This window comes from Trebonia kvetii, from assembly GCF_007827045.1.
Classification (GTDB): Bacteria; Actinomycetota; Actinomycetes; order Streptosporangiales; family Streptosporangiaceae; genus Trebonia; species Trebonia kvetii.
The window spans coordinates 396256-586150 of the sequence record NZ_RPFW01000007.1; the positions used below are offsets into that span (position 1 = coordinate 396256).

The following is a 189895-nucleotide window of genomic DNA, read 5'->3' on the forward strand; positions in this document are numbered from 1 at the left end:
GTTTACAGGGTCCGGTGGGTCACCACGTCGGCGAATCCCTGTCCCGAGTGCGTGATGAACCGGGATGCCGGTCCCTGGCCTCTTGGCCATCCATTCCCCTCCGGCGTGATCATGCCGCCGGATCACCCGCACTGCCAGTGCCATTTGGAGCCAGCATAAGTGTTTAGCTTCACCCTGCCGGATGGCAGCGTTTACGTCGGCGACGAGTCCGCCGCTAAGTCCTATTGGGACGGCGAGACCGTTAAGGGCGTCGTCATCAAGTCGAACGACGAACTCCGGTACACGCTTTGCGTGGCCTACCCGGTCGACACTCCGGACGTGGAGAAGGCGCGGGACGGATTCCGCGACTTCGCCTCAGAGGAAGCCCTGCGCAAGGCGGCGTGGTCTTTCATGGACAACGGCGCCGAGGTCGGCGCTTTCCATGCAGAGGGCACCGAGGGTGCCGGGCGAACCGTCGAATCCTACATTCTCCCATGCGACTGGGTTGTTAAGGCAGTCGACGGCGAGGAATACACCATTCCGGCCGGATCGTGGATGCAGGGGACTATCTGGTCCGAGCCCGCCTGGGACCTTATCAAGTCCGGCGAGATTACCGGAATGTCCATGCAGGGCGGCGCTAAGCGCCGCACTCCCTCCCCCGCGGACGTTGCCCGCATCCTGGCGAATAGGTAATGGATACAGCACTCACCGAGCTTGTCGAGATTGATCCTAAGCGTCTCGACGGCGTTAAGCGGCCCGCTAACGGGCTGCCTTTCCTGATCATGAAGTCCGTCGCCAAGACGGACCCAACTCCCCCGACCCCCGATAGCGCCGCGGACGTGCGCGCAAATGAACAGGGAGCTACTGACCCGATGTCAGATGCCGCGTCTAAGGACACGCCAGTTACCGACCCCACCCCCGACGCCCCTACTACCGAAGACGCCCCGGTCGAGAAGTCGACCGAGGATCTGATCGCTGAGGCCATTGCTAAGAGCAAGGCCGAATCCGACGAAGCCCTAGCCAAGGCCATGAAGGACCGCGACGAGACCATTAAGGGTCTGCGTGACGAGATGGCGGCTCTGCGGAAGACGGAAATTCCTGGCAGTCCATTCGTGACTAACGCCACCGTTGCCAAGAGTGCGGCCAATACCGCAGACAGCGGCGACATCGAGCGCTTTGAGCGCCTGGCCAAGTCCACGCAGGACCGCGAACTCTCCCGCTATTACGCGGAACGTGCAGTCGAGCTTAAGGCTCGTAGCTAACCCTCGAAAGGTTCATGGCTTTACATGGCTAACACTTCTGCCTCCGTTCTGGAGGAGATGTTCTCTGACGCCCGCGATTCCCGCGAGCGTGGCGACCGCTTCGAGGCGCTTAAGAGCGCCTTTGACGAGTCGATTACCCGGCATGACAAGCGCATCGACGCGTTCATTCCGGCGGCACGGCGTGCGAATCCTGACGCGCCTGTCGGCATCATCAAGAACGCTGGCCCTGGTGCTCCCCGGCGTACTGCCGCGCTCGAGGCGGCCATTGAGCGGATTAACACCGTCTCTAAGGGCCTCGACGGCACCGCGGCTGACGAGCTTAAGGCGGACCTCGCTGCGCTTCAGGCGCTTAAGTCTGACCTTAGCAAGGACATCAGCACGACCGTTCCCGGCAACCTGCACCCGTACGACCTTGAGGGTCCGGCTAAGCAGCTTGTCCCGCGCTTTACCCCGCTGCGGAATGACATTCCGCGGCAGAAGGGTATCGGCACGGCCAGGGAATATCGCAGAATTTTGGGCTACACCAACACCGGCATGGGCGGCGTCGCCGACCAGACCCCGTTCTTTAACTCGGAGACGGCGCTTAACGGCGGCTCGACTACGGGTCTTCCGTCCTTTGGTGCGCTTCAGCTAATCCGCGGCCAGAAGATCTCCTACGCGATGGACGTTCACACCGTCCCGTACATGGAAATGTCGCTCTCGGCGTCGACCGGATGGAAGGCGCAGTTCGCTAACCTCGGGTTTGAGAATAACCGGGCGCTTGACCAGATGGCGCTTCTGTGGGCGCATTTGATCGGCGAAGAGAAGGCGATCCTCTGGGGTCGCGGTGGCGCTCCGTACGCGGGTGCTGTTGCAGCTCCGTCCGGTACCCCGACCCTGGCGTCCGGTGGTACTGCGATCGGCTCCGGCTTCGGTACCACGGCCTTTGTCAAGGTCACGAGCTACACCGGCATGGGCGAGTCGCTCCCGTCGACTGAAGCCACCAACGCCTCCCTTACCGCCGGTCAGGCGCTTGTGATCACCCTTCCGGGTGGCGCGGTTTCCGGTGCGCTGGCTTACGGCGTGTACGCGAGCACCACGACCGGCACTGAGACCTTCCAGGGCTATTTCCTGCCGCAGGCTGGCGGGACGAACGCCGGGAAGCTCGTCGTCTCTAACTACGTGACCGGCGGTCGTGTGGTCCCGGCCGCGGACGGTTCGTTCAACGCGAACGCCTATGACGGCCTGATCACCACCCTGATCAGCGGCGGCTCTGGGCCTTCCGGCGGTGCCGGTTACGTGGGCTTCTTCCCGACGCTTTACGCGTCGGCGGCGAGCGGTGCGAGCGTCTACGGCGGGCCGGGTTATGCCGGTACCAATGTGGGCGATGCCCCGTGGCAGAACATGTTCGCCGCGATGTACGCGAACAACTATGCCGACCCCGAGGAGGCGTGGGTTACCGCTGTCCAGCGGCGCCAGTTCGCGGACTGGGTTAGGTCTAGCACCACGGGTGCGTCTGCCTACCGCATCACCATGGGCCAGTCGGAATTTGACGGCTCGACCACCGTGGGCGGCTACGTCTCCGGAATGGCGAACGAGTCTTCGCCGACCGATCGCATTGTGGACCTTCGCGTTCACCCGTACATGCCGTCCGGCGTGTCTTTCGCCCGTACTCGGCACCTGCCGATTCCGGACTCTGGCATTGGCGAAACAAACGTCATTACCGAGGTCCAGGGCTACATGTCGGTGGACTGGCCGGAAATGCAGTTCACGTACGACTCCAGCACCTACTGGTACGGGACTCTGCTGCACTACGCCCCGGCGTGGTCCGGCATTATCTACGGCCTCCAGTAAGCCGTTAGCTAAGAGCGCGGGGGCTTAACGGCCCCCGCGCTCGACCACGGTCTAAGGATCATTTTGACTCAGAAGAATCTCCAGCCAGTCCCCGGCGCAACCATGGTGAGCAACGAGGACGGCACCCCGCAGGCGATTACCATCTCGCCTGCCGCGGGCCTGACCATTAGGAACGGCTCGACTGGCAACCTCGCGGTTAGCCTGCCGTGCAAGCCGTCTCAGAACGTCACGGTCAAGACGACCATCATTGACGGCAGTGGCGCGATGACCATCTCGGCGGGTGCCTCGCTGACTTTCACCACCGCGAACTGGAACACGCCGCAGAACGTGACGTTCCAGTCCGTCGCCGCACAGGCCGGTTGGCAGCGCGTTCTTGTCGCCCCGTTCGGCGCCGACGCGCCGGGCTACTCGGCGGTTACCGCTCACATCCTGGTCAGCTAAATGCTTAAGCATGTCTACACCCACGTCACCGTCTTCGGCTGGATCTGGCTGGCGTGGGTGCTGATGGGCGCCGGGATGGAACTTTACTGGCTGGCGGTTAACGCGGCCAACACGCTAAGCCGCCAGATATGGGGCATCGAGCATGTGGACTTTGCCCACCCGCTCATGTTTTCCGAATGGACGCCGCTGCACTGGGGGCTAACGATCGCCCTCTGGCTGTTCTTCGGCTGGCTCTCTCTCCATTTTCCGTTCGGCTGGCTTCGCTAAGGGGATTAAGTGAAGGTAGTTCCGCAAGCTTCTAACTGCCGCGAGATCGAGGTAGGCGGCCGGATTTACCGGCGCGACCGTAAGGGCCTCTTCGACCTGCCGGAGGCCGCGGCTAAGTACACGATCGCCATGGAGGGCGGCCAGGAAGCGTCCCTTTCGGGGACGACTAAGACGGCCATCGGCTACCGCTGCACTAACTGCGACTTCGGATCGTTCTTCGCCACCTGTTCCCGCTGCGGCGGGGACTGCGAGCGTGAGTATGCCTAAAGCATACGTTCCAACAGGCAATCCCCGCGGGCGTCCGCCTAAGGCGACTGTCGGCGCCACTGAGCCGGTTAACGACGCGGTTGCCCTGCTTAAGCAAACGACAGTAGACCGGGCTTACCGCCCGATGAATGCCATCTGCGGGGCATGTTTCCCTGATGGCTGGGCCGCAGGCCAGCGAACCGCTGGCTGCCCTCACGGAACCTGGGTTAACAGATAACTACTCCGCTCGAGGACGGGCTTCTCACCGTCCCTTACGTCACCGTTGGGGAATTCCTCGCAGCGCCGACGTGGCTTGATAACCAGGATCTAATCCCCGGCGGAAATGCCGCGCAGCAGACGGGCGAGCTTTTCAACGTCCTGCTTAGGGCTACCGGCTGGGCGAACATCATTGCCGAGCAGCCGCTTCACGCGCACACCGGGTTCTACCAGGACCGGGCGCCTGTCGACCGCTTCGGCAACATCTACCTAGTTCCCAACGCTAGGCCGATCCGGCAGGTTAACGGCTTCGCGTGGGGTTACAACTTCCAAGACCTCGAGGTACTCGAAAACCCTTCCACTCAGACGTGGATCGAAAAGGGCGAGACGGTTGTCTTCCAGCTCAACCCGGCTGGCACTTCGGGGCTGGCTAATCTCCAGTTCGGCCGCGTACGGCCGAGGGTCGATGAGGTTTTCGTCCAGTGCCAGTACACCGCCGGTTACTGCAACACGACCCTTTCTCAGCCCGCCACGGCGGGCGCCACGCAGATCTTCCTGACCGACCCGACCGGCCTACAGCCGGCAATCTCCGGCGGGCTCCTGGGGACGATTCCGGGCTCCGTGGCCCGCATCTGGGAGCCGGTCAACGCTGGGGGCACTTCGGGTGGCGAGGAAGCCTTTCAGGTCTCGCCGAGCTGGACCGGGGGCAACCCGGTCACGCTGGCCGCTCCGCTGGCTAACAACCATGCTGCCGGAGCTGGTGTGTCCGAGCTGCCGCCCGAGGTTCACCAGGCGATCATCGCGCTTGCGGTTGGTCTCCTCTGCCGTGAGGACGTGAGTAACGAGGAGCCTTACCGCGGAACGCCCTTCGGGCCGACCGTGCGCCAGTCCAAGCGAGGCGGCAAGGCCGGAGGCCTGGTTGACCACGCGTCGCAAGTCCTGCGGCGTTACAGGCCGCGGGTCCACTAATGACGCTTACGTCCCGGTCGATCGTCCGCACTGCGGTTGCGCAGTATTTCGGCGGCACGACTTACGACACCACCTTTAAGGCTTACCGGAACGGCCCGCTTAACTCTTACGGCCTTAGCACTGTTAGGGCCTACCAGCCTAAGCGGCTTCCTGATCTTGATTACGTGCTCGGACAGAATCCGGGCCGCGGCATGGGTGCCGTGATGATCCTCGAGATGAATGAGACGCGGGATAACCCGCTGACCATCACGCAGCTACCGGGCCATAACGGCGGGCAGCGGAGAATCGTCTACCCGTTCCAGCTCCATGTCTTCCACATGGCTCACAAGAATTACGCCGAGGACGCCGAGGCGGACATTGATGAGCTGGATCAGGCGATCCATGAGCTTATCTACGCGGACCCGACACTCGGCGGGGCCTGCTATCAGGCGGGCCTTGATTCGTTCGGAATCCGGACGCTGATCGACCAGCCCGAGGTCTGGGACGAAATCACCAACACTCACTTCCGCGTCATGTTCGACGCCGAGGTCAGCATCATCATCTCTTAGCTACGGGGTTAGCTTGCCTGCTTTTAAGTTCGCCGACTTTGGCGACCGCATTTACGCCTTCGTGCAGAACCTCGAGGGCGAGTTCATCGGCCATGTCGAGCCGGGCGACATTCACAACTTCGAGGCCGCTCCGGACCATCGCTGGATTCCGATCGAGAACGGGCCGGAGAGCAACGCAGAGGCGCCCTCTCTAGCTCCGGCGGCTAATGAGACGCCGGTAACTCTCGAGCCTTCTCCGGCCGTTTCAGCGCCTTCCCCGGTTCCGGTTCAGACCGGATTCAACCCCTACACGCAGCCCGCGATCGTTCACTAAGGAACTGTAACTAATGACGACTGTTGTCGGTACCGTAATTCCCGTAGCCGAGGAATTTCTCGGCATCGGCCGTGAGGGGACGACTGGTACCGTCGCAGCGCCCACGGCTACCATCCCGACCGAGAAGATTGACCCGGAGAACAAGGTCACCTACCTCGAGGACAACACCCTCCGAGGCATGATGGCCACACTGTTCAGCATTACCGCGGGCACCGAATCTGCGGCTGTCGACTTCTCCGGGCCTGTCTATCTGGACACCATCGGGCATGTCTTGCTTAACCTGATGGGCGACTACTCGGTTACGGGAACTCCGGGCGCGTCTAACGGCACCGGAACGGCCACGTCTGCCGGGGCTACGACGATGACCATTGTCGGTGGTACCGCCTCGCTGCCGATTGGCACGGCAATCCAGATCCCGGCTGGCACGGGTACCCCGGCACAGATTGTGGTCCTGTCTGCCCTGTCGACCACCACGCTCCTGACGTTCGCTAACACGCCGCTGCGGTTCGCAGTATCCGGCACGCCCGCCCTCACCGTTGCCACCGCCCCGTTCACGCACACTTTCTCACTGCTTAACAGCTCGCCGGGCCAGCCGCCGACGCACACGATCACGCATTACGACGGCATCACCGGAACCAACAAGGCGGCTCAGTTCGCTTACTGGTGCGCTACCGGGTGCTCTTTCAACATGGACGCCGAGAAGCTGTTCATGCACGACACCAAGGGTGTCGCGTACACGCAGCAGGCCGCAGCCGCGCCGGTTACCAACAGCTTTAGCACCGTCCCGGTCTACCCGAACTGGCGGTTTGCGGTCGGCATCGCCGGTCCCGCTTCCGGCGGCACGCTGGTCAATAACATCACGCTCGCATCACTCGACATTAACCGGGTGGTTAAGCCTTACTGGACGGCCTCCGGCCAGCAGCTCCCGTACGTCTTCGGGCGCAATGCGCTGAGCGTGGAAGGCAAGTTCACTGAGGTTGCGCAGAACAACACCAACCTGACCAGCATGTTGAACAACACGCAACAGATACTCCAGCTCGCCGCAACCAACGGGCTTGGCGGCGCGAACCTGCTTGCGATCACTTTCAACATGAACCTCTGCGCATTCGAGACCGTCAAGCTCAACAACAATGACGTGATCGAGTACGAGAGCACGTTTAAGGCAATCGCCAACAGCACCAACGCTGGCGCGTCGGGCGGGCAGTCGCCCATCTCGATCATCATCCAGAACGCAGTACCCACCTACTAAGCATTGATTAAGGGGATCTAATCATGCGCGTAACTCTTGACACTTCCGACAACTGGGCTGAGCTGCGGGAGGTCGCCGACCTCCGCAGGCCCGACCGCCTTGCGGTTAACAAGGCGATCAGCCTTTCGAGCGACGGCGAGGGCCGGGCGATCATTCCGGGCTCCATGGAGGATGACATGGCGACGGCACTCCTGCCGCTGGTCATCACCGAATGGTCGCTGCCTTACCCGGTCCCGGCTAAGCGGCCCGACGCCCTCTCGTTCCTGACGCTCGAGCAGGACGACGCCCTTCGGGCGGCGATCGTGCCGCACCTTAAGGCGATTCAGGGCGTTAACGCCCCGACTCCGACTAACGAAACCCCTACGGCGCCCTCCGCGAGCTAAAGCGTTTCCTCGCGGGGGTTCCGCACGATAAGGAAGTAATTCCTTTCGACCTTATGACGTACGTCGTGTACGCCGAACGGTGGGGCTGGACCCCGGAGCAGGTTGACCGCCTGACTCTCGACCAAGAGGACTGGCTGATGCCTATCGCCTTGGCGTTGGACGGCGAGAGGGAATACCGGGAGAAGAAGGCCGCGGAAGCGGCTGAGCGGAAGGCTAAGAGTAAGAACAGGTCTTAGTGGTAACTGTATCTCTTGTTGTTGACGACGCCGACTGGGGCGGCGCGCTCGATAACTGGTTGGTGCTTGCGCACTTGGAGGGCGTTAACGCCAACCTCGAGGGCGCAAAGCTAATCCAGCGCAAGACGCGGAGCCTTCTTTCCCGTTACCACCACCGCCCCCTTAGCAGTACCCCCTCCCCCATTGGTGAGCCGCCCGCGATGATAAGCGGGCGGCTTGCTGCGTCTGTAATGGCAGAACAGGACGGGGATGACGCCGTTGTTGGCCCTACCGAATGGGCCTCTTCCACTAACGGGCCTTACGGCCGGTTCCTCGAGCTGGGCGGAGTCCATAAGGGCGACATGTGGTGGTGGGAAGACGGCTACTGGCATAACGCGCAGGAGCTTGAAAAGCTCCCGCGGCCCTTCCTTAAGCCCGCGACTGATGACGCGATCAAGTCGGGCGAACTCACCGAAATTTACTGGCGACGCTGGCTTATAGCACAGCAGATGGCGACCTCTTAAATTGGCAACTGCCGCTTACCTACCTCCTGTAGAGACTCGTCTCACGATGAATCTCAAGGAGTTCGCACCTAAGATCGCGGCTGCCAAGAAGCTCATCGACGGGCTTAACAGCAATGTTGTCATCAACATTGACGCGGAAGTCGCTGCGGCTGAGGCGAAGATTAAGGCGCTTAGGGATATGGCCGGGCGCCCGGTCACGTTCCCCGTCAGGGCTGATATCGGCCAGGCTCGCACTGCTGCCAGGGTAGCGGGCAGCGAGTTCTACAGGACGATTAGCGGACTCACCACGGGCCGCTCTAGCGGCTTGCCGCCTGCTTACCTCAAGTCAATACAGCAGCGGATCGCGCAGCGGGTTGCAATGACCACGGCCGAAGTGATGGCCGATGAGCAGAGGGCCGCTAGCTCGGGCAGCAACTTCTTCTCCTCCATGCCCGGATGGGCTGGCTGGCTTGGCGCCCTGTTCACGAACAAGTCGCCGGTCCCGCTTTTCGGCAATGCCCTCAACCTGGCGTATAACGCCATTAGGAAGACCGACTCCGGTCTGCCGACCGTCATAAGCCATCTCGTCTCGATGAGTGCGGGATGGCACCTGGCGTCTGAGGCTGTTATCGAGTTCGCCGCGGTCTGGGCTCCGGCGTCTATTGCCCTTACCGCTTTCGGTGCTGCCGCTTACCCGACTGCGTTGCAGATTTACAAGCAGCTCAAGAACATGAACACGGCGGCGCAGGCCACGGGGCAGCAGTTCACATCGCTGGCCACTAAGGGCCAGTCGCTTAGTCAGGCTGTTAAGCCGTCCGTCCTCGAGGCGTTCGGCATCGCGCTCTACACAATCCAGCGGAACAGTGGCCACCTGGCGGGGCCGCTGGCGTCTATTGGCCAGTCGATCGACCAGATCACGGCCAGGGCGAGTGTCGCCCTGTCGCACACTAACGGGTCATTCTTCCAGACCGGCGCTCGTGACGTTGGGCTCTTGATGACCGCGTTCGGGAACCTGTTCGGCATCTTCGGCGCACTAGCCAGGGCCGTTCCCGGCTACGCGGAAGTCCTGCTCACCTTCGGGACTCAGATACTCGGCTTCGGCGAGCGCGTGGCGCAGGGCATTGAGCCAGCTCTCGGATGGTTCCTTAAGCTGCACGGGGCGATCTTCTATGGCGGCCTCTTCGGTACTGCCGCCGCGTGGGGGTTCACCAAGGTTGTCGCCGGGCTTACGTCGATAACGGAAGGCATCGCCTCCCTGGCGGTCAAGGCCGGATTGGCGGAGCCGATCATTGCCGGGCTCGGCAAGGTTCTCCTGTTCCTCGACACGGCCGGTTCCGGCCCGGTCATCGCAGGCGTGGCCCTGGTGGCGGGCGGACTCGCGGGCCTGATCATGTACCTGCGTGCGGGGCGCACTGCGGCTCAGGCGTTCGGCAGCTCCATGCAGCAGGCGCTTTCAACCGCCTCGGCGGGTCAGCTTCAGGGGCTCCTCAAGGCCGACACGGCCGCTAACGCGGAGCGGCTCGCTGCGGCAACTCAGACCCTCACCGCCGCACAGAGCGCGTACAACGCCACCCTTAAGCGCGGAGAAGTGTACGGCAACCCGTACATGCCGACGCACCGCGGCGGGCTTTCCCTGCCGGGCCAGAATGCGGCGCTTAGGCAGGCCAACCAGGCCGTCGATGGCTACCGGGCTAACGCTATGCAGCTCTCGAGCGAGCAGGTAAACCTTCACTCGAACCTTGCCAGGATCGCTCATGACTTTGGGGTTAGCCTTCCGAATGCACTGGGATTGGCCAGTGCTGCGCAGGTTACGAACAATCAGCTCTTGGGCAGCGGAGCCGATAACCTCGCGCAGATCGAGGCGCTTATCAACGGCTACATGACCCAGCTCAAGGTGATGACGGATGGCACGGGGAATCTCGGCAGCGCCCTTCACGCCCTTAACGTAACTACCTCGAGCCAGTACCAGGCAATCCAGAATGTCACGGGCGCCTATTCGACGTGGATCGGGATTGTCACTGGCGGAGACTCCGCCTTCACTACCTTTGAGCAGGGGCAGAAGACGCTGATCACCGACCTGCAACAGGGCGGCGAAAAGGTCCGCACCACTCTTGGCAAGATCAGTGACAGCTTCACGACCGTTAAGTCCACCCTTAACGGGACCTCGGATTCCTCGCTTGCGGCGAGGCAGGCATTCGATGCACAGATTAACTCGGCGGTGTCGCTCTATAACGCCCTCGCCACTATGGCGGCGGTGTCGGGCAATAGCGCCGTAGCGCAGCACGCCCTTTACCAGGCCGGTAAGGACATTGTTGCGCAGATGCTTCCGCTTGCCGCCGGGTCGAAGCAGGCGGCCACCATGGTTTACGCCCTTGCGCAGATCGCCGGGTACGCGGGCGATAACTCTCTCGCGGGAATGTCTAAGTGGCTCGGCCACACTAAGAACGCGGAGAAGGATCTTAACAAGCAGCAGGGCATTCTTACCCAGTCGACCGCAACCTTGTCCCAGGATGCTAAGAACCTGGCTTCCGGCCTTCAGGGTGTGCTGACTCAGGCGATGGTTAACGCCATCGCCAATACCGCGCAGCTTAACCAAGCGACGCAGAACCTTTCGGATGCGTTCGGCAAGTCGCACGGCAAGATCAATTCCAATGTGACCCAGATGGCGAACAACTACATTCAGTCGCTTAAGCAGATGGGTTTCTCTAACTCGCAGATCGAGGGCGCTCTTGGCGCCCTGGCGGACACGTTCATGCATAACCGCACCCAGGCCCAGAAGTGGGCGGATCAGATAGTGACGCAAGCCGCTCGGGCGCAGGCCGCCATTGATGCGATGCACGGCAAGACAATAACGGTCAATACGATTCAGGTAACGCAGGCCCCGTACGTCGTAACCCAGCCGCCGCCGCAGGGCGGCCACCATGGCGGCGCTACAGGATTCCTCAAGGGCAGCGGAGGCTTCCGCGGATCTGGCGCCGGAGGCGGCCCGGCTGAAATACACAACCATGTGCATCTGGACGGCAAGGAGATTTACCGCTCCGTCCAAAAGAACGGCATTGAAACGGAACGACGGACGGGCACTAATGGCCTCGGCAGGAGAACTAGGTAATTCGTGGGCAACGTAACCGTTGATTTCACTAACGTCCTTACGGCGACAGACCCGCTCGGTGCGGGCCTGGTCCTGTCCGAGTTCCCGCAAGTCACCCCGATTCCGTTCGTGGCTAGCGCCACTTGGAATCAGCTCCTAACTAACCTGGCGCCAGGGCACATGCGCGCCTCGCTCGCCTGGTATGGCGGTAATCCCGGTTATGGTGCGGGCGGTTCCAGTCGGGCGCCGGGCACCGCCGCCGCATTGGTGAAGGCGATTAAGGCGTCCGGGGCTGTCCCGCTGATCTCATTCAACGGCGACACTGACGACAATAATTTCTGGCCGAATGACGGCGGTTCCCTTGTCAGCTATTTCAACGCCGGAGGCGGGCGTAATGGCGGTCCAGTTAAGTACTGGAGCATCGGTAATGAGGCGAAAAGTCCTAATGCTGGCGGTAGTGCCTACAACCTGAATGCTACCGGCCAGGGGTCAGCTAGGGCCACCCTTGCGGCGATGCTCGCCGCGGACCCGACCATTTGCGTCGGCGCCCCTGCGGCGTCATTCTGGGATACCAGCTTCCTTTCATGGGCTGCGGCCAACCTGCCGGGCCTCGGCGGCCTTAGCTACCATGCCTATGACGCGCTCGACACGCAGGGCAACGACAACGGCCACGGCGGTTTCTACGACACCGCCGAGTATTACAACCAGACTGGCACCATGCGGGGCTACAAGTCGGGCATCCTGTACGGGGTCGAGGAACTTAACGTCAACTTTGACACTAAGGCCGCTGCCACTGTCGCGTTCGCGTCCTCGTGGAAGAACACATGCTGGATTGCCGACGTGCTCGGCCAGGTTCTTTCCTCCGGCGCGCACCCCACCGTCTATTCTGACACCAACGATCCCGGCTTGTCGATCATCAGCAACGGCACCAATGGTGCGCCGTACCCTTACGGCACCCCCATGCCCGCCTACTGGGGTATTGGTATTTGGACTGGCATGAATAGCCAGTTCATGCGCTATTCAAACAACTTTGTTCACGCCAGCACCACCTACACGAATACCAGCGTTAGCGTTTACGCCTGTGATAACGGCAAGATCATTGCCATTAACAAGGATACTGCTAGCCATCCGCTTACCATCGCCCTTACGATTCCCACCGGCACGACCAGCGGCACCTACAACGTGTGGGCCAGCAACGCCAATAGCCCGACCTCCGCTATCACGCGGGTCGTTAATAACGCCCAGTTCTCCGGCTCCACGATTAACTACACGATTCCGGCTCAGACGGCGATCAGCATTGACGTTACCGCCTCGGGCTTGGTCGGCAACCCCGGCGGCGGGGGTGGCGGTGGCGGCTCCATCGTGACCAGCTCGTCCACGCTTTCGGTTGTCCAGAGCAGTACCGGCACGGTCGCAATCTCGCTGTCCGCGGCACCTGTCGTCAACGTAACCGCGACCATCACCAGGACGGCCGGGAACACCGGCCTGTCGGTCAGCTCGGGCGGCACCCTCACTTTCACCCCGGCCAACTACGCCACCCCGCAGAACGTCACGTTTACGGCTGACGCCTCCAGTACAGGCGCCGCAACCTTCACCGTCAGCACTCCCAGCGGGAGCGGCTACCCGAATACCACCATCACGGTAACCGAGACATCCTCCGGCGGCGGCGGTGGTGGGGGCGGTGGTGGAGGCTCGGCACTGCTGAGCCAAGACTATGAATCAGGCACTAACGGCACCACCATAACGACGGGCAACTCTGGCGGTACTGGCCGGAACGCCTGGGATCTGGTGTCCGCCACTAACGGCGCGACCGTGCAGTATTCCAGCGCGCAGGCCGCCAACGGCGCCCTGTCCGGCGCGTACACCACTAGCGGCACCGCGGGCGTGGCCTACACGCAGTGGTCGTCCAGCTCGGTTGGCTCGCAGCCGGTCATCTATGGCCGGACTTACGTCTACCTGACTGCCAATCCGACGACCGACACTAACATTGTCGAATTCTGGAATGGCGGCACTTTCGGCGGCGGCGTAATGATCGCCAATAGCGGACAGTTGCGGCTCCAGAATGCGAGCTTCGGAGAAATCGGCGGCGGCCCCACCATGCCTACCGGCCAGTGGTTCCGGCTGGAATGGACGATTAACGCCGGGGCGCCCGGTGTTGCTAGCGCCACCGTCAACTGGTACAACTCGCCGAACGGCACGGCAGTCAGCGGCACCGTCACTGACACTGGCGGGCAGTACGGCACGAGCGGCGTTATCAGTGAGACTCACTGGGGCTGGTGCAGCTCGCACGCCAGCCAGCCGACAATGTACCTGGATAACGCGGCTCTCTCCACCACCGGGCCTCTTGGCCCCGTGGGCGCACCGCCAGCGGTAATGGTCACTAACCCCGGCCCGCAGACGGGCACGGTGGGAACGTCGCTTTCGCTGTCGATCACGGCGACCGGATCGTCTCTCACCTATACAGCTAGCGGCCTTCCTGCGGGCCTCTCCATTAGCTCGACTACCGGCGCGATCTCGGGTACGCCGACAACCGCGGGCGCTTACTCCGTAACCGTCACGGCGACCGACCCGAGCAGCAACAGCGCTAACGCCACGTTTACGTGGACTATCGCTAACGCCGCCGGTGGCGGCACGCCGGGCACCATCCCGGCTATTACGGTGACCGCTACCGCTGGCGGCAACGCCAGCGCCGGAATCCTGCTGCGCGTCTTGGCGCTCAATAACGCAGCCCTCCCGGCTTTCCCCGTCCCGCCTAACATCGCCTCCCAGTCGGCTACGGGCGCGCATGAGGCGACGATCATTCCGGCGCTAACCGGGTCATTGGCCCTGGCCGCCGAGATTAACTTCCCGGCCACGGCTGCCGCCCCGGTGGCGGCTGCTGGCAACACGGCAATCGACTCTGTAAGTGACACCGTAAGTAGCACCACACAGGACTACGGCTACGGCACTTTCCAGAGCACGGCCACGCTTACGGCCGGAACTCCATTCACAGCCGGGTCAACAGATGCCGCCGCGGGCGGCGTTGCGGTGCTTGAAATCCAGCCTGCTTAGGCTTTAGAGATAAGGTAACAACGTTAATTGACTGACCTCGCGCTTTCGGCACTTGCTGTCCTGACCAACCCGCAGAAGAACGTCAAGATAGCGGTTCTTGATCCGAATGACACGAGCACCGTTCCGGCTGGCGCCTCGGGCTCCGACAAGACGATGCCCATTGCCTCTATGGCTAGCTCGGTGTTCGGTGTCCTGTTTCCTTCGGCGGACAGTTCGGGGGCAACGGACACGGCAGCCATTAACGCTATCTGCCAGGCAGGCAGGACGGCGTATCTGGTGCCCGGCACGTATTACGTGACCAATCTTCTGCCTGACAGCAACGGCGGCATTATCGGCTCGGGACCGGACACCGTTCTCCAGTCGGTTTCCGGCACCACGGGTGCCGTTATCGCCTGCAAGACTCCGGCCACTACGGTTCAGGTCACGATCGCCAGCCTGACGATTATCCCGAACACCGGGTCATCGCTCATGGGTATCTACCTGGATAACACTGGCTTTAGCGGAAACCCGTCCGACGTGCGCCACACGATCCGCGATGTCTGGGTTTACCAGGCGAGCGGCGATGCTTTCAAGTTCGGCACGAACATCCGCGGCCTGGTCATGCGCGGCGGCGGGCAGTACCACGGCCAGGGCTACGGCCTGAACGTCACCAGCGGTGCGACTGATAACTTCTTTACCGATGTTATCTCCGGCTGGTCTGCTAACCACGGCTTTAACTTGGCCGGTGGAAACAACATGCTGAAAGGCTGCAAGGCATTCTTTGCGGGCTACAACGGCTCGACCTGGGGTACCACACAGTGCGGTTTCGAACTGCCGAGCACGTCGACCTATAACGTCCTGGTCGGCTGCTCGTCTCAGCAGAACGCGCTTCACGGCTACGATCTCCAGTCCGCTTTGCACTGCACGCTTTCAGGTAACGAGGCGGACAGCAATGGCGCGGGGACAACAGGTGGCGCGGGTGTCAACACGAACGCCGCGACCTACTGCTCCATTTCGGGCACCACCGGAAACAACAATGGCGGCCTTACGCCCGCGGCGCAGCAGTACGGTATCCAGGTTGCGGGTACGCAAACGGGAACGGTCTTCAACTTCAACCCGGTTACGGGCACATCCGGGCCATTCAACTACGTCTCAGGCTTCGGGTACACGTACCTGTCACAGACGAACTCTGACTTTTCGCAGGCGTCATTCTTTAAGACTCCCGCACTTGTCCTGGCTGCTGACTCGGTGCAGACCGTCACGTCCAGCTACACGATTCTTACCGCGACCGATGGCAACTATGCTGCCATTCCGGTTACGGCGTCAGGTGCCGTTACCGGCGTGATTCTTCAGGCGCCGTCGAATGCCTGGACGAGAGTTACCGTCATTAATCAGTCAGCGTTCACCATCACCTTTGCCGCATCAGGAACTAGCCATGTGGCGGATGGCACGTCCAATGTGATACCGGCGCTGACTGCGCGGACGTTTGTTTACGACGGCAACACATCGCTCTGGTACAGGGTCGCTTAAGGAATGGCAAAGTTCCTTACCGAGGCTGGCGGCGCCCTCCTTACGGAGGCCGGTGGCGCGCTTCTAACTGAGTCAACGATCACCATTGACCCGTCCAGTCCCGCGGTGGTGTCGTCTGCCTCGCTCAGCTCGGGCGTGTCGTCGGTCACTACGGCGTCCTTCCTGCCGCCTCCCGGCACGCTTCTGGTGGCCATGGTGTCCGCGTCCGGCAACCCGTACTCGGCGGCCTCCATGACCGTCACCGACTCGTACGGGCTGGTCTGGACCGAGGTCTCCAATGCCACGCAGCCGGGCAACGGCTATGCGGGCATCTGGGTTGCGACCGTCCCTAGCGGGCTGACTCTCTCCACGGCAAGCCTCCCCGGCGGGACGGCGGGCAACGGCTACGCCGCCGCCATCGCCGCCGCGGGCGGCTTCCAGCCTTACACGTGGTCTCTGGCCTCCGGCTCCCTCCCGGCCGGGCTGAACCTGAATGCCTCCACTGGCGTCATCTCCGGAACGCCTACCGGCGCGGGAACGTCAACGTTCACGATCACCGTGACGGACGCCTCCGGCGCTACTAAGACATCCGGTTCGCTTAGCATCCCGATCAGCTCTGTCATCGCTTCCGGCGTGCAGCTCGCCGGAAGCTGGATCGGCAACGGCGGCGCATACACGTACGGCACGCTTCAGATGAGCGTGAACAACACCGAGCATGACTGGCTTTTCGTTGCCGCGTCCTGGCAGTCGGGCCAGGACGAAGCGATGGCGTTCATTTCCGATGACGTGCATAACGCTTACCGGCCGCTGTTCTATACGCCCGGCGATAACATTCACACGCAGGTCTGGGCGGTGCCTAACGCCAAGGCGGCCAACTACGTCTACGTGTCCACGTCGGCTTACGTCCGCTATCTGACGGTGCAGGTGCTTGACTTCTCCGGCCTGTCGCCCGGATGGCTGGTTGACGTTATCACCGACACTCCGGCTAGCGGCGCGTCTTCCTCTTTCACGATGAACATGACCGGCACCGGACCCGACTTTATCTTCGCGGCCGGAGCGTTCTCCGGAACGCCGGAAGGGGTTGGCCTTAGCGGCACGGTTAGTGGCGGCTCGACCGGATGGAATTACGTTCCTGGCCAGGGTAACGGCGCCACGCCTTACGGCATTAGCCAGGCGACAGCGTGGGCTACTTCTACTAGCGCGCCGACTTCGGCGCTTACCGTTTCCGGGGCATCGGTGCGCCCGTTCTCGGGCGGCATGGCGTCTGTATTCCTTGGCCGCGGGCCTAGCGCTAACACTAACCGGGCATTCCCGGTGATATCCGTTCAGGCTGCATTCGGCTACACGAACGGCAATCCCTCGTCGCTGCCGAACTGGACGGATATCTCGTCAAGGTTCCTCGGGTTCGAGGGGCAGCGCGGCAGGAATTTCGAGCTTGACGAACTGGCAGCCGCGGACCTGACGATAGAACTCGACAACTTTGACGGCGCCCTCACGCCGTTTAACTCCGGCGGCTACCCGGTTGACCTTGTAACTCAGATAAGGGTTTTCGCGGACTGGCAGGGCAGGCGGTACACGCTCGGGTCCGGCCTTATCATGGCACTCCCGCAGACGTTCGACTTCCAGCGCGGCATTATCAAGGCGAAACTCTCAGACGACTATTCTAAGCTGCCGCAGATTCTCATGCCGTCGTGCATGGTTGCGGAGATGCTTTACGATAACCCGCTAAACCTCTGGCCGCTGAATGACGCATCCAACGCCTTGCAGGCGTCCAACTGGTCAGGCCGGAGCACGGCTATCCTTGTGCCGGTCGCGGGCAAGTACGGCGGGGGACTGTCGGGGAATACCCCGTCAACCGGGTTCGGCAACTCGCTTAACAGTAACGGCTGGACGGCGGGCCTTAACGGCACGACAGACACCGTATGGGGCAATTACGCAAGCCTGGTCAGCTCCAGCTATGTCAAGGGAACCGCCCTGGTCGACGGGTCGGACGATAACCTGCCGTGGACTAGCACAGGTGCTACCTATGAATTCTGGGCAGGGCTTAACCCTAGCGCGGGCGGCGGGCTCGGGACTTTCGGGGCAACCCTCATGGCGCTCGGGGATGACAAGGGTGCCAATGGCGGCGGCAACTTCCTAACCCTGGCGATGCTGTCTCTTCCTGCGGGTACCTCTAACCCGGCGTTCATTTGCTTCGCCGGGGGAATGAGCTGGGGTGCGTCCCACTCGATTCCCATTCCGATCACGACCAGCCAGCAAAACCCGTGGCTTACGCTGTGGCACCACTACGCGGTTTCCATCTCCACGGCGGGCCAGGTTACCGTCTACATGGACGGCAACCAGCTCACCACCTTTAAGGGGAACTTCCCGTCTGGTGTCCCCACGCGGCTCAGCTTCGGCGGCGACCCTAAGCAGCCGCCGACGTTCCTCGGAACTAACTCGCCCTTCCAGTGGGCCAGCCTCGCTCCCGCCGGTTTCTGGACCGGCAACCTGGCTAACTGCGCTGTCTATGACAGGGTGCTCGACCCGGAGCGGATTCAGGCGCATTTCCTGTCCGGCAGTACCGGCTTTGTCGCGGAGAAGTCAGGTCCGCGCATTCAGCGCTTCCTCACCTACGCCCGCTGGGCGGGGCCGCAGGCGATCGAGAAGGGCTCAAGCCGCCAGCAGCAGCTTAACTACCTCGGCGGCGGTTACGGGTCCAACGGTATTTCCGGCGCTATCGGCCAGTACAGGACGGCCGGGGGAGGCTTCACCGACCAGGGCGCGCAGGTGGATGTTGCCGTTCAGGATGTGGCGGCCGGAGAGCTGGGGCTCTTGTATGTGGCGTTGGACGGGACATTGACTTTCCGGCAGCGGGACGGTCAGTACAACCGCCCGGTTCTCTGGAATATCGGTGACCAGGATTACGCGCTTAACGACCCGAAAGACTACCTTAAGTGGCCCGCAAGCGGCGGGCAGAACTTGACTGCCACGGTAAGCAACACATGGTCTTACGCGGGCGGGTCGTGCGGGCTTCTCACTGTTACGTCTAGCGGTAATGCGTATCCCAATACCACTTGGACCCGGACAGGGCAGACGGTAGGCGGCTCCATGTGGGTCATGTCGCCCGGCGGTGCCTGGGTCCAGCCTGTCTTTGACTATTTCGACAGCAACTCGTCATATCTCGGCGGCTACTATCCAAGCGGTACATGGTGCCCTCCGCTTACGCCGACTTTCCTGCAAATCCCTCCCGTGACCCCGGCAGCGGGAACGGCGTGGGTGAATTTCCACCCGACAATCATCCTCAACCCTGCGGTCGGTACTCAGGTGTACGTCGACCGGCTAAGGCTAAGCCCAACCGGATTCGAGGTCGGGTACGAGCCTGACCTTGAGATAACGACTGACATCGGATTCCTTTACAACGATATCGCGGTCACCCGGAATGTCGACCAGGCTACCTATCGGGTGAAAGACACGGCCAGCCGGGATAAGTATTACCCGCGGGTTTTCACCAGGACCATCTACTCGGACACGGCCGACGCGCAGGCGGTTGTCGACCTGGCGAACTGGCTGCAAAACGATTACGCCATGCCTAAGCAGCGGGTCAGCAAGATGACGGTTAACGCTGCGGCCAATCCCGACTACTGGCCTTTCGTGCTCGGCGCCGACATCGGCGACCTTGTTTCATTCCAGCGCAACCCGGTGGGGGCTAACGGGATTGCCGGAGTCCACATGATCCTGTCAATTGACTACAACTTCGCGCCCGACGTGGGGACGTTCAGTTATGTACTGGCGCCGGTAACTGACCTGGGAGTGCTAACCCTTGATGATCCTGTTTACGGCCTTATCGGGGCTAACGAGCTGGGCTGGTAACGATGGCTGGCATCGGATTCTATGGCGGTTACGGTCCCAACTTCGGGGGACTCGATTACAACTTCGGCCCTGCCGGGTGGAATGCCGGGCAGACCTGGCCTTTCCGTAGGTCAGGCCGCGTCCTGGCGTGGGACATGAACCGGCAGCTCAGCCAGGCGATTGCGTTCCTGTCCCGGCCGCCCATGTTCCAGGGCGTCCAGTACACGGCTCAGAGTGTCACCACCAGCTTCACGGCGCCGATCACGCTGGACTCGGAGATCACCGACTCATGGCGGATGCACTCGGTTCAGTCGGACACGTCGCAGGTGATCGTCCCCAAGGGGACAGACGGCATCTGGCTTGTTCAGGGCACGGTGCCGTTCGCCACGTCGGCGTCCGGCCACTACTACTCGTCACAGATCATCTACACGCCATCCGGCGGCAGTGCTCAGGTGATCAGCGGTGAGCGGGTGCAAGCGAACGCCACCCGCGTTGAGCCGGGATGCGCTGACCTGATCGCGGTGTCCGCCGGGGACACGCTCCAGCTCGCCGGATTCCACACCACCGGCAGTGCCGTCAACACATGGGTCAGCACACCGGCCACGCCCGCGGTTGCCTATAACGACTTCGCAAGCCCGCTGTTCACAACCCGGTGGGTGGCCATGGCCAGCGCCACGAGCGCACAAAACGGCGTCGTTAACGTCCCGGTGCCTTACCAGTGGACTAGCGCCGATGAGGCGCTATACACCCGTCAGGCGGTGCAGCTCGCCCTGCCTAACCCGATCACGTGGAGTTCCCTTGAGGAAGCCACGGCGGCTCGGTTCAATACGGACATCCGCAATAGCGTGCTGTTCCTTAGCAATGTTCCCGTCATGCGGGTACAGGCTAACGGCTCGCCCGGCTCTATCGCCTCCGGCGGTGCGGGGAAAATAACCGGACTCCAGTCGACTATTGACAACTGGGGCGCGTGGAGCGCCACCACAAACACATGGACCTGCCCGCTAAGCGGTCTTTACCTCGTGTACGGCCAGGTCGGTTGGCCTGCTCAGGGCGCGGCGTTTTCGACGGCGGCGCAGGTTAACGCCAACCTGTCCGGGTCTAGCGTCAGCTACCAGGGGGCGAATGCTTACTCGACAACCCCGGCCGCGATCGTGTTTAAGCAGATGCGCTTTACGGCAGGCGACACAATGCAGCTTTACGGCTACCAGAATTCCGGTTCGTCTATCGTCCCGTCCATCCTCACTAACACCCGCCTGTTTACTCTCTGGATGTCCGCCTAATGCCACTCCAGCCCCCGGTTGTGAAAGACTGGACGGCCCGCACTGTCCCGCAGCCGAGCGACTTTAACACTTACATCCGCGATGCTTTCAACTTCCTCACTCATCCGCCCACATTGCGCGTCTCCCAGAACGCGGTGCAATCCATTCCCGCCGGGACATGGACGGTGCTAACCATGGGGAATGTCATTGAGGATGGCTATTCCGGCTGGCGTACCGCAGCGGGAAACCATTATGTCGCGCAGGCCCCCGGCTGGTATGCGATAACCCTGTTCGGCAGTGCGGCAATCGCCGCTACCAATATGGGGCGGGTCGGGTTGCAGTACCAGATTAACGGCAACGTTATCGGCCCGTTTGAGTTCAACCAGTCGGAGGCGGGGCAGAATCCGTGGTCCTGGGACGCCTATGACGAGACGTACCTTGAGGGCGGGGACAGCGTTTGGCCGATGATCTTCCATTCGGCGAGCGGCAGCGTTAACACTTCCCTCCAATTCCCGTCCGCGTTCGAGGTTACCTGGCGGTCTAAGTAATGCATACCGCAGTCGACATATCCAGCATCATCCTCGCCCTTACCGCCCTAATTGGAGGGATCGTCGCAGTGGTCGCCTGGTTTTACAAGAAGGGCGGCCATGAGCGCGCCCAGGTCGAGGCGCTTAACCGCAACACTGAGGCCACGATTGACGTGGCAACCAAGCTGGACGATTTCAAGACGGTAGTTCTTGAGATGTTCCATGTGCTCGACAAGCGGGTTACCAGGCTTGAGGACCGGCCGTAATGGTAGTCATTCGCTGGCTGGTCGATAACATCGCAGGCAATCTCATCGTTGACAGCCTGTTCTCAATCCCGGCCGCCATCAGCTTCATCAGACTTCATCGCAAAATGAAACACCAGCACGGCATCATAGCCGAGCTGGTCAGCAGGATCGAAAACCTTAATAAGCCAGATGCTAGTTAAGGGTTAAGGGGATCAAATGACAAACGTTTACATGTTCGATGACGCCAACTGGGAACTTATCCCGCCGGACGCGGCGGTCATCGCCGTCTACATTGACGGCACTTACAAGAACATCGACCAGCTTAAGGCGAAGTTCCCGCACGCCAGGTTCATCACGATTGCCGTCCGGGCGTCCGATGACGCCGACGCGTTGGACGACGAGCCGGGCGACGCGACTAACGACGAGCTTAAGGGCTGGGTTGCGCGCCAGCACGCCCGCGGCGTGGTGAAGCCGATCATCTACACGTCGGTTAGCAACATCGACTCAGCATTCGCGGCGACAGGCGTCACGCGAGACAAGATCGAACTCTGGTCAGCCCACTACGGCCAGGGGGATCACATCTGCGGCATTGCGACATGCGGCCTTTGCCGCAATACCGTCGACTGGACGCAGTTCACCGACAAGGCGAGAGGAATCTCACTCGACATGACAGACATGGGCGCTGCGGCGCCAGCCAAGCCAGTTGTCACCATCCCCGAGTCCGCGCTACAGCATGTGCAGCATGACATCGCGGAGCTGGCCGCCGACATGGCCAAGGTCCAGGCCGTAGAGGCGGACCTTAAGGACGCCGAGAAGATGGAGGCCGAGATCTCGGCGTACGTTAAGCAGCACGGTTAACTTACGGGCCGCGGATGATCCCCCCGCGGTACGTACGGGAAAGCCCCGGAGGTTTATCCTCCGGGGCACTTTCCTGTTCTAGCGGTAGGTCCCGAACTGCATCTCGATCTTCGCCTTCATCCCGCCGAAGTCTGTCAAGTAGCCGTCCGGAATCCAGTACTTCGCTCCGCCCAGTCCGGTCAGCTCGAATGTCGGCATTCCGCTGAACGGTGCCCGGAGATCCGTAAGGCGCTTGATGATGATCTCGTACCGCTGATAGAACGCTGTTCGGCATAGCTGATCTGTCGGCGCCGTAAGGTCGGGCTTGATATACCCGACCATGCGGACGAGAAAGTGGGTATACTGTCCTTCCTCCGTGAACACCGTCACCGGGGTCACGTCGCTGCGTTCCACCCACATCAGGTCGGCTAGCTTCTCCTGGTAGAGCGCCGCCAGATCGTACGCCTCCGGCCTCGCCGTTGTCGTCGCCGTCATCTAGCTCTGCCTCAGGCCGATCCCATTGAGCGCCCCGGTCGGGGCGGGGTCTTTTCCCTCAGCCGGGAGCGGCCACTCGCCCCGGTACGCCTGGCCGATCGCCCGCTCTTGGGCCATCGACGCGGCGATTCGATCGGCGTCGCTGTAGTCCGGCTGCACGGCCCCAGGAGCGCCCCTGCCGCGTCGGCGGGAGTCGGCGATCTTCTGCCCTCGCTCACTCAGGCGGGCTTTCTTGTCCGCCTCCTGGGCCGCCTCGGCGGCAATCTGGAGCATATACATGGATGCCTCAACCACGATGGCGAGGAAGCACGCAGGAAGGGCGGACAGCAGGGCCGCCACGATGCCGTTTTGGAGTGTGGCGTGAATCGCCCATGCCCACTCCAATCCGAAGTAGGCGTTACCCGCTACGGTGACGATCACCCCGAACCACAGTGACCACCACAGCCACTTGGGTACATCCTTGACCCCCTTGCGGACGGCGAACAGGATCGCCAGGGACAAGACCAGGATGGGCAGGTCAAGCACCAGTGGCGTCATCCGGGCGTCCGCACCGGACTGCCCGGTGGCCATGCCGAGAATGTAGATGTGCTGGTAGCTGGTCGCGTAGCTAAGCGCCAGATAGGTGATGGAGAAGAGGGCAGCTAGCGCGATGATCGCGCCGTCTACGCTTAGCCGCTTCACTGGTTAACATCCTCCGTTAGTCGAGCGGGCAGGTAAGGACGCACCGGGTTTGGTAGCGCCTCGAGGTCGTACATGGTGATGTCGTGTCCGCGGTAGTCGCGGGGCGTGACCCGCTCAACCGCTCCGGCCGCGTACACCGGGTACGGGCCGGAAGGGAACGGGTCACCCCGGAACGCCTTGTGCTCACCGCGCCCCTTGGTGATCAGCCGCGCCAGTGCGGCCAGGTAGTCAACCAGCCGCCGACCACGGCGGGCATGGGTGTGACGCTCGTGCATGGTTAGCTCCCTTTAGTTGGCGTTCCGGATGCGGCGGCGCTGGCCGCCGAAAGCAACCTGAACGACGTTGGAATTCGCAGAGGCGGGGCGGTCAGCCGATCCGCCGTACATCGAATGGCCCTTAAGCCAGTCGTTAAGCTCGTCCCTCTCCTGGTCAAGGCCGACGTAGATCAACGTCGTCTTGGGGTCCTCGTGGTCGAGCATCGCCTGAACCTTGACCAGCGCCCCGTCATGGCCGATGTGGTCGCGCAGGTACAGGAACAGCGCCCTAGCGCCGGAGCGGCGCAGGGTGTGAGCGCCCTCGCCCGTGCGGTCGTTCCGCCAGAGCGACCGCTTAACGAGATCTTCAGCCGCCCGGAGCTGCTTAGTCGGGACCATGCGGCGCCAGTGGGCGCCCCACTCCCCGCCCGGGGTCAGGTACCAGTCCGGGTGGTCGGCGAACATCTGCTCTACCGACTCGCACCCGGTGTGCTCGGCGTACCACGTAAGCCACGTGTCCAGCTCCGCCGCAAGGTCGGTGCTGATGCCGGTCACCGTCCAGCGGCGCGTCTTCTCCCGGTACAGCTCGATCTCGAGCCGGTCAAGGTGAAGACGGGCTAGCGTGATCGGCTTGATCTCGCTCTGGCGGGCAAGCGTGTAGAGGATCAGCGCCACCACTGCCCGGTCCCTCGGGTGGTGGTCCCCGGCCCTGTCAAGCAGGCCGCCGAAGTCGGCCGCCGGGAGGTAGAGCTTGGGCGTGCGGGTGAACTTCTTGTACTTCTGGCCCTCGAGGATGCCCGCGGCCGTGAAGCCGGGGCGGAGCATCCTCCGCTTCTCCGCCCACTCGAGGAACTTGCGAAGCGAAGTCAGCTTGTTATTCCGTGCGCCCGCCGATGCTTTGTGCATGACAAAGTAGGCGGTGACGCAGGTGTAATCGACCTGCCCCATGGTGGCATTCCGCCCCTTGGTTTTCTGGCAGGCAGCGAGGAAGCCATCACCGCCGAGCAGGGCGCTCTTGTAGCGGGCGAGGGTGCCCTTCGCGTAGCCCTGACCTGCCATGACGCCCATGAACTCATCGAGCGCAGCCTTGACCGTGACCGTCATGCCCTTCCTCCTGAAACGTTTGTGCCTGTATCATAACACACTCGCAGGAGGTTTGGGCCTATATCAGAGGAAAGTTTGAGTCCGTATCAACGTCTTTATTTCCTTCGACATGGAGGGCGTGGCGGGGATCGTCGACTGGTCCCAGTGCGGACCGCCTGGCCAGCCATACGAGGAGGGCCGGGCGCTGCTGCTCGGCGAGGTCAACGCCGCGATCGACGGGGCGCTCGCGGGCGGGGCCACGGAGATCGTCTGCAACGACTCGCACGGCACGATGAACAACCTCAACCCCGCTGACCTGCACGGGCGGGCGGTCTACATCGCCGGGCGGCACAAGCCCCGCTACATGATGGAGGGGCTCGACGACTCGTTCGACGCGGTGTTCTTCGTCGGCTACCACGGGTCGATCTCCGGTGAGCCGTCGGTGCTCTCGCACACCTACAACCCGTCGGTGATCTCCCGAGTGCGGCTGAACGGCGTGGACTGCGGCGAGTCGGGAATCAACGCGCTCGTGGCGCTCGGCCACGGGCTGCCTGTCGTGCTGATCACCGGAGACCAGGTGACGGCGGCGGAGGGTGCGGCGTTCCTGAAGGGGGCCGAGCCGGTGATCGTGAAGGGCTCTGTCACCCGGTTCGCGGCGGCCGCGGTCCACCCGGCGGCGGCGCGTGAGATGATTTTCGCCGGGGCGGAGGCGGCGGTGCGGCGGCTCGGCTCGATCCCGCCGCCGGAGATCGACCTGCCTGCAACCCTGGACATCGACATGCAGACCGCGGACATGGCCCACCTCGCGTCCTGGGTCAAGGGCGTCGAGCGGTCAGGCACGCGGTCGGTGCGGATCGCGGGAGACGATCCGCTCGAGATTTACCAGGCCTTCACCGGGATCACCTACATGACGCGGGTGTCCGAGGGCAGGTAATCAAGGCTCCCGGGCTGGCAGGTACCTGGCGGACTCGCCAGCCCGGGGCTATCTGCTTTTCCCTGTGCGGCCTAGTAGCCGTCGCGCTGGCGGGAGCGGATGGCGCGCAGGCGCCGGCGCTGCGACTTGTCCAGTGCCATGTAACCGCCCACCGGGATGGCCGCGGCGATGATGATGATCCCCACGGCAGCCCACCAGGGGAGAACGGCCAGCAGGATCAGCCCGAGAATGATCCCGGCGATCCCGACCTTGGTGCTCGGTGTCATGATGACTCCATCCATCCGGATCCACCCGGGCATCCTCAGCCCTGGGGTCCAGCTTATCCGTTTACCGTGGAGGACCGCTGTGCCGATCTCGCTGCCGGTTGACGACGAGGCCAACGAACTGCTGACGCGGAACGCGCTTGCACTCCTAATCGCGATGCTACTCGATCAGCAAGTCCCTCTGGAACGGGCATTTTCCGCGCCGCGCGACCTGGTGCGGCGGCTCGGGCACGAGCCGTCCGCCGAGGAGCTCGCGACGTTCGACCCCGAGGCGCTCGCCGCGGTGTTTTCCGAGCGTCCCGCGTTGCACCGGTTTCCCAAGGCGATGGCGGCGCGGTCGCAGGAGCTGGCCAAGCTGATTGTCTCCGAGTACGACGGTGACGCCGCGGCCTTGTGGAACACGGCACCGACCGGGGCCGAACTCCTCAAGCGCGTTTCCGCACTGCCTGGGTTCGGCGCGGCGAAGGCGCAGATCTTCGTGGCGCTGCTCGGCAAGCAGCTCGGGGTCCGGCCGCCCGGCTGGCGGGAGGCGGCCGGGCCGTTCGGCGCGGACGGGTCGCACGTGTCGGTCGCGGACATCACCGACGACGAGTCGCTCGGCAAGGTCCGCTCGCACAAGCAGGCGATGAAGGCCGCCGCGAAGGCGAAGGCCGGCAATTAGCACGGTCAGAAGGCCATCGCGCCTGGGAGGTAGTACGGCTGGGCGGCGATCTTGAGCGGAACGATCCCTGCCGTGGTGAGCGCGCCGAACAAGGTCACGGGACCCTGCTGTGCCCCCCCGTGGACCTGGACCTCGAGCCCGGCCACGATCACGTCCGGCGAAGCGTACTGGACGGTGGCGTAACCCCACGTCTCGCACCGGGCCGGATAGCGGTAGATGACCTGGACCGGGGCGAGCACGCCGGTGGCCATGGAGAACTCGTCGAATTCGAGTTTCTGCGCGGAGCAGGCCCCACCAATCAGGATCCGGCCGCAGATGGCGGACTTGCCGTCTGGTGTGACCAGCAGGCTTTTGCAGTCTCCGCTGCGCCACGGGATCGTGACCCTGGCCCGGCTGTCGGCGACCAGGTCGCTTCCGGGTGCGGCGGTGTCGAGCAGCCGGACGGTCTGCGGCTCGACCTCCTCCGACGGGTAACGGAACGCGAGGGTTCGGCCGTCCGACAGCCAGGTCAGCCCGTCGTAGTTGTCAGCTTCGATGATCGGCAGGTCATCGATCGTCTTGGGCTCGGTCCAGGTGCGCAGCGGTCTGCCCGTCGCCACGGAGTAGGTGCGCAGCATGAGCCGGCCAATGGAAAAGCTGTTGGGCGCCGTGGCCCCTACGCGCTGGTACATGACGGCGAGCGTGCCGGCGTCCGGTGACAGTGCGAGCCCGACGACCCCGGCAGGAGTGTAGTCCGAGGCGATCGCCAGCCTGGTCAGCGTGGCGGGGTGCGCGGCACCAGGTGACACGCGCAGCAGGTACCAGGAGTGGGGGGGATAGAAGACCCCCTTGGTCGCGGCGACGGCATCGACCACGAAGAGGCGGTCGCCCGCGGAGCCGGTCACCCCGGAGAACCTGGTGCCCGGGGGCGGGTTGAGCCTGGCGAGCGTCTTGCCGGTGCGCAGGTCGCCTACCAACAGGCTGGTGCTGGCGTTGCCCATCAGGACCGCGGAGCCCGCCGGAGCGCTGATCATGGCGTAGTACCTGGGGATGGCGGAGATCCGTACATCGGACCGGGACGTCACTGGTCCCGACGGGGCGGCGTGCGTCCACGGCAGGTTCCGGACCGCCGCCAGGACGGCGGCGATCGCGATCACCGCCGCGGCGGCGGCCAGCGGGACCAGCCAGCCTGGCCAGCCCGGCGGCCAGCGGCGCGGCGGCCGCACCCGGCGCCGGCCTTCGGTGGCCGGGTCTGCCACCGGGGGCAAGGTAAGCGGGCGGACCGGGCGCATCGTGTCGGTGATGGCCAGGGAGGTGGCGCGCAGGCGGTCTTCGACTGTCACTGGTCCTCCGTCAAGATCTTGGCCAGAGCGGCGATACCGCGGAATGTGGCGGACTTGACGGTGCCCCTGGTGACGCCCATCGCCGCGGCGACCTGGACCTCCTGCAGGCCGAGGCAGTACCGGAGCACCACCGCCTCGCGCTGCCTGTGCGGCAGCCGGCGCAGCGCGCGCAGCACCTCGCGGTGCTCCTCGCCGAGCAGGACCCGGGCCTCGGCGGACTCGGCGTCCGGTTCCAGCAGGCCAGGCGGGATGCGGCGGGACCGCTTGCGCAGCACGCCACGGCAGCCGTTGAGCACGCTCGAGCGGACGTAACTGACGGCGAGTGCGTGATCGCGCAGGCTGTCCCAGCGCCGGTACAGGCCAAGAAAGGCGTCCTGCACCACGTCCTCGGCAAGCGACTGGTCGCCGAGCATCAGCATCGCGAGCCGGACCAGGCCGGCCGCGTGCGCCTGGTACAGCGCGGTCACCTGGCCCTCGGCCCCGGCAGCGGGCGGGGCGGGCGCCTCAGTCAGTGGATCCACGTACCAGAGACGCCGCAACCGGGCCGAAGTTTGCTCGCATCGTCGCGGAGATTGCCCAGCAGGCGATCATGCCCGCGCCTACGTCTCCATGCATCCCGGTGGCATAGCAGGCCGCCTGGCGCTAATTTGACTTTCTGATGTCAGAAAAGTGAGCGAGTAGTTCCGGCGCTGTTAGCGTTTTTGGCATGGAACCTCTCAAGGCGTTCGTCGCGGCCCTGCCTAAGGTGGAACTTCACGTTCATTTGATCGGTTCTGCGCCGATCGATACCGTCCTCGAGTTGGCGCGGCGGCATCCGGATCGCGGGGTGCCCGCCAATGAGGAGAAGCTCAGGGACTTCTACACGTTCCGCGACTTCCCGCACTTCATCGACAGCTACCAGGCGGTCAGCGGGCTGATCACCGAGCCGGAGGACCTCGCGGACCTGATTCGCGGCGTGGCGCGCAACCTCGCCGCGCAGGGCGTGCGGTACGCGGAGTTCCAGTTCGGCCCCTACGCGTTCCAGCGCCGCGGCATGCCGGACGCGGTCATCACCGCGGCGCTGAACGCCGGCGCGCGTGACGCGCTCGCAGAGCACGGAGTGCGCCTCGGGTGGATCGTCGAGTTCCCGAGCGAGAGCGCGGCGCGGGACGCGCGAGCGGCGCTGCGGCTCGCACTTGAGCACCCGCCGGCCGGGATCGTCGCGTTCGGCATCGGCGGGATCGAGGCGGCGCGGGCGCCGCACACGGAGCTGATCAGGTCGGTGTTCGCGGCGGCGGCCGCGGCGGGGCTGCCTTCCGTGCCGCACGCCGGGGAGACGACCGGGCCCGAGACGGTATGGGAAGCGATCAGGCACCTGCGGGCGCGGCGAATCGGGCATGGGATCAATTCGGTCGCCGACCCGGCGCTGCTCGCCTACCTGGCCGAGCATCAGCTTCCCGTCGACGTGTCGCCCACGTCGAACGTCTGCACCCGGTGCGTGCCGTCGATGGCGGAGCACCCGCTGCGCCGGATGACGGAGGCCGGTCTTTTCGTGACGCTGAACAGCGACGACCCGCCCATGTTCGGCACCTCGCTGAGCAACGAGTACCTGGTGGCCGGGCGCGACCTCGGCTTCTCCCCCGCCGAGCTCGCGGGGTTCGCGGCCAACGGGGTGCGCGCCTCGTTCCTCGACGATGCGTCGCAGCGCGGACTGCTCGCGGAGATCGCCGCCGTCCCACTGCCTTGAGCGAGCGCTGCCCCCGCCTTGACTCAGGCCGGGGCAGCGCGCGGTGCGGAGCAGACTAGAAGGCGATGCCGCCCGCGTTGTCGACGGAGCCGTTGGGAACGACCAGGCCGGGCAAGGGGGTGAAGCGGCCGCCGCCGACCACGCCGAACTTGTCACCCCCCGGCACCTTCACGCCCTTCAAGGCGATGAGCAGGTGAGCGATGGCGTGGCTGCCCGAGGGGTCCGTCCAGAGCACCTGGAGACTCGCGTTGAGCACCGGGCCGTCGAAGCGGCAGATGACGCGGAGCGGCTTCCCGGTAGCCGTCGAGTAGCTGCTGTACGACAGCGGCACCCTGGCCTCCACGCCAGAGACATCGCTGCCGCCGGCCGAACCGCAGACGACGGTTCCGCCGCTGGCGGGAAGCACGTTAGCGCAGGGCTCCGTCCAGGTGTGGGTCTGCTTGTCCGTCACCCACGTCGGAAACTGCAGGATCTGCCGGCTGTCAGCCATCAGGTCGTGCCCGCCTGCGGTCACGTCAAGCGCGCGCAGCGTCTCCTGGCCGGGAACGAACTTGCCTGGCGACGTTTCCCGCGGGGGGATGGCCCAACGGAAGTCGAGGGTGCGGTCGCCGTTGACCCAGGTGAGGCCAACCCCGTTCCCGTCTTGCCCGATCTCGTTGTTCTGGGGGCCATCCATGCGCCAGGTGTTCAGCGCGGCTCCCGACGACATCGAGTAGATCGTCAGGAAGGTCTTGGCGTTGGTGGCGGTAGTGGCCGTCCGGTAGATGATGGCCAGTTCACGACCATCGGGGGACAGCGCGAGGCCGCTGACATGAGCCACGACCGGCTTGATGGGCAGCTTCGTCAGCCGGGTGGGATGAGCAGTGTAGGGGGCGATGCGGAGCAGGTACCAGGTGGTCTGCGGGTTCGGGTTGTCGTAACTCATCACCACGAACGTCCGGTCGTCGGCGGCGGCGGTCACGCCGTAGAAGTTCTGGGTGGCCGTCGGGTGGAGCACCGCGATCTTGCGGCCGTTGCGGTCGTCACCGACGATCGCCTTCATCTGCGAGCTGGTGCTGCCGCTGTACGCCAGTTCCACGTAGTACCTGGGTATCGCCGCCGCCGCGGGCGAGTCCGACGCGGGCGCGGACGGGCGGGGCTGCGGGCCGCCGGCCTGCCGGAGCAGGACCAAGCTGAGGGCGACGGCGATGACGAGCGCCGCGGCCGCGATCGGCGCGCCCCAGCTGAGCCAGCGGCTCGCGGGCCGGCCGCGCCGGACGCGGACGGGCGACTCGTCGGGCAGTAGCAGCGGGCGGACCCTGGTGACCACGCACCACCCCGGCGGCGGTGCTTGACCCGGTGGATCATCCGGCAGCCGTTGAGCACGGTCGAGCGGAGGTAGCCGACGGCGCTGCCGGTGTCGCGCAGCGACGGCCAGCGCCGGTAGAGGGCGAGAAAGGCGTCCTGCACGACGTCTTCCGCGGTCTCCTGCTCGCCGGTCATCAGGACGGCGAGCTTTACCAGGGGCAGGGCGTGCTCCTGGTAGAGCGCCGAGACCTGCTGCCTGGCGTCGGGGACCGCGGCCGTCCCGCCGGTACCAGGGACGGCGGTGCGCGCTTTCACGGGCGAATCCACGTACTTAGAGATGCCCGGGGGACCCGAAGGTTGCCAGGCTCATCGGGACAGTATCCGACACGGGCTAGAAGGCCATGGACTCGAAGTCCGCCGGGATTACGGCCTTCGGCAACTTGATCTGCTGGAAACCCCGGGCCTGCGTGATCACGCCGAGCTCGCCCGCGTCCAGCGCGCCTGAGACCGACGGGAATCGCACCGCGCCGATGACGTGGCGGGCCGAGGCGTCAAGCCACACCGTGTTGGCGATTCCCGCGGTGCACGGCTTCGAGGACCGGTAAAGCACGCGGACCGGCTTGCCGGTTCGGACGGAGTAGGCGATGAACCCCGGCTCGTACTTCAGGCAGTCCGCGCTCCGGCCGCTCTGGCTCACGAAGCTGTACTGGGTGGCACAGACGACGGTCCCGCCGTCCGGCGTCGCCTGCGCTGTCTCGCAGGTGCCCGCGCCCGACAGCGGAATGGTGACCAGGACCCGGCTGTCGGCGAGCAGGTCCGCGCCTGGCGCCGTCACGTCGAGCGTGCGTACCTGCATGCTGGTGGTGTGCACGGTGCCGAACGTCACGTGCGTGCCGTCGGATAGCCAGGAGAGGTTCGCCGCCGCGGGAGCCAGCTGGATCCCGGTGGTCGTGGTCCACGTGCGCAGCGTCTTACCTGACGCGAGGGAGACGACAGCCAGTTTCGTGAGGTGCAGGCTGGGCGACGACTCGACGGCCAGTTCCGTGCCGTCGGGCGAGACCGCGAAGCGGGTGCCGTTGACGACGCTGCCCGGCAGCTTCGTCAGCTGGTACGGATGAGCGGTGCCGGGAGCGATGCGGAGCCGGTACCAGATGGCTTTCCGGTGCGGCGATGATGCGTCTGCCTCTCCCGTGACGAGGAATGTCCGGTCGTCGGCCATGCCGACGACGGGGCCAAGGATGACGCCGCGCGGCGCGGGGACGGTGGCGATCACGGCGCCGGTCTTGTCGTCACCGACGATCAGCGCCTTGGGGGCGCTGACCTGCAGGGGCACCTGCTCGACGGCCGCGAAGTAACGGGGAATGCCCTGGGTCTCGATGGCTGGTGGCGAAGGCTTGACTGGTAGCGTGCTCTCGTGGCGGATCGCGGCCAGGCTCAGCGCGATGGCCACCACAGCCACCGCGGCGGCGAGCGGAATGCCCCAGGTTACCCAGCGGCGCGAGCGGCGCGCGGGGGCCGCGCTCCGGTGGCGCAGGGGGGACAGGCCGGGCGCGGGCAGCGGGCGAAGGTCACGGACCATGCTGGCGCGGGCCCTGGTGGCGATGCGGATCCGGTCCTCAATGCTGATGCGGTCGTCGGTGCTCACTTGGACTCCTCGAGCATGCGAGCGAGGGCGGCAAGACCCCGTGAGGTAGCGGACTTGACGGTGCCCCGGCTGACGCCCATCGCCTGGGCCGTCTGTTCCTCCGTCATGTCCAGGTAGTAGCGGAGCACGACGGCTTCGCGCTGCCGTGGCGGCAGCTGCCTGATCCCGGCGAGTACCGCCCGGTTGGCCTCGCCGAGTATGGCGAGGTCCTCGGCGGACACGGCGTCCTCCGGCGGGTCGAGCACGATCTTTTCTCGGCGGTACCTGACCCGGTGGAGCTGACGACAGCCGTTCAGCACGCAGGACCTGATGTAGCTGAGCGCCTTGTCCTGATCGGTGAGGGCGCTCCAGCGCCGGTGGAGCCCGAGGAACGCGTCCTGCACGATGTCTTCTGCCGCCGACTGATCGCCCGTCATCACCACGGCGAGCTTCACGAATCCGAGAGCGTGCGCGTGGTAGAGCGCCGTGATCTCCCGGGCCGGATCGCTCGCTTGCATGAGGTGATTCACGCCCTCACTGACGCGCCTGACCCGCAAAGGTTGCCTGCCTATCACCATCGGGATCCGCCCCGCTCGCGGCACCGGCGCGAGCGGTACCTGGGGCGCGGGCCGTCTGGGTCACTCGGGCAGGACGAGCACGGCGGCGGCGATCACCGCGATCGCGGCAAGCACGCGCAGGACGGCGCTGCCCGCGCCCGGCGCGCTGGCCGGGATCATCGCGAAGCCCGCGCCGAGTGCGAGCAGGCAGGCGCCCGCGACGAGAAGCCTGGCGTGCCCGCGGAGCAGCGGTCCCGCGTCGGCGCCGCTCTCCGCGATGTGCGTGGCGAGCAGGTAGCCGAACAGGGCGGCGCCGAGTGCGGCGGTGTGCCATGGGCGGATGGAGTGCTGCACCTCGAGCCACAGGGTGGCGGCGACCGCGGTCTCTTCCCAGGCCAGGGTGCGCAGCAGGGCGAGGAACATGAGCCAGGCGCGCAGATAGCCGGGCAGGTAGAACTGGTCCTCCGGCTGCGGGATGTCGGCGAAGGCGAGCCGCAGCCCGCCCGCGATGACCGCGATGATGGCGATGACCAGGGCGGTCTGGGCCAGGCCGGTGTGCAGGAGCGGTGTCGCGGTCCAGACGACGCAGGCCACGCCGAGCAGCAGGGCGGCCAGGCGGCTGCCGACCGCCGCGGCTACTGCGGTGCGGGGCCGCGGGGCGGCCGGCGTTGGCGGCTGGCCTGGCCGGCCAGGCGCGCCGTTCTGCGCCATGGGGGCCGGCTGGCCTGGCTGGCCAGGCGCGCCGTTCTGCGCCATCGCGGGCGGCGGCGTGTCCGCGGTCACCGGCGGGTCACCAGCGGACGGCGGGTGTACGGGGCGAGCGGCAGGTCGAGCGGTTCGCTGCCGTCCCAGGCGATGACGGGAACGCCGAGCTCGCGCAGCGAGAAGCGGATGGCGTCCTGCTCCATCCGCCAGATCCGGGCCGCCGCCACATCGGCGGACCGCCGCCGCGCAGGCGGTGCGGTGTTGAGCACGTCCACCACCATCAGCGCGAAGCCGCGCTCGCGCATGTCGCGCAGCGCCTCGACGAAGCGGCCGTCGAGCAGCGGCGAGAACGCGACCACCAGGGCGCCTGGCGGCAGCGCGGCGCGCGGCAGGCGGCTGAACACCGCGCCGCGCGCATAGCCGGAGTCGGATGTGAGCAGCACGTCGAGAATCTTGTACACCTGGCGGCGGCCGAGCGACGGCGCCAGCCAGTGCGCGCCGCCCCAGTGGTAGGTGATCACCCCGACCCGGTCCCTCGCGCCCAGGTAGGCGCGCGCCGCACCCGCCGCACCGCGCAGGCCGAAGTCGAGCGCGGACTCACCGGGCGCGCCCACATCGGAGGTCGCGTCGACGAGGAGCACCACGTCCTGCGAGCGCTCGGCGGCGAACGTGTTCACCTGGAGGCGGCCGATCCTGGTGGAGGCGGGCCAGTTGATCGCGCGCTGCCTGTCGCCAGGCACGAACTCCCTGATGCCGGCGAATTCGGTGCCGTCGCCCGGCACCCGGGCGCGGTGCTCGCCGAGCCGGTTCGGCAGCCTGCTGAGCATCACCTCGGTGCGCTGCACGGCCGGTGAGGGATAGCAGCCGACGGAGGGCAGGGTGAGGCTGACCCGGCCCTCGGCGAGCCGCCAGCGGTCGTGCAGCGTCAGGGCGACGGTGCCGACCTCGCGCTTGCCCCAGCGGGGAACGCGGAAGGTGAACCGTGCCGCCTGCCCGTTGACCCCGGTCGCGCTGCCCGGCTCGATGCCCTTGCCCGGGTGGAGCACCCAGCGCGTGTCGTAGCCGTCCGCCTGCCGCACCGTCACATCGAGCGCCACCGGCTCGCCCTCGTAGATCCTGGTCGAGGTGAGCCCGACGCGGACGCTCACGCGCTTCGGGCGGGCGGCCGGACGGTCGCCGTGGTCGCAGGCACTTGTGTTGTCGCGGGCACTGGTGTTGTCGCGAGCACTGCCTAGTCGTGCCATGCCGAGGAGCAGCAGCGGCGGGGCCGCGACGCCGGCCAGGGCCGGGTTCCGCGTCAGCACGGCGAGCAGCAGTCCGGCGGCGGCGAGGGTCAGCAGGCGGCGCGCGTGCCGGGACGGGCGCCAGTCGACGGCCACCTCGTCTGCCATGACCTGCGACGACGGGCCGAGACCGGTGGCGTCGAGACCGGTGGCGGCCAGCCCCGTGTCGGCTAGACCGGTGTCTTGGCCTGGGTCGTCGCGCCCCGTTTCGCCGCGCACTGTGTCGTCGCGGGGCGGGGGGAGGTGGCCTCCACCGTTCCGTGTGGACATCTGCTCAGCCGGTGACCTGGCGCGCGGGCGGGCGGACCGCACCCGGCGCGGTGCCGTGCGCCGTGCGCGGGTCGGTCCGCGGCGTGGGGACGCCGGCCAGCAGCCGTGACACCACGTCGTCGGCGGAGACCTGGCGGACCCACAGCTCGGGGCGGAGCGTGATGCGGTGCGCGAGGGCAGGCACCGCCACCTGCTTGATGTCGTCAGGCACCACGTAGTCGCGCTCATGCAGCAGCGCCTGGCCGCGGGCCAGCTGTACCAGGGCGAGGCCGCCGCGCGGCGAGGCGCCGACCTGGATCTGCGGGTCCCTGCGGGTCGCAGTGACGATCGCGATGACGTAGTCGAGCAGGTCGTCGCTGATCTCGATGCGCTCGAGCGACTCGCGCATGGCGAGCAGGCCCGCCGCGTCGGTGACCGGGGTCAGCGCCACCTGCTCGGCGGCGCGCTCGACCCGTCTGCGTAGCATGTCGGTCTCGTCGTTCGCGGTGAGGTAGCCGAGGCGCAGCCGCATCAGGAACCGGTCGAGCTGCGCCTCTGGCAGCTCGTAGGTGCCTTCGTACTCGATCGGGTTGTCGGTCGCGAGCACGACGAACGGCTGGGGCAGCCTGCGGCTTTCGCCGTCCACGCTGACCTGGCCCTCGCCCATCGCCTCGAGGAGCGCGGCCTGCGTCTTCGGCGGGGTGCGGTTGATCTCGTCGGCAAGCAGCAGCTGGGTGAACACCGGGCCGGGCCGGAAGACCATCTCGGCGTTGCGCTGGTCGTAAAGCGGCGCGCCCACCACGTCGCTCGGCAGCAGGTCGGGGGTGAACTGGATCCTGGCGAAGTCAAGGCCGAGCACCTGCGCGAACGACCGGGCGATGAGCGTCTTGCCCAGGCCAGGCAGGTCCTCGAGCAGTACGTGGCCGCCGGCCAGGATGCCGATGAGGACCAGCTCAAGGGTGCGCCTTCTGCCGACGACGGCCGCCTCAAGCTCGTCGAGGATGGCCCTCGCCTTGCGCGCGGTCTCTTCCGGTGTCACAGCTGCTCCAATCGGGTGATCAGCCGGCTGAGGGTCCGGCGTGGTATGCCCTTTTTCCGTCGCGCTCGTTCACTGGCGTCCAGCGCCTGCTTCGGGTCGATCCACGGCCACAGGGACTCGTCTGCCCTGGTGCGGCAGAACTCCAGCTTCGCCGCGTCGGGGTCGGTGTACAGGTTGACCGCGTGGCGTTCCGCGAGCCGGGCGGCGAGCACGTGCTCGAGGGCGGGCCGCAGATCCGATTCGTACATCGCGCGGCTGCCGTAACTGGTGTTCACCACGAACCGCCGCTGCGCGTAGCCGTGGATGGAGCGCGCCTGCTGCCTGTTCCTTGCCAGCCGGAACGCCTGGTCGGCGGAACGCGGGATCAGGCCGCGCAGCAGCAGCAGCGCGATCATGACGACGGCCACGGCGACCGTGACCACGCCTGGCCAGCCGGACACGGCGGCGGCGGCCGCGACAGCGACAGCGACCGCGATCGCGGCGATGACCAGTTCGGGGAGCGCGGGGCGCCAGCGGCCGGTCGTGACTGGCTCTTGCTTCGCGTTCGGCCCTTGGCTCGTGTTCGCGCCGGTCATACCCAGCCGCCTCCCGGCCCGGCCGCCTGCTCGTCCTTCGGCGCCGGACTGGCCTTCTCCGCCAGTTCCGCCGCGAGCTCGTCGAGCGCCGCGCTCGCGGCGCCCCGCTGGCCGGCGCCGAGCGGGTGGGTGGAGAAGCGCGCCTCGTAGAACAGCGCGGTGAGGCGGCCCGCCGCGCCGCCGCGGACCGTCCCCGCCGCGACGGCCCTGCCGAGCAGCTCGTCGGGGGTGTCGGCCACGGTGCGGGCGGTGCCCCGTTCGGCCAGGCTGCGTTCCATCGCCACGTAGCAGGCGATGATCGCCGCCTTGGCGTCGTCGACCAGGGCGAGCGCCGCCCGGCCCTCGGCCACCGCGTCGCGCAGCTCCGGCGTGTCCACGTCCTCGATGACGAGCGGCTCGGCGGGCCGGCGAAGCCGCGCGGCCCACCAGACGCTGACCGCGACCGCCGCGATGAGCACGACGATGAGGAGCGTGTAGAGGATCGGGCCAACCGGGATGTGGAAGGCCGAGCCCGCACCCGACCCCGGGTGCGGCTTCAGCGTGGGCGTGCTGTTGGGCTGCCTGGGCAGCTTGAGCGGCCGCACCTTGATGAAGAAGTGCAGGTGCAGGTTGGCGATGAGCACGGCGCCGATCGCGACCATGCACGCGGCGAGCACGTAGGACAGGGTGAACCTGAGCGCCTGCGGCGGCTCGATGTCCTTGTCCCGCGCGGTGTAGGGGCGCTGCTCCGCCGCGCGCCGCGCCGCCGCCTCCCGCCTGCGCACCACGAGGAGCAGCACGCAGAACACGACCTCGAGCGCGATGCCAATCGCCACGCCGTCGGCCCGCAGCGGCCCGGTCCAGCGCGGCGCGGGCACCGCGCCGCGCAGCCCGGCGATGATGAGCACGACGAGCAGCACCAGCGGGAGCAGGCGCGCCATCTGCTGCCGGGTGGTCATCGCGGACTGGCTCCTCGCCGGGGGTTACTGGCGAGGCAACCCTACCTCGGGCGCGATGCTACATGATCAGCACGATCTTGCCGCGCAGGTGACCCTTGGCGAGCTGGCGGTAAGCGGCGCGGACGTCCCGCAGCGGGAAGGTCTGCGCCAGCGGGAACTCGAGTTCCTTGGCCCCCACCAGGCCGGCCAGCTCCGCGAGCGTCTCCGTGCTCGCCCCGGCCGCGTTGCCCTCGGCCTTGATCCCGTATTTCGCCACGGCGTCGAAGCGGACGATGCTGTCGATCCGGTCCGGGCTCACCTTCAGCTCGCCGAGGGCAAGCTCCACGTAATCGCCGCCGAAGGTGTCGATGAACGCGTCAACGCTCTTTCCTTCGGGGATAGCCGCCCTGATCCGGTCCGCCACGCCGTCGCCGTAGGCCAGGGGAACCACGCCGTGCCTGGTGAGCCAGCCGTGGTTGGACGGGCCCGCAAGGCCGATCACCGTGGCGCCGCGCCGCACGGCGAGCTGCACCGTGATCGCGCCGACGCCGCCCGCCGCGCCGGAAACCACCACCGTGTCACCCTGCTTGACGCCGACGGCCCGGACGGCGGCCCACGCGGTGAAGCCCGCCACCGGGATCGCGCCCGCCACCTCCCACGGGACACCGGCGGGCTTGGCCGCCAGGTTCGCGGCGTCCGCCACCGCGTACTCCGCCTGGCTAGACCGGGTGTCCACCCAGCCGATCACCTCGGCGCCCGGCTCGACCTCGGTCACGCCGTCGCCGACCCGCTCGACAACGCCGGCGAAGTCACTGCCTTGGCCGGACGGGAACGTGGCCGGCCAGAGCTCATGCAGCGCTCCGTCACGGATCTTGGCCTCGCCCGGGTTGATGCCCGCGGCCCTCACCCGGACGAGCACCTGACCCGCCCCCGGCTCGGGTACCGGCACGTCGCGCACGTCAAGGACGTCTGCCGGGCCGTATTCGTCGAACCGCACCGCCTGCATGGTCGCCTCCGGTCGTCGTCTCGGCTGCCCGGGCGCCTTGGTGGCGGTCCGGTCCCTTGGCTCAACCCCGGCCCGTCGCGGGATATGCCCCTGCGGGGTAGCGTTGGGCTTTGTGCCCTGCCGCCGCGCCCCCGTGTTCCGGTTGCCGCCCGTCTGCTGCGGCGGGCCGCAGTGATCGAGAAGATTCTCTGCGCGGGAGTCGAGTCCGCCGAAGCGTTCGCCGATCCTCCTGGGATTCTGCTATTCCCTGAGGAAGAGGTTCTGGTGGCCAAGGCGGTGGAATCACGCCGCCGCGAATTCGCCACGGCGCGGAACTGCGCACACCACGCGCTTGCGCTCCTCTGCGAGGCACCGGCACCGATCGTGCGCCGGGAGCGGGGCGCGCCGCAGTGGCCCGCGGGCATCGTCGGGAGCATCACGCACTGTGCCGGGTACCGGGCTGCCGCGGTTGCCCGCGTTCGCGACATCCTGACCATCGGGATCGATGCCGAGTCGGACGAAGTGCTGCCGGACGGCGTGCTCGACTTGGTCTCGCTCCCCGATGAGCGTGCCCGGCTCCGCGACCTAGCGGCCGCAGACTCGGGCACCCGCTGGGACCGGCTGCTTTTCAGCGCCAAGGAGGCGGTCTACAAGGCGTGGTTTCCGCTGGCCGGGCGCTGGCTCGGCTTCGATCAAGCCGAGATCACCCTCAGCCCCACCGCCGGGACCTTCGAGGCGCGCCTGCTGGTCCCAGCACCCAAGGTCGAGGGTTTCCCGTTGCGCGGCTTCACCGGTCGCTGGCTGGCCAGCGACGGACTCATCCTGACGGCGATCGCGCTGCGGGCCGGCACGCTGGCCGCGACCCATGATGCGGCAGATTCTGCCGGTACGCGCGTGCCGGGGCTGGTCTAATCGCGCCAACACCGGGAACATGGGATTAGGAGTCGACGAGCTTTGGGGAGGCTGGGATGCCGGAGATCGTCCGGGCTGCCATTGTTCAGCAGGCGTGGACCGGGGACAAGGAATCGATGACCGCCGCGGCGGTCGCGCACATCGAGACGGCGGCCTCCGCCGGAGCGCAGGTGGTCTGCCTGCAGGAGCTGTTCTACGGGCCGTACTTCTGCCAGGTGCAGGACGCCGACTACTACTCCTATACCGAGGCGATACCCGACGGGCCGACGACCACGCTGCTGCAGGAGGTCGCGCGCCAGCATCACATCGTGATCGTCGCGCCGATGTACGAGGAGGAGCAGCCGGGCCTGTACTACAACACCGCGGCGGTCATCGACGCTGACGGCAGATACCTGGGCAAATACCGAAAGAACCACCTGCCGCAGGTCAAGGGGTTCTGGGAGAAGTTCTACTTCCGCCCGGGCAACATGGGCTACCCGGTGTTCGACACCGCGGTCGGCAGGATCGGCGTCTACATCTGCTACGACAGGCACTTCCCCGAGGGCTGGCGCGCCCTCGGCCTGGCCGGCGCGCGGATCGTGTTCAACCCGTCGGCGACGTCGCGCGGTCTGTCGTCGTACCTGTGGCGGCTCGAGCAGCCCGCGGCCGCCGTCGCCAACGAGTACTACGTCGGCGCGATCAACCGGGTCGGCATCGAGCCGCTCGGCGACAACGACTTCTACGGCCAGTCCTACTTCGTCGACCCGCGCGGCCAGCTCGTCGGCGACGCGGCGTCGGACAACGCGGACGAAGTGGTAGTCCGCGACCTCGACATGGACAAACTGACCGAGGTCAGGGACCTGTGGCAGTTCTACCGGGACCGCAGGCCCGACTCGTACGGCAGCCTGGTCTTCCCATGAGCGAGCCTTGGTTCGCAGGCGAGCGGGGGGCACAGTGAGCACGCTGATCAGCGGCGGCACCGTGGTGACCGCCACCGGGACGCTTGACGCGGACGTGCTGATCGTCGGCGAGAAGATCGCGGCAGTACTCGCCCGCGGCGAAGCGACCGACGCCGCGACGTTCGCGGCGGCAACCGCGGCGGCCGACGCGGAACCCGAGGCGGACATGCTCATCGATGCCAGTGGGAAGTACGTGATCCCCGGCGGCATCGACGCGCACACGCACATGGAGATGCCGTTCGGCGGCACGTTCTCCGTGGACACCTTCGAGACCGGCACGAAGGCCGCCGCGCACGGCGGCACCACCACGATCATCGACTTCGCCGTCCAGGCCAAGGGCACGTCGCTGCTCGCCACCCTGGACAAGTGGCACGAGAAGGCCGACGGCAACTGCGCCATCGACTACGGCTTCCACATGATCGTCTCCGACGTGAACGACGCCACGCTCAAGGAGATGGAGTCGTGCATCGGCGGCGGGGTGACCAGCTTCAAGATGTTCATGGCCTACCCCGGCGTGTTCTACGCGACCGACGGCGAGATCCTGCTCGCAATGCAGCAGGCGCAGCGCACCGGCGCGACGATCATGATGCACGCGGAGAACGGCATCGCGATCGACCAGCTGGTCGCACAGGCACTCGCGGCGGGCCGCACCGACCCGGTCAATCACGGGCTGACCCGGCCGCCGGAGCTCGAGGGCGAGGCCACCAGCCGCGCCATCACGCTGGCGAAGGTGGCGGGCTGCCCCCTGTACATCGTGCACCTGTCTGCCGCGCAGGCCCTGGCGGCGGTCGCCGAGGCCCGCGACGCCGGGCAGAACGTGTTCGCGGAGACCTGCCCGCAGTACCTGTACCTGACGCTCGACGACCTGGCCAGACCGGACTTCGAGGGCGCCAAGTTCATCGCCTCGCCGCCGCTGCGCACGGCGGACCACGGCAAGGCCCTGTGGCGCGGCCTGCGCACCAATGACCTCGCGGTCGTGTCGACCGACCACTGCCCGTTCTGCTTCAAGGAGCAGAAGGAGCTTGGCCGCGGCGACTTCTCCAAGGTCCCCAACGGCATCCCCGGCGTCGAGCACCGGATGGACCTGCTGCACCAGGGCGTGGTTTCCGGCGAGATCAGCCTGCAGCGCTGGGTGGAGACGTGCTCGACCACGCCTGCCAGGATGTTCGGCCTCTACCCGCGCAAGGGCGTGATCGCGCCGGGTGCCGACGCCGATATCGTCATCTACGACCCCGCCGCCACGCAGACGCTGTCGGCCGCCACGCACCACATGAACGTCGACTACTCCGCCTACGAGGGGATGCAGATCACCGGGAAGGTGGCCGTCACGCTCTCCCGCGGCCGGGTGGTCGTGGCGGACGGCGAGTTCCGGGGCTCCCCCGGGCACGGGACCTTCCTTTCCCGCGGCCTGAACCAATATCTAATCTGAACGGGTTCGGGTTCCTCGCCCCGCATCACTGAGACAGGGGGGTCGCTCATGGAGTTCGGGGTGGTGCTGCAGCCTAATCCGCCCGCCAGGAACGTCGTAGAGACGATGAGGCGGGCGGACGAAGCAGGATTCCGTTATGGATGGACTTTCGATTCTCACGTGCTATGGCAGGAGACGTTCCTGCTCTACCCGCTGATCCTGGAGTCGACCTCCCTGGTCGTCGGGCCGATGGTGACCAACCCGGGCACGAGGGACTGGTCGGTGATCGCGTCGACGTTCGCGACGCTGAACGACACCTACGGCAACCGGACGATCTGCGGTATCGGGCGCGGCGACTCGGCGCTGCGGTACATCGGCAGGCCGCCGGTCTCGCTCGCCACCCTGTCGTCGGCCATGACGGTGATCAAGGGCCTGGCCGAGGGGCACGAGGTGACCCACCACGGCCAGCCGCTGCGCATCCCGTGGGTGTCGCCAGGCGCGTCCCTGCCGATGTGGATGGCCGGGTACGGGCCCAAGGCGCTGCGCCTGGTGGGCGAGCAGGCCGACGGCTTCATCCTGCAGACGGCGGACCCGGACATCGCTCGCTGGACGTTCGGCGCGGTGCGGTCCGCCGCGGCTGCCGCCGACCGTGACCCTGCGGCCATCACCATGTGCGTCGCGGCGCCCGCCTACGTGGGGACCGACCTGGCGCACCAGCGTTCGCAGTTGCGGTGGTTCGGCGGGATGGTGGGCAATCACGTGGCGGACCTGGTCGCGCGGTACGGCACCGACGGGCCGGTGCCGCGTGCGCTCACCGACTACATCGCCGGGCGTGAGGCCTATGACTATTCGCATCACGGCCGGGCCGACAACGAGTCGACGGACTTCGTGCCCGACTCGATCGTGGACCGGTTCTGCCTGGTCGGGCCCGCTGCCGCACATATCGAGCGGCTGCGCGAGCTGGCATCTATCGGGGCAGACCAGTTCTCCGTGTACCTGATGCACGACGCGGAGCAGGCCACCCTTGACGCCTACCGCGATGAAATCATTCCCGCGCTTAGCTGACCATTTATGTGGCGATCAGGGTATTAGCGTTCAATTCACCCTGCCGACGGTTCTCAAGATCGGCGAGAGCGTTTAGGGTCTTGTTAGCAGCGAGGCAAGTGCATAGCCGGGCCTACACCTAATCGCGGGGAACAATGACACTTGCATCCGGGGCATTGAATGACGACGTGACGGCGGCGCCGGCGGCTCATGCGACCGACCTGCGCAAGACGTACGGGACTGGGCAGGCAGCGGTGCACGCCCTGGCGGGCGTCAACGTGACCTTCGAGCGCGGCCGGTTCACGGCCGTCATGGGACCGTCGGGGTCAGGGAAGTCGACGCTCATGCACTGCATGGCCGGCCTGGACCGGCCCACGTCGGGTCAGGTGTTCGTGGGCGGCCAGGACATCGGGAAGCTCGACGACAACGGACTCACCAAGCTGCGCCGCGATCGCGTCGGCTTCGTCTTCCAGTCCTTTAACCTGGTGCCCACGCTGACCGCGGCCGAGAACATTACGCTGCCGCTCAGCCTGGCCGGCACCAGGCTCGACAAGGCGTGGTTCGGCTCCCTGGTGGAGCAACTCGGGCTCGGCGACCGGCTGAACCATCGCCCAAGCCAGCTGTCGGGCGGCCAGCAGCAGCGGGTGGCCTGTGCGCGCGCCCTGATCACCAGGCCGGACATCATCTTCGCCGACGAGCCCACCGGCAACCTGGACTCCAACGCCTCCGCGAGCCTGCTGGCATTCCTGAAGCAGTCGGTGCGGGAAATCGGCCAGTCGATCGTGATGGTCACCCACGATCCGCGTGGCGCCGCCTACGCGGACAGAGTCGTCTTCCTGGCGGACGGCACCGTCGTGGGCGAACTCGACAAGCCCACCGCCGACTCGGTGCTCGAGCGCGTGCGCACCCTGGGAGGCTGACGTGCGCAACGTCACCCTCAAGGGACTGCTCGCGCACAAACTCCGGCTGGTGCTGACCGCGCTGGCTATCGTCCTCGGTGTCACGTTCATTTCCGGGACATACATACTCACCGACACCTTGCACAGCACGTTTACCGTGCTCTTCAGCAACATCTACTCCAAGATCGACTTCCAGGTCCGCGGTGTCGCGCAATTCGGCAAGAACACGCCGAACGCGGTTCGCGACCCGATCCCGCAGTCGCTGATCACCGCGATCCGCGGCGTGCCTGGCGTCGCGTCCGCCGACGGTACGGTCAGCGGGTACGCGCAGTTCGTGGGCCACGACGGCAAGGCGATCACGACTGGCGGCGCGCCGACCCTCGGAGTTGACTACACCGGTGATCCGCGGCTCTCCGTCCTGCACATCATCGCGGGCGGCCCGCCGGAGACCGGCAGCGACGTGCTCATGGACGCCGGCACGGCGCAGAAGCACGGCTTCACCGTGGGCCAGCGGGTCCGCATCCTGCTCGCCGGTCCCACGCGCACGTTCACCATCACCGGCATCGCGCAGTTCGGGACGGCGAACAACCTCGCCGGCGCCACCCTCGCCGCCTTCACGCTGCCCACCGCGCAGCAGGTACTCAACTCGCCGGGGCTGCTGAACGCCATCAACGTGGTCACCGCGCCGGGCGCCGACAAGGCCGCGGTGCAGCGGGACATCGCCCGGGTCCTGCCGTCCGGGGTGGAGGTCGTGACCGGGCAGACCGTGGTGGACGAAAGCACCAGCGCGATCAATCAGGGACTGTCGTTCTTCAACACCGCGCTGCTGATCTTCGCGTTCATCTCCCTGTTCGTCGGCGCGTTCACCATCTACAACACGTTCTCGATCATCGTCGGGCAGCGGACACGCGAACTGGCCCTGCTGCGAGTCGTCGGCGCCAGCCGCCGTCAGGTGTTCCGCTCGGTCCTGGCCGAGGCGGCGATCGTGGGCTTCCTGTCGTCTCTCATCGGCATCGGCGTCGGCGTGTTGGCCGCCATCGGACTCAAGGCGCTGATCAGCGGGTTCGGCGTCACGTTGCCCGCGGGGCCGCTGACGTTCGAGGCGCGCACCGTGGTGGTCGGCCTCGTCGTCGGGACCGGCGTGACGCTCGTCGCCGCGATCGGACCCGCAAGGAACGCGGTGCGCATCGCCCCGGTGGCGGCGCTCACCGACCGGCGGACCGAAGGCGACGGCTCCCTGCGGCGCCTGCTGTCCTGGGGCGCGGGGCTCACCGTCGTCGGCGCCGCGCTGCTGGCCGTTGGCCTGACGCAGCCGGCGATCCAGCTCGTCGGCGCCGGCGCGGTCTTGCTGTTCATCGGGGTCGCCATGCTCACCCCGGCGGTCGCGCGGCCGGTGTCCGGGGCGATCGGCCGGCCGCTCGCCAGGATCCTCGGGGAGCCGGGCAAGCTTGGCAGGGAAAATTCCATGCGCAGCCCGCGGCGCACCGCGCAGACCGCCTCGGCGCTGATGGTGGGGCTCGCCCTGGTGTCCGCGATAGCGGTGTTCGGCGCGTCGCTGTCCAAGTCGGCCACCAGCAGCGTCGACCAGGCGATCAAGGCCGACCTCATCCTGACCGCGACGGGCAACGGCCAGTCCGGATTCAGCACGCTCGTCCCTACGGTGGCGTCCGCGGTGCCTGGCGTCACCGCTGAAACGACCTACTACCAGGGACAATTCGAGGTACAGGGATCGCCGCAGTCGCTGGCCGCACTGGCCACCCAGCACTTGGCCGACACCGTGATCCTGCGCATGACCTCCGGCAGCCCCGCGGCGCTTTCCGACGGCGACCTGCTCATCGACTCGACGACCGCGGCCAACAAGCACCTGGCGACCGGGGACACGGTCCCGGTGGTGTTCGCGAAGACGGGCCAGGCGAGCCTGCGGATCGGCGGTATCTACCAGGCCAATGCCCTCATCGGCAGCTATCTCGTCAGCACCGCGGTTTTCCAGTCGCACTTCTACAGTCCCGCCCCGGCCGCGGTCTTGCTGAACACCGGCGGCAGCGCCAGCGTCGAAAACGCGGTGCGCGCCGCCGTGGCCGGATACCCCAACGTGCAGGTGCAGACCAGGAGCCAGTTCGAGCAGTCCCAGGTGTCGAGCGTCAACCAGTTGCTCGGGCTCGTCTACGCCCTGCTCGCCCTCGCGGTGATCATCGCGCTGATCGGCATCGTGAACACGCTCATGCTCTCGGTGCTTGAGCGCACGCGGGAGATCGGGCTGCTGCGGGCGGTTGGCATGCGACGGCGTCAGGTCCGGACCATGATCAGGTCCGAGGCGGTGATCCTGGCGATCCTCGGCGCCATCATCGGCATCGTCGTCGGCACGCTCATGGGCCTCGCGCTCGTGTCCGCGCTGCGACAGCAGGGCATCACGGAGACCGTGGTCCCGGTGTCCAACCTGGTCATCTTCCTCGTGCTCGCCGCTGTGCTCGGCCTGTTCGCCGCCGCCTGGCCAGCCCGGCGCGCGGCCAGGCTCGACGTGCTGGCCGCCATCGCGGCCGAGTAAGGCCTGCCCGGCTAGGCGGGGGCGGCCTCGGCGGGGCCGGCCTCGGCGGGGCAAGCTAGGCGGGGGCACCGGCCCAGGCGATTGCTTTGGTCCGCATGGTCTCAGATGGTGTTCTTGCGACGGCGGCGGGTGACGGTCTTCGCGGCGGCGGCATCTGGCAAAATGTGTGGTCGCCGAAGGGAGTGCGCGATGACAGGACCGGAGGGCGGCCTCGCCGCCAGGGCGCGTGCCTGGCGGGACGCCGACCCCGACCCGGAGACCCGGGCCGAGCTTGACCGGCTGCTCGGGTCGGCCGACACCGAGGCACTCGCGTCGCGTTTTGAGGGTTCGCTGTCCTTCGGCACGGCAGGCATCAGGGCGGAGATGGGCGCCGGGCCGATGCGGATGAACCGGCTGGTGGCCGGCCGGGTCGCGGCCGGGCTTGCCCGCTACATCGCTTACATCGCTGCGTCCGAGCAGCCGGGGGCCGTTGCCGGGGTGGTAATCGGCTATGACGGTCGCCTTAATTCCCGGGTGTTCGCCACCGACGCCGCCCGGATCCTGTCCCGGGCGGGTATTCCGGTGTGGCTGCTGCCTTCGGCGCTGCCCACTCCGGTGCTCGCCTTCGCGGTACGTCACCTGGGTGCCGCCTACGGGGTGATGGTGACAGCCAGCCACAATCCGCGCCGGGACAACGGGATCAAGGTCTACGTGCGGGACGGCGGGCAGCTGCTGCCGCCCGTCGACGCGGACATCGCCGCGGCCATCGACGCGGTGGACCCGATGGCATTGCCCGCCGGGTGGGCTGAGGGGCCGTTCGATTTCACGCCGGCCGACGACGCGGTGCACGCCTACGTGGCGGCCGTGGCGGCTGGCCAGGGTCCCGCGGCCGACGGCGCACGGACTGCGCGCCGGGCGGGCCTGAAGGTCGTGCATACCGCTCTGCACGGCGTCGGAGACGCGACGCTGCGGGCGGTGCTCGCCGCCGCGGGCTGGCCAGCGCCGGTGCCGGTCGCGGCACAGCGGCTGCCCGATCCCGGCTTCCCTACCGTGCCCTACCCGAACCCGGAGGCGCCGGGCGTGCTCGACCTGGCCAGGGAGACGGCCGAACGAGAGGGCGCCGACCTGGTGCTCGCCAACGACCCGGACGCCGACCGGCTGGCCGTCATGGTGCCCGGGTCCGGCGGCTGGCGGATGCTGACCGGGGACGAGCTAGGCGCGCTGCTCGGCGACGCGGTGGTTGGCCGCCTGACGGGCGGCGGGTATCCCGTTGATCTTCGCGGCCGCCCGCCGGTCGTCGCGACCACGGTGGTCTCCGGCTCGCTGCTGCGCCGTCTTGCGGACGCGGCTTCTGTTCAGTGCGTCACCACGCTGACCGGGTTCAAGTGGATCGCGCGGGCGGGCGGCGACGACCCCCTGGTCTTCGGCTATGAGCAGGCACTCGGCTACGCCGTCCGGCCAGACCTGGTGGCCGACAAGGACGGGATAAGCGCGGCGCTGCTCGCCCTGGGGCTCGCCGCCGAACTCGCCGCCCAGGGCCGGACGCTGTCCGATCGGCTCGACGATCTGGCCATGACACACGGCGTGCACGTCACCCGCGAGCGGTCGCTGCGGGCGGACGGCGCGGCCGGCCTTGCCAGGCTCACCCGCGCGGTGGAGCGGGTGCGGAAGGAGCCGCCGAGCCTGCTCGCCGGGCAGCCGGTCACGGTGACCGACCTGCTCAAGGAGTCAGCCGGCGTGGTCGACCTGGCAGGCGGTACTGCCGAGCGCGCACCTGGCCGGCCGATCCCGCCCGCGGACGTGCTGATCTGGCACGCCGGGCACGATGCCCGGGTGATGATCAGGCCGAGCGGCACCGAGCCCGTGATCAAGCTTTACGCCGAGGCGGTCCGCCCGGTTCGGTCGCGCGCGGATCTCGCCGCCGCGCGGGCCGCCGCTGGCGAGCACGCGCTGGCGATGCTGGCGGAGGCCGCCGCGGCGCTTGAGCCTGACGGCACTTGAGCCTGATGGGGCCGTCGGGCCTAACTCGGCGCCCGCGGCCCCTGGCAACTCAACTTGGACAGGACCGGTGCTCAGGCCTTGACGAAGGGGACGCCTTCCGCGCGCGGGCCGCGCACCTTGCCGACCAGGCCCGCCAGCACGACGATCGTCACCACGTACGGGGTGAGCAGCAGCAGGTTGGAGTCGATCGGCACGTTGATGCTGGACAGGATGGACTGCAGCTGGGTGGTGAAGCCGAAAAGCAGCGCCGCGCCGATCGCGCCGAACGGCGTGTACCTGCCGAAGATCATCGCCGCCAGGGCGATGTAGCCCTCGCCGGAGGTCATGTCGATGCCGAACGAGCCGACCGAGCCGATCGTGAAGTACGCGCCGCCGATGCCGGCGATCAGGCCGGCCAGGATCACGTTCCTGTACTGCATCGCGATGACCCTGATGCCGACGGTGTCGGCGGCAAGCGGGTGCTCGCCGATCGCCCGGGTGCGCAGGCCCCACCGGGTGCGATACAGCCCCACCTGCACCACGGCGAGAATCAGGTACGTGAGGTAGAGGAACACCGTCGAGTCGAAGAAGACCGGCCCGATAATCGGGATGTCGCCGAGCCCCGGGACCTTCCACGGGCTGAACGTGTTCGGGTTGTTCAGCGTGTCACCATAGGGCACCATGATCGCGTTGTACAGGTAGCCGGTGAGGCCGAGCACCAGCGTGTTGAGCACCACGCCGAGCACGATCTGGTTGACCCGGTAGCTGATGGCGAACACGGCGAGCAGCACGGCAACCAGCGAGCCCGCCAGGGCACCGCAGATCAGGCCCAGCCACAGCGACCCGGTGACCGACGTCGCGATCGCCGCGCAGAACGCGCCGAGCAGCAACTGGCCCTCGATCGCGATGTTGATGACGCCCGAGGTGGAGCAGATCACGCCGGTCAGCGCGCCGAGCATGATCGGGATCGACACGTTGAGCGTGCCGGACAGCAGGTTCACCACGTTGAACGGGATCGACTGCCCGGCGCTGGCCCAGGCGATCAGCGAGATGACGAACCCGAACACCACCACGCCGATCGTCACCCGGCGGGCCACCCTGCTGAGCGTCACGACGCCGAGCGCGGACAGCAGCCGCGCCGCGGCGAGTGCCAGGGAAATGCCGCCGAGCACGTAGCAGGTTCCCGCCGCGGGCAGGACCAGGTTCGGCACGCTGACCTTGGCGAACTGCGGGGTGAAGGCGAACGTGACCGAGCCGTGCGAATGCCGGCCGAACACCAGGATGTCGACGAGGCCGAAGATCGCGAACGTGACCGGCGCGGCCAGCCGCCTGCCCCACGAGGCGGCGGCCGGGTCCGGCGGCAGCAGCGCGGGCAGCCTAGCCGACGACGGTGCGGCGGTTGAGGTCACGTGTTCCACCCCTTCGACGTCGCGGCGCCCACCCCGCCGGCCCGCACGCCGCGGAGCCGGAACATGGCCCGGATCAGCGGCGGGGCGGCGACGAACAGAACGATCAGCGCCTGCAGCACCTGCACGATCTGCACCGGCGTTGAGGTAACGGTCTGCATCCCAGGCGAGCCCGCGTGCAGCGCGCCGAACAGCAGGCCGGCCCAGAAAACGCCCCACGGCCGGCCGAGACCGAGCAGCGCCACGGTGATCGCGTCGATGCCGTAGGTGCCGAAACTCTGCGGATTCAGCGTGAAGTCCGTGCCCTGGATGACGGTGGAGCCGGCCAGCCCGGCGAGGCCGCCGGCGATCAGCATCGCGAGCACCCAGGACCGCTCCACCTTGATGCCGGCCACCCGGGACGCCGACGCGTTCGCGCCCACGCTGCGGAACTCGAAGCCGGTGGTGGTCCGGTTCAACAGCCACCAGATGGCGAACGTGCAGGCAATGGCGAGCAGGAAGCCCGCGTTGATCCGGAGGCTGGTGCCGGCGAGCAGCGGCAGGTGGGCGTTCGACGCGATCGCCGGGGTGATCGAGTTACTTGAGCCTGGCGCCTGCAGCAGTGACTGCGAAGCTAGCAGGTAGGCGAGCAGGTACAGCATCACGTAGTTGAGCATGATCGTGACGATCACCTCATGCGCGCCGGTGCGCGCCTTGATCTCGCCGGTGAGCCAGCCGATGATGGCACCGCCGACGAAACCGCCGATGAGGCAGACGACCACGTGCACGAAGAACGGCAGGCTGAGGTAGTAGCCGAGCCACGCCGCCATGATGGCGCCGCCGATGAACTGGCCCTGCCCGCCGATGTTGAACAGGCCCGCCTGAAAGGGCAGCGCCACGGCCAGGCCGGTGAGGATCAGCGGCGTCGCCTGCACGGCCGTCTCCGACAGCGGGCCGAACACGGCGGACAGGTACCCGTCGTGGATCGCGGTGGACAGCGAAGCCTGCTGGAAGAGCGCCGCGACCGTGTGCGGGTTGAACACCGACCCCTCGAACAGCGCCACGTAGGTGCCCGACGCGACGTCCCACGCCCGCGCGATCATCGACCCGGCGTTCGGCGCGTGCAGCACGGTGGTGTTGGTGAAGGCGGCCAGCAGCCCGCCGAGGACGGTGGCGGTGAGCAGGGCGAGCACCGTGACGGTGAACGTGTTCCCCTCGAGAAAGGACTCCCGCAGGACTATCCCGAACGAGTGCAGCCGACTCTGGTCCTGCCGCTCCTCCGCGCCGGGTGGCGGCGTAGCTGAGGGTTCCGCCTCCGGCGGCGTGGTCATGCGCCCTCCCCTTCATCGCGCGTGCCGGGCGCGGCTGGCATGGCTGACGGCTGTGCGGCGGCGGGTGGTGCTGCGTCGGTGCCGCCCGCCATTAGCCTGCCCAGTTCGGCCGTTGGCACGTCCGGGTCACGGAAGCCGGTGATCTTGCCCTCGTACATGACCGCGATCCGGTCCGCCAGGGCGTAGATCTCGTCCAGCTCCGAGGAGACGATGACCACCGCGACACCGTGGTCGCGCTGCTCGACGATGCGGCGGTGCACGAACTCGATGGACCCCACGTCGAGGCCCCGGGTGGGCTGGCTGGCGATCAGCACCTTGTGCTCGCGGCCGACCTCCCTGGCAAGGATGACCTTCTGCTGGTTGCCGCCGGACAGCGTGCCCGCCGGGGTGGCCGGCGAGCCGGTCCGGACGTCGAACTCGGCGATACGCTCGGTCGCGTTCTTCGCGATCTCGGGAAGCTTGAGGTTGATGCCGGAGGCAAACTGCTTTGTGTCGTACATGTCGAGAATGAGGTTCTCCGCGACCGAGAATGAGCCGACTAGGCCGTCCTCGGTGCGGTCCTCGGGGACGTAGGCGACGCCTGCTCGCAGCCGCTCGCGCGGCGCCGCGCGGGTCAGGTCCTTGTCGTTCAAGGTGACCTTGCCGTCCGCGGTCGGCCGCAGCCCCATCAGCGCCTCGCAGAGCTCGGTCTGCCCGTTGCCCTGCACGCCGGCGATGCCGAGGATCTCCCCGGCCCGCACGTCGAAGGAGAGTCCGTCCACCCAGGTCCTGCCGTCGTCGCCGCGCACGGTCAGGTCCGTCACCGTCAGCACGGGGGCGCCCGGCTTGGCCGGGGACTTGGTGACCCGCAGCTGCACGTTCCTGCCGACCATCAGCGACGCGAGATCCGCCTCGGTCGCCGACGGCTCGCGCTGGCCCACCACCGCGCCGCGGCGCAGAACGGTGATCGTGTCGGCGATCGAGTGGACTTCCTTGAGCTTGTGCGAGATGAAGATGACCGAGGTTCCCCCGTCACGCAGCCGGCGCACGATGCGGAAAAGCTCCTCGGTCTCGGCCGGGGTCAGCACCGCCGTCGGCTCGTCGAGGATGAGCACGTTCGCCTGCCGGACCAGAGCCTTGATGATCTCGACCCGCTGCTGCATGCCGACTGGCAGGTCCTCGACCAGTGCGTCCGGGTCGACATCGAGCCCGTAGCGGTGCGAAAGCTCGGCGACCTCGCGCCGGGTCCGCCGTTTGTCGAGCACGCCGACCCGGGGGAGTATCGCCCGGATTCCCTGGGGAGGCTTCGCCGCCAGGTCCTCCCGGAGGTAGTCACCGTTCTCAATGCCAAGCGTTACGTTCTCCGCCACGGTGAAGACCGGCACCAGCATGAAGTGCTGATGCACCATGCCGATGCCGGCCGCGATGGCGTCCTTCGGCGAGTGAAAGTTCACCGGGGTGCCGTCGATGAGGATCTCGCCCTCGTCCGGCTGCATGAGCCCGTAGAGGACGTTCATCAGGGTCGACTTGCCCGCCCCGTTCTCGCCGAGAAGCGCGTGTACCTGGCCAGGGGCCACCGAGAGGCTGATCCCGTCGTTGGCCACGAGCGGGCCGAACCTCTTGGTGATGCCCCTGAGCTCAAGTTCCACTAGTGTCGTTGCTTCCTAAGTGACCGGGCTCTTGGTCGGGGTCTGGATCGACCCGTTCTCGATGCCGGCCTGGATGGTCTTCAGCTCATTCTGCAGCGACGCGGGCACCTTGCCCGCGTAGTCGTGGAACGGCGAGAGCACGGCGCCGCCGTTGGCCAGCGTGCCGATGTAGGTGCCGCCAACGGACTTGCCTGACGCCGCCGTGAGCACCGCGTTCTTCACCGCGGTCTGGATGCCCTTGGTGACGCTGGTGACGAAGTACTTGCAGTACTGTGCGGCGCTGATGCAGCCGTCCGTGTCCACCCAGAGCATGCTGACGCTTCCGCCCGCATTGTTCGCGTTCTGGACCGCCTTGGCGGCGCCGAGGCCCACGTTGCCCGCCACCGGGAAGATGACGTCCGCGCCCTCGCTGATGAACGTCTGAGTGACCGTCTGGCCCTTCGTCTGGTTGGTGAAGTCGCCGGTGAACTCGCCCTTCTGGGTCTGCTCGTTCCAGCCGAGGACCGTGACGTTCTTGTTGTGCTGCTTGTTGTAGTACTGCACCCCGTCCCAGAATCCGTCCATGTAGATCGTGACGGTCCCGAACTTCTGTCCGCCGAACGTGGCGACCTTGCCGGACTTGCTCATGCCCGCGGCCAGGTAGCCGCCGAGGAAGCCGTCCTGCACGGTGTTGAACACCAGCTGGTCGATGTTGCTCTGCTTCGTGCCTGACAGGCAGAACGAGGCGTACGAGCAGTCGACGATCGCGAAGGGCTGGGTGGGGTGCGCCTTGGCGGCGCTCTCCGTCGAGGCTCCCATCAGGAAGCCGACGGTGACGATGATCCCGCACTTCTGGCTGAGGAACGTGTTGATGTTCGGCACGTAGTCGCTCTGCGACGTCGACTGCAGGTACTTCACCGTCACTTTGGAGTTGGCGGCGGCCGCCTGCTGCATGCCCTGCCACGCCGACTGGTTGAACGACTTGTCGTTGATGCCGCCGGTGTCGGTGACCATGCAGCCGGTGAAGCTGCCGGCCGCCGCCGCACTCGTGCTGGCCGACGCGGGCGCCGAGCTCGTCGCGGCTGACGCGCTCGTCGCGCTCGCCGCAGGGGAAGAAGTGGTGCTGGTGACGCTCGACGTGCTACTGCCGCACGCCGCGATCAACACGGTCGCCGCCCCCACTGCGACCGTGACTGCCAACTTGGTATGTCTCACCGTTTCCTCCCGCGGAAAAGTTTCCCAGGCACCCAGCATGACGGGGGCGCCTTCCAGGGTCAGACTGCCCGGAGATTATTTCGTTGGCGTGTCCGAGGGAAGAGGCTTTGCGGACTTGAGCGCGCTTGTTGCGAAATTGCGACCAGAGCCAGCGGCAGTTCCCCGTTTCCCCTCTGGCCAAACGAGCCCCGGTACGAACAAACTCCCCCACCTTTGCTCGGGTTGTCAAGGTTGCCAGAGTGCCGGACTTGCCTAACTGTTGTTTCGATAGAAATCACATCCGAGGAAGGCCAGCATGCCGGACGTCGTATCGCTTATCCGCATAAAGCGGGACAACCTTCGCCCGCTCACCGACCCGGAGATCAACTGGCTGTTCGCCGCCTACGCCGACGGGGAGGTGGCCGACGAGCAGATGGCCGCCCTGCTCATGGCGATCTACCTCAACGGTCTCGACGCGGCAGAACTGCGGGCCTGGACCGGGGAGATGATCGCCTCGGGCGAGCGCCTCGACCTGAGCGGGCTCGGCAGGCCCACGGTGGACAAACACTCCACAGGCGGCGTGGGCGACAAGGTATCGCTGGTGCTCGCGCCACTGGTGGCGAGCTGCGGCGCGGCGGTGCCGATGCTGTCGGGGCGCGGCCTCGGGCACACCGGCGGCACGCTTGACAAGCTCGAGTCCATCCGCGGCTGGCGGGCCAGCCTGGGCAACGACGAGCTGCTCGCCGCGCTCGCCGAGGCCGGCGCGGTGATCGCCGCGGCGGGCAGCGGGCTTGCGCCCGCCGACCGCAGGCTCTACGCGCTGCGCGACGTGACGGGGACGGTCGAGTCGATCCCGCTGATCGCCAGCTCGATCATGTCCAAGAAGATCGCCGAAGGCACCGACGCGCTCGTGCTCGACGTCAAGACAGGATCCGGCGCCTTCATGGCCGACCAGGAAGACGCGGTGCGCCTCGCCACCGTGATGGCCGGCCTTGGCGCCGAGCACGGCGTCCGCACCAGGGCCCTGGTCACCCGCATGGAGGCGCCGCTCGGCCGCGCCGTCGGCAACGCACTCGAGGTCGCCGAGGCGGTCGCGGCGCTGTCCGGCGACGGCCCGCCCGACCTGATGGAGGTCACTCTCGCGCTCGCCAGGCACATGCTCGACCTGGCCGGGATCGACGCCGACCCGGCGCGGGCGATCGCGAGCGGCCGGGCGCTCGACACCTGGAAGAAGATGATCAAGGTGCAGGGCGGCGATCCGGATGCGCCGCTCCCCCGCGCCGCGCACCGCCAGGCTGCGCTTCCGGCGCCAGGCGACGGCTACGTCGCGCGGCTCGACGCGCTCGCGGTCGGCGTCGCGGCCTGGCGCCTTGGCGCAGGCCGCGCCCGCAAGGAGGACGGCGTCAGCTACACCGCGGGCGTGCGCTGCCTCGCCAAGCCCGGCGACCGCGTGCGGGCGGGCGAGCCCGTACTCGAACTGCATGCCGACGACCCCGACCGGTTCGCCGCGGCCCTGGAGGCGCTCGACGGCGCGCTCACCGTCACCGGCGAGCCGCCCGTGCTGCCGCCCCTCATCGTCGCCCAGGTCGGCGCGTAGCGCTGGCCCGCGGGTTCCGGCCGGCGCCTAGCGCCAGCCGCGCCGCAGCGGGCAGTGCAGGCCCGCGGCGGCCGGGGTCAGAGGCGGCCGGCCTCGGTGATGCGGCGCAGGAAGCGCTGGGTGCGCTCATCCTGCGGTTCGGTGAACAGCTCACCAGGCGGCGCCTGCTCGACGATCTGGCCGTCGGCGAGGAACGCGACGCGGGTCGCGATGTCCCTGGCGAAGCCCATCTCGTGGGTGGCGATCAGCATGGTCATGCCGGAACCGGCCAGCTCGCGGATGACGTCGAGCACCTCGGCGACCAGCTCGGGGTCCAGGGCGCTTGTCACCTCGTCGAGCAGCAGCAGCCGGGGGCGCATCGCCAGGGCGCGCGCGATCGCGACGCGCTGCTGCTGGCCGCCGGACAGCCGGTCGGGGTACTCCCCCGCCTTGCTTTCCAGACCGAACCTGGTCAGCAGCGAACGGGCCTCTTCCGTTGCCTGAGCTGGGCGGACGCCGAGGGCCTTGACCGGGCCGAGGGTCACGTTCCGCAGCACGGTCATGTGCGGGAACAAGTTGAAGGCCTGGAAGACGATGCCGATGTGCTGCCTGACCCGGTTGGCGTCGATGCCCGGGGCGGTGATCCGCTGACCGCTCAGCCAGATGTCGCCGGCGCTGACCGGCTCGAGCAGGTTGACCGTGCGCAGCAGCGTGGACTTGCCTGAGCCGGACGCGCCGATCAGGCAGATCACCTCGTGCGGCGCCACCGACAGGTCGATGCCGCGCAGCACCTCGGTCGGGCCGAACGACTTGCGCAGGCCCTTGATCTCCAGAGCGGGCACCGCCGAGCCGACGGCGGCGTTGTCTGAAGCGGTGTCTGAAACAGCCATCAGCCGTTGCCTCCGGCGAGCCTGCGCGCGCGGTCGCGGGCGATCAGCCGGTCGGTGAACCGGGCGAGCGGGATGGTCAGCAGCAGGAAGAGGATCGCCGCGACCGTGTAGCTGGAGTAGTTGAACGTGGTGTCGCTGTAGATCTCGGCGGCGCGGTTGGCCTCGATGGAGCCGAGGACACTGACAAGCGCGGTGTCCTTCTGGAGGCTGATGAAGTCGTTCAGCAGCGGCGGGATGACGGTCCTTATCGCCTGCGGCAGGATCACGTAGCGCAGCGCCGGCCAGTTGCGCAGGCCGATCGACCGGGCGGCGGCCACCTGGGATGGGTGCACGGCGTTCAGGCCCGCCCGGTACACCTCGGAGACATAGGCCGAGTAGGACAGGACCAGGGCGAGCACGCCGTACACGGCGGCGTTCTGCGTCGAGACGACGCTGAGCTGGAGCGCCGGCAGGCCGAAGCCGACCGCGAAGATCACCAGGATCAGCGGCACGCCGCGGAAGATGTCGACGTACACGGTCCCCGCCAGGCGCAGCGGGAAAAGCACGGGACCTGGCGACTGCCTGATCACAGCGACGACCAGGGCGAGCACCAGGATGAGCGCCTCGGCCGCGAGGAACATCCTGATGTTCAGCCACAGTGCCGCGCCCACGCTGTAGTAGCCCTTGGCCGGGTCGCCGATCAGCGAGTGCCACATGTCGGACGGGTTGAAGAACGTGTGCCTGACCGCGGCGCTGCCCGGGGCGAGCAGGAACACGGCCGCCACGACGGCGAGCACCACCAGGGTGCTCGCCGTCGAGAGCGCGACGCCGCGGGCGCTGCCGCCGGCCGCGTTGGTGCCGAGAAGCCGGGAACCTCGTCCGGTGAGCAGCAACGGCTCACCGGACGGCAGGCCGCCTGGCGGTTGCAGGGAGGGTGCGGGCGGTGTCACGTCAGGGCTTGATCGTGGGCACGCTGAGGTAGTCCTTCAGGTACTTATGCTGCAGCGAGGTAATGGTGCCGTTGGCCTTCAACGTGGCAAGAGCCTTGTTGACGCAGGTCACCAGGGGGTTGCCCTTGGCGAACAGCAGGCCGAAGTGCTCGCCGGTGGACGGGAACTGCCCGACCATCACGGAGTTGGGTATCTGGCTCGAGCTGATGTACTGCGCGGTCGGCGTGTCGGCGACGAGCGCGGCGATCTGCTTAGTGTCCAGCGCCTGCTTCACGGCATTGAGGTCGTTGTAGACCTTGGGCGTGCTCGTCGGCTGGATCTGGCTGTTGATGAAGGCCAGGCTGGTGGTGCCGATCTGGTCGCCGTACACGTAAGTCTTGAGGCTGGCCGGATCGTGCTTGGTGGTGATCGGCGACCCCTTGAGCGCGACCAGGGCCTGCTGCACGTCGTAGTAGCTGTCGGAGAACGTGACGGCCGTGGACCGCTCCGGCGTGACGGAGATCTCGTTGACGTCGAAGTCGAACTTCTTCGGCCCGGGGGCGTAGGAGCTGTCGAACGGCTCGGTGACCCACTTGACCTGGCTGGGCGTGAAGCCGAGCTGCTTGGCCACCGCGAAGGCGACGGCGGACTCATAGCCCTGACCGTTGGCTGGCTTGTTGCCGATGAACCACGGCGGGTAGGCCGGGGTGTCGGTTGCCACCGTCAGCACGCCCTTGGCGTACAGCTCGGACTGGATGCTGGCGTTCGAGCAGGACGCGGCGGACGCGCTGCTTGTGGCCTGCGCACTGCTCGTGGCCTGTGCCGTGCTTGTGTCGCCTGAGCTGGCCGGCGCGGCCGCGGTGCTCGAGCTGATGCTGGAGCATGCGGTGAGTAGCCCTAGGCCTACGGCGGCTGCCGCCGCCAGCGTCTTGTGCCGCATTCTCTTTCCCTCCCCGGCGAGCGGATCGCAGCGCTCGCCAACCTTCGTCGACAAATTATGAGGGTCCGCGCGACCAGGAGAGACCATCGCAATATCCTACTAAATTGGTCGTAATTATTGACAAGTGTCTCACCCGATGTCAGCCTGGAACTGCCCCACGGCGCCCATCGCCGCGCCACACCAGCGGTTACCCAGGAGGTTTCCCAATGCCAGACGGGCGGCTGTAGCTCATGACCGCCATCGACCATAACGCAAGGAAGGCCCCGCATCCGGATGCCGGACCGGCCGAGGTCTCCCCCGCCGAGTTGCGCGAGGCCATGGGCCACTTCGCCACCGGGGTGACGGTAATCACGTCGGTCGACGCCTGCGGCGAGCCGGTCGGGACGACGGCCAACGCTGTCACGTCCCTGTCACTCGACCCGCCGCTCGTGCTCGTCTGCTTCGATCTCAACAGCTCGACGCTCGCGGCCATCCGCGGTCACGGCGCGTTCGCGGTCAACGTGCTCGGCCACCGGCAGCGGCACCTGTCGGCCAACTTCGCCAGGCGCGGCCTGTCCGCGGTCTGGGACGAGGTGAGGCACCACCGCGGCCCGACCGGCTCACCGCGGCTCGCGGACGTGATCGCGGTCATCGAGTGCACCGTCGAGCACGCGCTGCCCGGCGGCGACCACGAGATCGTCATCGGCCGGGTCAGGCACGTGGCGACGGGCGGCGAGGACGGGACGCCGCTGCTCTTCTGGCGCGGCAGGTACGCGTCCATCGACGGCCAGCTCTCGGCGTAAGCCGCGGGCGGGCACGGAAAGGCGCGTCGCGCTCGGGGGAGCGCGACGCGCCTTTCTCATGCCTAGCTGGTCGTTGGTTGGGCTGGTCAGCCGATCCAGGCGGGCGTGCCGCGCGGCGTGTCCTCGCCGACGACGGAGACGATGGCGTCGCCTTGGCCGCAGGCGATGAATTCGGCGGCGGTGACCGAGGCCACCACACGGACGGCACCCGCGGGAAGGACCACGGCGTCGCCCGCCCGGACGCGATGGACCTCGCCGTCGATCTCGAAGTCGGCCTCGCCCGCGACCACATGCCAGATCTGCTCGGAGTCGAAGACGTGCAGTGGGCCTCGCTTGCCCGGCTGCATCGAGATCTTCCACAGGCTTATCCGGCCTGTCGGGCCCTGGGTCGGCGAGGCCAGGGTGGTCATCACGGCGTTCGGCGTCTCGGTGCGGCGCATCGCCGCGGGAAGCAGGACGGAGGCGGTCATCGGTTCTCTCTGATTAGACAACATGGTTGTCTAAATAGTACGCCGGGTTGTCTATCTCGGCAAGGGCGCGGCAGGATGAACGGGTGAGCGAAAGATTCGGCTTCGAGCTTCCGCTGCTGCTCCTCGGCGCCTTCCGGGCGATCATCGATGAGCTGCACGCCGAGCTCGCCCGCCTCGGCCACCCCGGCGCCCGGCCGCTGCACGGGTTCGCGCTGCAGGCGCTCGGCCCGGACGGCGTCACCATCGGCGAGCTCGGCCGGCGGCTCGGCGTGAGCAAACAGGCAGCAGCCAAGACGGCGAAAAACCTGGAGGAGAACGGCTACGCGGTACGGGCGCCGCACCCGGATGACGGCCGGTCCGCGGTGCTGACCAGGACCGAGCTCGGTACCGAGATGCTGCGGCTGAGCGCGCTGATCTTCGAGCGGCAGCGGGAGCACTGGGCGGAGCTGCTCGGCGGTGAGCGGCTCTCGACGCTCGAGGATGACCTGGCGACGCTGGCCGGCCGGACGCCGGGCATCTCCATGAACGAGCTGCCTGGCTGGTTCCAGTGACCGCGCCGTGGGCGCTGCCTGGCTCGCTCTGACTGGCGCCCGAGTGGCTCCCGGCGGGTTCCCTTGGCCCGCTGTTAGTGAGCGCGGGTGCTGGGAGAGGTACCTGGCAACCGTTCGGGATGATCCTTGGGGGTTTAGTTCTTGAGGGATGCGCGGATGAGGGGGACAGCGGCCTGGGACCACTTGCCCACCGCGGCGGGCAGGTCGGTCAGCTCGGGCTCGGTGACGTACAGGCCGCGGGCGGGGACGGTGGCGCCGAGCTCCACGAGGACCGGGCGGAGATGCACCTCGACGGCGAGCAGGTGGCCGGGCCAGCCGCCGGTCATCACCGGGATCGCGGTGACGCCGGCCAGGCCGTTGTTGCCGTAGCGGTCAAGGAAAGCCTTGAGCAGGCCGGTGTAGGAGGCCTTGTAGGTCGGCGATGCGAAGATCGCGATGTCCGCGGTGGCCACCTGGGCGGTGATCTCGGTGAGCGTGGGGTCCGCCCAGTCGAACAGGCGGGGCGCGTGGTCGGCGAGGTCCACGATGACGCGCTCTGAGGGTGTGCCAAGCTCCTTGTCGAGCACGTCGGCGACGGTGAGCGCGACGCTGTGCGTGCGGGAGCTCGGCTTGGGGTTCCCGGTGACAATGGCGATCGTCGTCATGTGACTGCGGCCTTCCTGCTGGGTCTGTGCGCTGCGCTGCCTGGGGTTGCCTGCGGGCTCATTCTAATTGCCTATTATTTTGATGGGTTTAATATACATACATCTGTTTCGCGGGTCCGGTCTCGAGGGGTGAACTCCGCAAACCGGACGGCGCCGGCGTATCGTCGCCAGCATGAGGGTCCGGGAGATGCGCAGGCTTGTCCAGCTCCGGGGGGTGCAGCTCGACGCGACGGCGCGGCGCCTCGGCGCCTGCTACGACATCGGTGACCTGCGGCGGGCGGCGCGGCGGCGGATCCCCCGGCCGGTGTTCGACTACGTGGACGGCGCGGCAGACGAGGAGATCGCGCTCGCGGCGAACGTGGCGGCGTTCCGGTCCTGGCGGTTCCTGCCCCGGGTGCTCGCCGGCGTGGCGTCCGCGGACACTACCGCCTCCGTGCTGGGCAATTCCCTGCCGGTGCCGCTGCTGCTCGGGCCCGTCGGGTACACGCGGATGCTGCATCCGGACGGGGAGATCGGCGCGGCACGTTCGGCGCTGCGGCACGGGCTTCCCTACACGCTGTCCACGATGGCGTCGACAGGGATTGAGGAGCTGCGGGCGGGGGTCTCCGCCGTGGGGTCTGGCGGTCCTGCTGGCTCTGATCTGTGGTTCCAGCTGTACCTGACAAGGAACCGCCCGCAAGCGCTCGACCTGGTCGCCAGGGCGGCGGACAACGGGTACTCGACGCTCGTGGTGACCGTGGACACGATCGTCGCGGGCAACCGGGTGCGGGACCTGCGCAACGGGTTGTCCATCCCGCCCGCGCTGACGCTCTCCACGATGGCGTCGGTGGCGTCCCGGCCGTCCTACTGGTGCCGGCTGCTGTCCGGGCCCGCCCTGGACTACGCCAACTTCGCCGGGCGGGCGCCGACGACGGTGATGCAGACGGCGGACTTCTTCGATCCCGACCTGAACTGGTCTGATATTGCCGACCTGCGCTCTCGGTGGGCTGGGCGGCTGCTGCTGAAGGGCCCGGTCGGGCCCGTCGACGCGCGCCGCGCGCTGGAGATCGGCGTGGACGGCGTGCAACTGTCCAACCACGGGGGGCGCCAGCTTGACCGCACCGTCGCCCCCGTCGACCTGATCGCGCCGGTGCGGGAGGCCGTGGGAGCTTCATTCACCGTGCTCGTCGACTCCGGCGTGCGGCACGGTTCCGATGTGGCGATCGCCCTGGCGCTTGGTGCCGACGCGGCCGTGCTCGGGCGGGCCTACCTGTACGGGCTGATGGCCGGCGGTGAGGCCGGCGTGGACCGCGCGCTCGACCTGCTGTCGCTGCAGTTCAAGTCCACGATGCAGTTCCTCGGCGTAACGTCGGGCGGCGAACTGCGCAAGCAGGGCAAGGACCTGCTCACCCGCACGTCCTGAGACCCTGCCGGCCGTCGCGCGCCGTCACGGTCGCGTCGCCAGGGACGCCAGGGGAGCCTCGCAGGCGATCCTTGGGCCTGCGGCTGGGATTCGTGTTCAGGGGCGAGGCGGGAGGGGCGGGCGGCGCTTGGCCGGGCCGGTGGACGGGTCGGGGAGCGGGGGCCTTGGGTTCTCCTCGAGCAGCGCCAGGGCGCGGTCCACGGCCACCTCGAGTTGCGGGTCGTGGCCGGCTGCCCAGTCGTCCGGGGAGATGAGCACCTCGGTGTCCGGGTCGACCCCGTAGTTCTCCACGGACCAGCCGAACTCGTTGAACCAGCTGGCATAGCGCGGGATCGTGATCCGGGTGCCGTCGACAAGGCCGTGGCCGCTGCCGTCGATGCCCACCACGCCGCCCCAGGTGCGGGCACCGATCACCGGGCCGAGGCCGAGCGACTTGATGGCGGCGGTCACGATGTCGCCGTCCGAGCCGGCGAACTCGTCGGCCAGCGCGACGAGCGGGCCGCGCCGTGCCTCCTGCGGGTAGCTGTACGGGCGCAGGTGGCGCGGGATCTTCCAGCCGAGGATGCGGCGGGCGAGCTTCTCCACGATCAGCTGCGAGGTGTGCCCGCCGCGGTTGCCCCGCACGTCGACGATCAGGGCGTCGCGGCCCATCTCGGCGCGCAGGTCGCGGTGCAGGTGTGCCCAGCCCTCCCCCATCATGTCGGGCACGTGGAGGTAACCGACCCGGCCGTCGGACCTGGTGCGAACGGCCGCGCGGCGGCCCGCCACCCAGTCCTGGTAACGGAGGCGGCGGTCGTCGTACAGCGGCACGATCACCACGCGGCGGGTCGCGGGGAACTCGAGCGCGGGCGCCTCGGCCGGGGCCTCGGCGGCGGCCCCCTCAGCAGCGGGCACCGCGGAGGCGCCAGCGTCGTCCGCGGCAGCCGGGCCGGCCGGATCATCCGCGTCCGCCGGGCCGGACGCCGGTTCAGCCGGGGAGGCCGGCTTGGGGGCGGAGGCAGCAGCGGATGCGGAAGCCGTCTGAGCGCCCTCTTTCGCCTCGTCCTTCACCCGGGGCGCCGCGTCGTCCTTTTCCTTGTCCGAGTCTTCTGCCTTGTCGTCCTCGGCGAGGGCCGGGGGGCGGGGAACCAACGTCGGGTCGGCAGGCTTGATGGTGAGTTCTACTGGCTTGCCGTGGGTGCCTGCCAGGGCAGGCCAGGGGCCGTAGACCGGGTCGAGCGGCCGGCCGTCGACGGCGAGGATTTCGTCGCCCTCCCGGACGGCGACGCCGGGGGCGGCGAACGGCGAGCGGGCCCGCGGGTCGGACGACTCGCCGGGCAGCACCCGCTCCACGACCCAGCGCCCGTCCGGCTGCCTGGCCACGTCGGCGCCGAGCACCGCCGCGGGCTGGCCGCGCAGCGCCGACCTGGCGGAGAACGTGCCCGACGGGTAGACGTACGCGTGTGACGTGCCGAGCTCCCCGGCCACCTCCCACAGCAGGTCGCCAAACTCGGCCGAGGTCCGCACCCGGTCGAGCAGGAACCGGTACTCGTCGAGCACCCCGTCCCAGTCGACGCCGGACATGCCGGGGTTCCAGAAGTCGCGACGAAGCAGCCTGCCGAACTCCGCGTACGCGTGCCGCCACAGCGCCGGCGGGTCGGCGAGGAACCTGGCCCTGGTCAGGTCCACGCTTGTCACGTCGCCGGAGGAGCCGTTGTCTGCCTTGCGGTCGGCGGGGGCCACGCGGACGTCGCCGCCGTCGCCGATCACCAGCCGCGAGCCGTCGCCGCTCACGGTGAACCAGCTCACCTCGCCCGCGAGCACGCTCGACTCGCGCTTGCGCAGGTCGAAGCGCTCAAGCGCGGGCCGCGGGTGCCCGTCCTCCGGATCGGCCGTGCCCTCGCCGAGCACGCCGGCCAGCGGGGAGCGCAGCCAGAGCAGGCCGCCTTTGCCCGCGGCAAGACTGTAGTACCGCGACTCGTCCACCGGGACCGCCACCACGCGGGAGGAGATGCCGTCGGTGTCCACGGTCAGCCGCTTCCGTTCTGGAGAGTCCTTGGCGTCGCCACCGCCGGCCGGGCGGCCGCCGGGGAGCGGGCCGAACGGTGACAGGGTGTGCGCGGCGAGCGGCACCAGGTACGGGCGGGCGCCGTATGGGAACGACAGGTCGAAGGAGTGCACGTCGTAGATCGGGTCGAACGTGCGGCGGGACAGGAACGCCAGGTACAGGCCGTCGACGGTGAACACCGGGTCGCTGTCAACGAAGCGGCCGTCGGTCACGTCGACCGTGAAGCCGTCCGCCACGCGCGCCAGCCTGATCCTGGCCAGTGGCTGCGGCCCGGGCTGCGCCCAGGCGAGCCAGGCCGAGTCCGGCGACCAGGCGACGTCCTCGACGTCGCCGTCGTCATTGGCGGCGAGCTCGGTGACCGTACCCGACTCGACGTCGACGAGCGCGAGACGGCCGTCGTGCGAGGCGGCGGCGAGCCGGGTCCCGTCAGGCGATGCCACCAGCCGCGTGATGTTGCCAAGGTCAACGGAGGTCAGAGTCCGGACGGTTGCGGTCGACTCCGCTTCGATCTCCGCGATCTGGATGGCGTCGCCGCCCCCGGCGTCGGTGACCCACGCGACCTTGCCCGTGTTACCGAGGATGCGGGGCAGCCGGGCACGGGCGGCGGGATTCACCGACAGCGCGCGGGCCGGCCCGTCGGCGTGGGTGAGCCAGTGGATCGTGCCGCGCACCTCGACCACGCTCGCCTGCCCGGTCTCGTCGCAGTCGAGTTCGCCCAGGTGGTCGGCGGCGGTGATGACGCGCGGCGCGCGGGCGGCGGGCGGCGCGCTGAGCTGCACCTCGAGCCGGTACGGTTCGGCGTCCGCCGCCAGGCTGTCCAGCCGCCAGATCTCGCCGGCCACGTGGTAGACGATCCTGCTGCCGTCGGTGGCCGGGTTGCGGGCGTAGAAGCCGTCGTGGTCGGTGTGCCTGCGCAGGTCACCGCCGTCGAGCGCGACCGAGTAGATGTTGCCGGTGCCCTCATGGTCGGACAGGAACACCAGGCGGCCGTCGATCAGCATGGGGGCGGCGAGCTGGCCGTTCAGGCCGCTCAGCACGCGGGTGAACAGCGGGTCGTCGGCGGTCGCGACCCACAGGCGTCCCGCCGTGCCGCCGCGGTAGCGCTTCCACGCCGACGGGTCGCCGCGCTGCGCGGTCAGCAGCGCGGTCGCGGACTCGGTCAGCGCCAGGTCGCTGACCTGGCCGAACGGCAGGCGGCGGGGCGGGGCGTCGAGCGGCACGGCGTACGCCATGGTGCGCTGCGACGACGGCTCGCCGAACGCGGTCACGGCGAGCACCTCGCCGTGGGAGGTCCAGCCGGTGACCCGGGTGCGCAAGTCGCCCCAGTAGGTGCGGCGCGACGCGGTACCGGTAGCAGTCCCGCCGTCGGTGTCCGCGGTGTAGACCTCGGGGATGCCGCCATCGCGCCAGCTTGTCCAGGCGATTGCGGCGCCGTCCGGGGCGAACCTCGGGTGGCTGGCCTGACCGCCGTCGGCGGTCAGCCGCCAGGCGCGGCCGCCGTCCGCCGGAGCAAGCCAGACATCGTCTTCGGCGACGAAGGTGAGCAGGTCACCGTGAATGTGGGGAAAGCGGAGATACCCGGGTGCAGCCACGCACTTCATCCTACGGCCGCCGGTCAGCGACTCACGCAGAGCGACGGCCGACGCTTACAACCACCCGCGTTCGTGGGCTATGCGCTGAGCCTCGGTGCGGTTGCGGGCGCCGGTCTTCTGAATGCAGGAGGACAGGTAGTTACGGACCGTGCCCTCGGACAGGAACAGCTCCGCGGCGAGCTCGGCGATGGTCGCGCCCTCGTTCGCCGCGGCGGCGGCAAGCACGTCGTGCTCGCGGGGGGTGAGCGGGCTCGCGCCCTCGGCGAGCGCCGCGGCGGCGAGCTCCGGATCTATGACCCGCTGGCCGTCGAGCACGTCGCGGATGGTCCTTGCGAGCTTGTCCGCCGGGGAGTCCTTCACGATGAAGCCCGACGCGCCGGATTCCATTGCCCGGCGCAGGTAGCCGGGGCGGCCGAAGGTCGTCAGGATGACCACCTTGATGTCCGGGCAGACGCGGCGCAGCACCGCGGCGGCGGTGAGCCCGTCCATGCCAGGCATCTCGATGTCGAGCAGCGCCACGTCCGGCTTGGCGTCCCGCGCGGCGGCCGCCACCTGGTCGCCGCGCCCGACCTGGGCCACCACCTCGATGTCGTCCTCGAACGACAGCAGCGCGGCGAGCGCCTCGCGGATCATCGCCTGGTCCTCGGCGAGCAGTACCCGGATCACGGGGTCAGCTTCCCATGATCAGGGGGTCCGGACCGCGGTGGCCGGACCATCGACGGACGGGGCGTCGGCGGCGGCCTGCCCGGCGGGCGCGGCGGCGGTTTCCTCGGCTGCCTCCCTGGCCGCGGGGACGGTGGCGATCAGGCAGAAGCCAGGGTGCGCGTCCGGCCGCAGCTTCAGGATGCCGCCGACCGAGCTCAGCCGCTCGGAGATGCCGCGCAGCCCGCTACCCGTGGCCTGACTGGCGGATGTATGTGCCGTTAGGCCGGCTCCGGCCGGCTCAACGGTACATTCATCGGCCCGGGAGGCGGCGTCGACGGTGACGAGGCCGTGGCCATCGTCGCGAACCTGCAGTTCCATGGTGCTGCCGCGGCGGGTGAGGCTAATGCGGCAGGTTTTCGCGCCCGAGTGCCGGACGACGTTGGTGACCGCCTCACGCAGGCACCAGGCAAGCGCCGCCTCCGCGTCCGGGTCGAAGGTGCCGGAGGCCAGGATGAGCTCGGAGTCGTCGTCGACGGCGATGCCGGCGCTCTCCAGCGCCGCGCGGGCGGTAACGACCTCCACCGCGAGCGTCGGCCGCCGGTACCCGCTTATCGCCTCGCGGATGTCGTGCAGTGTCTGCCTGCTGACGGCGGCGACCTGCTCGATCTCGTCGCGTACCCGGTCCCGCTCCGGCCCCTCAGGAAGCTTCGACAGCAGGCGGGCGGCGAGCTCGGACTTGAGGGTGATCACCGACAGCGACTGTCCTGTCAGGTCGTGCATGTCACGGGCCAGGCGCAGCCGTTCCTCGCTCGCCGCCAGCTGCACGACCTCCTCGCGCGCCCGGTGCAGCTCGTTGGTGAGCTGCACCTGCCGGCGCAGGCCGATCATGACCAGGCCGAGGAACGTCACCGGCAGCAGGTTGCTGAGGAAGTCCGTCATCGCGACGTGGCCGGTGTAGCAGAAGCCCACGTAGCAGACGCTGACCGCCAGGACTACCCGGACCGCCCAGCGATGGCTGGCGACGAGCAGGCCGGAGGCGGACGACACGAAGATCCACAGGCTGGCCGCGCCCATGCCGCCGAACAGGATGCAGGCCGCCGCCGCGAGCGCGGCGAGGGCCGCGAGGCCGGCGTGCGCGTACCGGGGACTTGACGGCCAGTTCGGCACGAGTGTCACGTAGATGAGGCAGAACGCCGCGATGATGGAGAGCCCCGCGGCTCGCTCGACGGGGGTGTAGTGCTGGGTGATCAGGTTGACGACCGGCCCGATGAGGTACGCGAGCCAGATCCCGGTGAATACGATGCCGGCCAGCCTGCCGGCCCTCGTGCGGTAGCCCGCGAGGGGCCCCCGCTTGGGGACCCCTGCGCGAAGGACCGAGCGATCCGCGGACCTGGTGTCCATAACAGGACAGCTACCCGTGACGTCACTGGCTAGACCGTCTCCGCCATCGACCGCACCGAGAGGGTGGCGAGCGCGGCGAAGGTGGCCAGCCACGCCACCAGGCCGAGGATCAGGTAGAACGGCACCGAAACGTTGCTGATGACGTCGGTGGAGATGGTGATCGCTTCGAAGGTGGGGGTGCCCTTGCTGATGTTCCCCATCACGCCGGTGAACGGGAACCAGATGCCGCCGAGGATGCTGAACACCAGGTAGAGCATCAAGGTGATCGGCTGCGCCTGGTCCGGCGGGTACCGGTAGCCGACCGCGACCGCGAGCGCGGCGAAGATCGTCGAGCCGAGCCAGATGATCACGGCGATCACCAACCACTGCCAGAGGGCCAGGTGCACGCCGCCCTCGAACCGGCCGAGGAGCAGCACGGCCGCGATCGATACCACCGTCATCGCCATCGACGTCAGGATCTTGGCGATGACGTAGGCGTACGCCGGCAGCAGCGGTGTCAGCCGCAGCTGCCTGATCCAGCCGACCTTGCGCTCCTCGGAGATCCGGATGGCGTTGCCGTTAAGCGCGCCGGCGAACGCGCCGAACGTCGCCATGGCGACCATGTAGTAGGCCGCGAAATTGATGCCGTATACGGTCTTCCCCGCCTTGGAGAAGATCAGGTAGAGGACCACCGGCAGGCCCACGGTGAACAGCAAGTACCTTCTGTTGCGGCGCAGCCGGTTGATCTCGGCCTGCGTCAGCAGCAAGATGCCGCGCATTGTCTTTCGTCTCCTGTTGCGTTGAACGTGCGCTTAGCGTGCGGCTGCCGGCTCGTGGCCGTTGGCCCGGTCGTCTTCCGCGGTGATGGCGAGGAACGCCTGCTCGAGGCCGAGGCTGCCGACCTCGATCTCGTTCGGCCGGTAACCGGCGTCGAGCAGCCCGTACAGGGTCCCGTCGGAGTCCTCTGTCTGGATTTGCACCAGGTCGTGCCTGGTCTCCAGGCTGACCACGCCGGGCAGGCCGAGCAGCACCGCCTGGTCCGCGCCGGCCAGCCGGAAGGACATCCGCTTGGCGCCTGCCCGCTTCTTGATGTCCTCGGGTGTGCCGTCCGCGAGCAGGCGGCCCCTGTTGATCACCAGGATGCGGTCGGCGGCCTGGTCGGCCTCCTCCAGGTAGTGCGTCGCGAACAGCAGCGTCTTGCCCTCCGCGACCTCCTCACGCATGGACGCCCAGAACCGCTGCCTGGTCTCCACGTCCATCGCGGTGGTCGGCTCGTCGAGCACGATCAGGTCGCACTCGCCGGCGATCGCCAGCGCGAACCGGACGCGCTGCGTCTGCCCGCCGGACAGCCGATCGACCCGCTGGTCGGCGATGTCCGCGATGCCCGCCCTGCGCAGCGTGGTCGCGATCGGCACCGGCCGCGGGTGCAGCCCGGCGACAAGGTTGACCAGTTCTCCGACAGTGACCTCGGGCATCAGCCCGCCGGACTGGAGCATGGCGCCGACCGAGCCGGACTTGACCGCGTGGTACGGGTCGCTGCCGAACATCTTGATCGTGCCCGCCGTCGGCTTGCGGAGGGCGAGGAGCATGTCGAGGGAGGTTGACTTGCCCGCGCCGTTCGGGCCAAGCAGGGCGACTGTTTCCCCGCGGCGGAGTTCGAGGCTCAGCCCGTCGACCGCCTTCAGTGCGCCATAGTGCTTGCTTACATTGTCGAACGAGACGACCGGTCCCGTTCCGCTGTGGCTCATTCGCTGTTCCCTTTTGTTTGGGCCTGGCCGTGCGCGACCCCGTGCCGCACGACTCGCGTACTAACTCATCCCACCAGCCGGGAATCCTTTCGCGACAGTGCGATGCCTCCCGAATCGCCCATGACAGATGTCATGGGCGCCTGGGAGAAGGCGCAAGCGAGCCGCGAATCGCCGGTTTTCCGGTATTACCGGCCGGCCGCGTAGCCCTGCATGCCGCGCGGGTTGGCGGCGGCGTAGAGCATCCCGTTGCGGCGCGCGACGGCGCTGATGCGGCCGAGCGACCACGGCGGCTGGACGTGCACGTCGTGGCCGCGGCGGCGCAGTTCCCCGATCACCGCGCCGCTGGTGCGCGACTCCACGTCGAGCCGTCCGGGGTAGGCGTCGCGCGGGTAGAACGAGGACGGCATGTGGGCGGAGTGGAACGCCGGGAAGTCGATCGCCTGCTGCAGGTTCATCCCGAAGTGCACGTGGTTGAGCAGGAAGCCGAGCGTCCACTGGTCCTGCTGGTCGCCGCCGGGCGTGCCGAACGCGAGGTACGGCTCGCCACCGCGCAGCGCGAGCGACGGGGTCAGCGTGGTACGCGGCCGCTTGCCGGGCGCGATCGTGGCGGGCAGGCCCGGGGTGAGGGTGAACATCTGGCCGCGGGTGCCGAGGCAGAAGCCAAGCGACGGGATGACCGGCGAGGACTGCAGCCAGCCGCCGCTCGGGGTCGCGGCGACCACGTTCCCCCAGCGGTCGGCGACGTCGATGTGGCAGGTGTCGCCGCGTCCTGGATGCATTTCTCGGGGGGTACGGGGGGTCGTCCCCCCGTACCCCGATGACTGAGCGCCGGTGCTGCGTCCTAGCGGCTCGCCGGTGGCCGGGTCGATGCCCGGGTCGCCGCTGCCTGCCTTGGCGCGCGCACCGGAATCCCTCCCACCGAACGGTTGCGTGGCGAAGCCAGGCAGCCTCGGTTCCCGCCCGGCGGGGCTGCCCGGCCGCAGGTCCATGCTCGCGGTCTCGCCGATCAGCTTGCGCCGCTCGCCGTTGTAGGCCGTCGAGAGCAGGTCGTCAAGCGGCACGTCGGTGAACGCGGGGTCGCCGTACCAGGCCTCGCGGTCGGCGAAGGCGAGCTTGCCCGCCTCGGTCACCGTGTGGATGAAGTCCGCGGATCCCGGGCCCATCGCGGCCAGGTCGTAGCCGTCGAGCAGGGCGAGCTGCTGCAGGAAGACCGGTCCCTGGCCCCAGGGGGCGGTCTTGGCGATGGTCAGGCCGTGGTAGTCGTACGTGACGGGCGTCTCGAGCCTGGCCCGCCAGGTCGACAGGTCCTGGCTGGTGAGCAGGCCGCGGTGCCGTTCCCCCGTCACGTCCATCACGTCGGTGGCGGCGAACTTGCCGATCTCCTCTGCCACGAAGCCGTCGTACCAGGCGCGACGCGCCGCCTCGAGCTGCCCGTCGCGATCGCTGCTCGCCGCCTCCGCCTCGGCGAGCACGCGGGCGTAGGTGGCGGCGAGCGCGCGGTTGGCGAACCGGCTACCCGGCGCGGGCACGCCGCCGCCCGGCAGGTACACCTCGGCCGACGTCTGCCAGTGCTCGCGGAACAGGTCGGCGACGCTGGCGATCGACCAGCTGATCGCCGGGATCAGCGGGTAGCCGTCCTGCGCGTAACCGATCGCATAGCTCAGCACGTCGCGGAGCCGGAGCGTGCCGTACTCGCGCAGCAGCAGCAGCCAGCCGCCGAACGCGCCAGGCACGGTGGCGGCGAGGAGCCCGCTGCCCGGCACCAGGTCGAGGCCGAGGTCCGTGTACGCCTCGGCGGTCGCGGCGGCGGGCGCGATGCCCTGGCCGCAGACCACGAACGTCTCGCCGCGCCGAGCGTCGTGCCCGATGACAGGCACCTCGCCTGCCGGTCCGCACATGTGCGGCTCGACGACCTGGAGGGTGAACCCGACGGCGACCGCCGCGTCGAACGCGTTGCCGCCCTGCTCAAGCACGGCCATGCCCGCCGCCGACGCGAGCCAGTGCGTTGACGCCACCATCCCGAAGGACCCCGCAAGCTCCGGCCGCGTGGTGAACTCTGGGATTTCCGTCATCGGTGCACTCTCCGTCCGCTCTGGGTCTCCTCATCATCCAACAGCATGCCCGCCCCCAAGACGAGGGTCGCGAAACTTCTTGCTGTTATCAGCAGGGTGGGCAGCCCTGCCCAGGCGAGCGCTCCGCACTTCTTGCTGTTATCCGCGACGGGGTCGTGATGCGCGGCCGAGCGAGTACCGATGAGCCGGGGCACCTCAGGTCGGCCTAACGGTACTCACATGCGGAGGGGACGAGGCCGAGGGCGGGGTTGGTGGTGGGGGTGGGATGGGAGTGAGTGGCCGGACAGGCGGGGCCGGGACGGACGGGGCGGGGACGGGCGGGAGCCGGGGCGAGCGAGCGGATGCGGGGGCGGGGACACGGTAGCGTCGGGTTCATGGATGAGCTGGATCCGAGGGTGCGGGCGGTGTGCGACCTGACGGTCGCGGAGGCGCGGGAGTACGGGGGGCGGCACGAGTACGACGGGCTGCCGCAGGACCTGTCGCACGACGGGGTGGCGGCGGGGCTCGCCAGGCTCGCCGAGGCGCGGGAGCGGGGCCCAGCGCAGGGAAGCACTGCGCAGGGCGATCCGCACGACGAGGCGCACCTGCGGGCGTTCGAGGACCTGCAGCGGGTGGTCTACGGGGACCTTGAACTGCACCGCCGTAATCCGATGTTCCACCTTGGCGAGCTCGACCTGGCCTGCTACGACAAGGATTACGCGCCGCAGGCCGAGCGGGATGCCGCTAAGGCCGCGCACCTGGCGGCCTGGCCCGCGGTGATCGACGCGGCGATCGGCTCGCTCGACGCCGTGCCGGCGCCGGTGGCCGCGTCGCTGCTCGGCGGCATCACGGGGCTCGCCGCCGGCATCCCGGCGGACGCGGACCCCCGCGACCGCGACGCGGCCCTCGCCGCGCACCGGCGGCTGGTGTCGCACGTGGAGCAGGCCGCGCTTTCCGGGCCTCGGGAGACCGCCCTCGGGGCGGCCGCACTCGCCGCCCTACTCGGCACCGCCGAGGCGACGGACGTCGACCTCGGCGCGCTCGCCGCGCGGGCCGACGCCGAACGGGACCGGCTGCGCGCCCGGCTGGATGAGTCCGCCGGCCGGATCGACGCGAAGCGGCCCGCCCTTGACGTGGCGCGCGAGCTGGTGCGCGATCACCCGGACAGCGCGGGGGTGCTTGAGGCGGCGCGGTACTGGACGGAGCGGGCGATCGAGTTCACCCGCGCACGGGACCTCATGCCGGTCAACGACGGAGTCTGCCTGGTCGGCGAGGCGCCGGAGTCGCGGCGCTGGGCGATGGCGATGATCTCCACCAACGCGCCCGCCGAGCGGGACGCGCCGTCCTGGTACTGGATCACGCCGCCCGAGGAGAGCTGGCCCGCGGCGGAGATCGAGGAGTGGCTTGAGGTGTTCAGCGCCACCACGCTGCCGGCGATCACCGTGCACGAGGTCGCGCCGGGGCATTTCTCGCACCACCAGGCGCTGCGCCGGGCGCGGGGCGACGTGCGGCGCTCGCTGTTCTCCAGCGCGTTCGTCGAGGGCTGGGCGCACTACGCCGAGGAGCTGTGCGTCGAGGAGGGATTCCTCGGCGACGACCCGCGGTTCGCGGTCGGCGTCTGGCTCGAGGCGCTGGTCCGGGTGACCAGGATGGCCTGCGCGCTCGGTGTGCACACCGCGGGCTGGACGGTCGAGGAAGCCGCCGCGCGCTTCGAGGCGGACACCCACCTAGCGGGCTCCGCCGCGGCGTCCGAGGCGCGGCGGGCCACGTTCGACCCGACCTACGGCCGGTACACCTGGGGCAAGCTGGAGATCATGGCGCTGCGCGAGCGGGCGAGGTCGGCCTGGGGTCCGGACTTCAGCCTCAAGCGCTTCCACACCGCGCTGATGGACCTGGGCTCGCCGCCCCTAGGCCTCATCGGCACCGCCATCGAGCGCGGCTAACGGGACGGCCCCGGCCTAGCCGGCCGGCGCCTTCCAGCGGTAGCCGTGCTCGGGGCGGCCGCCGCTGCCGTAGCGGAGCTTGATGTCGACGCGGCCGACCTCGTGCAGGTGGCTGAGGTAGCGCTGGGCGGTGGCCCGGCTCATGCCGGTGCGCTCGGCGACCTCGGCGGCGGACAGGTCGGCGTCGGTCTCGCTGAGCAGTTGCTCGACCGCCTCCAGGGTGTGCACCGAGCGGCCCTTGACGCCGGCCAGCTGGTCGGTGGCGCGCAGCGCGCCGAACACCCGGTCCACGGTCCGCTGGTCGGCCTCGCGCAACGAGCTCAGCCTGGTCCGCATCTGCGCGTAGGACAGCAGCTTGTCGCGGAGCACCGGGAAGCTGAACGGCTTGAGCAGGTAGTGCAGCGCGCCGCTCTGCATGGCGACACGGACGCTGTCCGCGTCCTTGGCCGCGGTGATCACGATGACGTCCACCGGCGGATGGCCGTCGCGGAGCCTGGCGACGAGCTTGAGCCCGTGCTCGTCGGGGAGGTACAGGTCGAGCAGCATCAGATCGGGGCGGAGCCGGTCCACCGCGCTGACCGCCTCGGCGGCGCTGTGCGCCTCCGCGATGACCTCGAACCCCTCGATCTTGTTGACGTAGGCGGCGTGGATCGCCGCGACCCGGAAATCGTCGTCAACCACCAGGGTGCGGATCATGACACCACCCGGGGCCGCGGCACTGCTGCCTGACCGCCTGGCACGTCGGCGTCGAGGCAGCCCGGCAGCACGGCGGTGAACACCGCGCCGCCGTCGTGGCCGACACTGACCATGCCGCTCATGCCCTCGACGATCTGCCTGACCAGGGCGAGACCGAGGCCACGGCGTGCGCCGGTGACCGAGGACTTCGTGGTGACCCCGTCGGTGAAGATCTCCTCCCGCAGGTCATGCGGTACGCCAGGACCGGTGTCGCGGACCCGGATCAGCAGGTCGGACTCCGCGGCGACCAGGGTCAGCTCGACCCGGCGGGGCGCGGGGGCGAGCGCGGCGGCGTCGATGGCGTTGTCGATCAGGTTGCCCGCCACGGTCAGCACCTGGGTGATCGCAGTGATCCGCTGCTCCACCCGGCTGTCCGGCATGAGCCGCAGCTCGACGTCGCGCTCGTCGGCCAGCGACATCTTGCCGAGGATCAGCGCGGCCAGCTTCGGCTCGCCGATGGTCTCGGTGAGCTGGGCGGTCAGCTCGCCCCTGGCGGCGGACAGGCCGGTCACGAACTCGACCGCCTCGGTGTAGTGGCCGAGCTCGACCAGGCCGACCAGGGTGTGCAGCCGGTTCGCGAACTCGTGCGACTGGGCGCGCAGCGTGTCGGCGAGGCCGGTGACCTCGTCGAGCGACCGCTTGAGCGTCTCGGACTCGGTGCGGTCCTGGAAGGTGACCACCCAGCCGAGCTGCTGGTTGTTGCGCCTGATCGGCATCCGGTTGGCGACGAGCACCCGGTCTTCGCTCAGCACGAGCAGGTCGCTGCCGGTCACCACGCCGGTCGCCACGTCGGCGAGCCTGCCGGACGGCAGCATGTAGCGGAGCTTGCGGCCGGCGAACTCGGCCGGCAGGCCGAGCAGGTCGCGCGCCGCGTCGTTGGCGAGCAGCACCCGACCGCCGGTGTCGTAGCCGAGCACCGCTTCCCTGATGCCGTGCAGCATCGCCTCGCGCTCCTGGAGCAGCGTGGCGATCTCGCTGAGTTCCAGGCCGAAGGTCTGCCGCTTCAGCCGCCTGGCCAGGGCCAGGGCGGCGAGCACGCCGACCGCTAGCACGCCAAGCAGGTAGAGGATGAACGGCAGCAGGGCACCGGACAGCGCACTGCTGACGTTCGCGGCGGCGTAGCCGACCGAGACCTGGCCGACCAGGCGGCCGTTCAGCCACAGCGGTACCTTCCCCGCCGCGACCACGCCGAGCGTGCCGTGCTGGATGCCGAGCCAGATACGACCGGTGCGGAATGGCTCGGTCGTGTCGGGCTCTGGATCGTTAAAGGTGATCGGGGTGCCGATAAGCGCCTGGTTGGGGTGGGTGAGGCGGATGCCCTGGGCGTTGGTGATCACCACGAACAGCGCGCCGGTCTCCCGCCGTACCTGAGTGGCCAGCACCTGCAGCTGGCCACCCGGCTGGCCGTCCGCGGCCTGCGCGATGATGTTCTCCTGGCCGGCCAGCGTCTGCGCGATCGACAGCGCGCGGTGCTCGAACTGATCGTTGAGCTGCCTGGACATGTTCCGCTGGACCACCAGGAAACCGCCCGCCATGGTGAGCACTAGGATGGCCACCATCAGCAGCACGACCTGAGTGGACAGGCGCTGCCGCACGTGGCGCCAGATAGGCAGCTTCAAGCGTTCCTCCCTGCAGAGTTACCGCAGTGTAACAACGGGGCAATGGTGCAGGAAGACGACTGGTTGCGAGCAGAACGCGCAAAACCAGCGGAACGAGCGATCCCGGGCCGACCGGAAATCGTCTGGCCATGGACGCGGAGCACGCACCCGTTCTGGATTACCTGGATTTTGATCTTTACGCGCGAAAGGCGCACAGAGCGCTTTTCGGCGGGGATTGCGCGCAATAGTGACCCGCGTCACGGCCGCGTCTAGCTTCCTGGTTTGTGCGATCCAACACACGACGTGAGCCCCAGCTGGAGCGATCCGGGCGTATCGAGCTATCCGGGGTCACCAAACGATTCGCCACGCCGGGCGGCGATGTATTCACCGCCCTGCGTGACGTGAGCATGACCGTCGAGCCCGGAGAGTTCTGCGCCGTGGTGGGGCCGTCGGGGTGCGGCAAGTCCACGACCCTGACCTTGGTGGCCGGCCTTGACCGGGCCAGCGAGGGGACGGTGACGGTCGGCGGCCAGCCGGTGACCGGCATCGGGCGCGGGACGAGCTTCATGTTCCAGACCGACGCGCTTCTGCCGTGGAAGTCGGTGCTCGGGAACGTGGCGATGGGGCCGCTGTTCCGCGGCGTGCCGAAGCGCGCCGCGCTGACCGACGCGCGGGACTGGCTCCGGATGGTGGGCCTGACCGGATTCGAGGACCGCTACCCGCACCAGCTCTCCGGCGGCATGCGCAAGCGGGTGTCGCTCGCCGCGGCGCTCATCAACGAGCCGTCGATCCTGCTTATGGACGAGCCGTTTGGCGCGCTCGACGTGCAGACCAAGGCGATCATGTCCAACGAGCTGCTGACGCTATGGGACCAGTCCAAACCGTCGGTCATCTTCGTCACGCACGATCTGGAGGAGGCGATCGCGCTCGCCGACAAGGTCGTGGTGATGACCGCGGGTCCTGGCACGGTCAAGGCGGTATTCGACATCGACCTGCCGCGACCGCGCGGGTCGGTGCAGGAGATCAGGTTCGGCGAGCGGTTCCGCGAGCTGCACCACGAGATCTGGGAGTCGCTGCGCGACGAGGTGACGCAGGCCTACGCGCGGACCGCTTCCGCGCCGGCGGCGCCTGCCGCGGAAGGAGTGCTGTCATGACACGGCGGAAGCTATGGGTGCACACCGCGCAGGTCGCGGTGCTCATCATCGTGTTCGGCGGCTGGCAGCTGTTCACGTCGCTGAAGATCGTGGACCCGTTCTTCTTCGGCCAGCCAACCGGGATCGTGTCGAAGCTCAATGACTGGGTGCGGCACGGCACCAGCTTCGGGTCGATCTGGCTGCAGATCTGGACCACGATGGAGGAAGCCATCCTCGGGTTCCTGATCGGAGTGGCCTGCGGCATCGTGGTCGGCGTCCTGCTCGGGCAGGTGCGGTTCATGTCCGAGGTGCTCAGCCCCTACATCAAGGCGGTCAACGCGCTGCCGCGCATCGTGCTCGGCACGCTCTTCATCATCATCCTTGGGCTTGGCATGTCGTCGAAGGTCGTCCTGGCCGCGTTCCTCGTCTTCTTCGTGGTCTTCTTCAACGCCTTCCAGGGCGTCCGCGAGGTGGACGGGAACCTGGTCAACAACGCGCGGATCCTCGGCGCGTCGCGGCTGCGAGTGATTCGCGACGTGGTCATCCCGTCCGCGATGACCTGGATCATCGCGTCGCTGCACGTCGCGTTCGGGTTCGCGGTCATCGGCGCGATCGTCGGGGAGGTCCTGGGCGCGCAGCATGGCCTCGGGGTGCTCATCACCGACTCGGGTAACAACTTCGACGCCAACGGCATCTTCGCCGGGATGATCATCATCGGCGCGATCGCGCTGGTCGCCGAGTGGCTGATCGGCCTGCTCGAGCGACGGCTGCTTGCCTGGCGGCCACAGACGGTGGCCGAGTCCGCCGCCCTCTGAACTGCTCTTCTCTCTCAATCAATGTCAACACTCAGGAGTAGCACCATGCTCAGATTCAGTCCTGTCAGATGTTCCCTGGCGGCGCTCGCGGCTGCTTCAGCTCTCACCCTGGCCGCGTGCTCGTCGAGCAGCAGCGGCACGGCCGCGGCCGGCGGCTCATCCGCTGCCACCTCGGCCGCCAGCATGCCCACCGTCACGATGATGGTCGGCGGCATCGACAAGCAGATCTACCTGCCCTACCAGCTCGCGCAGAGCCTGGGCTTCTACAAGAAGTACGGCGTCAACATGGTGCTGTCCACCGAGCAGTCGGGCGGCGTCGGTGCGGAGGACGCGATGGCGTCCGGGAATGTCGACATGGCCGGCGCCTGGTACGTGCACACGATCAACTTCCAGCTCAAGGGCAAGGCCGTCGAGGACGTGGCGCAGCTGTCCGGGGCGCCTGGCGAGCGGATCATGTGCGCCACCGGCACGCACATCACCTCCCCCACCCAGTGGAAGGGACAGTCGCTCGGGGTCACCGACCTCGGGTCGGGCACCGACCAGCTCACTCAGTACCTGGCCGCCCGCTACGGCCTGAAGCACGGCACCGACTACAGCACGATCGCGGCCGGTAGCGGCACGACCATGATTGCCGCGCTGGAGCACCACAAGATCCTCTGCGGCATGACCACCCAGCCCACGGTCGCGGCTATCGAGAAGCTCGGTGCCGGCTACCCGGCGTTCGACCTCACCACCACCGCCGGGGTGAAGAAGTGGCTCGGCGGCTTCGCGCCGACCGCCGGCGTGCTCGCGCAGACCAGCTGGGTGGACGCGCACAAGGACACCGTGCAGAAGGTCGTCGACGCACTCGTCGCCACCATGCACTGGATCTCCACGCACAGCGCGGCCGACATCGCCAACGCGCTGCCGCCGACCTTCGTGAACAACGCGCTGGTCACAAAGTCGGTGTACATCTCTACGCTCGCCACGGACAAGACCCAGTTCCTCCCCGACGGGGTTATGCCGGCGAGCGGGCCCACCGTGATCATGGCGATCAGCAAGCTGGCCGGCGTCATCACCGGGCCGGTCAACCTGTCCACCACCTACACGAACACGTTCGCCGACAACGCGAACAAGCTCCTCGGCTTCACCACGGGCTGACCCAGGCGGTCCCCTCGATGACCTGCCCCTGGCGCACCACCCCCGCGCCGGGGGCAGTCCTCGTCAGGACATAACCTGTGAGGCGTGAAAATGCTCCCCCGGTCGTTCGCGCTGGTCGCCGCTGCCGCCATGCTCGCGGCCGGCGTCGCGGGCTGCTCCTCCCGCAACCACGCGGGCGGGTCCGGCGTGGTGGTCGTGGGCGCCTACGTGCTGCAGCCGGCGTCGCCCGGGAAGGCCACCGTCGCGTACCTGGACATCAGGAACAACGGCACCGCCGACTCACTGGTGTCGGCGTCGACCAGCGTCGGCGGGACCGTGCAGCTGCGCGCCCCCGTTGCCAAGGGCGAGTCGCCGGTCGTCATGCACACGGTGACGTCGATACCGCTGCCCGCCGGCGCGACGACGCAGCTCATACCGAACAGCTACCACCTGCTGATCTCCGGGGCCGGCACGATGCACGACGGCAAGGACATCAAGCTGACGCTCAAGTTCGCGCATTCCGGGCCGATCACCATCTACGCGCTCGTCAACAACCCGCAAAACGGCGGGGCCAGCTACTTCCTGAACTAACCAGGCCCCGGCTGGCCCGGCCTCACCTGCCCCGGGGCTTGCGGCCTGGCGGGTCTGGCCGCGGGCAGCGTCACCTCGATCTCCAGCCCGCCGCCCGGCCGGGGCCGGGCGGCGACCGTACCCTGATGGGCGAGCACGATGGAGCGGACGATCGCCAGGCCGAGGCCGACACCGCCACGGCCGCCGGTCCTGACCCGGTCCGCGCCAAGGCGCTTGAACGGCTCGAAGAGCGTGGGCACGGACTCGGCCGGGACGTGGGGGCCGGTATTGCGCACCCGTATCAGCGGTTCCTGCCAAGCCTCCGCTGTCACCTCGACCTCGACCCAGCCGCCTGGCTCGTTGTAGCTAATCGCGTTGGACACCAGGTTCGCGAGCAGCCGCTCGATCAGCACCAGGTCGCACGGCACGGTGATCTCGTCAAGCTTGGAGCGCAAGCTGACCTGCTGGCTCGCGGCCAGTTCCTGATGCGTCTCGAGCACTCCCCTGGCCAGGTCGTCCAGCCGCACCGGGATCTTGCCCTGCACGCCGCGGTCGCTTTCCGCCAGCGCGAGCAGGCCCTCGATCAGGTTCTCGTTGCGCTCGTTGGTGCGCAGCAGCTGGGCGCCGAGACGCCGCAGGTCCTGGCCGGAGTCGGGGTCCTCCATCGCCACCTCGGTGAGCAGCCGCTGCACGGCGAGTGGCGTGCGCAGCTCATGGGAGGCGTTGGCGGCGAACCGCCGCTGGCTCTCATAGCCCGCCGCCAGCCGGTCGAGCGCGTCGTCGATGGCGTCTGTCAGCCCCTTGTACTGATCCGGGCCGCTGATCAGGCGGATGCGCTGGCCGAGGTTTTGCGGCCCTAGCCGGCGCACCGTGTCGGCGGTCGCCGTCAGCGGCTGCAGCACCAGACCCGCCACCAGCCACCAGATCCAGCCGAGCAGGACGAGCACCACGGCGGCGCCGGCGAGTGACACCAGCCTGACGGGGACGCTGTAGGCGCAGCCTGACGTGCTCGGCACCGCCGGAAAGCTGAATCCGCCGCACGGATAGATGCCGGGCGAGATCAGCACGTTGTCGATGGTCTCCACGATGCCTGCCAGGACGATCGTCTCGGCGACGGCAAGCACGGCGAAGGAGACCGCGACCCGGCGGCGCAGCGAGGGCTCGCGCAGCGCGCGCGGCAGACGGACCCGGCGCACGGCGGTCCCCGCCCGGTTCACCAGCCGGATCAGCGCCTGGTCGAACTGGTCACTCGATATCCAGCGCCAGAGACGGTCTCGATCACCGGCGGGTCGCCCAGCTTGCGCCGCAGCGTCATCACCGCTACCCGGACCGCGTTCGTAAATGGATCCGCGTTCTCGTCCCATGCTTTTTCCAGCAGCTCCTCGGCGGTGACGATCCGGCCCTCGGCGCGTAGCAGCACCTCGAGAACCGCGAATTCCTTGGGGGACAGGGCGAGCAGCTCACCGTCGCGCCAGGCGCGGAACTGCGGCCGGTCCAGCCTGATCCCGGCGAGCTCGAGCACGGGCGGCAGGGCGGCGCGTGCCCGCCTGCCAAGGGCGGTCACCCTGGCGACCAGCTCGGCGAAGGCGAACGGCTTGGTGAGGTAGTCGTCGGCGCCCAGGTCGAGACCGTCCACCCGGTCGCGCAGGCCGGCCGCCGCGGTCAGCATCAGCACCCTGGTCTCGGCGCCGGACGCGATCACCTTCCTGCACACCTCGTCGCCGTGCACCTTGGGCAGGTCGCGGTCCAGGATCACCACGTCGTAGCGGTGCACGGAAATGCGGAGCAGCGCCGCGTCACCGTCGTAGCACACGTCGACGGCCATCGCCCGCCGCCGCAGGCCCTCGGCGATCGTGTCGGCCATGACTTGCTCGTCCTCGGCGACAAGCACGCGCATCCCCGTCCTCCTTCGAGCACCGTCGCCTTCCGCAATCAGTATCCACGCTAGGCATAAGGAGGACATAAGGACGACGCTAACCGCGGTCATACGGCCGGTTCCGTAGAACTGCCTGACGTGACGAGTGAGAGAAGGCGGTTTGTCCTGGCGCTGGCCGCGCTGGTGCTGGTGAACCTGGGCGCGGTGCTGTATTTCCTGCTGTCCTTCTCCGGGCGGGGCATCGGGTTCGGCCCCTACCACATCGACCTGGACGTGTACCGGATCGGCGGGCGGACCTGGCTGCACGGCGGCGATCTGTACGGCCCGCTGCCGGCGACCCGGCAGGGGGTGCGGCTGCCGTTCAGCTATCCGCCGATCGCCGCGGTGCTGCTCGCGCCGCTGTCGCTGCTGCCGATGACGGCGGCGGCCACCCTGCTCAGCCTGGTCACCATCACGCTTGTCGCGGTCGTGCTGCGCATGTTCCTCGCCGCCGCCTGGCGGGCGGCCCGCCCCTCCTGGCGGACCGTGGGCTGGCTGCTGCCGACGGCCTTGCTGCTTGAACCAGTGCGCAACACCCTTAACTACGGCCAGGTGAACGTGCTGCTGATGGCGGTGGTCGCGGCCGACTGCCTGGCACGCGGCCCGCGCTGGCCACGCGGGGCGCTGATCGGCCTGGCCGCCGCGGTGAAGCTCACCCCCGGGGCTTTCGTGTTGTATTTTCTGCTGCGCCGCGATTACCGCGCGGCCCGCACCGCCGCCCTGTCGTTCTGCGTGACCACCGCGGCGGGGTTCCTGCTTGCCTGGCGCGACTCGGTGCGGTACTGGACCTCGGATGTCTTCCAGCCGGGACGGCCAGGCAGCCCGGATTACGCCGCCAACCAGTCCATCCAGGCCGTGCTCGCTCGCGCCGGGCTCGACCCGCACACGACAGCCGGGCTCGCGGTGTGGCTGGTGCTCTCCGCAGTGACGGTGCTGCTCGCCTGGCGCGGCATGCGGCACGCCGTGGACCGCGGCCGGGATGCCTGGGCGGTGTCGCTCAACGCGTTCGCGGCGCTGCTTGTCTCGCCGATTTCCTGGTCACACCACTGGGTGTGGGGGGAAACCGCGATCCTGGCGCTCGCCTGCCTGGGCCTCCAGGAGCGTCCTGGTGCCAGGCGACGGGGCCTGCTGGTCCTCGCCGCGGCGGGAACGGCCGTCTTCGCCGCGGCGCCGCAGTGGTGGCTGCCGGGCGGCAGCGACCGCGAGCTGCACTGGGCCGCCTGGGAGCAGCTGGCGGGCAGCTGCTACGTGCTGCTTGCCGTCGCCGTGCTCGCCGTGTCCGCGGCGCGCGGCCGGGCGCGGCGGCCGGCCGTCGCGGCCGGCCCGCACGCGGCGGCCGGGGTGCGCGAGCCCGCGCCGTCCGCCCGCGTTGCCGGACGTTAGCGCGACGGCTTGCCGTGCGGCGATACGAGATATATCGTGGTGCTTGCCAACGTGCTTGCTAGTGCGAGCGGCATTGGCTTTCTGCGCACACTGGGGTTCGGAGGCACCGTGGCTGCGGGACATGAGATGCGAATCAGCGACGCCGACCGGGAGGCCGCGGCGGCGGAACTGCGCGAGCACTTCGCCAGCGGTCGGCTCGACCAGGAAGAGCTGAACGAGCGGCTCGACCGCGTGTTCGCCGCCAAGACGCGCGGCGACCTGAACGGGCCGTTCGCCGACCTGCCGTCGAGCGGGCGCGGCTGGGACCGGGCCGGCGCGAGCAACACGGGCAGCGGGACACGTAACTGGAGTCAGGGGCCGACGCCCGGCTCGTGGAACGCGCCGCCGCAGTGGGGTCCGCCTGGCGGCGGCCGCACGGGCGGGCCGGGACCGTTCGTCGGCAGGCTCGTGTTCACCGGCGCACTGCTCTCGGTGCTGCTCGTCGTCGGAATCCTCGGCGCGTTCGGCTTTGGCACCGGCCGCCCGATCGGCTTCGTGCTGATCTTCGCCGCGTTCGCGCTGCTGCGGCGGCTGCTTTTCGGCATATTCGGGCGCCGCTGGGGCGGCCGCGGCCGCAGGAGCTGCCGCCGCCGCTAGCGGCCAAGGCTGGTCGCCGTCCCGCCCGTTTGCGTCCGGGTCGTCCCCCCGAGTGGCACCTTCGGTGTCCGCGACTTATGGTGGAGGGGACCGAACTTCCGAAGCAAACGGGAAGTGCGATGGCGATGCGTTACTACGCTCCCTTTCCCGGTGGCGGCGGCGAACCGGCGCGGCCACTGAGACCGCACGCGCTGCGCATCGGGGACGCGGAACGCGACGCCGCTGCGGCGGACCTTGGCGAGCACTACGTTGCTGGCCGGCTGAACCTCGACGAGCTGCACGAACGGCTGGACGCGGTACTCGCCGCGAAGACGTTCGGCCAGCTCACCAGGATCATGGCGGACCTCCCAGGACCCGGGCGGCTGCCCTGGCGCACCGGTCCTGTCGTGTGGCACCCTGGCCTGCCGGCCGAGTGGCCACCGGGGATGGCGGACGGCATGTGGCGCGCGGCACCGCCGCCGATGGCCCGCTTCGGCCCGCGGGAACCACAGGGACCGCCGATGGACGCCGACAGGGCGGGCCGGTTCGCGGCGCTTTCGCTGCTGCTGCTCGCCATGCTGCTGTGGCTGTTCACCGCGCTGCTCTTCGCCAGGCACGGCCTCTACCCGTCAGTCGGGCCCATGGGGCCGGGCTCCGGACACTTCCCGCACGGCACGCCGGGCGCGCCGTAGCCGGCCTTAGCCCACGCGCTGCGGCACGACCAGGTACCTGAAGTCGTTTCCGGTGCCAGGTGGCCGGCTGATCACGGCCGGCTTGGCGGGGCCGGTGAACTGGATCCTGACCCGCGCGGGCTCGGCGTCGCCGTCAGCCGCGTGCGGACCGCCGTGATGCGGGTGCGTCTCCGCCGCCGCGATGATGCCGTCGAGCAGGTACTGCGGGCTGAAGGCGATGGCCGGGTCGCCGCCGGAGAACTCGGCGGCGACGGTCTCCCTGGCCCGTGCCTGGCCCTGCGTCGCGGCGCCGATCGTGACCCGGTCGGGCGCGAACGCGAGCTGCACCGGGGTGCCCCGCTCAGCCACCAGGGCCACCCGGCGCACCGCCTCGGCGAACGCCTCGGCGGGCAGGTCTGCCGTGCAGCCGAACTCGCTGGGGAAGCGGGAGCGGTACCTGACGAACTCGCCGGCCAGCAGCCGCGTGGTCAGCCGCCGCTCCCCCGCCTCGAAACCGATCATCGCCTCGGCCGCACCGGGACCCGCCTGGCCGTCGTGGACGGCATCGCCAGCTGGCTGGCGCACCATGATCCGGACCTCGGTGCCGTGGATCATCATCCGTGCCGCGTCGCTCAGCGTCCTGGCCGGCACGAGGAACGCGGCCTTGCCCCGTTCGACGGCCCCGGGCGCCGGGTGCCAGAGCAGATCCCTGACCGCCAGCCGGTAGCGGTCGGTCGCGGCGAGCGTCATCGTCGGGCCGTCGAGTTCCAGGTTGACCGCGGTCAGCATCGGCAGCGTGTCATCGCGGCTGGCGGCCGGGGTGACCTGAGCGATCGCGTGGGCGAGCACGCCGCCGTCCACGGTGCCCGCGAGCTGCGGCAGCTCAGGCAGCTCCGGGTAGTCGGCCAGCCGCATCGGCGTTAGCAGGAAGGCCGCGTCACCGCAGGTCACGGACACGCCATCGGGATCGTCGGCGAACGAGACCGGGTGCGAGGGCAGCGCACGGATGATCTCGCCGAGCAGCCGGCCCGGCACCAGGACGGTGCCAGGCTCGGCCACCTCGGCGCGGAGCCTGACCCGCGCCGACACCTCGTAGTCGAAGCAGGACAGGGTGAGAAAGCCGCTACCGTTCGGACCCTGAATATCGTCTTGCCCGGTGTTTTCCGGCACCGTGCTGAGCAGCAGACCAGTGAGCACCGGCACCACCGGCCTGGCGGGCAGCGCCCTGGCGACCCAGCCCACGGCGTCGGCGAGCGCGTCCCGGTCGACGGTGAATTTCATCCCGCCATCCTGGCACGCAGGCACGACATTCCGAACCGTCGATAATGCGGCGAAGCCGCGGCGCCGCGGGTCATGCGGCGCCTGCTCACCGCAACCACCGGGCCTTGACCGCAACCACCACACGGGGGGTACCGCGTTTTCTGCGGTACCCCCCGTGTGGGGATAGGGGGGCGGCGCCCCCATGCGCGGGGGGTTGCAGGGGGGTCGTCCCCCCGCGGGCAGTACGGTGCAGGGGGGTCACCCCCCCGCGGGCTATAGGTACTTGCCGTAGAAGGCCCAGATGCGGTCCCAGCCGTCGTTGGCCGCCTCGACGTTATAGGCGGGGCGGTTGACGGAGAAGAAGGCGTGGCCCGCGCCCGGGTAGCTGTGGAACTCGTACGTCTTGCCCGCGGCCTTGAGCGCCTCTTCGAGCTCGGCGACGTGCTCGCGTGACGGGTACTTGTCCTCCGCGCCGAACAGGCCGAGTAGCGGGCAGTGCAGGTCGGGCGTCCGGTCGACGAGCGTGCCGACCTTGAGCGGGAAGCCCTCGGGCAGGACGCCGGTGACGAACGCGCCGTAGCAGTCGACGGCGGCGTCGATCGGCAGGCTCACCGCGGCGAGGAACGACTGACGGCCGCCCGAGCAGTAGCCGATCGTGCCGACCTTGCCGTTGGAGTTCGGCAGGGCCTTGAGGTAGGCCATCGCGCCCGCCACGTCGGTGACGAGCTGCTCATCGGGAATGCCGCCCTGTGCCCGCGCCGTCGCCGCGGCGTCGTCCGGGCTCGCGCCGGGCGCCTGGCGCCAGTACAGGTTGGGCACGATCGCGTTGTAGCCGTGGTACGCGAACCTGCGGGCGATCTCCTTGGTGCCGTCGTCGTAACCGGGCAGGTGGTGGATGACCACCACGCCGCCGCGCGGCGCCTCGTCGAGCGGGCGCGCGGAGTAAGCCTCGATGGTGTCGCCGTTGCCCGCGGTGATGGTGATGGTCTCGGCGATGAGCGCGTCAGTCATCTGGCTGGTCTCCTAGCTTTCCTGATTGCTTAGTCGTCTTGTCCTTGGTGCCTTCGGGGCCTACTCGAGGCCTTCCGGGGCAGCGTCGAGCACCGCCTGGATCGCCTTGACGAGCGCGCGCGCCGAGTCCTGGCTGAGCTCCACGGCTACCCGGCCGGACGGGCCGAGCTCCGGCGCGAGGAAGTCGAGGTTGAGCGTGTGACCGAACGGCGCGCGCACCGGGTGGTCGAGGTAGACGCTGGCGTCGCTCACCGACATCCAGCCGGACGTTCCCTTGGCGCTGCCGCTGATCGCGACCTTCTCCGTGATGTACGTGCACATGGCGGTAATCCTTCCGTCAGCGGTATGCGGAAATCATTTCACTCCGCTCGTTAGCACGGCGAACGAACCCGGGAGGTTCGATCCGGCCCGCGGCTCCGTGAAAGACTTGCGGGCATGAGCTACGACGCCGCGCTAGACAGGTATGACGAGAAGATGCCCTACCGCAGGAGCGGGCGGAGCGGGCTTAAGCTGCCCGCGGTCTCGCTCGGACTGTGGCAGAACTTCGGCGACGAGTCGCCGCTTGAGGTGCAGCGGGCCATCCTGCGCCGGGCGTTCGACCTCGGCGTCACCCACTTCGACCTCGCGAACAACTACGGACCGCCCTACGGAGGAGCCGAGCTCAACTTCGGCCGGCTGTACCGGGAGGACTTCCTGCCGTACCGGGATCAGCTGGTCATCTCCACCAAGGCGGGATACGACATGTGGCCGGGCCCGTACGGGGAGTGGGGGTCGCGCAAGTACCTGCTCGCCAGCCTGGACCAGTCGCTCAAGCGGATGGGCCTGGAGTACGTGGACATCTTCTACTCGCACCGGTTCGACCCGGAGACGCCGCTCGAGGAGACGATGGGAGCGCTGGCCACCGCGGTGCGGTCCGGGCGGGCGCTGTACGCGGGGATCTCCTCGTACTCGCCGGAACGGACGCGGGAGGCCTACGAGATCCTCAGGTCGATGGGCACGCCGCTACTGATCCACCAGCCGTCCTACTCGATGATCAACCGGTGGATCGAGGGCGGACTGCTCGACACGCTCGGTGAGCTCGGCGTGGGCTGCATCGCCTTCTCACCGCTCGCGCAGGGGCTGCTGACCACCAAGTACCTCGGCGGTATCCCGGCGGGATCGCGGGCCTCACGCAACGGGTCGCTGTCGTCAGACCAGCTCGACGAGCGAACCCTGGCGCACGTGCGGGCGCTCAACGACATCGCCGCCGCGCGGGGGCAGACGCTGGCCCAGATGGCTATCTCCTGGGTGCTGCGCGACGAGCGGATGACCTCGGCGCTGATCGGCGCGTCGTCGGTGACGCAGCTCGAGGAGAACCTGGCGGCCGCCGCGAAGACCTCGTTCACCGACGAGGAGATCAAGGCGATCGACAAGGACGCCGTGGAGGCAGGCGTCAACATCTGGGCGACGTCGAGCGAGGGCTGACCGCGGCGTCCGCCGTTACGGTGGATCGTCAGGAGGTCCGTGGCCTCCTGACGATCCACCGTGCCTGGCATTACGGCTAGCCGGTGACCGGGGTGCGCATGACCTGGGCGGGCACCGGGGTCCCGATCGCCTGCGGGAACTTGAAGAGGAAGGTGGGATCGTACTTCTTCTTGATCGCGACGAGCTTGTTGTAGTTGCTCCCGTAGTAGGCCGTGCGCCAGCTGGTCAGCTCCGGGTCGATGTAGTTCTGGTAGGCCTGGCCGCTGGCGTAGCGGCGCATCGATGTCCAGAACTTGCGCAGCCAGGTCTCCTGGTTGGCGATGCCAGCCGCGCCCGCTCCGTTGTTCCAGTCGGTCGTGTACTGCGCCCCGAACAGGGCGTTCCTGTGCACGAACGCGGTCGCGCCCGGCTTGACCCTGTTGACCGCGCCGCCGAGCGAGTCGAAGGCGACGCCGCCCACACCGCCCGGTGCGCCGTGCACCTTCTGCAGCGCGACGATGCCGGCCAGCAGCGTGCTGATCCCCGCGCTGCTCAGCGGCGTGGTGAAGAAGTCCGACTTGGTGAACTGCGGCACCCGGCCGAGCCTGCCGCCACTGGCGTACCAGGGCAGGTGGCAGGCCTGATAGCCGAGCGAGGAACAGCCCGCCTCGGCGAGCATCGCGTTCAGGTACGGCTCCGGGTTGCTCAGGCTCCACGTCGTCGGGTGGGAACCGACCTTCGCCCAGAGCTGGTCGATCAGGCTGGCCGCGGCACTCACGCTGCCCAGGTAGGTGCCGCCGACCGTGATGGTCGGGGTGTGACCGCCTGGCGCCGCCGCCAGGTGCAGGTTCGACCACAGCGCGTCCGGCGCGTGCGGCGCCCAGGACTGCCAGGCGGCGACCACCTTGGCGGCCTGCGCCCAGGGCCAGCGCATGAAGAACAGGCACGGGCTCGGGGCCGGCGTGGTGCGGAACGTGAACGAGGTCACCACGCCGAAGTTACCGCCGCCGCCGCCCTGGCAGGCCCAGAACAGATCGCTGTGCTGTTGCGGGTCGGCAGTGGCGGTGAGCACCGCGCCGTTCGCCGTGACGATCTGCAGGGATTCGAGACTGTCGCAGGTCAGCCCGTGGGCCCTGGCGGTCACTCCGATGCCGCCGCCGAGGGCGAGGCCCGCGATGCCGACGGTCGGGCAGGAGCCGCCGGGCACCGCGCGGCCCTTGGCGGCGAGGGCGTGGTAGAAGTCGATGAGCCTGGTGCCCGCGCCCGCCACCGCGGTGGTGCCGGACACGGCCATCGTCTTCAGGTTGCTGACGTCGATGATCAGTCCGCTGGTCCCCGAATAGCCGGCGTAGCTGTGCCCGCCGGAGCGGGCGGTGAACGGGATCTTGAACTTGCGGACGAACGCCAGGCAGGTCGCCACGTCGTGGGGGCTCTTCACGAAGGCGATCCCCGCCGGGTGCTGGCCGTCGAAGCGCGGGTCGAACAGCAGCTTGGCCGTCGAGTAAGCCGATTCGCCCGGCCGGACAAGGGTGCCCGACAGGTCCTTGGCCAGGGCGGCCCAGTCCGCATTGGTGGGACCGGCGGCCCGGGCGGCGATCCCTGAGGAGGCGGCCTTGGCGATCGCGGGTACCGCGACCACCGCGGCGCCCGCGGTGGCGGCCGCGAGGAACGTGCGGCGCTTCGGGTAACTGTCTGTTGCGTTGGTCACATCTGTTAGGACGCGGCGCCCGCCGCAACGGTTGCCCAACGTTGTCATCACCTGGAACTACAGGCGATGACTCGCGCTCCTGGACGGCGTCAGAACTAGCAGCGGGGGTTGTCACATCCGGCCTCCGGACTTCGTCAAAAAGTCATGAGGAGGATCGGAATAACTTGAGTAGCTCAACTGTTTAGCCAGTCATGAGCATGGAAATCCAGGGACCGGGAACCGCGCGGGCTGAAGACTCGGCACCGTCGCTCGACCGGGACATCCTCGACTCGCTCACCACGCTGGTGAAGCAAGCGGGGGCGGTGGGACAGTCCATCGCGGACGGATTCGGTCTTGCGCCGCACGACCTGCTCGCGATGTTCAAGCTGGACAGCGGGCTCGCGATGAAAGAGCTCGCCAAGAGGATGGGCTGCGACGCGTCGTTCATCACGACGATCGCGGACAACCTGGAGAAGCACGGCTTCCTGCACAGGCAGCCGGGGCTGCACGACCGGCGGGTCAAGATCCTCGCGCTCACCCCCGAGGGTGAGGCGGCGAAGGAGGCGCTGATGGCGCAACTCGCCAAGAAGATGCCCTGGTGCTACGCGCTCGACGAGGCGGAGCGCCGGTGCTTCCGCGACCTGCTGCGGAAAATGCTTGACGCGCCCGACCCCAACGACGGCACCGCCGCCGCCGCTGGGCACGGCACGGGAGAAAAGACGGGCGCGTGACTGGCGGAGTCACGAACCCGTTCTGGATGACCTTTTAGAAGCTCTTCGTACGGGACGTCATACCAAAAGGGGATATTCCTGTGTCTGCTACCTCAGGACAGGCGGATACGGCACCAGCCGTCGCCGCCGTCGGCACGCCTGGCGCGACGGCGGCGCCGCCACGGCGGCTTGGCCTCGCCCTCGCGGTCATCGCGACCGCGCAGCTCATGGTCGTGCTCGATGCCACCATCGTCAACGTGGCGCTGCCGCACATCCAGGACGCGCTGCACTTTTCCGGAACGAACCTGGAATGGGTCGTCAACGCCTACGCACTCGCCTTCGGCGGGTTGCTGCTGCTTGGCGGGCGCTCCGGTGACCTGCTCGGCCGGCGGCGGATCTTCATCGCCGGCATCCTACTGTTCGCGCTCGCCTCGCTGGCCGGCGGTTTCGCGACCGACCAGGCCTGGCTGCTCGGCGCCCGCATCGTGCAGGGCATCGGCGGCGCGCTCGCCGCGCCGACCTCGCTTGCGCTGATCGCGGTCACCTTCCCCGAGGGGCGGGAACGGAACCGGGCCATGGGCGTGTACGCGGCCATGTCGATCGCGGGCGGCGCGGTCGGCCTGATCGCCGGCGGCCTGCTTACCTCGTACGCCGACTGGCGCTGGGTGTTCTTCGTGAATGTGCCGATCGGCCTGGTCGTCGCGTTCCTCGCGCCGCGGGTGCTCGGCGAGTCCGAGCGGCAGAAGGGCCGTTTCGACCTGCCGGGCGCGATCACCGCGTCGCTTGGCCTGGGCGCGCTGGTTTACGGGCTGTCTTCGGCGGCGACCTCCTTCACCAACGGGCGGGCGATCTCGCACTGGGGCGACACCAAGGTCATCGTTTCGCTCGTCGCTTCCGTGGTGCTGCTCGGCGCGTTCGCGCTGATCGAGGCGCGGTCGAAGCACGCGCTGGTGCCGCCGCGGGTGCTTCGGTCCCGCAACCGGACCGGGGCCTACCTGATCTCGCTGTGCATCGGCACCGCGCTGTTCGGCATGTTCTTCTTCATGACGCTGTTCGTGCAGCAGGTCTGGGGCTACTCGCCGGTCAAGTCGGGGATCTCCTACCTGCCGATGGTGGGCGGCATCTTCCTCGGCGCTGGACTCTCCTCCAACCTGGTGGGCCGGCTCGGCGCGCGGCCGCTGATGATCATCGGCCCGGCGTTCGCGGCGGGCGGCATGTACTGGCTGTCGCGGATCACCGAGGCCTCCAGCTACGCGGGCGGGCTGCTCGGCCCGATGATCCTGACCGGGCTTGGCATGGGCCTCACCTTCGTCCCGCTGTCGCTGGTGGCGCTGGCCAAGGTGCCGAACGCGGACTCGGGCGTCGCGTCTTCGCTGCTCAACACCGGGCAGCAGGTCGGCGGGTCAATCGGCCTGGCGATCCTGGGCACGGTGGCCTGGTCGGCGGTGGCGTCGAACCTGAGGTCGGCCTCGGCCGCCGCGGGCAGCACGCACCTGTCGCAGTCCGCGCAGACCGCGATGTCCAACCACGCGCTCGCCTACGGGTTCAGCCAGGGCTACCTGGTTTCGGCCGGGATCGCGCTGCTCGCGCTGATAGTGTCGCTGATCTTCATCAGGATCAAGAAGGCCGACCTCGAGGGCGTCGACCCGATGGCGGCGCCGACGGACTGAGCCCCGTCGGGCGGCTGCCAGCTGAGCGCGCCCGGCATCGACCTGAGTAAGGTCGATGCCGGGCGCGCTCGCTTTTCTGTCACTATTGGCGTCGCCTTTCGCGGGGAGGCTGGTGTCTGTGAACGCAATCGTCACGCCGGTGATCGGCGGAACCGCGCTGACCGACGCGCCCGGCGGCCGCATCCGGTCGGTCAACCCGGCCAGGACAAGCGAAGTGGTGGCGGAGGTCGCACTGGGCGACGCCAAGACCTTCCTCGATGCCGCCACGGCGGCGCGAGCGGCGCAGCGGTCCTGGGCCGACGTGCCCGCGCCGGTGCGCGGGCGGGCGATCGCGCACATCGGCCGGGTAGTCGAGGCCAACGCCCCGGCCCTTGCCACCCTGGTGGCGCGGGAGATTGGCAAGCCGTATACCGAGGCGCTCGGCGAGGTCAGGGAGATCATCGACACCTGCGACTTCTTCCTCGGCGAGGGCCGTCGGCTCTACGGGCAGACCGTGCCGAGCGAGATGCCGGACAAGCAGCTATTCACCTTCCGCAACCCCGTCGGGAGCGTCGCGGTCATCACCGCCGGCAACTTCCCCGTCGCCGTTCCTGCCTGGTACCTCATACCGGCGCTACTGTGCGGCAACACCGTCGTCTGGAAGCCCGCCGAGTACGCGGCGGCGAGCGCGCACGCCCTGTTCCAGCTGATCGTGCGCGGCGGCGGGCTGCCTGACGGCGTGCTCAACCTGGTCCCCGCCGACGGTGCTGAGACGTTCGCCGGGCTGTCCGCCGCGCTGGACGCGGGCTGCGTGGACAAGGTCGGATTCACCGGATCCAGCGCCGTCGGCACGCGGATCGGCGAGCTGACCGGGCGGCACCTCCAGTCACCCTGCCTCGAACTCGGCGGCAAGAACCCGGATGGTTGTCGCGCCGAGCGCCGATCTGGACCTGGCGGTGCAGGGCGCGCTGTTCTCCGGGTTCGGCACCGCGGGCCAGCGCTGCACCTCGCTCGGCTCCGTGATCGTGCACCGCGTCATCGCCGAGGAGTTCATCGCACGGCTCGACGCGGCCGTGCGCGCGGCTGCCATCGGCGACCCGTTCGGCGCGGTCCTTTACGGGCCGATGCTGTCCGCGCGGTTCGGCGCGCGGTTCGAGGAATACCTGTCCTGGATCCAGCCGCATCACCGGGTGCTCGGCTCGTCGGGCACCGGGCGGATCACCGCGGACAACCCGCGCGACGGCTTCGTCGGCGACCCGTCAGCAGGCATCTTCTACCACCCGGTGATCGTCGCTGAGCTGCGGCCCGATGACGCGATCTTCCGTGAGGAGACATTCGGTCCGCTCATCGGGGTTACCGCATACGGGGAACTCGACGAGGCGATCCGGCTCGCGAACCTGCCCGGCTACGGGCTTTCCTCGTCGCTTTACACGCGCGACCCGGCGGAGGCGTTCCGCTTCCGGCGCGGCATCTCGGCCGGCATGGTCAGCATCAACAACTCCACCTCGGGCGCTGAGGCGCACCTGCCGTTCGGCGGGAACGGAAAGTCGGGCAACGGGTCGCGGCAGTCGGGCGTCTGGGTCCTCGACCAGTTCACCCGCTGGCAGTCGCTGAACTGGGACTACTCGGGGTCACTGCAGAAGGCGCAGCTGGACGTGGCCGAACTCAACGCGGACGAGTCGTTCCGGCTGCCTCAGCTCGGCGGGTGACGGCGTGGCGCGAGTCAGCTTCGAGGACGAACTCGACCGGAGGTTCCTGAGCGCGGTCGCGTCGCTGCCGGCCGACGGCGGCGCGGGCGGCGCTGGCCCGGGTTGGGCTGGCCCGGGTGAGGCTGGTTCGGGCCGCGCGGGCGGGCCGCTCGACGGGGAGCGGCTGCTCGAGCTGTTCGACGCCCAGGCCGGCAGCCGGCACCTCGACCTCGCCGCCAGGTACCTGCGGGCGGAGGGCCACGGCTTCTACACGATCGGCTCCGCCGGCCACGAGTCGAACGCGCTGGTCGCGGCGGCGCTGCGGCCCACCGATCCGGCGCTGCTGCACTACCGGTCCGGCGCGTTCTACCTCGCACGCGCGGCGCAGGTGCCCGCATCACTGATGCCAAGCTCTCAGCCGCTGCTTGACGTGCTGCTCGGCCTGGTCGGCGCGGCCGACGAGCCGATCGCGGGCGGGCGGCACAAGGTCTTCGGCCACCACGACCTCGCGGTCATCCCCCAGACATCCACCATCGCCTCGCACCTGCCGCGCGCACTCGGAGTGGCCTTCTCCATCGACCGGGCCGCCAGGCTCGGCGTCGCCTCGCCCTGGCCGGCCGACGCGATCGCCGTGGCCAGCTTCGGCGACGCCTCGGCGGGGCACTCCACCGCCACCGGGGCGATCAACGCCGCCTGCCGCACCGCTTACCAGGGACTGCCGGTGCCGCTGCTGCTCGTCTGCGAGGACAACGGGCTCGGCATCAGCGTCCGCACCCCCGACGGGTGGATCGCCGCCGCGTACTCCGGGCGGGCCGCCCTCCGGTACTTCAGCGCCGACGGCGCCGACCCGCAGGCCTGTTACGCGGCGGCGGCAGCGGCCGCCGAGCATGTGCGGACGACCCGTTCCCCCGCGTTCCTGCACCTGAACGTGGTGCGTTTCCTCGGCCACGCGGGAAGCGACGCCGAGATCAGCTACCGGACCGAGGCGGAGATCGCGGCGGACTATGACCGTGATCCGCTGCTCGGCACCTCCCGGCTGATCGTGTCTCGCGGTCTGCTTCCCCCGGTCCAGGTCGCCGCCCGCTACGAGGCGATCAGGGCCCAGGTCAGGGAGCTCGCCGACAAGGCGGCCACCCACCGGCAGCTGTCGAGCAGGCAAGAGGTCATGGCACCGCTCGCCCCGCGCCACCCGGACCGGGTCGCCGCGCGCGCCGCCATGGCGGCATCGGCGGGCAAGCGCGCCAACGCCTTCGGCGGCAGGCTCCCCGAGGACAGCGGGCCGCTGACCCTCGCCGACACCATCAACAGGACGCTCGCCGACGCACTGGCGGCCCATCCCGGGCTGCTCACCTTCGGCGAGGACGTGGGACGCAAGGGCGGCGTATACGGGGTCACCAGGGGACTGCTGCGGCGGTTCGGCGCCGCCAGGGTCTTCGACACAGTCCTCGACGAGCAGTCGATCCTCGGTCTCGCCCTCGGCGCGGGCATGTCGGGCCTGCTCCCGGTGCCGGAGATCCAGTACCTCGCGTATCTGCACAACGCCGAGGACCAGTTGCGCGGCGAGGCGGCGAGCCTGCAGTTCTTCTCTACCGGGCAGTACCGCAACCCGCTGGTGGTCCGGGTGGCGGGCCTCGCCTACCAGAAGGGGTTCGGCGGGCATTTCCACAATGACAACGCTGTCGGCGTGCTGCGCGACATCCCCGGGCTGGTGATCGCCGTGCCGTCCCGCGCGCAGGACGCGGCGGCGATGCTGCGCACCTGCCTTGCCGCGGCCACCGTGGACGGCACCGTGTCGGTGTTCCTCGAGCCGATCGCGCTGTATCACACCCGTGACCTGCACCAGCCTGGCGACGGCGACTGGCTCTCGCCGTACCCCGCGCCGGGCCACTGGGCCGCCGAGCACGTGCCGATCGGGCACGGCAGAGCCTACCCGGCCCCCGCTGGTGCGGCACGGGACGACATCACGCTAGTCACGTTCGGCAACGGGGTTCCGATGTCGCTGCGGGTGGCGGCCAGGCTGGCCACCGAGGGCATCGGCGCGCGGGTTTTCGACCTGCGCTGGCTCGCGCCGCTGCCCGCGCCGGAACTCCTGGCGGAGGCGGAGCGCACCGGGCGGGTGCTCATCGTCGACGAGACCCGCCGGTCTGGCGGCGTCTCGGAAGGCGTGCTCGCGGCGCTTGCCGACGCCGGCTTCGCCGGCCGGGTCGGGCGGGTGGCAGCGGCGGACAGCTACATACCGCTCGGCGACGCCGCGAACCTGGTGCTCGTATCCGAGCCAGAAATCGAGACCGCCGCCCGGCTCCTGCTCCGCGGCTAGTTCGAGGGGCCAGTTACAAACCGGGTCAAAAGGGTCGCTGGACACCGCAAAAGCAGTACATGTTGTGCGCGAAGCGAGGCGTCGGCGCGGGGTCAGCGGCGGGGGGTCAGTGGTGTAGGTATGGGGTCAGTGGTGTGAATGGAGTTTGTAAACGCTAGTGAGACTGGTAGGGCGGGGGGCGGATTCTGGGGTTGCGGCGGGGGGCATGTCGCCGCGGGCGGGGGGGGGGGGGGGCGATAATGAGGCTCATGGCTGATGACCTGCTTTTCGTGTACTCCTCCCCGGGGCCCGTTGACCTTGCCGAGTTCAACGACTGGTACGACAACGAGCACGTGCCGAACAGGCTCGCGCTGCCGGGGTTCGGCGCGGTGAACCGGTACCGCGCGGTCGACGGGATGAAGCCGGAATGGCTGGCCACCTACGAGGTGAAGCCAGGCACGCTGGACGGTGAGGATTACAAGGCGCTGTGGGCGAACGCGTCACCGCGGGAGAAGCAGATCATGTCGACGCTGACGACGCTGGACCGGCGGCTTTACACTCCGCTCAGCGATTCGTGGGCGGACGGGTACTCCGCTGAGTCCGGCCCGGCCCCCGTTGTGCTCGCGGTGTCGATGTCGGTGCCGCCGGCGGTGGCGCCCGAGCTTGACGCGTATTACCGCGAAGAGCACTTCCCGCTGCTGCTTGCCGTGCCCGGCTGGCGGCACGCCAGCCGGTACCTGCTGACCTCGGGCACCGGGCCCAAGTACCTGTCGCTACACGAGCTGGACTCGCAGGCGGTGTTCGATGAGCCGGGCTACAAGGCGGCGGTCTCCACCCCGCAGCACAAGCGGATCGTCGCGTCGGCCATCGGCCGGGAGCGGCGGGTCTTCAAGCTGCACAAGGCGTTCGGCTGAGGTCGGGCGAGCGCACCGCCCGCTTAGACCTTCCAGATGGTCGGCCCCTTCTGGAAGGTGCCGTCCGGCTGCGTCAGGGTGAGCAGGCAGTTCGCCACGGACAGCTCGAACAGGGTGAGCCGCTCGTAGTCCGGCCAGAGCTGGCCGAAGTCCGCGATCACCTGGTCGCGGACGATTTCCCAGGTCGCCGCGTCGGAGATCTCCGTCGCGCGCCCGGATACCGCGAAGCCGTCGTCCTCGCGCGGCGGCGGGAACGTCTCGCTGTGCAGCGAATAGCGGCCGTCGCGGCGCAGGTCGCCGCGCTTCGGCCCGGGCAGCACGAGCACGTGCAGGCCCGCGGCGCTGATGACCGGGCAGACGGGGTGCACCCGCGGTCCGCCGTCGGCCCGGACCGTGGCGAGAAAGCCGAGGCCCAGGCCGTGCTGGTAGAACTGACCGCGGCCGGTCTCGGCGAGCGCGGGCTGGTTCTCCGTGAAATGCGTCCAGGTGATCATGGCCGGGACGCTACCCAAGTATCCCTGACATCTGATGTCAGGATTTTCGGTTACCTTGACAGCATGCGCGCCGACCGGCTGGTATCGCTCGCCCTGCTGCTCCAGGCGCGGGGCCGGATGTCCGCCGACGACCTCGCCGCCGAGCTCGAGGTGTCCGTGCGCACTATCTACCGGGACATCTCCGCGCTGAACACCGCCGGAATCCCGGTCCTCGCCGAGCCGGGCCGCAGCGGGGGCTGCCGGCTCGTCGACGGCTACCGGTTCCCGCTGCGGGGCCTGTCGCCCGACGAGGCGGAGGCCCTGCTGATCCTCGGCGTTCCCGCCGCGATCGCGGACCTCGGGCTCGCGGACACGCTGAGCGCCGCGCACCGGAAGGTGAGCACGAGCGCGGGGACCGCCGCGGGGCAGCCCCGACCCGGACCGCCCCTGGTCCACCTCGACATGCCACGCTGGTTCCACGGGACCGAGCCGGTACCGCACCTGCGGACGCTCGCCGAGGCCGTCCGCCTCGGGCGCGGCGTGGAACTCGGCTACCGGCGCGACCAGGGCGCCTCAGGCAACGGCGCCTCAGGCGACGGCGCCTCAGGCGACGGCGCCGCCCCCGGTGGCGGTGCGGGGCCGGATGCCGGTTCCCGTGTACCGGACAAGACGCGCGTCGTCGGGCCGCTCGGCCTGGTGAACAAGGCCGGCACCTGGTACCTGGTCGCGGCCCGGCATCCCGCTCCCGGCGACCGGAACGGCGACGTGCGGGAGAAGCGGCAGCACGGCGGGGATCCCGCGGTGTTCCGGGTCGGGCGGGTGACCGCGGCGCGGCTGCTGGCCGCGGTCGGCGTGACCCGGCCGGACGGCTTTGACCTTGCCGCCTTCTGGGAGCGCTGGTCGGCGGCGTTCGTGACCAGCCGGTCCCAGGTCCTTGTCCGGGTCAGGGCGACGGCGGCGGCCCTGGCGATCTTTCCCTACGTGTTCGGCGATGCGGGGCGCAGGGCGGCCGCGGCGGCGGGACCCGCCGACGCCGAGGGCCTGCGTGAGGTCACGCTGAGCTTCGAGGAGGAGGCGGTCGCCGCGCACCGGCTTGCCGGGTTCGGCGGAGACCTGCGGGTGATTGAGCCGGAGGCGGTCCGTCACGGGCTCATCGCGACGGCCAGGGACCTGCTTGCGCGCTACGACCCGCCGGCGAACGCCGGGTTCGCACGGTGATAGGTCACGTGCGGGCGTACCGGGCTGCCTGCCGGAACCCTGGGGTGAGAGAAGCGGGCCACCTCGGTCAGCCCGATCCTGCGCATCACCGCCTGCGACGGCGTGTTAAGCACCGCGGTCATCGACCAGATCTCGGGCAGCCCGGCACCGCCGAACGCGACGTCGAGCGCGGCGCGCGCCGCCTCTGTCGCGTAACCGTGATGCCAGGCGTGCCTGGCCAGCCGCCAGCCGATCTCGGTGCCCCCGCTGCCCGGCACGCCTTCCGGCATCGGCGACAGGCCGGTGAAGCCGATGAACTCGCCGGTCTCCTTGACCTCGAGCGCCCACAGGCCATAGCCGCGCGCCTCGAACACCGACTCGATCCTGTCCACGAACGCGTCGCTCTGCTCCCTGCTCAGGGTCGACGGAAAGTACACCAGCGTCTCTGGGTCGCCGTTCAGCGCGGCGAACGGCTCCCGGTCGGAATCCTGCCAGCGGCGCAGCAGCAGCCGCGCGGTCTCGATGCGGTCGAACTGGCCCACGCTGCCTCCTTCGTCGGAGATCTACCGAGCAATTATCCCGAACGGGTTCGTGCTTCCCCCATTCCACCGCGATCACCAAGGGTGGGTGCAGCACGGATGCGCGGTGCCCGCCGGGGTGCGCCTCGTTCGCCGTGGTGGGTGGCTAAGGGGTGACGGTGCCCTCGTTCCCGATGCCAGGCGTGAGCTGACCGGCGACGCGCCGGCGCTGATTTATTTCCCCGCTGTCACAGATGCGGGGGCGGGCGGGAGTAAGACGAACCCGTTCCGAATTCTTGGTCTAGGTGGCAGCGGCGGCGGAAACTCGCAGGCGAACTGGGGACAGTGGCGATATACCGCGATTATCGGGTAGCTGTGGAGCATGCGGTCGAGCGGAAACGGCCCGGTATCGGGCGGCGGGCCTGACGCGGGCCAGGGCGGTTCTGGTGGCCGCATGCGCGTGCTGCGTGCCTGGCTGCCGTTCCTGGCCAAGCCGGTACGGCGGGTGGTGCTGCTGTTCATCCTGCTGCTCGTCATCGAGTACCTGGTGGTGCCGGAACTGGTCGGCGCGAGCAAGGACCTGTACCTGCTCGGGCAGATCAACGCCGGATGGGTGTCCGCCGGGGTGGTCCTCGAGGGGCTGTCGCTGTTCTGCTACGCGGTGCTGACCAGGGTGCTGCTGCCCGCCAAGGCGCACAAGCCGAGCCTGTCCGTGCTGTTCCGCATCGACCTGTCCGCGGCGGCGGTCGCGCACGTGATCCCGGCGGGGACGCTGGGCACCGCCGCACTCGGGTACAAGCTGTTCACCGACGAGGGGATTTCCGGCAACGACGCCACGGTGATGATGGCGGCCAAGGGGATCGGCTCCACCGTGGTGCTGAACGTGCTGCTCTGGCTGTCCCTCGTTGTCTCCATTCCGCTCGCCGGGTTCCAGCCCATCTACGGGACCGTCGCCATCATCGGCAGCGTGGTGCTGCTCGGTGTCGCCGCACTCGTTCTCGGCGTGACCAGGGGCGCCGGGCTCGCGTCCCGGTTGATTCGCGCCATTGGTGACAGGCTGCCGTTCGTCAGCGGGGAGCAGGTGGAGCGGGCGGTCCTCGAGGCGGCACGGTCGTTCGCGCTGCTCGCGCGTGACAAGCGGGTGATGGCGTGGGCGCTGCTCTGGGCCACGCTCAACTGGGTGCTCGACGCGGCGTCGCTGTGGTGTTTCGTGGCCGCCTTCGGGCACTTCGCGAACCCCATCGAACTGTTCGCCGCGTACGGGATCGCGAACGTGGCCGGCGCCCTGCCGCTGACTCCAGGCGGGCTCGGGGTGGTCGACTCGATCACGCCGCTGCTGCTCGTCGGGTTCGGCGTCACCAGGAGCGTGGCGACGCTCGGGGTGCTCGGCTGGCGGATGGTCAACTTCTGGCTGCCGATCCCCACCGGGGCTCTCGCCTACGCGTCGCTGAAGGTGAAGCCGAATTCGGGGATGCGGGCGATGCGTGCCGCGCTGCCCGGGCTGTTCAGCGGGCGCGGCGGTCCGGATGTCGGCGGCGATATGCCGGAGGTGTCGGACGCGCCGGGCGCGGACGGTGCTGCTCCGGACGGTGCTGCTCCGGACGGTGCTGGTCCGGAGGGTGCTGTTCCAGGCGATGCTGGTCCGGAGGGTGCTGTTCCAGGCGATGCTGGTCCGGATGGGGCGCCCAACGGGGATGCGGCGGGCCAGCCGGACGGGCTGGCCGACGGTTCGCGCGCGGAACCGCCGGCCAAGAAGCGGTCGGGCTAGCCAGGCTGGGTAGGTGAGCTGTGCTAGCCGGGCTGTGCTAGCCGGGCTGTGTTAGCTGGGGTGGGAGAGTTCGGGCTGGAGCAGCTCGGGCGGGACGGTCTGGAAGGTGACCGGGCGCAGCCAGCGGTCGATGGCGGTGCCGCCGACGGATGTGGTGGGCGTGGTGGTGGCGGGGTACGGGCCGCCGTGGGTCATCGCCGGGGCGACGGCCACGCCGGTGGGCCAGCCGCCGAAGATGACGCGGCCGGCGAACCTGGCGAGCCGGGAGATCCAGCGTGCGGCGTCCGGCTCGTCGGGCTCGGCGTGCAGCGTGGCGGTGAGGTTACCGCCGAGCCGGGCGAGCACGGCCTCCACGCCTGCCATGTCGCGGTATCTGACCAGGACGGTGACCGGGCCGAAGCACTCCTCGAGCAGTTCGCCGCCGTCGAGGGTGTCCGCGTCGACCTCGAGCAGGCCGGCGCGGACCGCCTGCGGTACGTCGCCGGTCGGTGCGGCGGCCGCCTCGACCAGGGTCCGGACGCCGGGCAGCGCGGCCCTGGCGGCGAAGCCCGCAAGGAAGTGCTCGCGCATCCGCGCGTCGAGCAGTGCGCCGGGGACGGCGGCCGCGGCCGCCTCGGTGGCCGTCGCGACCAGCTGGTCGCCGGCCTGCCCCTCGGGAACGAGGACGAGACCCGGCTTGGTGCAGAACTGGCCCTGGCCCAGGGTGTAGGAGGCGACGAGGCCGGCGGCTGTCTCAGCGCCGCGGGCGGCGGCGGTCCGCTCGGTGATCAGCACCGGGTTGAGGCTGCCGAGCTCGCCGTAGAACGGGATCGGCGACGGCCGGGCCGCCGCGAGGTCGAACAGCGCGCGGCCGCCGGGTATCGACCCGGTGAAGCCGACGGCGCTGATCAGCGGGTGCCGCACCAGGTCAACGCCGGCCTGGCGGCCGTGTACCAGGGTGAGAACGTCGGCCGGCAGGCCGACCTCGACCGCCGCGTCGCGGATGGCGGCCGCCGCGAGCTCGCTCGTCTCCGGGTGATCCGGGTGCGCCTTGACGACGACCGGGCAGCCCGCTGCCAGAGCGCTCGCGGTGTCGCCGCCCGGGACGCTGAACGCGAACGGGAAGTTGGACGCGGCGAAGACGGCGACCGTGCCGATCGGCACCTTCCAGCGGCGCAGTTCTGGACGCGGCGGCACGGCGGCCGGATCCGGCGGGTCGACGACCACGCCGAGGTACGCGCCGTCTTCGGCAATGCCGGCGAAGAAGCGGAACTGGTAGGCGACCCGGGCGAGCTCGCCGGTGAGCCGCGGCACGCCGAGGGCCGTCTCCGCGTCGGCCGCGGCGATCAGCGCGTCGGCGCGGGCCTCGACCGCCTGCGCCGCCGCGCGCAGCAGCGCGGCACGGCGCGGCCGGTCCGCGAGCGCGTCCCTGGTGGCGTCGGCGGCACGCACGGCGGCGTCCACCGCAGCGGCGTCCGCCTCGATGCCGATCTGCGCGCGGGTCTCGCCGGTACGGGCGTCGCGGCTGAGCACCGGTTCCGGTTCCATGGCGGCTGCTCTCTCTCGCTTGACTGGTCGCTGGCGGTCGGCGGCTGGCGGCTGATCGCTGGTGCTTCGTCGGCCGCGCTTGCGGGTCTCGGTCGCGCTCGCACGGACGACGATACTCGCGGCGGTTCCAGCGTGACGTTCGGGCTTGGTGCCGCGGTCCGCTGTGCGCCCTGCGCCCTGGACCGTGCGCCCTGCGCGGCGGATGGTTGTGGCACCCATACGGCCATTACCGTATGGGTGCCACAACCATCGGGTTCGGTTGAGTTCGGCGAGGGCGATTCCCGCTCAGCTGGCGGCCAGCTTGCCGAGTTCCGCGGAGCGCGCCGCCGTCCAGCCGGGCGGCGGGATGATGGCCGCCCAGGACGAGGCGCCCTGCAGCATCAGGGGTAGCACCACGGCGCAGACGGGACCGGCGACCAGCGTCGCGTGCGGCACCTTGATGTCGATGACGTTGACCGCGGCCAGTATCGCGACCACCAGGCCCGCGGCGAGCCATTGCGAGAGCAGCTCGCGCTCGATCGCCACGTCCCACCACCGCATAACAGGGCGGTCAGCGGTTCGACGTCGCCGGCCCGCTCATCCTCCCGGATCAGGTGCATGACGGCGTTGATGAGCGCGAGGTGCGAGAACGCCTGCGGGAAGTTGCCGAGGTGCTGCCCCGAGTGGGCGTCGATCTCCTCCGCGTACAGGTGCAGCGGGCTCGCGTAGGACAGCAGCTTCTCGCACAGCGCACGGGCCCTCGGCACCTCGCCGATCTCGGTGAGCGCCGAGACAAGCCAGAACGAGCAGATGGTGAACGTGCCCTCCTCACCGCCGAACCCGTCGTCGGTCTCCTCGACGCGGTAGCGGAGCACGAGTTCGTCCTCGGTGAGCTCGTCGGCGATGGCGAGCACGGTGGCACGGACGCGCGGGTCGTCCGGCGGCAGGAAGCCGAGCAGCGGGATGAGCAGCAGCGACGCGTCGAGCGCCTTGGTCTCGTAGTGCTGGCAGAAGACGCCGCGGTCGTCGAGGCCGTTCGCGCAGACGTCGGCGTGGATCTCATCCGCCGCGCGCCGCCACTCATCCGCACGGCCGAGGTCGCCGCGGAGCAGCGCGAGCCGGGCGCCGCGGTCGGCCGCGACCCAGCACATGACCTTGGAGGCGGTGAAGTGCTTGGCGGGCCCGCGCACTTCCCACAGTCCCTGGTCCGGGTCGCGCCAGTACTTGAGCGCGGCCTCCACCTGCTTGACGAGCATCGGCCAGCGGCGCTCATCGGCCTGGTCGCGGGAGCTGGTGTGCAGGTGAACCGAGTCGAGCAGCACCCCCCACACGTCGTGCTGGCGCTGATCCCACGCGCCGTTTCCGATGCGGACCGGGCGCGCCCCCTCATACCCGGACAGGTGGTCGAGCGTCTGCTCGGTGAGCTCGCGCTCGCCGCCGATCCCGTACATGATCTGAAGGTCGCTCTCCCCCTCGGCCAGGTCGGTGATGAAGTAGTAGAAGTCGCTCGCGTCCCTGGTGAGCCCCAGCGTGTGCAGCGCCCACAGCATGTAGGTGGCGTCGCGAAGCCACGAGTAGCGGTAGTCGTAGTTGCGCTCGCCGCCCGGCGTCTCCGGCAGCGACGCGGTCGCGGCGGCGAGCAGCGCCCCGGTGGGCGCGTAGGTGAGGCCCTTGAGCGTGAGCGCCGACCGGACCAGGTACTCGCGCCAGGGATGATCGGGGAACTGGCCCCTGCTGATCCACTCGTGCCAGAAGTCGGCGGTCACCGCCATCCGCTGCTTCGCCTCGGCGAAGTTGTCCGGCGCGGCGCCGTCGCCCCAGGACAGCGCGCAGAACACGTACTGTCCCTCGCGCAGCCGGTGCCGCGCCATCGCGAGCGGACCCTCGAAGCCGAGGCTCAGGTCGGTGGTGAGCCGGATCTGCCCGTGATCCGGTGACACGCACTCGGCCGCGCCGTAGCCGCTGCCCGCGTACCGCCAGGTGCCGCGCTGCCTGCCGTAGTCGAAGGCCGGCTCGCACTCGAGCACCAGGTCGACCTCGCCCTCGATGCAGCGGACGGTCCGCAGCAGCACCCGCGCCGCCCGGTAGTCGCCCGGCACTCGCTGGTAGGCGTCGGACTCCCGCCGTGCGTCCCGCTGCCAGGGGCTGACAAGCAGCGCGTCGCGGACCACCGCCCAGCCCGTCGGCGTCGACCAGGTGGTCTCCACGATCATGGTGCCCGGCAGGTAGCGCCGCCCCGATGGCACCCGCACGTCCGCGGGCCCGAGCCGGAACGACCCAGCCCCCCGGTCGAGCACGGCACCGAACACGCTCGGTCCGTCCATCCGCGGCAGGCACATCCACTCGATGGCACCGCTGGAGGCGACCAGCGCCGAGACCTCGCAGTCAGACAGGAAGCCGTAGTCGGCGATCGGCGGGAACGGACTGCCGGCCGGCACCGGGTGGACCGGCTCAACGGTCAAGCCCGGCGGGCGCGGCGCGGGCACTGAAAGGGACGGATCTGCGGAAACACTGGTGTGCGACACGCTGACGGCGTACCCGACGCTGAGCCCAGGCAACCCCTCGATGTCACCCTATGTGCTCGAGCTATGACTCTCGGTTTTGCGGCGGGCGAGGGCCCGGCTGCATGGTCACCTCAGTTGGCTGGGCCCTGCGAGCCCGCCGGATAGCTGTCCATCGGGACGATGTCCCGCGCCCAGGCATCGAGCACCGGGGCCACCACGCGCCAGGACTCCTCCGCCTCATCGCCGCGGATCGACAGCGACGCGTCGTGGCTGAGCACGTTGAGCAGCAGCTGGCCGTACGCGGGCAGGCTCGGCGGCAGGAGTTCCGTGGTCAGCGTCAGCGGGCTGAGCACGCCGAGCCGGTCGGTGACGGCGGTCAGCTCGAGGTGCAGGCTCTCCGGCTCGAGACCGAAGCGGAGCACGTTGGACTCGCCGTGCATCGCGGCGGGCAGCTGCGGCACCTCGCGGAAGTGCACCGCGACCTCCCTGCGTCCGCCGCCGATGGCCTTGGCGGCGCGGATGCGGAACGTCGTGCCCGACCAGCGCCAGTTGTCCAGCTTCAGTTCCACCTCGGCGAACGTCTCGGTCTGCCGCGCCTGGTCCACCCCGGGCTCATCGACATAGGCGGGAATGTCCGTGTCGCCGATCCGGCCCGCCAGGTAGCGGGCCCGCCGGCTGCGCCGCACCACGTCGTCGTCGGTGAGCGGCCGGATGGAGCGGAGCACGTCTACCTTGCGGTCGCGCAGGTCCCGTTCGTCCAGGCTCACGGGCGGCTCCATGGCCACCAGGCAGAGCACCTGAAGCAGGTGGTTCTGCACCATGTCCTTGAGCGCGCCGACCCCGTCGTAGTAGACCGCCCGGCCCTCGAGGGCCAGGGACTCCTCCCAGACGATGTCCACCAGGTCGATGTGCGAGCTGTTCCATACCGACTCGAGTATCCGGTTGGCCAGCCGCGAGCTGAGGATGTTCTGCACCGTAGTCATCGCGAGGAAGTGGTCGACGCGGAAAATCGCCTGCTCCGGCAGCACCTCCGCGAGCAGCAGGTTCAGCGCCACGGCGCTCGCCAGGTCCTCGCCGAACGGCTTCTCGAGCACGATCCTGCTGCCCTCGGGCAGCCGCGCGTCGCGCAGCGCCTTCACCGTCGCGGGGAACACGGCCGGCGGCAGGGCCAGGTACACGGCGACCGGCCCGTCACCGGCGACCGCCGCGGCGACGGCCGCCGGGTCGGTCACGTCGGCCGCGCGGTACCTGACGGCCGCGACGACGGACTGCCTGACCTGCTCGGGCTGATCGCCAGCGAAGCGGTCGAGCTGGGCCGCGGCCCACTTCCTGAACCGGTCGTCGTCCCAGTCCTCCCGGCTGACGCCGGTGAGGCTGAAGCCGTCGGGCAGCTCGCCAGCGGCCTGCAGCGATGCGATCCCCTCGAGCAGGAAGCGCGCGGTCAGGTCTCCGGTGGCGCCGAAGATCACCAGCCGGCTGATCATGGGCGGTGGCGTCACGTTCGGAAGCTACCCCCTGGTGCACAGGCGAACCGCTGGCCGTACTGGGCCCGGCGAGACCAGTGCGGTTGCGGCTGCTCGCTCACCGAATCGCAGGCGCTGCACGCGCAGCACGCGGTGATGAATGGGTCGCAGGCGCCTGGGCGGCCGCTGTACGACCTGGTGCTGCAGCTGGTGTCGATCGCGAGCGGGGTCGCGCCCGCGTTCCTCGCGTTCTACCTGCTGGCGAGGAACGGCGAAGGGCCCTCGGCCATCGGCGTTGACCTGTCGCAGCCCGGCCGCGACGTTCCCCCTGCCTCACTCGTTGCGGGGTGATGCGGGTGGTGCGGAACGACCTGGAATGCTGCGGACATGATTGCTCAGCGGTGCACCGGGTTCGCCGCGGCATGCGTCGACCCCAAGGTCAGCAACATCACGGCCAACGGCCTGTCGGCCGTCCAGGACGAGGTCACGAAAATCCAGCAGCGGCTCCAGACGCTCAAGACCGACGCGCATGGCGGGTTCGCCCCGCAGATCGACGCCCTGTCGAGCGCCCTGTCCACGAAGAACACGAACCTCAGCGCGGCCAGGGCCAACTTCAACGGCGGGACGCTGGCCGCGCTCGCCTCCTCGGCCGCCTTGGTGGTCACGGCCGGCAAGAACCTGGTCACGACCGTGACGAACAACTGCTGAGCGCAGGCGCCGCTGATTTCACGCGGGGTGGAAGCCGGCTGCGAGGTCGGCGAGCAGCCGCGCGCCGAATCCGCTGCACCCGCTCGTCCGCCACGACTCCGCCCGCTCCACCTGAGCGACGCCCGCGATGTCCAGATGCGCCCACGGCAGTCCGCCGGCGAACTCCTCGAGGAACAGCGCGGCGGTGATCGCGCCCGCGTTCGGTCCGCCCACGTTGGTCAGGTCCGCCACATCCGAGTCGAGCTCCTTGCGGTAGGCGTGCTCGAGCGGCAGCTGCCACGCCTGCTCCTGCGTCGCCTCCGCCGAGCGCAGCACCTGGTCGATGAGCGGCTGGCTGTTGCCCATCACCCCGGCGATCCGCGTGCCGAGCGCCCGCATGCAGGCCCCGGTGAGCGTCGCGATGTCGACGATGGCGTCGGGCCGCTCCTTGGCGGCGAGCACCAGCGCGTCCGCCATCACCAGGCGTCCCTCCGCGTCGGTGTTGAGCACCTCCACGGTGGTGCCGCCGTGGATGGTGATCACGTCGCCGAGCCGCAGCGCCGTGCCGGACGGCACGTTGTCGGTGCACATCAGGTAGCCGGTGACCTTCGTCCGGCAGCCGAGCTCGCCGAGTGACAGCATCGCGGCGAGGGTCGCGGCGGCGCCCGTCATGTCGTTCTTCATCGTGGCGTGCACGGCGTCGGCCGGCTTGAGGCTGAGGCCGCCGGAGTCGTAGGTGATGCCCTTGGCGACGATCGCGAGGTGCGCCGACCCGGTACCGACGTCGGGCCGGTAGGTCAGCTTGATCATCCGCGGGTCGTCCGCGCTGCCGCCGTTGACCCCGATGAGGCCGCCGCAGCCGAGCCGGACCAGGTCGTCCCTGTCGAAGATCTCCACGCTGAGCCCTGCCCGCGCGCCGAGCTCGGCGGCGAGATCGGCCAGCCGCGCGGCGGTCAGGTGCGCGGGCGGCGTGTTGGCCAGGTCGCGCGCCAGCATCGTGGCCCCGGCGAGCGTCAGGCCGCGCCTGGCGCCCGCGCTCACCGCGTCGCGCTGCGCGGCATCGGCGAGCAGCGTGACCGACCGGACCGGCGTCCCTGACGGCTCCCGCTTGAGCGGGTCATAGGAGTAGCGGGCGAGCAGGATGCCCTCCACCGCGACCTGCGCGGCGACCTCGGGGCCGAGTCCCGCCGCGGCGTCGATCAGGTAGGCGACCTCCGCGTCCCTGGCGGCCGCGCGCGCGAACGCGGCGGCGGCGTCCCGCCCGGCGGCGGCGCCCGCCTGGTCCTTGTCCCCGATGCCCACCGCGATGCGGAGCCTGCCGGCGGGCATGGGCAGCACCAGCGTCTGCCCCGCCTTGCCGTCGAAGCCGGCCCGGTGCAGCGCGTCCCTGCTCAGGCCCAGGCTGTGCGGCGGCTCGCCGGTGCTCGCCACCGGGATGCCGAGCGCGCCCGCCCCCTCTGGCCCTGGTCCGCCGTCCGACCCGGCCGACTCGGCGACCTCAAGACGCACCCCCCGGCTTGCCGAGGGTACCGGATTGAAATCAGCGGGAACGAGGACGGCTCGGCTCATCAAGGCTCCCCTTCGCAGGCATTGCTGACGGCCCGACGATTCCACGCCCGGATCGCGGCGCTCTCACCCGGACGGGGTGAACATGCGGGCGGCTCGCGACCGCGACCGGCAAGGCGGCGCGAGACGCCGGGTTCACCCCGCTGGGATGAGGCGAGCGATCTTCGTCCATCGGATGCTTGCCCCAGTTCGTTCCGGCGGAAGGAGTCCCGTCATTAGCGGCGACGAGCGTCATAAGTCAGCCGGGTCGCGTCCACGGTGGTGGCTATGGGGGCTGGTCGGCGGAATCGTAGTCGTCGGCGGTCTCGCCGGCGGCCTGATCGCGACCGCGCGAACTTGTCGGGGTGCCGTCCGCCGGCGCCACCGTGCCCAACGAGTCCGGCGAGTCGTCGGGCGGGAGCATCGGCCTCGGCTTCGCGATCCCGGTGGACGCGGCCAAGACGATCTCCGACGAGATCATCGCGACCGGCCACGTGACGCACGCCTACTTCGGGCTGCAGACCGTACCGATCCCTGAGGCCGCAGCAGCCCAGGCCGGGGTTCCCGCGGGCCTGTTCGTCGCGGGCGTCCCGGCTGGCGGGCCCGCACAGCAGGCGGGCATGCAGCCAGGCGATGTGATCACCACGATCAACGGCCAGCCTGCCACCAGCAACGTACAGCTCCAGGAGCTCACGCTGACCAAGAAGCCGGGCGACACGGTTGAGCTCGGCTACTCGCGGGACGGCAGGAACGCGACGACCACCGTTACACTCGCGGAGCAGCCGTAACCGGCTGGGCCCGCTCGGAGAACGGGTGCGGGGTATCGGGGGAACCCCGCACCCGTTCGGACTCTCCTCGATAAGGCTGACTTCCGCCGCCGAGCCCGGCGCGATGAGTTCGGCGCGGGAGCGTCGTCTGATCTGGTACCGCGTTACTGGTGAAGACAAAGGGGACCCGATGGCCAAGCTGATCTATTCGGCGCTCGCGTCGGCGGACGGGTATGTGGAAGACGCCGCTGGAGGCATCGACTGGGCGGCGCCCGACGACGAGGTGCACAGCTTTGTCAACGACCTCGAGCGGCCGATCGGCACCTACCTGTACGGGCGCGGGATGTACGAGACGATGCGGTACTGGGAGGACGCGCACACCCGGGCCGGCGAGCCCGCAGTAGGGCTGGAGTACGCCGGCATCTGGCAGGCGGCGGACAAGATCGTGTTCTCCACGTCGCTCGCGGCGGCAACCACCGGCAGGACACGGATCGAGCGGAGCTTCGATCCCGGCCTGGTGCGGCGGCTTAAGTCGTCCGCGGCGCAAGACATCTCCGTGGGCGGCGCGAACCTGGCCGGGCAGGCCCTGCGGGCCGGGCTGGTGGATGAGCTGCACCTGCTCCTTGTTCCGGCCATCGTCGGCGGCGGCAAGCGCGCGCTGCCCGACGACTTCCGCGCGGACCTGGAGCTGCGTGATACGCGGAAGTTCGCGAGCGGCGTTGTCTACCTCGGGTACGTTCTGCGGGCCGCCTGATGATCCGGCGCCCGCCACCGCGACGTACCAGGAGTGTGAGCCGGAGAACGCGAGCGTGATCGAGGAGCTGATCGGCCGGATGACCGCGCTGCTCACGCCCCTCGAGGCGGCAGGCGACAAGCGGCGGTACTTTCACGCGACCTACCTGCGCACCACCATCGCGGTCCGCGACGAGCTCGGCCGCGGCGGCTTCGCGGACAACGACTGGGTCGAACGGTGGGACGTCGCGTTCGCCGACCTGTACCTCGATGCCCTCGAGGCCGACATGGCGGGGGAGGAGCCGAGCCGTCCGTGGGCGATCGCCTTCGGCGCTGCCGCCGGCCTGCCGCCGCTGCGGCACGTGCTGCTCGGCATGAACGCGCACATCAACTACGACTTGCCGCAGGCCCTGGTGGCGGTGATCAGCGACGACCAGTTCGGCGACGCGGCACTGCGCGCACGCCGGGAGGCCGACCACCGCGCCATCGATGACGTGCTGGCCTCCCGGGTCGCCGCGGAGGACGACGAGCTGACCAGCCTTTCCGGGCCCGCGCCACTGCTCGACCGGCTGCTTCGGCCGCTCAACAGGCTCGGCACCCAGCGGTTTCTGCGCGAGGCACGGCAGAAGGTGTGGGCCAATGCCGTCGACCTGAGCAAGGCGCGCAGAAAGGGCCAGGACGCCTACGCCGCCCGGCTGGCCCAGCTGGAGGAGCTGAGCGCCGCGAAGGTCAGGGAGCTGCAGGCACCCGGGCAGGTCCTGCTCAAGCTGGCCGCCCAAGGCTTCGGCGTACGGCTGCCTTCGGGGGCCGTGCGGCTGCCTTCGGGTAGTGACGCGGACGCGGCGGGGCGGTTACGCCCGGGTCGTCCAGCGCGGGCCCGTCGACCGCCAGTCGGCGTCCCACGCCGCTATCCTGCGCCGGTTGAGCCACCAGCGGGCGACCACGCCGGCCAGGGTCACGACGACGGCGAGTCCGGCCACCCCGGCGACTCTCGCGAGCTCTGTCAGCGATGCCACCTGCGATTCGGCCATGGGCGGCGTGGTGAGCCGCCCGTCTGGGGTCGTATACACCTTCAGCTTGTCGCCGGGCGTATGGCCGATGGCGACCGCCATGTCGGTGTCGATCAGTTTGCCGGTCGGCGCGGTCCACTGGGCGTCCACCTCGGTGGTGAGGTTCCCGCCCGTGGCCGGCGCGCCAATCGTCTTGATGGTGGCCATGACCGGCAGGTGGGACGCGCGCTGCGCGAGTTCGGCCCGCTGCGCCACCGCGTGCATGGCCCCTCCCGCTGCCAGCGCGGACAGCGGCGCGCCGACCAGGAACAGCACGGCTAGCAGGATCAGCACGACGCTTTCCGCCCGATCGGTGGCACGGCGCAACGGATTGCGGTCAAATCGCATCCCCCGGACGAACCTGCCCGCCGTCGTCACCCCGAGCTTCCCACGCCCGACGCCAATCGGCCTCACCCCATCAACTTTACGTGCCCGTCCGCGTACACCATCCGCCAGCCACCCACTGCGACGCCGGGGGTCATCGGTCCCGGCCGAGTGCGTGCGCCGCCTCCCTGAGCCGCTCCCTGGTGGACGGGTGGGCGACATGCTCGATGATCTGCCCCGCCTGGCCGCGCTCGTCGTGTCCCCAGATCGCCGCGGCGCCCTGCTCGCTGACGATGTAGCTGTGCTGGAACGACGTCACAGGACCGTCGAGCCGTGGCACGACGGTGGACACGCCCGCCTTCGGATGCCAGGACGGCAGCGCGATGATCGCCTGGCCGCCTGGCGAGTGCAGCGCACCGACGACGAAGTCGGTCTGGCCGCCGAACCCCGAGTGGATCGCCCCCTTCACCCAGGTGGCGTTGGCCTGGGCGAACAGGTCGACCTGGAGGGCACCGTTGACCGAGGCCATCGCAGGACGGCGGGCGATCGTTGCCGGGTCGTTCACCGTCTCTGTCCGCAGCATCCGCACATCCGGGTTGCGGTCAAGCCACGCGTAGAGGTCGGCACTGCCGAAGGCGAACGATGCGATGACCGGCTGCGCCGCGTCGAGCGCGCCCGCCTTGGCCAGGCCGAGCACGCCGTCGCTGAACATCTCCGACCAGACCGTCAGGCCGCGCCTGGCGTGCAGCCCGGCAAGCACCGCGTCGGGTACCGCGCCGATGCCTGCCTGCAGTGTCGCGCCGTCGCCGATGAGCGCGGCCACCCGGTCGCCGATGACGGCGGCGGCCTCCGTCGCCTGCCGCCGCGGTGGCGACGGCAGCGGCGCCTCCGCCTCGATCGCGTAGTCGATGACCTCGCACGGCAGCTCCGCGTCGCCGTAGGTGTACGGGACCCGGGGGTTGAGCTGCGCTACCACCAGCCCGCCGCGCGCTCGGACGGCCTCGATCGCGGCGGGCAGCACGTTCACCTCCGTGCCGAGCGACACCCGGCCGCCGGCCGGCGCCGACGCCTGCACGAGCACCACGTCCGGCGCCGCGGGGCCGGCCAGCAGCGCGGGCACCAGCGACAGGCGGCACGGAAAGTAGCGCAGCCGGGCCAGGCCGCGCATGCCAGGACCGACGAACGGCGACTCGAGCGTCACCCCTTCGCGGTCCGGCATACCCGCCTGTGCGTTCAGCACGAACAGGCGGTAGCTAGCGACCGCGCCGTCGAGGACGGCGAGGGCCCGCCAGGGGGTGGCGAAATTGCCGCCTGCGACGATCCGCGGCATGCCAGGCAGCGCGCCGAACACTGCCGCGAGCCGCGGCTCAGAGATGACGCGCACCGCTGCCCCCCGCTCGCGTCCCCGTTTGGTACTCCGTTCGCTGCTGCGTTCGCTGCTGGTTACCGGGCCGCGACCGCGGCCCGGGAGGCCAGCCGATGATGTCCATGCTAGGCAGCATGCCCGCGGCAGCCCCGGCCGGCGGAGGGTACAAGGTCCCAAACCCGGCGGGCCGGATGTCCTCGTGCACGGGTTCCCCCCAAATACCGGGTACACAAGAGGGAGACTTCGATAGGAGGCGGTAGCCATGAACGCCACCGTCAAGGACGTGATGAGCACCCACGTGATCGCCGTCAGGGAGATCGCCACGTTCAAGGAGATCGCGATCAGGCTGCACGAGCACCGGGTCAGCGCGTTCCCCGTGATCGACGCAAGCAACAAGTGCATCGGGGTGGTCTCCGAGGCCGACCTGCTCGCCAAGGAGGCGGCCGAGGATGAGGGTTCCGCGGCGACGCCTGGCATGACATGGGACCGCGACCACTCCAAGGCGGCGGCGGTCACCGCGGGCGAGCTGATGTCCAGTCCCCCGGTGACCATCGGCGCCGACGAGCCGGTCACCCGCGCGGCCCGGCTGATGTACGCGAGGCGGGTCAAGCGGCTCCCCGTCATAAGCGAGGACGGCACGCTGATCGGCATCGTGACCCGTTCCGACGTCCTCAGCGTCTATGACCGGCCCGACCAGGACATCGCGGACGAGATCACCGGGGAGCTGATCGCCGGCCGCTTCAGCAGCGACCCGGCCAGCTACACCGTCACCGTCAAGGACGGCATCGTCACCATGGAGGGCACGCCGCAGGACGCGGACGCCGGCCGCGGCATCCTCGACGCCGCCAGGCACGTCGAGGGCGTCGTCGCCGTCCGCGACCGGCTGGCATACCAGCCGGGCAGCGCGTAGCGGCATCAGGCCCACGCCCGCTCGCGGCCGGTGTCGCTAGATTGGCCGGGTGACAAGTTCCGCCGGCTCCGCCAACGCCCGACGGGCCACACCCGCCGATATCGACGCCATCACGGCCGCCTTCACCTCCGCCTTCTTCCACGACCCGGTGTGGGGCCCGGTCTTCCCCGACGAGAGCCGGCGCGCCGAGCAGTCAGCGCTGATGTGGCGCGTCTACGCGACGGCCGCGCTGCGCTATCCGTGGACGTTCGTGACGCCGGACGCGGAGGCCGCGGCCATCTGGATCCCGCCGGGCGGCACGGAACTGACGGACGAGGAGGCCGGCCGCCTCGGCGAACTGATCGAGGAGACCGCCGGCCCGCAGGCGGCCGCCTCAGCCCGCGAGATCGAGGAGCGGTTCGCGGCGGCCCACCCCGCCGGGTCCTCCTTCCACCTCACCATCCTTGCCACTCACGCCAGCCACCGCGGCAAGGGCCTCGGCATGGCGCTGCTCGCCGAGACGCTCACGCGCATCGATGCCCTGGGCGCCGCCGCCTACCTGGAATCCACCAACGCCGTCAACAACGAGCGGTACCGGCGAGCCGGATTCGAACCCCGCGCCGAGATCACCATGCCCTCCGGCCGCGTCGTCACGAGCATGTGGCGCCCGGCCCGCTGACAACGCGTGACCTTGCCGCGAGCCGGTGCGGGATCGAAGCCAGAAAATCTCCCGTGGCGGCAACCTTCTTGTCTGGCTACCTGCTTTAGTTCTGTGTGCACCCAACCGAGTACCGAGCCGGCTCAGGGCGCGGAGGCGTCATGCCTGAACTTCCCGAGTTCGCGGACTTCGTACAGCGCCGGTCGGGCGCCATGCTCCGCGCGGCGTGGCTGCTGACCGGGGGCGACTGGGCCCTCGCCGAGGATCTCGTGCAGACCGCGCTCGGCGAGGTCTGGCGCCGCTGGAGCCGCGTGGCGGACATGGACGCGCCGGACGCGTACGCGCACAAGGTCATGGTGAACACCTGCCTACGCTGGCGCGGGCGGCGCTGGACGGGGGAGGTCACGTCCGCGCGGCTGCCCGCGACCCTCGCCGACACCGGCGGGTTCCAGGACGTGGATGTGCGCGAGTCGGTCCGGCACGCGCTGCGCGTGCTGACCGTAAAGCAGCGCGCGGTCATCATGCTGCGCTACTACGAGGACCGGACCGAGGCCGAGACGGCGCAAATCATGGGCTGCTCCGTCGGGACAGTGAAGAGCCAGGCGGCGAAGGCCCTGGCCAGACTGCGTCTGGTCCCGGGGCTCGCGGATGTCCTGACGGGAGGGACGGCGGCATGAGCGCCGAGGAAGAGCGGCTCAGCCGACTGCTGAAGCGGGCCGTACCGGAGCCGCCGACCGAGCTGTCCGCCGACCGGGTCACCACCCGGCCCGCCGACCGGTCTGCGAAGTCGTGGGCGCTGCCCGCGCTGACTGCGGCCGCTGTCTTGGCCATCGGAGTCACCATCGGGGTCGTCACCTCGCACCATGCCGGCCCGGCCGGGCCTAGGGCGTCGGGGGCCAGCACGCACCCGCAGCCCACAGCGAGCTGCCAAGGGGCCACCGTGGGCGTGCCAAACGTCATCGGAACGACGCAGGATGCCGCCGCGGCCATCGTGCAAGGCGTCGGCCTCAATGCGGGGATCTACGACGCGGTGCCTCCCGCGGCGCAGGCCGTGGCGCCGGGGACGGTGTTCGCCCAGTCACTGCCCGCCGGCTCACGGGCGGTTCCCGGGGCGTTGGTCTACCTGGCGATCGCGGTGGCCCAAACGACCAGCACGGCACCGCCGATAGATCCTGGCTTCGCTCCCACCGGGTCGCCATCACCGATGTCGCCCTGCCAGGCCATTGCCGGCACTCCCCCGGCGCAGGGCGCTGATGCGCGGGTACCGAGTGTCATCGGGATGCCTCGGGCGTCAGCGGTCGCGGTCGCCGACCAGGCCGGGTTCAACGTCAGTGTCACCGTAGTCGCGCCGCCCACCGGCCAGTCCGTACCGCCGGGGACGGTGTTCGCCCAGTCACCGGCGGCGGGATCAGTCGCGCGACCGAGGTCGGGGATGATCCTCTACATCGCCCCAGCTCTATGACCTCGCCGGGGAAACAGGCAGCCACGACTCACTGGGAGAACCCCTTCCGCTGCGCGGCCCGGGCTTTCACCGGTCTCGTGGTCGTGGCCCAGGAGGCAAGGAATTTGAGGCCGTCGCCGGCAGGGGTTCCCGGCTCGGCGGTGAAGGCCGAGATCCGCAATCCGCTGTCGGCGGCGAGGTCGAGTGCTCTGCAGACGAACGCGTTACGCATGCAGGTCAGGGCCCACAAGACTGGCTCCCGAGATAGGACTCGAACCTATAACCTGCCGGTTAACAGCCGGCTGCTCTGCCAATTGAGCTACTCGGGACCGTCGGCGCACCGACAGGAAACAGGGCCCTGTCGGCTGCACCGGGATAAGCGTAGCGCACGTTCTGGGGTGCCTGCTCACGCCCGAGGCGGCGCACGCCAGCCGTCCAAGGGAAACCGGGGGTCCGAGGGATGTCTATCCGCCCCGATCAGGGAAAGTTAACCTGGAACAGCCGGCGCACCGTAGCGCTGGCCAGCCGGAACGTACGACGCCGTGCATGGGGACGATTGTCATCCCTGGCGCCGCGCACTGGAAAAAAGGGGACCAGATGCGTCACAAGGCAATTTTCGTCGCGGGGTTCGCAGTCGGCTTCGTGGCCGGCGCGCGGTCCGGCCGCGAAACTTACGACAAGATGATGGCGTACGCACAGCAGGTCGCCGAGCACCCCAAGGTGCAGCAGGCGACAAGCGTCGCCCAGACGAAGGCCACCGAATTCGCCAAGACCGCCAAGGAAAAGGGACCGGACTACGCGAAGAACGCGGCGAGCAGCGCGGCCAGCATGGCGCAGAACCAGGCTTCCCAGGTGCCGAAGTACCTCGCCAACGTCAAGCAGGCGGCGTCAAGCCACATGCCGTCCCGCTTCGCCGGCAGCACGGAAACCGATGACGTCGCGCCGGACGGCAACCTGGTCTACCCGGCCGACGGCTCAGCGGAGACAAGCCCTCACTACAGCCCCGACATGCCCTGATCTGGGGCGCCGCCGATACGGCGGCGTCGTTGCCACCGCACCGGGGCGCGGTCCGGTGCCGCCCGGGGGGCCGGAAATCCGGCCCCCCCGGGCGTAGCCCGTTTAGTCGAGGTATTCGCGCAGCAGCAGCGCGCGCGACGGGTGGCGAAGCTTGGCCAGGGTCTTGGACTCGATCTGCCTGATCCGTTCCCTGGTCACGCCGAACTCCCTGCCGACCTCCTCGAGCGTCCGGGGATGCCCGTCGGACAGCCCGAAGCGCAGCTGAATGATCCGCTGCTCGCGCTCCGACAGCTCGCAGAGCACGCGGTCGAGCTGGTCCTGGAGCATGATGAACGCCGCCGCCTCGATCGGCACCACGGCATCCGCGTCCTCGATGAAGTCGCCGAGGTCCGACTCCTCCTCGCCGATCGGCGACTGGAGAGAGACCGGCTCCTGGGCGATCCGCTGGATCTCCGCGACCCGTTCCGGCTCGATGCCCATCTCGGCGGCCAGCTCCTCGACGGTCGCCTCGCGGCCGAGTTCCTGATGGAGCTGGCGCTGCACCCTGGCGAGCTTGTTGATCGTCTCCACCATGTGCACGGGCACCCGGATAGTGCGCGCCTGGTCGGCGATCGCGCGGGTGATGGCCTGCCTGATCCACCACGTCGCGTACGTGGAGAACTTGTAGCCGCGCGTGTAGTCGAACTTCTCGACCGCCCTGATCAGCCCGAGGTTGCCCTCCTGGATCAGGTCGAGGAAGACCAGGCCCCTGCCGATGTACCGCTTGGCGATCGACACCACGAGCCGCAGGTTCGCCTCGATCAGCCGCTGTTTGCCGCGCACGCCGTCGGCCGCCAGCCATTCCAGGTCGGCCCGGTCGCCGGTGCACAGCGTGAAACCGCTGTTCAGCTTCTCCTCGGCGTACAGGCCGGCCTCGATCGACTTGGCCAGTTCGACCTCGTCCTCGGCCGTCAGCAGCGGCACCCGGCCGATCTCCCGCAGGTAGATCCGCACCAGGTCGCTTGTCCCTGCCCGGCGCGCGGTCTCGGCGTCGATGTCGGGCAGCTTGGTATCGGCTTCCTCTTCGACCAGCGCATCAACTACCTCGATGCCCTCATCGGCGAGCACCCGCACTACCCCGTCTAGTGCGTCCCCTGTTAGCTCGGCCCGGTCGACTGCCGTGGTGACGTCCCCCATCGTCACGAAGCCCCGTGAGCGCCCGAGCGCCACGAGGTCCGTCATTTGCTGCGTTAGCGATGGTCCGCTCGTTACTACGGTGAGGCTCACCCGACCAGTGTGCCCCTCGTCACCCCTATTGCGGGGGGCCCAATTTTATTACCCTGACCTGAGGTTTAACCTGCTCGCAATGTGTAAAAAAACATCCGGTAATGTCTCGCGCGCCGGCTGTCACGCCTCGGGTCAGGCCTTAGTCGCACTCGCCGTCAGGCCCCGGTGGCGCGGTCAAGCAGCCACTTACGGCGCTGCTCGAGCCCCACCAGTTCACCGAAGATCCGGCCGTAGCCCGCCTGGTCTTCCGCCGGGTTCATCCGCTGCAGCCGCGCCTTGATCGCGGCGATCTCCCGCCCCACGGCAAGCTCGCCCACGCGCGCCAGGATCACGTCCGCGTACTTCTCGTCCGGCTCGCCGGCCACCTGGAGCGGTTCCGTCGCCAGCTCGGTGACGAACGCGCGCGCCCGGTCGTCAGGCGCGGCCTCGAGCAGGGCCACCGCCCAGTCCCTGGCCCGCCCCGCGGTGCCCACGCCGCCCGCGGCGGCGATCACCCCGAACACGGCGGCATGCTGCGGCACGCTGAATGCCACGGCGCCGAGCGTGTCGAACTCAGGCCCGGTCAGTGCCGGCCACTGCACCGCGAGCTTCAGCGCCTCACGCTCCACCCGGAGCACCGGGTCGGAGCGGTCGTAGGGCCGCGAGGGCGCGGCGCCGGCGTCCGCGCGCCGCTGGCCGTTCGCGTCCGGTGCCTGTGCCGCCGATCCGGAACGGGTTGTGGTCCCCCTGGCCCCCTTAACGGCGCCCGCGGCGTGCCGGACCCGGTCGAGGATGTACCGCTCGTCCATGAACCCGATCCACCGGTCGAGGTCGACGGCGTATTGCTTCCACTTCGACCGGTCCTTAATCCTGACGATGATCGGCGCGGCCTCGTCGATGGCCGCGAACTGCCCCTCGCGGGTGTCCAGGTCGTGCCTGCCGAGCACCGACCTGATCGCGAACTCGAACAGCGGCACCCGCCGGGCGACCAGGTCGCGGACCGCCGCCTCGCCGTGCTTGAGGCGCAGGTCGCAGGGGTCGAGCCCGTCCGGCTGCACCGCCACGAAGGTCTGCGTGACGAACTTCTCCTCCAGCGCGAACGCGCGCAGCGCCGCCTTCTGGCCTGCCGCGTCGCCGTCGAAGGTGAAGATCACCTCGCCGGACGACCCGTCGGTGTCCATGATCAGCCTGCGCAGGACCTTGACGTGCTCCTCGCCGAACGACGTGCCGCAGGTCGCCACCGCGGTCGGCACCCCGGACAGGTGGCAGGCCATCACGTCGGTGTACCCCTCGACGATCACCGCCTGCCGCCGCTTGGCGATCTCCCGCTTGGCCAGGTCCGCGCCGTACAGCACGTGGCTCTTCTTGAAGATCTGGGTTTCCGGCGTGTTCAGGTACTTGGGCCCGTCGTCGCTCGCATCGAGCTTGCGCGCGCCGAACGCGATCGTCTCCCCCGTCAGGTCCCTGATCGGCCACATCAGCCGGCCGCGGAACATGTCGATCAGGCCGCCGCGGCTCGTCTTGCGCGACAGGCCTGACTTGAGCAGCTCGTCCTCGGTGAAGCCGCGTCCGCGCAGGTGCTTGGTCAGCTCGTCCCAGGCGGCCGGCGAATAGCCGGTGCCGAACTGGTCGGCATCGGCAAGCGTGAAGCCCCGCTCGGCTAGAAAGGCGCGTGCGGGGGTGGCAGAGTCATGCCGCAACCGTTCGGAATAGAACTCCTGGGCCAGGCGGTGCGCGTCGATCAGCCGCCGGCGGATGCTCGTCTCCTGGCCGGGGACATAGCCGCCCTGCTCGTAGCGGAGCTCGATGCCCGCGCGGGCGGCGAGCCGCTCGATCGCCTCGCCGAACTGCAGCGTCTCGATCTTCATCAGGAACTTGATGACGTCGCCGCCCTCGCCACAGGAGAAGCAGTGGTAGAGCTCCTTGCCTGGCGTCACGTTGAACGACGGGGTGCGCTCCTCGTGGAACGGGCACAGGCCCTTGAGGTGGCCGCCGCCTGCCGGTCTGAGCTGCAGGTACTCGCCAACGACGTCCGCGATGGGAGATCGTTCACGGACGGCGGCGATGTCTTCCTGGCGAATGCGACCCGGCATGGCCCGAGTCTATTTCGTGTCCTGCCGGTTCTCGCCCCGCTTACCGCGCGGCGCGCTGGGCGTTCTTGCGACGCTTCGTCGCTTCCGTCGGCTAGCGGTCCTCGCATCCCGGCTAGTGCCGATCCGGCGTGCATCGGGGCGCTCGACGGCCTTTGATGGGCTTAGGAGAAGCCAGGAATGGGTAATCACGAATATGGTTGCTCGTTAGCACCAGGTAGTATCCTGGCTGCTCTACGGGTTTTTTCACCATTCTGTTCTACACTGTGCGCAAATGGGGCGCACAGGATCAGGGGGCTCTCAAATGGACGACGTCCTAGTTCTCTGGGACATCGACGGGACGCTGCTCAATGCTGGCGGGGTGGGGCGGGATCTGTACGGCACGGTCTTCGTGCAACTATTCGGCCGGTCTCTGTCGGCCTACGCTCCGATGGCGGGGCGGACAGACCGGGCAATCATTCTGGAGACGCTCACGCTCGCGGGGGTAGACGAGCCACGCCGGCATGTCGACCCCTTCATCGCGGGCCTCAGCTCGCAGGCGATCGCCATGCGTACCGCCGTGGCGGCCCAGGGGCAGGCGCTGCCCGGCGCGGCCGAAGCGCTTGCCGCGCTGTCATCCGCCTGGTCGCTCCACCCGCTCGGCTTCCTTGACCCGGCACGCGCCGCGGCGGACGGCGGGCACTCCGGCCACGGCGGCGAGTTCGGCCCTGGGGACGCCGGCGTCCCAGCTATCCCGGGCCCGGGCGGTTCCGGGGGGTCCGGGGGTTCCGGGTCGGCCGGCGTCGCGCTGGCCGAACGGCTGACCCCGGACATGGCGCTGGCGACCACCGCCACCATGATCGCCAAGGAGATGCCCGAGGGCATCGCGCTGCCGTCGGACCTGCCTGACGGGCTGCCGCCCGCCGGGCCGTCACGGCGGGTGCACCAGTCGGTGCTTACCGGCAACGTCCGCCAGCTGGCGGAGGTGAAGCTCGACGCGCTCGGCCTGCGCGAGGGGCTCGACCTGTGCATCGGGGCCTACGGAGAGGACCACGAGGACCGGACCCAGCTTGTGCACGTGGCCCGGCGGCGCGCCGCAGGCGTGCACGGGCGCTCCGATGACGCCTTCGAGGGGACCGCCACGGTGGTGATCGGCGACACGCCGCTCGACATCTTGGCGGCGCTTGACGCGGGTGCGCGGGCCGTGGGCGTGGCGACCGGCTCGTTCGCCGCCGCCGACCTCTTGGCCGCCGGGGCGCACGCGGTGCTACCCGACCTGACCGACACGCAGCTCGTCCTCCAGGCACTGCTCTCATAACACGCGGGCGCCCAGGGTGCTCAGAGCGCTCAGCCTGGCCAGCCGGCCGTCGCGATCCTCTCGCGGCGGCCGGCTCGGCTTAGGGCGGGGTTCCCGTGCGACTCGGCTTTGCCCGCGACTCCACGGCCGGCTTGGCTTCACGCAAGGGCGGCGGGCGTGGCGGACTTTGCCAGTGCGGTGAGCGTGGCGGGACGGGTGAGTGTGGTGCCTGCCGTGAGTGCGGCGGTCGCTACGGATGAGACGGGCGCGGCCGGCTTGGGGGGTGCTACGGGCGAGGCGGGCGAGGCGGGCGAGGCGGGCGCGGGTATCCGGTTGAGCGGGAGGGCGGTGCAGACGGCGGAGCAGGGCTTTACCGCTCCCCGGTAGCCGCGGGCGCGCAGCGCCGCGAAGAGTTGTGCCGCCGTCTCGCACGGGGTGCGGGCGACGTCGTCCCAGCCGTAGCGGAGCGTCGCCCCGGTGGTCACTGTGGCGTCGTTGTCGCGGCGCCTGTCGCGGTGGCTGTAGTCCCCGCCGTGGAATCGCTTGCCGTCGAGTTCGACGACCAGGCCGTACTGGTCATAGCAGCGGTCGCGGTAGCCCCTGCTGCCGTCCGCCTTGACGAAGGGCACCTGCCTGCGAGCAGGCGGCAGGCCGTGGGCACGCTCAACATCCCGGTCATAGCGGTATTCGAGCGTCGAATGCGTGCCGGCAGCCGCCATCGGGATGACCTCCTCGAGCAGGTCACGCCAGCGAAGCTTCTTCCGCCCGGCCATCACGGCCTTCAGACGCGCTTCGCCGGTCAGCTTCCGCTGGAATCCAGCCGTGATCCATCCCACGGCGTCGTCGAAATTGGCCGCTGCGTCGACAAGATCCGTGATCGTTTCTTCGATCCAGGTATGCGGCGGAATGCCGCGCGCGAACCGCCAGCCGGTCTCAAGGGTCGTCGAACGGTGAATGACAACACCGGTCACAGAGCGGACGCGCCGCTCGGCCGGAATCGTGACGTGTATGAGGGCGGACCGCTCGTCGGTCAGCCGCAGCACCTCGGCGGCCGTCTCATAACTGAGTTGCGCGCCCCTGCCGGCATAGAGCACGACCGCCCAAAGGCGCGCACCCCTGGTAATTGGTCCGGTGAAGGTGGCGTACACCCCTGAATAGATGTGACGCCACCGTCCGGACTTGACCTTGGAGGTGATGCCGTTCTTCGACATGCCGGCCTGGATGGCCTGCCGTCTGGCGACCACGCCGGCCTGGAAGCGGGCTTGCTCCAACAGGCGGGGTGGAATGTCGCTGATCATGCCGCCGAGTATGACGACGGCTGCCGACAATCCGCGTACTACTACTCGGGCAAATGGTAATAAAGCAGGCGCACAGTCGTTGACGTTCCGCCCGAGACCAAATGATCTTGGAAATTCTGATTTCAATGGAAACTTTTCCCCCGAATCGGGGTTTTTGTTTCCATCAGGAGAAAAGTTTCCAAGATCATCGAGGATGCGCCGGACGCAAGTAACTCGGCTGCCTGGTGTTGCTCGATGGAGCATGGCCGCGTGAAGTTCGGCGGGGGCGGATGCCGGAAATGGTGTCGGAAATGGGGTCAGATTTCGGATAGGGGGATGGCGGGATCGGAGAGGCGGGCGGGGTCTATTTGGCGGCCGGAGAGGATGAGGGACTGGATCTCGCTTGTGACATCCCAGACGTTGACGTTCATGCCGGCAACGACGCGGCGGTCGCTGAGCCAGAAGGCGACGAACTCGAGGGAGTCGCTGTTGCCGCGGTAGACGACCTGGTCGTAGGTGCCGGGAAGCGGCAGGCCTGAGCATTCCATGCCGAGGTCGTACTGGTCGCTGTAGAAGTACGGCACCCGGTTGTACTCGACGTGCTGGCCGAGCATCGACTTGGCGGCCGTCTTGCCGCCGTTGAGTGCGTTGGACCAGTGGTCCATGCGCAGGTGGCGGCCGAGCAGCGGGTGGAAGGAGCTTGCCACGTCGCCGGCGGCGAAGATGTCCGGGTCGGAGGTGCGCAGCGTCGCGTCGGTGACCACGCCGTTGCTGACCTCCAGGCCTGCCGACCTGGCGAGCTCGTCGTTGGGCACCGCGCCGATGCCGACGACCACGACATCTGCGGGCAGTTCCGCGCCGCCCGTGGTGACTACGGAACCAATCCGGGTGGCGTCGGAGGCGGCGGGGCGGAACTCGGCGGCCGACTCCTCGAAGCGGAACTCCACGCCGTGCGCGCGGTGCAGGGCGGCGAACTTGCCGCCAAGCTCGGGACCGAGCGCGCCGTGCAGGGCGCCGGGCTGCGGCTCCACGATCGTCACGGCGGAGCCGGCGGTGCGCGCCGCGGCGGCCGCCTCAAGACCGATCCAGCCCGCGCCGACGATCACCACCCTGGTGTCCGGGGTGAACGCGGACTTAAGCGCGTCAGACTCCTGCAGGGTCCGCAGGTAGAACACGCCCTCGAGGCCTGCGCCCGGTATGTCGATGCGCCGGGCCGAGGCGCCGGTCGTGAGCAGCAGCTTGTCGTAGGACTGCGTGCCGCCGTCGAACGTGACCGTGTGCCCCGCCGGGTCGATCGCGGTGACGGCCACCCCGGTGCGCAAGTCCACGTTGTGCTCCGGGTACCAGCCGGCCGCGTGGACGAAGACCGAGTCGCGGGCGTCCTTGCCGAGCAGGTAGCCCTTGGCAAGCGGCGGCCGCTCGTACGGGTCTTCCTGTTCGCTGCCGAACAGCACGACGTCGCCGTCGAAGCCCTCAACCCGAAGCCCCTCCGCGGCCTTCGCTCCGGCCAGCCCGCCACCCACGATCACGAACGTCGTCATTGCCGCCTCCCAGATCGCTCGCGCGTATTCCGCTCGCTGCCTAACGTAACGGAAACGCGAGGTGGGCGGGTTCAACGGCCACGCGACTGATGGGGCGGAGGGGGATAGGCGGGAGCGCGGGAATCTGGGGACGGATGAGGAATCGCGAGGTGGGAGCGGGACCCTAAGGCTGGGGCCTGGTTAGGCGCTCGTGCCAGGCGATGGCGGACGTGTCGGTGAGGGAGGCGAGCTGGTCGATGATGACGCGGCGGCGCTCGGTGTCGCTGTCCGCGGCGTCCCAGGCCGGTGCCAGCACCGGGTCGAGCGTGGCGGGCGCGCCGCGCTCGATGGCGAGCGCCAGCTCGGTGATCAGCTCACGCTCGCGCGCCTGCTGCGCCGCCGCACCGCCGCGGCCCATCACGTAGTGCGCGGCGACCGCCTTGAGCAGGGCGCACTCGAGGAGCTGGCGGCGCGGCACCACGAGTCCGGCGGCGTAGCGGCCGAGGGGCCCGTCGCCGGAAGCGGCCCGCGTCGCCTGCCAGGCCGCCTGGCAGAAGCGGCCGACGAGCTCACTTGTCAGGTTCTTGGCGGCGGCCAGTGACGCGGGTCCGCCGTCGAAGCTGAACTGCCAACAGTCCAGGCCCATGAACTCGGCGAAGACCGTCTCGAGCTCCGCCGCGGTGACGTCCCACGCCGGGTCGCAATACTGGGTGGCGGCTACGGCGGAGACAAGAACCCGTTCGGGATGATCGGTGAGGTTTTTCATGGAGATGAGACCGGCGTGCAGTCCGTCCTCCAGGTCGTGCACGGAGTAGGCCACGTCGTCTGCCCAGTCCATGACCTGGGCCTCCAGGCAGCGGCGGCGGTCGGGCGCGCCGTCGCGGATCCACCGGAAGGCGGGGAGGTCGGGGTCGTAGGCGCCGTACTTGGCGGTCGGGACCGGGGCGGCGTCCGCCGGATCGCAGTCCCCGAAACCGTTGAGCCATGGGTACTTGAGCGCGGCGTCCAGGGTGGCGCGAGTCAGGTTGAGTCCGGCGCCAGGGACCTTCGGCTCGAGGCGGGTGAGCAGGCGCAGCGACTGGGCGTTGCCCTCGAAGCCGCCGCAGGCGAGCGGGCCGCCCGGATCCGCGAGCGCGGCGAGCGCCGACTCACCGTTGTGGCCGAACGGCGGGTGGCCGAGGTCATGCGCAAGGCAAGCGGCGTCGACCAGGTCGGGATCGCAGCCGAGCGAGGCGCCGAGCTCGCGGCCGATCTGCGAGCATTCGAGCGAGTGGGTCAGCCTGGTGCGCGGGAAATCACCGGAGCCCGCCCTGACCACCTGCGTCTTCGCGGCGAGCCTGCGCAGCGCGGCGCTGTGCAGCACCCGCGCGCGGTCGCGCTGGAACTCGGTGCGGCCTGGACGCTTGGGCGGCTCGGCCGCCCAGCGCTCGGTGTCACGCGAACTGTAGGTCACACTCCCAGTGTGCCCACCGCGTCCGACATCCGCGGACGTTCACCGCAGCGAGACGGCTGACCCCGAGCCGCGCACGTCGGGGGTATGGGGGGTCGTCCCCCCGGGAGATATTCGTGTGCTTGGCGCCCGATGGCAGAAACCGCCATCGTATCGGGCGCCAAGTACACGCGCGGCCCGGCAGCAGCCGCCCGCGCCATCGGGGGCGGTGTCATCGGGGAGGAGTCACGGGGTCCGGGGTCATCCCCTGGGGGAGTGAGTGCCTTACCTGGTGTCGCTGCCGCCCCTGGACACCCCCGCCCGGCCGGCCTCAAGCCGGGCGATCGGGACCCGGAACGGTGAACAGGACACGTAGTCGAGCCCCGCGTCGTGGAAGAACCAGACCGAGGCAGGATCGCCGCCGTGCTCACCGCATACGCCGAGCTTGAGGCCGGGCCTGGTGGCGCGGCCTTCCGCCGCGGCGATCTTCACCAGGCGGCCGACGCCGCCGATGTCGATCGTCTCGAACGGCGAAACGCCGAATACGCCCATGTCGATGTACGGGGCGAAGAACGCGCCCTCCACGTCGTCCCTGGAAAACGCCCAGGTCATCTGGGTCAGGTCGTTGGTGCCGAAGGAGAAGAACTCGGCGCTCCGCGCGATCTCGCCCGCGGTGAGCGCGGCCCGCGGCACCTCGATCATCGTGCCGATCGGGATGTCCACCAGGACGCCCGTCTCCTCCGCGACGGCCCGCAGCACCCGCTCCGCCCGCTCACGGCTGATCTCCATCTCCTGGACCGTGGCGGTCAGCGGGATCATGATCTCGGGCTTGGGCGTCTTACCCGCCTTGACCAGCTGCGCGGCCGCCCTGGCGATCGCGCTCACCTGCATATCGAGCAGGCCGGGGATGACGAGCACCAGGCGGACGCCGCGCAGGCCCAGCATCGGGTTCTGCTCGTGCAGGCGGTGCACGGCCTCAAGCAGCTTGCGGTCCTGCTCGGTGGCCTTGTCGCCGGCCAGCGCCACCTTGACGCTGAGGTCGGTGAGGTCGGGGAGGAACTCGTGCAGCGGCGGGTCGATCAGCCGGACCGTCACCGGCAGCCCGTCCATCGCCTCGAGGATCTCCGCGAAATCGCCGCGCTGCAGCGGCTCCAGCGTGTCGAGCGCGGCCTGGCGCGCCTCGTCCGTCTCGGCGAGTATCAGGTTCTCGACCAGCTGGCGGCGCTCGCCGAGGAACATGTGCTCGGTCCTGACAAGGCCGACCCCGGTCGCGCCGAACCTTCTCGCCCGCGCGCAGTCGGGACCATTGTCCGCGTTGGCGTGCACGCCGAGGCGGCGCCTTGCGTCCGCGTGGATCATCAGCGTGTGCACGGCGGCGACCAGGTCGTCGCAGTCCGGCGCCAGTTCGCCCTCGAAGTACTGCACGACGTTGGACGCGACGACGGGGACCTCACCGAGGTAGACCGCGCCCGATGTGCCGTCGATCGAGATGACGTCGCCCTCGCGGACCGTGACCCCATGCGGCGCGGCGAAGGTCTTGGCCTTCGCGTCGACCTCGAGTTCTTCCGCGCCGCAGACGCAGGTCTTGCCCATGCCCCTGGCGACCACCGCCGCGTGGCTGGTCTTGCCGCCGCGGCTGGTGAGCACGCCCTCGGCGGCGATCATGCCGTTGAGGTCTTCCGGGTTGGTCTCGCGGCGGACCAGGATGACCTGCTCGCCGCGCGCGGCCCAGGCCACGGCGGTCGCCGAGTCGAAGACGGCCTTGCCGACCGCCGCGCCGGGCGACGCGGAGATCGCCTTGGTGATTCGCTTGATGCCCTCGCCCGAGGTGTCGAAGCGGGGAAACATCAGCCTGGAAAGTTCCGCGCCGCTGACCCGGGTGAGCGCCTCGTCCAGGTCGATCATGCCCTGCTTGACCAGCTGGGTGGCGATCCTGAACGCCGCCCCGGCGGTCCGCTTGCCGACCCGGGTCTGCAGCATCCAGAGCTTGCCGCGCTCGATGGTGAACTCGATGTCGCACAGGTCCCTGTAGTGGTTCTCCAGGGTGCGCATGATGTCCATGAGCTGGTCGTAGGAGGTCTTGTCGATGGCCTCGAGCTCCTGGAGCGGCACCGTGTTGCGGATGCCGGCCACGACGTCCTCGCCCTGGGCGTTCTGCAGGTAGTCGCCGTAGACGCCCTGCGCGCCGGTTCCCGGGTCGCGGGTGAACGCCACGCCGGTCCCCGAGTCGTCGCCCAGGTTGCCGAAGACCATCGCCACCACGCTGACCGCCGTGCCGAGGTCGGCGGGTATGCGCTCCTGGCGGCGGTAGAGCACCGCGCGATCGGAGTTCCACGAGTCGAAGACCGCGAGCACCGCGAGGTCCATCTGCTCGCGCGGGTCCTGCGGGAACTCGCGCCCGGCGTACTTGTGCACCAGGTCCTTGAAGGTCGCGGTGAGCTTCTTCAGGTCCTCGGCGTCCAGTTGCGTGTCGCTCGCGGCGCCCTTCGCCTGCTTCGCCGCGTCGAGTGCGTGCTCGAAGTGCTCGCCGTCGATGCCGAGCACGGTCTTGCCGAACATCTGGATCAGCCGCCGGTAGGCGTCCCAGGCGAACCGTTCGTTGCCCAGCTGCGCGGCGAGCCCGTCGACGCAATCGTCCGATAGGCCGACGTTGAGGACCGTGTCCATCATGCCCGGCATGGAGAACTTGGCGCCGGACCTGACGCTGACCAGGAGCGGGTCGGCCGGGTCGCCGAGCTTGCGGCCCATGGTCTCTTCCAGTGCTTTCAGGTGCCTGCTGACTTCATCGTCAAGGCCGTCGGGGACAGCGCCCTCCGCCAGGTAGTGGCGGCACGCGTCGGTGGTGATGGTGAACCCGGGGGGAACCGGCAGGCCGATGTTGGTCATCTCGGCCAGGTTCGCCCCCTTGCCGCCCAGGAGGTCCTTGAGGTCCTTGTTACCTTCTGTGAAGTCATAGACGAACTTCGGCACTGCACGCTCCTCGCGCCGGCAATCCCGTTGTACGGGACTGTACCCGGCTCAGATCTGGTCTAAGAAATACGACGTTACACAAATCGATATACCTGGACAATGGCCGCTATAGTGTGGGCTAAAACACGGTATACATGATGGTTTGACCCATATGACCAGTGGTTTAGACCTCATCGGCCATTTGGTATAGACCGCTGGTTTAGACCGGATGAAATGATCTAGGTCCTGACTTCGGACGATTAGTTCCAGGCAATGGGAAGACCGCGCCGACGCGGAACTTGGCGCGTCCTTTACTTATGCTCCGGTCGCTCGACGTACCGATCCGCGGTGACGGCGATCACACGGCGTGTCCGAGGTGGCGGGTCTCGCCGGGCGGTTCGCGCGGCGAGCGGGCATACCGGCAGGATTCACCCGGAAGGATTCAGCCGGCCGGAGGCAACCTTCGGACGCTAGCGGAGTTTCTGATACGTGGACACCACTGAGACGGGGCTTTCATCGGGCGCAATGGCCTCGGTGACGGCCCTGTATGCCGAGCACTCGCTCGGCCTCGTCCGCTTGGCGGTCATCATGACCGGCGAGCGTGCTGTCGCCGAAGACATCGTGCAGGACGCCTTCCTCGGCCTCTACCGGCGCTGGGACCAGGTGCCCGCCATGACCGCGCCGCTCGCCTACCTCAGGGTCAGCGTCGTGAACGGCTGCCGGACGGCGCTGCGCCGCAGGTCGCTTTCCGTACGGTGGCCCGGCGCGGGTCCCGGTGGCGATCTTGACGAGGCGACGCTGGCCGCCGGACGTGGCGGGCTGGTTGAGTCCGCCGAGGCGAGCGTGCTGCTCAACGAGGAGCAGCGCGCTGTCGCGGCCGCGCTGCGCGCGCTGCCGCGGCGGCAGCGGGAGGCGGTCGTGCTGCGCTATTACCTCGACCTGTCAGTCGAGGAGACCGCTCGCACCATGGGGGTCAGCCTTGGCACCGTGAAGTCCGCCACCCACCGCGCGCTCGCCGCGATCGCCCGCACGCTGAAGGAGGCATCATGAGCAGAGAGGAAGATCTCATCAGGTCCACAACCCGGGCCATCGCCTCTGCCGTGCGCGAGGTGCCGCCGCTGCGCATCGAGGCGGCCGCGGACGAACTGGGGACCAAGGCCGTCGCACCGCACCGCCAGCACAGTACCCGACCGCACGGTGGTCGGCCGCTCCGCTGGTGGTCCTGGGGCGTCCCGCTCACCGCGGCAGCGGTTGTCGTCGCGCTCGCCGTCTCCCTGGTACTCGTCAAGGACATACCGAACGGTGGCGCGGTTCCCACGACCCCAGCCACTGCGACGCCATCGGGCCCCGGCGGCGTGCCCCGCTACTACGTGGCGCTCAAGGCAATCGTGGTGAGCTATCAGGACGAGCTCAAGGGCATCCTCAGGTACGACGTCGTGGTGGGTGACGCGGTCACCGGCAAGACACTGGCGACCTTCGCGCCGCCCGCACGCACGACCTTCCAGAGCGTGACCGCGGCTGCCGACGACCGGACGTTCGTCGTCTTCGCCGTGACGTCGTCGACCGGGACATTCGCGCCCCAGATGAAGAACGGCGTCGCGGTCGCAAAGAGCGTCGCCACGCTGAGCGGCAGCTGGTACCGGTTGCGCCTTGCCCCGGGCACCGCTCAGCCGGCCAGCCTGAGCCGCCTGCCCATCAGGCCGTGGTCGTGGTCCGATGCCAGCAGCTATGCCAACCCGTCACCCGGGCAGATCATCGCCACCGCGTTGTCCGGGTCCGGGCAGGAACTCGCCGTGGCCGACATTCCCGACATTCCCGCGGCCAGGAAGCACACCCCTGACTGGCATGAGGTGAAGGTCTTCTCAGTCGCCACCGGCGCGCTGCTGCACGACTGGATCGAGGACAACCCGGCCACCAGGCTCGAGAACGTCCTCAGCGATACGCTGGCCACCGTTCCGGCCGGGACGCCGGCCGTGACCTGGATCGACAACGACCGGGCGGTCGCGCTCGCGACGTCCTACGACAAGTCAGGCACGGTCACAGGCACCGTGCGCAGGCTGGACGTCGCGGCCGGCCCGGCCAGCGGCAATCTGCTGACCGACAGCACGGTCATCTGGTCAGGGACGCTGGCCTGGAACCAGTCAAAGGGATGCTTCCAGGTGGATGCCTGGCCCCCGCTGGTCAGCGCTGGCGGCACCACGATCAGCTGCCTGACCTGGGTGATGCCGTCCGCTTCTCCGGGCCACGTAGATTTCGACACCTACCCGCTCGTGGCAGGTCGCCAGCCCACACTCGCTTACCGGGCGACGATCCTGCCGGAAAAGCAAACAGGCGGCCTGAATGCAGGCGTTCTGTGGGCCAGCCCGTCCGGCGACACGCTTCTCGTCGATTGGGGGGGACCAGGACTCAAGTCCGCTAACGGCTCGCATTTCGGGCTGGTCAGTCACGGCAAGTTCACCTCCCTGCCACTTGAGGCAAACCGTGCCGCATTGCTAGCAGCTGGTATCAGCTTCTGACACGGGCCGGGGCACGCCGGGCGGAACAGCGCGAAAGCGTGCCCGGCGCCGGCCAGCCAAATATTCAAAGTAAATTCTTAGTCAAATGAAGCAACCAAAACTCGTCAATGGCGTCGTGCAAAGGGTTGCAGGAATTTTCGTTCCGACAGAAGCAACCAAAATGCATGAATTGACTCTTTAATTATGTGAGCGCAAAAGATGCATCTGGATTGCTTGACCGGACGCTGCGGCTCGTTGACGAGGGTCCTCGTCCCTTCTACCAGGCAGCGGTCGTCTCGCTGGCCGGCACCAGCGTGCTTGCCATGGCGATAGCGGCACTCATCCGGCCGCAGGGCCCGCTGCCCGAGACGCAGCGGCTGATGATCGCCGTCGCCCTGGCCGGCGCGGGTCTGAGCGCGGTACTCGGGCGGGCGTCGCTGGCGGGCACTGGCCGGTCCCGGCCGGGGACCTGGCTTGACCGGGTGGCGGCGCCGTCGGACCGGGCCGCGATCTGGCTGGCACTCGCCGCCTGGTTCCCGTTCCTGCTCGTTGTCGTGTACTACCGGGCGAAGGCGACGTTTCCCCCGCCAGTGCGGTACATCTACTTCCCCTACGACGACAAGCGCTGGGAGACCACCGCGTACCTGCTCGGCGTCCTTGGCCCGGCCCTCTGGCTGACCACGGCCGCCCGCGTGCTGATCGTCGGCCGCGGCAAACCGACGACCTGGGGCGCATGGCTCACCGGGCTATTCCGGGGATCGCAGCGGTGACCGCAGGCTGGCTGGCGGAAGAGCCCGCCACGGTCGCGGCGGGCGGTTCGGCCGACGGCCCGCCCGACGGCGGGCGCGGTGTGCTGCCCACGGCGGCGGGGCTGGTGACCGCCCTCGCCCTGGCCTGGTATTTCACCGGACCGCCGTGGTACCTCGGCAAGACAAGGACACCGATCAGCCGCCAGGAGGAGGTCGTGCTGATCGGGTTGCAGGCCGTCGCCAAGGGTCACCTGCCCTACGTGGGAGTCGCCAGCGTGCAGTACGGCCCGGGAACGCAGGTGGCCGCCTACTGGCTCATGCGTCACGTGACGTCCTTCTCTGTGGTCGGTTTCCGTGAGGCCTGGGCGCTGCTGGTCTGGGCGGGCGTTTCCGTGCTCTTCGCGGTGTTCTTCCTCGCCTTCGGCTACGCACGCGGCCTGGCCGTCTCGGTGCTTTCCGCCCTCGTCTACCCGGCGCTGCACGAGGTGGCGTTCCAGCCGGGCGGTTCGTTCGACGGCTACTTCGGCTGGGCCAGCCCGCTGCGCTACGCGGGCGTGATCGCGCTGGTACTGCTGCTGCCCACCGCGATCGAGCGCTGCCCGGCGCGCCTCGGGATGGCCGCGGCAGCGGCCATCGGGGCGTTCTGGGGCCTGACGTCATACCTGGCGCAGGAAAACCTGGCAGGCGGCGCGATCGGCGCACTGCTGGCCGCCGGGCTGCTGGTGTTCAGCGGCTCCGCCTCGTGGCGGGCGGTGCGGGCGGCGCTGGCCGCGGTGCTGGCAGGCTTCCTGGTCACCTGGACGCCGATCCTCGCGTACTACGCCTTTCACGGCCAGCTCGCCGAGTTCCTGCGGCAGTACTTCCTGCTCCCGAAGGCGGTGGCCTCGGGGGCCAATGACACCCCCTGGGGCGGCTTCAGGCACACGCCGTCCCCGTACAGCCACATGTTCTACCTCCTGCCGTTCCTGCTTGCCGTGCTCGCGGTGCTCGCGGTTGTCCGGATTCGCCCGCTGCGGGTCGCGACGCAATGGACCAGGGAGCGAGTGCTGCTCCTGGTGACCGTGCTCGCCACTGCCCTGCTGTACGAGGGGGTGCTGCTCAGGTCGGACGCTTCGCACCTGACAGGAACCCTGCTGATGGTGCCGGCCCTGGTGATCGTGACGGCCACCGTGCTGCCGCGACTGCTCGGCGCCAGGCAGGACGTGGCGGTCGGTCTCGCCGGCGCGGCATTGACCGTCGCGTCGCTCCTGCTGCTCCCCCATGGAGACTTCACGCCGGCCAGCGTGCGTTCCTGGGCCGAGGCGCCCTTCGTTGACCGCCAGCGGCTGGCGGCCGTTCCTGACTCAGGCACGCCGGAAACGCTGGCGGGCCAGCGAGTCGGCGCGGGACTCGACGACGTTTCGCAGTGCTGTCAGGGCTCGCCGCACGTGCCGATGCCGGCATTCGTGCGGCTGATGCAGCAGATCCACACGATCGTCGGCGACCGCACGGCCTACGTCGCCAATTTCCGCGGGGAGTATCCCGGTCTCGTCTACTTCGGCGCCGACCTCAACCCCGCTCCGGTCTCGTCCGACCCGTACAGCAGCATCGAGACCGAGCCGGGGCTAACGGCATTTCTCGCGGACTTCCGCACCCGGGTGCTGCCGCAGACCCAGGCAGTCCTCACCGACTCACTCAACACGCCGGAAGCCGGGTACTTCCTGCGGCGCTATCACCGCGCCCGCCGGATAACCCTGAGCTACGCGGGCCAGCACTACTTCATCCTGCTCCGCCGCGACTAGCACCCCGCTCAGGGCTAGTCGCCGCGGTTCCTGGCGGCCAGCATGTTTCCTGACAGCCGGAGCAACCTTTGCCTCGCCGCGTCGTCTCTCAACGTGGACACAGTGGACACCGATTCCCGCACAGCAGGGCGGCAGCACGAGCCGCCAGGCGAGGATGCCACGCGTGCCGTGACCGATCTGTACCAGGCGCATGCCGTGGCGATGATCAGGATCGCGCTGCTCATGCTCGGCGATCGGGGCGCCGCCGAGGACGTCGTCCAAGACGCCTTCCTCGGGCTGTACAACCGCTGGCAGCGGCTCAATGAGCCGGTGAAGGCGGAGGCATACATCCGTTCCGCGGTACTCAATGGATGCCGTGACGCGCTGAAGCGGCAATCGCGCCGCAGCCGGCGGGATCGCGCGGCCGCTCTTGACTGGGCGGAACTCCCGTCCGCGGAAGCCGCGGCGCTGATCAGCGAGGACCGGCGGCGCGTGCTAGCCGGCCTGCGGCGGCTGCCTGGCCGGCAGCGTGAGGCCCTGGTCTGCCGGTTCTACCTCGAATTGTCCGAGGGGGAGACCGCTCGCGTCATGGGGGTGAGCCTGGGCACAGTCAAGTCCACCACCTCGCGGGCCGTCGCGGCGCTCGGCCGCATGCTCAGGGAGGGACAGTGCTAAACGAGAATTCGGCACCGAACGGCAGCCTGAGCTGGGACGATGCCAGGCTTTCCGACGAGACGGCCGCCGCCATGCGCGACCTGGCAGGCACGGTCACCGACGCGCCGCCGCTCCGGCTGACGGCGGAGGCGGCCGCGACCTCGAGGGCTCGCGCGGCCCGCCGGGCGCGCGGCTCGCGCCGGTGGTCCTGGGGCGCTCCGGTCCTCGCCGCCGTCACTGTGGTGGCGGTCGCCGTGGCGCTGGCGATCGTCAGGGATACTCCGAACGGGCGCGTTCCTTCGCCTTCTTCCTCCGCGACCTCCGCTACTCCGGTGAAGCCGACGCTCGTCGGAGGCGTGCCCGAGTACTACGTCGCCTGGATGCAGGCCGACCGGCCGTACCTGGACGTGCGGAACACCAGGAACGGCGGGTCGGAAGGCATCATTCCGTCACCGGCGGGGATCTACCTCAGCGGCGTCTACGGCGCGGCGGCGGACGACCGCACGTTCATCGTCACCGGAACCCGCGTGCCCACTCCCGGCACCACCGTGTGGTACCTGCTGCGCCTTCGCCAGGGCAGTTCGCCGATGACGATGGTCACGCTGCCGATTCCCGTGCCCCAGGATCCGGCCGGGGTCGCGCTCTCCCCCGACGGCACCCAGGTCGCGGTCGCCGTGAACGGTTCTCCGGCGACCCTGCGGGTCTACTCGGTCGCGACCGGGGCGCTGCTGCACACCTGGTCCGCCCCGTCGGGAAAGTTCGCGGCGGTCAATGTGAGTGCGGACAGCTGGCAGTACACGCAGTTGACGCTGCGCTGGACCACGGACGGGCGCCAGATCGCCTTCGCGTGGAACGCCAAGGCCATCCGGGTGCTTGACGCCACCGCACCGGACGGCAGCCTGCTCAGCGCAGGTACGGTGCTTGCCGCGATCGGGATCACCTACACCACGGGAACCAACTTCACCTGCAAGGCCTGGCAGGGATGGGAGCCGATCACGATCGCCAAGGGTTACGCCGCCGGACAGGGCGTCATCTGCGGCGGCACCACGCTGGACACGATGCCGCACTCCGTCAACGGGACCGCCAGCCCGACGGCGAGCAGCAGCCCGGCGTGCACGGTCAGGAACCAGACAGCCGTCAGCTTCATGGAGGCAACGAGGAACAGCGCCTCTAGTTACCTAGGCTCCACTGCCGGAGAAGTGGACTGTCCCGGCAAGGCCCAGGCCGGCGACGGCGCCTACATCGGCTGGTCGAACGCGGACGGCAGCGTCCTGATCGGCTCGCTGGTCTGGGACGGCCACGTGCGGTTCGGCATCTTCCGCGGCCAGCAGTTCACACCGCTGCCCGCGCTGCCGCTGTCCTTCCCGCCGCCCGTCGGAGTCCTCTCGGGGACCGACGCCTGGTAGCCGCACGGGTCCCCGGCTGGCCGGACGCGGTGCGCGTCCGGCCAGCCTCGCGTTTAGCGGCGCGGCTGCCGCCGCGGCGACAGCCGTGCGGGCTGCACCGCGGTCTCGCTAGCCGATCGTCACTATGGCGGCCGAGTAGGGCGCCAGGGTGACCGGGCAGCCGCCCGCGGTGCAGGTGATGGTGCCCGGGTTGCCGAGCTTGATGCCGCCCTTCCTGGTCACCGACGCACCCTGGAGCCTGACACCAGAGGTGGCGAGCAGTGACGGGCCGGTCATCCGCAGCACCTTGGCGGTGCCGCGGTAGCTGCCGACGCCGATCGCGACGCTTGCCTGCTGCTGGCTCAGGTTCTCCACCATCAGCCGCAGGCCGCCGCCGGCGGCGGGCCTGACCGCGAACGCGGTGAGATTGCCGCCCGAGGATGCGGCGATCTTCACCCGCAGCAGCTTGCCGACGCCGAGCAGGTGGGTGAAGAGCATGCCGTAGTAGATCGGCTGGGGGCGGTAGATGTAATTGCCCGTGGCGCACAGCACCGTGTAGCCGGTGCACAGCGTGTTGAGCCCGCCGGTGAAGTTCATGCCTGACACGCCGTGCTCGGCACCGGTGAGCAGGTAGTCGATGACCCACAGGGCCGAGGCGTAGGAATTGCTCAGGCCCTTGACGCCGCCGCCGCACGCGCTGTTGGTTTCCGTCATGATCAGCGGGGCGCCCGAGCGCTTGACCTGCGATGTGTAGCTGGCGAACCGGGCGGCCTCGGCGGCGGCGAGCCCAGGCGACAGCAGCGTGCCGACCATGGCAGCGGGCGAGTCGCCGCCAGACGCGCAGCCCAGCGGGTAGTAGTGCTGGCCGAACACGCGGATGGCGCCCGCCTCCCGCGCCGCGTAGGGGCCGAACCAGGCCGGCGTGTTCGTCGTGTCCGGGCCGGCGAGCGGGGCGGCTGGCGCGCCCGCGCGGATGGCCTGGTAGCACTCGCCGACCTGGGTCAGGTAGTCGCCGATCGTGTAGCCGAACGGACGCATGCCGCCGGCCACGTACTGGTCCGGCTCGTTACCGCACGCGAAGCCGAGCAGCTTGCTGCCGAGGGCGGCGCGAACGCGCCTGGCGTCCGCGCTCACCAGCCCCGCGTTGAACACGCCCAGGTTCTCTGTGTAGACCGCCGACCAGCCGGACGCCTTGGTCAGCCGGTGCAGCCCGCTCAGCGCCGAGGGCTTGAGGCCGGTGAATGCCGCCAGGTCCGCCGAGTGGCCGCCGAACCGCAGCACGGAGGTGCCGAGGGTCTTCAGCAGCGCCACGAGGTTGCCGCGGGCGTCGTAGCGGTCGCCGTTGTTAATCGTGCTGGATTCGAAGGAAAGCCCGATATATTCGCGCCCGATCTGGCCGATGGCCTTCTCGGATACGGTGACCGTCGCGTTGTAGGACGCCGGCGAGGTTCCCGCCTGCACCGCGTGTTCCGCGACCACTGATATGACAAGCGCCGCGCACAACGCGACGACTAGCGCGCGGCTACGCCGCGTGAGTCCGCCCCTAAGCACGCTCCATCATTACCGAGCATGCGGTTCCAGTGCTGGAAGTTAAAAGAACATCCCATTTACCGACATCCTTCAACTCTGGTCACGGCCGAGTGCGCGGCCGGCCTCGCATCGGATGGACTGGCCGGCCGGGGGGACATCGAGGCGGCCGAATGTGCCGCTGTGGGGGCGGGTAGGGCGGGTGGGGTGTGTGGTGTGAAAGTGGTTAGCGGGGCATAGACCTGGTGCTCCGGTTAATGTTCCGGTTGGGTGGAGGTTCGGACCCGGCGCGGTCGCGTTGGGGGGCGAACCGGCACAATGGGGCGGAATACCGCCTAACGCGCTGGAGGACCCATGGCGACCGTCGGGCTGCTGCACCCCGGTGAGATGGGTGCCGCCGTGGGCGGCTGCCTGGTCTCGGTCGGTCACGAGGTGCTCTGGGATCCCGCGGGGCGGTCCAGGGCCTCGACAGGGCGCGCGCTCGCGGCGGAGCTGACCGGGGCGGGGCTCGACCGGCTGATCGCGAAGTCCTCGGTGATCTTGTCGATCTGCCCGCCGCACGCGGCGCTCGATGTCGCGGGCCAGGTCGCCGCGGCCGGCTACGCCGGGATCTACCTCGACGCCAACGCGATCTCGCCCGCCACCGCCGAACAGGTCGCGGGCATCGTAACCGCGGGCGGGGCGACATACGTCGACGGCGGCATCATCGGGCCGCCGCCGGAGGTCGCCGGGCACACCCGGCTCTACCTGTCGGGACCGCAAGCCGCGGAGGTGCAGCCGCTGTTCAGCCGGTCGCCGCTTGACGCGCGGATCGCCGAGGGCCCGCTGTACGCGGCGTCGTCGGTGAAGATGGCCTACGCGGCCTGGACCAAGGGCAGCTCGGCGCTGCTGCTCGCGGCCCGCGCGATGGCCAGGGCAAGCGGCGTCGAGCGCACGCTGCTCGCCGAGTGGTCGCTGTCCCAGAAGGCGCTCGGCCAGCAGTCCGAGGCCGCGGCCTCCACGGCCGCCGCCAAGGGCTGGCGCTGGGTCGCCGAGATGGAGGAGATCGCCGCCTCGATGGCCGCCGCCGGGCTGCCCGCCGGCTTCCACGAGGCCGCCGCGGACCTCTACGACCGCGCCTCCCACGCCGAGACTCCCGCTTCCCGGCGGCCGGCCGCACCCGAGCCGCCGTCGTCGGCGTTCGACACGGTCATGTCCGCCCTGATGTAGGGCGCCCCTCCCGGAATCGCCAGGCACTCGGGGGCATCGCGCGGGAACGGCGGGGTGGCCTGCCGGAACGGCGGGGTGCTAGCCACCCCGGCGGCGGCTCTGGGTGTCATCACCCGGGCGGGACAGTGTCACCACCGGTAGCTGGCATGCTGCCGTGCTGTCACGCTCGGGCGCCGGTTCCTAGCGTTAATGGCATGGATGAAAGCTTCTACGTGCCGCTCGGGGACGACAGGTGGCAGGCGACAGTGCACACGACAGGGCCGTGGGATCCGCGCGCACAGCACGGAGGGCCGCCGAGCGCTCTGCTTTGCCGCGCCATGCGGCGCCTCCATCCGCGCGACGACATGATGATCACCCGGTTCACTTGCGAGATCCTGCGGCCGATCCCGGTCGGCGAGCTCACCATCAGTGCACGGCGGGCGCGGCCTGGACTCAGCGTCGAACTGCTCGAGGCCACCATGAGCTCCCACGGGCACGTGGTCGCCCGCGCCTCCGCATGGCAGGTACAGCGGACCGAGGCGGCAGCGACGGCCGCCAGGCTCGCCGGGCCGCCGCCGCTGCCAGGCAAGCCGGAGTTCACCGGGCCGCCGCCCGGCTGGGTCGACGGGTACATGTCAGCGATCGACATCCGCGCGGCGCGCGGCAGCCTGACCGCGCCAGGTCCCGGTGCCTTCTGGGGCAGGATGCTGTACCCGCTGGTCCCTGGCGAGGAGCCCAACCCGGTCGAACGGGCACTGGTCATCGCCGACAGCGGCAACGGTGCCTCCCTCGAGATCGACGTGGCCCGCTGGTTCTCACTCAACACCGAGCTCACCGTCCACCTGCACCGTGAGCCCGTCGGCGAGTGGATCTGCCTTGACGCGCAGACCACACTGTCGCACGGCGGCACCGGCATCGCCACCTCGGTCCTTTCCGACCTGGACGGCCCGATCGGCGTCGGCGCCCAGGCGCTGCTCATCGCGCCCCGGCCGGTTCGCGTACCGCAGCCTGCCTAGGCCGACGGCTGTCGCCTCCGGCTCCGTTTCCGGGGGCTAGCACAGGGCAAGGGCCGCGCGGACCGAGTCATGGCCCGCCGCGAGCAGGGGCAGCCGCACCGCCGGGCTCGGGATCAGTCCCTGCGCGTGCAGCACGCCCTTGATGACAGCCGGGTTGGGCTCGGCGAAGAGCGCCGCGGACAGCGGGGCGAGCCGCTGCCCGAGCGCTCCGGCCCGCCCGGCATCCCCGGCGTGCCAGGCCGCGATCAGCTCGGCGAACTCGCCGGTGCGCAGGTGCGCCGAGGCGAGAATGCCGCCCGCGGCGCCGAGCGCGAGCAGCGGCGACGCGAACACGTCGTCGCCCGCGAGCACCGCGAAACCGCCCGGCGGCTCCGCCATCGTCGGGGGCGTCGTCGCCAGGCGAGACATCAGCAAGACCGTGTCCTGGTCGACGGCACCCGGGGCGTGCTTGACCCCGGCTATCCCCGGCACGCTGGCGAGCCTGAGCAGCGTCTGCACGCTGAGGACCCGGCCGGTGCGGTACGGGATGTTGTAGACGATCAGCGGGACCGGGCTGTGCAGGGCGAGCCTGGTGAAGTGCGCGACGACACCCTCCTCCGACGGCCTGGTGTAGTACGGCACCACGGTGAGCGCGGCGGACACTTCCGGCCAGGCCGCCAGGTCGCGCAGCGCGCGGGCCGAGCCCGCCGTGTCGTTCGAGCCGGCGCCGGCGATCAGGGTGGCGCCGCGCTCGCGGCAGACCCGCGCGGCGATGTCGAGCACCGTGTGCTGTTCCGCGGCGGTCAGCGTCGCGGGTTCGCCGGTGGTTCCAAGGGCGACGAGGCCGGCCGCGCCGGCGTCGATGACGGCGTGCGCCAGCTTCTCGAGCGCACCCGACGCGAGGTCCCCGTCCTCGGTGAACGGCGTGATCAGCGGGATGAAGAGGCCGCGTGGCGAAGGTTCCATGCACCGAGCCTGCCTCGCGGTGCTTGTGAAGGTCTAGTTCACGTTTCTTCAGTGACTTGTAAGCTGAACTAAATGATCGATGTACACCGGCTCCGCCTGCTGCTCGAACTCGCGCGCCGCGGCACCATCACGGCGGCCGCCGAGGCGCTCGCCTACACGCCGTCCGCGGTCTCCCAGCAGCTCGCCGCGCTCGAACGGGAGGCCGGGGTGCCGCTGCTCGAGCGGGCCGGCAGGCGGGTGGCACTCACCCCGGCCGGAGTGGTACTCGCCGGGTACGCCGAGTCGGTGCTCGCGGTGCTCGAGGAGGCGTCCGCCGCGCTCGCCGCCACCCGCGACAGCCTGACCGGTCCGCTGCGCATCGGCGCGTTCCCCAGCGCGGCGCGGGTCATCCTGCCGCCGGCACTCGTCGCGCTCGGCCGCGACCACCCCGGCCTAGAACTGATGGTGACCGAACTCGATCCGGTCGATGTCCCCGACGCGCTGCGCGGCGGAGCGCTCGACGTCGCGCTGACCTTCGTCTACGACTACGTGCCCGCCGCGCCGGATCCTGCGCTCGACACCGAACCGCTCCTCGAGGAAATCGTCTACCTGGCTACGCCGGACGCTACACGAGCCAGCATCGCGGACTGCCGCGATGCTGGCTGGATCGCGGGCAGCCCAGGAACGCTGTGCCACACCCTGGTGCTTCGCGCCTGCGAGGCCAACGGCTTCACGCCGCGCATCCGGCACCACGCCGACGACTTCGGCACCGTCCTCGCCCTGGTCGCGGCGGGCCAGGGAGTCTCCCTCATCCCGCAACTCGGCATAGCCGACGCCCCGGCTGAGGTAGCGCTCACTCCCCTGGCCGCTCGCCGCCGCAGCAGTATCGCCTGCCGAAGGGGAACACGCGACCATCCCGCCATCGCGGCATTCGTCGCAGCGGTCCGCGAGAGTGGCCCGGAAACCAGAGGGACCGGTGCGAGGGGATCGTGGTATTGAGAGAAGGAACCCGCAGCTCTTGCCGCAGCGTGGCGGCCCGATACGATGGCGCTTTTTGCCATCGGGCCGCTACGCGAGGACATCGGGGGGTACGGGGGGTCGTCCCCCCGGGCTAGAACAGCGGCAGGCGGTCGGTTAGGTAGCCGGCGAGGGCGTCGATGCCGATGCGCTCCTGGGTCATGGTGTCGCGGTCGCGGACCGTCACGGCCTGGTCTTCCAGGGTGTCGAAGTCGACAGTGACGCAGAACGGGGTGCCGATCTCGTCCTGGCGGCGGTAGCGGCGGCCGATCGCCTGGGCGTCGTCGAAGTCCGTGTTCCACCGCTTGCGGAGCATGGCGGCGATGTCCTTGGCCTTCGGCGACAGGTCGGCGTTGCGCGACAGCGGCAGCACCGCGACCTTGACCGGGGCGAGGCGCGGGTCGAGGCGCAGCACGGTGCGCTTCTCCAGCTTGCCCTTGGCGTCTGGCGCCTCGTCCTCGGAGTAGGCGTCGAGCAGGAAGACCAACGTGCCGCGGTCGGCGCCGGCCGCGGGCTCGATGACGTACGGGGTGTACCGCTCGCCCGACTCTTGGTCCAGGTACGTCAGGTCAACGCCCGATGCCTTCTGGTGGCTGCTCAGGTCGAAGTCGGTGCGGTTCGCGATGCCCTCAAGCTCGCCCCACTCCGAACCGACGAAGCCGAAGCGGTATTCGATGTCGATCGTCCCCTTGGAGTAGTGGGACAGCTTCTCCTTCGGGTGCTCGTACTTCCGCAGGTTGTCCGGGTTGATGCCGAGACCGGTCCACCAGGCGAGCCGGTGGTCGATCCAGTACTTGAACCACTCCTCGTCGGTGCCCGGCTTGACGAAGAACTCCATCTCCATCTGCTCGAACTCGCGGGTGCGGAAGATGAAGTTGCCCGGCGTGATCTCGTTGCGGAACGACTTGCCGACCTGGCCGATGCCGAACGGGATCTTCTTACGGCTCGTCGTCTGCACGTTCTTGTAGTTGATGAAGATGCCCTGCGCGGTCTCCGGGCGGAGGAACGCCAGGCCGCTCTCGTCCTCCACCGGGCCCAGGTAGGTGCGGAGCATGCCGTTGAACGGCTTCGGCTCGGTGAACTGGCCCTTGGTGCCGCAGTTCGGGCAGTTCACGTCGCTCAGGCCCGCCGTCGCCGGGTGGCCGTGCCTCTCCTCGTAGGCCTCGAGCAGGTGGTCGGCGCGGAACCGCTTGTGGCAGGCAAGACACTCGGTCAGCGGGTCGGTGAAGGTCGCGACGTGGCCGCTCGCCTCCCACACCTCGCGGGCGAGGATCACGCTCGAGTCCAGGCCGACGATGTCGTCGCGCTCCTGGATCATGTACCGCCACCACTGGCGCTTGACGTTGTTCTTCAGCTCCACGCCGAGCGGACCGTAGTCCCACGCGGCACGCAGACCGCCGTAGATCTCACTGGACGGGTAGACGAATCCGCGTCGCTTGCTCAGGTTGACGACGGCGTCGAGCCGGTCGCTGCGTAGGGCCATGTCACATGAGCTTATGAGTACCGGGCGGTTCGCGCGAACTAGTTCGCCGGCCTGATCAGCGGGCCAGCGGGCCGCCCACGATGTCCTTGTCGATGTCGAGCGTGATGCCGCTCACGGTGTCGGTGACATTGCCCGCGGAACATTCTGTTATGCCAAAGGGGACTGGGCATCGCAGAACAGCGCGGATTTAGCCCGTCATCCCAGCACAACCCGACAGGGTTGTTCCCGGAACGCGGCTCAGCTACTCACTTGGGGACGGAATTGGGAATCGCTCCGCCGAAACGGCGGTCCCGTGACGCATAGATTTCGCAGGCGTACCACAAATGCCGCCTGTCGAAATCGGGCCAGAGCGTGTCGAGAAAGACAAGCTCCGCGTATGCCGATTGCCAGAGCAGGAAATTCGACAGCCGCTGCTCACCCGAGGAGCGGATCCACAGGTCGACGTCCGGGACTGCCGGCTCGTCGAGGTACGTGTGGAACAGGTCCTCGGTGATCTTGTCGGGGCGGAGCTTGCCAGCCGCCACGTCGCGCGCGATCGCGGCCGTCGCGTCGAGAATCTCGGCGCGGCCGCCGTAGTTGCAGCAGAACTGCAGGGTGAGGACGGTGTTCTCCTCGCTGAGCTGCTCGGCGTCCTCAAGCTCCCTGATCACTGAGCGCCACAGCCGCGGCTTCCGCCCGGCCCAGCGGATGCGGACGCCGGCCGCCGCGAGCTCCTCCCTGCGACGGTGGATCACGTCGCGGTTGAAGCTCATCAGGAAGGCGACCTCTTCCGGGTGCCTGCGCCAGTTCTCCGTGGAGAACGCGTACGCGGAGATGTACTTCACGCCGAGCTCGATCGCGCCCATCAGCACGTCCATCAGTGCGGCCTCGCCGACCTTGTGCCCCTCGGTGCGCGGCAGGCCGCGCTCCTTGGCCCACCGGCCGTCGCCGTCCATCACGATCGCCACGTGCCGCGGAACCAGCTCCCTGGGGATCTCCGGCGGCCGGATGCCGCTTGGGTGCGGGTACGGCGGCTGCACCGGGCGGGTCTCCCGCAACCGGGGGGTCTTGCTCAAGCACGCTCCACATGACGCAATGACCGGATCGAATGCTCAAGGTGCCACTGCAGGTAAGCGGCCACCAAGCCACTGCACTCTACCCGGTGCCTGCGCTCGCTCCGCATCGCGCTTGTCCAGTCGCCGCGCAGCAGCGCGACCATCAGGGCCACCGTCTGCGGCGCGGGCGAGGCGGCGCCAGGCGGCCGGTCCTCGGCGCAGACCATGCCGCCCGCCGCCATCGCGAAGGCGACGAGGGGCCGTTCGCTGGTGCCGCAGCGGGCGCACTCCGCCAGCGCCGGGGCATAGCCGGCGAAGGTCAGCGAGCGAAGGAAGTACGCGTCGAGAACCATCCGGGGATCGCGCGGCGTCCCGGGGTCGGCGGGTCTCGCCGGGTCTTCGAGGCTTCCGATGCCATTCGCGTCCGCTGGGGTGGACAGGGCCGAAGAGGCGGGGGGCGAGTCGCTGGGGGCGGCCGGCTCGCCGGAAGTTGCCGGCTCGCCGGAGGTGCCCCGCTCCCCGGAGGTTGCCGGTTCGCCGAAGGTGGCCGGCTCGCCGGGGGTGGCCGGCTCGCCGGGGTCGACGGCCTCGCCGAGGGCGCGCAGGCCGCCGATGAGTAGGAGGAACTGGCGGATCGCCGGCTCCTTCTCGACCGGCGTGAAGCGCTCGGCGGTCTCCAGCATCGCGGTGCCCGCCGTGTACTTCGGGTAGTCCGCGGCCAGCGGGGTGCCGTAGGCGCGGATCACCTCGGCCTGGGTGATGATGTCGAGCGAGCGGCCGGGATGGATCATCACGTCAACGTGCGTGAACGGCTCGAGGCGGCCGCCGAAGCGGGACTTGGTGCGCCTGATGCCCTTCGCGACGGCCCTGACGCGGCCGTTATGCCGGGTGAGCAGCGTGATGATGCGGTCCGCCTCGCCAAGCTTCTGCGTCCGCAGCACGACCCCGTCGTCCCGGTATCCCTGCACGCTTCATTGTCCCGTACGGCGCCGACAAAGCCGGCCATGATGCCGGGGAGCCTCGAGAGGCGGCAGCCCGGGCGGGGATCGACCGGCGAACTCCTGATGCGGCAGCACCGGCGGGATCGGGCCGGCGTGGGCGAGCCTCGGCAGCCTCACGTGGACGCCTCGTCACTCTGGTCCGGTCAGCCGCACCGCGTGGCCGTTGATCACGGAACTTCCGATTACAACGGAGTTTTTCTACCCGGATCCGGGAGAATAGTTCCGCCAGGATCTAATGTTCCGTGATCAACGGTCTCGCAGGGGCGAAATGCCCAGGAATGGCGGCGGCGTGCTGTTGGCCGCCGTGATTGCCGGGACGCCCTTGTGAGGCAGCCATTCGCGACCGCTGTTTAGGGATGTGACGGGATCGCCGCGCATCCCGCGCAGCCCGCCTTCCCTGGTCATGTTTCGAGGGGAAGGCGGAGCAACGCATGACGGATTGCCCGCCTCCAGAGCCGTGTTTTGGGTGGAGGCGGAGCTATGAAACCGTTCGGGATATGCCTGGAGTTGAATTGCGCGGAGTCAGGCGCGGCGGGAGCGGTTGACCGCGCTGAGGATCGCGCGCATCGAGGCGGTCGCCGTGTTGGTATCGATGCCTACGCCCCACCAGACCTTGCCGCCGGTGGACACCTCGACGTAGGAGGCGGCCTGGGCGTCGGTGCCCTCGGTGAGGGCGTGCTCAGCGTAGTCGAGGACGCTGACGTCGACGCCTACCGAGGCCAGGGCGGCGCAGAAGGCGGAGATCGGGCCGTTGCCGGTGCCCTCCACCTCCTGGGCGACGCCCGCGATGGACAGCTCGGCGGCGAGCCGGTGCTTGCCGGCTACGACCGAGGACGACTGGTGCTCGAGCAGGTCGAAGTCGCCTGGGGTCAGGTACTCGCGGGTGAACGAGTCCCAGATCTCGGCGGGGCTGACCTCGCCGCCCTCTTCGTCCGTGCGGACCTGGATGACCTTGGAGAACTCGATCTGCAGCCGGCGCGGCAGGTCAAGCGAGTGGCCGGTCTTCATGACGTAGGCGACGCCGCCCTTGCCCGACTGGCTGTTGACCCGGATGACGGCCTCGTAGGAGCGGCCCACGTCGTGCGGGTCGATCGGCAGGTACGGCAGGTCCCACTTGTGGTCTTCCGGCCGGTCGCCGGCCGCCGCGACCTCGGCGTCGAGCGCCTCGAAGCCCTTCTTGATCGCATCCTGGTGGCTGCCGGAGAAGGCCGTGTAGACCAGCTCGCCCGCGTACGGGTGACGCGGGTGCACCGGCAGCTGGTTCACGTACTCGACCGTACGGCGGATCTCGTCGATGTTCGAGAAGTTGATCATCGGGTCGACGCCCTGGCTGTACAGGTTCAGGCCCAGGGTGACCAGGCAGACGTTGCCGGTGCGCTCGCCGTTGCCGAACAGGCAGCCCTCCACGCGGTCCGCGCCGGCCAGCACGGCCAGCTCGGCGTCGGCGACGGCGGTGCCGCGGTCGTTGTGCGTGTGCACCGACACGCAGACGTGCTCGCGCCTGCTCAGGTGGCGGCTCATCCACTCGATCTGGTCGGCGTACACGTTCGGGGTGGACCGCTCGACGGTGCACGGCAGGTTGAGGATGATCTCCCGGTCCGGGCCCGGCTGCCAGACGTCCATGACCGCCTCGCAGGTCTCCAGGGCGAAGTCCAGCTCGGTGTCCATGAAGATCTCCGGCGAGTACTCGTAGCCGAAGTCGGTGTTGTCGCCAAGAATCTTCTCCGCGTACTTCATCACGTAGCGGGTGCCGTCGACGGCCAGCGCCTTGGTCTCGTCCTTGGTGTTGCGGAAGACGACCTTGCGGAACACCGGCGCGGTCGCGTTGTACATGTGTACCGTGGCGCGCCGCGCGCCGGCCAGCGACTGGACGGTGCGCTCGATCAGGTCCTCGCGGGCCTGGGTCAGCACGGAGATCCGCACGTCCTGCGGGATCTTGTCGCCCTCGATGAGCTCGCGGACGAAGTCGAAGTCGGTCTGGCTCGCGCTCGGGAAGCCGACCTCGATCTCCTTGTAGCCCATCTTGACCAGCAGGTCGAACATGGCTCGCTTGCGGACCGGGGACATCGGGTCGATCAGCGCCTGGTTGCCGTCACGCAGGTCGGTGGACAGCCAGCGTGGCGCCTTGGTGAGGGTCTTGTTCGGCCAGGTGCGGTCCGGGAGGTCCACCGGCTTGAACGGAACGTAGCGGTGGCAGGGCATGCCGCTCGGCTGCTGACGTACGGGCGCGACAGGGGGGTATGAACGATCTTGCTGCGTCATTGGTAGCTGTGTCCTTCGAGTTTCGCGGGGTGTCCGGTCGTCGGCCAGCGGACATGCCTAGCACCCGCGACGAGGGAGCCAGCCTCTATAGGCCCCCGCCGCGGCCGCTAAGGAGGAGCAGCTCGTGCGACATAGCAAGGATGAATATATCAGCCCGAACGGATGCGTGGTTTCACTACCCCGCCACTCTGAGTATTTATGCAGGCAGACGCGAAATCTAGACGTTCTGTTCGGTTAGCGCGATCACGCCGATGGCCTGAGCCTGGGTCATGCCCAGCAGGTTCGCGAGGTGCTCAGCGGCGGCGCGCTCGGCGCCGGACAGCGGGCCGTCGGCCATCGCGATCCTGATCGCCTCCGCCAGGCACCACTCCCGCGCCTCGACCTGAAGCTGGGCGCCGAGCGCGGCGATCCTCGGCCGCGCGATGTCCGCGGGCTCGTCGAGGTCCGCCGCCAGCCAGGTCTCGTCGTAGTCGGCGTCGCCCGCGCCGATCACCGCGTCGATCGCGCGGCGCCGCGCCAGCGGGCTCGCCGGGTCGCCCGCGCGGAGGATGACCGCGACCACGGCGCGCATGCCGGTGGCGAGCGCCGCCTCCATCTCAACGGTGGTGGGCAGCTTGAGCACCTCGGTCACGTACCTGGTCTTGCAGGTCAGGCACTGCACGTGCTCGCCGGTCTTCATCAGCGGGATCAGCGGAATGAAGAAGAAGGTGATCCACCGGCGGCCCGCCCGGTGCCGGTAGTCGCGGTCGCCGCCGCACCGGCGGCAGAAGAACACGCCCCGCCCCAGCATCCGGTAGATGACGCGCAGGCCCCAGATGATGAGCATGTTCGTCCCCTTTTGGTGAGAGAGCGGTGGCCGCCCAGCGTACCGTGACGGGACCGGCTAGCGGAGCAGATCGTTATATATCTACATATATCGGACGATAGGCGCCCAGTCTAGGCTTGCTCGCGTCAGCCTCGTGGCGCACATCTTCGCACGTCAGAGCATGTCACCGCAGGTCAAAAACCGGTCGCTTTCCGCGACACGGTGCGATTGGCTGGGAGGATGCGCATCGAACAGTGCGACCCCGCCGACGAGACGACCGCGCGTGCGTGCTACGAGGTGATGCTCGCGGCTCACAAGGTCGACGAGCCGATCGAGCCGCCCATGTCCTATGGGACGTTCGCCCACTACATCCGCCATGGCTGGGAGAAGACCCCAGGCGAGCTGTGGGCCGCTGTCGATGACGGCGGAGAGATCACCGGCTTCGACCGGATGGCCCTGCCCGACCTGGAGAACCGCGACAAGGCGTATACCGGCCTGACGGTGCACCCTGCCCTGCGGCGGCGCGGCATCGGCCGGTCGCTGCTGCGCCACCTAGCGGAGCGGGCGACGGCGAACGGGCGGACGCTGTTCGGCGCTCAGGTGATCGCGGGGTCGGCGGGCGAGGCGTTCGCCGTCACCATCGGCGCGCGGCTCGATCTCGAGGAGGTACGGCGGATTCAGTACCTGAGCGAGATCGCTCCCGGCACCGTCGCATCGCTGCGCGCCACGGCGGAGCAGGCGGCCACGGGGTACTCGCTCGTCACGTGGGCCGGCCCCACCCCCGACGAGTACTGCGCCGCGATGGCCGGGGTGTTCAACGCGTTCAACGACGCGCCGCACGGCGCGAACGATGAGCCCGAGTTCTGGGACGCGGACCGGGTCCGCGAGCGCACCGGATCGGTGCAGCGTGCCGGACTGATGCGCGGGTACGGCGTCGCCGCACTTGCGGACGCGACGGGCGAGATGGCCGCCTTTACCGGGGTGCTCGTCGACCCCGCGTCACCCTCTTGGGGATTCCAGCAGCTCACTGCCGTGACCCGGCCGCACAGGGGACACCGCCTCGGGCTGCTCGTGAAGTCCGCGATGCTTGAGCTGCTGGCCTCGGCCGAGCCGCAGGTCGAGTGGATCCAGACCGGGAACGCCGCGAGCAACGAACACATGATCGCGGTCAACGAGCAGCTCGCCTACCGGGTGGTCGAGCCGGGCTGGAACATCTACGAGATCGCTGTATCCGGCATTCACTGAGTGACAGGCCGCTTACTAGTGAGGTTGACTGAAAGCATGCGCATCGACCGGTGGACGGCGGACGAGGGCGCGGCCATCCGCGGTTGCAAGGAAGCCTGGGACCGGGCGCAGGACATCGAGGACCCGGACGGGCCGCGGATGCCGGAGCGGATGCTCGCCGCCTGGTTCGGGCTGGGCTTCACCGGCGATCCCGCCCAGGCGTGGTTCGCACCCGGAGCGGAGCCTGGCAGCGTGCTCGGCTGGTACCGCCTCGAACTGACCGACCTGGAGAACACCGACCGGGCGATGCTGACTCTCGTGGTGCACCCCGCGCACCGGAGGCAAGGGCTCGGCGGGAGCCTGCTCAGGCACGCCGCGCGGCTGGCGGCGGCCGACGGGCGTTCCCTGCTGTGGGGCGAGACGCGGGACGGCTCGCCGGGAGAGGCGTTCGCCACCGCCGTGGGCGCGAAGCAGGGCATCGCCGCCGGGGTTCGCCGGCTCGACCTGCGCACGCTGCCCGCGGGAAAGACCGGCTCACTGCGCGGGTCGGCGGCCGCCGCGGCGGACGGCTACTCCCTGCTGCGCTGGACCGGCGCGACCCCCGAGGAGTACCGCGCTCCGTTCGCGCGGGTGCTCAACGCGTTCAACGACGCGCCGCACGACGAGGGCGTCGAGGAGGAGAGCTGGGACGCGGAACGCGTCCGCGAGCGCAACGACGCGCCGGTTCGGTCAATGGGGCTGCGCCGCTACACCATCGCCGCGCGGCACGACGCGAGCGGCGAGCTCGCCGCGATGTCCGAGCTCTCCGTCGACCCGGACGACCCGCAGTGGGGGCATCAGGGGCTGACGGCGGTGACCAGCCAGCATCGCGGCCACCGGCTCGGTCTGCTGGTCAAGACAGCGATGCTGGAGTGGCTGGCCGAGACCGAGCCGCAGGTCGAGCGGGTACAGACGGGGAACGCGCTGTCCAACACGCACATGATCGCCGTCAACCAGGCGATCGGCTTCGAGCTCGTCCTGCCCGCCTGGCACAACATCGAGCTGGAGACCGCCAGGGCCGCCGAGGCGTAACACCGCGCGTCAGCCGAGGCGTACTCCCGCAGCTCTTGTCCGCGCAGCGGACATCGGGGGGTACGGGGGGTCGTCCCCCCCGGGAGACGCGATTAGCTCGGCGCCCGATACGATGGCGATTCTTGCCATCGGGCGCCGAGCTAGTCATAAAAGCCGAGGCGGCGGAGGTATTTGGGGTTGCGCTGCCAGTCTTTGGCTATCCGGACGTGCAGGTCCAGGTAGACGCGGCTGCCGAGCAGGGCCTCGATCTGCTTGCGAGCCCTGGTGCCCACGTCCTTGAGCCGGGCGCCCTGGGTGCCGATCACGATGGCCTTCTGGCTCGAGCGCTCGACGTACAGCTCGGCGTGCACGTCGATGAGGTCGGGCTGGCCGTCGCGCGGTCCCATTTCCTCGACGAGCACCGCGATCGAGTGCGGCAGCTCGTCCCTGACACCCTCGAGCGCGGCCTCGCGGATCAGCTCGGCGACCATGATCTGCTCGGGCTCGTCGGTCAGCTCACCGTCCGGGTAGAGCGGCGGCCCCTCGGGCAGGTGACTGACAAGGACATCGGCGAGTACGTCGAGCTGGTACCCCCGCACGGCGGAGACCGGGACCACGTCCGCCCACTCCCCCAGCTCGCTGACCGCGAGCAGCTGCTCGGCGACCCGCTCCTGCGGAACCTCGTCGGTCTTGGTGACGATCGCGACGACTGGCGTGTTCTTGACCGCGGCCAGCTCCTTGGCCAGGTACTTGTCGCCGGGGCCGATCAGGTCGGGCGCGGGGACGCAGAACCCGATCAGGTCGACCTCGGTCAGCGTGGACCGCACCAGGGAGTCGAGCCGCTCGCCGAGCAGCGTGCGCGGCCGGTGCAGACCTGGGGTGTCCAGGATGACTAGCTGGGCGTCCGGGCGGTGCACGATGCCGCGGATCACCCGCCGGGTGGTCTGCGGGCGGTTGCTGGTAATCGCGACCTTGGCGCCGACGAGGGCGTTGGTCAGGGTGGACTTGCCGACGTTCGGGCGGCCTACCAGGCAGGCGAAACCAGACCGGAAGACCGGAGCCTGCGGATCGGAGGCGGTCCCGGCCCGGCTGGCGTTCGCCTTCGCCCGGCCCGCCTTCTTCTCGGTCACTCGCGGCTGGTTCACCTGTCAATTGTCGGGCATCCGGGCTACCCGTTGGGTTGCCGGTCGCAGTCATCGAACGCCGACCGGGCTCGAGTAATGTCGGCTTTGTGAACGTAACTCCCATATGGCGGCCGACCGCGCGGATTCTGGTGGCCGATCCCCGGCAGCGGGTGCTGCTGTTCAGCGCGCGGGAGAGCGACGGGGAGCGCTGGTGGTTCACCCCGGGCGGCGGCGTCCATCCCGGCGAGACAGTGCGCGCCGCCGCGGTGCGCGAACTCTTCGAGGAGACCGGATTCGCCGCCACCGAGACCGCGCTCGGGCCGGTCGTGGCGACGTCGATGAGCCGGTGGCGCGCGGCCGAGGAAGGCAAGCTGTTCCTCGGCGTGCACTCGTTCTTCTTCCTGCGGGTGCCGGGCACTGCCATCGACACCGACGGGCAGCAGGACTTGGAACGCTCGATGATCACCGGGCACCGCTGGTGGACCGTCCGCGAGCTGCGGACGGCGACCGAACGGGTCGCGCCGAGCGGACTGGCCGGCCTGGTGGAGCGGCTGCTGCGCGGCGACATCCCGGCAAGCCCGGTGCGGCTGGCCAGGCGGCGCTAGGGGAGCAGCGTGCTCTTGAGCACGCCGTCGGTGCCCGCGTGGAAGATCGGGGCGCTCGGGCCGAGGTCGCGCACGGTGGCCAGGTCGCCAGGGTCCGGCTCCTTGTCGCTGACAAGCGCCGCCGCTTCCAGGGACTCCGCGCCGCTCGACACGGCCATGGCGACCGCGAGCCGCAGCGCCGACAGCCGCAGGGACGGCAGGGCAACCGCCGCCGCCGTGTAGGTGCGCCCGGTCTCGTCGCGGACCGCCGCGCCCTCGGACGCGGCGACCCGCGCCCGGGAGGACCGGGCCAGGGTAATGATCTTCTGATCCTCCGGGTCAAGGATGTCCCCGGGAGCCACATCACTCACGCGGATGAGTCTAGGCCGAGGGCGGCGGCCGCGAGGAGGGACCGGCACGCTGGAAGAGGCACGGGGGGTGGGAGAGTAAGCCGCAACCGTTCGGGATGATGGGGTTTTTGGAGTTAGTCCTGGTCTCGCTGCGCTTCTTCGACCCGTTCGATCAGCACCGTGCCCAGCTTGTTGCGGCGGCCCGCGACGTTCTCCGCGGTCAGGTGCAGGCCGGCGACCGTCGCCTCCGAGCCCGCGATGGGCACCCGGCCCAGCTGGTGGGCGAGCAGGCCGCCGACCGTCTCCACGTCTTCCGCGACGATGCTGACGCCGAAGGCCTCCTCCAGGTCGGTGACCGGGAGCCGGGCGGTGACGCGGGCCGTGCCGGGCGCCAGCCACTCCACCGGGGGCTGCTCCGTGTCGTACTCGTCGGCGATTTCGCCGACGATCTCCTCGAGGATGTCCTCGATCGTGACGAGGCCGGCCGTGCCGCCGTACTCGTCGATGACGATCGCCACGTGAATCCGCATCAGCTGCATCTGGCGGAGCAGCTCGTCGACCGGCTTGGAGTCGGGGACATACGTCGCCGGGCGCATCACCTTCTCCACGCGGTCGGTCTCCTCGGCCTCCTGGTGCTGCATGATCCAGGCGACTATGTCCTTCAGGTAGGCCATCCCCACCACGTCGTCGGTGGACTCGCCGGTCACCGGGATGCGGGAGAACCCGCTGCGCAGCGCCAGCGACAGCGCCTGGTTGAGCGTCTTGTCGCGCTCGAGGAACACCATGTCGGTGCGCGGCACCATGACCTCGCGGACGATCGTGTCGCCGAGCTCAACCACGGAGCGGACCATCTCCCGCTCGCCGGGCTCGATCTCGTCCTGCGACTCGATGTAGTCGACCAGGTCCTCCACCCCGGGACGGCCGCTCAGCTCCGGGTCCGCGCCCGGACCGCCGAACGGCAGCGCGCCGGTCACCCGGTCGAGCAGCCGCGACGCCGGGCCGAGCGCGGCGTGCAGCGGGCGCAGCAGTCTTCGGGCCGTAGCGGCGACCCGTTCCGCGCGCTGCCGCTCCATGGCGCGCGGCCCCACGCCGATCAGCACATAGCGCGCGACAAGCAGCACGCCGACCGCCGGCAGGAACACCTGCCAGCCGCCGCCGAGCCAGTGCGCGAAGGCAAGCGTGACGAGAACCGCGCCGGATATCTCGGCGCACACCCTGATCAGCGTCAGCAGGCTGCCGTAACGGTCAAGCCCGTCCGAGTCGGTCCTTGCCAGGGCCGACTGCGCACCCGCACACCAGCCGGCCGCGATGATCAGCAGGGTCGCGGCGAGCAGTAGCCATCCGGCGGCAGGCATGATCAGGCCTGCCCTTCCCGCCCTTCGCTCGTGGCAGGCGGCCCGCCGGCCAGCTGTTCTCGCCAGTCGCGAAGCAGTTCGTTCTGCAGGCCGAACATCTCGGCTTCCTCTTCCGGGTCAGCGTGGTCATAGCCAAGCAGGTGCAGCACGCCGTGCACGGTGAGCAGCTCGAGTTCGGCCTGCGTGGAGTGCCCGTGCTGTTTCGCCTGGGCGGCCGCCACCTGCGGGCAGAGCACCACGTCGCCGAGCAGGACCGGCTCGCTCTCGTCTTCGTCGCGGCCCCTGGTGCGGTTGGGCCCGGCGATCGCGTGCGGCCGGAGCTCGTCCATCGGGAACGACAGCACGTCCGTCGGCCCCGGCTCCTCCATCCACTTCTCGTGGAGGTTGGTCATGTGGTCCTCGTCGACGAGCAGCATCGAGAGGTCCGCGAGCGGATGGGTCTCCATCTGGTCGATCACGTACTGCGCGAGTTCGCGCAGCGCGTCCTCCTCGACCGCGACCCCCGACTCGTTGTTGATGTCGACGCTCACCTTGGTGTCCCCGTCTTATGCTCGTTTTCCTTGTTGCCGGCGTCTTGCCTGCCGGTGTCTTGCTCGCTTGTCTTGCGTGACGGCGTCAGTGCGCGCCGCGGCGGCCCTGACGGCCGTGGTCACGGTCCCGCTCGCCGCGGTCCCGGTCCTGCGGGCGCTCGCGGCTCACCCGCTTGGCGCTCGCGTCGTAACGTTCGTAGGCGTCGACGATCTTCCCGACCAGCTTGTGCCGCACGACGTCGGCGCTCGTCAGGCGGGAGAAGTGAATGTCGGGAATGTCGTCGAGGATGTCCTGCACGATCCGCAGGCCGCTGATCTGCCCGTCGGGCAGGTCGACCTGGGTGACGTCGCCGGTCACCACGATCTTCGACCCGAAGCCGAGGCGGGTGAGGAACATCTTCATCTGCTCGGCAGTGGTGTTCTGCGCCTCGTCGAGGATGATGAACGAGTCGTTGAGGCTGCGGCCTCGCATGAAGGCGAGCGGTGCGATCTCGATCGTGCCCGCGGCGGTCAGCTTCGGAATCGACTCCGGGTCGACCATGTCGTGCAGGGCGTCGTACAAGGGCCGGAGATACGGGTCGATCTTCTCGTACAGCGTGCCGGGAAGGAAGCCAAGGCGCTCGCCGGCCTCGACGGCCGGGCGGGTCAGGATGATCCGGTTGACCTCCTTCGCCTGCAGCGCCTTCACCGCCTTGGCCATCGCGAGGTAGGTCTTGCCGGTGCCCGCCGGGCCGATGCCGAAGACGATGGTGTGCTTGTCGATGGCGTCGGCGTAGTGCTTCTGGTTGAGGGTCTTCGGGCGGATCGTGCGGCCGCGGACGGAGAGGATGCCCTGGGTCAGCACATCGGCGGGACGGGTGCCCGGCTCGCCGTTCCCGCCCTTGAGCATTGCCACCGTGCGCTCGACCGCGTCCGGCGAAAGCTCGGCGCCCTTGCGCTGCAATTCGAGCAGTTCGCTGAAGAGCCTGCCGACGAGCTCGGTTTCCGCGGGAGAACCAGAGACGGTGATTTCGTTACCGCGGACGTGCACATCGGCGGACAACTCCCGCTCGATGACATGGAGCAGCTCGTCCCTGGTCCCGAGCAGGCCCACCATGGAATGGCCGTCCGGAATAACGATGCGGATCGTGGAACCTGGACTGTCACTGCGAGTATCTGTCAATTCACTGCTCTCATAAGCCTGGCCTCGGGCGGTGTGTGGAGCGGCCGAGGGTGCCGGTCACGGCCGCTTGCGGGTGCCACGGCCCGCTCTGCCGGTCAGCCGGGCGGCCAGGCCATCGGACGGCCACCGAGCACGTGCGCGTGCACGTGCTCAACAGTCTGCCCGGCATCCTGGCCGGTGTTGAAGACGACCCGGTAGCCGGTCGCGTCGATGCCCTCGGCGACCGCGATGTCGCGCGCCGTGCTGACGAGCTCGTCGAGCTGGCCGTCACCCGCGGCGGCGAGGGCCGCCACGTTGGGGAAATGATCCCTGGGGACCACCAAGACGTGCGTCGGCGCCTGAGGGTTGATGTCACGGAAGGCGAGAATCCGCTTCCCGTCAAGCACTACCGTGGCCGGGATCTGTCCGGCAGCGATTCCGCAGAACAAGCAGTCAGGCACACCTCGATCATAGTAGGCACCGCTCGCGTGCGTGCCGGACGACTCAGCAGCGGACAGGCTCAGGCTTCACTCTGCGTGATGGCACTGGACAGCAGGGCCGCCACATGCGTATATAGACTCACGTCGACTTCAGGTTCGCGCTGAAAACAAAATATTCACCCACCTGTAACTTTCTACTCGCCGGTAGCTGTTACTCGTGGTTTCCCTGGGGCGGATTCGATCCTTATAAGTGCTGCCTGCTCCCAGCGGGACGGATATTCTTGTCTTTCCGCAATCCTCCGGCGGTTACTGGGGTGGAGTTACCGAATGTGGGTTGGGCAGTGCAGAATCGTGGTGCAACGAGGCAATTGGTTGCGTTCCGTGATTGAGAATCGGCGCGGGCGTGACCGGTGAGCCCGTGGGTGGCGGCATGGCCGGCCAGGCGGTGGATCACCTCCTGGGCGGTGCTGATACGGCCCGCCTCCCCGCGGTGGTCGGGTTTCTAAGCGCGCCGATCGATGACGCGATCGGCGAACAGGACGAGGGCACGATTGACGAGTCCTCGGTGGGCGGCTGCCCGAACGGCGAGCCCGGCGATGCCGCGGCGCCGTCCGGGCTTTCGGCGTCCAGCGGAACCGTCGCCAACAGCGCCGTCGCCGCGAACGGGGCGAGCATCGTCACCGGCGCCGTGTACCTCGGCGCCGCCGTGCCTGCTGACACCGTCGCCGCCGTGCCCGTGGACACTGTCACTGTCCCGGCGCTGGACGACGTCGCGGTCGCGCCGGAGAAGGACGACGGAAACCTCAGTGTGGCAGGTGAACCTTCGGATGCCGTAACGCGTCGTACTGACGTGACGGAAACACTCGCGGCGAATGCGCTGCTGCCAGAGGTGGTGCTTGCCCCCGAGGCGTTCACCGCTCAGGCGCGCTCGGCATCCGCTGTCTGGGACGCCGCCGAGGTCGTCACCGAGATCTACAACGGCCACTACAACCAGCTGGTCCGGCTCGCAGTGCTGCTAGTCCACGACGTGCAGACGGCCGAGGAAGTGGTGCAGGACGCGTTCGAGGCGATGCACCTCGCGTGGCGGCGGCTGCGCGACTCGGAGAAGGCGCTGTCCTACCTCCGGCAGACAGTGGTCAACCGGTCGCGCTCGGTGCTGCGGCACCGCAAGGTCGTGGACATGCACGCGCCAAAGCCGGCCCCGGACGAGCCGAGCGCCGAGCACGCCGCCATGGCGCTGCTAGAGCGCTCCGCGGTGGCCGAGGCGCTGCGCTCGCTCCCGCTCCGGCAGCGGGAGGCCATTGTGCTGCGGTACTACGCGGACTTCTCCGAGGCGGACATCGCCGCGGCGATGGGGATCAGCCGGGGAGCCGTCAAGAGCCACACGGCGCGGGCGATGGCGGCGCTCAAGTCAATCCTCGAGCGGGAGACGTCATGACGCGGCCCGCGGGCCTGGTGAGGGCATGACCGCATCAGAAAACGGCCTGGAAGAGGCGCTGCGGCAGACGCTCACCGCCGCTGTCAGCGAGATCACGCCGGGCAGTGACGGGCTTCAGGTCATCCGCACCCGGATCGGCGGACGGCCGCCACGGCCATGGCTGCTGAGCACGCTCGCCGCGGGCGGAGAGCGGATTAGGTACTGGACCTGGCGCGGTCACTGGGCCTGGCCGGAGGCGCTCCCCCGGCCCGCGGACCTTCCGTGGCCGCGGATTCAGCTGATCCCGCACGCCGCGGCAACCGAGGGCGGGATTCTTCGGCAATGGAACATCGGCTGGCTGCGGCCGGTGGTCGTGCTGGCAGGAATCGCGGTCATCGCGAGTGTGTCCCTCGGCATTCAGCCCTTCCGCCAGGCGATCATCCAGGCGAGCTCGACAGTGCTGAACGGCGGCAGCGCGCCGAACGGCGGCGGTGGTGGTGCCCTGGGCAACGCCACGCAGACCACGGACAGCACGTCGTCGACCCCAGGCCATACACCAGGCGCCGGCTCGAGCACCGGGAGTTCCGGCGGCGCCATGCAGTCGAGCGCCGGATCCGTGAGCGCCTCCGCCGCCGCGACTTGCGCGACTCCTGCTGCCTCCCAGTCGGGCACGACTTCCGCAGGCGGCTCAGGTACAAAGGGCGCGCAGGCTCCCGGCCCGCTTATGCCAAGCCCGCTCCCGTCCGCGCTGCCGTACTATTCGGCACCGGCCTGCCCGTCCACCGCCCCGTCGAGCACCCCGAGCCCGACGGCGACAGGCACCCCGACCGCGACTGCGACACCGACCGACACGGGGACGTCGACGGCGTCCCCCACCCCCACGAGCTCGCCGACAGCCACCGCAACAACCTCGACGCCGACTTCGACGCCGACGGACAGCTCCTCGTCCACCCCGACGGAGTCGGGCTCGCCCAGCGACAGCTCCAGCCCCTCGGCCACCCCGTCCGACACCACCTCGAGCGGCAGCCTGTCGGCCAACGGCTCATCTGGGCCGACGCCCACCAGCAACCCGACGGCGAGCCCGCCGTCCTCGTAACGCCGGCTCAAATAGCGTGACGCTGAGTGCTGCGCTACCAGCGGGCGGCCCGGGAGAGCAGGATGGCCGCCGCGGCGGCGCCGGCCGTGGAGGTGCGGAGCACGGTGGGGCCGAGACGGGCCTCAATGGCGCCGGCCTCGCGGAGAGCGGCGCGTTCGGCCGGGCTGATGCCGCCCTCCGGGCCGACGACGAGCAGCAGCTCGCCCCGCTCGGGCAGGGGAAGCTCGTGCAGCCTGGATTCGGCGTCCGCCTCAAGGACGATGGCGCGGGCGGCGGCCGCCACGCGCTTCGCGAGAGCGGCTGTCGTGGCCAGTTCGGTTAGCTCGGGAAGCCACGGACGCCTGGACTGCTTGGCCGCCTCGCGCGCGGTGGACCGCCACTTGCCGAGGGCCTTCTCGCCCCGCTCGGCCTGCCACCTGGTGATCGACCGCTCGGCGGACCAGGGAATGATGGCGTCCACGCCGACCTCGGTCATCAGCTCGACGGCCAGCTCGCCCCTGTCGCCCTTGGGCAGCGCCTGGGCCACCGCGAGGCGCGGCTCAGGCGGCGGGACCGTGTGCAGGGCACTGACGGCGAGCGTGACCGAATCCTTGCCAACGCTGGTGACGACGCCTTCGGCCAGGATCCCCGCCCCGTCGGTGACGTCCGCGCGTTCACCCACGCGAAGGCGGCGCACGACGGCCGCATGATGCCCCTCAGGGCCAGTCAAGATGACGACCGGCCCGGTCAGCTCCCCCGCCGCCACAAGAAACAGCGGCGGCCCCGCCGCCGGCACACCCGATTCCATGCCGGCCAGACTAGCTCCGCCAGTGCCAGCGGCAGCACTGACCAAAGCAATGTCGCCCGCTCCGCCACGCAATGAAGAGTCACGCGGCGGGCCAGAGTCAGGCGAACCCGTTCGGAATCAAAGACCGGGATAACCGCCCGTTGAATGCGTCGCGGAGTCTAGAAAAAAAACCTTGCTGCCCAGGCTGGAATTTGCCGGGGGGCTGCTCCTCACCGCGGAGCTTGGCCAGGTCGCGCAGCAGCTTCTCCTGCTCGGCGTCGAGGCGGCTCGGGGTCTCTACGGTGACGTGGATCACTAGGTCGCCGCGGCCGGTGCCGTTGAGGTGCTTGACGCCGAGCCCGTACAGCGGGATGACCTGGCCGGACTGGGTGCCGGGGCGGATGTCCACGTCGTTCGGGCCGTCGAGCGACTCCACGGAGACGGTCGCGCCGAGCGCCGCCGCCACCATCGGGATCGTCAGCGTGCAATGCAGGTCGTCGCCCTGCCGTTCGAAGATCGGGTGCGGGCGCTGCACGACCTCGAGGAACAGGTCGCCGGGCGGGCCGCCGCCCGGGCCCGTCTCGCCCTCGCCCGCGAGCTGAATGTGCGTGCCGTCCTCGACGCCCGCCGGGATCCTGACCTTCATGGTCCGCCTGGTGCGCACCCGGCCGTCGCCGTCGCACTCCGGGCAGGGGCGGGGCAGGATCGTGCCGAAGCCGCCGCAGTTCGGGCAGGCCTGGGTGGTGACCACCTGGCCGAGGAAGGACCGCCGCACCTGGCTGATCTCGCCGCGGCCCGAGCAGACCTGGCAGGTCTCCGGGTGGGTGCCGGGCGCGGTGCCCTCGCCTGAACAGGTCGGGCAGACCACGGCGGTGTCCACAGTGAGCTCGCGGGTCGCGCCGAACGCGCACTCAGACAGGTCGAGCTCGATCCTGATCGTGGCGTTCCTGCCGCGCCGTGCCCTGGACCGCGGGCCGCGGGTGGTGCCCGCGCCCGTCGCGCCGAACACCGCGTCGACGAAGTCGCTGAACGGGAAGCCGGCCGCCGAGCCGAACCCGCCGAAGCCGGCACCCGCGCCCGCCGCGGCGAACGGGTCGCCGCCCAGGTCGTACATCTGGCGCTTCTCGGCGTCACCGAGGACCTCGTAGGCCTGGGTGATCTCCTTGAACTTCTCCTGCGTGTCCGGGTCCGGGTTGACGTCCGGGTGCAGTTCGCGTGCCAGCCGGCGGTACGCGCTCTTGATCTCGGTCTGCGAGGCGTCGCGGCGGACCCCGAGCAGTGCGTAATAGTCCTCAGCCACTATGACTCCCCGAGAATCTGCCCGACGTACCGTGCCACCGCACGCACTGCCCCCATCGTTCCTGGGTAGTCCATCCTCGTCGGCCCGAGCACGCCGAGCTTGGCCACGGCCTGCCCGCCCGCACCGTAGGCGGCGGACACCACCGACGTCCCCTGCAGCCCGGTCTCCGCGCCGATCCTTACGGTCAGGGCGGACGGGCTTGCGGCCTCTCCGAGGAGCCGCATCAGTACCACTTGTTCCTCCAGTGCTTCGAGGACGTCACGAAGCCCCTTGCCAAAGTCGGGGGCGGCCAGGTTGGCGGTGCCGGCGAAGACCACGCGTTCCTCGTGCCGCTCGGCGAGGCTGTCGAGAAGCACGGAGAAGACTGCGCCAGCGTTCGCCCGCTCGGGGACGGGAATGCGGTCCGCGAGGCCGGACACCGTGGCGGCCGCATCGGCAAGCCTATGCCCGTCGAGGCATGCGTTGAGCACCGCACGCAGATGTGCGATCGATTCCGGCTCCGCCGTGTCCGGCAGGTCCACGGCGGCCTGCTCTACCCGGCCGGTGTCGGTGATCAGCACAAGCAGCACCCGCTGGGGCGCGATCGAGACCAGCTCGATGTGCCGCACCGACGACCTGGACAGCGATGGGTACTGGACGACCGCGACCTGCCTGGTCAGCTGGGCGAGCAGGCGCACCGTGCGGGCCACCACCTCGTCCAGGCTGTAGGCGCCTGCCAGGAACGTCTCGATCGCCCGCCGTTCGGCCGCCGACATCGGCTTGACCGACGACAGCCGGTCGACGAACAGCCGGTAGCCCTTGTCGGTCGGAATGCGGCCCGCGCTCGTGTGCGGCTGGGCGATGAAGCCCTGCTCCTCGAGCACGGCCATGTCGTTGCGGATCGTGGCTGGCGACACGTCGAGACCGTGCCTGTCTACCAGCGACTTCGATCCCACCGGCTCGGTGGTGGACACGTAGTCCTCGACAATCGCGCGCAGTACCGCCAGCTTGCGCTCGTCTAGCACCGTGTTCACCTCCTTGGCACTCGCTGTCCCTGAGTGCCAATTCTATTAACTCTTGAGAGCTTCCTGACGGCAAGAACGTTGGAGCGTGCGTTACTCTGCCGTGAGCTACCGGGAGTCACGAGACGAACGAGACTGACGACTAGGAGGCGGCAGCGGTGCGCAGCAGGCAGTACGGACGGGACATCCTCGCACCGGAAAACCGCAGGCCAAAGCCGGGACAAGGCCCGGTTCCCGAGGTCGAGGCGGAGCGCGACCTGGTCGTCGAGGACTTCGAGGGACGGTTCTGCGGCGCGGTCGTCGCGGTCGAGCGCGGGTCGGTGACGCTCGAGGACCGGTTCGGCAAGCGCCGGGTGTTCCCGCTGCCCGGCACGTTCCTGCTCGACGGCAAGCGCGTCACGCTGATCCGGCCGGCGCCGAAGCCGGAGGTCCTCGGCAATGTCGGCCGCCGCACCGCGTCGGGGTCTGTCGCGGCGCCGCAGCAGCGGGCCAAGGTCGCCAGGGCGAGCAGGATCTACGTCGAGGGCAAGCACGACGCTGAGCTCGTAGAGCGGATCTGGGGCGACGACCTGCGCGACGTCGGCGTCGTCGTGGAGTACCTGGAGGGCGTCGACGACCTCGCCGCCATCGTCCGCGATTTCGAGCCGGAAGACGGACGGCGGCTCGGCGTGCTTGTCGACCACCTGGTCGAGGGGTCCAAGGAAAGCAGGATCGCCGCCGCCGTCGGCGACGACCCCAACGTGCTCGTCGTCGGGCACCCGTTCATCGACATCTGGGCCGCGGTCAAGCCCGGCGCCGTGGGCATCAAGGCGTGGCCGGACGTGCCGCGGGGGCTCTCGTGGAAGGAAGGCGTGCTCGCCCGGCTCGGCTGGCCGCACGAGTCGCAGGCCGACGTCGCCGCCGCGTGGCGCCGCATCCTGCGTTCAGTCGGCAGCTACGCGGACCTGGAGCCGGAGCTGCTCGGCCGGGTCGAGGAGCTGATCGACTTCGTGACCGCGCCGGACGGCGAGTAGCCGCCTACGTCAGGTCGCGGATCACCGCGTCGGCGAGGAGGCGGCCGCGCAGCGTCAGCACGAGCCTGCCGGATTCGTAGGCGGCGCGGTCGATGAGGGAGTCATCGAGCAACCGTTCGGTGTTATCCAGGGCAGTCGCGGTGAGGAGGGAGAGCGGCAGGCCCTCGGCGAGCCGGGCGCGGAGCATTATCTCCTCCATCTTCTGCTCGGCGGCGGTCAGCCGCTCGCGGGCCGCGGCGGGCGAGTTGCCCGCGGCCAGCCGCTGCGCGTAGGCAGACGGGTGCTTCACGTTCCACCAGCGGACGCCGCCCACGTGGCTGTGCGCGCCGGGGCCGAAGCCCCACCAGTCGCCGCCGGTCCAGTAGAGCATGTTGTGACGGCAGTGACCCTTGTCACTCGTCGCCCAGTTGGACAGCTCGTACCAGGTGAAGCCGGCCGCGCCGAGCAACTCGTCGGCCAGCTGGTAGCGGTCGGCCATCGCGTCGTCGTCCGGCGGGCTGATCTCGCCCCTGCGCACCTTGGCCGCGAGCCGCGTGCCCTCCTCGACGATCAGCGCGTACGCCGAAATGTGGTCCGGGCCCGCGTCGACGGCGGCGGTCAGCGACCGTCGCCAGTCGTCGTCGCTCTCCCCCGGCGTGCCGTAGATCAGGTCGAGGCTGACGTGCTCGAAGCCCGCCTCGCGGGCCCAGCGCACGCAATCGACCGGCCTGCCCGGCTGATGTTCGCGGTCGAGGACCCGCAGCACGTGCGGAACCGCGCTTTGCATACCGAACGAGAGCCTGGTGACCCCGTTCGCGCGCAGCGATTCCAGTTCGGCCGGGCCGACCGTTTCCGGGTTCGCCTCCACGGTGACTTCCGCGTCGCCCGCCAGGCCGAAGGTATCGTCAATTTTCCTGACAATTCCGCCGATCGCGTCCGGCGCGAGCAGGGTTGGCGTTCCGCCGCCGAAGAAGATGGCGCTGACGCGGTTGGCCGTTGACGGCAGCACTGTGACTGCCAGATCGACTTCCTGGGAGATCAGGGCCGGATAGGCGGCCTGGCTCGCGCCGCCGCCGAGCTCGGCGGCGGTGTAGGTGTTGAAATCGCAATAGCCGCAGCGAGTGCGGCAGAATGGCACGTGTACGTAAACGCCGAACGGGGGATGACCGAATCCTTGGATCGCGCTTGGTGGCAGAGATCCGTCATCGGGAACCGGTTCACCATCCGGCAGCGTTCTTGGCATAGAGCCGAGGATAAGCTGTAGTCGGAACAATGCGGCGGGAGGTACTGGTGACTTCAGATCCGGGGCCTAGTTCTAACGACGTGCCGTTGCCGCCAACGACGCCGCTGACGACGCCTATGCAGCCGCACCAGCCGCATCAGCCGCCGCCCCAGTCGCCGCAGCCTCCGCCTCAGACGCCGCACCCGCCGGCCGCCCGGGCCGGATACGGCCCGCCGTCCTACGGGCCAGCGCCGTACAGCGGCCCTCCTGTCTACCCGCCCTACCCGTACGGCCCGCACGCGCGCTACGTGCAGCCGGGCATGCTCGCCGCTGCCGCCGACAGGGAGCGGACCATGGACGTGCTCAAGGCCGGCTTCATGGAGGGACGGCTGACCAAGGGTGAGTTCGACGAGCGGTCGGCACGGGCGCTGACGGCGCGGACCTACGGCGACCTGAACATGGTGGTCGCCGACCTGCCCGCCGGCCCCGGCGCCCCGGCCGCCCAGGTGATGCCGTACCAGCAGGCGTACTACTCGCCGATCATGATCCAGCGCACCAACGGCTTCGCGATCGGCTCGCTTGTCTGCGGCATCGTGCCGTTCTTCGGCGGCATCCCCGCTATCATCCTCGGCCACGTGGCGCGCGGGCAGATCAGGCGGAGCGGGGACCGCGGCGACGGCATGGCCATCGCCGGCCTCGTCCTCGGCTACCTGTGGGTCTCGCTTTGGGTGCTAATCCTCTTGTTCGGGATAGCGCACAGCTAGCTAGCGCGCGATGCAAAGGGCGCCATCGTATCGCGCGCTAGCTAGCTGAGTATCTCCCGGGGGGACGACCCCCCGTACCCCCCGATGTCCGGCCTTACGGCCGGACGAGGGCTGGAGAGCTGATGCTATTTCGAGGTCTTGTCTGGCTGGGTGGTGGACAGGGCGGCCACGAAGGCTTCCTGGGGGACCTCGACGCGGCCGATGGTCTTCATCCGCTTCTTGCCTTCCTTCTGCTTCTCAAGCAGCTTGCGCTTGCGGGTGATGTCACCGCCGTAGCACTTGGCCAGGACGTCCTTGCGGAGCGCGCGGATGTTCTCCCTGGCGATGATCCGTGATCCCACCGCCGCCTGGATCGGCACCTCGAACTGCTGCCTCGGGATGAGCTCCTTGAGCTTGGCCGTCATCGACAGGCCGTACTCGCGGGCGCTGTCCGCGTGCACGATCTGGCTGAACGCGTCCACCGGCTGGCCCTGGAGCAGGATGTCCACCTTGACGAGGTTGGCGACCTGCTCGCCGTCCGGCTCGTAGTCGAGGCTCGCGTAGCCCCTGGTCCGGGACTTGAGCTGGTCGAAGAAGTCGAAGATGATCTCCGCGAGCGGCATCGTGTAACGGATCTCGACCCGGTCGGTGGACAGGTAGTCCATGCCCTTGAGAATGCCGCGCCGCGACTGGCACAGCTCCATGATCGTGCCGATGTAGTCGGACGGCGAGATGATCGTGACCCTAACGATGGGCTCGTAGACTTCCTTGATCTTGCCGCCGGTGTTGCCCTTGGGCCCTTGCGGTGCGCCGAAGCCGTCGATGCCGCCGGGGAAGTCGCTCGGGTTGGTCACCTTGAGCTCAAGGCCGCTTTCCATGACGACGCGGTAGACGACGTTCGGCGCGGTGGAGATGAGGCTCAGGTCGAACTCGCGCTCGAGCCGCTCCCTGACGATCTCCATGTGCAGCAGGCCGAGGAAGCCGCAGCGGAAGCCGAAGCCGAGCGCGGTGCTCGTCTCGGGCTCGTAGACCAGCGCCGCATCGTTGAGTTGCAGCTTGTCCAGGGCGTCGCGCAGCTCCGGGTACTCGTCTCCGTCGACCGGGTAGAGGCCGGAGAAGACCATCGGCTTGGGGTGGTCGTAGCCGGCCAGCGGTTCGCTTGCTTTATTGCTTGTCGTGGTGATCGTGTCGCCGACGCGGGCCTGGCGGACGTCCTTAACGCCGGAGATGAAATAGCCCACCTCGCCGGCGCCGAGGCCGTCGGACGGTATCGGCTCAGGGCTGATCACGCCGAGTTCCAGGGTCTCGTGGACGGCCTGGGTGGACATCATCAGCATCCGCTCACGCCTGGAAAACTTGCCGTCGACGACGCGCACGTAGGAGACGACGCCCCGGTAGGTGTCGTAGACGGAGTCGAAGATAAGCGCGCGGGCCGGGGCATTGGGGTCGCCCGTGGGGTGCGGGATCTGCTCGACGATGGTGTCGAGCAGCTCCTTGACGCCCTCCCCGGTCTTCGCGGAGACCTTGAGCACCTCGCTCGGATCGCAGCCGATGATGGCGCTCAGCTCCTGCGCGTAGCGCTCGGGCTGCGCGGCTGGCAGGTCGATCTTGTTGAGCACCGGGATGATCTTGAGGTCCGCGTTGATGGCCAGGTAGAGGTTGGCCAGCGTCTGCGCCTCGATGCCCTGGGCGGCGTCGACGAGGAGGACGGCGCCCTCGCAGGCTTCAAGTGACCTGCTCACCTCGTAGGTGAAGTCGACGTGGCCGGGGGTGTCGATCATGTTCAGGACGTGGTGGACGCCGTCCTTCTGCCAGGGCAGCCGCACCGCCTGGCTTTTGATCGTGATGCCGCGCTCGCGCTCGATGTCCATCCGGTCCAGGTACTGCGCGCGCATCTGCCTGGCGTCCACGATCCCGGTCAGCTGCAGCATCCGGTCGGCAAGCGTTGACTTGCCGTGGTCGATGTGAGCGATGATGCAGAAGTTGCGGATCACGGCCTGGTCGGTGCTGGCCGGTGCCGGGGCCTTGGCGGTGCTGGCCAGCGCCGGGGCCTTGCCCTGGGCCTTGGCCTGCTCCTTGGCCTGGTCCTTGGCCGGGACCGGATCGCTCATTGCCACCATGCTTCCATGAACGTGCGAGTTTGCTGCCTACTGCGCGGGGTGGGCGGGACCTTCGCGGGGCGTTGCCTGGCACGCGGGTGTCCTCCATGATCAGGGTACAGTGACCCAGGCGCGGTCCTCGCGCGATGCTCCCGGGTACCGACGGTGAAAGCGGCAGCCGCCATTCGTCGTGCCTGGATGCATGGGTTGGTTTGAGGTAGCGGCGCGGCTTCGGCTATCCTTCATGTTCGCGCCCACTTCTCATGCTGCCGCTCCGGGCGGGCAGGCCGTTCCCTGGGCGGGCAAGCAGACTTCAGAACCGATAAAGGACGTATTCGCGTGGCGAACATCAAGTCGCAGATCAAGCGCATCAAGACGAACGAGAAGGCGCACCAGCGCAACAAGGCCGTCAAGTCCGAGCTCCGCACCCACGTGCGCAAGTTCCGCGAGGCCGTTGACTCGGGCAACGTCGAGGCCGCGACCGACGCGATGCGCGTCGCGTCCCGCAAGCTCGACAAGGCCGTGTCCAAGGGCGTCATCCACAAGAACCAGGCCGCGAACCGCAAGTCGGCGATCGCCAAGCGGCTCGCCGAGCTGGCTGCGGCCTAAGCTCTCGCTTCCCCGCCACGCCGGGCGCCTGATGGCGACCCGGCGTTTTGGCGTGCCCGTGTACGGCTGCGCTCAGCGCGTGGCGGCGCGGTAGGCGACTATCTGGCGGACGGCACGTTCCAGCGCGTATTCGGGGCTGACGCCGCCGCCCTTGACCTGGGCATCGGCCTCGGCGACCGCCTGCAGGGCCCTCGCCACGCCGTCCGGGTGCCAGCCGCGCAGCTGCTGGCGGATCCTGTCGATCTTCCACGGCGGCGCGCCGACCTCGGCGGCCAGGGCGTTCGGGTTGGCATTGCGCGACGCGGCGCCGACCCGGCCGAGCAGCCGCACTCCGGTGGCGAGCGCGCTGGTGATCAGGACCGGGGCGGTGCCCGTGGACAGCGCCCAGCGGAGCTGCTCAAGCGCCTCGTTGAGCCGGCCCTCGACGGCGTGGTCGGCCACGCTGAAGCCGGTCGCCTCCGCGCGGCCGCGGTAATACCTGGCGACGGTGGCCGCGCCGATCCTGCCCTCGGTGTCCGAGGCGAGCTGGCTGACGGCGCTGGCGAGCTCGCGCAGGTCACCGCCGACCGAGTCGAGCAGGGCGCGGACCGCCTCTGAGTCGGCCTGGCGGCCGGCCCGCTTGAACTCGGCGCGGACGAAGTCCGTCCGCTCGCTCGGCCGGGTCAGCTTCGGGCAGTCAACCTGCCGCGCGCCGGCCTTGGCCAGGTCGGTGACGAGCGCCTTGTTCTTCGCGCCGCCCGCGTGCGTGATGATGACGGCCGCGTCGGGCGCCGGGCTGGCGGCGTACTTGGTCAGGTCGGCGGCGATCTCCTTGGCGGCGTGCTGCGCGTTCCTGACGATCACGGTCGCCCCGCCGCCGAACAGGCTCGGCGAGGTCAGCGACGCCAGCTCTCCGTGGCCCAGTGCGGACGCCTCCAGGTCGTGCAGGTCGCCGCCCTCACTGCCGCCTGCGGACTCCGCGAGCGCGGCCCTGGCCTGAGCCAGCGCCTCCCGCACCGCCCGGTCGACGAGAAACTCTTCCTCGCCCACGACAAGCGTGACCGGCACCAGATTCGCCATGCCAGCAAGCATGCCACGCCCCCGGGATGCGGCGCGCCGACGACCGCAACGCAAGACAGTGGACGTCTGGGTACACGGGGATGTACCCAAACGTCCACTGTCTTCGCCGAACCGAGGATTGCCGCGGCTGTAGCGCAAGATGATGGATAGCGGGAAAGAGAATCGGTCAGAGAGCGACCGGGTCGCCGCCGCGCCAGACTCGGCGGGGGGACAGGCCGTAGTTCCAGGCGAAGGCGCCCTCGTGATCGGCGTCCCAGAGGACGATGTCGGCGAGGCGGCCGCGGACCATGGCGCCGCGGTCCGGGGCGCGCAGGGCGTAGGCGCCGCCCAGGGTGGCGGCGCGCAGCGCCTCGGCGATGGACATGCCGAGGTAGTTGACGGCCAGGCTGATGACCAGGGGCATCGAGGTGATGCCGACGCCGCCCGGCGTGTGGTCGGAGCCGAGCGCGACGGGTACGCCCTTGTCGAGCAGGGCGCGGACCGGCGGGCGGGTGCCCGCCTGAAGCGCGGAGCCCGGGGTGACGACGGCGGCCACACCGCCGCGGGACAGCGCCGCGACGTCTTCGTCGGTCGCCGCGTGCAGCAGGTCGGCCGACGCGCAGCCGAGCTCGGCGGCGACACGCGCCGCGCCGCCGCGGTGGTTGCCCGAGGCGTGCATCCGGGGCAGCAGCCCCGCGCGGCGGCCCGCGTTGAGAATCCAGCGGGCCTCTTCCTCGGTGAACCTGCCGTCCTCGCAGTTGACGTCGACGCTGTTGGCGCCCACGGCCGCGGCGTCCGCGCACCACGAGCAGACCGCGTCGATGTAGTCGCTGCGGCGGCCGAAGTACTCGGGCGGCACCGTCTGCGCCGCGTAGAACGTGACGTGCACCCGGGGCATGCCCTGCTCGTTCTCGAGCGAGCGGAGCATCCGCACGTCGGCGAGCTCGCCGTCCCTGGTGAGGTGGTAGCCGGTCTTGGCCTCGATCGTCGTGGTCCCCGACTGCAGCCAGCAGGCTAGCCGCTCCCTGACGTGATTGCACAGCGTCCAGGGGTCGGTGCCCCTCGTCACGGTGATCGTGGAGGAGATGCCGCCGCCCGCCGCGGAGATCTCCGCGTCCGACAGGCCGGTGGACCGCATGGCGAGTTCCGCGTAGCGGTTGCCCGCGTAGACGGGGTGCGTGTGCGCGTCGATCAGGCCGGGCGTCACCAGGCCGCCGCCCAGGTTCTCCACCAGGTCCACGTCGACGATGTCGTCGACGACGCCGGGAACGCTGCGCGGCAGCTCGGCGGACGGCCCTACCCAGGCGATGCGGTCGTCGCTGATCAAGATGGCGGCGTTGCTGATGATCTCGGACCCGGTCCACAGCCGGCCGATGCTGGTAAGCAGCCGGGCGGTCACGGGGTCACCCACCCGTACCGGGAACCACGAGGGAAGGTTCCTGCCATCATGAGCGGCCACCTGCCATGCGAGGAGTAAGACGTCGGCGCTGACCGTAACTACGGGCAGACGGACCGCACGCCGGTGTGATTGGCACCGAGTTGCGCGATCCGTCTTACATATCGGTTCCGTCACGGTATTGCACCAAAGGGGTCCCTTACAAGCCCTTTCGTGAAAACCGGAGGTAACCCTTATCTACTCACTGGTAACCTGCGGGCCGCCCTGCGGGAGGCAATCGTTCGCCTCCCGCGGAGCAGCCAACCACACCCCCACCGGGCAGTATGGGGGGTCGTCCCCCCGGGAGAATGCCGCCTGCTAGGCCACTGCGAAGCGCTGCAACTCGGCGGCGAGCTCCGGTGGAACCCTGGCCTCGAGGAAGGTCCCGTCCGGCCCGTGCTCGGTCCTTGTCACCTCGCCTGCCTCGTGCGCCCGCGCCACCAGGTCGCCCCGGCTGTAGGGGACGCTCACCCGGACCACGTGGTCGCGATCGGGCAGCCCCTCCTCGATCACCGCGCGCAGACCGTCGAGGCCCTCGCCGGTCTTCGCCGAGACGAGCACGCAGTTCCGCTCGCGGAGCTGGAGCGCCTTGAGCGCCACCGGGTCCGCATCGTCGATCTTGTTGATCACAACGAGCTCCGGCACGTTCTGCGCGCCGATCTCCGCGAGAACCTCGCGCACGGCCACCAGCTGCGCCTGCGGGTCGGCGTCTGAGCCGTCGACCACGTGCAGGATCAGGTCGGCGTCCTTCGCCTCCTCCAGGGTGGACCTGAAGGCGTCCACCAGCTGGTGTGGCAGGTGCCTGACGAACCCGACCGTGTCAGTCAGCGTGAACGGCCGGCCGCCCGGGGTCTTCGCCCGGCGCACAGACGGGTCGAGGGTGGCGAATAGCGCGTCCTCCACCAGCACGCCCGCACCGGTCAGCGCGTTGAGCAGGCTGGACTTGCCCGCGTTGGTGTAGCCGGCGATGACTACGGAAGGGACGGCGTGCCTGCGTCGTTGGCCGCGCTGCACCTCCCGGCCGATCTTGAAGCCGGCGATCTCGCCGCGCAGCCTCGAGATCCGCGTCCTGATCCGCCGCCGATCGGTCTCGATCTTGGTCTCACCGGGACCGCGGGTGCCGATGCCGCCGCCGCCGGCCACCCGGCCGCCGGCCTGCCTGGACATCGACTCACCCCAGCCGCGCAGTCGCGGCAGCATGTACTGGAGCTGAGCGAGCTCTACCTGGGCCTTGCCCTCGCGGCTCTTCGCGTGCTGTGCGAAGATGTCGAGGATCAGCGCGGTCCTGTCGATCACCTTGACCTTGACCACGCCCTCAAGGCGGCGCAGCTGGCTGGGGCTGAGCTCACCGTCGCAGATCACGGTGTCGGCTCCGGTCGCGGACACGATGCCGGCGAGCTCGCTCGCCTTGCCCGCGCCCACATAGGTGGCCGGGTCGACCCGGCCGCGGCGCTGGATCAGTCCGTCGAGCACGACAGAGCCAGCGGTCTCGGCGAGCCGGCTCAGTTCGAGCAGCGAGTTCTCCGCGCTCTCCTGGGTGCCTTCCGTCCAGACCCCGATCAGCACCACGCGCTCCAGGCGCAGGGTACGGTACTCGACCTCGGTGATGTCGGTGAGTTCCGTGGAGAGCCCCGCGACGCGGCGCAGCGCGTGCCGGTCCTCGAGGTCATAGTCGCCCGTGGCATTGTTCAGATCGCCGGCGGTGCCGAACCGCTCACCGAAGGTTGTCCTCATCGTCCTCCAAGCTCGTGTGCGTTCCCTCGATGGTGCCACCAGGAAGGGAACCCGTCACCCTATTAACACCGCGGCGGGCCCGGATGTGCCCGCGTATTCGCTTTCATCGCCTTGACGCGGCGATTGCGGCAGCGGGAGTCGGGATGATCTTGTTCGTAGCCCTTGGGCCCGGAGGCGACTCCCGTCACATTTCCCCCTTCCCGTATCGGGATTTGTCACGCAAACTGCTGTTAGCGATCACGCTTCCCGGAGGTAGCGATGGCAACGGCCCCAGTCCAGAAGGACTCCGCGACCAAACCGGGGCTCAAGCGCTCCCTTAATGTCTGGCAGGCGGTGGGCCTGTCGCTCGCGCTGATGGCGCCGTCGATGGCGGCGAACATCAACCCGCAGGGCGCGGCGGGGGCGGGACGGGCGGTGCCGCTCGCGTTCCTGATCGCGGCGGTCGGCGTGCTGTTCGTGGCCTACACGTTCGTCCGGCTGTGCCAGTACTACCAGCACGCCGGGTCGGTGTACGCGTTCGTCGGCGCGACACTCGGGCCGCGGACCGGGGTGATCGCGGGCTGGGGACTCGCCGGGACCTACGTGTTCTACGCGGTGACGACGGCGGGCGCGGCCGGGATCTTCGCCGCCCAGCTGCTCGACTCGCTCGGCGTCTGGACGAACCAGCCGGCCTGGGCGCCGATCCTGTTCGTCGGCGTGGCGCTCGCGCTCGCGCTGGTGCTCGCCGCGCTGCCCGCACGCGGCGGCACCAACGTGCTGCTGATCGTGGAGGTGTGCACGGTCGCGCTGATCCTGATCGTCACCGTGGTGGTGCTCGTCAAGCTGCTGTCGCACACCGCTCCCGGCGGGTCGACGTTCACCTGGTCGGTGTTCGACCCGGATCCGAGCTCGTCGGTGTCGGCGCTGTTCCTCGGCGTGGTCTTCGGATTCCTGTCGTTCGCCGGGTTCGAGGCGTCCGCGACGCTCGGCGAGGAGGCGCACCGCCCGAAGCGGGACATCCCGCGGGCCATCCTGGGCGTGGCGATCTTCGGCGGCATCTACTTCGTGGTCGTCACCGCCGTGGAGGTGATGGGCTTCGGCACCTCGGCCAAGGGGCTGACCGCGTTCGCGTCGTCGGGGTCGCTGCTCGGCGACCTCGGTTCTTCCTACATCGGCTCCTGGGTCGGCGACCTGATCACCGCGGGCACCACCGTCTCCGCCTTCGGCTGCTGCCTGGCCTGCGTGGTCGGCGCGTCACGGCTGTTCTACGCCATGTCGCGAGACTCCTTCGGCGAGCGGCACATCGGCGCGGCGCACAGCCGGTGGGGCACCCCCGCCTACGCGACCGGCCTCGTGACGGTCATGGCCGTCATCATCTACGTGGTCTACGTCGCGGTGTCGACGCAGCCGTCGTCCGTGGCGCACAACGCGTTCCTCTGGTCAGGGACGATCGGCACGCTGATCCTGCTCGTGGTCTACGTGCTCGCCGTCATCGGCATGACGCTGCTGGTGTTCGTGCAGCGGGCGATGCCTTCGGTGCCGATGTGGCAGGTGATCATTCCGATCGCCGGGCTCGTCGTCCTCGGCTACACGATCTACCGGAACGTGTGGCCGTACCCGAGCGGCGACTTCGCCTGGTTCCCGATCGTGGCCGGCGTCTGGCTGGCGGTGGCGGTGCTCGCCGTGCTCTTCGCGTCCGGCATGGCGCGGCGGCTCGGCAGCGCGCTGATGTCCCGCGAGGGCATCGGTAATTAACTCCGTTCAACGGCGCCGGTTTGGGATGCCTTGACGCCTGGCGCGCGTTATCCTTTCGTGACGGTGGCCGTCCGCCGATACCGGCGTCGGGGGCAGTGCCACCCAGTCACACCGTGCTTTGACGGCCTGGACTCGTCCATGGCCGCCTAAGCCGTTCGTTTTCGAACGGCCTTTCTACGTTTTCAGACAGGTTACACACGACTTTCTTACGGCTTCGACAGCGTCGCGGGCGGCGTCGCGGGCAAGGGCAGGGAATGGGCATGAGGGAGCGAACTGACTGGCTGGATGGCCGCGTCGACTCGGCGGACGCGCGGTTTCTCATGGTGACGGCGATTACCCACCATCGGTTCAGCTCCCCGATCTGGGGCGCACGCGAGGTGCGCAAGCTACACGCCGAACTCGCCGAGATCGCCAGGCACGCGGGCGAGATCCTCAGAGAGCACCAGGTCACCGCAGGCAAGAAGGCCGGCTGGCGGGAGCGGATGCGGCAGCGGCCGCGGCCGCAGTACCGCGGCATCTTCGGCGCTCCCGCCTGGTAAGACCGGCGTCGACACTCAGGCCAAGTGCGCCGCGTGGCGGCGCTCAGGCCTGAGCGGTACTTAGAGCTCGGCGTAGGCCTCGGCTTAGACCTCGACGACCACCGGGATGATCATCGGGCGGCGACGGTAGTTGTCGCTCACCCACTTGCCGATCACCCGTCGCGTCAGCTGGCGCAGCGCGTGCGTGTCGGTGACGCCATCGTTCGCCGCGCGCTCGAGTGCGTCGATCAGCTTGGGCAGCACGTCGGTGGAGAACGCCGCGTTGTCGATGCCCGATCCCCTGGTGTGGATCTCCGGGCCGCCGACGATCTTGCCGCTCGACGAATCGAGGACCATGATCACCGAGATGAAGCCCTCGTCGCCGAGGATGCGCCGGTCCTTGAGCTGAGACTCGGTCACCTCGCCGACGGTCAGGCCGTCCACGTAGACGTAGCCGCAGTCCACCGCGCCGGAGATGCCGACCTTGCCGTCGACGAGGTCCACGACGACTCCGTCCTCGGCGATGACGATCCGGTCGTCTGGCACCCCGGTCAGGCTGGCGAGCCTGGCATGCGCCCGCAGGTGCCGCCACTCGCCGTGCACCGGCATGAAGTTGCGCGGCTTGACCAGGTTGAGCACGTAGAGCAGCTCGCCGGCCGGCGAGTGGCCGCTCACGTGCACCAGGGAAGACTCCTTGTGCACCACGCGGGCGCCGAGCCTGGTCAGCCCGTTGATCACCCGGTAAACGGCGGTCTCGTTGCCTGGGATCAGGCTGGAGGCGAGGATCACCGTGTCGCCGGCCGCGATGCGGATCGGGTGGTCCCTGCCCGCCATCCGGGACAGCGCGGACATCGGCTCGCCCTGCGACCCGGTGGAGATCAGCACCACCTCGCCGGGCGGCATCTCCTCCGCGTCGCGCAGGTCGATCAGCATGCCGCCAGGAACCCGCAGGTAGCCAAGGTCGCGGGCGACGCCCATGTTGCGGACCATGGAGCGGCCGACGAAGGCGACCTTGCGGCGGTGCTTGGCCGCGGTGTCGAGCACCTGCTGCACCCGGTGCACGTGCGAGGCGAAGCAGGCCACGATGATCCGTTGCGCCGCGTTGGCGAACACCTCGTCGAGCACCGGCGCGATGTCCCGCTCGGAGCGGACGATCCCCGGCACCTCGGCGTTGGTCGAGTCCGACAGCAGCAGGTCGACGCCCTCGCCGCCCAGCCGCGCGAACCCGGCCAGGTCGGTCAGCCGCCCGTCGAGCGGCAGCTGGTCCATCTTGAAGTCGCCGGTGTGCAATACCACGCCGGCCGGGGTCTTGATCGCCACGGCGAGCGCGTCGGGAATCGAGTGGTTCACCGCGAAGAACTCAAGATCGAAGGGCCCGAACGAGTGCGTCGTTCCCTCCTTCACCTCGGATACTTCCGGGGTGAGGCGGTGCTCGGTGAGCTTGGACTTCACCAGGGCAAGCGTCAGCCGCGACCCGACGAGCGGTATGTTGGCGCGTTCGCGCAGCAGGTAGGGCACCGCGCCGATGTGGTCCTCGTGCGCGTGCGTGAGGACCAGCGCCTCCACGTCGCCGAGCCGGTCCTCGAGGTAACGGAAGTCCGGCAGGATCAGGTCGACGCCCGGCTGGTCCGGCTCGGGGAACAGCACGCCGCAGTCGACGATGAGGAGCCGGCCCTGGTACTCGAAGACGGTCATGTTCCGGCCGATCTCACCGAGTCCGCCGAGCGCGATGACGCGCAGGCCGTTGCTCGGGAGTGCCGGGGGAGGTGGCAGTTCCGGGTGCGGGTGGCTCACCGGGCAGCCCCGTCGCCGACATTCTCCTGAAGTTTGACCCCGCCGGCGATGAGATCCTCCCGGAGTTTGTGCCGTTCTTCCGCGCTGGCGGCGAGCAGCGGTCCGCGCACACCGCCGCCCGGCAGGCCGAGCATCTCGAGCGCCGCCTTGGTCAGCACGGCCGCCTGGTTGCGGAACAGCCCGACGTTGACGGGCAGCATGGACAGGTGCAGCTTCGTGGCCACCGCGGTACGGCCCGCGGTGAACGCGTCGAGCATCTCGTGGATGCGGTCGCCGACCACATGGCCGGTGACGCTGATCGCGCCGAGCGCGCCGACCGACCACAGCGGAAGGTTCACCGCGTCGTCGCCCGAGTAATAGGCCAGATCGGTGCGGGACAGCACCTGCGAGGTCGCGGCCAGGTCGCCCTTGGCGTCCTTGACACCGACGATCCGCGGGTGCGCCGCGACCTTGACCAGCGTGTCGGTGCTTACCGCGACGGCTGATCTGCCTGGAATGTCGTAGATCAGCATCGGCAGGCCGGTGCTGTCGGCGACGGCCGTGAAGTGGGCGGCCAGGGCGTCCTGCGCTGGCTTGTTGTAATAAGGCGTGACGACGAGCAGTCCGTCCGCTCCTGCCGACTCGGCTTGCCTGGCGAGTTCAATGGTGTGGGCGGTGATGTTCGTGCCGACCCCGGCCACGATGCTCACGTCCGGGCCGACGGCCTCGCGGACCACCTCGATCAGGCGCTTTTTCTCCTCGTCGGTCGTCGTCGGCGCCTCACCGGTGGTGCCGTTGACGACAAGACCCTCGTTGCGCATGTCGGTCACGAGGTAGGCGGCCAGGGTGGCCGCGCCGTCGTAGTCGACCGCGCCGTCGTGGGTCATCGGAGTGATCATGGCCGTCATCAGCCGGCCGAAGGGCGCAGCAGTGGTGGTGGTCATGTCTGAACGTTACCCCTCCCCGCAGGAAGTTAGGTATCGGCCACCGCCTCTACGTCTCGCGTTTGTCGTCGCGTTCGCCGTCGCATTCGCCGTCGCGTTTGTCGTCGGCGCGCGCGTTTCGCGGGCGTCTCGCCGACGGGCCTGGTAAGCCCGCTGGATCGGGGGGAGAATCGACAGCACAGCAAGGCGAACGAGGAGGTTAGCCAGCGATGAAGGTCAAGGCCGCTGTACTGCACGACGTGAAGGCACCGTTCGAGATCACCGAACTCGACCTCGACGGCCCGGGCCCGGGCGAGGTGCTCATCCGCTACGTCGCTGCCGGGCTATGCCACTCCGACCTCCACCTGACCGACGGGGACCTGGTGCCCCGGTTCCCGATCGTCGGCGGTCACGAGGGCGCCGGGATCATCGAGGAGGTCGGACCCGGCGTGACGAAGGTGGCGCCTGGCGATCATGTCGTGTGCTCGTTCATCCCCAACTGCGGCGCCTGCCGCTACTGCGCCACCGGGCACCAGAGCCTATGCGACATGGGCGCCACCATCCTGTACGGGTCGTTCCCCGACGGGAGCTTCCGCTTCCACTCCGGCGACACCGACTACGGGCAGATGTGCATGCTCGGCACGTTCGCCGAATACTCCACCATCTCGCAGCACTCGGTGGTCAAGGTCGACGATTCGCTCCCGCTGGAGACCGCAGTGCTTGTCGGCTGCGGCGTGCCGACCGGGTGGGGCACCGCGGTGTACGCGGGCGACGTCCGGGCCGGCGACACCGTCGTGATCTACGGCATCGGCGGCATCGGCATCAACGCCGTCCAGGGCGCGATGCACGCCGGGGCCAAGAACGTGGTCGTCGTGGACCCGCTTGAGTTCAAGCGGGAGACCGCGCTGCGGTTCGGCGCCACGCACGCGTTCGAGTCAGCCACGGCGGCGCAGGCCGCCGTCGTGGAGATGACCAGGGGCCAGGGCGCGGACAAGGCACTGGTGACCGTGGGCGTGGTGGACGAGGACGTCGTCTCCGCCGCCTTCGATGTGGTCGGCAAGGGCGGCGTCGTGGTGGTCACCGGCCTGGCCAACCCGGCCAAGCTGACCGTCCACGTGTCGGGCGCGGTGCTGACGCTGTTCGAGAAGACGATCAAGGGCAGCCTGTTCGGCTCGGGCAACCCGCAGCGCGACATCCTGAAGATGCTCGACCTGTATCAGGCCGGCCAGCTCAAGCTCGACGAACTGGTGACCTCGCGGTACACCCTGTCTCAGGTCAACCAGGGGTACGCCGACCTGGTGGCGGGCAAGAACATCCGCGGCGTGCTCATCCACGGTCAGTAACACGCGCGGTTTCACGGTTGGCGCGCGGCTGGCGCGCGGGCTCGTGCTCGCGCGCTAACCGGTAGCCCGGCGCTCCGTGCCGTGCCAGACTCGGCAGCATGACCGCCGCGGTGCCGGGCACGCTTATCGGAGCCGGCAGGAACGCCGACGTTTATGACCTCGGAGACGGCCGGGTGCTGCGCCGGTACCGGGACGCCCGCGATGCGGAACGAGTCGGCGCGGAGGCGCTGATCATGACGCGGGCACGCGCGTCTGGCGTGCCCGTGCCCGAGGTGTTCGACGTGTCGGGCGCCGACATCGTGATGGAGCGTGCCGCCGGGCCCACGATGCTCGACACCCTTGGGCGCCGGCCGTGGACGGTGAACGCGCAGGCAAGGCTGCTCGCGCGGCTGCATGAACTGGTCCACGCGGTGCCGCTGTCCGGCCTTCCCGAACTCGCGACGCTGCCCGGCTGGACCGGGCCGGCCGACGGCGACGCGCTGCTCCACCGTGACCTGCACCCGCAAAACGTGATCCACACCGAACGCGGTCCGATGATCATCGACTGGGAGGGGGCGGCGCGCGGTCCCGCCATCGCCGATGTCGCGCTGACCTGGGTCATCGTCGGCTTCTCGGAGGTTCCGCTGCCGCCCGTCCGCGCCGCGATGGCACGCACGCTGCAGTCGGCGTTCGCCCGGTCATTCGTCCGCGCCGCCGGGCCGCTCAACGAGACCTGGCGGACGACAGCGATCCGGATGCGGCTCACCGACCCGAACCTGCTGCCAAGCGAGGCGGCACGGCTGCGGAAGCTGGCCGCCGCCGCCTCGCAGCCGGACGGCGACGCCAGCCACGCCTAGTGTGATCCCGGACGTAGAACGTCAGGGACCGGGCATAGCGTGCCTGGCATGGCTATCGCACGCTACCCAAGCTTCGTCATCGACTGTCCCGACCCAGCGGCGCTCGCAGCCTTCTACGGCGCGCTCCTTGACTGGAAGGTCGAGGAGTCCTCGCCTGATTGGGGCCAGATCCGCGCGGACAACGGCAACTGCATCTCGTTCCAGGCGGTGAAGGAGGGATACACGCCGCCCGTCTGGCCCGACCAGCAGGTGCCGCAGCAGATGCACCTCGACGTGATCGTCGACAACCTCGACGCCGCCGAGGCGGCGGTGCTCGAGCTCGGCGCCGTCAAGCACGAGTACCAGCCAGGCACGACCTTCCGGGTGTTTCTCGACCCGGCGGGGCACCCGTTCTGCCTGTGCGTGAACTAGCACTGCGTGAACTGGCACGGGCCGCCGATCATCACGGGCCACCGCGTATCGCCGGCCTTACAGGCCGGCCTTGCTTGCCGCGGCGCTGAACACCGGAAGGTAGCCGTCCTGGTGGCCGGACGCGGTCGGGTGGTAGGAGTTGCCGATCGGCCAGGTGACCGAGTGCAGCCAGGCGCCCCAGTCGCACAGTTCGTGGCCGGAGAAGGCGGAGCGGACGTCGGCGAACGCATCGCCGTTCGCCAGCGCCGCTTTCTTGATCACGCCGTCCAGGATGTCGACGCCAGTGTCGAGTGCCTGGTGGTCGGCGCTGGACAGGCCGATGCAGAACCAGGCGCCGAGGTCGTAGAAGTCCGGATAGTCGAGGACGACGACCTTCGCGTTGGGCGCCTGTGCGCGAATGCCGGCCAGTACGGTGTTGAGCTGGCCGGGGAGCGTGGTGCTCGCGATTTTCTCGGCCGCGGCGACGGCGCTTTCACAGGCGCTTGTCGAGTCGCGTACGCAGGATTGCATGATCGAGGAAAAGCCGACGTCGTTGCCGCCGATGGTTATGCTCACCAGCGTTGTCGATGCGCTGAGTGACGACAGCTGATTATTGATGACATCGGCGGCCCGTGCGCCCGAGCACGCGGCGAATTTGAACGACGCGACGGGATTTGCCGCGGCCCACAGCTCCGGATAGGCGTGCGGACTCTGAGCGCAGGATCCGGTTGCACCGCCCGCGCCGACCCCCGATGAATAGGAGTCGCCGAGGGCGACGTAATTGACGGCCGCGGCGGCTTGTGCTGGTATTCCCGCGCCGATGAGGGCGGCGGTGAGCCCCGCGGCGAGCGCGGGCACGCCAACGGCGAGCATGCGTGATGGACGCACTGACTACTCCAAGTGTCCGACCGATTACAGCATGCGCGCGCATTGATGTGTTTATATCACCGGCATCAATATCCAGGAAGAGGCTTTCTTAACGCATTTCCTTTCCGGATCAATGTGGCCCATGGCGCCGCGCGGCGGGGTCTCTGTGTCATGCGCCGTCGATGGGTTACCTGCCGCCGTTTAGGGTTGAGGGCGTGACGATCGTTCCTGATGAGAAGGACTGGACATGGGTGCTGCGGCGTCCGTGCCCGGAGTGCGGGCTTGACACGACCACCGTCGCCCGCGAGGACATCCCGGCGATGATCCTGGCCAACGCGGAGGCCTGGCACGCACCGCTTGCCGCGCCGGACGCGGTGCGGCGGCCGGAGCCCGGCAAGTGGTCCGCGCTCGAATACGGCTGCCACGTGCGCGACGTGCTGCGGCTGTACGACTACCGGCTCGTGCTGATGCTGACCGAGGACGACCCGCTCTACCCGAACTGGAATCAGGATGACACCGCGGTCGCGGACCGCTACGACACTCAGGACCCGGCCATGGTGTCCGGCGAACTCGACTCAGCGGCGCGGGCCATCGCGGCCCGCTTCCGCACCGTCACCGGCCCCCTCTGGGAGCGCCCTGGCCGCCGCAGCGACGGCGCGGCGTTCACGATCGAAACGTTCGCCCGCTACTTCATCCACGACCCCGTGCACCACCTGTACGACGTCACCGGCCAGCGCCACGCCTGACCGGCATTCCCGGCTCAGACAGGCCGCCGCGCGCCTGGTTACCTCACCGGCGCGCGGTGGCGTGTCCGCCAAGCGAATAAGGCCGCCGACGTACGCAGGTAGGCCTCCCACTGGGGGTCACCGTCAAATTCAGCACCGATGAGGCGCCAGTGCGCTCCTTTCGGGACACCGGGCGCAACGGGAAGGGTCCAGCCGAGTTCTGATAGCAGGCGGTCGGCCTTGCGGTGATTGCACATCTGGCAAGCGGCGACGCAGTTCTCCCAGGCGTGCGTGCCGCCACGGCTGCGCGGGATCACGTGGTCAATCGTCTCGCCGTGCCGGCCGCAGTAGGCGCAGCGGTAGTTATCTCGACGCATCAGCGCCGCCCTGGTCAGCGGGACCCGGTTGCGCTGCGGGATGCGTATGTACCTGCGAAGCCTGATGACGGACGGGGTGACCACTTGCACCGTGGCGGCGTGCAGCATGCGCCCGCCGGAGTCGTGATGAACGATCTCTGCCTTCTCGCCGAGGACAAGGCAGACGGCCCGCCGGAGACCGACGGTGGTAAGTGGCTCGTAGGTAACGTTAAGCAGCAGCACGCGTCGCACTGGCACCTCCGCAGGTACCGTCGTGAGGCGCCGCTCACACCGCCGGGCCTGGCTGGTCCCGGCGTGACCTAAGCCACGTGCCTCCGTTACTAGGTCTAGAGTACAAGGCGATTCGTGGATTCTTGGTTAATGGATGGTAACGAGCAGCGGTTAAGGTGCGGTTATGGCTTCAGTGCGCGTCCAGGACCCGGCGGCTGGCTACCCGGAGGCAACCCGGCTCGATCTTGTCGAAGACCTGTTCGGTCATCAGGTCGCTGATCCGTACCGCTGGCTGGAGGACACGGAAAGCCCGCAGTCACAGCGCTGGCTCGGCGCCGAAGGGGAACTGTGGGCGGCGAGCCGCGACGGACTGCCGCGCACGGCGGAGTTCACCGCGCGGGTGCGCGAGCTGCTGCGCGTCGGCGCGGTCGGCCTGCCGGCGTGGCGCGGCGGCACGCGGTTCTACACCAGGCGCGACCCGGACCAGGAACACGCCGTGCTCTATGTCCACGACGGCACTGCACCGGACGACACGGGGCGGGTGCTCGTCGACCCGTCGGTTATCGACGCCACCGGGCGGACCACGCTTGACGCCTGGTCGCCGGACAAGGAGGGCCGCCTACTGGCCTACCAGCTCTCCCACGGAGGGGACGAGGAGGCGCTGCTGCGGGTGATGGACGTCGCGACCGGGGAGGTGGTGGACGGTCCCATCGACCGGTGCCGCTACTCCGGCGTGGCCTGGCTGCCAGGCGGCAAGGCGTTCTATTACACGCGGCGGCTCGCACCAGAGGCGGTGCCCGAGGGTGAGACGCAGTACCACCGGCGAGTGTACCTGCACGTGGTCGGCACGCCGCCGGAGGCGGACACGCTGATCTTCGGCGAGGGCAGGGACAAGAAGACCTACTTCGGCGTCAGCGTCAGCAGGGACGGCAGCTGGCTGCTCGTGTCCGCCTCGGTCGGCACCGCGCCCCGCGAAGACATCTGGATCGCCAGCCTGACCGCGAGCGACCCGGCGGCGCCGGTACTCATCCCGCTGATGACCGGGCTCGACGCGATGGCCACGCCGCGCGTCGGCAGGGACGGCAAGCTGTACGTGCTCACCGACCTCGCCGCGCCGCGCGGCAGGATCTGTGTCGCCGACCCGTTCACGCCGGGACCGGAAAGCTGGGTCGACCTGGTCCCCGAGGACCCGTCGGCGGTGCTGCGCAGCTTCGCGATTCTCGATGAGGGCCTGGACCGCCCGGTGCTCGTGGTGTCGCGGACCAGGCATGCGGTCAGCGAGGTCACGGTGCACGACCTGGCCACCGGGGAGCAGGTGTCCGCGCTCGCCCTGCCGGGTATCGGCACCGTCGGCGGCGTCGCGGAACGACCCGAGGGCGGGCACGAGGCGTGGTTCGGCTACACCGACTACACCACGCCCCCGGTGATACTCCGCTACGACGCGGCGACCGGCGCGGTGGACACCTGGGCGGCATCGCCCGGGGCTGCCGACAATCCGCCGGCGGTTACCGCGTCGCAGGTCACGTACTACTCCGCGGACGGCACGCCGGTCCGGATGGTGATCATCGAGCCGGCCGGTGTAACAGGGAACCGTTCGGGAGAAAGGTCGTGCATCCTGTACGGCTACGGCGGCTTCGACATCAGCCAGACGCCCGGATACTCGGCGAGCATCCTCGCCTGGGTTGAGGCGGGCGGTGTGTACGCGGTCGCCGGGCTGCGCGGCGGCAGCGAGGAGGGCGAGGAGTGGCATCGCGCCGGGATGCTCGACCGCAAGCAGAACGTGTTCGACGACTTCCACGCCGCGGCCGAGTACCTGATCGAGACCGGGGTCACCACGCCGGAGCGGCTCGCGGTGTGGGGCGGATCCAACGGCGGGCTGCTCGTCGGCGCGGCCGTCACCCAGCGGCCCGACCTGTTCACCGCCGCTGTGTGCTCGGCGCCGCTGCTCGACATGGTGCGCTACGAGCGGTTCAAGATCGGCGAGACCTGGAACGTCGAGTACGGCTCCGCGGCCAAGCCGGAGGAGCTTGCCTGGCTGCTCGGCTACTCGCCCTACCACCGGGTGCGGGACGGCGTCGCTTACCCGGCGGTGCTGTTCACCGTCTTCACCAACGACTCGCGCGTCGACCCGATGCACGCGTACAAGATGTGTGCGGCGCTGCAGCACGCGACCTCGTCCGGCCGTCCGGTGCTCCTGCGCGCCGAGGGCCAGGTGGGCCACTCGCAGCGCGCGGTGTCGCTGTCCGCGGCGCTGTCCGGCGACTGCCTGGCGTTCGTCGCGCGGGAGACGGGGCTGCCGCCGACCTGACGAGAGGCCTGGCCCGCGGTTTTCTGCTCAGCGATCCGCTCGCGTCGCGGGTGATCCTGGTCATGCCTCGCGGCGTAGCGCTCACCCCGGCGCGGGCAGCCGCCTATCCTCTCGGGGAGACGAAGGGTCGGATTCCGCTCGCAGGATCACAGGAGGTTCGTCGTGTTGGGGCAAGTCCAGGTGTCGATCTTCGGTGCGGACAACGTGCCGGACACGCTGGTTGGCAGTTGCGGCAGCAACCCGGGACTGGCCTGCCGGCTGGTCTGGAACATCACGCACGACGGACAGGCCGCCGCGGTCACCAACAGCTTCCTGGCCGGCCCGGTGCACCTGCTGCTTAAAGTGCTGTTCGTGGTGCTGCTCGCGTTCCTCATCCAGTTCATCGTGCACCGGGTGATCAACCGGCTGACGGAGCGGGCCACATCGTCGCTGCTGTCGCAATGGCGCGGCAGCATGGCGAACTCGCGGTTCGTGCCGAGCAGGCCGGGAAACGGACGGAACGGCTCCGCAGGCCGCGCGCGGCGGCGGCGCAGCGCCTCCGACGACTCGATGGCGGCCGACGCCGCGGCCGCGCAGGCCGCGGTGGCGGACTCGTCGTCCGCCGCGCAGCTCTCCGACGCACCGGCGCTCGCCGGAGCCGACGCAGCCGGCGGCGCCAGCCAGGGCGAGATCAACGGCGCGGCCGCCCAGGCGGAGGCGGCCATCGTCGACGAACGCCGCAAGCAGCGGGTGCGGGCGCTCGGCGCGATCTTGCGCAGCATCGCGTCGATCACGATCTTCTCCATCGCCGGCTTCGTAATACTCGGCGACCTCGGCATCAATCTCGCGCCGCTGCTGGCCAGCGCGGGCGTGGTCGGCGTCGCGATCGGCTTCGGCGCGCAGAGCCTGGTGCGCGACTACCTGTCCGGGATCTTCATGCTCGTCGAGGACCAGTACGGGGTGGGCGACGTGATCACGGTCGGGAACGCGACGGGAACGGTGGAGACCGTCACGCTGCGGGTCACCCGCATGCGGGACGTCAACGGAATCGTGTGGCACATCCGCAACGGCACCATCGACACGGTCGGCAACGAGTCACAGGGGTGGGCCCGGGCGGTGATTGACTTCCCGGTACCCTTCGCGGCCGACCTGGCGACGATCAGGCACCTGCTCGCGCGGACCGGCGACGAGATGTGGAACGAGCCCATCTGGCGCGCGGTCATGCTCGAGGCCCCCGAGGTGTGGGGCGCGCAGGCGCTCTCCAGCACCGAGGTCACCATGCGGATGGTGGTGAAGACGGCACCGCTGCGCCAGTGGGAGGTCGAGCGGGAGATGCGCGCCCGGGTGAAGCGAGCGCTGAAGGAAGCAGGCATCGTGCCGCCGCCGGCCGAGAAGCCCACCATGGCGGTGACCCTGATCAGGGACGAGTGAGCAGGGGCGGCCGTCCTGAGGTCAGTCCCGGCCGCCGCCACGGAAGAACCGCCGCAGACCTGAGGTGCTCGTGCGACTAGGCTGGCAGCGTCATGAGCGAGGACGGTATGAGCAACGACAGGGGACGCCCGGTCAGCCTCTACGAGGCGGTCGGCGGCGAAGAGACGTTCACCAGGCTGGTGCGCCGGTTCTACCAGGAGGTCGCGGACGATCCCGTGCTGCTTGCCGTCTACCCGGCGAAGGACCTGGGACCCGCCGAGGAGCACCTGCGGCTCTTCCTCATCCAGTACTGGGGCGGGCCCGCGACCTACAACGAGCTGCGCGGGCACCCGCGGCTGCGCATGCGGCACGTGCGGTTCCACATCGGCGAGACCGAGCGCGACCGGTGGCTCAAGCACATGCGGACGGCACTCGACGAACTTGACCTGGATCCGGCGCTTGACGCGCAGCTCTGGGACTACCTGGTGATGGCCGCCCACTCGCTTGTCAACGTGGCGCCGCAGGACGCGCCTGGCCCGGCGGGCCGGGGCGACCTGGGCATCACTCCGGCCTGAGGGCCGCCGCCGGGTGCCGGTCATGGACCAGACGTGGCCGCAGCGTGCGGAACGGCTCCAGGAGAGCCTGAGCCGCTACTTCGGCCCGCGTCTGCGGCTGCCGTGGGCCAGGCCGCTGCGCAACTGGCATCCGGCCGCCGTGACGGACTTCAAGTCCCTGAACTACTGGTGGCTGGCGCACGCCATCGAGGCCCGCCTTGACGCCTGCGAGCGCGACGGCTCGCGGCGCCGGCTCGAGCAGGCGGAGCGGATCTTCCGGTACGTGGTGTGGCGCAACGGACGCTCGCTGTTCAACGACTACTTCGACGACATGGGCTGGATGGGCATCGCCGCCCTCCGGCTCGCCGATCTCACCGGGTCCGACCGGTACCGGCAGGCGGCGGCCGCGCTGTGGCATCACCTGCGCGACCATGGCTGGAATGACGCGGCGGGCGGCGGCATCGCCTGGCGCAAGCAGCAGCTCCATTACAAGAACACGCCGTCCAACGGCACCTTCGTCATCCTCGGCACCCGTCTCTACCGGCGCACCGGCCAGGCGGAGTACCTGGACTGGTCGGCGCGAGCCTTCGACTGGCTGGACGCGACGCTGCGCCGCCCTGACGGGTTCATCGAGGACGGCATCAACCGCAAGGACGACGGCCAGATCGATGACTGGAAGTTCAGCTACAACCAGGGGCTGTACATCGGTGCGTGCGCCGAGCTCGCGGCCGTCGGGCGCACCGAGCTGACCGCGCGCGCCTTCGCCACCGAGCGAGCCGCCTTCACCGAGCTTGCCGTCGACGGCGTGCCCGACGACCGCGGCGACGGCGGCGACGTACCGCTTTTCAAGGGCGTCTGGTACCGCTATGCGGCGCGGCTCGCCCTGTCGGCTGGCGCGGGCACCGACGACTCCGAACGGGTGCGGGCTCATCTCTTCGCCGGCTGCGACACTCTATGGGCGCGGGCGCTGCACGAGGATGACCTACTCGCCGGGCCGGACTGGCACAAGCAGGCGACCGGGCGGGTACCGCTGTCCGCTCAGCTCGCCGCCGTCATCGCGACGGAAGCGTGCGCGCGGCTGACCTCGTAGCGACGGGCGCGGACGCTCGACCCGCGGTGGCGGCGCCGCAGATGGCCGAATCGCGACACAAGGTGGCGGCTTGCGCCCTAGGGAGCGATGGCCTGGTCAATTAGCCTCGTGCTGTGAATAAGAGCCACGGTGAGCTGCTCGGGACGGCCGAGTGGGCCGCGTTCCTGCACGAGGAAGTCCTGCCCGTCGTCACGCACGGCGTCGACCTCGGCGACACCATGCTGGAGCGACCGGCTGCACCAGTTCCACGAGGGCGATGTCTACAACCCGGTGGAACCCGCCGCGTTCCTCACCCGGCTGCAAACGATCGGGTTCACCGACATCATGTTCGTGGTCGGGCACACGCTGCTGTTCCGCGCACGGAAGGCCGCGGCGGATGCGGGGGCGTGAAACACTCGACCGTTCGGTGTGCTGCCGATGGGCTGCCGCTCACTGAGCGGCAGCCCATCGGATACGCCGGCCGGCTGTGCTCTCGGCCGCCTGCGGTGCGGACCTTAGCCGCGGGTGAGCTTGCGGTAGGTGACGCGGTGCGGGCGGGCCGCCTCGGCGCCGAGGCGCTCGATCTTGTTCTTCTCGTAGGCCTCGAAGTTGCCCTCGTACCAGAACCAGTTCGCGCCGCCCTCCCAGGCGAGGATGTGCGTCGCGATCCGGTCGAGGAACCAGCGGTCGTGGGAGGTGATGACCGCGCAGCCGGGGAACTCGAGCAGCGCGTTCTCCAGGCTGCCGAGGGTCTCCACGTCCAGGTCGTTGGTCGGCTCGTCGAGCAGCAGCAGGTTGCCGCCCTGCTTGAGGGTGAGCGCGAGGTTCATCCGGTTGCGCTCACCGCCGGACATCACGCCGGCCGGCTTCTGCTGGTCCGAGCCCTTGAAGCCGAACGCCGCAACGTAGGCACGGCTGGGGAACTCCACGTTGCCGACGTGGATGAACGTCTCGCCGTCGGAGATCGCCTCCCAGACGTTCTTCTTCGGGTCGATGCGGGCGCGGTTCTGGTCGGAGTAGGAGATCTTCACCGTGTCGCCGACGCGGATGCTGCCGCTGTCCGGCTTCTCCTCGCCGACGATCATCTTGAACAGCGTGGTCTTGCCGACGCCGTTCGGGCCGATGACGCCGACGATGCCGTTGCGCGGCAGGGTGAAGCTCAGGTCGTCGTAGAGCACGCGGTCGTCGAAGCCCTTGACCAGGTGCTCGACCTCGACCACCGTGTTGCCGAGCCGCGGGCCCGGCGGGATCTGGATCTCCTCGAAGTCGAGCTTCTTGTTCTTGTCCGCCTCGGCGGCCATCTCCTCGTACCGCTCGAGCCGCGCACGCGACTTGGTCTGGCGGGCCCGGGCACTTGACCTGACCCACTGCAGTTCATCGTCGAGGCGTTTGCGCATCTTGGCGTCCTTGGCGCCCTCGACCTTGAGGCGGGTGGCCTTCGTCTCCAGGTAAGTGGAGTAGTTGCCCTCGTAAGGGTAGGCGTGGCCGCGGTCGAGCTCGAGGATCCACTGGGCGACGTTCTCCATGAAGTACCGGTCGTGAGTGACCGCGACCACCGTGCCGGCGTACTTCTCCAGGTGCTGCTCAAGCCACAGGACGCTCTCCGCGTCGAGGTGGTTGGTGGGCTCGTCGAGCAGCAGCAGGTCGGGCTGCTGCAGCAGCAGCTTGCAGAGGGCGACGCGCCTGCGCTCCCCTCCGGAGAGAGTCTTCACGTCGGCGTCGGGCGGCGGGCAGCGCAGCGCGTCCATCGCCTGCTCGAGCTGGCTGTCCAGGTCCCAGGCGTCCTTGTGCTCGATCTGCTCCTGGAGCTTGCTCATCTGCTCCATCAGCTCGTCGGTGTAGTCTTCTCCCAGCTTCTCGGCGATCTCGTTGTACTCGTCGAGCAGCCTCTTCGTCTCGGCGACGCCCTCCTCGACGTTGCCGAGAACCGTCTTGTCCTCGTTGAGCTTCGGTTCCTGGGCAAGGATGCCGACGGTGAACCCGGGCATCAGGCGGGCCTCGCCGTTGGAGGCCTGCTCCAATCCCGCCATGATCTTCAGCAGGGTGGACTTGCCGGTGCCGTTCGGGCCCACGACGCCGATCTTCGCCCCGGGGAGAAAGCTCAGCGTGACATTGTCGAGTACGACCTTGTCACCGTGCGCCTTGCGGACGCCGCGCAGGCTGTAAATGAACTCAGGCATGTGATCTAACCTATCTATTGTCGCAGGTATTGGACCTGTGACCCTCGTCTAAGTCAGGGAAAAGTCAGAGAAGGCGAGCAGCATGGCACTTGCGGTTAACCGAGCAGGTGTGATCCTCAAGAAGTGCGACATGTCGAACCACCGTCCGGGGTCGGTCAGGAAGTGCGCTACTGGCACCTGCCAGCATACGTGCCCGCCAAGCACCATCGAGAAGTGTCCGCACGCCTGGACTCTGCGCTACTGGGTGAACGACAGACAGGCTGAGAAGTCGTTCAAGGACACCCGGAACAGGACGACCGGCCGGGTGAGCTCCGGCAGCGGTAAGAAGCTCGCCGAAGACTTCCAACTCAAGCTCGCCCTCGACAAGCGGGCGGGAGACATCACCTTTGCCGACCATGGGCGCAGCGGCAAGCAGAACTTCGGGGAAGCGGCGGAGGCGTACATCGCGCGTCTGCCGATCACTAACAACAGCAGATCGGCCTACCGCAGCGTCTACCAGAAGCACGTTAGGCCCGTCTTTGGCAAGATGACGCTGGCCCAGGTGGCCAACGCCCGCGATGCGGTGCAAGACCTCCTCGCGGTCACCATGAAGCACCTGAGCAACACGCCACGACAGCACGCGCGGCACGTCATCGTTGGCACATGTGACGAGGCGGTGAAGTCCGGCAAGCTCACCAGGCACCGCCTCGAAGGAATCGAACTTGCCGACTACGGCAGGTACTCGAGGAAGAGCTTCGTCTTCCCTAGGTACGAGCAGGTCAAGTTCGTCGCCGATGGTGGCGTCAACCCCGGCACCAAGCGCGTCGTGGATGGCGCTGGGCTTTGCGTCTGGCTGATGCGAGGTTGCGGTCTGCGTATCGAAGAGGCCCTCGCGGTGTGCAAGGAGGACTTCATTGAGGACGGCAGCGTCCTGCGAGTGGCCTGGCAGGCGTCGCAGGATGTCATCTGCCATGAGCATGGGACCACCTGCCGAGGGTTATTGCCACGGGGATGGGACCACCCCGGTTGCCAGTTGATGGACCACCCCTGCCAGGATCGCCCGGTTTGCACCGTTCTGCGAGAGATG

At 69.0% G+C, this 189895-nt stretch carries 171 protein-coding genes, 1 tRNA gene and 3 pseudogenes (1 of these 175 cut by a window edge); 91 read left to right on the forward strand and 84 right to left on the reverse strand.

Annotated features, from left to right (window positions below; all coding sequences use genetic code 11):
• The 21 genes from EAS64_RS44085 to EAS64_RS33940 form a co-directional block, all read left to right on the forward strand.
• Window positions 1-159, forward strand: partial view of a phage minor head protein gene (locus tag EAS64_RS44085; RefSeq protein ID WP_187366369.1) — the final stretch only. The gene continues 237 nt to the left of window position 1, outside the view; 159 of the gene's 396 nt are visible here — the last part of the coding sequence; its start codon lies off the left edge, out of view; its stop codon occupies window positions 157-159.
• Complete coding sequence (locus EAS64_RS33850; RefSeq protein ID WP_145859683.1) at window positions 160-672, forward strand: XkdF-like putative serine protease domain-containing protein; 513 nt, start codon at window positions 160-162, stop codon at window positions 670-672. It begins immediately after the preceding gene.
• On the forward strand, window positions 672-1241 hold the full coding sequence (locus EAS64_RS33855; RefSeq protein ID WP_145859685.1) for a hypothetical protein: 570 nt from the start codon (window positions 672-674) through the stop codon (window positions 1239-1241). The genes EAS64_RS33850 and EAS64_RS33855 overlap by 1 nt, the downstream gene beginning before the upstream one ends.
• 24 nt (window positions 1242-1265) lie before the next feature.
• Window positions 1266-3074 carry a hypothetical protein gene (locus EAS64_RS33860; RefSeq protein ID WP_145859687.1) on the forward strand — a complete coding sequence of 603 codons (1809 nt, stop codon included), beginning with the start codon at window positions 1266-1268 and terminating at the stop codon, window positions 3072-3074.
• A 102-nt stretch (window positions 3075-3176) separates the two neighbouring features.
• Window positions 3177-3515, forward strand: coding sequence for a hypothetical protein (locus EAS64_RS33865; protein WP_222849802.1), 339 nt, complete (start codon window positions 3177-3179; stop codon window positions 3513-3515).
• Window positions 3516-3782: a hypothetical protein gene (locus EAS64_RS33870; protein WP_145859690.1), complete on the forward strand. Its 267-nt coding sequence runs from the start codon at window positions 3516-3518 to the stop codon at window positions 3780-3782.
• Between the two features lie 9 nt (window positions 3783-3791).
• The gene (locus EAS64_RS33875) at window positions 3792-4049 is read left to right on the forward strand and encodes a hypothetical protein (protein ID WP_145859692.1); all 258 of its coding nucleotides are present in this window, start codon (window positions 3792-3794) and stop codon (window positions 4047-4049) included.
• Window positions 4050-5212: 1163 nt separating this feature from the next.
• The gene (locus EAS64_RS33880; protein WP_145859694.1) at window positions 5213-5761 is read left to right on the forward strand and encodes a hypothetical protein; all 549 of its coding nucleotides are present in this window, start codon (window positions 5213-5215) and stop codon (window positions 5759-5761) included.
• Between the two features lie 13 nt (window positions 5762-5774).
• The gene (locus tag EAS64_RS33885; RefSeq protein ID WP_145859696.1) at window positions 5775-6074 is read left to right on the forward strand and encodes a hypothetical protein; all 300 of its coding nucleotides are present in this window, start codon (window positions 5775-5777) and stop codon (window positions 6072-6074) included.
• 13 nt (window positions 6075-6087) lie between these two features.
• Window positions 6088-7323, forward strand: a complete 1236-nt coding sequence (locus EAS64_RS33890; RefSeq protein ID WP_145859697.1) for a hypothetical protein — start codon at window positions 6088-6090, stop codon at window positions 7321-7323.
• A gap of 23 nt (window positions 7324-7346) precedes the next feature.
• Window positions 7347-7706 carry a hypothetical protein gene (locus tag EAS64_RS33895; protein ID WP_145859699.1) on the forward strand — a complete coding sequence of 120 codons (360 nt, stop codon included), beginning with the start codon at window positions 7347-7349 and terminating at the stop codon, window positions 7704-7706.
• 53 nt (window positions 7707-7759) lie between these two features.
• Window positions 7760-7942 (forward strand): hypothetical protein, encoded by a 183-nt coding sequence (locus tag EAS64_RS33900; RefSeq protein ID WP_145859701.1) that lies wholly within the window; start codon window positions 7760-7762, stop codon window positions 7940-7942.
• Window positions 7942-8445: a hypothetical protein gene (locus EAS64_RS33905; protein WP_145859703.1), complete on the forward strand. Its 504-nt coding sequence runs from the start codon at window positions 7942-7944 to the stop codon at window positions 8443-8445. Before EAS64_RS33900 ends, EAS64_RS33905 begins: the two co-directional genes overlap by 1 nt.
• Before the next feature lie 46 nt (window positions 8446-8491).
• Window positions 8492-11533, forward strand: coding sequence for a hypothetical protein (locus EAS64_RS33910; protein WP_145859704.1), 3042 nt, complete (start codon window positions 8492-8494; stop codon window positions 11531-11533).
• Window positions 11534-11536: 3 nt separating this feature from the next.
• Complete coding sequence (locus tag EAS64_RS33915; RefSeq protein ID WP_145859706.1) at window positions 11537-14563, forward strand: beta strand repeat-containing protein; 3027 nt, start codon at window positions 11537-11539, stop codon at window positions 14561-14563.
• A gap of 27 nt (window positions 14564-14590) precedes the next feature.
• Entirely contained in the window at window positions 14591-16072 is a 1482-nt protein-coding gene (locus tag EAS64_RS33920; RefSeq protein WP_145859708.1) for a hypothetical protein, read from the forward strand.
• Window positions 16073-16075: 3 nt separating this feature from the next.
• Entirely contained in the window at window positions 16076-19903 is a 3828-nt protein-coding gene (locus tag EAS64_RS33925; protein ID WP_145859710.1) for an Ig domain-containing protein, read from the forward strand.
• Between the two features lie 2 nt (window positions 19904-19905).
• Window positions 19906-21162 carry a hypothetical protein gene (locus EAS64_RS33930; protein WP_145859712.1) on the forward strand — a complete coding sequence of 419 codons (1257 nt, stop codon included), beginning with the start codon at window positions 19906-19908 and terminating at the stop codon, window positions 21160-21162.
• Window positions 21163-21182: 20 nt separating this feature from the next.
• Complete coding sequence (locus EAS64_RS33935; RefSeq protein WP_145859714.1) at window positions 21183-21689, forward strand: hypothetical protein; 507 nt, start codon at window positions 21183-21185, stop codon at window positions 21687-21689.
• A 68-nt stretch (window positions 21690-21757) separates the two neighbouring features.
• Window positions 21758-21934, forward strand: a complete 177-nt coding sequence (locus EAS64_RS44090; RefSeq protein ID WP_187366370.1) for a hypothetical protein — start codon at window positions 21758-21760, stop codon at window positions 21932-21934.
• A 210-nt stretch (window positions 21935-22144) separates the two neighbouring features.
• The gene (locus tag EAS64_RS33940; protein ID WP_145859715.1) at window positions 22145-22771 is read left to right on the forward strand and encodes a glycoside hydrolase family 25 domain-containing protein; all 627 of its coding nucleotides are present in this window, start codon (window positions 22145-22147) and stop codon (window positions 22769-22771) included.
• Window positions 22772-22849: 78 nt separating this feature from the next.
• On the opposite strand, the gene EAS64_RS33945 is transcribed toward EAS64_RS33940, so the two are convergent.
• Genes EAS64_RS33945 through EAS64_RS33960 form a run of 4 tightly spaced genes read right to left on the reverse strand, consistent with a single transcriptional unit; the run spans window position 22850 to window position 25284 of the window.
• Entirely contained in the window at window positions 22850-23245 is a 396-nt protein-coding gene (locus tag EAS64_RS33945) for a hypothetical protein (protein WP_145859717.1), read from the reverse strand.
• On the reverse strand, window positions 23246-23926 hold the full coding sequence (locus EAS64_RS33950; RefSeq protein ID WP_145859720.1) for a hypothetical protein: 681 nt from the start codon (window positions 23924-23926) through the stop codon (window positions 23246-23248).
• A complete protein-coding gene (locus EAS64_RS33955) occupies window positions 23923-24201 on the reverse strand; it encodes a hypothetical protein (protein WP_145859721.1) in 279 nt (92 codons plus the stop codon). The genes EAS64_RS33950 and EAS64_RS33955 overlap by 4 nt, the downstream gene beginning before the upstream one ends.
• A 12-nt stretch (window positions 24202-24213) precedes the next feature.
• On the reverse strand, window positions 24214-25284 hold the full coding sequence (locus EAS64_RS33960) for a tyrosine-type recombinase/integrase (RefSeq protein WP_145859723.1): 1071 nt from the start codon (window positions 25282-25284) through the stop codon (window positions 24214-24216).
• A gap of 97 nt (window positions 25285-25381) precedes the next feature.
• Here EAS64_RS33960 and EAS64_RS33965 point away from each other — a divergent pair, with 97 nt between their 5' ends.
• Window positions 25382-26197: a M55 family metallopeptidase gene (locus EAS64_RS33965; protein WP_281283364.1), complete on the forward strand. Its 816-nt coding sequence runs from the start codon at window positions 25382-25384 to the stop codon at window positions 26195-26197.
• Between the two features lie 71 nt (window positions 26198-26268).
• Here EAS64_RS33965 and EAS64_RS33970 read toward each other — a convergent pair whose 3' ends face one another.
• Window positions 26269-26463, reverse strand: coding sequence for a tail-anchor membrane protein (locus EAS64_RS33970; protein ID WP_145859726.1), 195 nt, complete (start codon window positions 26461-26463; stop codon window positions 26269-26271).
• A 79-nt stretch (window positions 26464-26542) separates the two neighbouring features.
• Here EAS64_RS33970 and EAS64_RS33975 point away from each other — a divergent pair, with 79 nt between their 5' ends.
• Window positions 26543-27121 (forward strand): HhH-GPD-type base excision DNA repair protein, encoded by a 579-nt coding sequence (locus EAS64_RS33975; RefSeq protein WP_246115984.1) that lies wholly within the window; start codon window positions 26543-26545, stop codon window positions 27119-27121.
• Window positions 27122-27126: 5 nt separating this feature from the next.
• Here EAS64_RS33975 and EAS64_RS33980 read toward each other — a convergent pair whose 3' ends face one another.
• Together EAS64_RS33980 and EAS64_RS33985 are read right to left on the reverse strand one after the other, a co-directional pair.
• Window positions 27127-28443, reverse strand: coding sequence for a hypothetical protein (locus tag EAS64_RS33980; RefSeq protein ID WP_145859727.1), 1317 nt, complete (start codon window positions 28441-28443; stop codon window positions 27127-27129).
• Complete coding sequence (locus EAS64_RS33985) at window positions 28440-28964, reverse strand: SigE family RNA polymerase sigma factor (RefSeq protein WP_246115985.1); 525 nt, start codon at window positions 28962-28964, stop codon at window positions 28440-28442. The genes EAS64_RS33980 and EAS64_RS33985 overlap by 4 nt, the downstream gene beginning before the upstream one ends.
• A gap of 185 nt (window positions 28965-29149) precedes the next feature.
• Here EAS64_RS33985 and add point away from each other — a divergent pair, with 185 nt between their 5' ends.
• Complete coding sequence (add, locus tag EAS64_RS33990; RefSeq protein ID WP_145859729.1) at window positions 29150-30169, forward strand: adenosine deaminase; 1020 nt, start codon at window positions 29150-29152, stop codon at window positions 30167-30169.
• Between the two features lie 55 nt (window positions 30170-30224).
• Here add and EAS64_RS33995 read toward each other — a convergent pair whose 3' ends face one another.
• The 10 genes and pseudogenes from EAS64_RS33995 to EAS64_RS34040 form a co-directional block, all read right to left on the reverse strand.
• Window positions 30225-31478 carry a hypothetical protein gene (locus EAS64_RS33995; protein WP_246115986.1) on the reverse strand — a complete coding sequence of 418 codons (1254 nt, stop codon included), beginning with the start codon at window positions 31476-31478 and terminating at the stop codon, window positions 30225-30227.
• Window positions 31479-31513: 35 nt separating this feature from the next.
• Window positions 31514-31783 (reverse strand): annotated as a pseudogene (locus tag EAS64_RS47745) (RNA polymerase sigma factor); the annotation flags it as partial.
• 64 nt (window positions 31784-31847) lie between these two features.
• On the reverse strand, window positions 31848-33101 hold the full coding sequence (locus EAS64_RS34005) for a hypothetical protein (protein ID WP_145859734.1): 1254 nt from the start codon (window positions 33099-33101) through the stop codon (window positions 31848-31850).
• Window positions 33098-33598 carry a SigE family RNA polymerase sigma factor gene (locus tag EAS64_RS34010; protein WP_145859736.1) on the reverse strand — a complete coding sequence of 167 codons (501 nt, stop codon included), beginning with the start codon at window positions 33596-33598 and terminating at the stop codon, window positions 33098-33100. Before EAS64_RS34010 ends, EAS64_RS34005 begins: the two co-directional genes overlap by 4 nt.
• 120 nt (window positions 33599-33718) lie before the next feature.
• Window positions 33719-34420: a hypothetical protein gene (locus tag EAS64_RS34015; protein ID WP_145859738.1), complete on the reverse strand. Its 702-nt coding sequence runs from the start codon at window positions 34418-34420 to the stop codon at window positions 33719-33721.
• The gene (locus EAS64_RS34020; RefSeq protein ID WP_187366371.1) at window positions 34417-35895 is read right to left on the reverse strand and encodes a DUF58 domain-containing protein; all 1479 of its coding nucleotides are present in this window, start codon (window positions 35893-35895) and stop codon (window positions 34417-34419) included. The genes EAS64_RS34015 and EAS64_RS34020 overlap by 4 nt, the downstream gene beginning before the upstream one ends.
• Window positions 35896-35899: 4 nt before the next feature.
• Entirely contained in the window at window positions 35900-36913 is a 1014-nt protein-coding gene (locus tag EAS64_RS34025; protein WP_145859742.1) for an AAA family ATPase, read from the reverse strand.
• Window positions 36910-37488: a hypothetical protein gene (locus EAS64_RS34030; protein WP_145859744.1), complete on the reverse strand. Its 579-nt coding sequence runs from the start codon at window positions 37486-37488 to the stop codon at window positions 36910-36912. The genes EAS64_RS34025 and EAS64_RS34030 overlap by 4 nt, the downstream gene beginning before the upstream one ends.
• A complete protein-coding gene (locus tag EAS64_RS34035) occupies window positions 37485-38426 on the reverse strand; it encodes a DUF4129 domain-containing protein (protein ID WP_145859745.1) in 942 nt (313 codons plus the stop codon). The genes EAS64_RS34030 and EAS64_RS34035 overlap by 4 nt, the downstream gene beginning before the upstream one ends.
• A gap of 58 nt (window positions 38427-38484) precedes the next feature.
• Window positions 38485-39411: an NADP-dependent oxidoreductase gene (locus EAS64_RS34040; protein WP_145859747.1), complete on the reverse strand. Its 927-nt coding sequence runs from the start codon at window positions 39409-39411 to the stop codon at window positions 38485-38487.
• A 171-nt stretch (window positions 39412-39582) separates the two neighbouring features.
• On the opposite strand from EAS64_RS34040, the gene EAS64_RS34045 reads away from it, so the two are divergent.
• The 7 genes from EAS64_RS34045 (at window position 39583) to EAS64_RS34075 (ending at window position 49116) form a co-directional block, all read left to right on the forward strand.
• On the forward strand, window positions 39583-40302 hold the full coding sequence (locus EAS64_RS34045; RefSeq protein WP_145859748.1) for a 4'-phosphopantetheinyl transferase family protein: 720 nt from the start codon (window positions 39583-39585) through the stop codon (window positions 40300-40302).
• A 56-nt stretch (window positions 40303-40358) separates the two neighbouring features.
• Window positions 40359-41201, forward strand: coding sequence for a nitrilase-related carbon-nitrogen hydrolase (locus EAS64_RS34050; RefSeq protein WP_145859749.1), 843 nt, complete (start codon window positions 40359-40361; stop codon window positions 41199-41201).
• 34 nt (window positions 41202-41235) lie between these two features.
• A complete protein-coding gene (gene hydA / locus EAS64_RS34055; RefSeq protein WP_145859751.1) occupies window positions 41236-42669 on the forward strand; it encodes a dihydropyrimidinase in 1434 nt (477 codons plus the stop codon).
• A gap of 48 nt (window positions 42670-42717) precedes the next feature.
• On the forward strand, window positions 42718-43713 hold the full coding sequence (locus EAS64_RS34060; RefSeq protein ID WP_145859752.1) for a TIGR03842 family LLM class F420-dependent oxidoreductase: 996 nt from the start codon (window positions 42718-42720) through the stop codon (window positions 43711-43713).
• Window positions 43714-43847: 134 nt separating this feature from the next.
• Window positions 43848-44612, forward strand: a complete 765-nt coding sequence (locus tag EAS64_RS34065; protein ID WP_145859755.1) for an ABC transporter ATP-binding protein — start codon at window positions 43848-43850, stop codon at window positions 44610-44612.
• A 1-nt stretch (window position 44613) separates the two neighbouring features.
• Window positions 44614-47136 (forward strand): ABC transporter permease, encoded by a 2523-nt coding sequence (locus EAS64_RS34070; RefSeq protein ID WP_145859756.1) that lies wholly within the window; start codon window positions 44614-44616, stop codon window positions 47134-47136.
• Between the two features lie 189 nt (window positions 47137-47325).
• Window positions 47326-49116, forward strand: coding sequence for a phospho-sugar mutase (locus EAS64_RS34075; protein ID WP_187366372.1), 1791 nt, complete (start codon window positions 47326-47328; stop codon window positions 49114-49116).
• Between the two features lie 71 nt (window positions 49117-49187).
• On the opposite strand, the gene EAS64_RS34080 is transcribed toward EAS64_RS34075, so the two are convergent.
• From EAS64_RS34080 to EAS64_RS34095, 4 genes are read right to left on the reverse strand one after another with little or no spacing between them, the layout of a single operon-like run.
• Entirely contained in the window at window positions 49188-50504 is a 1317-nt protein-coding gene (locus EAS64_RS34080; protein ID WP_145859758.1) for an ABC transporter permease, read from the reverse strand.
• Window positions 50501-51811 (reverse strand): ABC transporter permease, encoded by a 1311-nt coding sequence (locus EAS64_RS34085; protein ID WP_145859760.1) that lies wholly within the window; start codon window positions 51809-51811, stop codon window positions 50501-50503. Before EAS64_RS34085 ends, EAS64_RS34080 begins: the two co-directional genes overlap by 4 nt.
• Complete coding sequence (locus EAS64_RS34090; protein ID WP_145859762.1) at window positions 51808-53439, reverse strand: ABC transporter ATP-binding protein; 1632 nt, start codon at window positions 53437-53439, stop codon at window positions 51808-51810. Before EAS64_RS34090 ends, EAS64_RS34085 begins: the two co-directional genes overlap by 4 nt.
• A gap of 15 nt (window positions 53440-53454) precedes the next feature.
• Window positions 53455-54633 carry a BMP family lipoprotein gene (locus EAS64_RS34095; protein WP_222849804.1) on the reverse strand — a complete coding sequence of 393 codons (1179 nt, stop codon included), beginning with the start codon at window positions 54631-54633 and terminating at the stop codon, window positions 53455-53457.
• Window positions 54634-54928: 295 nt separating this feature from the next.
• Here EAS64_RS34095 and EAS64_RS34100 point away from each other — a divergent pair, with 295 nt between their 5' ends.
• Window positions 54929-56209, forward strand: a complete 1281-nt coding sequence (locus EAS64_RS34100; protein WP_145859766.1) for a thymidine phosphorylase — start codon at window positions 54929-54931, stop codon at window positions 56207-56209.
• Window positions 56210-56286: 77 nt separating this feature from the next.
• Here EAS64_RS34100 and EAS64_RS34105 read toward each other — a convergent pair whose 3' ends face one another.
• From EAS64_RS34105 to EAS64_RS34115, 3 genes are read right to left on the reverse strand one after another with little or no spacing between them, the layout of a single operon-like run.
• Window positions 56287-57078, reverse strand: a complete 792-nt coding sequence (locus EAS64_RS34105; RefSeq protein WP_145859768.1) for an amino acid ABC transporter ATP-binding protein — start codon at window positions 57076-57078, stop codon at window positions 56287-56289.
• A complete protein-coding gene (locus tag EAS64_RS34110) occupies window positions 57078-58007 on the reverse strand; it encodes an amino acid ABC transporter permease (RefSeq protein WP_222849805.1) in 930 nt (309 codons plus the stop codon). Before EAS64_RS34110 ends, EAS64_RS34105 begins: the two co-directional genes overlap by 1 nt.
• A gap of 1 nt (window position 58008) precedes the next feature.
• Window positions 58009-58980, reverse strand: coding sequence for an ABC transporter substrate-binding protein (locus tag EAS64_RS34115; RefSeq protein WP_222849806.1), 972 nt, complete (start codon window positions 58978-58980; stop codon window positions 58009-58011).
• A gap of 176 nt (window positions 58981-59156) precedes the next feature.
• On the opposite strand from EAS64_RS34115, the gene EAS64_RS34120 reads away from it, so the two are divergent.
• The gene (locus EAS64_RS34120; protein ID WP_145859769.1) at window positions 59157-59708 is read left to right on the forward strand and encodes a flavin reductase family protein; all 552 of its coding nucleotides are present in this window, start codon (window positions 59157-59159) and stop codon (window positions 59706-59708) included.
• 86 nt (window positions 59709-59794) lie between these two features.
• Here EAS64_RS34120 and EAS64_RS34125 read toward each other — a convergent pair whose 3' ends face one another.
• Window positions 59795-60178, reverse strand: a complete 384-nt coding sequence (locus EAS64_RS34125) for a cupin domain-containing protein (protein ID WP_187366373.1) — start codon at window positions 60176-60178, stop codon at window positions 59795-59797.
• A gap of 83 nt (window positions 60179-60261) precedes the next feature.
• Between EAS64_RS34125 and EAS64_RS34130 the strand changes: the two genes are divergently transcribed.
• The gene (locus tag EAS64_RS34130) at window positions 60262-60729 is read left to right on the forward strand and encodes a MarR family winged helix-turn-helix transcriptional regulator (RefSeq protein ID WP_222849807.1); all 468 of its coding nucleotides are present in this window, start codon (window positions 60262-60264) and stop codon (window positions 60727-60729) included.
• Window positions 60730-60863: 134 nt separating this feature from the next.
• Here the strand turns inward: EAS64_RS34130 and EAS64_RS34135 are convergent, their stop codons facing one another.
• A complete protein-coding gene (locus EAS64_RS34135; protein WP_145859772.1) occupies window positions 60864-61373 on the reverse strand; it encodes an NAD(P)H-dependent oxidoreductase in 510 nt (169 codons plus the stop codon).
• A 172-nt stretch (window positions 61374-61545) separates the two neighbouring features.
• Between EAS64_RS34135 and EAS64_RS34140 the strand changes: the two genes are divergently transcribed.
• Complete coding sequence (locus EAS64_RS34140) at window positions 61546-62775, forward strand: alpha-hydroxy acid oxidase (protein ID WP_145859774.1); 1230 nt, start codon at window positions 61546-61548, stop codon at window positions 62773-62775.
• Between the two features lie 96 nt (window positions 62776-62871).
• Here the strand turns inward: EAS64_RS34140 and EAS64_RS34145 are convergent, their stop codons facing one another.
• The 6 genes from EAS64_RS34145 to EAS64_RS34170 form a co-directional block, all read right to left on the reverse strand.
• Window positions 62872-66414, reverse strand: coding sequence for a S41 family peptidase (locus EAS64_RS34145; protein WP_187366374.1), 3543 nt, complete (start codon window positions 66412-66414; stop codon window positions 62872-62874).
• 54 nt (window positions 66415-66468) lie between these two features.
• The gene (locus tag EAS64_RS34150) at window positions 66469-67080 is read right to left on the reverse strand and encodes a response regulator transcription factor (RefSeq protein ID WP_145859777.1); all 612 of its coding nucleotides are present in this window, start codon (window positions 67078-67080) and stop codon (window positions 66469-66471) included.
• Between the two features lie 18 nt (window positions 67081-67098).
• Entirely contained in the window at window positions 67099-68460 is a 1362-nt protein-coding gene (locus EAS64_RS34155) for a sensor histidine kinase (protein WP_145859779.1), read from the reverse strand.
• A gap of 29 nt (window positions 68461-68489) precedes the next feature.
• Window positions 68490-69218: an ABC transporter permease gene (locus tag EAS64_RS34160; RefSeq protein WP_145859781.1), complete on the reverse strand. Its 729-nt coding sequence runs from the start codon at window positions 69216-69218 to the stop codon at window positions 68490-68492.
• Window positions 69219-69251: 33 nt separating this feature from the next.
• Complete coding sequence (locus tag EAS64_RS34165; RefSeq protein ID WP_145859782.1) at window positions 69252-70187, reverse strand: ABC transporter ATP-binding protein; 936 nt, start codon at window positions 70185-70187, stop codon at window positions 69252-69254.
• 185 nt (window positions 70188-70372) lie between these two features.
• Window positions 70373-72259: a gamma-glutamyltransferase family protein gene (locus EAS64_RS34170; RefSeq protein ID WP_145859784.1), complete on the reverse strand. Its 1887-nt coding sequence runs from the start codon at window positions 72257-72259 to the stop codon at window positions 70373-70375.
• A 374-nt stretch (window positions 72260-72633) separates the two neighbouring features.
• Here EAS64_RS34170 and EAS64_RS34175 point away from each other — a divergent pair, with 374 nt between their 5' ends.
• Window positions 72634-74181, forward strand: coding sequence for a DUF885 family protein (locus tag EAS64_RS34175; protein WP_145859786.1), 1548 nt, complete (start codon window positions 72634-72636; stop codon window positions 74179-74181).
• A 15-nt stretch (window positions 74182-74196) separates the two neighbouring features.
• Here EAS64_RS34175 and EAS64_RS34180 read toward each other — a convergent pair whose 3' ends face one another.
• Window positions 74197-74877 carry a response regulator gene (locus EAS64_RS34180; RefSeq protein WP_145859788.1) on the reverse strand — a complete coding sequence of 227 codons (681 nt, stop codon included), beginning with the start codon at window positions 74875-74877 and terminating at the stop codon, window positions 74197-74199.
• Window positions 74874-76535 (reverse strand): sensor histidine kinase, encoded by a 1662-nt coding sequence (locus EAS64_RS34185; RefSeq protein WP_145859790.1) that lies wholly within the window; start codon window positions 76533-76535, stop codon window positions 74874-74876. Before EAS64_RS34185 ends, EAS64_RS34180 begins: the two co-directional genes overlap by 4 nt.
• Before the next feature lie 380 nt (window positions 76536-76915).
• Between EAS64_RS34185 and EAS64_RS34190 the strand changes: the two genes are divergently transcribed.
• The 4 genes from EAS64_RS34190 (at window position 76916) to EAS64_RS34205 (ending at window position 80172) form a co-directional block, all read left to right on the forward strand.
• On the forward strand, window positions 76916-77668 hold the full coding sequence (locus tag EAS64_RS34190; RefSeq protein ID WP_222849808.1) for an ABC transporter ATP-binding protein: 753 nt from the start codon (window positions 76916-76918) through the stop codon (window positions 77666-77668).
• Window positions 77665-78462, forward strand: coding sequence for an ABC transporter permease (locus EAS64_RS34195; protein WP_145859792.1), 798 nt, complete (start codon window positions 77665-77667; stop codon window positions 78460-78462). Before EAS64_RS34190 ends, EAS64_RS34195 begins: the two co-directional genes overlap by 4 nt.
• 45 nt (window positions 78463-78507) lie before the next feature.
• Window positions 78508-79602 (forward strand): ABC transporter substrate-binding protein, encoded by a 1095-nt coding sequence (locus EAS64_RS34200; protein ID WP_145859793.1) that lies wholly within the window; start codon window positions 78508-78510, stop codon window positions 79600-79602.
• A 90-nt stretch (window positions 79603-79692) separates the two neighbouring features.
• Window positions 79693-80172, forward strand: coding sequence for a copper chaperone PCu(A)C (locus EAS64_RS34205; protein ID WP_246116003.1), 480 nt, complete (start codon window positions 79693-79695; stop codon window positions 80170-80172).
• Here EAS64_RS34205 and EAS64_RS34210 read toward each other — a convergent pair.
• A complete protein-coding gene (locus EAS64_RS34210; protein ID WP_187366375.1) occupies window positions 80169-81368 on the reverse strand; it encodes a sensor histidine kinase in 1200 nt (399 codons plus the stop codon). The genes EAS64_RS34205 and EAS64_RS34210 overlap by 4 nt on opposite strands.
• A gap of 8 nt (window positions 81369-81376) precedes the next feature.
• A complete protein-coding gene (locus EAS64_RS34215; protein ID WP_145859797.1) occupies window positions 81377-82048 on the reverse strand; it encodes a response regulator transcription factor in 672 nt (223 codons plus the stop codon).
• Between the two features lie 117 nt (window positions 82049-82165).
• Between EAS64_RS34215 and EAS64_RS34220 the strand changes: the two genes are divergently transcribed.
• From EAS64_RS34220 to EAS64_RS34230, 3 genes are all read left to right on the forward strand, one after another.
• Window positions 82166-83449: a glycosyltransferase 87 family protein gene (locus EAS64_RS34220; RefSeq protein WP_187366376.1), complete on the forward strand. Its 1284-nt coding sequence runs from the start codon at window positions 82166-82168 to the stop codon at window positions 83447-83449.
• A 126-nt stretch (window positions 83450-83575) separates the two neighbouring features.
• The gene (locus EAS64_RS34225) at window positions 83576-84085 is read left to right on the forward strand and encodes a DUF1707 SHOCT-like domain-containing protein (RefSeq protein ID WP_145859800.1); all 510 of its coding nucleotides are present in this window, start codon (window positions 83576-83578) and stop codon (window positions 84083-84085) included.
• Between the two features lie 119 nt (window positions 84086-84204).
• Entirely contained in the window at window positions 84205-84756 is a 552-nt protein-coding gene (locus EAS64_RS34230) for a DUF1707 SHOCT-like domain-containing protein (RefSeq protein ID WP_246115988.1), read from the forward strand.
• A gap of 6 nt (window positions 84757-84762) precedes the next feature.
• Here the strand turns inward: EAS64_RS34230 and dnaN are convergent, their stop codons facing one another.
• The 3 genes from dnaN to EAS64_RS34245 form a co-directional block, all read right to left on the reverse strand.
• Window positions 84763-86016 (reverse strand): DNA polymerase III subunit beta, encoded by a 1254-nt coding sequence (gene dnaN / locus EAS64_RS34235; RefSeq protein WP_145859802.1) that lies wholly within the window; start codon window positions 86014-86016, stop codon window positions 84763-84765.
• A gap of 252 nt (window positions 86017-86268) precedes the next feature.
• Window positions 86269-87006: a dienelactone hydrolase family protein gene (locus EAS64_RS34240; protein WP_145859804.1), complete on the reverse strand. Its 738-nt coding sequence runs from the start codon at window positions 87004-87006 to the stop codon at window positions 86269-86271.
• Between the two features lie 60 nt (window positions 87007-87066).
• Window positions 87067-87327 carry a DUF6295 family protein gene (locus EAS64_RS34245; RefSeq protein WP_145859806.1) on the reverse strand — a complete coding sequence of 87 codons (261 nt, stop codon included), beginning with the start codon at window positions 87325-87327 and terminating at the stop codon, window positions 87067-87069.
• 114 nt (window positions 87328-87441) lie between these two features.
• Between EAS64_RS34245 and mgrA the strand changes: the two genes are divergently transcribed.
• Entirely contained in the window at window positions 87442-88470 is a 1029-nt protein-coding gene (gene mgrA / locus EAS64_RS34250; RefSeq protein WP_145859808.1) for an L-glyceraldehyde 3-phosphate reductase, read from the forward strand.
• Window positions 88471-88546: 76 nt separating this feature from the next.
• Here mgrA and EAS64_RS34255 read toward each other — a convergent pair whose 3' ends face one another.
• Complete coding sequence (locus EAS64_RS34255; RefSeq protein ID WP_222849809.1) at window positions 88547-90157, reverse strand: FAD-binding oxidoreductase; 1611 nt, start codon at window positions 90155-90157, stop codon at window positions 88547-88549.
• A gap of 191 nt (window positions 90158-90348) precedes the next feature.
• Here EAS64_RS34255 and EAS64_RS34260 point away from each other — a divergent pair, with 191 nt between their 5' ends.
• From EAS64_RS34260 to EAS64_RS34280, 6 genes and pseudogenes are all read left to right on the forward strand, one after another.
• On the forward strand, window positions 90349-90867 hold the full coding sequence (locus EAS64_RS34260; protein ID WP_145859812.1) for a MarR family winged helix-turn-helix transcriptional regulator: 519 nt from the start codon (window positions 90349-90351) through the stop codon (window positions 90865-90867).
• Between the two features lie 80 nt (window positions 90868-90947).
• A complete protein-coding gene (locus tag EAS64_RS34265; RefSeq protein WP_222849810.1) occupies window positions 90948-92516 on the forward strand; it encodes an MFS transporter in 1569 nt (522 codons plus the stop codon).
• A 55-nt stretch (window positions 92517-92571) separates the two neighbouring features.
• Window positions 92572-93351, forward strand: a pseudogene (locus tag EAS64_RS46970) (aldehyde dehydrogenase family protein); the annotation flags it as partial.
• Between the two features lie 64 nt (window positions 93352-93415).
• The gene (locus EAS64_RS46975) at window positions 93416-94204 is read left to right on the forward strand and encodes an aldehyde dehydrogenase family protein (protein WP_281283357.1); all 789 of its coding nucleotides are present in this window, start codon (window positions 93416-93418) and stop codon (window positions 94202-94204) included.
• Window positions 94205-94208: 4 nt separating this feature from the next.
• Window positions 94209-96500: a thiamine pyrophosphate-dependent enzyme gene (locus EAS64_RS34275; RefSeq protein ID WP_145859814.1), complete on the forward strand. Its 2292-nt coding sequence runs from the start codon at window positions 94209-94211 to the stop codon at window positions 96498-96500.
• 248 nt (window positions 96501-96748) lie between these two features.
• Window positions 96749-97393: a DUF4286 family protein gene (locus EAS64_RS34280; protein WP_145859815.1), complete on the forward strand. Its 645-nt coding sequence runs from the start codon at window positions 96749-96751 to the stop codon at window positions 97391-97393.
• A 23-nt stretch (window positions 97394-97416) separates the two neighbouring features.
• On the opposite strand, the gene EAS64_RS34285 is transcribed toward EAS64_RS34280, so the two are convergent.
• Window positions 97417-97887, reverse strand: coding sequence for a pyridoxamine 5'-phosphate oxidase family protein (locus tag EAS64_RS34285; RefSeq protein WP_145859816.1), 471 nt, complete (start codon window positions 97885-97887; stop codon window positions 97417-97419).
• A gap of 63 nt (window positions 97888-97950) precedes the next feature.
• Here EAS64_RS34285 and EAS64_RS34290 point away from each other — a divergent pair, with 63 nt between their 5' ends.
• Window positions 97951-99084: a helix-turn-helix transcriptional regulator gene (locus EAS64_RS34290; RefSeq protein ID WP_187366377.1), complete on the forward strand. Its 1134-nt coding sequence runs from the start codon at window positions 97951-97953 to the stop codon at window positions 99082-99084.
• Here the strand turns inward: EAS64_RS34290 and EAS64_RS34295 are convergent.
• Complete coding sequence (locus tag EAS64_RS34295) at window positions 99048-99605, reverse strand: GNAT family N-acetyltransferase (RefSeq protein ID WP_246115989.1); 558 nt, start codon at window positions 99603-99605, stop codon at window positions 99048-99050. The two genes, EAS64_RS34290 and EAS64_RS34295, sit on opposite strands and share 37 nt — an antisense overlap.
• 430 nt (window positions 99606-100035) lie before the next feature.
• On the opposite strand from EAS64_RS34295, the gene EAS64_RS34300 reads away from it, so the two are divergent.
• A complete protein-coding gene (locus EAS64_RS34300; RefSeq protein ID WP_222849811.1) occupies window positions 100036-101349 on the forward strand; it encodes a lysylphosphatidylglycerol synthase transmembrane domain-containing protein in 1314 nt (437 codons plus the stop codon).
• A gap of 51 nt (window positions 101350-101400) precedes the next feature.
• Here EAS64_RS34300 and EAS64_RS34305 read toward each other — a convergent pair whose 3' ends face one another.
• From EAS64_RS34305 to EAS64_RS34315, 3 genes are all read right to left on the reverse strand, one after another.
• A complete protein-coding gene (locus EAS64_RS34305; RefSeq protein WP_145859821.1) occupies window positions 101401-102876 on the reverse strand; it encodes an aldehyde dehydrogenase family protein in 1476 nt (491 codons plus the stop codon).
• Window positions 102877-103256: 380 nt separating this feature from the next.
• A complete protein-coding gene (locus tag EAS64_RS34310) occupies window positions 103257-105317 on the reverse strand; it encodes a glycoside hydrolase family 15 protein (protein WP_246115990.1) in 2061 nt (686 codons plus the stop codon).
• A gap of 173 nt (window positions 105318-105490) precedes the next feature.
• Complete coding sequence (locus tag EAS64_RS34315) at window positions 105491-106858, reverse strand: glucose-6-phosphate dehydrogenase (RefSeq protein WP_222849812.1); 1368 nt, start codon at window positions 106856-106858, stop codon at window positions 105491-105493.
• Window positions 106859-106978: 120 nt separating this feature from the next.
• Between EAS64_RS34315 and EAS64_RS34320 the strand changes: the two genes are divergently transcribed.
• Window positions 106979-107173: a hypothetical protein gene (locus tag EAS64_RS34320; RefSeq protein WP_145859823.1), complete on the forward strand. Its 195-nt coding sequence runs from the start codon at window positions 106979-106981 to the stop codon at window positions 107171-107173.
• A gap of 36 nt (window positions 107174-107209) precedes the next feature.
• The gene (locus EAS64_RS34325) at window positions 107210-107530 is read left to right on the forward strand and encodes a hypothetical protein (RefSeq protein ID WP_145859825.1); all 321 of its coding nucleotides are present in this window, start codon (window positions 107210-107212) and stop codon (window positions 107528-107530) included.
• An 18-nt stretch (window positions 107531-107548) separates the two neighbouring features.
• Here the strand turns inward: EAS64_RS34325 and EAS64_RS34330 are convergent, their stop codons facing one another.
• The gene (locus EAS64_RS34330; RefSeq protein WP_145859827.1) at window positions 107549-109078 is read right to left on the reverse strand and encodes a leucyl aminopeptidase; all 1530 of its coding nucleotides are present in this window, start codon (window positions 109076-109078) and stop codon (window positions 107549-107551) included.
• Between the two features lie 341 nt (window positions 109079-109419).
• Between EAS64_RS34330 and EAS64_RS34335 the strand changes: the two genes are divergently transcribed.
• The 3 genes and pseudogenes from EAS64_RS34335 to EAS64_RS48005 all read left to right on the forward strand — a co-directional run.
• Window positions 109420-109842 carry a S1C family serine protease gene (locus EAS64_RS34335; protein WP_145859829.1) on the forward strand — a complete coding sequence of 141 codons (423 nt, stop codon included), beginning with the start codon at window positions 109420-109422 and terminating at the stop codon, window positions 109840-109842.
• Between the two features lie 169 nt (window positions 109843-110011).
• Window positions 110012-110575 carry a dihydrofolate reductase family protein gene (locus EAS64_RS34340; protein WP_145859831.1) on the forward strand — a complete coding sequence of 188 codons (564 nt, stop codon included), beginning with the start codon at window positions 110012-110014 and terminating at the stop codon, window positions 110573-110575.
• Window positions 110576-110630: 55 nt separating this feature from the next.
• Window positions 110631-111287: pseudogene (locus EAS64_RS48005) on the forward strand (DUF5995 family protein); the annotation flags it as partial.
• 117 nt (window positions 111288-111404) lie between these two features.
• Here the strand turns inward: EAS64_RS48005 and EAS64_RS48010 are convergent.
• A complete protein-coding gene (locus tag EAS64_RS48010) occupies window positions 111405-112148 on the reverse strand; it encodes an Rv1733c family protein (protein ID WP_439333636.1) in 744 nt (247 codons plus the stop codon).
• Window positions 112081-113310: an acetyl-CoA hydrolase/transferase family protein gene (locus tag EAS64_RS34350; RefSeq protein WP_145859833.1), complete on the reverse strand. Its 1230-nt coding sequence runs from the start codon at window positions 113308-113310 to the stop codon at window positions 112081-112083. Before EAS64_RS34350 ends, EAS64_RS48010 begins: the two co-directional genes overlap by 68 nt.
• A 244-nt stretch (window positions 113311-113554) precedes the next feature.
• On the opposite strand from EAS64_RS34350, the gene EAS64_RS34355 reads away from it, so the two are divergent.
• The 4 genes from EAS64_RS34355 to EAS64_RS34370 all read left to right on the forward strand — a co-directional run bounded on the left by EAS64_RS34355 (window position 113555) and on the right by EAS64_RS34370 (window position 116301).
• Window positions 113555-114202 carry a CBS domain-containing protein gene (locus EAS64_RS34355; protein WP_145859835.1) on the forward strand — a complete coding sequence of 216 codons (648 nt, stop codon included), beginning with the start codon at window positions 113555-113557 and terminating at the stop codon, window positions 114200-114202.
• Window positions 114203-114251: 49 nt separating this feature from the next.
• The gene (locus EAS64_RS34360) at window positions 114252-114860 is read left to right on the forward strand and encodes a GNAT family N-acetyltransferase (RefSeq protein WP_145859837.1); all 609 of its coding nucleotides are present in this window, start codon (window positions 114252-114254) and stop codon (window positions 114858-114860) included.
• A gap of 140 nt (window positions 114861-115000) precedes the next feature.
• Window positions 115001-115516, forward strand: a complete 516-nt coding sequence (locus EAS64_RS34365) for a SigE family RNA polymerase sigma factor (RefSeq protein ID WP_145859838.1) — start codon at window positions 115001-115003, stop codon at window positions 115514-115516.
• Window positions 115513-116301: a PASTA domain-containing protein gene (locus EAS64_RS34370; RefSeq protein WP_145859840.1), complete on the forward strand. Its 789-nt coding sequence runs from the start codon at window positions 115513-115515 to the stop codon at window positions 116299-116301. The genes EAS64_RS34365 and EAS64_RS34370 overlap by 4 nt, the downstream gene beginning before the upstream one ends.
• 28 nt (window positions 116302-116329) lie before the next feature.
• On the opposite strand, the gene EAS64_RS34375 is transcribed toward EAS64_RS34370, so the two are convergent.
• Window positions 116330-116512, reverse strand: coding sequence for a hypothetical protein (locus EAS64_RS34375; protein WP_145859841.1), 183 nt, complete (start codon window positions 116510-116512; stop codon window positions 116330-116332).
• Between the two features lie 21 nt (window positions 116513-116533).
• Window positions 116534-116609 (reverse strand) — tRNA-Asn (locus EAS64_RS34380).
• A 268-nt stretch (window positions 116610-116877) separates the two neighbouring features.
• On the opposite strand from EAS64_RS34380, the gene EAS64_RS34385 reads away from it, so the two are divergent.
• Window positions 116878-117297: a YtxH domain-containing protein gene (locus EAS64_RS34385; RefSeq protein WP_145859844.1), complete on the forward strand. Its 420-nt coding sequence runs from the start codon at window positions 116878-116880 to the stop codon at window positions 117295-117297.
• 102 nt (window positions 117298-117399) lie between these two features.
• Here the strand turns inward: EAS64_RS34385 and rpoD are convergent, their stop codons facing one another.
• Both rpoD and dnaG read right to left on the reverse strand, forming a co-directional pair.
• Window positions 117400-118518, reverse strand: coding sequence for an RNA polymerase sigma factor RpoD (gene rpoD, locus EAS64_RS34390; RefSeq protein WP_145859845.1), 1119 nt, complete (start codon window positions 118516-118518; stop codon window positions 117400-117402).
• Between the two features lie 200 nt (window positions 118519-118718).
• Window positions 118719-120635, reverse strand: coding sequence for a DNA primase (gene dnaG / locus EAS64_RS34395; RefSeq protein ID WP_145859846.1), 1917 nt, complete (start codon window positions 120633-120635; stop codon window positions 118719-118721).
• 301 nt (window positions 120636-120936) lie between these two features.
• Between dnaG and EAS64_RS34400 the strand changes: the two genes are divergently transcribed.
• Window positions 120937-121929 carry an HAD hydrolase-like protein gene (locus tag EAS64_RS34400; RefSeq protein WP_187366379.1) on the forward strand — a complete coding sequence of 331 codons (993 nt, stop codon included), beginning with the start codon at window positions 120937-120939 and terminating at the stop codon, window positions 121927-121929.
• A gap of 137 nt (window positions 121930-122066) precedes the next feature.
• On the opposite strand, the gene EAS64_RS34405 is transcribed toward EAS64_RS34400, so the two are convergent.
• From EAS64_RS34405 to ppdK, 4 genes are all read right to left on the reverse strand, one after another.
• The gene (locus EAS64_RS34405) at window positions 122067-123206 is read right to left on the reverse strand and encodes a hypothetical protein (protein ID WP_145859849.1); all 1140 of its coding nucleotides are present in this window, start codon (window positions 123204-123206) and stop codon (window positions 122067-122069) included.
• A gap of 296 nt (window positions 123207-123502) precedes the next feature.
• Window positions 123503-124726 carry an NAD(P)/FAD-dependent oxidoreductase gene (locus EAS64_RS34410; RefSeq protein WP_145859851.1) on the reverse strand — a complete coding sequence of 408 codons (1224 nt, stop codon included), beginning with the start codon at window positions 124724-124726 and terminating at the stop codon, window positions 123503-123505.
• Window positions 124727-124889: 163 nt separating this feature from the next.
• Complete coding sequence (locus tag EAS64_RS34415) at window positions 124890-126158, reverse strand: deoxyguanosinetriphosphate triphosphohydrolase (protein WP_145859852.1); 1269 nt, start codon at window positions 126156-126158, stop codon at window positions 124890-124892.
• A 261-nt stretch (window positions 126159-126419) separates the two neighbouring features.
• Window positions 126420-129104 carry a pyruvate, phosphate dikinase gene (gene ppdK / locus EAS64_RS34420; RefSeq protein ID WP_145859854.1) on the reverse strand — a complete coding sequence of 895 codons (2685 nt, stop codon included), beginning with the start codon at window positions 129102-129104 and terminating at the stop codon, window positions 126420-126422.
• A gap of 468 nt (window positions 129105-129572) precedes the next feature.
• Here ppdK and EAS64_RS34425 point away from each other — a divergent pair, with 468 nt between their 5' ends.
• From EAS64_RS34425 to EAS64_RS34450, 6 genes are all read left to right on the forward strand, one after another.
• Window positions 129573-130133 (forward strand): SigE family RNA polymerase sigma factor, encoded by a 561-nt coding sequence (locus EAS64_RS34425; protein WP_246115991.1) that lies wholly within the window; start codon window positions 129573-129575, stop codon window positions 130131-130133.
• Window positions 130130-131599, forward strand: a complete 1470-nt coding sequence (locus EAS64_RS34430; RefSeq protein WP_145859856.1) for a hypothetical protein — start codon at window positions 130130-130132, stop codon at window positions 131597-131599. Before EAS64_RS34425 ends, EAS64_RS34430 begins: the two co-directional genes overlap by 4 nt.
• Before the next feature lie 185 nt (window positions 131600-131784).
• Window positions 131785-132348, forward strand: coding sequence for a hypothetical protein (locus EAS64_RS34435; protein WP_187366380.1), 564 nt, complete (start codon window positions 131785-131787; stop codon window positions 132346-132348).
• Window positions 132345-134108, forward strand: coding sequence for a hypothetical protein (locus tag EAS64_RS34440; RefSeq protein WP_145859860.1), 1764 nt, complete (start codon window positions 132345-132347; stop codon window positions 134106-134108). Before EAS64_RS34435 ends, EAS64_RS34440 begins: the two co-directional genes overlap by 4 nt.
• A 102-nt stretch (window positions 134109-134210) precedes the next feature.
• Window positions 134211-134762, forward strand: coding sequence for an RNA polymerase sigma factor (locus tag EAS64_RS34445; protein WP_246115992.1), 552 nt, complete (start codon window positions 134211-134213; stop codon window positions 134760-134762).
• Window positions 134756-136147, forward strand: a complete 1392-nt coding sequence (locus EAS64_RS34450) for a WD40 repeat domain-containing protein (RefSeq protein ID WP_145859864.1) — start codon at window positions 134756-134758, stop codon at window positions 136145-136147. Before EAS64_RS34445 ends, EAS64_RS34450 begins: the two co-directional genes overlap by 7 nt.
• 108 nt (window positions 136148-136255) lie before the next feature.
• On the opposite strand, the gene EAS64_RS34455 is transcribed toward EAS64_RS34450, so the two are convergent.
• On the reverse strand, window positions 136256-137605 hold the full coding sequence (locus tag EAS64_RS34455; RefSeq protein ID WP_145859866.1) for a hypothetical protein: 1350 nt from the start codon (window positions 137603-137605) through the stop codon (window positions 136256-136258).
• Window positions 137606-138007: 402 nt separating this feature from the next.
• Between EAS64_RS34455 and EAS64_RS34460 the strand changes: the two genes are divergently transcribed.
• Together EAS64_RS34460 and EAS64_RS34465 are read left to right on the forward strand one after the other, a co-directional pair.
• Window positions 138008-138862 carry an NAD(P)-dependent oxidoreductase gene (locus EAS64_RS34460; protein WP_145859867.1) on the forward strand — a complete coding sequence of 285 codons (855 nt, stop codon included), beginning with the start codon at window positions 138008-138010 and terminating at the stop codon, window positions 138860-138862.
• Between the two features lie 194 nt (window positions 138863-139056).
• On the forward strand, window positions 139057-139857 hold the full coding sequence (locus EAS64_RS34465) for a thioesterase family protein (RefSeq protein WP_145859868.1): 801 nt from the start codon (window positions 139057-139059) through the stop codon (window positions 139855-139857).
• A gap of 36 nt (window positions 139858-139893) precedes the next feature.
• Here EAS64_RS34465 and dapA (EAS64_RS34470) read toward each other — a convergent pair whose 3' ends face one another.
• Window positions 139894-140802, reverse strand: coding sequence for a 4-hydroxy-tetrahydrodipicolinate synthase (gene dapA / locus EAS64_RS34470; protein WP_145859870.1), 909 nt, complete (start codon window positions 140800-140802; stop codon window positions 139894-139896).
• A gap of 72 nt (window positions 140803-140874) precedes the next feature.
• Here dapA (EAS64_RS34470) and EAS64_RS34475 point away from each other — a divergent pair, with 72 nt between their 5' ends.
• Window positions 140875-141780: a LysR family transcriptional regulator gene (locus tag EAS64_RS34475; RefSeq protein WP_145859871.1), complete on the forward strand. Its 906-nt coding sequence runs from the start codon at window positions 140875-140877 to the stop codon at window positions 141778-141780.
• A gap of 112 nt (window positions 141781-141892) precedes the next feature.
• Here the strand turns inward: EAS64_RS34475 and EAS64_RS34480 are convergent, their stop codons facing one another.
• From EAS64_RS34480 to EAS64_RS34505, 5 genes are all read right to left on the reverse strand, one after another.
• Window positions 141893-143281, reverse strand: coding sequence for a glycine--tRNA ligase (locus EAS64_RS34480; RefSeq protein WP_145859873.1), 1389 nt, complete (start codon window positions 143279-143281; stop codon window positions 141893-141895).
• Between the two features lie 245 nt (window positions 143282-143526).
• Window positions 143527-144336 (reverse strand): isoprenyl transferase, encoded by an 810-nt coding sequence (locus tag EAS64_RS34485; RefSeq protein ID WP_145859874.1) that lies wholly within the window; start codon window positions 144334-144336, stop codon window positions 143527-143529.
• The gene (gene recO, locus EAS64_RS47230; RefSeq protein WP_342782100.1) at window positions 144333-145283 is read right to left on the reverse strand and encodes a DNA repair protein RecO; all 951 of its coding nucleotides are present in this window, start codon (window positions 145281-145283) and stop codon (window positions 144333-144335) included. The genes EAS64_RS34485 and recO overlap by 4 nt, the downstream gene beginning before the upstream one ends.
• Before the next feature lie 555 nt (window positions 145284-145838).
• Window positions 145839-147578 carry a 2-isopropylmalate synthase gene (leuA, locus tag EAS64_RS34500; RefSeq protein ID WP_246115993.1) on the reverse strand — a complete coding sequence of 580 codons (1740 nt, stop codon included), beginning with the start codon at window positions 147576-147578 and terminating at the stop codon, window positions 145839-145841.
• 217 nt (window positions 147579-147795) lie between these two features.
• Entirely contained in the window at window positions 147796-148404 is a 609-nt protein-coding gene (locus EAS64_RS34505; protein ID WP_145859876.1) for a TerB family tellurite resistance protein, read from the reverse strand.
• Window positions 148405-148623: 219 nt separating this feature from the next.
• Between EAS64_RS34505 and EAS64_RS34510 the strand changes: the two genes are divergently transcribed.
• Window positions 148624-149628, forward strand: a complete 1005-nt coding sequence (locus EAS64_RS34510; RefSeq protein ID WP_145859878.1) for a GNAT family N-acetyltransferase — start codon at window positions 148624-148626, stop codon at window positions 149626-149628.
• A gap of 36 nt (window positions 149629-149664) precedes the next feature.
• On the forward strand, window positions 149665-150678 hold the full coding sequence (locus EAS64_RS34515) for a GNAT family N-acetyltransferase (protein WP_145859880.1): 1014 nt from the start codon (window positions 149665-149667) through the stop codon (window positions 150676-150678).
• Between the two features lie 140 nt (window positions 150679-150818).
• Here the strand turns inward: EAS64_RS34515 and era are convergent, their stop codons facing one another.
• Window positions 150819-151802 carry a GTPase Era gene (gene era, locus EAS64_RS34520; RefSeq protein ID WP_281283358.1) on the reverse strand — a complete coding sequence of 328 codons (984 nt, stop codon included), beginning with the start codon at window positions 151800-151802 and terminating at the stop codon, window positions 150819-150821.
• 86 nt (window positions 151803-151888) lie between these two features.
• On the opposite strand from era, the gene EAS64_RS34525 reads away from it, so the two are divergent.
• Window positions 151889-152386: an NUDIX hydrolase gene (locus EAS64_RS34525; protein ID WP_187366381.1), complete on the forward strand. Its 498-nt coding sequence runs from the start codon at window positions 151889-151891 to the stop codon at window positions 152384-152386.
• Here EAS64_RS34525 and EAS64_RS34530 read toward each other — a convergent pair.
• The 5 genes from EAS64_RS34530 to EAS64_RS34550 all read right to left on the reverse strand — a co-directional run bounded on the left by EAS64_RS34530 (window position 152383) and on the right by EAS64_RS34550 (window position 156202).
• On the reverse strand, window positions 152383-152736 hold the full coding sequence (locus EAS64_RS34530) for a cytidine deaminase-like protein (protein WP_246115994.1): 354 nt from the start codon (window positions 152734-152736) through the stop codon (window positions 152383-152385). The two genes, EAS64_RS34525 and EAS64_RS34530, sit on opposite strands and share 4 nt — an antisense overlap.
• A gap of 113 nt (window positions 152737-152849) precedes the next feature.
• A complete protein-coding gene (locus tag EAS64_RS34535) occupies window positions 152850-154070 on the reverse strand; it encodes a hemolysin family protein (RefSeq protein ID WP_145859883.1) in 1221 nt (406 codons plus the stop codon).
• 2 nt (window positions 154071-154072) lie between these two features.
• Complete coding sequence (gene ybeY / locus EAS64_RS34540) at window positions 154073-154600, reverse strand: rRNA maturation RNase YbeY (RefSeq protein WP_145859885.1); 528 nt, start codon at window positions 154598-154600, stop codon at window positions 154073-154075.
• Between the two features lie 85 nt (window positions 154601-154685).
• Entirely contained in the window at window positions 154686-155696 is a 1011-nt protein-coding gene (locus tag EAS64_RS34545) for a PhoH family protein (protein ID WP_187366382.1), read from the reverse strand.
• 161 nt (window positions 155697-155857) lie between these two features.
• Window positions 155858-156202 carry a histidine triad nucleotide-binding protein gene (locus EAS64_RS34550; RefSeq protein ID WP_145859888.1) on the reverse strand — a complete coding sequence of 115 codons (345 nt, stop codon included), beginning with the start codon at window positions 156200-156202 and terminating at the stop codon, window positions 155858-155860.
• 871 nt (window positions 156203-157073) lie between these two features.
• On the opposite strand from EAS64_RS34550, the gene EAS64_RS46395 reads away from it, so the two are divergent.
• Window positions 157074-157619 carry a SigE family RNA polymerase sigma factor gene (locus tag EAS64_RS46395; protein ID WP_246116005.1) on the forward strand — a complete coding sequence of 182 codons (546 nt, stop codon included), beginning with the start codon at window positions 157074-157076 and terminating at the stop codon, window positions 157617-157619.
• Between the two features lie 396 nt (window positions 157620-158015).
• On the opposite strand, the gene EAS64_RS34560 is transcribed toward EAS64_RS46395, so the two are convergent.
• The 5 genes from EAS64_RS34560 to hrcA all read right to left on the reverse strand — a co-directional run bounded on the left by EAS64_RS34560 (window position 158016) and on the right by hrcA (window position 161764).
• Window positions 158016-158270, reverse strand: a complete 255-nt coding sequence (locus tag EAS64_RS34560; protein WP_145859890.1) for a hypothetical protein — start codon at window positions 158268-158270, stop codon at window positions 158016-158018.
• Between the two features lie 84 nt (window positions 158271-158354).
• Window positions 158355-158705 (reverse strand): hypothetical protein, encoded by a 351-nt coding sequence (locus tag EAS64_RS34565; RefSeq protein WP_145859891.1) that lies wholly within the window; start codon window positions 158703-158705, stop codon window positions 158355-158357.
• A 23-nt stretch (window positions 158706-158728) separates the two neighbouring features.
• Window positions 158729-159481: a 16S rRNA (uracil(1498)-N(3))-methyltransferase gene (locus tag EAS64_RS34570; RefSeq protein ID WP_145859893.1), complete on the reverse strand. Its 753-nt coding sequence runs from the start codon at window positions 159479-159481 to the stop codon at window positions 158729-158731.
• 97 nt (window positions 159482-159578) lie between these two features.
• Window positions 159579-160760, reverse strand: a complete 1182-nt coding sequence (gene dnaJ, locus EAS64_RS34575; protein ID WP_145859895.1) for a molecular chaperone DnaJ — start codon at window positions 160758-160760, stop codon at window positions 159579-159581.
• A complete protein-coding gene (hrcA, locus tag EAS64_RS34580) occupies window positions 160760-161764 on the reverse strand; it encodes a heat-inducible transcriptional repressor HrcA (protein WP_145860047.1) in 1005 nt (334 codons plus the stop codon). Before hrcA ends, dnaJ begins: the two co-directional genes overlap by 1 nt.
• Before the next feature lie 155 nt (window positions 161765-161919).
• On the opposite strand from hrcA, the gene EAS64_RS34585 reads away from it, so the two are divergent.
• Window positions 161920-162774 carry a DUF3097 domain-containing protein gene (locus EAS64_RS34585; protein WP_145859896.1) on the forward strand — a complete coding sequence of 285 codons (855 nt, stop codon included), beginning with the start codon at window positions 161920-161922 and terminating at the stop codon, window positions 162772-162774.
• A 4-nt stretch (window positions 162775-162778) separates the two neighbouring features.
• Here EAS64_RS34585 and hemW read toward each other — a convergent pair whose 3' ends face one another.
• The gene (gene hemW, locus EAS64_RS34590; RefSeq protein WP_145859898.1) at window positions 162779-163996 is read right to left on the reverse strand and encodes a radical SAM family heme chaperone HemW; all 1218 of its coding nucleotides are present in this window, start codon (window positions 163994-163996) and stop codon (window positions 162779-162781) included.
• A 47-nt stretch (window positions 163997-164043) separates the two neighbouring features.
• On the opposite strand from hemW, the gene EAS64_RS45220 reads away from it, so the two are divergent.
• Complete coding sequence (locus EAS64_RS45220) at window positions 164044-164739, forward strand: DUF1707 and DUF4190 domain-containing protein (protein ID WP_222849814.1); 696 nt, start codon at window positions 164044-164046, stop codon at window positions 164737-164739.
• A 125-nt stretch (window positions 164740-164864) separates the two neighbouring features.
• Here the strand turns inward: EAS64_RS45220 and lepA are convergent, their stop codons facing one another.
• Window positions 164865-166829 carry a translation elongation factor 4 gene (lepA, locus tag EAS64_RS34600; protein WP_145859900.1) on the reverse strand — a complete coding sequence of 655 codons (1965 nt, stop codon included), beginning with the start codon at window positions 166827-166829 and terminating at the stop codon, window positions 164865-164867.
• Between the two features lie 327 nt (window positions 166830-167156).
• On the opposite strand from lepA, the gene rpsT reads away from it, so the two are divergent.
• Window positions 167157-167426 carry a 30S ribosomal protein S20 gene (gene rpsT / locus EAS64_RS34605; RefSeq protein WP_145859901.1) on the forward strand — a complete coding sequence of 90 codons (270 nt, stop codon included), beginning with the start codon at window positions 167157-167159 and terminating at the stop codon, window positions 167424-167426.
• Between the two features lie 72 nt (window positions 167427-167498).
• Here rpsT and holA read toward each other — a convergent pair whose 3' ends face one another.
• The 3 genes from holA to hflX all read right to left on the reverse strand — a co-directional run bounded on the left by holA (window position 167499) and on the right by hflX (window position 171633).
• The gene (holA, locus tag EAS64_RS34610) at window positions 167499-168485 is read right to left on the reverse strand and encodes a DNA polymerase III subunit delta (protein ID WP_222849815.1); all 987 of its coding nucleotides are present in this window, start codon (window positions 168483-168485) and stop codon (window positions 167499-167501) included.
• Between the two features lie 166 nt (window positions 168486-168651).
• On the reverse strand, window positions 168652-169863 hold the full coding sequence (gene hutI / locus EAS64_RS34615; protein WP_145860051.1) for an imidazolonepropionase: 1212 nt from the start codon (window positions 169861-169863) through the stop codon (window positions 168652-168654).
• A 354-nt stretch (window positions 169864-170217) separates the two neighbouring features.
• Window positions 170218-171633 carry a GTPase HflX gene (gene hflX, locus EAS64_RS34620; RefSeq protein WP_145859905.1) on the reverse strand — a complete coding sequence of 472 codons (1416 nt, stop codon included), beginning with the start codon at window positions 171631-171633 and terminating at the stop codon, window positions 170218-170220.
• A 258-nt stretch (window positions 171634-171891) separates the two neighbouring features.
• Here hflX and EAS64_RS34625 point away from each other — a divergent pair, with 258 nt between their 5' ends.
• Both EAS64_RS34625 and EAS64_RS34630 read left to right on the forward strand, forming a co-directional pair.
• Entirely contained in the window at window positions 171892-173367 is a 1476-nt protein-coding gene (locus EAS64_RS34625; RefSeq protein WP_145859907.1) for an APC family permease, read from the forward strand.
• A gap of 260 nt (window positions 173368-173627) precedes the next feature.
• Window positions 173628-173906: a hypothetical protein gene (locus EAS64_RS34630; RefSeq protein WP_145859908.1), complete on the forward strand. Its 279-nt coding sequence runs from the start codon at window positions 173628-173630 to the stop codon at window positions 173904-173906.
• A gap of 84 nt (window positions 173907-173990) precedes the next feature.
• On the opposite strand, the gene EAS64_RS34635 is transcribed toward EAS64_RS34630, so the two are convergent.
• Together EAS64_RS34635 and dapA (EAS64_RS34640) are read right to left on the reverse strand one after the other, a co-directional pair.
• Entirely contained in the window at window positions 173991-175679 is a 1689-nt protein-coding gene (locus EAS64_RS34635; protein ID WP_145859910.1) for a ribonuclease J, read from the reverse strand.
• Window positions 175676-176602 carry a 4-hydroxy-tetrahydrodipicolinate synthase gene (gene dapA / locus EAS64_RS34640; RefSeq protein WP_145859912.1) on the reverse strand — a complete coding sequence of 309 codons (927 nt, stop codon included), beginning with the start codon at window positions 176600-176602 and terminating at the stop codon, window positions 175676-175678. Before dapA (EAS64_RS34640) ends, EAS64_RS34635 begins: the two co-directional genes overlap by 4 nt.
• 209 nt (window positions 176603-176811) lie before the next feature.
• Between dapA (EAS64_RS34640) and EAS64_RS34645 the strand changes: the two genes are divergently transcribed.
• The 3 genes from EAS64_RS34645 (at window position 176812) to EAS64_RS34655 (ending at window position 179171) form a co-directional block, all read left to right on the forward strand.
• Window positions 176812-177924, forward strand: a complete 1113-nt coding sequence (locus tag EAS64_RS34645) for an NDMA-dependent alcohol dehydrogenase (RefSeq protein WP_145859914.1) — start codon at window positions 176812-176814, stop codon at window positions 177922-177924.
• A 98-nt stretch (window positions 177925-178022) separates the two neighbouring features.
• Window positions 178023-178760 (forward strand): phosphotransferase, encoded by a 738-nt coding sequence (locus tag EAS64_RS34650; RefSeq protein WP_145859916.1) that lies wholly within the window; start codon window positions 178023-178025, stop codon window positions 178758-178760.
• Window positions 178761-178808: 48 nt separating this feature from the next.
• Window positions 178809-179171, forward strand: coding sequence for a VOC family protein (locus tag EAS64_RS34655; RefSeq protein ID WP_145859918.1), 363 nt, complete (start codon window positions 178809-178811; stop codon window positions 179169-179171).
• A gap of 57 nt (window positions 179172-179228) precedes the next feature.
• Here EAS64_RS34655 and EAS64_RS34660 read toward each other — a convergent pair whose 3' ends face one another.
• Window positions 179229-180038, reverse strand: coding sequence for an SGNH/GDSL hydrolase family protein (locus tag EAS64_RS34660; RefSeq protein WP_145859920.1), 810 nt, complete (start codon window positions 180036-180038; stop codon window positions 179229-179231).
• Between the two features lie 194 nt (window positions 180039-180232).
• Here EAS64_RS34660 and EAS64_RS34665 point away from each other — a divergent pair, with 194 nt between their 5' ends.
• Window positions 180233-180763: a DinB family protein gene (locus tag EAS64_RS34665; protein ID WP_246115995.1), complete on the forward strand. Its 531-nt coding sequence runs from the start codon at window positions 180233-180235 to the stop codon at window positions 180761-180763.
• Window positions 180764-180801: 38 nt separating this feature from the next.
• Here EAS64_RS34665 and EAS64_RS34670 read toward each other — a convergent pair whose 3' ends face one another.
• Complete coding sequence (locus tag EAS64_RS34670) at window positions 180802-181350, reverse strand: HNH endonuclease (protein WP_187366383.1); 549 nt, start codon at window positions 181348-181350, stop codon at window positions 180802-180804.
• A 163-nt stretch (window positions 181351-181513) separates the two neighbouring features.
• On the opposite strand from EAS64_RS34670, the gene EAS64_RS34675 reads away from it, so the two are divergent.
• The 5 genes from EAS64_RS34675 (at window position 181514) to EAS64_RS34695 (ending at window position 187060) form a co-directional block, all read left to right on the forward strand.
• Window positions 181514-183637 carry a prolyl oligopeptidase family serine peptidase gene (locus EAS64_RS34675; RefSeq protein ID WP_145859924.1) on the forward strand — a complete coding sequence of 708 codons (2124 nt, stop codon included), beginning with the start codon at window positions 181514-181516 and terminating at the stop codon, window positions 183635-183637.
• A gap of 162 nt (window positions 183638-183799) precedes the next feature.
• Window positions 183800-185047, forward strand: coding sequence for a mechanosensitive ion channel family protein (locus EAS64_RS34680; protein WP_145859926.1), 1248 nt, complete (start codon window positions 183800-183802; stop codon window positions 185045-185047).
• A gap of 92 nt (window positions 185048-185139) precedes the next feature.
• Window positions 185140-185601: a globin gene (locus EAS64_RS34685; RefSeq protein ID WP_246115996.1), complete on the forward strand. Its 462-nt coding sequence runs from the start codon at window positions 185140-185142 to the stop codon at window positions 185599-185601.
• Between the two features lie 22 nt (window positions 185602-185623).
• The gene (locus EAS64_RS34690) at window positions 185624-186670 is read left to right on the forward strand and encodes a glycoside hydrolase family 76 protein (RefSeq protein ID WP_145859928.1); all 1047 of its coding nucleotides are present in this window, start codon (window positions 185624-185626) and stop codon (window positions 186668-186670) included.
• Between the two features lie 129 nt (window positions 186671-186799).
• Window positions 186800-187060: a hypothetical protein gene (locus tag EAS64_RS34695; protein ID WP_145859930.1), complete on the forward strand. Its 261-nt coding sequence runs from the start codon at window positions 186800-186802 to the stop codon at window positions 187058-187060.
• A 104-nt stretch (window positions 187061-187164) separates the two neighbouring features.
• Here EAS64_RS34695 and ettA read toward each other — a convergent pair whose 3' ends face one another.
• Window positions 187165-188829 carry an energy-dependent translational throttle protein EttA gene (gene ettA, locus EAS64_RS34700; RefSeq protein WP_145859932.1) on the reverse strand — a complete coding sequence of 555 codons (1665 nt, stop codon included), beginning with the start codon at window positions 188827-188829 and terminating at the stop codon, window positions 187165-187167.
• A gap of 82 nt (window positions 188830-188911) precedes the next feature.
• Here ettA and EAS64_RS34705 point away from each other — a divergent pair.
• The coding region (locus tag EAS64_RS34705; protein WP_145859934.1) for a site-specific integrase at window positions 188912-189895 on the forward strand (984 nt) is incomplete at its 3' end.

Excerpts from the sequence above, each read along its gene's own strand:
- EAS64_RS33855 (WP_145859685.1), top strand. The coding sequence starts at position 672 with ATGGATACAGCACTCACCGAGCTTGTCGAGATTGATCCTAAGCGTCTC.
- EAS64_RS33860 (WP_145859687.1), top strand. The coding sequence starts at position 1,266 with ATGGCTAACACTTCTGCCTCCGTTCTGGAGGAGATGTTCTCTGACGCC.
- EAS64_RS33865 (WP_222849802.1), top strand. The coding sequence starts at position 3,177 with ATGGTGAGCAACGAGGACGGCACCCCGCAGGCGATTACCATCTCGCCT.
- EAS64_RS33870 (WP_145859690.1), top strand. The coding sequence starts at position 3,516 with ATGCTTAAGCATGTCTACACCCACGTCACCGTCTTCGGCTGGATCTGG.
- EAS64_RS33880 (WP_145859694.1), top strand. The coding sequence starts at position 5,213 with ATGACGCTTACGTCCCGGTCGATCGTCCGCACTGCGGTTGCGCAGTAT.
- EAS64_RS33890 (WP_145859697.1), top strand. The coding sequence starts at position 6,088 with ATGACGACTGTTGTCGGTACCGTAATTCCCGTAGCCGAGGAATTTCTC.
- EAS64_RS33895 (WP_145859699.1), top strand. The coding sequence starts at position 7,347 with ATGCGCGTAACTCTTGACACTTCCGACAACTGGGCTGAGCTGCGGGAG.
- EAS64_RS33900 (WP_145859701.1), top strand. The coding sequence starts at position 7,760 with ATGACGTACGTCGTGTACGCCGAACGGTGGGGCTGGACCCCGGAGCAG.
- EAS64_RS33910 (WP_145859704.1), top strand. The coding sequence starts at position 8,492 with ATGAATCTCAAGGAGTTCGCACCTAAGATCGCGGCTGCCAAGAAGCTC.
- EAS64_RS33925 (WP_145859710.1), top strand. The coding sequence starts at position 16,076 with ATGGCAAAGTTCCTTACCGAGGCTGGCGGCGCCCTCCTTACGGAGGCC.
- EAS64_RS33930 (WP_145859712.1), top strand. The coding sequence starts at position 19,906 with ATGGCTGGCATCGGATTCTATGGCGGTTACGGTCCCAACTTCGGGGGA.
- EAS64_RS33940 (WP_145859715.1), top strand. The coding sequence starts at position 22,145 with ATGTTCGATGACGCCAACTGGGAACTTATCCCGCCGGACGCGGCGGTC.
- EAS64_RS33945 (WP_145859717.1), bottom strand. The coding sequence starts at position 23,245 with ATGACGGCGACGACAACGGCGAGGCCGGAGGCGTACGATCTGGCGGCG.
- EAS64_RS33955 (WP_145859721.1), bottom strand. The coding sequence starts at position 24,201 with ATGCACGAGCGTCACACCCATGCCCGCCGTGGTCGGCGGCTGGTTGAC.
- EAS64_RS33960 (WP_145859723.1), bottom strand. The coding sequence starts at position 25,284 with ATGACGGTCACGGTCAAGGCTGCGCTCGATGAGTTCATGGGCGTCATG.
- EAS64_RS33970 (WP_145859726.1), bottom strand. The coding sequence starts at position 26,463 with ATGACACCGAGCACCAAGGTCGGGATCGCCGGGATCATTCTCGGGCTG.
- add (WP_145859729.1), top strand. The coding sequence starts at position 29,150 with ATGGAACCTCTCAAGGCGTTCGTCGCGGCCCTGCCTAAGGTGGAACTT.
- EAS64_RS34010 (WP_145859736.1), bottom strand. The coding sequence starts at position 33,598 with ATGCAAGCGAGCGATCCGGCCCGGGAGATCACGGCGCTCTACCACGCG.
- EAS64_RS34020 (WP_187366371.1), bottom strand. The coding sequence starts at position 35,895 with ATGTCCACACGGAACGGTGGAGGCCACCTCCCCCCGCCCCGCGACGAC.
- EAS64_RS34030 (WP_145859744.1), bottom strand. The coding sequence starts at position 37,488 with ATGACCGGCGCGAACACGAGCCAAGGGCCGAACGCGAAGCAAGAGCCA.
- EAS64_RS34035 (WP_145859745.1), bottom strand. The coding sequence starts at position 38,426 with ATGACCACCCGGCAGCAGATGGCGCGCCTGCTCCCGCTGGTGCTGCTC.
- EAS64_RS34040 (WP_145859747.1), bottom strand. The coding sequence starts at position 39,411 with ATGCAGGCGGTGCGGTTCGACGAATACGGCCCGGCAGACGTCCTTGAC.
- EAS64_RS34050 (WP_145859749.1), top strand. The coding sequence starts at position 40,359 with ATGCCGGAGATCGTCCGGGCTGCCATTGTTCAGCAGGCGTGGACCGGG.
- EAS64_RS34060 (WP_145859752.1), top strand. The coding sequence starts at position 42,718 with ATGGAGTTCGGGGTGGTGCTGCAGCCTAATCCGCCCGCCAGGAACGTC.
- EAS64_RS34065 (WP_145859755.1), top strand. The coding sequence starts at position 43,848 with ATGACACTTGCATCCGGGGCATTGAATGACGACGTGACGGCGGCGCCG.
- EAS64_RS34075 (WP_187366372.1), top strand. The coding sequence starts at position 47,326 with ATGACAGGACCGGAGGGCGGCCTCGCCGCCAGGGCGCGTGCCTGGCGG.
- EAS64_RS34085 (WP_145859760.1), bottom strand. The coding sequence starts at position 51,811 with ATGACCACGCCGCCGGAGGCGGAACCCTCAGCTACGCCGCCACCCGGC.
- EAS64_RS34100 (WP_145859766.1), top strand. The coding sequence starts at position 54,929 with ATGCCGGACGTCGTATCGCTTATCCGCATAAAGCGGGACAACCTTCGC.
- EAS64_RS34105 (WP_145859768.1), bottom strand. The coding sequence starts at position 57,078 with ATGGCTGTTTCAGACACCGCTTCAGACAACGCCGCCGTCGGCTCGGCG.
- EAS64_RS34120 (WP_145859769.1), top strand. The coding sequence starts at position 59,157 with ATGACCGCCATCGACCATAACGCAAGGAAGGCCCCGCATCCGGATGCC.
- EAS64_RS34125 (WP_187366373.1), bottom strand. The coding sequence starts at position 60,178 with ATGACCGCCTCCGTCCTGCTTCCCGCGGCGATGCGCCGCACCGAGACG.
- EAS64_RS34135 (WP_145859772.1), bottom strand. The coding sequence starts at position 61,373 with ATGACGACGATCGCCATTGTCACCGGGAACCCCAAGCCGAGCTCCCGC.
- EAS64_RS34140 (WP_145859774.1), top strand. The coding sequence starts at position 61,546 with ATGAGGGTCCGGGAGATGCGCAGGCTTGTCCAGCTCCGGGGGGTGCAG.
- EAS64_RS34155 (WP_145859779.1), bottom strand. The coding sequence starts at position 68,460 with ATGGACACCAGGTCCGCGGATCGCTCGGTCCTTCGCGCAGGGGTCCCC.
- EAS64_RS34160 (WP_145859781.1), bottom strand. The coding sequence starts at position 69,218 with ATGCGCGGCATCTTGCTGCTGACGCAGGCCGAGATCAACCGGCTGCGC.
- EAS64_RS34165 (WP_145859782.1), bottom strand. The coding sequence starts at position 70,187 with ATGAGCCACAGCGGAACGGGACCGGTCGTCTCGTTCGACAATGTAAGC.
- EAS64_RS34170 (WP_145859784.1), bottom strand. The coding sequence starts at position 72,259 with ATGACGGAAATCCCAGAGTTCACCACGCGGCCGGAGCTTGCGGGGTCC.
- EAS64_RS34175 (WP_145859786.1), top strand. The coding sequence starts at position 72,634 with ATGGATGAGCTGGATCCGAGGGTGCGGGCGGTGTGCGACCTGACGGTC.
- EAS64_RS34180 (WP_145859788.1), bottom strand. The coding sequence starts at position 74,877 with ATGATCCGCACCCTGGTGGTTGACGACGATTTCCGGGTCGCGGCGATC.
- EAS64_RS34195 (WP_145859792.1), top strand. The coding sequence starts at position 77,665 with ATGACACGGCGGAAGCTATGGGTGCACACCGCGCAGGTCGCGGTGCTC.
- EAS64_RS34200 (WP_145859793.1), top strand. The coding sequence starts at position 78,508 with ATGCTCAGATTCAGTCCTGTCAGATGTTCCCTGGCGGCGCTCGCGGCT.
- EAS64_RS34205 (WP_246116003.1), top strand. The coding sequence starts at position 79,693 with ATGCTCCCCCGGTCGTTCGCGCTGGTCGCCGCTGCCGCCATGCTCGCG.
- EAS64_RS34215 (WP_145859797.1), bottom strand. The coding sequence starts at position 82,048 with ATGCGCGTGCTTGTCGCCGAGGACGAGCAAGTCATGGCCGACACGATC.
- EAS64_RS34225 (WP_145859800.1), top strand. The coding sequence starts at position 83,576 with ATGCGAATCAGCGACGCCGACCGGGAGGCCGCGGCGGCGGAACTGCGC.
- EAS64_RS34230 (WP_246115988.1), top strand. The coding sequence starts at position 84,205 with ATGGCGATGCGTTACTACGCTCCCTTTCCCGGTGGCGGCGGCGAACCG.
- dnaN (WP_145859802.1), bottom strand. The coding sequence starts at position 86,016 with ATGAAATTCACCGTCGACCGGGACGCGCTCGCCGACGCCGTGGGCTGG.
- EAS64_RS34240 (WP_145859804.1), bottom strand. The coding sequence starts at position 87,006 with ATGACTGACGCGCTCATCGCCGAGACCATCACCATCACCGCGGGCAAC.
- EAS64_RS34245 (WP_145859806.1), bottom strand. The coding sequence starts at position 87,327 with ATGTGCACGTACATCACGGAGAAGGTCGCGATCAGCGGCAGCGCCAAG.
- mgrA (WP_145859808.1), top strand. The coding sequence starts at position 87,442 with ATGAGCTACGACGCCGCGCTAGACAGGTATGACGAGAAGATGCCCTAC.
- EAS64_RS34260 (WP_145859812.1), top strand. The coding sequence starts at position 90,349 with ATGAGCATGGAAATCCAGGGACCGGGAACCGCGCGGGCTGAAGACTCG.
- EAS64_RS46975 (WP_281283357.1), top strand. The coding sequence starts at position 93,416 with ATGGTTGTCGCGCCGAGCGCCGATCTGGACCTGGCGGTGCAGGGCGCG.
- EAS64_RS34280 (WP_145859815.1), top strand. The coding sequence starts at position 96,749 with ATGGCTGATGACCTGCTTTTCGTGTACTCCTCCCCGGGGCCCGTTGAC.
- EAS64_RS34285 (WP_145859816.1), bottom strand. The coding sequence starts at position 97,887 with ATGATCACCTGGACGCATTTCACGGAGAACCAGCCCGCGCTCGCCGAG.
- EAS64_RS34290 (WP_187366377.1), top strand. The coding sequence starts at position 97,951 with ATGCGCGCCGACCGGCTGGTATCGCTCGCCCTGCTGCTCCAGGCGCGG.
- EAS64_RS34300 (WP_222849811.1), top strand. The coding sequence starts at position 100,036 with ATGCGCGTGCTGCGTGCCTGGCTGCCGTTCCTGGCCAAGCCGGTACGG.
- EAS64_RS34305 (WP_145859821.1), bottom strand. The coding sequence starts at position 102,876 with ATGGAACCGGAACCGGTGCTCAGCCGCGACGCCCGTACCGGCGAGACC.
- EAS64_RS34320 (WP_145859823.1), top strand. The coding sequence starts at position 106,979 with ATGAATGGGTCGCAGGCGCCTGGGCGGCCGCTGTACGACCTGGTGCTG.
- EAS64_RS34325 (WP_145859825.1), top strand. The coding sequence starts at position 107,210 with ATGATTGCTCAGCGGTGCACCGGGTTCGCCGCGGCATGCGTCGACCCC.
- EAS64_RS34330 (WP_145859827.1), bottom strand. The coding sequence starts at position 109,078 with ATGAGCCGAGCCGTCCTCGTTCCCGCTGATTTCAATCCGGTACCCTCG.
- EAS64_RS34340 (WP_145859831.1), top strand. The coding sequence starts at position 110,012 with ATGGCCAAGCTGATCTATTCGGCGCTCGCGTCGGCGGACGGGTATGTG.
- EAS64_RS48010 (WP_439333636.1), bottom strand. The coding sequence starts at position 112,148 with ATGTCGCCCACCCGTCCACCAGGGAGCGGCTCAGGGAGGCGGCGCACG.
- EAS64_RS34355 (WP_145859835.1), top strand. The coding sequence starts at position 113,555 with ATGAACGCCACCGTCAAGGACGTGATGAGCACCCACGTGATCGCCGTC.
- EAS64_RS34365 (WP_145859838.1), top strand. The coding sequence starts at position 115,001 with ATGCCTGAACTTCCCGAGTTCGCGGACTTCGTACAGCGCCGGTCGGGC.
- EAS64_RS34370 (WP_145859840.1), top strand. The coding sequence starts at position 115,513 with ATGAGCGCCGAGGAAGAGCGGCTCAGCCGACTGCTGAAGCGGGCCGTA.
- EAS64_RS34375 (WP_145859841.1), bottom strand. The coding sequence starts at position 116,512 with ATGCGTAACGCGTTCGTCTGCAGAGCACTCGACCTCGCCGCCGACAGC.
- EAS64_RS34385 (WP_145859844.1), top strand. The coding sequence starts at position 116,878 with ATGCGTCACAAGGCAATTTTCGTCGCGGGGTTCGCAGTCGGCTTCGTG.
- rpoD (WP_145859845.1), bottom strand. The coding sequence starts at position 118,518 with ATGACGGACCTCGTGGCGCTCGGGCGCTCACGGGGCTTCGTGACGATG.
- dnaG (WP_145859846.1), bottom strand. The coding sequence starts at position 120,635 with ATGCCGGGTCGCATTCGCCAGGAAGACATCGCCGCCGTCCGTGAACGA.
- EAS64_RS34400 (WP_187366379.1), top strand. The coding sequence starts at position 120,937 with ATGGACGACGTCCTAGTTCTCTGGGACATCGACGGGACGCTGCTCAAT.
- EAS64_RS34405 (WP_145859849.1), bottom strand. The coding sequence starts at position 123,206 with ATGATCAGCGACATTCCACCCCGCCTGTTGGAGCAAGCCCGCTTCCAG.
- EAS64_RS34410 (WP_145859851.1), bottom strand. The coding sequence starts at position 124,726 with ATGACGACGTTCGTGATCGTGGGTGGCGGGCTGGCCGGAGCGAAGGCC.
- EAS64_RS34430 (WP_145859856.1), top strand. The coding sequence starts at position 130,130 with ATGAGCAGAGAGGAAGATCTCATCAGGTCCACAACCCGGGCCATCGCC.
- EAS64_RS34460 (WP_145859867.1), top strand. The coding sequence starts at position 138,008 with ATGGCGACCGTCGGGCTGCTGCACCCCGGTGAGATGGGTGCCGCCGTG.
- EAS64_RS34465 (WP_145859868.1), top strand. The coding sequence starts at position 139,057 with ATGGATGAAAGCTTCTACGTGCCGCTCGGGGACGACAGGTGGCAGGCG.
- dapA (WP_145859870.1), bottom strand. The coding sequence starts at position 140,802 with ATGGAACCTTCGCCACGCGGCCTCTTCATCCCGCTGATCACGCCGTTC.
- EAS64_RS34475 (WP_145859871.1), top strand. The coding sequence starts at position 140,875 with ATGATCGATGTACACCGGCTCCGCCTGCTGCTCGAACTCGCGCGCCGC.
- EAS64_RS34480 (WP_145859873.1), bottom strand. The coding sequence starts at position 143,281 with ATGGCCCTACGCAGCGACCGGCTCGACGCCGTCGTCAACCTGAGCAAG.
- leuA (WP_246115993.1), bottom strand. The coding sequence starts at position 147,578 with ATGACGCAGCAAGATCGTTCATACCCCCCTGTCGCGCCCGTACGTCAG.
- EAS64_RS34505 (WP_145859876.1), bottom strand. The coding sequence starts at position 148,404 with ATGCTCATCATCTGGGGCCTGCGCGTCATCTACCGGATGCTGGGGCGG.
- EAS64_RS34510 (WP_145859878.1), top strand. The coding sequence starts at position 148,624 with ATGCGCATCGAACAGTGCGACCCCGCCGACGAGACGACCGCGCGTGCG.
- EAS64_RS34515 (WP_145859880.1), top strand. The coding sequence starts at position 149,665 with ATGCGCATCGACCGGTGGACGGCGGACGAGGGCGCGGCCATCCGCGGT.
- EAS64_RS34535 (WP_145859883.1), bottom strand. The coding sequence starts at position 154,070 with ATGCCTGCCGCCGGATGGCTACTGCTCGCCGCGACCCTGCTGATCATC.
- EAS64_RS34545 (WP_187366382.1), bottom strand. The coding sequence starts at position 155,696 with ATGGTGGGCCTGCTCGGGACCAGGGACGAGCTGCTCCATGTCATCGAG.
- EAS64_RS34570 (WP_145859893.1), bottom strand. The coding sequence starts at position 159,481 with ATGGAATCGGGTGTGCCGGCGGCGGGGCCGCCGCTGTTTCTTGTGGCG.
- hemW (WP_145859898.1), bottom strand. The coding sequence starts at position 163,996 with ATGCCAAGAACGCTGCCGGATGGTGAACCGGTTCCCGATGACGGATCT.
- lepA (WP_145859900.1), bottom strand. The coding sequence starts at position 166,829 with ATGAGCGATCCGGTCCCGGCCAAGGACCAGGCCAAGGAGCAGGCCAAG.
- holA (WP_222849815.1), bottom strand. The coding sequence starts at position 168,485 with ATGGCGAATCTGGTGCCGGTCACGCTTGTCGTGGGCGAGGAAGAGTTT.
- hflX (WP_145859905.1), bottom strand. The coding sequence starts at position 171,633 with ATGAGGACAACCTTCGGTGAGCGGTTCGGCACCGCCGGCGATCTGAAC.
- EAS64_RS34625 (WP_145859907.1), top strand. The coding sequence starts at position 171,892 with ATGGCAACGGCCCCAGTCCAGAAGGACTCCGCGACCAAACCGGGGCTC.
- EAS64_RS34630 (WP_145859908.1), top strand. The coding sequence starts at position 173,628 with ATGAGGGAGCGAACTGACTGGCTGGATGGCCGCGTCGACTCGGCGGAC.
- dapA (WP_145859912.1), bottom strand. The coding sequence starts at position 176,602 with ATGACCACCACCACTGCTGCGCCCTTCGGCCGGCTGATGACGGCCATG.
- EAS64_RS34645 (WP_145859914.1), top strand. The coding sequence starts at position 176,812 with ATGAAGGTCAAGGCCGCTGTACTGCACGACGTGAAGGCACCGTTCGAG.
- EAS64_RS34650 (WP_145859916.1), top strand. The coding sequence starts at position 178,023 with ATGACCGCCGCGGTGCCGGGCACGCTTATCGGAGCCGGCAGGAACGCC.
- EAS64_RS34655 (WP_145859918.1), top strand. The coding sequence starts at position 178,809 with ATGGCTATCGCACGCTACCCAAGCTTCGTCATCGACTGTCCCGACCCA.
- EAS64_RS34675 (WP_145859924.1), top strand. The coding sequence starts at position 181,514 with ATGGCTTCAGTGCGCGTCCAGGACCCGGCGGCTGGCTACCCGGAGGCA.
- EAS64_RS34685 (WP_246115996.1), top strand. The coding sequence starts at position 185,140 with ATGAGCGAGGACGGTATGAGCAACGACAGGGGACGCCCGGTCAGCCTC.
- EAS64_RS34690 (WP_145859928.1), top strand. The coding sequence starts at position 185,624 with ATGGACCAGACGTGGCCGCAGCGTGCGGAACGGCTCCAGGAGAGCCTG.
- ettA (WP_145859932.1), bottom strand. The coding sequence starts at position 188,829 with ATGCCTGAGTTCATTTACAGCCTGCGCGGCGTCCGCAAGGCGCACGGT.